Origin of the sequence: Aestuariivirga litoralis (assembly GCF_015714715.1) — a bacterium.
GTDB lineage: Bacteria > Pseudomonadota > Alphaproteobacteria > Rhizobiales > Aestuariivirgaceae > Aestuariivirga > Aestuariivirga litoralis_A.
In genome coordinates this window covers 727,760-951,667 of record NZ_WAHS01000002.1, presented here as the reverse complement: position 1 = coordinate 951,667, position 223,908 = coordinate 727,760, and the positions used below count along the sequence as shown (strand labels likewise).

The 223,908-nt window shown below is 58.3% G+C and carries 229 protein-coding genes, 2 tRNA genes and 1 pseudogene (2 of these 232 only partly in view); 115 read left to right on the top strand and 117 right to left on the bottom strand.

The features are described 5' to 3' along the window. A protein-coding gene (locus F8B91_RS16445) for an ROK family protein (protein ID WP_246715306.1) crosses the window boundary here: on the bottom strand, positions 1–564 show its 5' portion. 543 nt of this gene lie to the left of the window's left edge; 564 of the gene's 1,107 nt are visible here — the first part of the coding sequence; its start codon is at positions 562–564; the stop codon falls past the left edge of the window. Between the two features lie 376 nt (positions 565–940). Here F8B91_RS16445 and F8B91_RS16440 point away from each other — a divergent pair, with 376 nt between their 5' ends. The 4 genes from F8B91_RS16440 to F8B91_RS16425 all read left to right on the top strand — a co-directional run bounded on the left by F8B91_RS16440 (position 941) and on the right by F8B91_RS16425 (position 3,996). Beyond that, positions 941–3,181, top strand: coding sequence for a PAS domain S-box protein (locus F8B91_RS16440; RefSeq protein ID WP_196504920.1), 2,241 nt, complete (start codon positions 941–943; stop codon positions 3,179–3,181). Continuing rightward, positions 3,163–3,573, top strand: a complete 411-nt coding sequence (locus F8B91_RS16435; protein WP_196504919.1) for a response regulator — start codon at positions 3,163–3,165, stop codon at positions 3,571–3,573. Before F8B91_RS16440 ends, F8B91_RS16435 begins: the two co-directional genes overlap by 19 nt. Positions 3,574–3,646: 73 nt before the next feature. Continuing rightward, the gene (locus tag F8B91_RS16430; protein WP_196504918.1) at positions 3,647–3,832 is read left to right on the top strand and encodes a hypothetical protein; all 186 of its coding nucleotides are present in this window, start codon (positions 3,647–3,649) and stop codon (positions 3,830–3,832) included. Then, positions 3,820–3,996, top strand: coding sequence for a hypothetical protein (locus F8B91_RS16425; protein ID WP_196504917.1), 177 nt, complete (start codon positions 3,820–3,822; stop codon positions 3,994–3,996). The genes F8B91_RS16430 and F8B91_RS16425 overlap by 13 nt, the downstream gene beginning before the upstream one ends. Here the strand turns inward: F8B91_RS16425 and F8B91_RS16420 are convergent. Beyond that, positions 3,980–5,911, bottom strand: a complete 1,932-nt coding sequence (locus tag F8B91_RS16420) for a hypothetical protein (RefSeq protein WP_196504916.1) — start codon at positions 5,909–5,911, stop codon at positions 3,980–3,982. The two genes, F8B91_RS16425 and F8B91_RS16420, sit on opposite strands and share 17 nt — an antisense overlap. Positions 5,912–6,005: 94 nt before the next feature. Between F8B91_RS16420 and F8B91_RS16415 the strand changes: the two genes are divergently transcribed. The 7 genes from F8B91_RS16415 (at position 6,006) to F8B91_RS16385 (ending at position 16,843) form a co-directional block, all read left to right on the top strand. Further along, positions 6,006–7,349 (top strand): protein kinase domain-containing protein, encoded by a 1,344-nt coding sequence (locus F8B91_RS16415; protein WP_196504915.1) that lies wholly within the window; start codon positions 6,006–6,008, stop codon positions 7,347–7,349. Beyond that, on the top strand, positions 7,346–8,215 hold the full coding sequence (locus F8B91_RS16410; protein ID WP_196504914.1) for a PP2C family serine/threonine-protein phosphatase: 870 nt from the start codon (positions 7,346–7,348) through the stop codon (positions 8,213–8,215). The genes F8B91_RS16415 and F8B91_RS16410 overlap by 4 nt, the downstream gene beginning before the upstream one ends. A 163-nt stretch (positions 8,216–8,378) precedes the next feature. Next, positions 8,379–9,881, top strand: coding sequence for a PrsW family glutamic-type intramembrane protease (locus F8B91_RS16405; RefSeq protein WP_196504913.1), 1,503 nt, complete (start codon positions 8,379–8,381; stop codon positions 9,879–9,881). 1 nt (position 9,882) lies between these two features. After that, the gene (locus F8B91_RS16400; protein WP_196504912.1) at positions 9,883–10,587 is read left to right on the top strand and encodes a vWA domain-containing protein; all 705 of its coding nucleotides are present in this window, start codon (positions 9,883–9,885) and stop codon (positions 10,585–10,587) included. Next, entirely contained in the window at positions 10,581–11,795 is a 1,215-nt protein-coding gene (locus tag F8B91_RS16395; RefSeq protein ID WP_196504911.1) for a hypothetical protein, read from the top strand. Before F8B91_RS16400 ends, F8B91_RS16395 begins: the two co-directional genes overlap by 7 nt. A gap of 5 nt (positions 11,796–11,800) precedes the next feature. Beyond that, on the top strand, positions 11,801–15,001 hold the full coding sequence (locus F8B91_RS16390) for a toll/interleukin-1 receptor domain-containing protein (RefSeq protein WP_196504910.1): 3,201 nt from the start codon (positions 11,801–11,803) through the stop codon (positions 14,999–15,001). Positions 15,002–15,007: 6 nt separating this feature from the next. Further along, positions 15,008–16,843: a RyR domain-containing protein gene (locus tag F8B91_RS16385; protein WP_196504909.1), complete on the top strand. Its 1,836-nt coding sequence runs from the start codon at positions 15,008–15,010 to the stop codon at positions 16,841–16,843. Here F8B91_RS16385 and F8B91_RS16380 read toward each other — a convergent pair. After that, positions 16,752–17,969 (bottom strand): patatin-like phospholipase family protein, encoded by a 1,218-nt coding sequence (locus F8B91_RS16380; RefSeq protein WP_196504908.1) that lies wholly within the window; start codon positions 17,967–17,969, stop codon positions 16,752–16,754. The genes F8B91_RS16385 and F8B91_RS16380 overlap by 92 nt on opposite strands. A gap of 179 nt (positions 17,970–18,148) precedes the next feature. Here F8B91_RS16380 and F8B91_RS16375 point away from each other — a divergent pair, with 179 nt between their 5' ends. After that, positions 18,149–19,684, top strand: a complete 1,536-nt coding sequence (locus F8B91_RS16375; protein ID WP_196504907.1) for a UxaA family hydrolase — start codon at positions 18,149–18,151, stop codon at positions 19,682–19,684. A gap of 119 nt (positions 19,685–19,803) precedes the next feature. Here F8B91_RS16375 and F8B91_RS16370 read toward each other — a convergent pair whose 3' ends face one another. Next, positions 19,804–20,133, bottom strand: coding sequence for an L-rhamnose mutarotase (locus F8B91_RS16370; protein WP_196504906.1), 330 nt, complete (start codon positions 20,131–20,133; stop codon positions 19,804–19,806). A 1-nt stretch (position 20,134) separates the two neighbouring features. Then, positions 20,135–20,833, bottom strand: a complete 699-nt coding sequence (locus F8B91_RS16365) for a GntR family transcriptional regulator (protein WP_196504905.1) — start codon at positions 20,831–20,833, stop codon at positions 20,135–20,137. Positions 20,834–20,934: 101 nt separating this feature from the next. Here F8B91_RS16365 and F8B91_RS16360 point away from each other — a divergent pair, with 101 nt between their 5' ends. The 9 genes from F8B91_RS16360 to F8B91_RS16320 all read left to right on the top strand — a co-directional run bounded on the left by F8B91_RS16360 (position 20,935) and on the right by F8B91_RS16320 (position 29,554). Further along, entirely contained in the window at positions 20,935–21,984 is a 1,050-nt protein-coding gene (locus F8B91_RS16360) for a sugar phosphate isomerase/epimerase family protein (RefSeq protein ID WP_196504904.1), read from the top strand. Further along, positions 21,984–23,123: a Gfo/Idh/MocA family protein gene (locus F8B91_RS16355; RefSeq protein WP_196504903.1), complete on the top strand. Its 1,140-nt coding sequence runs from the start codon at positions 21,984–21,986 to the stop codon at positions 23,121–23,123. Before F8B91_RS16360 ends, F8B91_RS16355 begins: the two co-directional genes overlap by 1 nt. A gap of 141 nt (positions 23,124–23,264) precedes the next feature. Continuing rightward, the gene (locus F8B91_RS16350) at positions 23,265–24,536 is read left to right on the top strand and encodes an extracellular solute-binding protein (RefSeq protein ID WP_246715364.1); all 1,272 of its coding nucleotides are present in this window, start codon (positions 23,265–23,267) and stop codon (positions 24,534–24,536) included. 127 nt (positions 24,537–24,663) lie between these two features. Then, positions 24,664–25,512, top strand: coding sequence for a carbohydrate ABC transporter permease (locus F8B91_RS16345; protein WP_196504901.1), 849 nt, complete (start codon positions 24,664–24,666; stop codon positions 25,510–25,512). A gap of 1 nt (position 25,513) precedes the next feature. Then, positions 25,514–26,470, top strand: a complete 957-nt coding sequence (locus F8B91_RS16340) for a carbohydrate ABC transporter permease (RefSeq protein ID WP_196504900.1) — start codon at positions 25,514–25,516, stop codon at positions 26,468–26,470. Continuing rightward, complete coding sequence (locus F8B91_RS16335) at positions 26,467–26,676, top strand: hypothetical protein (protein ID WP_246715304.1); 210 nt, start codon at positions 26,467–26,469, stop codon at positions 26,674–26,676. The genes F8B91_RS16340 and F8B91_RS16335 overlap by 4 nt, the downstream gene beginning before the upstream one ends. A 5-nt stretch (positions 26,677–26,681) precedes the next feature. Beyond that, positions 26,682–27,803, top strand: coding sequence for an ABC transporter ATP-binding protein (locus F8B91_RS16330; RefSeq protein WP_196504899.1), 1,122 nt, complete (start codon positions 26,682–26,684; stop codon positions 27,801–27,803). After that, positions 27,790–28,857: an ABC transporter ATP-binding protein gene (locus F8B91_RS16325; RefSeq protein WP_196504898.1), complete on the top strand. Its 1,068-nt coding sequence runs from the start codon at positions 27,790–27,792 to the stop codon at positions 28,855–28,857. Before F8B91_RS16330 ends, F8B91_RS16325 begins: the two co-directional genes overlap by 14 nt. 4 nt (positions 28,858–28,861) lie before the next feature. Continuing rightward, positions 28,862–29,554, top strand: coding sequence for an SDR family oxidoreductase (locus F8B91_RS16320; RefSeq protein ID WP_196504897.1), 693 nt, complete (start codon positions 28,862–28,864; stop codon positions 29,552–29,554). A gap of 8 nt (positions 29,555–29,562) precedes the next feature. On the opposite strand, the gene F8B91_RS16315 is transcribed toward F8B91_RS16320, so the two are convergent. Genes F8B91_RS16315 through F8B91_RS16300 form a run of 4 tightly spaced genes read right to left on the bottom strand, consistent with a single transcriptional unit; the run spans position 29,563 to position 33,367 of the window. Beyond that, positions 29,563–30,486, bottom strand: coding sequence for an SRPBCC family protein (locus F8B91_RS16315; RefSeq protein WP_196504896.1), 924 nt, complete (start codon positions 30,484–30,486; stop codon positions 29,563–29,565). 10 nt (positions 30,487–30,496) lie between these two features. Beyond that, entirely contained in the window at positions 30,497–31,327 is an 831-nt protein-coding gene (locus F8B91_RS16310; protein ID WP_196504895.1) for a phosphoenolpyruvate hydrolase family protein, read from the bottom strand. A 4-nt stretch (positions 31,328–31,331) separates the two neighbouring features. After that, positions 31,332–32,522: a Tm-1-like ATP-binding domain-containing protein gene (locus tag F8B91_RS16305; protein WP_196504894.1), complete on the bottom strand. Its 1,191-nt coding sequence runs from the start codon at positions 32,520–32,522 to the stop codon at positions 31,332–31,334. Beyond that, positions 32,519–33,367, bottom strand: a complete 849-nt coding sequence (locus tag F8B91_RS16300) for a sugar phosphate isomerase/epimerase family protein (protein ID WP_196504893.1) — start codon at positions 33,365–33,367, stop codon at positions 32,519–32,521. Before F8B91_RS16300 ends, F8B91_RS16305 begins: the two co-directional genes overlap by 4 nt. A gap of 144 nt (positions 33,368–33,511) precedes the next feature. Here F8B91_RS16300 and mgrA point away from each other — a divergent pair, with 144 nt between their 5' ends. Next, a complete protein-coding gene (gene mgrA / locus F8B91_RS16295) occupies positions 33,512–34,537 on the top strand; it encodes an L-glyceraldehyde 3-phosphate reductase (RefSeq protein WP_196505016.1) in 1,026 nt (341 codons plus the stop codon). A 42-nt stretch (positions 34,538–34,579) separates the two neighbouring features. On the opposite strand, the gene F8B91_RS16980 is transcribed toward mgrA, so the two are convergent. The 4 genes from F8B91_RS16980 to F8B91_RS16275 are packed head-to-tail and all read right to left on the bottom strand — an operon-like array spanning position 34,580 to position 37,995. Beyond that, positions 34,580–35,131 carry a hypothetical protein gene (locus F8B91_RS16980; protein ID WP_246715302.1) on the bottom strand — a complete coding sequence of 184 codons (552 nt, stop codon included), beginning with the start codon at positions 35,129–35,131 and terminating at the stop codon, positions 34,580–34,582. 53 nt (positions 35,132–35,184) lie between these two features. Next, positions 35,185–35,979: a COG4705 family protein gene (locus F8B91_RS16285; RefSeq protein ID WP_196504892.1), complete on the bottom strand. Its 795-nt coding sequence runs from the start codon at positions 35,977–35,979 to the stop codon at positions 35,185–35,187. Positions 35,980–36,031: 52 nt separating this feature from the next. Then, positions 36,032–37,330, bottom strand: coding sequence for an ATP-binding protein (locus tag F8B91_RS17115; RefSeq protein ID WP_196504891.1), 1,299 nt, complete (start codon positions 37,328–37,330; stop codon positions 36,032–36,034). After that, the gene (locus F8B91_RS16275; protein ID WP_196504890.1) at positions 37,327–37,995 is read right to left on the bottom strand and encodes a response regulator; all 669 of its coding nucleotides are present in this window, start codon (positions 37,993–37,995) and stop codon (positions 37,327–37,329) included. Before F8B91_RS16275 ends, F8B91_RS17115 begins: the two co-directional genes overlap by 4 nt. A gap of 77 nt (positions 37,996–38,072) precedes the next feature. Here F8B91_RS16275 and F8B91_RS16270 point away from each other — a divergent pair, with 77 nt between their 5' ends. Further along, positions 38,073–38,501, top strand: a complete 429-nt coding sequence (locus tag F8B91_RS16270; protein WP_196504889.1) for an EamA family transporter — start codon at positions 38,073–38,075, stop codon at positions 38,499–38,501. 4 nt (positions 38,502–38,505) lie between these two features. Here the strand turns inward: F8B91_RS16270 and F8B91_RS16265 are convergent, their stop codons facing one another. The 5 genes from F8B91_RS16265 to F8B91_RS16245 form a co-directional block, all read right to left on the bottom strand. Then, the gene (locus F8B91_RS16265) at positions 38,506–39,564 is read right to left on the bottom strand and encodes an ABC transporter ATP-binding protein (protein WP_196504888.1); all 1,059 of its coding nucleotides are present in this window, start codon (positions 39,562–39,564) and stop codon (positions 38,506–38,508) included. Positions 39,565–39,571: 7 nt separating this feature from the next. Further along, positions 39,572–40,405: a carbohydrate ABC transporter permease gene (locus tag F8B91_RS16260; protein WP_196504887.1), complete on the bottom strand. Its 834-nt coding sequence runs from the start codon at positions 40,403–40,405 to the stop codon at positions 39,572–39,574. Next, on the bottom strand, positions 40,405–41,322 hold the full coding sequence (locus tag F8B91_RS16255; RefSeq protein ID WP_196505014.1) for a carbohydrate ABC transporter permease: 918 nt from the start codon (positions 41,320–41,322) through the stop codon (positions 40,405–40,407). Before F8B91_RS16255 ends, F8B91_RS16260 begins: the two co-directional genes overlap by 1 nt. Positions 41,323–41,421: 99 nt before the next feature. Beyond that, positions 41,422–42,678, bottom strand: coding sequence for an ABC transporter substrate-binding protein (locus F8B91_RS16250; protein ID WP_196504886.1), 1,257 nt, complete (start codon positions 42,676–42,678; stop codon positions 41,422–41,424). A 14-nt stretch (positions 42,679–42,692) separates the two neighbouring features. After that, on the bottom strand, positions 42,693–43,610 hold the full coding sequence (locus F8B91_RS16245) for an N-acetylmuramic acid 6-phosphate etherase (RefSeq protein ID WP_196504885.1): 918 nt from the start codon (positions 43,608–43,610) through the stop codon (positions 42,693–42,695). Between the two features lie 133 nt (positions 43,611–43,743). Here F8B91_RS16245 and F8B91_RS16240 point away from each other — a divergent pair, with 133 nt between their 5' ends. From F8B91_RS16240 to F8B91_RS16215, 6 genes are all read left to right on the top strand, one after another. Continuing rightward, entirely contained in the window at positions 43,744–44,610 is an 867-nt protein-coding gene (locus tag F8B91_RS16240; RefSeq protein WP_196504884.1) for a BadF/BadG/BcrA/BcrD ATPase family protein, read from the top strand. After that, entirely contained in the window at positions 44,607–45,380 is a 774-nt protein-coding gene (locus tag F8B91_RS16235) for a GntR family transcriptional regulator (RefSeq protein WP_196504883.1), read from the top strand. Before F8B91_RS16240 ends, F8B91_RS16235 begins: the two co-directional genes overlap by 4 nt. Beyond that, positions 45,377–46,381 (top strand): SIS domain-containing protein, encoded by a 1,005-nt coding sequence (locus F8B91_RS16230; protein WP_196504882.1) that lies wholly within the window; start codon positions 45,377–45,379, stop codon positions 46,379–46,381. The genes F8B91_RS16235 and F8B91_RS16230 overlap by 4 nt, the downstream gene beginning before the upstream one ends. Next, a complete protein-coding gene (nagA, locus tag F8B91_RS16225) occupies positions 46,381–47,508 on the top strand; it encodes an N-acetylglucosamine-6-phosphate deacetylase (RefSeq protein ID WP_196504881.1) in 1,128 nt (375 codons plus the stop codon). The genes F8B91_RS16230 and nagA overlap by 1 nt, the downstream gene beginning before the upstream one ends. Then, positions 47,505–48,569, top strand: a complete 1,065-nt coding sequence (locus F8B91_RS16220) for a Gfo/Idh/MocA family protein (protein WP_196504880.1) — start codon at positions 47,505–47,507, stop codon at positions 48,567–48,569. Before nagA ends, F8B91_RS16220 begins: the two co-directional genes overlap by 4 nt. A 178-nt stretch (positions 48,570–48,747) precedes the next feature. Then, a complete protein-coding gene (locus tag F8B91_RS16215; RefSeq protein WP_196504879.1) occupies positions 48,748–50,517 on the top strand; it encodes a long-chain-acyl-CoA synthetase in 1,770 nt (589 codons plus the stop codon). On the opposite strand, the gene F8B91_RS16210 is transcribed toward F8B91_RS16215, so the two are convergent. Beyond that, positions 50,514–51,512 (bottom strand): alpha/beta hydrolase, encoded by a 999-nt coding sequence (locus tag F8B91_RS16210; protein WP_246715300.1) that lies wholly within the window; start codon positions 51,510–51,512, stop codon positions 50,514–50,516. The genes F8B91_RS16215 and F8B91_RS16210 overlap by 4 nt on opposite strands. Here F8B91_RS16210 and F8B91_RS16205 point away from each other — a divergent pair. Further along, complete coding sequence (locus F8B91_RS16205; RefSeq protein ID WP_196504878.1) at positions 51,511–52,389, top strand: branched-chain amino acid aminotransferase; 879 nt, start codon at positions 51,511–51,513, stop codon at positions 52,387–52,389. The genes F8B91_RS16210 and F8B91_RS16205 overlap by 2 nt on opposite strands. A 1-nt stretch (position 52,390) precedes the next feature. Here the strand turns inward: F8B91_RS16205 and F8B91_RS16200 are convergent, their stop codons facing one another. Continuing rightward, the gene (locus F8B91_RS16200) at positions 52,391–53,272 is read right to left on the bottom strand and encodes an acyl-CoA acyltransferase (protein ID WP_196504877.1); all 882 of its coding nucleotides are present in this window, start codon (positions 53,270–53,272) and stop codon (positions 52,391–52,393) included. Between the two features lie 73 nt (positions 53,273–53,345). Here F8B91_RS16200 and F8B91_RS16195 point away from each other — a divergent pair, with 73 nt between their 5' ends. From F8B91_RS16195 to F8B91_RS16185, 3 genes are read left to right on the top strand one after another with little or no spacing between them, the layout of a single operon-like run. Further along, positions 53,346–53,594 carry an acyl carrier protein gene (locus F8B91_RS16195; protein WP_196504876.1) on the top strand — a complete coding sequence of 83 codons (249 nt, stop codon included), beginning with the start codon at positions 53,346–53,348 and terminating at the stop codon, positions 53,592–53,594. Continuing rightward, on the top strand, positions 53,578–54,957 hold the full coding sequence (locus F8B91_RS16190; RefSeq protein WP_196504875.1) for a class I adenylate-forming enzyme family protein: 1,380 nt from the start codon (positions 53,578–53,580) through the stop codon (positions 54,955–54,957). The genes F8B91_RS16195 and F8B91_RS16190 overlap by 17 nt, the downstream gene beginning before the upstream one ends. After that, on the top strand, positions 54,950–55,684 hold the full coding sequence (locus F8B91_RS16185) for an SDR family NAD(P)-dependent oxidoreductase (RefSeq protein ID WP_196504874.1): 735 nt from the start codon (positions 54,950–54,952) through the stop codon (positions 55,682–55,684). The genes F8B91_RS16190 and F8B91_RS16185 overlap by 8 nt, the downstream gene beginning before the upstream one ends. A gap of 74 nt (positions 55,685–55,758) precedes the next feature. On the opposite strand, the gene F8B91_RS16180 is transcribed toward F8B91_RS16185, so the two are convergent. Both F8B91_RS16180 and F8B91_RS16175 read right to left on the bottom strand, forming a co-directional pair. Next, a complete protein-coding gene (locus F8B91_RS16180) occupies positions 55,759–56,703 on the bottom strand; it encodes an amino acid--[acyl-carrier-protein] ligase (RefSeq protein ID WP_196504873.1) in 945 nt (314 codons plus the stop codon). 17 nt (positions 56,704–56,720) lie between these two features. After that, positions 56,721–57,956: an acyl-CoA dehydrogenase family protein gene (locus tag F8B91_RS16175; protein ID WP_196504872.1), complete on the bottom strand. Its 1,236-nt coding sequence runs from the start codon at positions 57,954–57,956 to the stop codon at positions 56,721–56,723. Between the two features lie 346 nt (positions 57,957–58,302). Between F8B91_RS16175 and F8B91_RS16170 the strand changes: the two genes are divergently transcribed. Beyond that, the gene (locus F8B91_RS16170) at positions 58,303–58,569 is read left to right on the top strand and encodes a phosphopantetheine-binding protein (protein WP_246715299.1); all 267 of its coding nucleotides are present in this window, start codon (positions 58,303–58,305) and stop codon (positions 58,567–58,569) included. Positions 58,570–58,597: 28 nt separating this feature from the next. Here the strand turns inward: F8B91_RS16170 and F8B91_RS16165 are convergent, their stop codons facing one another. Beyond that, positions 58,598–59,932, bottom strand: a complete 1,335-nt coding sequence (locus F8B91_RS16165) for a lipopolysaccharide biosynthesis protein (protein WP_196504870.1) — start codon at positions 59,930–59,932, stop codon at positions 58,598–58,600. Positions 59,933–60,089: 157 nt separating this feature from the next. Between F8B91_RS16165 and F8B91_RS16160 the strand changes: the two genes are divergently transcribed. Next, entirely contained in the window at positions 60,090–60,548 is a 459-nt protein-coding gene (locus tag F8B91_RS16160) for a cupin domain-containing protein (RefSeq protein WP_196504869.1), read from the top strand. Between the two features lie 111 nt (positions 60,549–60,659). Here F8B91_RS16160 and F8B91_RS16155 read toward each other — a convergent pair whose 3' ends face one another. From F8B91_RS16155 to F8B91_RS16125, 7 genes are all read right to left on the bottom strand, one after another. Next, positions 60,660–61,181, bottom strand: a complete 522-nt coding sequence (locus F8B91_RS16155) for a flavin reductase family protein (protein ID WP_196504868.1) — start codon at positions 61,179–61,181, stop codon at positions 60,660–60,662. Further along, positions 61,178–62,191 (bottom strand): homoserine O-succinyltransferase MetA, encoded by a 1,014-nt coding sequence (gene metA / locus F8B91_RS16150; protein WP_196504867.1) that lies wholly within the window; start codon positions 62,189–62,191, stop codon positions 61,178–61,180. The genes F8B91_RS16155 and metA overlap by 4 nt, the downstream gene beginning before the upstream one ends. Before the next feature lie 12 nt (positions 62,192–62,203). Next, positions 62,204–63,508: an O-acetylhomoserine aminocarboxypropyltransferase/cysteine synthase family protein gene (locus tag F8B91_RS16145; RefSeq protein WP_196504866.1), complete on the bottom strand. Its 1,305-nt coding sequence runs from the start codon at positions 63,506–63,508 to the stop codon at positions 62,204–62,206. A 186-nt stretch (positions 63,509–63,694) separates the two neighbouring features. Continuing rightward, a complete protein-coding gene (locus tag F8B91_RS16140) occupies positions 63,695–64,039 on the bottom strand; it encodes a DUF779 domain-containing protein (protein ID WP_196504865.1) in 345 nt (114 codons plus the stop codon). 64 nt (positions 64,040–64,103) lie between these two features. Next, positions 64,104–65,624: an aldehyde dehydrogenase gene (gene adh, locus F8B91_RS16135; protein WP_196504864.1), complete on the bottom strand. Its 1,521-nt coding sequence runs from the start codon at positions 65,622–65,624 to the stop codon at positions 64,104–64,106. Between the two features lie 128 nt (positions 65,625–65,752). Beyond that, the gene (locus F8B91_RS16130; protein ID WP_246715296.1) at positions 65,753–66,718 is read right to left on the bottom strand and encodes a GAF domain-containing protein; all 966 of its coding nucleotides are present in this window, start codon (positions 66,716–66,718) and stop codon (positions 65,753–65,755) included. A 66-nt stretch (positions 66,719–66,784) separates the two neighbouring features. Beyond that, entirely contained in the window at positions 66,785–67,693 is a 909-nt protein-coding gene (locus tag F8B91_RS16125) for a bestrophin family protein (protein WP_196504862.1), read from the bottom strand. 190 nt (positions 67,694–67,883) lie between these two features. On the opposite strand from F8B91_RS16125, the gene F8B91_RS16120 reads away from it, so the two are divergent. Genes F8B91_RS16120 through F8B91_RS16105 form a run of 4 tightly spaced genes read left to right on the top strand, consistent with a single transcriptional unit; the run spans position 67,884 to position 71,685 of the window. Beyond that, the gene (locus F8B91_RS16120) at positions 67,884–69,314 is read left to right on the top strand and encodes an aldehyde dehydrogenase family protein (protein ID WP_196504861.1); all 1,431 of its coding nucleotides are present in this window, start codon (positions 67,884–67,886) and stop codon (positions 69,312–69,314) included. Positions 69,315–69,341: 27 nt separating this feature from the next. Next, a complete protein-coding gene (locus tag F8B91_RS16115) occupies positions 69,342–70,781 on the top strand; it encodes an aldehyde dehydrogenase family protein (protein WP_196504860.1) in 1,440 nt (479 codons plus the stop codon). Positions 70,782–70,790: 9 nt separating this feature from the next. Beyond that, positions 70,791–70,997 carry a TOBE domain-containing protein gene (locus tag F8B91_RS16110; RefSeq protein WP_196504859.1) on the top strand — a complete coding sequence of 69 codons (207 nt, stop codon included), beginning with the start codon at positions 70,791–70,793 and terminating at the stop codon, positions 70,995–70,997. Between the two features lie 43 nt (positions 70,998–71,040). Next, the gene (locus tag F8B91_RS16105; protein WP_196504858.1) at positions 71,041–71,685 is read left to right on the top strand and encodes an HAD-IA family hydrolase; all 645 of its coding nucleotides are present in this window, start codon (positions 71,041–71,043) and stop codon (positions 71,683–71,685) included. Positions 71,686–71,795: 110 nt separating this feature from the next. Here F8B91_RS16105 and F8B91_RS16100 read toward each other — a convergent pair whose 3' ends face one another. Then, on the bottom strand, positions 71,796–72,785 hold the full coding sequence (locus F8B91_RS16100; protein WP_348641810.1) for a Gfo/Idh/MocA family protein: 990 nt from the start codon (positions 72,783–72,785) through the stop codon (positions 71,796–71,798). 115 nt (positions 72,786–72,900) lie between these two features. Between F8B91_RS16100 and F8B91_RS16095 the strand changes: the two genes are divergently transcribed. Then, entirely contained in the window at positions 72,901–74,175 is a 1,275-nt protein-coding gene (locus tag F8B91_RS16095) for an O-antigen ligase family protein (RefSeq protein WP_196504856.1), read from the top strand. A gap of 89 nt (positions 74,176–74,264) precedes the next feature. Next, the gene (locus F8B91_RS16090; protein WP_196504855.1) at positions 74,265–75,359 is read left to right on the top strand and encodes an acyltransferase family protein; all 1,095 of its coding nucleotides are present in this window, start codon (positions 74,265–74,267) and stop codon (positions 75,357–75,359) included. Here F8B91_RS16090 and F8B91_RS16085 read toward each other — a convergent pair. The 5 genes from F8B91_RS16085 to ubiE are packed head-to-tail and all read right to left on the bottom strand — an operon-like array spanning position 75,325 to position 80,068. Then, positions 75,325–76,146 (bottom strand): HesA/MoeB/ThiF family protein, encoded by an 822-nt coding sequence (locus F8B91_RS16085; RefSeq protein WP_196504854.1) that lies wholly within the window; start codon positions 76,144–76,146, stop codon positions 75,325–75,327. The genes F8B91_RS16090 and F8B91_RS16085 overlap by 35 nt on opposite strands. After that, entirely contained in the window at positions 76,146–76,586 is a 441-nt protein-coding gene (dut, locus tag F8B91_RS16080) for a dUTP diphosphatase (RefSeq protein WP_196504853.1), read from the bottom strand. Before dut ends, F8B91_RS16085 begins: the two co-directional genes overlap by 1 nt. Further along, positions 76,583–77,773 carry a bifunctional phosphopantothenoylcysteine decarboxylase/phosphopantothenate--cysteine ligase CoaBC gene (gene coaBC, locus F8B91_RS16075; RefSeq protein WP_196504852.1) on the bottom strand — a complete coding sequence of 397 codons (1,191 nt, stop codon included), beginning with the start codon at positions 77,771–77,773 and terminating at the stop codon, positions 76,583–76,585. The genes dut and coaBC overlap by 4 nt, the downstream gene beginning before the upstream one ends. Positions 77,774–77,777: 4 nt before the next feature. After that, a complete protein-coding gene (gene ubiB, locus F8B91_RS16070) occupies positions 77,778–79,310 on the bottom strand; it encodes a 2-polyprenylphenol 6-hydroxylase (RefSeq protein WP_196504851.1) in 1,533 nt (510 codons plus the stop codon). Beyond that, the gene (gene ubiE, locus F8B91_RS16065; RefSeq protein WP_196504850.1) at positions 79,310–80,068 is read right to left on the bottom strand and encodes a bifunctional demethylmenaquinone methyltransferase/2-methoxy-6-polyprenyl-1,4-benzoquinol methylase UbiE; all 759 of its coding nucleotides are present in this window, start codon (positions 80,066–80,068) and stop codon (positions 79,310–79,312) included. Before ubiE ends, ubiB begins: the two co-directional genes overlap by 1 nt. Positions 80,069–80,138: 70 nt before the next feature. Here ubiE and mutM point away from each other — a divergent pair, with 70 nt between their 5' ends. Continuing rightward, a complete protein-coding gene (gene mutM / locus F8B91_RS16060; RefSeq protein ID WP_196504849.1) occupies positions 80,139–81,002 on the top strand; it encodes a bifunctional DNA-formamidopyrimidine glycosylase/DNA-(apurinic or apyrimidinic site) lyase in 864 nt (287 codons plus the stop codon). A 44-nt stretch (positions 81,003–81,046) separates the two neighbouring features. Here the strand turns inward: mutM and F8B91_RS16055 are convergent, their stop codons facing one another. The 14 genes from F8B91_RS16055 to F8B91_RS15990 form a co-directional block, all read right to left on the bottom strand. After that, complete coding sequence (locus F8B91_RS16055; protein ID WP_196504848.1) at positions 81,047–81,610, bottom strand: NifU family protein; 564 nt, start codon at positions 81,608–81,610, stop codon at positions 81,047–81,049. 72 nt (positions 81,611–81,682) lie between these two features. After that, complete coding sequence (gene trpS, locus F8B91_RS16050; protein ID WP_196504847.1) at positions 81,683–82,699, bottom strand: tryptophan--tRNA ligase; 1,017 nt, start codon at positions 82,697–82,699, stop codon at positions 81,683–81,685. Positions 82,700–82,709: 10 nt separating this feature from the next. Then, a complete protein-coding gene (gene murJ, locus F8B91_RS16045) occupies positions 82,710–84,269 on the bottom strand; it encodes a murein biosynthesis integral membrane protein MurJ (protein WP_196504846.1) in 1,560 nt (519 codons plus the stop codon). 98 nt (positions 84,270–84,367) lie between these two features. Next, positions 84,368–87,100, bottom strand: a complete 2,733-nt coding sequence (locus F8B91_RS16040; protein WP_196504845.1) for a [protein-PII] uridylyltransferase — start codon at positions 87,098–87,100, stop codon at positions 84,368–84,370. Beyond that, complete coding sequence (gene mutS, locus F8B91_RS16035; RefSeq protein ID WP_196504844.1) at positions 87,097–89,802, bottom strand: DNA mismatch repair protein MutS; 2,706 nt, start codon at positions 89,800–89,802, stop codon at positions 87,097–87,099. Before mutS ends, F8B91_RS16040 begins: the two co-directional genes overlap by 4 nt. A gap of 38 nt (positions 89,803–89,840) precedes the next feature. Beyond that, positions 89,841–90,641 (bottom strand): GNAT family N-acetyltransferase, encoded by an 801-nt coding sequence (locus tag F8B91_RS16030; RefSeq protein ID WP_196504843.1) that lies wholly within the window; start codon positions 90,639–90,641, stop codon positions 89,841–89,843. Between the two features lie 57 nt (positions 90,642–90,698). Continuing rightward, the gene (locus F8B91_RS16025) at positions 90,699–92,465 is read right to left on the bottom strand and encodes an ATP-binding protein (RefSeq protein WP_196504842.1); all 1,767 of its coding nucleotides are present in this window, start codon (positions 92,463–92,465) and stop codon (positions 90,699–90,701) included. Positions 92,466–92,550: 85 nt separating this feature from the next. Then, positions 92,551–94,083, bottom strand: coding sequence for a YifB family Mg chelatase-like AAA ATPase (locus F8B91_RS16020; RefSeq protein ID WP_196504841.1), 1,533 nt, complete (start codon positions 94,081–94,083; stop codon positions 92,551–92,553). A gap of 64 nt (positions 94,084–94,147) precedes the next feature. Then, a complete protein-coding gene (locus tag F8B91_RS16015) occupies positions 94,148–94,615 on the bottom strand; it encodes an MmcB family DNA repair protein (RefSeq protein WP_196504840.1) in 468 nt (155 codons plus the stop codon). After that, positions 94,616–94,888: an HPr family phosphocarrier protein gene (locus F8B91_RS16010; RefSeq protein WP_196504839.1), complete on the bottom strand. Its 273-nt coding sequence runs from the start codon at positions 94,886–94,888 to the stop codon at positions 94,616–94,618. A gap of 1 nt (position 94,889) precedes the next feature. Beyond that, a complete protein-coding gene (locus tag F8B91_RS16005; protein ID WP_196504838.1) occupies positions 94,890–95,291 on the bottom strand; it encodes a PTS sugar transporter subunit IIA in 402 nt (133 codons plus the stop codon). Positions 95,292–95,374: 83 nt separating this feature from the next. Next, a complete protein-coding gene (locus F8B91_RS16000; protein WP_196504837.1) occupies positions 95,375–95,839 on the bottom strand; it encodes an HPr kinase/phosphorylase in 465 nt (154 codons plus the stop codon). Beyond that, positions 95,836–97,620 carry a stimulus-sensing domain-containing protein gene (locus F8B91_RS15995; protein ID WP_196504836.1) on the bottom strand — a complete coding sequence of 595 codons (1,785 nt, stop codon included), beginning with the start codon at positions 97,618–97,620 and terminating at the stop codon, positions 95,836–95,838. The genes F8B91_RS16000 and F8B91_RS15995 overlap by 4 nt, the downstream gene beginning before the upstream one ends. Positions 97,621–97,628: 8 nt before the next feature. Next, positions 97,629–98,327, bottom strand: a complete 699-nt coding sequence (locus F8B91_RS15990; protein WP_196504835.1) for a response regulator transcription factor — start codon at positions 98,325–98,327, stop codon at positions 97,629–97,631. Positions 98,328–98,428: 101 nt separating this feature from the next. On the opposite strand from F8B91_RS15990, the gene F8B91_RS15985 reads away from it, so the two are divergent. Next, complete coding sequence (locus F8B91_RS15985; protein ID WP_196504834.1) at positions 98,429–98,875, top strand: HugZ family protein; 447 nt, start codon at positions 98,429–98,431, stop codon at positions 98,873–98,875. On the opposite strand, the gene grpE is transcribed toward F8B91_RS15985, so the two are convergent. The 8 genes and pseudogenes from grpE to F8B91_RS16970 form a co-directional block, all read right to left on the bottom strand. Beyond that, positions 98,872–99,423, bottom strand: coding sequence for a nucleotide exchange factor GrpE (grpE, locus tag F8B91_RS15980; RefSeq protein WP_196504833.1), 552 nt, complete (start codon positions 99,421–99,423; stop codon positions 98,872–98,874). The genes F8B91_RS15985 and grpE overlap by 4 nt on opposite strands. 32 nt (positions 99,424–99,455) lie before the next feature. Further along, positions 99,456–100,541: a heat-inducible transcriptional repressor HrcA gene (hrcA, locus tag F8B91_RS15975; protein WP_196504832.1), complete on the bottom strand. Its 1,086-nt coding sequence runs from the start codon at positions 100,539–100,541 to the stop codon at positions 99,456–99,458. Beyond that, positions 100,541–101,497, bottom strand: coding sequence for a hemolysin family protein (locus tag F8B91_RS15970; RefSeq protein ID WP_196504831.1), 957 nt, complete (start codon positions 101,495–101,497; stop codon positions 100,541–100,543). Before F8B91_RS15970 ends, hrcA begins: the two co-directional genes overlap by 1 nt. Then, positions 101,490–101,963: an rRNA maturation RNase YbeY gene (ybeY, locus tag F8B91_RS15965; protein WP_196504830.1), complete on the bottom strand. Its 474-nt coding sequence runs from the start codon at positions 101,961–101,963 to the stop codon at positions 101,490–101,492. The genes F8B91_RS15970 and ybeY overlap by 8 nt, the downstream gene beginning before the upstream one ends. After that, a complete protein-coding gene (locus tag F8B91_RS15960; RefSeq protein ID WP_196505012.1) occupies positions 101,963–102,892 on the bottom strand; it encodes a PhoH family protein in 930 nt (309 codons plus the stop codon). The genes ybeY and F8B91_RS15960 overlap by 1 nt, the downstream gene beginning before the upstream one ends. Positions 102,893–103,000: 108 nt before the next feature. Then, the gene (gene miaB, locus F8B91_RS15955) at positions 103,001–104,341 is read right to left on the bottom strand and encodes a tRNA (N6-isopentenyl adenosine(37)-C2)-methylthiotransferase MiaB (RefSeq protein WP_348641809.1); all 1,341 of its coding nucleotides are present in this window, start codon (positions 104,339–104,341) and stop codon (positions 103,001–103,003) included. A gap of 123 nt (positions 104,342–104,464) precedes the next feature. Then, positions 104,465–107,326 carry a putative Ig domain-containing protein gene (locus F8B91_RS15950; protein ID WP_196504828.1) on the bottom strand — a complete coding sequence of 954 codons (2,862 nt, stop codon included), beginning with the start codon at positions 107,324–107,326 and terminating at the stop codon, positions 104,465–104,467. A gap of 362 nt (positions 107,327–107,688) precedes the next feature. Beyond that, positions 107,689–108,123, bottom strand: a pseudogene (locus F8B91_RS16970) (tRNA (N6-isopentenyl adenosine(37)-C2)-methylthiotransferase MiaB); the annotation flags it as partial. A 139-nt stretch (positions 108,124–108,262) separates the two neighbouring features. On the opposite strand from F8B91_RS16970, the gene F8B91_RS15940 reads away from it, so the two are divergent. Further along, positions 108,263–109,453 carry a pyridoxal phosphate-dependent aminotransferase gene (locus tag F8B91_RS15940; RefSeq protein WP_196504827.1) on the top strand — a complete coding sequence of 397 codons (1,191 nt, stop codon included), beginning with the start codon at positions 108,263–108,265 and terminating at the stop codon, positions 109,451–109,453. On the opposite strand, the gene F8B91_RS15935 is transcribed toward F8B91_RS15940, so the two are convergent. Next, entirely contained in the window at positions 109,410–110,240 is an 831-nt protein-coding gene (locus F8B91_RS15935; protein WP_196504826.1) for a helix-turn-helix transcriptional regulator, read from the bottom strand. The genes F8B91_RS15940 and F8B91_RS15935 overlap by 44 nt on opposite strands. A 104-nt stretch (positions 110,241–110,344) precedes the next feature. On the opposite strand from F8B91_RS15935, the gene F8B91_RS15930 reads away from it, so the two are divergent. Genes F8B91_RS15930 through F8B91_RS15920 form a run of 3 tightly spaced genes read left to right on the top strand, consistent with a single transcriptional unit; the run spans position 110,345 to position 112,497 of the window. Continuing rightward, entirely contained in the window at positions 110,345–110,728 is a 384-nt protein-coding gene (locus F8B91_RS15930) for a Rid family detoxifying hydrolase (protein WP_196504825.1), read from the top strand. Positions 110,729–110,742: 14 nt separating this feature from the next. Then, entirely contained in the window at positions 110,743–111,582 is an 840-nt protein-coding gene (locus F8B91_RS15925) for a fumarylacetoacetate hydrolase family protein (RefSeq protein ID WP_196504824.1), read from the top strand. 39 nt (positions 111,583–111,621) lie between these two features. After that, entirely contained in the window at positions 111,622–112,497 is an 876-nt protein-coding gene (locus F8B91_RS15920; RefSeq protein WP_196504823.1) for a PhzF family phenazine biosynthesis protein, read from the top strand. A gap of 22 nt (positions 112,498–112,519) precedes the next feature. Here F8B91_RS15920 and F8B91_RS15915 read toward each other — a convergent pair whose 3' ends face one another. The 4 genes from F8B91_RS15915 to F8B91_RS15900 are packed head-to-tail and all read right to left on the bottom strand — an operon-like array spanning position 112,520 to position 115,915. Beyond that, entirely contained in the window at positions 112,520–113,269 is a 750-nt protein-coding gene (locus F8B91_RS15915) for a lysophospholipid acyltransferase family protein (protein ID WP_196504822.1), read from the bottom strand. Then, complete coding sequence (gene tsaB, locus F8B91_RS15910) at positions 113,266–114,243, bottom strand: tRNA (adenosine(37)-N6)-threonylcarbamoyltransferase complex dimerization subunit type 1 TsaB (protein ID WP_196504821.1); 978 nt, start codon at positions 114,241–114,243, stop codon at positions 113,266–113,268. The genes F8B91_RS15915 and tsaB overlap by 4 nt, the downstream gene beginning before the upstream one ends. A gap of 32 nt (positions 114,244–114,275) precedes the next feature. After that, positions 114,276–114,704, bottom strand: a complete 429-nt coding sequence (locus tag F8B91_RS15905; protein ID WP_196504820.1) for an RbsD/FucU family protein — start codon at positions 114,702–114,704, stop codon at positions 114,276–114,278. Then, positions 114,704–115,915, bottom strand: coding sequence for an ROK family transcriptional regulator (locus F8B91_RS15900; RefSeq protein WP_196504819.1), 1,212 nt, complete (start codon positions 115,913–115,915; stop codon positions 114,704–114,706). Before F8B91_RS15900 ends, F8B91_RS15905 begins: the two co-directional genes overlap by 1 nt. Before the next feature lie 280 nt (positions 115,916–116,195). Here F8B91_RS15900 and F8B91_RS15895 point away from each other — a divergent pair, with 280 nt between their 5' ends. The 4 genes from F8B91_RS15895 (at position 116,196) to F8B91_RS15880 (ending at position 119,930) form a co-directional block, all read left to right on the top strand. Further along, positions 116,196–117,146, top strand: a complete 951-nt coding sequence (locus F8B91_RS15895) for a substrate-binding domain-containing protein (protein ID WP_196505011.1) — start codon at positions 116,196–116,198, stop codon at positions 117,144–117,146. A gap of 114 nt (positions 117,147–117,260) precedes the next feature. Continuing rightward, positions 117,261–118,403 carry an ABC transporter permease gene (locus F8B91_RS15890; protein ID WP_196504818.1) on the top strand — a complete coding sequence of 381 codons (1,143 nt, stop codon included), beginning with the start codon at positions 117,261–117,263 and terminating at the stop codon, positions 118,401–118,403. After that, entirely contained in the window at positions 118,400–119,314 is a 915-nt protein-coding gene (locus F8B91_RS15885; protein ID WP_246715294.1) for an ATP-binding cassette domain-containing protein, read from the top strand. Before F8B91_RS15890 ends, F8B91_RS15885 begins: the two co-directional genes overlap by 4 nt. Positions 119,315–119,318: 4 nt before the next feature. Next, positions 119,319–119,930, top strand: a complete 612-nt coding sequence (locus F8B91_RS15880) for a nucleoside triphosphate hydrolase (protein ID WP_196504817.1) — start codon at positions 119,319–119,321, stop codon at positions 119,928–119,930. On the opposite strand, the gene F8B91_RS15875 is transcribed toward F8B91_RS15880, so the two are convergent. Beyond that, positions 119,927–120,355: a GlcG/HbpS family heme-binding protein gene (locus F8B91_RS15875; protein ID WP_196504816.1), complete on the bottom strand. Its 429-nt coding sequence runs from the start codon at positions 120,353–120,355 to the stop codon at positions 119,927–119,929. The genes F8B91_RS15880 and F8B91_RS15875 overlap by 4 nt on opposite strands. A gap of 85 nt (positions 120,356–120,440) precedes the next feature. Here F8B91_RS15875 and F8B91_RS15870 point away from each other — a divergent pair, with 85 nt between their 5' ends. Continuing rightward, a complete protein-coding gene (locus F8B91_RS15870; protein WP_196504815.1) occupies positions 120,441–121,022 on the top strand; it encodes a DUF1993 family protein in 582 nt (193 codons plus the stop codon). Between the two features lie 33 nt (positions 121,023–121,055). Here F8B91_RS15870 and F8B91_RS15865 read toward each other — a convergent pair whose 3' ends face one another. Next, positions 121,056–121,661 carry an alpha-ketoglutarate-dependent dioxygenase AlkB family protein gene (locus F8B91_RS15865; protein ID WP_196504814.1) on the bottom strand — a complete coding sequence of 202 codons (606 nt, stop codon included), beginning with the start codon at positions 121,659–121,661 and terminating at the stop codon, positions 121,056–121,058. Between the two features lie 168 nt (positions 121,662–121,829). Between F8B91_RS15865 and dnaK the strand changes: the two genes are divergently transcribed. The 6 genes from dnaK (at position 121,830) to F8B91_RS15835 (ending at position 128,031) form a co-directional block, all read left to right on the top strand. Beyond that, on the top strand, positions 121,830–123,776 hold the full coding sequence (gene dnaK, locus F8B91_RS15860; RefSeq protein WP_196504813.1) for a molecular chaperone DnaK: 1,947 nt from the start codon (positions 121,830–121,832) through the stop codon (positions 123,774–123,776). A gap of 97 nt (positions 123,777–123,873) precedes the next feature. Further along, positions 123,874–125,037 (top strand): molecular chaperone DnaJ, encoded by a 1,164-nt coding sequence (gene dnaJ / locus F8B91_RS15855; protein WP_196504812.1) that lies wholly within the window; start codon positions 123,874–123,876, stop codon positions 125,035–125,037. Between the two features lie 19 nt (positions 125,038–125,056). Beyond that, positions 125,057–125,863, top strand: coding sequence for an aldo/keto reductase (locus tag F8B91_RS15850; RefSeq protein ID WP_196504811.1), 807 nt, complete (start codon positions 125,057–125,059; stop codon positions 125,861–125,863). Positions 125,864–125,902: 39 nt separating this feature from the next. After that, complete coding sequence (gene dapB, locus F8B91_RS15845; protein WP_196504810.1) at positions 125,903–126,703, top strand: 4-hydroxy-tetrahydrodipicolinate reductase; 801 nt, start codon at positions 125,903–125,905, stop codon at positions 126,701–126,703. A gap of 1 nt (position 126,704) precedes the next feature. Beyond that, positions 126,705–127,319, top strand: coding sequence for a 2,3-bisphosphoglycerate-dependent phosphoglycerate mutase (locus tag F8B91_RS15840; protein WP_196504809.1), 615 nt, complete (start codon positions 126,705–126,707; stop codon positions 127,317–127,319). A 10-nt stretch (positions 127,320–127,329) separates the two neighbouring features. Then, complete coding sequence (locus F8B91_RS15835) at positions 127,330–128,031, top strand: hypothetical protein (protein WP_196504808.1); 702 nt, start codon at positions 127,330–127,332, stop codon at positions 128,029–128,031. Positions 128,032–128,036: 5 nt separating this feature from the next. On the opposite strand, the gene F8B91_RS15830 is transcribed toward F8B91_RS15835, so the two are convergent. Both F8B91_RS15830 and F8B91_RS15825 read right to left on the bottom strand, forming a co-directional pair. Continuing rightward, positions 128,037–128,570 (bottom strand): ActR/PrrA/RegA family redox response regulator transcription factor, encoded by a 534-nt coding sequence (locus F8B91_RS15830; protein ID WP_246715292.1) that lies wholly within the window; start codon positions 128,568–128,570, stop codon positions 128,037–128,039. Positions 128,571–128,604: 34 nt separating this feature from the next. Then, on the bottom strand, positions 128,605–129,933 hold the full coding sequence (locus F8B91_RS15825) for an ActS/PrrB/RegB family redox-sensitive histidine kinase (protein ID WP_196504806.1): 1,329 nt from the start codon (positions 129,931–129,933) through the stop codon (positions 128,605–128,607). A gap of 166 nt (positions 129,934–130,099) precedes the next feature. Here F8B91_RS15825 and F8B91_RS15820 point away from each other — a divergent pair, with 166 nt between their 5' ends. Further along, positions 130,100–131,341 (top strand): polyhydroxyalkanoate depolymerase, encoded by a 1,242-nt coding sequence (locus F8B91_RS15820; protein WP_196505009.1) that lies wholly within the window; start codon positions 130,100–130,102, stop codon positions 131,339–131,341. Then, complete coding sequence (locus F8B91_RS15815; protein WP_196504805.1) at positions 131,338–132,081, top strand: M48 family metallopeptidase; 744 nt, start codon at positions 131,338–131,340, stop codon at positions 132,079–132,081. The genes F8B91_RS15820 and F8B91_RS15815 overlap by 4 nt, the downstream gene beginning before the upstream one ends. 37 nt (positions 132,082–132,118) lie before the next feature. Here F8B91_RS15815 and F8B91_RS15810 read toward each other — a convergent pair whose 3' ends face one another. Next, on the bottom strand, positions 132,119–134,215 hold the full coding sequence (locus F8B91_RS15810; RefSeq protein WP_196504804.1) for a transglycosylase domain-containing protein: 2,097 nt from the start codon (positions 134,213–134,215) through the stop codon (positions 132,119–132,121). Positions 134,216–134,388: 173 nt separating this feature from the next. Between F8B91_RS15810 and F8B91_RS15805 the strand changes: the two genes are divergently transcribed. From F8B91_RS15805 to pckA, 3 genes are all read left to right on the top strand, one after another. Next, positions 134,389–135,414, top strand: a complete 1,026-nt coding sequence (locus F8B91_RS15805; protein ID WP_196504803.1) for an aldo/keto reductase — start codon at positions 134,389–134,391, stop codon at positions 135,412–135,414. Next, positions 135,411–136,232: an amidohydrolase family protein gene (locus F8B91_RS15800; RefSeq protein ID WP_196504802.1), complete on the top strand. Its 822-nt coding sequence runs from the start codon at positions 135,411–135,413 to the stop codon at positions 136,230–136,232. The genes F8B91_RS15805 and F8B91_RS15800 overlap by 4 nt, the downstream gene beginning before the upstream one ends. 106 nt (positions 136,233–136,338) lie before the next feature. After that, entirely contained in the window at positions 136,339–137,916 is a 1,578-nt protein-coding gene (gene pckA, locus F8B91_RS15795) for a phosphoenolpyruvate carboxykinase (ATP) (RefSeq protein ID WP_432432045.1), read from the top strand. 56 nt (positions 137,917–137,972) lie between these two features. On the opposite strand, the gene ahcY is transcribed toward pckA, so the two are convergent. From ahcY to F8B91_RS15770, 5 genes are all read right to left on the bottom strand, one after another. After that, complete coding sequence (ahcY, locus tag F8B91_RS15790; protein WP_196504801.1) at positions 137,973–139,379, bottom strand: adenosylhomocysteinase; 1,407 nt, start codon at positions 139,377–139,379, stop codon at positions 137,973–137,975. Between the two features lie 73 nt (positions 139,380–139,452). Then, entirely contained in the window at positions 139,453–139,815 is a 363-nt protein-coding gene (locus tag F8B91_RS15785; RefSeq protein ID WP_196504800.1) for a helix-turn-helix domain-containing protein, read from the bottom strand. Next, positions 139,812–140,390: a Smr/MutS family protein gene (locus F8B91_RS15780; protein ID WP_196504799.1), complete on the bottom strand. Its 579-nt coding sequence runs from the start codon at positions 140,388–140,390 to the stop codon at positions 139,812–139,814. Before F8B91_RS15780 ends, F8B91_RS15785 begins: the two co-directional genes overlap by 4 nt. Further along, the gene (gene mltA / locus F8B91_RS15775) at positions 140,387–141,484 is read right to left on the bottom strand and encodes a murein transglycosylase A (protein ID WP_196504798.1); all 1,098 of its coding nucleotides are present in this window, start codon (positions 141,482–141,484) and stop codon (positions 140,387–140,389) included. The genes F8B91_RS15780 and mltA overlap by 4 nt, the downstream gene beginning before the upstream one ends. Further along, positions 141,471–142,139 carry a Tim44/TimA family putative adaptor protein gene (locus F8B91_RS15770; protein WP_196504797.1) on the bottom strand — a complete coding sequence of 223 codons (669 nt, stop codon included), beginning with the start codon at positions 142,137–142,139 and terminating at the stop codon, positions 141,471–141,473. Before F8B91_RS15770 ends, mltA begins: the two co-directional genes overlap by 14 nt. Before the next feature lie 112 nt (positions 142,140–142,251). Between F8B91_RS15770 and secB the strand changes: the two genes are divergently transcribed. Beyond that, on the top strand, positions 142,252–142,827 hold the full coding sequence (gene secB / locus F8B91_RS15765; protein WP_281432945.1) for a protein-export chaperone SecB: 576 nt from the start codon (positions 142,252–142,254) through the stop codon (positions 142,825–142,827). Positions 142,828–142,832: 5 nt separating this feature from the next. On the opposite strand, the gene dnaQ is transcribed toward secB, so the two are convergent. Genes dnaQ through F8B91_RS15745 form a run of 4 tightly spaced genes read right to left on the bottom strand, consistent with a single transcriptional unit; the run spans position 142,833 to position 145,537 of the window. Continuing rightward, positions 142,833–143,519 (bottom strand): DNA polymerase III subunit epsilon, encoded by a 687-nt coding sequence (gene dnaQ, locus F8B91_RS15760; protein WP_196504796.1) that lies wholly within the window; start codon positions 143,517–143,519, stop codon positions 142,833–142,835. After that, positions 143,512–144,108: a dephospho-CoA kinase gene (gene coaE / locus F8B91_RS15755; RefSeq protein WP_196504795.1), complete on the bottom strand. Its 597-nt coding sequence runs from the start codon at positions 144,106–144,108 to the stop codon at positions 143,512–143,514. Before coaE ends, dnaQ begins: the two co-directional genes overlap by 8 nt. Continuing rightward, on the bottom strand, positions 144,105–144,944 hold the full coding sequence (locus F8B91_RS15750; RefSeq protein ID WP_196504794.1) for a shikimate dehydrogenase: 840 nt from the start codon (positions 144,942–144,944) through the stop codon (positions 144,105–144,107). Before F8B91_RS15750 ends, coaE begins: the two co-directional genes overlap by 4 nt. Beyond that, positions 144,941–145,537 (bottom strand): Maf family protein, encoded by a 597-nt coding sequence (locus F8B91_RS15745; protein ID WP_196504793.1) that lies wholly within the window; start codon positions 145,535–145,537, stop codon positions 144,941–144,943. Before F8B91_RS15745 ends, F8B91_RS15750 begins: the two co-directional genes overlap by 4 nt. A 307-nt stretch (positions 145,538–145,844) precedes the next feature. On the opposite strand from F8B91_RS15745, the gene hemE reads away from it, so the two are divergent. From hemE to F8B91_RS15705, 8 genes are all read left to right on the top strand, one after another. Next, positions 145,845–146,867, top strand: a complete 1,023-nt coding sequence (gene hemE, locus F8B91_RS15740) for a uroporphyrinogen decarboxylase (RefSeq protein WP_196504792.1) — start codon at positions 145,845–145,847, stop codon at positions 146,865–146,867. Further along, on the top strand, positions 146,867–147,298 hold the full coding sequence (hemJ, locus tag F8B91_RS15735) for a protoporphyrinogen oxidase HemJ (protein ID WP_196504791.1): 432 nt from the start codon (positions 146,867–146,869) through the stop codon (positions 147,296–147,298). The genes hemE and hemJ overlap by 1 nt, the downstream gene beginning before the upstream one ends. Positions 147,299–147,435: 137 nt before the next feature. Further along, entirely contained in the window at positions 147,436–148,719 is a 1,284-nt protein-coding gene (gene rho / locus F8B91_RS15730; RefSeq protein ID WP_196504790.1) for a transcription termination factor Rho, read from the top strand. Positions 148,720–148,754: 35 nt separating this feature from the next. Next, positions 148,755–150,080 carry a tRNA uridine-5-carboxymethylaminomethyl(34) synthesis GTPase MnmE gene (gene mnmE / locus F8B91_RS15725; RefSeq protein WP_196504789.1) on the top strand — a complete coding sequence of 442 codons (1,326 nt, stop codon included), beginning with the start codon at positions 148,755–148,757 and terminating at the stop codon, positions 150,078–150,080. A 104-nt stretch (positions 150,081–150,184) separates the two neighbouring features. Beyond that, positions 150,185–152,047: a tRNA uridine-5-carboxymethylaminomethyl(34) synthesis enzyme MnmG gene (gene mnmG / locus F8B91_RS15720; protein ID WP_196504788.1), complete on the top strand. Its 1,863-nt coding sequence runs from the start codon at positions 150,185–150,187 to the stop codon at positions 152,045–152,047. A 99-nt stretch (positions 152,048–152,146) separates the two neighbouring features. Then, entirely contained in the window at positions 152,147–152,773 is a 627-nt protein-coding gene (gene rsmG, locus F8B91_RS15715; RefSeq protein ID WP_196504787.1) for a 16S rRNA (guanine(527)-N(7))-methyltransferase RsmG, read from the top strand. Continuing rightward, positions 152,763–153,578 (top strand): ParA family protein, encoded by an 816-nt coding sequence (locus F8B91_RS15710; RefSeq protein ID WP_196504786.1) that lies wholly within the window; start codon positions 152,763–152,765, stop codon positions 153,576–153,578. Before rsmG ends, F8B91_RS15710 begins: the two co-directional genes overlap by 11 nt. A 52-nt stretch (positions 153,579–153,630) precedes the next feature. After that, positions 153,631–154,506 carry a ParB/RepB/Spo0J family partition protein gene (locus F8B91_RS15705; protein ID WP_196504785.1) on the top strand — a complete coding sequence of 292 codons (876 nt, stop codon included), beginning with the start codon at positions 153,631–153,633 and terminating at the stop codon, positions 154,504–154,506. Positions 154,507–154,554: 48 nt separating this feature from the next. Here the strand turns inward: F8B91_RS15705 and holA are convergent, their stop codons facing one another. The 3 genes from holA to leuS are packed head-to-tail and all read right to left on the bottom strand — an operon-like array spanning position 154,555 to position 158,639. Further along, positions 154,555–155,559, bottom strand: coding sequence for a DNA polymerase III subunit delta (gene holA / locus F8B91_RS15700; RefSeq protein ID WP_196504784.1), 1,005 nt, complete (start codon positions 155,557–155,559; stop codon positions 154,555–154,557). A 3-nt stretch (positions 155,560–155,562) separates the two neighbouring features. Beyond that, positions 155,563–156,063 (bottom strand): hypothetical protein, encoded by a 501-nt coding sequence (locus F8B91_RS15695; protein WP_196504783.1) that lies wholly within the window; start codon positions 156,061–156,063, stop codon positions 155,563–155,565. Continuing rightward, positions 156,057–158,639 carry a leucine--tRNA ligase gene (gene leuS / locus F8B91_RS15690; protein WP_196504782.1) on the bottom strand — a complete coding sequence of 861 codons (2,583 nt, stop codon included), beginning with the start codon at positions 158,637–158,639 and terminating at the stop codon, positions 156,057–156,059. The genes F8B91_RS15695 and leuS overlap by 7 nt, the downstream gene beginning before the upstream one ends. Before the next feature lie 77 nt (positions 158,640–158,716). Between leuS and F8B91_RS15685 the strand changes: the two genes are divergently transcribed. Continuing rightward, complete coding sequence (locus tag F8B91_RS15685; protein ID WP_196504781.1) at positions 158,717–159,352, top strand: YggS family pyridoxal phosphate-dependent enzyme; 636 nt, start codon at positions 158,717–158,719, stop codon at positions 159,350–159,352. Here F8B91_RS15685 and F8B91_RS15680 read toward each other — a convergent pair. Both F8B91_RS15680 and F8B91_RS15675 read right to left on the bottom strand, forming a co-directional pair. Then, complete coding sequence (locus tag F8B91_RS15680; RefSeq protein WP_196504780.1) at positions 159,342–159,899, bottom strand: hypothetical protein; 558 nt, start codon at positions 159,897–159,899, stop codon at positions 159,342–159,344. The two genes, F8B91_RS15685 and F8B91_RS15680, sit on opposite strands and share 11 nt — an antisense overlap. After that, entirely contained in the window at positions 159,896–160,375 is a 480-nt protein-coding gene (locus F8B91_RS15675) for a L,D-transpeptidase family protein (RefSeq protein WP_348641807.1), read from the bottom strand. Before F8B91_RS15675 ends, F8B91_RS15680 begins: the two co-directional genes overlap by 4 nt. Positions 160,376–160,488: 113 nt before the next feature. On the opposite strand from F8B91_RS15675, the gene F8B91_RS15670 reads away from it, so the two are divergent. Continuing rightward, complete coding sequence (locus tag F8B91_RS15670) at positions 160,489–161,175, top strand: response regulator transcription factor (protein WP_196504779.1); 687 nt, start codon at positions 160,489–160,491, stop codon at positions 161,173–161,175. Positions 161,176–161,244: 69 nt separating this feature from the next. Further along, the gene (locus tag F8B91_RS15665; protein WP_196504778.1) at positions 161,245–161,712 is read left to right on the top strand and encodes a Crp/Fnr family transcriptional regulator; all 468 of its coding nucleotides are present in this window, start codon (positions 161,245–161,247) and stop codon (positions 161,710–161,712) included. On the opposite strand, the gene xth is transcribed toward F8B91_RS15665, so the two are convergent. The 6 genes from xth to F8B91_RS15635 form a co-directional block, all read right to left on the bottom strand. Further along, positions 161,709–162,512 carry an exodeoxyribonuclease III gene (gene xth / locus F8B91_RS15660; protein ID WP_196504777.1) on the bottom strand — a complete coding sequence of 268 codons (804 nt, stop codon included), beginning with the start codon at positions 162,510–162,512 and terminating at the stop codon, positions 161,709–161,711. The two genes, F8B91_RS15665 and xth, sit on opposite strands and share 4 nt — an antisense overlap. 44 nt (positions 162,513–162,556) lie before the next feature. Continuing rightward, entirely contained in the window at positions 162,557–163,189 is a 633-nt protein-coding gene (locus F8B91_RS15655; protein ID WP_196504776.1) for a LolA family protein, read from the bottom strand. A gap of 104 nt (positions 163,190–163,293) precedes the next feature. Continuing rightward, positions 163,294–165,798 carry a DNA translocase FtsK gene (locus F8B91_RS15650; RefSeq protein ID WP_196504775.1) on the bottom strand — a complete coding sequence of 835 codons (2,505 nt, stop codon included), beginning with the start codon at positions 165,796–165,798 and terminating at the stop codon, positions 163,294–163,296. Positions 165,799–165,905: 107 nt separating this feature from the next. Next, positions 165,906–166,058, bottom strand: a complete 153-nt coding sequence (locus F8B91_RS15645; RefSeq protein WP_196504774.1) for a hypothetical protein — start codon at positions 166,056–166,058, stop codon at positions 165,906–165,908. Between the two features lie 106 nt (positions 166,059–166,164). Beyond that, positions 166,165–167,691: an ammonium transporter gene (locus F8B91_RS15640; RefSeq protein ID WP_196504773.1), complete on the bottom strand. Its 1,527-nt coding sequence runs from the start codon at positions 167,689–167,691 to the stop codon at positions 166,165–166,167. Positions 167,692–167,742: 51 nt separating this feature from the next. After that, positions 167,743–168,081, bottom strand: a complete 339-nt coding sequence (locus F8B91_RS15635; protein ID WP_196504772.1) for a P-II family nitrogen regulator — start codon at positions 168,079–168,081, stop codon at positions 167,743–167,745. Between the two features lie 224 nt (positions 168,082–168,305). On the opposite strand from F8B91_RS15635, the gene F8B91_RS15630 reads away from it, so the two are divergent. Beyond that, positions 168,306–169,532 (top strand): FAD-dependent monooxygenase, encoded by a 1,227-nt coding sequence (locus F8B91_RS15630; protein WP_196504771.1) that lies wholly within the window; start codon positions 168,306–168,308, stop codon positions 169,530–169,532. A 6-nt stretch (positions 169,533–169,538) separates the two neighbouring features. On the opposite strand, the gene F8B91_RS15625 is transcribed toward F8B91_RS15630, so the two are convergent. The 5 genes from F8B91_RS15625 to F8B91_RS15605 are packed head-to-tail and all read right to left on the bottom strand — an operon-like array spanning position 169,539 to position 172,151. After that, a complete protein-coding gene (locus tag F8B91_RS15625; RefSeq protein ID WP_196504770.1) occupies positions 169,539–169,898 on the bottom strand; it encodes a gamma-butyrobetaine hydroxylase-like domain-containing protein in 360 nt (119 codons plus the stop codon). Next, a complete protein-coding gene (locus tag F8B91_RS15620; protein WP_196504769.1) occupies positions 169,891–170,079 on the bottom strand; it encodes a Trm112 family protein in 189 nt (62 codons plus the stop codon). Before F8B91_RS15620 ends, F8B91_RS15625 begins: the two co-directional genes overlap by 8 nt. Then, positions 170,079–170,738 (bottom strand): LON peptidase substrate-binding domain-containing protein, encoded by a 660-nt coding sequence (locus F8B91_RS15615; protein ID WP_196504768.1) that lies wholly within the window; start codon positions 170,736–170,738, stop codon positions 170,079–170,081. Before F8B91_RS15615 ends, F8B91_RS15620 begins: the two co-directional genes overlap by 1 nt. After that, positions 170,738–171,646, bottom strand: a complete 909-nt coding sequence (gene trxA / locus F8B91_RS15610) for a thioredoxin (RefSeq protein WP_196504767.1) — start codon at positions 171,644–171,646, stop codon at positions 170,738–170,740. The genes F8B91_RS15615 and trxA overlap by 1 nt, the downstream gene beginning before the upstream one ends. Before the next feature lie 4 nt (positions 171,647–171,650). Next, the gene (locus F8B91_RS15605) at positions 171,651–172,151 is read right to left on the bottom strand and encodes a prolyl-tRNA synthetase associated domain-containing protein (RefSeq protein WP_196504766.1); all 501 of its coding nucleotides are present in this window, start codon (positions 172,149–172,151) and stop codon (positions 171,651–171,653) included. Between the two features lie 114 nt (positions 172,152–172,265). Here F8B91_RS15605 and F8B91_RS15600 point away from each other — a divergent pair. From F8B91_RS15600 to phoB, 8 genes are all read left to right on the top strand, one after another. Then, positions 172,266–172,340, top strand: a tRNA-Gly gene (locus F8B91_RS15600). 37 nt (positions 172,341–172,377) lie between these two features. Beyond that, positions 172,378–173,388 (top strand): ATP-binding protein, encoded by a 1,011-nt coding sequence (locus F8B91_RS15595; RefSeq protein ID WP_196504765.1) that lies wholly within the window; start codon positions 172,378–172,380, stop codon positions 173,386–173,388. A 107-nt stretch (positions 173,389–173,495) separates the two neighbouring features. Further along, positions 173,496–174,533 carry a substrate-binding domain-containing protein gene (locus F8B91_RS15590; protein ID WP_196504764.1) on the top strand — a complete coding sequence of 346 codons (1,038 nt, stop codon included), beginning with the start codon at positions 173,496–173,498 and terminating at the stop codon, positions 174,531–174,533. 124 nt (positions 174,534–174,657) lie between these two features. After that, positions 174,658–175,821, top strand: coding sequence for a phosphate ABC transporter permease subunit PstC (gene pstC, locus F8B91_RS15585; RefSeq protein WP_196504763.1), 1,164 nt, complete (start codon positions 174,658–174,660; stop codon positions 175,819–175,821). Further along, positions 175,814–177,301, top strand: a complete 1,488-nt coding sequence (pstA, locus tag F8B91_RS15580; protein WP_196504762.1) for a phosphate ABC transporter permease PstA — start codon at positions 175,814–175,816, stop codon at positions 177,299–177,301. Before pstC ends, pstA begins: the two co-directional genes overlap by 8 nt. A 5-nt stretch (positions 177,302–177,306) precedes the next feature. Continuing rightward, entirely contained in the window at positions 177,307–178,125 is an 819-nt protein-coding gene (pstB, locus tag F8B91_RS15575) for a phosphate ABC transporter ATP-binding protein PstB (RefSeq protein ID WP_196504761.1), read from the top strand. Positions 178,126–178,136: 11 nt separating this feature from the next. Continuing rightward, positions 178,137–178,844: a phosphate signaling complex protein PhoU gene (phoU, locus tag F8B91_RS15570; RefSeq protein ID WP_196504760.1), complete on the top strand. Its 708-nt coding sequence runs from the start codon at positions 178,137–178,139 to the stop codon at positions 178,842–178,844. A 12-nt stretch (positions 178,845–178,856) separates the two neighbouring features. Beyond that, complete coding sequence (phoB, locus tag F8B91_RS15565) at positions 178,857–179,552, top strand: phosphate regulon transcriptional regulator PhoB (RefSeq protein WP_196504759.1); 696 nt, start codon at positions 178,857–178,859, stop codon at positions 179,550–179,552. 3 nt (positions 179,553–179,555) lie between these two features. On the opposite strand, the gene F8B91_RS15560 is transcribed toward phoB, so the two are convergent. Genes F8B91_RS15560 through purH form a run of 3 tightly spaced genes read right to left on the bottom strand, consistent with a single transcriptional unit; the run spans position 179,556 to position 182,500 of the window. Continuing rightward, positions 179,556–180,020, bottom strand: a complete 465-nt coding sequence (locus F8B91_RS15560; RefSeq protein ID WP_196504758.1) for a hypothetical protein — start codon at positions 180,018–180,020, stop codon at positions 179,556–179,558. Beyond that, the gene (locus tag F8B91_RS15555) at positions 180,017–180,949 is read right to left on the bottom strand and encodes a branched-chain amino acid ABC transporter permease (RefSeq protein ID WP_196504757.1); all 933 of its coding nucleotides are present in this window, start codon (positions 180,947–180,949) and stop codon (positions 180,017–180,019) included. Before F8B91_RS15555 ends, F8B91_RS15560 begins: the two co-directional genes overlap by 4 nt. Then, positions 180,950–182,500 carry a bifunctional phosphoribosylaminoimidazolecarboxamide formyltransferase/IMP cyclohydrolase gene (purH, locus tag F8B91_RS15550; RefSeq protein ID WP_196504756.1) on the bottom strand — a complete coding sequence of 517 codons (1,551 nt, stop codon included), beginning with the start codon at positions 182,498–182,500 and terminating at the stop codon, positions 180,950–180,952. Between the two features lie 71 nt (positions 182,501–182,571). On the opposite strand from purH, the gene F8B91_RS15545 reads away from it, so the two are divergent. Beyond that, positions 182,572–182,742, top strand: a complete 171-nt coding sequence (locus F8B91_RS15545) for a DUF1674 domain-containing protein (protein ID WP_196504755.1) — start codon at positions 182,572–182,574, stop codon at positions 182,740–182,742. Here F8B91_RS15545 and gluQRS read toward each other — a convergent pair. Beyond that, positions 182,739–183,497 carry a tRNA glutamyl-Q(34) synthetase GluQRS gene (gluQRS, locus tag F8B91_RS15540; protein WP_196504754.1) on the bottom strand — a complete coding sequence of 253 codons (759 nt, stop codon included), beginning with the start codon at positions 183,495–183,497 and terminating at the stop codon, positions 182,739–182,741. The genes F8B91_RS15545 and gluQRS overlap by 4 nt on opposite strands. Before the next feature lie 46 nt (positions 183,498–183,543). Between gluQRS and F8B91_RS15535 the strand changes: the two genes are divergently transcribed. After that, a complete protein-coding gene (locus F8B91_RS15535; RefSeq protein ID WP_196504753.1) occupies positions 183,544–184,179 on the top strand; it encodes a DNA-3-methyladenine glycosylase family protein in 636 nt (211 codons plus the stop codon). 84 nt (positions 184,180–184,263) lie between these two features. Next, entirely contained in the window at positions 184,264–184,824 is a 561-nt protein-coding gene (locus F8B91_RS15530; RefSeq protein ID WP_196504752.1) for an HNH endonuclease, read from the top strand. Positions 184,825–184,831: 7 nt separating this feature from the next. Here F8B91_RS15530 and F8B91_RS15525 read toward each other — a convergent pair whose 3' ends face one another. The 3 genes from F8B91_RS15525 to arfB are packed head-to-tail and all read right to left on the bottom strand — an operon-like array spanning position 184,832 to position 186,328. Continuing rightward, positions 184,832–185,293, bottom strand: a complete 462-nt coding sequence (locus F8B91_RS15525; RefSeq protein ID WP_246715290.1) for a disulfide bond formation protein B — start codon at positions 185,291–185,293, stop codon at positions 184,832–184,834. Continuing rightward, the gene (locus tag F8B91_RS15520; protein ID WP_196504751.1) at positions 185,287–185,895 is read right to left on the bottom strand and encodes a YqaA family protein; all 609 of its coding nucleotides are present in this window, start codon (positions 185,893–185,895) and stop codon (positions 185,287–185,289) included. Before F8B91_RS15520 ends, F8B91_RS15525 begins: the two co-directional genes overlap by 7 nt. A 13-nt stretch (positions 185,896–185,908) precedes the next feature. Beyond that, the gene (arfB, locus tag F8B91_RS15515; RefSeq protein WP_196504750.1) at positions 185,909–186,328 is read right to left on the bottom strand and encodes an alternative ribosome rescue aminoacyl-tRNA hydrolase ArfB; all 420 of its coding nucleotides are present in this window, start codon (positions 186,326–186,328) and stop codon (positions 185,909–185,911) included. A 64-nt stretch (positions 186,329–186,392) separates the two neighbouring features. Here arfB and F8B91_RS15510 point away from each other — a divergent pair. The 3 genes from F8B91_RS15510 (at position 186,393) to F8B91_RS15500 (ending at position 188,601) form a co-directional block, all read left to right on the top strand. Then, a tRNA-Leu gene (locus tag F8B91_RS15510) sits at positions 186,393–186,476 on the top strand. 99 nt (positions 186,477–186,575) lie between these two features. Beyond that, positions 186,576–188,273: a tyrosine-type recombinase/integrase gene (locus F8B91_RS15505; protein ID WP_196504749.1), complete on the top strand. Its 1,698-nt coding sequence runs from the start codon at positions 186,576–186,578 to the stop codon at positions 188,271–188,273. After that, entirely contained in the window at positions 188,260–188,601 is a 342-nt protein-coding gene (locus tag F8B91_RS15500; RefSeq protein ID WP_196504748.1) for a hypothetical protein, read from the top strand. Before F8B91_RS15505 ends, F8B91_RS15500 begins: the two co-directional genes overlap by 14 nt. A gap of 170 nt (positions 188,602–188,771) precedes the next feature. Here F8B91_RS15500 and F8B91_RS15495 read toward each other — a convergent pair whose 3' ends face one another. The 3 genes from F8B91_RS15495 to F8B91_RS15485 form a co-directional block, all read right to left on the bottom strand. After that, positions 188,772–189,839, bottom strand: a complete 1,068-nt coding sequence (locus tag F8B91_RS15495) for an AAA family ATPase (RefSeq protein ID WP_196504747.1) — start codon at positions 189,837–189,839, stop codon at positions 188,772–188,774. Between the two features lie 575 nt (positions 189,840–190,414). Beyond that, positions 190,415–191,095 (bottom strand): hypothetical protein, encoded by a 681-nt coding sequence (locus F8B91_RS15490; protein ID WP_196504746.1) that lies wholly within the window; start codon positions 191,093–191,095, stop codon positions 190,415–190,417. 566 nt (positions 191,096–191,661) lie between these two features. Then, positions 191,662–191,835 (bottom strand): hypothetical protein, encoded by a 174-nt coding sequence (locus F8B91_RS15485; protein WP_196504745.1) that lies wholly within the window; start codon positions 191,833–191,835, stop codon positions 191,662–191,664. A gap of 1,479 nt (positions 191,836–193,314) precedes the next feature. Between F8B91_RS15485 and F8B91_RS15480 the strand changes: the two genes are divergently transcribed. After that, complete coding sequence (locus F8B91_RS15480; protein WP_196504744.1) at positions 193,315–193,830, top strand: hypothetical protein; 516 nt, start codon at positions 193,315–193,317, stop codon at positions 193,828–193,830. A 489-nt stretch (positions 193,831–194,319) separates the two neighbouring features. Here the strand turns inward: F8B91_RS15480 and F8B91_RS15475 are convergent, their stop codons facing one another. Then, entirely contained in the window at positions 194,320–194,895 is a 576-nt protein-coding gene (locus tag F8B91_RS15475) for a recombinase family protein (RefSeq protein ID WP_196504743.1), read from the bottom strand. Positions 194,896–195,076: 181 nt separating this feature from the next. Here F8B91_RS15475 and F8B91_RS15470 point away from each other — a divergent pair, with 181 nt between their 5' ends. Then, a complete protein-coding gene (locus tag F8B91_RS15470) occupies positions 195,077–195,775 on the top strand; it encodes a hypothetical protein (RefSeq protein WP_196504742.1) in 699 nt (232 codons plus the stop codon). 183 nt (positions 195,776–195,958) lie between these two features. Here F8B91_RS15470 and F8B91_RS15465 read toward each other — a convergent pair whose 3' ends face one another. Continuing rightward, positions 195,959–196,225, bottom strand: a complete 267-nt coding sequence (locus F8B91_RS15465) for a hypothetical protein (RefSeq protein ID WP_196504741.1) — start codon at positions 196,223–196,225, stop codon at positions 195,959–195,961. A 276-nt stretch (positions 196,226–196,501) separates the two neighbouring features. On the opposite strand from F8B91_RS15465, the gene F8B91_RS15460 reads away from it, so the two are divergent. Together F8B91_RS15460 and F8B91_RS15455 are read left to right on the top strand one after the other, a co-directional pair. Continuing rightward, on the top strand, positions 196,502–197,398 hold the full coding sequence (locus tag F8B91_RS15460) for a hypothetical protein (protein ID WP_196504740.1): 897 nt from the start codon (positions 196,502–196,504) through the stop codon (positions 197,396–197,398). A 115-nt stretch (positions 197,399–197,513) separates the two neighbouring features. Further along, positions 197,514–197,690: a hypothetical protein gene (locus F8B91_RS15455; protein ID WP_196504739.1), complete on the top strand. Its 177-nt coding sequence runs from the start codon at positions 197,514–197,516 to the stop codon at positions 197,688–197,690. Between the two features lie 45 nt (positions 197,691–197,735). Here F8B91_RS15455 and F8B91_RS15450 read toward each other — a convergent pair whose 3' ends face one another. After that, positions 197,736–198,482, bottom strand: coding sequence for a gamma-glutamylcyclotransferase (locus tag F8B91_RS15450; RefSeq protein WP_246715288.1), 747 nt, complete (start codon positions 198,480–198,482; stop codon positions 197,736–197,738). 239 nt (positions 198,483–198,721) lie between these two features. On the opposite strand from F8B91_RS15450, the gene F8B91_RS15445 reads away from it, so the two are divergent. The 3 genes from F8B91_RS15445 to F8B91_RS15435 are packed head-to-tail and all read left to right on the top strand — an operon-like array spanning position 198,722 to position 201,439. After that, a complete protein-coding gene (locus tag F8B91_RS15445) occupies positions 198,722–199,999 on the top strand; it encodes a D-alanyl-D-alanine carboxypeptidase family protein (RefSeq protein WP_196504738.1) in 1,278 nt (425 codons plus the stop codon). A gap of 7 nt (positions 200,000–200,006) precedes the next feature. Further along, positions 200,007–201,086: a GTP-binding protein gene (locus tag F8B91_RS15440; RefSeq protein ID WP_196504737.1), complete on the top strand. Its 1,080-nt coding sequence runs from the start codon at positions 200,007–200,009 to the stop codon at positions 201,084–201,086. Continuing rightward, complete coding sequence (locus F8B91_RS15435) at positions 201,083–201,439, top strand: ArsC/Spx/MgsR family protein (protein WP_196504736.1); 357 nt, start codon at positions 201,083–201,085, stop codon at positions 201,437–201,439. The genes F8B91_RS15440 and F8B91_RS15435 overlap by 4 nt, the downstream gene beginning before the upstream one ends. On the opposite strand, the gene F8B91_RS15430 is transcribed toward F8B91_RS15435, so the two are convergent. Then, on the bottom strand, positions 201,423–201,662 hold the full coding sequence (locus F8B91_RS15430) for a sulfurtransferase TusA family protein (protein ID WP_196504735.1): 240 nt from the start codon (positions 201,660–201,662) through the stop codon (positions 201,423–201,425). The genes F8B91_RS15435 and F8B91_RS15430 overlap by 17 nt on opposite strands. 39 nt (positions 201,663–201,701) lie before the next feature. Between F8B91_RS15430 and F8B91_RS15425 the strand changes: the two genes are divergently transcribed. The 4 genes from F8B91_RS15425 (at position 201,702) to yddG (ending at position 204,723) form a co-directional block, all read left to right on the top strand. Then, positions 201,702–202,283: an MOSC domain-containing protein gene (locus tag F8B91_RS15425; protein WP_196504734.1), complete on the top strand. Its 582-nt coding sequence runs from the start codon at positions 201,702–201,704 to the stop codon at positions 202,281–202,283. Continuing rightward, the gene (gene mobA, locus F8B91_RS15420; protein ID WP_196504733.1) at positions 202,280–202,846 is read left to right on the top strand and encodes a molybdenum cofactor guanylyltransferase; all 567 of its coding nucleotides are present in this window, start codon (positions 202,280–202,282) and stop codon (positions 202,844–202,846) included. Before F8B91_RS15425 ends, mobA begins: the two co-directional genes overlap by 4 nt. A 111-nt stretch (positions 202,847–202,957) precedes the next feature. Next, the gene (locus tag F8B91_RS17110; protein WP_196504732.1) at positions 202,958–203,854 is read left to right on the top strand and encodes an EamA family transporter; all 897 of its coding nucleotides are present in this window, start codon (positions 202,958–202,960) and stop codon (positions 203,852–203,854) included. Continuing rightward, a complete protein-coding gene (yddG, locus tag F8B91_RS15410) occupies positions 203,851–204,723 on the top strand; it encodes an aromatic amino acid exporter YddG (protein ID WP_196504731.1) in 873 nt (290 codons plus the stop codon). Before F8B91_RS17110 ends, yddG begins: the two co-directional genes overlap by 4 nt. 4 nt (positions 204,724–204,727) lie before the next feature. Here yddG and gloB read toward each other — a convergent pair whose 3' ends face one another. Beyond that, entirely contained in the window at positions 204,728–205,504 is a 777-nt protein-coding gene (gloB, locus tag F8B91_RS15405) for a hydroxyacylglutathione hydrolase (protein ID WP_196504730.1), read from the bottom strand. Positions 205,505–205,654: 150 nt separating this feature from the next. On the opposite strand from gloB, the gene F8B91_RS15400 reads away from it, so the two are divergent. The 4 genes from F8B91_RS15400 to F8B91_RS15385 are packed head-to-tail and all read left to right on the top strand — an operon-like array spanning position 205,655 to position 208,950. Then, the gene (locus F8B91_RS15400) at positions 205,655–206,383 is read left to right on the top strand and encodes a class I SAM-dependent methyltransferase (protein ID WP_196504729.1); all 729 of its coding nucleotides are present in this window, start codon (positions 205,655–205,657) and stop codon (positions 206,381–206,383) included. 18 nt (positions 206,384–206,401) lie between these two features. Continuing rightward, complete coding sequence (gene hisC / locus F8B91_RS15395) at positions 206,402–207,496, top strand: histidinol-phosphate transaminase (protein WP_196504728.1); 1,095 nt, start codon at positions 206,402–206,404, stop codon at positions 207,494–207,496. Continuing rightward, positions 207,493–208,413: a prephenate/arogenate dehydrogenase family protein gene (locus F8B91_RS15390; protein ID WP_196504727.1), complete on the top strand. Its 921-nt coding sequence runs from the start codon at positions 207,493–207,495 to the stop codon at positions 208,411–208,413. The genes hisC and F8B91_RS15390 overlap by 4 nt, the downstream gene beginning before the upstream one ends. Before the next feature lie 9 nt (positions 208,414–208,422). Beyond that, entirely contained in the window at positions 208,423–208,950 is a 528-nt protein-coding gene (locus F8B91_RS15385) for a gamma-glutamylcyclotransferase (RefSeq protein ID WP_246715286.1), read from the top strand. Here the strand turns inward: F8B91_RS15385 and F8B91_RS15380 are convergent. From F8B91_RS15380 to ftsE, 4 genes are all read right to left on the bottom strand, one after another. After that, the gene (locus tag F8B91_RS15380; protein ID WP_196504726.1) at positions 208,947–209,330 is read right to left on the bottom strand and encodes a hypothetical protein; all 384 of its coding nucleotides are present in this window, start codon (positions 209,328–209,330) and stop codon (positions 208,947–208,949) included. The two genes, F8B91_RS15385 and F8B91_RS15380, sit on opposite strands and share 4 nt — an antisense overlap. Before the next feature lie 68 nt (positions 209,331–209,398). Further along, positions 209,399–210,121 (bottom strand): lysophospholipid acyltransferase family protein, encoded by a 723-nt coding sequence (locus F8B91_RS15375; protein WP_196504725.1) that lies wholly within the window; start codon positions 210,119–210,121, stop codon positions 209,399–209,401. After that, on the bottom strand, positions 210,118–211,026 hold the full coding sequence (locus F8B91_RS15370; protein WP_196504724.1) for a cell division protein FtsX: 909 nt from the start codon (positions 211,024–211,026) through the stop codon (positions 210,118–210,120). The genes F8B91_RS15375 and F8B91_RS15370 overlap by 4 nt, the downstream gene beginning before the upstream one ends. Next, positions 211,023–211,685, bottom strand: a complete 663-nt coding sequence (gene ftsE, locus F8B91_RS15365) for a cell division ATP-binding protein FtsE (protein WP_196504723.1) — start codon at positions 211,683–211,685, stop codon at positions 211,023–211,025. Before ftsE ends, F8B91_RS15370 begins: the two co-directional genes overlap by 4 nt. A 127-nt stretch (positions 211,686–211,812) precedes the next feature. Between ftsE and F8B91_RS15360 the strand changes: the two genes are divergently transcribed. Beyond that, on the top strand, positions 211,813–212,520 hold the full coding sequence (locus F8B91_RS15360; RefSeq protein WP_196504722.1) for a zinc-ribbon domain-containing protein: 708 nt from the start codon (positions 211,813–211,815) through the stop codon (positions 212,518–212,520). Then, a complete protein-coding gene (gene hpt / locus F8B91_RS15355) occupies positions 212,517–213,068 on the top strand; it encodes a hypoxanthine phosphoribosyltransferase (RefSeq protein ID WP_196504721.1) in 552 nt (183 codons plus the stop codon). Before F8B91_RS15360 ends, hpt begins: the two co-directional genes overlap by 4 nt. 13 nt (positions 213,069–213,081) lie before the next feature. Here the strand turns inward: hpt and F8B91_RS15350 are convergent, their stop codons facing one another. The 4 genes from F8B91_RS15350 to argH all read right to left on the bottom strand — a co-directional run bounded on the left by F8B91_RS15350 (position 213,082) and on the right by argH (position 218,358). Continuing rightward, positions 213,082–215,514, bottom strand: coding sequence for a DUF4175 domain-containing protein (locus F8B91_RS15350; protein ID WP_348641804.1), 2,433 nt, complete (start codon positions 215,512–215,514; stop codon positions 213,082–213,084). A 74-nt stretch (positions 215,515–215,588) separates the two neighbouring features. After that, entirely contained in the window at positions 215,589–216,857 is a 1,269-nt protein-coding gene (lysA, locus tag F8B91_RS15345; RefSeq protein ID WP_196504719.1) for a diaminopimelate decarboxylase, read from the bottom strand. Further along, positions 216,857–216,970, bottom strand: a complete 114-nt coding sequence (gene lptM / locus F8B91_RS16965) for an LPS translocon maturation chaperone LptM (RefSeq protein ID WP_246715284.1) — start codon at positions 216,968–216,970, stop codon at positions 216,857–216,859. Before lptM ends, lysA begins: the two co-directional genes overlap by 1 nt. Beyond that, a complete protein-coding gene (gene argH / locus F8B91_RS15340; RefSeq protein WP_196504718.1) occupies positions 216,967–218,358 on the bottom strand; it encodes an argininosuccinate lyase in 1,392 nt (463 codons plus the stop codon). Before argH ends, lptM begins: the two co-directional genes overlap by 4 nt. A 34-nt stretch (positions 218,359–218,392) precedes the next feature. On the opposite strand from argH, the gene F8B91_RS15335 reads away from it, so the two are divergent. From F8B91_RS15335 to F8B91_RS15320, 4 genes are all read left to right on the top strand, one after another. Next, complete coding sequence (locus F8B91_RS15335) at positions 218,393–218,971, top strand: TlpA family protein disulfide reductase (protein ID WP_196504717.1); 579 nt, start codon at positions 218,393–218,395, stop codon at positions 218,969–218,971. After that, the gene (locus F8B91_RS15330; RefSeq protein ID WP_196504716.1) at positions 218,961–219,290 is read left to right on the top strand and encodes an MmcQ/YjbR family DNA-binding protein; all 330 of its coding nucleotides are present in this window, start codon (positions 218,961–218,963) and stop codon (positions 219,288–219,290) included. Before F8B91_RS15335 ends, F8B91_RS15330 begins: the two co-directional genes overlap by 11 nt. A 77-nt stretch (positions 219,291–219,367) precedes the next feature. Then, positions 219,368–219,727, top strand: coding sequence for an ArsR/SmtB family transcription factor (locus tag F8B91_RS15325; RefSeq protein ID WP_196504715.1), 360 nt, complete (start codon positions 219,368–219,370; stop codon positions 219,725–219,727). Then, entirely contained in the window at positions 219,724–220,206 is a 483-nt protein-coding gene (locus F8B91_RS15320) for an SRPBCC domain-containing protein (protein ID WP_196504714.1), read from the top strand. The genes F8B91_RS15325 and F8B91_RS15320 overlap by 4 nt, the downstream gene beginning before the upstream one ends. Here F8B91_RS15320 and F8B91_RS15315 read toward each other — a convergent pair. Beyond that, positions 220,190–220,639, bottom strand: coding sequence for a GyrI-like domain-containing protein (locus F8B91_RS15315; protein WP_196504713.1), 450 nt, complete (start codon positions 220,637–220,639; stop codon positions 220,190–220,192). The two genes, F8B91_RS15320 and F8B91_RS15315, sit on opposite strands and share 17 nt — an antisense overlap. A gap of 59 nt (positions 220,640–220,698) precedes the next feature. Here F8B91_RS15315 and F8B91_RS15310 point away from each other — a divergent pair, with 59 nt between their 5' ends. The 4 genes from F8B91_RS15310 to rpsP all read left to right on the top strand — a co-directional run. Then, positions 220,699–221,073, top strand: coding sequence for a hypothetical protein (locus tag F8B91_RS15310; protein WP_196504712.1), 375 nt, complete (start codon positions 220,699–220,701; stop codon positions 221,071–221,073). Between the two features lie 492 nt (positions 221,074–221,565). Beyond that, a complete protein-coding gene (locus F8B91_RS15305; RefSeq protein WP_196504711.1) occupies positions 221,566–221,988 on the top strand; it encodes a hypothetical protein in 423 nt (140 codons plus the stop codon). Between the two features lie 266 nt (positions 221,989–222,254). Continuing rightward, entirely contained in the window at positions 222,255–223,817 is a 1,563-nt protein-coding gene (gene ffh, locus F8B91_RS15300; protein WP_196504710.1) for a signal recognition particle protein, read from the top strand. Between the two features lie 30 nt (positions 223,818–223,847). Continuing rightward, positions 223,848–223,908, top strand: the 5' portion of a protein-coding gene (rpsP, locus tag F8B91_RS15295) for a 30S ribosomal protein S16 (RefSeq protein WP_196504709.1). It continues 368 nt past the right edge of the window; only the first 61 of its 429 coding nucleotides appear in the window; its start codon is at positions 223,848–223,850; its stop codon lies beyond the right edge, outside the window.

Genomic DNA, 223,908 nt, shown 5'->3' with positions numbered 1-223,908 from the left:
GACGATGAGGCCGGCACCAATACCCGTGCCCAGCGAAATGAATGCAAGATGATCATTGCCCTGCCCCGCGCCAACCCAGTGTTCGCCGAGAACCGCTAGATTGACGTCATTCTCCAGCTTGCAAGGAACACCCAAGGCTTTCGAGACCTCAGCGGCAAAATCGATATCGCCGATTTCAGCAATGTTTGGCGCATAGCGCACCGCACCCGTTGACTGATCCGGTACACCGGGGCAGCCGATGACTGCGATCTTCACCAAGTCAAAACTTAGCCGTTTGCTCTCGGCTGCGGCTCGGGAGAGAGCGCCGATCTGCTTGGCCACGGCAGCGCCGCCCTTTGGATGGGTTGGCTCGACCTGCTCCGCCAATACATTGCCCGCAAGATCTACAATTGCTGCGCGGAGCTTGGTGCCACCCAGATCGACAGCGACCACGAGAGCGCTTTCAGGGACGAGTTCATAAGTCGTGGCGGTACGGCCGACATGGCCACTGGTCCGACCGGTTTCACGTACCCACCCGCCGTCACACAGCAGCTTTACCACCTCCGAAGCGGTCTGCTTTGACATTCCAGTCTGCTTGGCGATCGAGGCCCTTGAAATCGGTCCGCAATGGATGATCGCTTGCATCGCTTGAAACAAGGACATTTGCCGAGAGAGATTGCTTTGGTCGTTCTCAGTCATGCTAACCTATTTGTTCGTTCTGTTACCGAACTAATAGGTTAGCGACACCTTTGTCAAACAGAATCTTGGTTCTAAGGGGGCAAGTGTATCTGCCGCACTGACTCTACGCCAAATCCAACGAGAGTTCGTCACTTCGATCTCGACCAGAGCCACCATTCAACCCTCATCAATAATTTCTACAGCAGCGGAACAATTTTTGCGCGCGTACGTTTTGCTATCTTGTCTCAGGGAAACAAGCCTTTGAGCTGGGAGAGGGAAAATCGTGGGTGATGGCCTGATGGAAACCTTGCCCCGCCATGCCTTTCTGGCAGGTGGCGGCGAAATGGCCGACCGCATCGCCCGGTTTGACTGGTCCCGTTCTGCCCTGGGCCCCATTGAACAATGGGGGCTGCCGCTCAAGACCATCGTAGCCTTCATGCTGCGCTCACCCGTCGCCATGGTTCTGCTGTGGGGGCCGCAGGGCAGGATGATCTATAATGATGCCTATGCGGTGTTTGCCGGCTCGCGCCACCCGCAGCTTCTGGGCTCCAAGGTGCTGGAAGGCTGGCCCGAAGTGGCCGAATTCAATGCGCATGTTATGGATGTGGTGCTGCATCAGGGCGGCACCTTGTCATTCGAGGATCAGGCGCTGGACCTCAACCGTGATGGACGATCACGAAAGGCCTGGATGAATCTGGACTATTCTCCGGTGCTCGATGAATCCGGTAAGCCCGCTGGCGTGATGGCCATCGTGGTAGAAACCACCGGCAAGATGATGGCTGAGCGGTGGCACAGGAGCGAACGCGAACGCCAGATCCAGATGTTCGAGCAGTCGCCAGGATTCATGGCCATGCTGCACGGGCCCAGCCATATTTTCGAACTTGCCAATGCGGGCTACCGGCAATTGGTCGGGCAGCGGGATCTGATCGGTCAAACAGTGCGGGAGGCGTTTCCGGATCTGGAAGGCCAAGGCTTCTTTGAACTTCTGGATCAGGTTTACAAAACCGGCGAACCCTTTGTGGGCCTGGGTCTCAAAGTTGATCTGCAACGGCCACAGGCCGAGAAAGAAGAACGCGTCATCGATCTGATCTACCATCCGATCCGCAATCCGGATGGCGAGGTGATCGGCATTCTGGCGCAGGGCGTGGATGTGACCGAGCGGGTGGCGGCCGAGCAAGCTTCGAAGCAAAATGCTGACCGTTTCCGCACCCTGGCTGAAGCATTGCCCAATCACGTTTGGACAGCGGGTCCAGACGGGCTTCTCGATTGGTTCAATCCGCGCGTTTATGAATATTCAGGTTCGTTCCCCGGTGAACTCGACGGGGACAAATGGGCCAGCCTCGTTCATCCCGAAGACTTGGCCGAGGCGGCCGGGCGGTGGCGCGAGGCCAATGAAAACCGGACCCCTTACGAAACCGAGTTCAGGCTGCTGCGGCGTGACGGTGCCTATCGCTGGTATATTGCGCGGGCTGTGCCGATCCAGGATGCAGAGGGCAATGTGCTGCAATGGGTGGGCACCAATACCGATATCGACGATCAGAAAACCATTTCTCAGCAATTGTTAAAGAGTGAAACAAGGTTCAAGCAATCGCAGAATGCCGCGGGCATCGGCTCGCTGGAGCTGGATATTGAAACCGGCACGGTGATGGGGTCAGAGCAGCTCTGGAAAATCTGGGGCCTGCCGGTGCAGCCCAGCCATCACATCAGCGTGCTGGAGGCGCTTGTGGTGCCGGAAGATGCGCATATCCGCTCCAACCCAGAGACCCGACGAGCCGGCACCGCCGTGCCGCATGTTGAATACCGCATCAGGCGCCCGGGCGAGACGAAGATGCGCTGGGTGTCACGCAGTGTCGAATTCGTGTTCGATGATGGCAAGCCGGTGACGATGTTTGGCGTGATGCAGGACATTACCGAGCGCAAGGAAGCCGAGGGGCGGATGAGCACCCTGGCGCATGAGCTGGAACACCGAATCAAGAATATCCTGGCCATGGTGGGCTCCATCGCCACCCGCACCATGCGCGACACTGATCTGGATACGGCGCGCAAGGCTTTCAAATCGCGGCTTGAGGCGCTGGGGGCGGTGCACGACATTCTGAACCAGGCGCGCTGGAGCGATACATCGCTGCTGGACGTGGTACAAAAGGGCATTGAACCCTTTGAACGGGAACGCTTTTCGATTTCTGGCCCGCCGCTGCCGATTACCCCGAAAATGGCGATTGCCATGGGCCTTCTGGTCAATGAATTGGGGACCAATGCTGTCAAATACGGGGCCTTGTCATCCAGCCAAGGCAGGGTCAGTATTAACTGGGACCTGAAATATGATCGCGAAACCGGCCAACCCAGCCTAAGATGGGCGTGGCAGGAAGTGGATGGCCCGCAAGTGGTCGTGCCGGACAAGAGGGGTTTCGGAAGCGTGCTGATTGAAAAAGTGCTCGGTGCCGATTTCGGCGGAAACTTCGAATTGCGCTATGAACCAAAGGGCGTCTCGTGTGTTCTAGAAGCACCATGGGTTATGTCACAGTGAGTTTCTCTGCAGAAACAAAGCATTCAGGTTCCGATCAGGGGCCAGCCGTGCTGGTGGTGGAAGATGAAGCATTGATCCTGTGGGACATTGCGGAAGAGCTCCGCTCGGCCGGATTTGTGGTCTATGAGGCCTCGCATGCCGATGCAGCGATTGCGCTGCTCGAACGGCACGCCAACATCATGGCGGTGTTCACCGATGTGAACATGCCGGGATCGATGGATGGCATGAAGCTTTCGCATTTCGTCAAGGACAGATGGCCGCCGGTGAAGTTGGTGGTGACCTCCGGCATCAACCGGTTCAAGGATCTGGAACTGCCGCTGGGAAGCGTTTTTCTTCCAAAGCCTTACAGCCCGCACAAGGTGATCAGCACCTTGCGGGCCCTTCTCACCTAAAATTTCAGTCGGGTGGAACAGTTCGCCTTGGTGTGACTTGCATTTTCTGAATCCGAAAATGCAGGGAGGTCCCATGGCACAAGTCAACTTTGAGGTGACGGCACTCGACAAGAATGGCGAAAAGGCCACGTTTGAGGCAGACGTGCGCAAGCAGGCTGAAGAAGCGGCAGACCGCCTGGCTTTGGATGGCTATCGTGATGTGACGATCATCAACCATCGCCCGGTGACCCGGATGGGAAATGCAAAATGGCCGCATTGATCTTTGAAATCCGGGTAATCGAAAAAAGCGGAGCGACCCTGACGCTTGAGGCGGATACGCGCGAGGCGGCTGAAGACATCGCCCAGCGCTTACGCAATGAAGGCCATGTGGCTGTCGAAATCGTAGAGATGCCGGCTCAAGGCAGACTCACGCCGGAAGGCTGAGGCGCTTCGCTGAAAACTGCTGGTGCCAGGCGGTCACATCCTTGGCCATCACTTCGGTGGCGGCGAGCAGAATGGATTGCGCCTTTGAAAGGTCCAAGCGTTCCGGCTCCTGAAGCGCCTTGCTGATCCTGGTTTCAATCCCTGACAGCTGTTGATAGGTGGCGCTGCTGCGCGCGGCGAAGCCCTCAAAATCACCCTGCTCACGAATACCGGTGAGGCCTGCACCCATTGCGGGAAGGCCTGCTGCTGCAATCGAGACGATGGGCTTGATCACATATTCCAGCGCTTCGTGAATGAGGCCGCCTTCGGCATGAGCCTCGCCCGCGGCTTCATGGGTTTCTGCCATGGCAGCGGAAATGAAGGGTATGGAATCAATGCCCCAGATAGCGAGATAAAACAGCAAGAAGCCGATAGTGGCCATGAAACAGAGATCGCCGCCGCGATGTAGAAAATGGTGGATCTTGTGCAGATTTGCCGCATTGAATTTGTGATAGGCGCGCTGCTGGATGATTTCAGTTTCATTCACGCCGGACAGAACGATCTTCAGATAATCCGCACCGAGCACCGCATGCGGCAAGCCGGTTTCACGGAAGGTGGCGCGCACATACCAATTGGCCAAATCCTCATTTTCATGCGGCCCGGGCGGCAGAACAAAGCTGCGCGATGATCCGACATAAGCGAGATTGCGGCCGAGGCGCAGCAGCTCAGAGAGTTTTCGTGTCTGCAGCCAGGCGCCATGCCAGTTGGCACGCACGCCGCGGCGGACCACGATGATCACGGTGGAGATGATCAACAGTTCAATCACCACGAAGGCGGCCTTGATGCTGAGCACTTCCGGCGATGACAGGAAGAACAGATAGCACAGGCCGATGGGCACTGAGATGGAAGCCAGAATGAAAATGCTGACATAGGCGCTGCGGTACAGCTGGCCGTAATACCAGGCCAATGCATCGGCCCAGATGGAGCGTGGCAGAAGGCCAGAAGTCAAATCTTTCGACAACTGGTTATCTGCGGGTTTCACCGCATTAAAGAAGGGTGACCAGGAACCCAGCAGTTCGGCCAAGCTGCTGTATCGGACAGGCAGTGCGAATTTTCCGGCACCACTTAGCGCGCGCAGCAGCGTGTAGGCGAAGGGCAGATAGAGAGCGCTGGGCCAGGACTTGCTGAGAAAGCTGGTAGGGGAAGGTGTTGCGGGCGCGTGGTGTTCGTCGTGACCAGCGGGCGCGTGATGGCTGGGCGCAGCGAGAATGTGGTGCAGCACGTTACGCAATTCAGCCTGCCCGAGTGCTACGCCTTTATGCGCTCCATCGACGCGCGACAGAAGTTGCGGCGCTTCACCCGGTTTCGGGTTGATCCAGATCACAGCGACGCCGGCGTCGAGCGCCTTGCTGACAATTTCGCCAGTGCCACCCTTGCCATCGGCCTGCTTGCCGTCCCAGATCGCCACCAGAAGATCCACCTGACGGATCAGGAACTCACCCTGTGCGGCATAGGATTCGTTGCGTTCGCGCCCGCCTGAGGAAAGTTCGGTGACGGATACGGCCTTCTTCAAAAGTGCGGTGAATTCAGTGCGTGCTGCACCTTTGAAATCTTTCGCATAGTCCTCGCGCGGTAATGGCAGAACAGCTTCGAACTGCCAGCTCTCTGGCATATGGGCGAGGACCAAACGGTCAGAACCTTCGGCAAGACCAGTGACCATGCGGATCAATGGGGCCGCACCGTCATAGAAGCGGCCTTCGTCACCCTTTGTAATGGTACGCACTTCCGCATCAATCATGGCAGCGAGGTCCGAAAATTTCTGGGCGACCAGATTGTGTCCCGCCTTGTCCAGTTTGTTGGGCCGGTGGCCGGAAATGCCGATATTAATTGCCAGGCGCGGCAGGGGCATGTGGGCAGGGGTTGCGGCAGATGGCATGGAGTGCACTCTTGACGGGCTAGGCTGAATTTGTTGATTTTACATATAATCGTATGGGATGCTGGCGCAATCAGGTTGATCACAGGCTGCAAGAATGAACTCAAAAGCAGGCAGCTTTGCGCGCGGGCAGGCGTTTCGCCTTAAATCCGGTGGCAGCGGTTTTATTGGCCAGGTGGTGGGAAGCGGCGGTCAGGGCAGCGTTTATGAAGCTGACCTTGATGGCCGCAAGCTGGCGCTGAAATGGTATCATCCCCACGTGGCGGTCGCAGATGTGAATTTGCGCCAGCGCATCACCCGCATGGTGCAACAAGGCGCGCCTGATGGCAGCTTTGTGTGGCCGATGGATCTGGCTGAGGTCGATGGCTCCGGTAGTTTTGGCTATATCATGCCGCTGATCAGCCCGGACCGGCGACCCCTCAAGCTGATGTTCGAAAACGGCAAGGAGCGGATCAATCCCAGCCTCACGGCGCGGGTGGCGGCCTGCCTCAACATCGCCACCAGTTTCCAGAAGCTGCATGCCACTGGCTATTGCTACCAGGACATCAATCTCGGCGGGTTCTTTCTTGAGCCAGAGCGTGGCAGCATCCAGATTTGTGATGCCGATAATATTTCTGTCGATGGTGAGCTGGGCGGGGTTTATGGCACGCGCAAATTCATGGCGCCGGAAGTGCTGCGGCGCGAGGCGCTGCCCTCCACCAAGACCGATCTCTATTCGATGGCGGTTTTGTTCTTCTACATGATCTTGAACTGGCACCCCCTGGACGGAAAGGCCGAGGCCAGCATTGCGATGATGACACCTGCCGCCGAGATGGCGCTTTATGGCACGCAGCCGCGCTTTGTGTTTGATCCCAAGGATTCCTCCAACGGACCCGTTACTGGCACGCATGACTGGATCATGGCGCGCTGGAAGGCGATGCCTGAAGTGTTGAAACAATTGTTCATCCGCGTCTTCACCACCGGATTGATGCAGCCGCAATCACGCCCGCTGGAAAGCGAATGGCGCAGCGCGCTGGATCAATTGGGCGAAGCGGTGGTGGCCTGTCCCAAATGCGGCTTTGAACATGGCGCTGACTTGAAGCTGCTGGAAAGCGGTTCGCATTGCGTGGTGTGCCAGACGGTGATGGCTTTGCCGCCGCTTCTCACTGCGCGGCGCGACCCGCTGCTGCTGAAACTGCGCCGCAAGATTCTCGAATATCAAATGGCAGCGGGCTATGTGGACCCCGCGGCGCAAGTGATTGCCAGCGTGCAGAGCAATCCGAAAGACCCGACAATGATCGGCTTGCAGAACATGAATACTGCCAGTTGGGATGTGCGCGGACTAGACGGGAAGAATTTCTCTGTGGCACCCGGCAAGACGGTGCGCATTCTCGATGGGCTCAATATCGGCTTCGGGCAGGTGCATGGGGTGATTTCCAATGTGGCGGGCAAGGCCTCATGAGCAAGGCGCTCATCGCTGGCGCCAGCGTGCAGGGTGCGGCCCACAAGCTGCGGCAGCAACCCAATCAGGATTTCCATGGCGCTGCGCCAGTTGGCGCATGGCAGGTGCTTACCGTGTCGGATGGCCACGGGGCTACACCACATTTCCGCAGTGACCGCGGTTCACGCTTTGCCGTGGAGGCGGCGCGTCTGGCCTTTGCCGCTTTGACTGCGAAGGACCAGCTGGATGTTAAAGACCGGCAGAAGTTTGAAGCTACGTTCAAGACATTTCCGCAAGAGCTCGTTGCGCAGTGGCGCAAGCTGGTGCGGGCAGATGTGAAGAAAGAGCCACTGGCGAAAGGCGACATTTTCATTCCTTATGGTGCAACTTGCTTGAGCTTCTGCATCGGACCCGGCTTTGCCTTTTATGCTCAGGTCGGAGATGGCGATCTGGTTGCGGCAAGTGCTGACGGCAAGCTGGGCAAGCCCCTGCCGGATGATGAGGGCCTTGAAGGGCAGCAGACTTATTCGCTGTGCCAGGATGATGCGGAAAGTCATTTCAGGCTGGCACTGCATGTCTCACCCGATCCGCTGGCAAAGCCTGCCTTCGTGTTACTCGCCACCGATGGGCTTTCAAAATCCTTCACCGGCGGCACGCAATTCATGGATACGGTGCGCCATTTGCTTGAGCTGGCTTTGACGCAAGATATGAGCCAGCTCTCCAAGGATCTGGTGCCGTGGCTTGATGATGTATCAGCGCATGGCGTGGGCGATGACACGACAGTGTTGCTGTTCAAGGATCCCAATCAGGACGCCGCATTGCAGGTTGGCCTGGTCCGCCGCAAAAATTTGGCAGGTAATTTGAAGCGCTTTTTGCGCTTGCAATGAGTCCGGTCTGCTGCACAGCAACAGGTTTAGTTTCATGGCGATTGCAGCACGGATTTTGCGGGTTAACTGGGTTGGAAAATTTTTCCTGCGGGAATCTTGTGCAATTGCCCGGCTTCATGCAACTCTGACTTTTCGCTGACGCATTCAAAAGTGGGGTTTTGCAATGTCCATGCCTAATGATCCGAAGGGTGGAAACCAGGTGCCGCCGCAAATGCCGCCGACACCGCGCGACTTTGCAGCTCCGACCCTGTCGGAAATGGTGCCTTTCAAATCCAAGAAGATCAATGTCTGGAAGAGCGGCATCCTGATCCCCGCTGCCGCCACGGGCATCGCAAGCGTGCTGGGTTTCAAGCTCACTGATTACTATCAGTCGATGTATGTGATCATGAGCTATTTGCTCTTCATCATGCTCTATGCCTGCTACGCCTATTCCGGTGTCAAGAAGAGCCTTCTGATTTATGTTTTCCCGATCGTTGTAGTGTGGATCGAATTCCACACGCCGATCTGGAGTTACCTTGCGTTCATCTTCCGCAATGTCCTGCCTGGCGGAATAGTCGACGACGAGCCCTTCCTGCCCGCCTTCTTTCACTATTTCTTTGCGGCTGGCCTGCTGGAGGAACTCGTGAAGGCGATTCCGGCGTTGATCGGCCTGTTCCTTGCGGTGCGCGCCCTCAGCAAAACCAATGCAACTGGCGTTGCGGCCCCCAAGAGCTACCTTGACTATATCAAGGTGCAATCGCCCATGGAGGGCATGCTGTTCGGCCTCGCTGCAGGCGCCTATTTCATTTTCGATGAAACCATGGGCGAATACGTTCCCAAATTCGTGGAACTGGTAGGGAAGTCGGAGGGTGAGGGCTCAGGCTTTGCGTTCGGTTTCTGGTTGCTGTTCCCGCGGGTCACCAACGGGGTCATCGGCCATATGGGCTGGGCCGCGATCTTCGGTTATTTCATTGGCCTTGCCGCCCTGTATCCCCGTTCGATGATCAAGCTCTTGGCCATGGGCTGGGTGCTGGTGGCGCTCCTGCATGGCTTGTGGGACACGGCAGGCAAGCTGGGCCAATACGCAAACCTTGCCGCGGCGATTCCCACATTGCTGATTTTCGTCGCGTGTCTGCTCAAGGCCAAACAGTTGAATACGGCCACCAACGGTAATTTCGTGCCAAGTGACTCAATCATAGTTGGGGCGCAGCCGGTTCCGGCATCTGCAACTGCTGGATTCAAGATGGAAGAAGTGAAGGCCACGGCCTGGGGTGGCCTGGCCAGTCTGATGAATGTGGTGAATACGGGTGCAGCTGCGGCACAGGCTGCAGCTGCGGCGCAAATGGCACCCGCTCCGGCTGGCCTTGCGCAGGCGCCCAATGCGGTAGCCAAGCCGACATTCGCTTTGGCGGCAGGATCAGCGCGCTTCGGCATCATCGCGGGGCAGACGCTGGATCTGGCGCAGCTGTTTCCGGGCCAGGGCCTTCCGGCGCAATGCCTGGCGGAAGTGACCGTCAATCCGAAGGATGCTTCGCAACTGGGCCTGAAGAATCTTTCGAGTGCAAGCTGGGATGTCACGACCGATTCAGGCTCCAGCGCCAGCGCGCCAAAGGGCCGCAATGTGAAGCTGTCTCCCGGCACCAAGATCACCATCGGCCAATGCGTGATCCAGGTGCAGTCGGTTTAACATGGCGAAAGTAGCAGCCAAAAAAGCATCCGCCAAAGCACCGTCCGCGAAGAGCGGGCGTAGACAGATCAATTTCTTCTTCGTGGTGGATTGCTCCGGCTCGATGACCGGCGACAAGATGGCGTCGCTCAATTACGCCATCCGCTCGGCCATTCCTGCCATGCAGGCGGCGGCAGCGGATAATCCGGAGAATGATGTTCTGGTGCGGGTGATCAGCTTTGCCGACCAGGCGCGCTGGATGATCGAAGCGCCGGTGCCGGTGGCTGATTTCACCTGGGCCGACCTGAAGGCCAAGGGCGAAAGCGCCATGGGCCAATCGCTCGAAATGCTGGCCAAGATTCTGAATCCGAAAAAACTGACGGGCGCGCAAAATCCGCCGGTGATCGTTCTGGTCTCGGATGGTTTGCCGACTGATGATGTGGATGCAGGCCTCGTGGCCCTCGAAGCCTCCGATTATGGCAAGGCCGCGGTGCGCGTTGCGATTGCCATCGGTTCGGATGCAGACATGCCCACGCTGCAGAACTTCATGGGCAATTCTGGCGTCAAGCCCTTGCAGGCCAATAATGCCGAGACACTGGTGAACAGGATCAAATGGGCCGCATCGGTGCCGCTCAAAGCCGCTTCGATGACTGTTTCCGATGGCGCACAGGAAATGGCGAAGAGTGCTGCCGGTGAAGAAAAAGACGGTGGGGAATTGGTATGGTGAGCAAGGACGGCGACCAATTGCCGGCGGTTGGTGACATCGGCAAGGTGATTGCCAAGCTGATCAAGGCGCACGGCACCAAGCTGCTGGATGACCGGCGTAAACTTTTAGGGTTGCTGCGCGATTACGTGCCGGCGGAAGTGCGCGGCGTGAAATTGCTGATGGCCGCGCATGACCAGGGCACATCGCAAGCCTTTGCCGACAACGGTGCAGCACCTTCGCGGATGATGATCGACCAGCAGGTGAATGCGCTGGTATCCAACACTGGCTTGCAAGCCGACATGGCGAGATGGGCGGCGGAGGCCTGGAGTGCTGGCCTCTATGGCAGCGTGGCAAAGGCCAGCGCGTCTTCTCCCGCGCCCGCCGATGATCTGACATGGGGCAGCGAAGTGGTGGGGGCAGCACCCCTCGCCATGGCACCCAGTGCCAATACGCCCGCCGGCATTGCCATGGCTCCGGCTGCAGCACCCTATGCGGCGGCACCTGTTGCGCGCGCGCCGATGAATTCAACGCGCATTTTCATGCTGGCCTGTGCGGCGGTGATTGCGGTAGTGACGGTAATTGGCGTGATCGACAAAATGTCACGCCGCGAACAGGTGGTTGAAAATACCGGTGGCGGTGATGCGCCGAAGACCGAACCGACCCAGCCCGATCAACCGACACAGCCTGATCAGCCCGCCACGCCGCCACAACTGCCTGACGAACCGCAGCAAAAGCAGGCCGGTGAACCCGTGCAGCCTGATGGCAAGGCCTGGACGGTGACCAGTACATCTGAAGATCCGAGCCAATGGCCGGTTTTTCAAGGTGGCACACATCCCGACAATATGCCCGGAAGCTGGAAGTTCAATTTCAATTCGCGCCTCTCTGACGGGCGCATTGCGGTCTATGAAGTCAATGTGGCCCTCGGTTCAAACCTGAAGACCGGCAGCGGGTTCTTCCGCAGCGTCGATCTCGCCGATCCGGCCAAGAAAACGGCTTATAGTGGCTCCATTCCGGTAGTGCGCGAATACAAATCCACCGGCAAATATTTCAGCACGTCGATTTCCAACATTCAGTGGGAGCAGAATGATCCAGGTGTGCCACCCGTTTGCGTGGTCTTCACTTCGGGCAGCAGCGCCAAGAAATTCCAGCCCGAAGGCGGGTTGTTCTGCGTCAATGAAGTGGTAAATGGCGTCTGCACCACCAATATCGGCTGCGGGCGTCTTAACTGAATGTCATGAGTGAAGCTGGCTCAGCGCGCGACCGCAAACGCCGCCTCGCCGCGGGCCTGAGCGCTACGCTGCTTGACCACGCTGATGAAGGCCAGCGCTTTCTTGGCTTTCTCTCTTACCGGCGACAGGACGGGCTTGCTCTGGCGCGCTGGCTGCGCGGCAAGATCACCAGCTTCAAGATTCCCAAAGAGCTGAAGGATGCCATATCGAAGCGCGATGAAAGCGTGGGCGGCACGCAGAACCGGGTGTTCTTCGATATGTCCTACCAGAAGCCCAATGTGGATTTCTGGGATGAGCATATTGCCGCCTCGCTGTGCCGGTCACGCACGCTCATCCTGCTGCAGACGCCATCGGTGTTTCAGACATTGCCGGGCGGCGAGGCCAATTGGTGCGAACGCGAGATTGAGACCTTCCTCAAATATTATGGTGACCCGTCACGCATTCTGGTGGTGATGGGCCCTGATGCGCCGATTGAGAAATTTCCGGCACCACTGGAGAAAATCTCGGCGCGCTGGGACTGGATCGATCTGCGGTTCTTTTCGCAATCGGCGATCACCCGCTGGCGCCAGGCGGGCCTCTATGACGCGCAAGTGGTCAAGGTGCTGGCCAAGATCTACGACATTGCCGATGGTGACCTGCCGGTCCTCAATCAGGAATTTGCCAAGGCGCGTCAACGCGTGCGCCGTGCACTGGCCATTGCTGCACTGGCGACGATCGTGGCGCTTTCCGGCCTCACTGTTTGGGCGATGAAAGAACGGCAGACGGCGCTGGCCCAGCGCAATTCAGCACTGATTTCGCAGTCACGCTATCTGGCGTCGGGTGCAGACGGGCTGGTCAAGGACGGCACGATCCGCGGCGCGCTGGCCTTGGTGCAGGCTGCACTTCCCGGCGCCAATGACGGTGGTGACCGGCCCCTGGTGCAGGAAGCCATCGCCTCCGCCTATAACGCCATCTATTCCAATCATGAGCGGGGCAGTCTTGCTCTGCCGGAGGGCACGACCGCCGTTTCTTCCGATGCCATGCATGGCACTATCGTCATTACCACCAAAACGCAGCTGCTGTTGCGCAATGGATTTGACGGTGCGGTCACTCAGACCTGGCCGCTGGATTTCGGCGATACATCCCACATCAGCATTGCGCCCGGCGACAAGATCGTAGCACTGACCAATGCCGATGGCGCGGTGATGGTGCGCGACATTACTGATAATCGCGAGATTCTACGCCACGCTGGCGAAGGGAAGGGCACGAATACCCATTTCATCAAGGGCGGCAGCCTGCTCGTCGTGGCTGATGCGGAGAACTTGCACCTTCATCTATTTGACGTGGCCAAGGGCACCGAGATTGCCACGCGCAATTTCACGCCCGTCAACAAGAAGCCGGGCTTTGCCTATTTCGATGCCGACAGTGAATTGATGATGCTGGTGGTGGATGCCAAGCTGCTGCGGCTCTCTCCTGCTGATCTTTCTGATCAGGCCAGCCTGCCTGTCGATGATGTGGCGGAATATGCCATGGCGACCTCACAGGACAAGGCGACTGTGTATGTGGCGGCGGCACAAGAGCAGCTTGATGGGCGCATCCTCGAAATTGATGCGGCCAGTTGGACTCTGAAGCGCGGCTTTTCCCGCATCGCCTGGGGCGCCAAGAAACTCGATGTGTCATCGCGCTGGAATACGCTGGCGCTGATGGGCCTCAATGGCGTGGATTTCTTTGACCTCAAAGCGGGCGAGCGCACCAGCCATGTGGCCACTGACTTCTTTCCCTCTGGCGGGCAATTTCTGGGTGGCACCGGCAATGGCGAATATATGATCTATGGCGGCAGCGGATCAATCAAGTGGATTTCGCCGCTGCTGGGGATCTCACATACATCTTTCATGACCACCGATGGCGCGGCGATCACCGGGCTTGATCCGCTGCCGGATGATAGTGGTTTTCTTTCCATATCCGAGAAGCCCTCGGTGACGCGTTGGTCGTACAAGCTGGTGGCATCGGCGGCGGACTACAATGTGCCACTGATCATCAATGGCGTTGATTTCAAAATGGCCTCGCCTTTCCAGTCTTCGGATTTCCTGCCGGAAAAGAATCTTGCAGTGGCGTCCTATACCGGAAACGCGATCAATCGCTGGGATATCAAAACCGGCAAATCCACCTTGGTGAAGGACCCCATCAAGGGCGAGGATATTCCTTTTGTCGCCGCACTGAGCGACAATGCGACCGCGATGGTGACGGCCAGCCAGAAGCTTCGGGTCTATACTGATGCCACCGGCACGGCGGCACCGGCCGGCGAGATCGATGCGCCGCCGATGCGCGCGATGACCGCCGTTTCACCCACACAGGCTTTCATCGCCGCCAAATCGGGCGTGCCTGAAATGCTGGATGCCAGTGACCCCAGCAAGCTCAAGCTCACGCCGCTACCAGATATGGCACCCTGCCCCTTGTCTGGGGCCATGAACAATTTTGCCATATGCGCCACCAGTGAGGGCGCAGTGAAAGTGAAGCGTATCTCCGACGGCAAGATGATGTTGGACCGCAAGGCCATGCCTGCGGCCTTCACTTATATTTCCATTTCACGTGACGGAACGCGCCTTGCCATTGCCACCGATGATCACAAGCTGGAACTGCTGCAGATGCCGGAAGGAAATGTGCTGGCCAAATTGGACCTGCAGCTTGACCTTTCGGGCGGCCGCCTGATGGATGCTGTCAAGGCCGCCAAGCTTGACCCCAAGGAACTTGCCTCGGTGAGCACTGGCACCAAGCATGTGGTCAAATCCTTCGATACGACAGCCATGGCCTTTTCTCCTGATGGCAAACAGCTGGCCATCGCACTGCCCTTCGGCATGATCAAGCTTCTGGATGTGGCAACCAGCAAGATGACCGAACTTCCGGTGCCGCGCGATGCGCAGATCAGCGAGATGATCTATTCGGCGAATGGCGCGCTGCTGGCCGTGCATGAATTCAGAAAGACCGAAGTGCTGCAGGTTTACAGAATAGCCACCGGCGAGCAGCTGGCCGATATCAGCCTGAATGAAGCTTACAAGCCGAAGATCTACGCCCTGCCGGATGGCCATGGCTATCTGACCATCAGCGAGACGGGGCATGTGGTGGTCAATCCGGTTTTTGAAAAGGACGAAGATTTCATTGCCTATCTGGCGCGCGAATATCCGGATAGACTGACGCCGGCGCAGCGCCGCGCCTATTTCCTGGAGTAGGGATCAATGAAATTTCCGGAGATTTCCGGCTCGCTGGCTGAACTTGAGACGATCAAGGGAAAGTGGAGCATTGCACTGTGCGGCGCTGGGCCCTTGGTGCGCGCGGTGAAGGCACAAGGCGGCAGGGCTGATCCTGCTCTCGCCAAGATGGGGCAGGTGTTGGTTGTGGATGCGGGCGATGATGCTGCCACGCTGAGCAAGCTCGCAGGACTGCTTGAAGGTGTTGCTCCAAAGGCCAAGCTTCCGGTCACGCTGGTGGTGCGGGTGGAAGATCGCAACCTGATGCGCGCGGCGGACCAACGCTTGTTTGAAGATGGCATCACGCCGCGCCCGGTGATCGTGAGCAGTGCCGATCTGATCGCCGAACGCAGTTTGTTAGAGCACCGGCTGTTCGAATTGGCGAGATGGCGCAACCAGGACAGGCTGAATATCAAAGTGTTGGGCTTTGGTGCGCTGGGCCGGTCATTCCTTGATGAGATTATTCTCAATGGCGTGGCGAGCGGGTTGAAACTGCCTGCCATTGAAATCATCACGGCTGACGTGGCACGCGCCGAGGCGATCCTGCGCCGTGACATTCCGGAATATGCCTTGGCTGCCGAGATCAAGATCACCGCGCTTGATCTTGAAGCGCTGGGCGATCCACGGCGCGGACCTTTTGCTACAAGCGCTGCGCAGAATCCGCTGACCGCGATTTTCGTTCTGTTTGATGATGCGGATGAAACGCTGCGCGCGACTGCTGAAATCTGCGCATTGCAGAAATTGCACGGGCTGGCTCATGCGGCGCTCTTTGTGGGCGGTGCGGGGGCTGCAATGGCCGCACGATTGATGGTGCCGGTGCGCACCGGGCGCAACCTGGCGCTTGGTGTGCATGAACTGAGCAATCTCAATTCCATTCCTGATCTTCTCACGCATATCCTGATCAAGCGTGACCTCGTGGCACGGCGCATTCATGCGGCTTATGAATCGCTGTACAAGGGCAAGACGGAAGCGGGAACCTCGTGGGACGCGCTGCCGGAAACCTATCGCCGCGCCAATCGCAGGGCCGCTTCCCATTTGGTGCAGAAACTAAGCGCGCTCGGGCTCGAGACCGATGGCGGCAGCAAAGATTTCGCGTCGGTCAGCCCGCAAGCCTTTGCGCGGGTGATTACGCCCTTGGCCAAATCCAATGTGGAAGACGATGTGATGCGCGGGCTGGCGCGGCTTGAACATGAGCGTTGGTGCGCTGACCGCCGGCTTGACGGATGGAGCTATGGCGAGGTGCGCGATGATGGGCGGCGCTTGCATCCCAGCCTGGTTGCCTTCGATGATCCAAGGTTGACGACGGCGGAAATCGAGAAGGATGTTTCGCAACTGCGATTCCTGCTGGGTCATGTGGTCGAGTCCAAGGCCGATGGCGCGACGGCCTGCATTCAGGCCGGGATCGTTGATGGCGCTGGCCAAGCGGGCATTTCGCCCGAGGCGGTTCAGGAACGGTTTGCATTGGAGCCTGAGCGTTCCATCATTCTAATCTCACCTTTGCTGAGCGAAGAAGAACTGAACATTACATCGGCGTTGATGGGGCACTTGGCTGCGAGTGGCCGCAAAACGCGCCTCGTCATTCCTGAATGGTTTGCGGGAAATGCGACTTTGCGCGATGAGAAGATTGCACGCAGCGAAAAGCTGTTGGGCTTGATCGCGGACAAGCGTGTAGTCATTGCGCCGATCGGGCCGCAGCAGTTTTCCGCCAGTGAAGATTGGGCCGAAGTGGGGCTTATCGACGAGCAGCGCGCTTCTTTGGTGTCTTACGTGACGGCGCGGGCTGACGTTTTGATTTCTGTCCAAAACCCAGATCAGCCTGCTTGACCTGAAGGGCAGCGGCGGCTTCGGCCAGTTCCGTCAGCGTTTGCATATTGGCGGGATTATCCATCTGGCGGAGGGTGCCGATGACTTCCTTGGAAACGTCCTTACCCAGCTTGTCCTTGAGCCATGAACCTTCGAGCTTGATGTCGTAGCGCAGGAAACGGAACAGATCGCCAACCGGCGACAGGAAACGCCCGGCATCGCCGATTTCGCTGTTGATCGTCCAGGCGGTCGGGCTGTCGCCCAGAAATGTCATCAGCGTCAGCACCAGTTGCTGGCCTTCGGCGATCATCGCGCCGAGGGAACGCAGGGCAATGCCAATCGACGTCATGCTTTGTGCTGCGTTGGGCGGAAGGGTGGGCCGGTAAGTGCCGGTGCCGACGGAAACAATCAGAAGCTTGTCTGGCCCCAATTCCCAGTTCAGGCCGTAGGGCGGCAGGATGGCTGCCATCAGCATCATCAGGGCCGGGTTGTTATGCGGGGTCAATCCACCATCAATGAAAAGGCCGGGCGCGTCACCGGCGGCGATCTCGATCAATTGCGGATCAAAGAAGCTGGGGGCGGCCGTGCTGGCGCGGACGATTTCGGCCAGTGAGAGCTCGCGGTTGCCACGATAGGCATTGTCGGACGGGCTTTCCCAGAATTCAGAGCGCGAATTGTTCATCACCATCCAGGCGCTGCCGGTATCCATGCGTTTCATCACAATGCACAAACCTGTCTGCAGGTCTTCACTGTCCAGGCGGCGCTTGCCGATCACACGGGCCAGTTCGGAAACCAGATGGGCGGCATCAAATTTGGCGTTCCAGCCGAACAGCCGCCAGCGCGATTTCTTGAAAATCTTTGGCGCCAGATCATCGTAGAAGGTGCGGATATCGGCTACCCGGTAGCCCAGGGCCAGGGCAGCGGCGATGATGGCACCGGTGGAGGTGCCACCAATCAGGTCAAACCAGTCACACAGCCTGGTGGGCTTGCCTTCGATCTTGTCCACCATTTCTTCAATGCGCTGGAGAAAGGCCAGAGACACCACGCCGCGCACGCCGCCGCCGTCGAGCGACAGGATACGCTTCCTCCCGGGGACGAAAAGATGGGCATCCCGCCTGCTTAATTCAGGTTTTGCGCGCTTGGCCATCAGTCCCGTTTCCATCCCCATTCCCGCATGAGCTTTATGCGGAGATCATGCCTTGCTTTCAAGCCGTTCCATGGCCTAAGGGCCGGGCCCAGCCCTGCGGAATTGATTTTAAAGCTACTTGCACCTTGCATTTGCTGCTAAAGGGTCCAACATATACTAATATATCAGAGGACCAAGCCATGAGTTCTGCGGCTCAACCAGCGCCTTCGATGCTGCGCCTGCATGCCACCGACAATGTGACTGTTGCAACCCGCGTGGTGGAAAAGGGTGAAGCAGCCGGCGAAGGGGTCACCGCAGGTGCGCGCATCATGCGCGGCCACAAGATGGCGGCGCGTAAGATTGCCAAGGGCGAGCCGATCCGCAAATTTGGCCAGATCATCGGCTTTGCGAAGGCCGATGTGACGCCGGGCGAATGGGTGCATGAGCACAATGTGGAAATGGGCGAGCTGGCGCATGATTATGCCTTTGCAAAAGGCGCGCGCAATGAGCCTTTGCTGCCGGAAAATGAACGCGCCACATTTCAGGGCTACAAGCGCAAGCATGGCAAGGTGGGCACGCGCAATTATCTCGGCATTATGACTTCGGTGAATTGCTCGGCCACGGTGGCCAGTTTCATTGGCCAGGAAATCAACCGCTCCGGCGTGCTGAAAGATTTTCCCAATGTCGATGGTGTGGTTTCACTGACGCAGGACAATGGCTGCGTGATTGATTACCGCGGCGTGATCTTCGACACGTTCAAGCGCACGGCCTGGGGCTATGCCACCAATCCCAATATGGGTGGTGTGATGATGGTGGGGCTGGGCTGCGAAGGCTTCCAGATTCCGCGCTTCAAGGAAGCGTACAAAGTGGAAGAGAGCGATACATTCCGCTCGATGACAATTCAGGAAACCGGCGGCACGCGCAAGACGGTGGATGCCGGGGTGCGCGCCATCATGGAAATGCTGCCCTCGGTGAACAATGTGAAGCGCGAGACCTGCCTGGCGTCTGACATTGTGCTGGCTTTGCAATGCGGCGGCTCGGATGGCTATTCCGGCATCACCGCCAATCCGGCCTTGGGTGCGGCGGTGGATTTGCTCGTAGAGCATGGCGGCACGGCTATTTTGTCCGAGACACCGGAAATTTATGGGGCGGAACATCTGCTCACACGGCGCGCCCGCAATGAGACCGTGGGCAAGAAGCTCGTCGATATCATTCACTGGTGGGAAGAATATACCAAGCGCAACAATATGGAGATGAACAACAACCCGTCTCCGGGCAACAAGCTTGGGGGCTTGACCACCATTCTCGAGAAGTCACTCGGTGCGGCGGCCAAGGGCGGCACGACCACGCTGAACGCCGTATATCATTATGCCGAGCCCGTCACTGAGAAGGGTTTCGTGTTCATGGATACGCCCGGCTATGATCCGGTGGGGGCCACGGGGCAGGTTGCCGGCGGGGCCAATGTGATGTGCTTCACCACGGGCCGCGGTTCAGCCTATGGCAACAAGCCCTGCCCCTCGATCAAGCTTGCGACCAACACACCGATCTACAAGCAGATGGAAGAGGACATGGACATCAATTGCGGCGACGTGATTGAGGGCGTGTCGCTGCAGGAAAAGGGCAAGCAGATTTTCGATCTGGTGTTGGCCACGGCTTCGGGGAAAAAGACCAAGTCTGAGCTGCTGGGTTACGGCGATAATGAATATGTGCCTTGGTATATCGGCGCGGTGATGTGAGCTTACTGCCGCTTTATTTTTAACTCTCCATCGGCGGGCTTGACCCGCCGATCCAGTCTTTACCCAGCTGGAACGCTATACTGGGTGGGCGGGTCAAGCCCGCCCATGGAGAGAGTGAATTAGTCCATATGGAACACTTCTTCCATCTTCGCCCACCACTCGCCATCCTTGCGCACGGGTAGCGGGACCTGCATGGGATCGGTAATCACCCACCATTCTTTCATCTTGGCATTGGCGCCCATTTTGGCGACGTCGGCCTTCCAGTCGGAGCCCACATATTCCCAATAGGCGAAGAGCAGGTTTTCCGGCTCGCGCAGATAGATTGAATAATTGGTGATGTTGCAATCCGACAGCAGCGCCAGGATTTCGGGCCAGACGGCGGCATGGATTTTCTTATATTCGGGAATAATCTCCGGCTTCAGCCCGATCACCTGGCCCATGCGCTGCATTTCAATTCTCTCCGGCTTGCGGTTCCAGTTCCTTGTCGAGAATCTTGACCGCGTTGGAATAGGATTTGTCGAGATGGCTGGCCATGGCATTGCGTGCCTGTTCGGCATTGCCGCTGTTCAGCGCGCGGATGATGGCACGGTGATGATCTAATGTGGCCTCGGCCTCACCCGGATGCGGCAGAGCCAGATGGCGGCAGCGGTCCAGCGGGGCTTTCTGAATTTCGATCGCCCGCCACAGGCGCGGCAGGTTGCTGATCTCGGCAATGTAGCGATGAAATTCATCATCCGCCGCGATCGCCTTGGCGTAATCGCGCTGATCAATGAAGCGGGCATGGCGCTGCAGGATATCTGCCAGCGCATCTGCGTGAATCTGCGCCATGTGAGGCACAGCCTGGGCCGCACTTTCCATCTCCAGTGCACGGCGCACGATATAGGATTGGCGCAGCTCTTCCCTGTCCAATGGAGCAGCGCGCGTGCCGGATTGAGCAATCACTTCGACGAGATGCTCATCGCTGAGTTTCTTGACGGCCTCACGCACCGGGGTTCTTGAAATCTTCAATTGGGCGGCGATCTTTTTTTCATCAATCGTGGCACCCGGCTTGATCGAGCCACCAACGATTTCAGCACGCAAAAGGTCATAGATCTGCTCACGCATCGAACGGCGGCGATCAAGTGGCACCTTGGAAAAACTGGCTATCATCCGGCCCCTCATTGTCTGTCACACTAATATAACAGTTCTGGACATTCAATTCGTCTTATGTCTAATCTCAACAAAAAATAATAGATGTCTGGGAGGACAGTATGGGCGGAAAGAATAATTTCCCCAAATTGCATAATGCAATGTGGCCGGGGCTTGTCGGCAAGGGTTCCGACTCAGAGCCCGGTATCGAGCTTGATACGTTGCTCGACCTCACCGAAAAGGCGCAAGTCAATGGCGTTAAATTCGACGGCGTGGATATTTTCCATTGCCCGCCGCACATCAATATCGATTTCACCGATGACGAGGTGAAGCGCCTGGCGGCCAATGTGCAGCGCCGCGGCCTTGACATCGCCTCCATCGTCGCACCTGTATGGCCACCCGTGGGTGGTGGCTCGGCCATGGGCTCTCCTTCCGACCGCAAGAAATTCGTCGCCAATGTCGAGAAGTCCTGCAAGCTGGGCGCGCGCTTGAAGGAGCTGGGTGTTCGCCATTACGGCGTGATCCGCGTGGACTCGGCGGCCAGCCCCTCTGATTGGGCCAAGGACCCGGCCGGCAACACCAAGAAGATCGCCAAGACTTGGCGCGAAGCCTGCAGCGTGGCTGCCGATTACGGCGAGCGCCTGGCGGTGGAAGGCGAAATCTGCTGGGGCGGCATGCATTCGTGGAAAGACGTGATCAACACGATGGAGGAGACGGATCGTCCCCAGACCATCGGCTTCCAGGCCGACATGGCCCATACGCTGCTTTACACGATGGGTTACAACGCGCCGAAATCGCGCCTGCTGCCCAAGAACTTCGATTGGAAGAGCAAGAAGGTTCTCGATGAAGCGCTGACCAAGATGACTGACGCGCTGCGGCCCTGGACGATTGATTTCCACGTGGCGCAAAATGACGGCACGGTGAAGGGCGAAGGCTATCACGACAAGACCGGCAAGCACTGCCAGGTGACTGACCCCAAAGGCAAGCTCGACATTCCAAAGCATGCCGGCATGTGGCTGCGCGGCAAGGATGGCGAAGTGACCAAGGCCTTCCGCCATATATGCTGGGATGGCTGTATGTTCCCCAATACAGTGATGCTGCAGCAGAAGACCTGGAATGACATTCTCGCCACCATGATCAAGGTGCGCGACAAGCATGGCTGGGTGGCCTGATGAGCAAGAAGCCACTGAATATCGGCATGGTCGGCTATGGCTTTATGGGCCGGGCGCATTCCAACGCGTTCTCGCAAGCCGGGCATTTCTTCGACCTGCCCTTCAAGCCGGTGCTGAAGGCGGCCTGTGCGCGTGACGCTGACAAGCTGAAGCCCTTTGCTGATCAATGGGGCTATGAATCCACCGAGACCGATTGGCGCAAGCTGATCGACCGGAAAGACATTGACGTCATCGACATCGCCGCTCCCAACAATGTGCATATGGAAATTGCCATTGCGGCAGCGGAAGCCGGCAAGATGGTGATGTGCGAAAAGCCGCTGGGCCGCAATGCTGCCGAAAGTGCCAAGATGGTGGCTGCGGTTGAGAAGGCCAAGGTGGCCAATATGGTCTGGTACAATTACCGCCGTATTCCAGCTGTGACCCTGGCCAAGGAGCTGATCGACGAAGGCAAGCTGGGCAAGATTTTCCATTACCGCGCCAAGTTCCTGCAGGACTGGACGATCTCAGCTGATCTGCCGCAAGGCGGGCAAGGGCTGTGGCGGCTTGATCTGGGTGTTGCAGGTTCCGGCGTGACCGGCGACTTGCTGGCGCATTGCATCGATACTTCGCTGTGGCTCAACGGCTCGATCAACAGCGTGATCGGCATGACTGAAACGTTCATCAAGGAACGCCATCACAACATCACCGGAAAGACGGAAAAAGTGGGCATTGATGATGCGAGCCTTTTCCTGGCGCGTTATGCCAATGGCTCGCTCGGCAATTTTGAAGCCACGCGTTATGCGCGCGGCCACAAGGCGCTCTACACGCTGGAAATCAATGGCGAGAAGGGCTCGATCTTCTGGGACCTGCATGATCTGCACCGGCTGCAATATTTCGATTACCGCGATGAAGGCCGCACGCGCGGCTGGCATTCGATCCATGTGACCGATGGCGATCATCCTTACATGGGCAAGTGGTGGGTGCCGGGCCTGTCGATCGGCTATGAGCATTCCTTCATTCACCAGGCAGCAGATTTCATCCAGAGCCTGGGCAGCAAGACACCTGCCGCACCCACTTTCCGCGACGCCATGGCCACCGATCTGGTGACTGATGCCGTCCTGAAATCGGCTGCCAGCCAGCACTGGGAGAATGTTGGCTGACAGACGTAACTGACACCGCCCACGGAAAATCCGGTGGGTGTTGTAAGACCACGCTTAACTACAAAAAGTTCACAAAAGGGAGGAACACCAATGTTAAGGCGTAAAATCTTGACCACCATCGCAGGCGCAGCCTTTGCGCTGATGGGCGCATTTACCGCGCAAGCGCGTGCTGAAGATGAATTGACCATCTTCTGGGCGGAATGGGATCCAGCAAACTACCTGCAGGAACTGGTGAACGACTTCACCACCGAAACCGGCATCAAGGTGACCGTGGAAACCACGCCATGGTCAGACTTCCAGACCAAGACCTTCACCGAACTCAATGCCAAGGGCGATGCCTATGACATGGTGGTGGGTGACTCGCAGTGGCTGGGCGTTGGCTCGGAACAGGGCCATTGGGTCGACCTCACGGATTTCTTCAACAAGCATGACCTGAAGAACAAGCTGCTGCCCGCCACGATTTCCGGCTATGCCGAATATCCGGCCAAGAGCGGCAAGTTCTGGGCCATTCCGCTGGAAGGCGACGTGAACGGCTGGGCCTACCGCAAGGATTGGTTCGAAGATCCGAAGGAAAAGGAAGCCTTCAAAGCCAAGTATAAATATGACCTTGGTGTGCCGAAGACCCAGAAGGAACTTCGCGACATTGCCGAGTTCTTCAACCGCCCCGACCAGAAGCGTTATGGTGTCGCTCTCTATACCGACAACTCATATGACGCGATGGCGATGGGTGTTGAGCAGACGCTGTTCTCGAACGGCGGCAGCCTCGGCGACTATCCGACCTACAAGATCGACGGCATCGTAAACTCGAAAGAATCCGTTGCCGGCCTGCAGGCCTATCATGACCTGTTCAAGTTCACGCCTCCGGGCTGGAACAAGGCCTTCTTCGCTGAAGACAACCAGGCCATCACTGAAAACCTGGCTGCCATGTCGATGAACTTCTTCGCGTTCTTCCCGGCCTTGGCCAACCCCAAGACCAACCCGAACGCGGCGAATACCGGCTTCTTCGCGAATCCTCCCGGTGAAGGCGGCAAGGCTTACGCTGCTCTGGGCGGCCAGGGCGTGTCGATCGTGAGCTATTCCAAGAAGCAGGAGCTCTCAATGAAGTTCCTGGAGTGGTTCGTGAAGGACGAGACCCAGGCCAAGTGGGCCAAGCTCGGCGGTTACACCTGCTCGAAGGCGGTTCTTGAATCACCTGAGTTCCTGAAGGCCACCCCCTATAACCAGGCCTTCTATGACTCGATGAGCATCGTGCGCGATTTCTGGGCCACCCCGGAATATGCCGAACTTCTCGACCAGATGAACAAGCGTTTCTATCCCTACGTGATCAGCGACAAGGGCACCGCCCAGGAAGCACTCGATGGCGTGGTGAAGGATTGGACCGCCACCTTCAACAAGTACAAGCGCTACAACTAAGCGTGTGACGCATGGGCCAGGGCGAGAATATTGCCCTGGCCTTTTTTAAACGAAACGAACAGGAGTTATCACTGTGAGCGCCGCCCAAACGAGCCCATCCAGCGCCGCCAATAAGAGCGCGCGCGGCATGAGCGACCTGACACTGCGGAACATCTTCATCATTCCGACGGTCGTGTTCCTCATCCTGTTCAACATTTTCCCACTCGTCTATTCGCTGGGATTTTCCTTCACAGACTTTGCGGCCAACCAGACACGGCCATGGAGCTTTGTGGGCCTGCAGAATTACCGCGAACTTTTGACTGACGATCAGATCTGGACCAATTTCATCATCACTGCGAAATATGTGATCGTCTCGGTTGCGGGGCAAATGCTGGTGGGCTTTGGCCTGGCCATGCTGCTCAACCGCACCTTCGCATTCAAGGGCCTGGTCACCACACTGCTGATGCTGCCAATGATGATGTCTGCCGCTGTTGTCGGCCTGTTCTGGCAGCTGCTCTATTCGCCAAGCTGGGGCCCGATCAATTACGTGGTGGGCCTTGGTGATTTCGGGCTGCTGTCGAATGCCGATACCGCTCTTTATGCCGTGGCCATCACCGATATCTGGATGTGGTCGCCCTTCGTGATGCTGCTCTCTCTGGCTGGCCTTTCCGCCGTGCCCAAGCACCTCTATGAAGCCGCTGCGATTGACCGTGCGAGTGGCTGGTACACATTCACGCGCATCACCCTGCCGCTGGTTTCGCCACTGCTGCTGATCGCGCTGATCTTCCGTACCATGGAAGCCTTCAAGACGTTCGATCTGGCCTATGTGCTCAGCGTGCAACCGACGACCGAGCTGATCTCGATCAAGCTTTACCGCCTGGCCTTCCAGCAATGGGATACCGGGCGCTCCTGCGCGCTGGCTTACATCGTGCTGATCATGGTGCTGGCGATCACCAACATTTACGTCAAATACCTGAACAAAGTGAAGGAACGCTGATATGGCGATGGTCCGCCCCGCAAGCCACGCAGCGTTGAACCGGACGGCAATTGCCGCCGTGTTGATCCTGACTGTCGTTTTTCTCTCGCCGATCTATTGGATCATTTCGACATCCGTGAAGGCACGCTCGATTGCTACCAGCGTGCCACCGACGGTGATTTTCACACCCGAGATCACGCCCTATATCAAACTGTTCACCAAGCGCGTGCAATTGCAGACCGATGTGGACCCCGCCCTCTATGCCAAGGCTTCGTGGTGGGAAAAGCTGGTTTTCGATGGCGGCGAACGCATCCTGAAAGTGGGCGACAAGGCGCAGCTTTCGCCCTATCCGAACCGCTTCCAGAACAGCCTGATCATCGCCATCACCAGCACGGTTCTTGCAGTGGGCTTGGGCACGCTGACGGCCTACGGCTTCTCGCGATTCAAGATCGCGGGCGAGGCGGACCTTCTGTTCTTCATTCTATCAACCCGCATGCTGCCGCCCATTGTGGTGGCCATCCCAATGTTCCTGATGTACCGGGCAGTGGGGCTTACGGATACGCATATAGGCCTGATCATCATGTATGTGGCCTTCAACCTGTCCTTCTCGGTGTGGCTGATGAAGGGTTTCATGGATGAAATTCCGAAGGAATATGAAGAGGCAGCGCTGGTTGACGGTTACACGCGCATGCAGGCTTTCTTCAAGATCGTGCTGCCCGAAGCTGTCACCGGCATTGCCGCCACCGCGGTGTTCTGCTTCATCACGGCGTGGAATGAATATGCCTTCGCGCTGATGCTGACCAGCCGCAACGCGCAGACGGCACCACCCTTCATTCCGGCCCAAGTCGGTTCCGGTCTGGTGGACTGGACAACGATTGCCGCAGGTTCAACGCTGTTCCTGGTGCCGGTTGCCATCTTCACTTTCCTGCTGCGCAATCACTTGCTGCGTGGCGTTACCTTTGGAGCCATCCGCAAATGAGCGACAAATCAATGTCTCTTGGCGCGCTCAACGCCAAATACCGTCTGGAAACAGTTTCAATCTGGCTGATGGTGTTGGGCGTTGTTGCCCTGTGCCAGCCGCTCAGCAAGGTGGTTCACGAATATGGCGTGGGCATCATTCTGCTGGGCCTCATCGGCTTCAATATCTTTTCAAAGGTCAAGCCACCGGAAACGAGTGGCGAGTAGAGTTCATGGCTGAAATCATCCTTCGCGATATCGAGAAATATTTCGGCGACGTTTACGTCATCCGAAAACTGAACCTCACCATCAAGAACAAGGAATTCGTGGTGCTGCTGGGCCCATCGGGCTGCGGCAAGACCACGACGCTGCGCGCCATTGCCGGCCTTGAAGACATCAATACCGGCGAGATCCTGATTGACGGCAAACCGGTGCAGAGCCTGGAGCCAGGCAACCGCGACATAGCCTTCGTGTTCCAGCTGTTTGCGCTTTATCCGCATCTCACCGCGCATGACAATATTGCCTTCCCGCTGCGCGCCACCAATGAGGCGACCGAGGACGTGAACGCCAAGGTGAAGGCGGTGGCCAAATCATTGCAGATCGAGCATCTGATGAACAAGCGCCCGTCGCAGCTCTCGGGCGGCGACATGCAGCGCGTGGCCATCGGACGCGCGCTGGTGCGCCGGCCCAAGGCGATGCTGATGGATGAACCGATTGGTGCTCTCGATGCCAAGCTGCGCGAAGAAATGCGCGTGGAGCTGAAGCGCCTTCACGTCGAAAACCAGTCGACCACGGTTTACGTGACGCATGACCAGGTGGAAGCCATGGCGCTGGCAGACCGTGTGGCGATCATGAATGACGGCGTACTGCAGCAAGTCGGCACGCCGGATGAAGTCTATAATCATCCCGCCAATCTTTTCGTGGCGCAATTCGTGGGCAGCCCGGTAATGAATATTGCACCGGGTAAAATCTCCTCCGCCAAGGGCAAGAGCACAGTGGCTCTGGCTGGTGCGAAGGCCAGCTTCGATATTCCGGCGCAATTTGCGGCGCAGATCACCAAGGCCGGCGGTGCGCTGGACAAGGTGATGCTGGGCATCCGCCCGGAAGGTGTGCTGCTGTCAGACAAGCAGGAGAAGGCCGGGCTGCTGGCCACGGTCAAACTGATCGAGCCTCTGGGTTCGCATGACATTGTCGATCTCGGCTTCGGCGATCAAACCCTGCGTGCGCGCACGTCAAGTGGCCGGTTGCGCAAGGTGGGCGACAAGATCTGGGCCCGGCTTGATCCCGACCAAATCAGATTCTTCGATCAAGGCTCAAGCAAATCATTTCAGGTAAAGTTCAATGGCGCAGCTTAAGCTTGACCACGTCACCAAGAAGTTCGGCAAGCATGCCGCGCTGAAAGACGTTTCGCTGGATATTGCAGACGGTGAATTCTTCGTACTGCTTGGGCCAACCGGTGCTGGCAAATCCACGACGTTGCGCACCATTGCAGGTTTGGAGAAGCTTGATTCCGGTAGCATTCATATCGGCGGCAACGATGTTGTCGACGAGACAGCGGCTGAGCGCGATGTGGCTTTGGTGTTCCAGTATTATTCGCTCTATCCGCGCTACACGGTGCGTGAGAATCTGGCCTTCCCGCTGCGCTCACGCGTGCGCCGCTTGCCGGAAGACCAGATTGCCAAGCGCATCGCTGACGCGGCCAAGACTTTGCGCATCGAGCATCTGCTGGACCGCAAGACTGACCGGCTTTCCGGCGGCGAGATGCAGCGCGTCTCCATCGGCCGCGCCATTGTGCGTGAGCCGCGCGCCTTCCTGATGGATGAGCCGCTGTCCAACCTCGATGCCAAGCTGCGCGAAGCGTTGCGCGGTGAGCTCAAGAATTTGCAGGCGCGGCTGAAATCCACCTTCCTGTTCGTGACGCATGACCAGGTGGAAGCCATGTCGATGGGCGACCGGATTGGCGTGATGCAGGATGGCCAGATCGTGCAGGTGGGCACACCGCATGAAATCTACAACGCGCCCAACAGCCTGTTCGTGGCGGGCTTTGTGGGTGCGCCGTCGATGAGCTTCATTCCAGCCGTTGCCAATGGTGGCAAGATTTCCGCCCTGGGCTCAGATTTGAAATTGAAGCTGCACAAGGACACACGCAAGGGGGCCCTGACATTGGGTCTGCGGGCGGAAGATGTGGTAATCGGCCCCAAGGGTGTGCTTTCGGGCACCATCCATGAAGTTGAAAACTATGGTGTCGAAAAAATCGTCACCTTGAAGAATGACGGCCAGTTCCTGCGCGCCGCCACGGCGGCTTCACTTTCCACGCCGCTGGGCGCAAAAGTGAAATTCGGCTTCAAGCCGGGCAAGGTGCATTGCTTTGATCCCGAAAGCGGCCTGCGGCTGAAATTGGAAGGATAGTATCATGCGATTTTCTGGGCGCCGCGCCGTCGTCACTGGCGGCCTTTCCGGCATTGGCGAGGCCGTGGCCAAACGCATCGCAGCAGAAGGCGGCAAGGTCGCCATCTGGGATGTGAATGGCGGTATCAAATGCGACATTTCCGATCTCGCCTCCGTGGAAGCCGCAATGGCCGAGACGCTGAAGCAGTTGGGTGGCGTGGATATCCTGGTCAACAGTGCCGGCATCACCGGGCCTACAGTGCCCGTCGATGGGTTTCCGGTGGATGGCTGGATGAAGACCATCGCCATCAATCTCAACGGCACATTCCATACCAACCGCACGGTGCTGCCGCATATGATCGCCCAGAACTACGGGCGCATCGTCAACATCGCCTCGATCGCAGGCAAGGAAGGCAACCCCAATGCCTCGGCTTATTCGGCTTCGAAGGCTGGTGTAATTGCTTTCACCAAATCACTCTCCAAGGAAGTGGCGAAGCATGACATCACCGCCAATTCGGTGACACCTGCGGCGGTGCGCACGCCGATTTTCGACCAGATGCCGCAGAGCCATATTGATTTCATGCTGTCGCGGATTCCGAAGGGGCGGTTTGGGACTGTGCAGGAGAATGCTGCAGTGATCTGCTTCCTCGCGTCGGAGGAATGTTCGTTCTCGACGGGTGCGGTGTTTGATACGTCAGGTGGGCGGGCGACTTACTAGTAAGCGGCCTATTTCTTTTTCTTCAGCAGCGATTCAACACCAGCAAACGCCTTTTGATAGACATTCTGCTCGGTGCGCGGGATGAGGATCAGATCGTCCTGCGGGCTTGCGTCCCAATCACCAGTCCAGACACCAAAGGTGCTGTTGTTGGCGGTCACCGGCCACAGCCGGGGGCCTGAGACATAGTTGATCCACGGGATTTCGCTTTTGGTGATGCGATAGAGGAATGAATGTTCGATATCCGAGAGTGACAGCAGCTGCTCATTCAGATGGCCCGTGCCGAAATAGAAATCGCGCGTGCCTGACACTTTGTCGGAGCGGTGCTTTTTCAGCATTTGCATCTTGGTGATTTCATCATGCCAGCGGCCCATGCCGGCGAAATCGCGCATCACGCCCCAGACATCGGCGAGCGGCACCTTGATGTGGCGCGAGGTCCAGACTTTGTTGGGCAGGCCCGCCTTCCAGCGGCCTTCGGTGGCGGGTGCGGGTTTCTTCTGTTTGGCAATGATCTTGGCGAGGTTGGCAAAGTTGGCGGCGAAGACATCATTGGAAATGATCTTCTCGTATTTGCCTTCATCGCCCGGCGCTTCATCGAAGGTTGAACCCCATTCCGCGAAGGTCTGGTTGGTCTGGGTGACCGGATACATGCGCAAAGTGGCGATGTAGTTGCGCACCGGGAAGGCCGGCTTTTCGAAATTGTAAGTGAAGGTCCAGTTCGCATCATCCAGTGCCAACAGGCGTTCGCGGATGCGTGCCCCTTCCTTGTCATAGAAATCACGCACGCAGCCCACCACATCGGAATCGAGCCCGCCCTCGATGCGCGAGCGCGCGATGACTGGCGCCCAGGATGGCAGGCCGTTGAAGTCACGCACCAGGCTCCATGCGTTTTCAATCGGCGTGTTCAGCAGGATCGAGGCGTAAGCGCGGGCCATATTGTTCTCCCTAGAAGGTGATTTTCTTGAAGGCGCGGGTTTGTTCGGTGAGTGCGGTTTCGACCGGCAGGCGCTCCATCGAGCTTGCGCCATAGAAGCCGTGAACGCCGGGGGTGTTTTTCAGCACGAAAGATGCATCTTCTGGCGATGAGATCGGCCCGCCGTGGCAGAGCAGGATCACATCCTTGCGCACTTTGCGCGCCGCATCGGCCCATGCGGTGAGCTTTTCCGGGCAGTCCTTCAGCTTCACGGCCGTCTCTGCGCCAATGTTGCCGCCGGTGGTGAGGCCCATATGCATGACGATGATGTCGGCACCCGCTTTCGTCATGGCGGCGGCTTCATCGGCGTTGAACACGTAAGGCGTGGTCAGCATGTCCTTGGCGCGGGCCTTCTTGATGAGATCAATCTCCAGGCTGTAGCTCATGCCAGTTTCTTCGAGGTTCTGGCGCAGCACGCCATCAATCAGCCCCACAGTGGGGAAATTCTGGATGCCAGAAAAGCCCATGGCTTTCAGCTCTTCCAGAAAATGATCGGTGAGCAGAAACGGATCAGTGCCGTTCACGCCGGCCAGAACCGGCGTGTGCTGCACCACTGGCAGAACTTCATAGGCCATTTCCTTCACGATCTCATTGGCATTGCCATAAGCGAGAATGCCGGCGAGTGAACCTCGGCCGGCCATGCGGTAGCGGCCGGAATTGTAGATGACGATCAGGTCAATGCCGCCCAGCTCTTCACATTTGGCAGAGAGGCCGGTGCCGGCACCGCCGCCGATGATGGGTTCCTTGCGTGCAATCATGCCGGTGAATTTGTCGAGCAGGGCTTGGCGTTCAAAACGGGGCATGATTTTACCTTGTGATATCGTGGAAGGCGGAAAGTGATGCTGCAGCAAAAGTCGCATCATTGATATGCGCATCCACTTCGATGAGCTGGTGCTGAGGATCGCTCTTCCAACCCCTGCGGATGGCGTCGAAGAGCGCCCGATCAGCCGCGGGATCGAAGAAGGATTGGCCCTGCGCATCAAGGGCCGAAACACCCTTGAGCGGCAGGAGGAAGCGCACCAGGCCCTGCATCGCGTTCACGCGCTGCACGATGAACGCGCCGATGGCGGCATTTTCTTCCGGCGTGGTGCGCATCAAAGTGACTTGCGCATTGTGCACATGTAATTTACGCGACTGAAATTTTGCTGGCACAGTTTCGCGTGCGCCAAAGTTCACCATGTCGCAAGCGCCAACGGAGCCGATATAGGGAATGGCGTGGCGGGCGAAACAGCCAAATCGATCATCAGTACACGGAAGAACGCCACCGAAGAGATGATCGGCCACTTCCGTGGTAGTCATGTCCATCACAGCTAAGAAGAAACCGCCATCGGCCAGTTTCTCGAAACATTGGCCGCCCGTGCCGGTGGCGTGGAAGACGAAGCATTCGTGAGTGGCTTCCAGCTTTTCACGCAGCTGGGTGATGAGTGGCGTAGTGACGCCGAACATAGTGAAGCCGAGGCCGGGGCGCTTGTCCTTCGCTTCTGCGACCTTGTTCATCGCCATACCGGCTGCCGCATGGGCGGCATTGCCGATCACCTTGCGAGTGATGGCATTGAGCCCGGCAATATCCGCCACCGAATGCATCATGGTGATATCAGACGGGCCGACATAGGGTGCCATCTGGCCAGACGCCATGGTGGAGAGCATGAGCTTGGGCACGCCCACCGGAAGCCCGCGCATCGCCTGGGTGACGAGCGCAGTATTGCCGCCGCCGCCCAATCCCAGCACGGCGCCGATATCCTTGCGGCTGAGCAGATAGAGCGTGAGCGCCTCAGCCATGGCCGAGATCGCCTGGCCGCGATCTTTCAGACCGAGCACAGCACTAACACCCTGTGGATGGAATGCAGCGACTTCTTTGGCCGACACATCGGCCATGCCTTCACCTACGGTCGATACATCGACCAGAACCGGCACTGCACCTGCTTCGGCCACACAAGCGCAGGCATAGCGCAGCTCCTCGCCCTTGGTGTCACACGTCCCAATGACGTAGACCTTCACTTGGCGTTGGCCCAGCCTTGCTTCATGTTGATGATGCCCTTCTTCCACACTTCATCGCGGTTGGGGAAGAAGTCGCGCCAGACGCGGGTGGCAGCGGCCAGCGCCGGCAGCGCGCGGCCGAAGGCTTCAATCGTCATGTGGCCATCATATTTCACCGCACGCAAAGCCTTATAGGCTTTGTCGAGCGGGATGTGGCCCTTGCCCGGCGTGCCGCGGTCGTTCTCGGAAATATGAACATGGATCAAATGCCGCCTGATGGTTTTGACTGCAGCGGCCGGGTCCTTCTCCTCGATATTGGCGTGGAACGTATCATACATGGCCTTGATATGCGGATGATCAACCTCATCCAGATAATCGGCCAGCTGCGCCATGGTGTTAAGGAAGTAAGTCTCGAACCGGTTGAGCGCTTCGAGCGACAGTTTCACATTCTTCTTGCCCGCATGGTCACCCAGCGCGCGATGGAAGGAAATGCCGCGCTTGCGCTCTGCAGCGGTGGGGCCCGCGCCGGTGAATAGGCCAAGCTCCGAATGCATCGGGCCACCAAGTATGGGCGCACCCAAAGCGGAATTGCAATCCACCACCCATTTGGCCCATTCGAGAGCCGACTTGCGGGTGGCGGAATCCGCTGACAGCGGATGTTTGCCCTGAACCATCACGCTAACTGTGGAGCGTTCCAGACCTATTTTATCGAGCAATTCGCCCAGCCGCGCATAATGATCGGGCGAGCCTTCGAAGATCGGAATCTCGACGGCATCATAGCCGCCTCTCTTGAGCGCTTTCAGGATGGGCGCGTGCTCTTGCGTCACGTGCGCCGACCATAAAAGCATGTTGAAGCCGTACTTCATGATGCCTCCCAACTGTTATATCAGTTCTCGCATAATCTGTGTGGAAGTCAACGCCCATGAGAAAATTTCAGGGCTTGAATGGTGTGAATTGGGCTAGGGTCACCGCGCAAATTCCAATCAATAAAGGCGACCAAGATGCAAGCGATGCACACACCTGACCCCAAGCGTTATGAGGCGGCCACGTTCCGCACCTGCGGCAAATCCGGATTGAAGCTGCCGCCGATTTCGCTGGGCCTCTGGCAGAATTTTGGTGGTGCCGATGTGTTTGAAACCGGTCGCGCCGTCATCCGCCGCGCCTTTGACCGCGGGGTAACGCATTTCGATCTCGCCAATAATTATGGCCCGCCCTTTGGTTCGGCCGAAGAAAATTTCGGCAAGATCATGGAACAGGATTTCCGTGGCTTCCGCGATGAGATGATCATTTCCACCAAAGCGGGCTGGGACATGTGGCCGGGGCCTTATGGCATCGGCGGTTCGCGCAAGCATGTGCTGGCTTCGCTGGACCAGAGCCTGAAGCGCATGAAGCTTGATCATGTGGATATTTTCTATTCGCACCGCCCCACACCGGATGTGCCGCTGGAAGAAACGATGGGTGCCCTCACGCAGATCGTGCGCCAGGGCAAGGCCACCTATGTGGGCATCTCGTCTTACGGTCCGGAGCGCACGCGTGCGGCTTACGATCTGTTGAAGAAGGAAGGCGTTCCGTTGCTGATCCACCAGCCGTCTTATTCGATGGTCAATCGCTGGGTGGAGCAAGGGCTGCTCAACACGCTGTCTGATCTTGGTGTGGGCTGCATTGCGTTCTCGCCTTTGGCGCAGGGCATGCTGACGTCGAAATATCTGAATGGCGTGCCCGCCGATGCGCGCGCCGCCAAGGCTGGCTCTCTCAAGGAAGGGATGTTGAGTGCGCAAACCATCGAGAAGGTGAAATCGCTCAACGAGATTGCCACGGCGCGCGGGCAGACGCTGGCGCAAATGGCGATTGCCTGGGTGCTGCGCAACCCGGCGGTGACCACTGCCCTCATCGGCGCACGCAATGTGGCGCAGCTCGATGATTCACTGGATGCGGTGAAGAACCTGGCCTTCTCGGCGGATGAGCTGAAGAAGATCGATCAATTCGCCACCGAGAGCAGCATTGATCTATGGCGCAGCCAGTCGGACGTAATGTGACAGAATTGGTGCGCCAGTGGGCAACTGGCGCACCGCACTGACCTACTTGCTGAATGCAGCATCGAGGGCGGTCAATGCATCGGCGCTGGCCTTGGCGTCCGGTGCCCCCGCACGAACGCTGGTCAAAGCCGCGTCGATGGCCTGATCCAGATTATCCCAAGCAGCGGGATCCTTGGCGCGCAACGTATCCTGCGCCTGGTCCCATGCTGTTTCGAGATCCTTGATGCGGGTCTTGGCGCCAGCCATGTCGGCCTTTTTCACCAGTGCCAAAGTGTCATCGGTGATGGTCTTGAAAGCCGAAAGATCACCGAGGCCTGCGCCGGTGGAAGCAGCTGCATCCAGCTTGCCGCCTGCTGCGGTAAGTGCATCAGAAATGATCTGATGGCAGGTGGCATCGTCATCCTTGCGCAAGGCAGATGATGCTTTCGCACCCGCATTCTCAAAGGCCTTGAGTTGATCGGGCTTTACGCCGGGCGCTTTCATCGCGGCTTCCAGCTGGTTGAGATCGGCCTCGCAGTCGGCGAAGGCGGAGGAGGATGCGCCAGCCAAGAGTGCAGTAGCGATCATCGTGATTTTTACAAATTGCGGAACCATAGAATTACTCCATTGCTAGGTTTGTTGAGAAGTCGAACGTTCGGGGAAAGCTGTCAGGCCTTGTGCTGAATCTCTTCCCGGTCCACCCGCGTGGCGGTCAGATAGGCAACCAGTGCAGCGATGAGTCCGAGGAAAATCATGCTGGTGGTGACCGTGCCAAGGCCCAGCCCGCCAGCGATATTCGGCTTGGACAGGAAATCACCAATCGAGGCACCGAAGGGGCGCGTGAGAATATAGGCGATCCAGAAGCAGCCGACGGCATTGAGGCCGAAGGCAAAGTAGCCAAGCGCCGTGAGCACGATCATCAGGCCGAAAACATTGGCGGCGGTGAGGTAGCCAAGATCAAAGCCTTCGGCCACAAGATCACCGGCAGACGTGCCGAGTGCGAAAGTGAACAGGATGGCCAACCAGTAAAAGCTTTCACGGCGGAAGGTGGTGATGCTGTGGATGGACAGCGTGCCTTCCGAATTGTACCAGGCCAAAAATACAGCGGCGAGAATGATGCCGAAGACAATGGTGGTGGTGACAAGGCTGATGCCGAAGCCATCGACCAGATTGTCGGAAATCAATGTGCCGACCACGCTGATCAGCACCACTGTCATCCAGTACAGCAATGGCACATAGAATTTCGCGCGCATCTGCAGGATGAGGAAAATGATAAAAACGCCCGTCATGATGAGCGATGTTATTGTAAGGCCAAGCCCCAGCCGCATGGCCAGAAGATCGGCAGCGGTTTCACCCACCGTGGTGGCCATGATCTTGATCAGCCAGAAGGTGATGGTGACCAGCGGCACCTTGCTCCAGAATTGTTCTGTGGCCCGCATGTCGGCCGTTTCAAGCGCTCTCATTGTGATTCTCCTTTGCTGGCTGCAGTGATGGCAAGCCAGACTTAGGAGAGACTTAGGCCGAGACCTTTTTCACCTGGAGCACGGCGCGAATGCCTGCGCGGTCTTGCCGGTTGGCGATGTGCAGCAACCAGCCGCGCTGATCACAAACGGCCTTTGCGATGGAGAGGCCAAGGCCGGTTCCGGGCACAAGACCATTGGACGCACGATAGAACCTTTCGAAAATATGCGGCAATTTCTCAGGCGGAATGCCCGGCCCCTCGTCCTGAACGACAATGGATTCCGGGCTGGCGGACACTGTAACGCGGCTGCCGGGCTGGGAATAGGCGATGGCGTTTTCGATCAATGCTGTGAGAACGTGAATGGCATCATGCTGATTCAAAGCAAGGCCGGAGCTTGCATTTGCGAAAGAGAGTTCGATTTTGTTCTGAACTGCGATGGGATCAAAAGTGGACTGCAGCGTTGAAAAGATCGCGCCAAGTGATACCTCGTCTTGGACAGCGACCCGCCCCTTTTCGGCTCGCGCCAGCTGCAGCAATTGCTCGATCAATTGATTGGCACGCTTTGCACCTGCCTTGAGAGGTGCGATGCGTTCGCGCTGTGCAGCGGTGGTGAGTGAATTTTCCAGATTACCGATCTGGATACCGATGGCCGTGAGCGGCGTGCGCAATTCATGCGCTGCATCAGAGACGAAGCGTTTCTGCTGTTCCACATTGTCATTCAAACGGCCAACCAGTTCATTGATGCTGGCAACAAAGGGCTGCACTTCTTTTGGAAGATTCTCCTCCGGCACCGCGCTCGGATCATCCGGCTTGCGGCTACGGATCAACCAGGCAGCACGATCAAGCCGGCGCATGATCCGGTCAATCATTACGCTCAGCACGAGCCACGACAATGGAACGATCACCGCCATGGGAATGGCGATCTGCAGAGCGGCGGTTGAGGCTTGCTCATTGCGTTCATCCAGCGGGAGCGATACGCGGATCGTGCGCTGCGGATTGAACAGGGTGTAGGAGCGCCAGTGAGTGGCATCGATCTGGTCAATGCCATAGCCTTGCACCTTGGGTACTGGTGCATCCGCCGGACCGCTGGATGACCAAGTGAGCTTACCGGCACTATCCCAAATCTGCAGAAGGAAAAGATCTTCAGCGCCAACCGGCGGCAATGGTGCCTTGCCGCCGGGAGCGAGGGGAGACAACGCCTCCACATAGGTGGCGAACTGGCGAATTTCTGTATCGAATGTCAGCTGCGTTTCTTCTTGCACATAATAGTAGGTGGCGCCTGCCGACACGATGCCCACGGCAAGTAACAAACCGGCCATGCGGATCAGTATTGCGTTGCGGAGCGACGTCACTTTACGTTTTTCTCCCGCACTTTCCAGCCGGCGCCACGCACATTGAGAATGACGTCTTTGGAAAAACGTTTGCGGATGCTGTGGATCAGGACTTCGATCGCATTGCTTTCCACTTCCTCGTTCCAGCCATAAACAGATTCTTCAAGCTTGGCCCGTGACCAGATGTGACCGGGATTCTGCATCAAGGCCGCGAGAAGCGCGAAGGCCTTGGCCGGAAGAACAGCACTTTGGCCACCATGAGTAACCTCATGGGTGGCGAGGTTGAGGGTGATTTCACCATTGCTCAGATCAGACACCGCGTGCCCGGCCTTGCGCCGCACCAAAGCACGCATGCGCGAGATCAGTTCACGCGTGTCAAAGGGTTTGACCAGGTAATCATCTGCCCCCAGATCGAGGCCGCTCAACCGGTCATCAATCGTGTCGCGCGCGGAGATGATCAGCACCGGCTCATCACCGCTGCGCTGGCGCAAATCTTTCAGCACATCGAGACCGGATGTTTCCGGCAAATTGAGATCAAGCAGCACGATGCCGTATTCTGCGCTTTGAATGGCGGGCATGGCATCGGCACCAGAGCGCACCCAATCCACCGCCATGCCTTCATCCTGCAGCGCTACGCGCAAGCCCTGGCCTATCATCACATCGTCTTCGACCAGCAACACACGCATGACTTTCCCTTCACTTGACCGCGGTGCGGAACATGTGCCCTGATGGAAGCGGATGCAAGTGCTGGAGCTGAAACCCGATGGTGAATACTTGGCAATTCTGGGCGGCTTTATCGGCGGTGTTTGCCGCACTCACCGCAATCTTTGCGAAGATCGGCATTGAGAATATCAATTCCGATTTCGCAACTTTCATCCGCACTGTGGTGATTTTGATGGTGCTGGTGATTTTTCTCAGCGTCACTGGGCAATGGCAGCCTTGGTCTTCGGTCTCGGGAAAGACGCTGGTGTTTCTGGTGCTTTCCGCGTTGGCAACGGGCGCTTCCTGGCTGTGTTATTTCCGCGCTTTGAAAATGGGCAGTGCGGCGCAGGTGGCACCCATCGACAAGCTTTCGGTTGTGCTGGTTGCCATCTTTGCTGTTGTCATATTGGGCGAGCGGCCGTCCTTGCCCAACTGGCTGGGTATCGGGCTGGTGGCCGCTGGTGCTGTGTTGATCGCGGTGAAAGCATAAGCCGCTAGAGCCGCGTCCCATCTGGTCCAAACAGATGCACGTGCTTGGGATCGAAGTTGAGGCCCAGCATGTCGCCTGTCTTGCCCGGGGCTTCGCCGCGCAATTCGGCGATCAGATGCGCACCTTCATATTCGAAATGCGCGTAACCCAACTCACCGAGGCGTTCGACCACATCAAGCTTGGCTTGCAGCGCGCCCTGACCTGTCGTGACTGAAAGATGTTCAGGGCGCACACCCAGGGTGACGATGTCACCGGGTTTCAATGATGCAGGCAAAGGTACCCTAACATTCACGCCGGATTTGGTGCGCGCCGCATTGGCGCCCGTCACCGTCAGTTCGATTGTGTTCATTGCGGGCGAGCCGATGAAGCGGGCCACGAAAAGATTGGCGGGATTGTAATAAAGATCCAACGGCTTGCCGATCTGCTCGATGCGGCCCTGGTTCATCACCACGATCTTGTCGGCCAAGGTCATGGCTTCCATCTGGTCATGCGTCACATAGATGATGGTGGCTTTCAGCAGCTTGTGCAGCTTGGCGATTTCAACGCGGGTGTTGACGCGAAGCGCTGCATCCAGATTGGACAGCGGCTCATCAAACAGAAACACTTGCGGTTTGCGCACGATCGCACGGCCGATCGCCACGCGCTGACGCTGGCCGCCGGAAAGCTCGCGCGGCCGGCGCTTCAGCAGCGGGTCCAGCTGCAGGATGCGCGCGGCTTCGTTGACACGTGCTTTGATTTCATCTTTCGGGGTGCCGGCAAAACGCAGGCCGAAGCCCATGTTCTTTTCCACATTCATATGCGGGTAAAGCGCATAGGACTGGAACACCATGGCGATTTCACGCTGAGCGGGCGGCAGATCATTCACCACGCGGCCACCGATATTGATCGCACCACTGTTCACTGGTTCCAAGCCCGCCACGGCGCGCAGCAAGGTGGATTTGCCGCAGCCCGAAGGACCGACCAGAACAACGAAAGCGCCGTCTTCCACTTCGAGATTGATGTCTTTCAACACATCAACCGGGCCATAGGATTTCTTCAGGGACTTGATTGAGACTTGCGCCATGCTTTGCCTATTTCACCGCGCCTGATGTGAGGCCGCGGATCAGTTGCCGTGAGAACAGGATGTAGAAAATCAGAACCGGAATGATTGCTGTCGAAAGAGCTGCAAGAACGGAATTCCAGTCCGTCACATATTGGCCCAGGAATTGCTGCACGCCCAATGTGATGGTCTGCTTGCCGCCCGATGGTGCAAGGATCAGCGGGAACCACAAGTCATTCCAAACCGGGATCATGGTGAAGACAGCAACCGTCGCCATGGCCGGCCGCAACAGCGGCAGGATGATGTGAAAGAAGATCGAATATTCCGAAAGCCCGTCGCAACGCGCCGCCTCGCGGAGGTCCTTCGGGATCTGGTTCATGAATTCACCCAGGATGAACACGGCCAGTGGCAGGTTCTGGGCAACATAAACGCAGATCAATGCGGTGAGCGTGTTGATCAGGCCAAGACCTGAGATCATCGAAATGATCGCCACCGATCCTAAGCGGATGGGCACCATGATGCCGATGGCGAGATAGAGCCCGATCAGCTTGTTGAAGCGGAATTTGTATTCCGACAAAGCCCAGCCGGCCATGGCACCGAACAGCAGCGTGAAGAAGATCGTGCCCAAGGTGACGGTGATGGAGTTCAAATAATAATTGCCCACCGCGCCATCGGCAAAGACGCGGTGATAGCCGATGAGATCGAAGGTGCTCGGCGTTGGCGGCGTGAGCGGCGACAGGAAGATCGCCTTTCTCGCCTTGAACGAATTCATGATCACCAGGATGATCGGGAACAAGGCCAGACAGGTATAGGCCACCAGCACCAAGTGCACAGACAGCTTGGATATCGTGCGCTTCACATTCATCAGAAGGAATATCTCTGCATGCGGCGCTGGATCAGGAACAAATAGATCATCACGCCCACCAGGATGAACAGGAACATCATGGTGGCGATGGTGGAGCCCATGGTCTTGTCGCCCAGTTGCAGCTGGTTGCCAAAGAAGGTGCGGTAAAACAGCGTGCCCATGATGTCGGAAGAATAATTGGGGCCGGCGAGTGCGCCCTCCATCACGTAGACCAGATCAAAGGCGTTAAAGTTGTTGACGAAGGTCAGCACCGAAACCAGCCCGATTGTGGGCCAGATCAAAGGCAGCTTTACGTGGAAGAAGGTCTGCCACTGGTTCAGGCCGTCCACGGTTGCGGCGTCAACCAGTTCATCCGGAATGGCGAGGAGTGCCGTGTAAATCAGGATCATCGGAATCCCGACGAATTGCCAGACGGAGATCAACGAGATCGTGAGCAACGCGGTGTGTTCCTGCCCCAGATAGGGCCCGAACAGGAAGCCGAGATGCAGCGCGACGAGAAAACTTTTCCACACGCCCCAAAGCGGCGAGAGGATCAATTGCCACACAAAGCCGATGACCACGACCGACAGCATGGTCGGCATGAAGATCAGCGTGCGATAGGTGTTGCGCAGGCGCAGTTGTGGCAGGCTGAGTAACGCCGCAAGTGCGAGACCAATCGGGTTCTGCACGACCATGTGAATGAGGAAGAACAGGCAATTGTTGCCGAAGGCATTCCAGAACGGCTTGGACCAGGTGGTGTCACCCAACAAAGTGTAGAAATTGCCGAGGCCATTGAAGGTTTCAGGCGCACCCGGGTGGCGCAGATAAAACGAATCCACAATGGTGGCGAGCAGCGGATAGACCGAGAAAGCGGAGTAAACCAGAACCGCCGGTAACAGGAAGAAGGCCAGCACGCGCCAATAATGTGCGCGGCTCATGCCCACCAGTTCGATCTGTGTTTGCTCAGCCACCTGTTGCCCCGCTCTATAAAAAAGCCGCCCCCAATCTATGACTGGAGGCGGCGCATTGTCATGCGGTTACTTTTGCTGCGGCTTGTACCACTTGGCCAGGCCGTCCTGAATCTGCTTGGCAGCATCTTCCGGGGTCTGGGTGCCGTTGATCACATTGGCCGACACGGTCCACAGTTCGTTTTCCATGTTCGGCGTGCCACGCGACAGGATCTGGTAGCTGTCACGGATCGTCGACTTGCACTGGCCGCGCCAGGACACGAAGGACTGTGCCACTTCATCCTTCACTTCCACCTTGGCGTTGGAGAGCGGATAGAAGCCCGGCAGCGCGTTGGCGAAAATGTTGGCGAATTCTTCCGAGCCGATCCAGTCGAGGAAGACCTTGGCGTCAGCCGTGTTCTTGCCCTTGGCATTCATGCCGATGCCGATATCGGTGTGGTCGGAGATGTAGCAGTCCTTGGCACCAGCCGGCACCGGCGGCGGGAAAGCGCCCATATTCACATTCTGCGCATGGAAGGTGGAGATATCCCACGAGCCAGCTGCGTAGATGGCGCCCTTGCCAAGGCCGAACAGGTTCTGGCTGTCAGGATAGGCTTGGGCCTTGTAGCCGTCACCCATGTAAGGGCCCCACTTGGCCAAGGCCTTGAAGGTGTCGACATAGGGCGCATCGGTGAATTTCTGCGTGCCGTCGATCAGGCCTTTGCGGCCATCTTCACCGTGCCAATAGTTGGGGCCAATATTCTGGAAGCCCATGGTGGCAGCTTCCCACTGGTCCTTGGTGCCCATGACCAGCGGCGTGTATTTGCCGTCAGCCTTGATCTTGTCGAGCACGGCATAGAAATCCGCTTCGGTCTTCGGCTCGGCCAGGCTCAGTTCCTTGAAGATGTCCTTGTTGTAGATGAAGCCGTGGATCACGGCGCCCATCGGCACGCAGAAGGTGGTCTTGTTGTCGTCGGTGGTCCAGGCGGCCTTGGCCACGTCGGAGAAGTTCTTCATGTTGGGAAGATCATTCACCGAGGCGAGATAGCCCTTGTTGAAGAGTTCGAGCGAAGCATCAAAGGGGCGGCAGGTGATGATGTCACCGGCTGTGCCGCCTTCAAGCTTGGCATTCAAAGCGGCATTGTATTCCTTCGGCGCCGTGGGGCTGAAGGTAACATTGATGCCGGGATGGCCTTTCTGGAAAGCGGGGATGATCTGGTCTTTCCAGATCGCCGCATCGTCATTGCGCCAGCTTTCGATGACCAGGTCACCGGCTGATGCTGTTGCTGCCATGGCGCAAACGCCAAGGGCCGCGAGGGCTGCAATTTTGGTTACGGATTTCAACATGTATTTTCTCCCTATCAGTGTTGAAGTTTGGTTTTGGTCGTTTGGCTGAGCTGCGCCAGAGCGCGGCGCAGATTTCCGTCATTGCTGTTCAAGAGTTTTGTTGCTTCTGCCGCTGAGGATGCACCGGCGCAAAGCAGAACTGCTGGCTTGATCTGGTCAGTCTTGGCCAGGGCCTCGCGGGCGGCGTTGAGGCCGGAGCCGGTGATCTGATCGACGATGCGGGCGGCGCGGTCCTTCAGCTTTTCATTGCCGAGCATCATGGCCACCATCATGCCGTCATGCACGGCGCCAAGCTTGATGCCCACGAGTGAGGAAATGAAATTGAGGGCGGCTTTCTGCGCGGTGCCTGCCGCCATGCGGGTGGACCCTGCAATCACTTCTGCGCCCGAATTGAGCAGCACCTCGACATCAGCCTTTTGGCCAAGGGCTGAATCTGTAGCGTTGATGACGGCAATGGTAAAAGCGCCGTTGGCTTTGGCTTCTTCGAGTGCAGCCAGCGTGAAAGGCGTACGGCCCGACGCGGCGATGGCGATGAGGGCATCGCGTTGTGTGCAGATCGCGCCCGCCGCACGACCGTCTTCGATCGAATCTTCCTTGTCGGCCAAGGTATCGAACATGGCTTCTTTGCCGCCGGCGATGAGATAGCCGAGTTGGCCCTCGTCGATGCCGTAAGTGGCGGGCAGTTCCGTACCGTCCTGTACGCCGATACGGATCGAGGAACCGGCACCGGCGTAATAGAGTTTTCCGCCGTTGCGAATTCGCTGGGCGATGGCTTCGGCGGCTTCTGCAATGGCGGGTAGGGCCGCTTCGACACAAGCTACGGCCAACCTCTGGCCATCTAGCATTCTGGCTAGGATTTCGCTGTCTGACCAAGTGTCGATGCTCGCGGAAAGGTGCGAAATGATCTCGGTCTGGCGGACGGCCTTGTTCATGCCACAGCAATACCACAATGCTACCAGTTGTCTACAACATTTTCTTAACCATATTTATATCATTGATTTTACGTCGTTTATTTATGGTAAATAATCGGTTTACAGACTGGTATTCTTTTGGTATTACCACTTTATGCAACATTCCGGCCCTTATTTCCTTGGCGTTGATGGCGGCGGCAGTCGCTGCCGGGTGCGGATCAGGGACGTTTCGGGAGCGCTTTTGAGCGAAGCGCAGGGTGGCCCTTCCAACGTTTATCAGGATTTTGAAGGCGGCGTGGCGATGGTGATTTCCACCGCGCAAACGGCGGCAAATCGTATCGGCATACCTGTCGATCAATTGCATGCCGGTCTGGGATTGGCGGGCGTATCAAGCTCGGTCGATGGCGCGCGGCTGCTGCGTGAAAGCCTGCCTTTTGCGTCCGTGGTCGTTGAGAATGATGGTGTGGCCGCGTGCATGGGCGCCTTCCAGGGCGAAGATGGCGGCATCCTCATCATGGGTACCGGTTCGATCGGCATCGGCATGGTAGGTGGCCAGCGCCACATGGTGGGCGGTTGGGGTTTTACACTGGGTGATCTGGGTTCGGGTGGCTGGATCGGGCTGCAGGCCGCGCAGCGCGCCGCACTGGTGATCGACAAGATGATGCCATCGTCGCCTTTCATCGAGAAAGTGATGACGCAGGCGGGCGATAACCGGATTGACCTGACGCAATGGTCGGTCTCCGCCGTGCCGCGCGACTTTGCATCTCTGGCGCGCGAAGCCTTTGCGGCGGCGGATGCGGGAGACCCGCATGCCAAGGAGATCGTGGTTGCCGGTTCGGGTCATATTTCTGATCTCGGCAAGACCTTGCTTTCACGCGGGGCAAAACAGCTCAGCCTGATGGGCGGGCTCGCACCTTCCTATGAGCCTTATCTGTCGCAAGACATTCGCGCCGTGCTGGTGCCGCCGAAATCGGATGCGCTGGATGGGGCCATATTGATGGCGCGGAGGGCGCAAGCATGAGCACGCCCGGCCAGCGGGTTTTCTCCAAGGTAGATTTGACGGCAGCTGATGACGCGCCGCTTTACATGCGCATCAAGAAGATCGTGCAGGATGCAAAGTCAGCCGGAGATTTGCGCGAGGGCGATGCCATGCCATCGGAGCGTGACGTGGCGGAGCTGCTGCATGTGTCGCGTGTGACGGTGCGCAAGGCGTTCAGCGAATTGGTGCGCGAAGGTTCAATTACCCAGAAGCGTGGATCTGGTACTTATGTGGGTGGGCAAGAGATTAGGCTCGAACAGCCATTGTCGCGACTGACTTCCTTTACGCAAGACATGACCTTGCGCGGGCTTTCGACGCGCTCGGAAGTACTCTCGCAGCAATCTGCCATCGCCACGCCGGAAGAAGCGTTGAAGCTTTCACTCTCGCCCACCGAACGCGTGTCGCGGTGGAAGCGGTTGCGCTTTGCCAATGATGTGCCGATGGCGCTGGAGCATGCGGTGTTTCCAGAACGCTTCCTGCCCGATGCTTCGGCGGTGCATGGCTCGCTCTATGCTGCACTTGATGCGGGCGGATTCCGCCCGGTGCGCGCGCTGCAACGCTTGCATGCGGTGGCGCTGGATGAGGAAGAAGCGCTGCTGCTTGGCGTGGCCACGGCCAGCCCGGCTTTGCGGATGGAGCGCATTTCATACCTCGCTGATGGGCGCGTGGTGGAATTCACCACCTCATACTATCGCGGCGATCTCTATGATTTCGTGGCGGAGCTGACCTTGGTGCAGGATCAACCGCAATGAGCCTGATGAAAAAAGAAGCGCAGGAAGCCCCGCAAGTGGTGGCGCGTTTTCTGGCGCAGAACAGAGGGGCGCTGAGTGAATTGGGCGCGCGGTTGAGGACCCATCCGCCGTCTGTAATCCTCACCGCAGCGCGCGGCAGCTCGGATCATGCCGCCACCTATTTCAAATACCTGGTGGAGATTCTGCTGGGCGTGCCTTGTGCGTCGGTAGGCGCTTCTGTAGCTTCCGTCTGGCATTCCAAGCTGAAGCTCAACAATGCGGTGTGCGTGACGATTTCACAGTCCGGCCAGAGCCCCGATATTCTGGCGCTGCAGGAAGCCGCGCGCAAAGCGGGCGCGCTGACCATCGCGCTGGTGAACCAGCCGGATTCGCCCGCGCAAAAGGGCGCCGACTTTTTCCTGCCGCTCAGTGCGGGGCCGGAGAAGAGCGTGGCGGCGACGAAGAGCTTTATCGCCTCGCTGGTAGCGGGGGCTGCGATTGCCGGGCACTGGGCCGATGACAAGGCGCTGCTGGACGCACTGGAAAATTTGCCTGCCAGGCTGGAAGAAGCAGCGAAGATTCAGTGGCCTTCCTTCGTTACGGGTGCGGCCAAGGCGCAATCGCTTTACGTACTGGGGCGCGGGCCGGGGCTGGCGATTGCCAATGAATGCGCTTTGAAAATGAAAGAGACCTGTGGGCTGCATGCTGAAGCGCTTTCCTTTGCCGAAGTGATGCATGGGCCGCTGGAACTGGTACGGCCGGGCTTTCCGGTTCTGGCCTTTTCACCCAATGATGCCTCGCGGTCTGCCGCGCATGATGTGCTGGCGCGCATCCGTTCCATCGGGGCCGAGGTGCATGCGGTGGAAGATGGGGGCATGGAATTCGTGGGTGCTGGTCATGCAATGCTTGATCCGATCTCGATGGTGCAATCGGCCTATCTCAATGTCGAGGCGCTGGCACAGAAGCTGGGCCGCAACCCCGATCATCCGAAGCAACTTTCCAAAGTGACCGAGACCGTGTGATGGCAACCTTCCTGAAGGCCAAGCGGATTTTCACCGGCGCAAAGATGCTGGAAGGCCATGGCGTGCTGCTGGATGGCAAGCAGATCGTGGATGTGTTGCCGGTAAAATCCGCACCGCTGGATTCCATCACGCTGGATCTCGGCTCTTGCCTCCTCGCGCCCGGCTTCATCGACATTCAGGTGAATGGCGGTGGCGGGGTGAATCTCAATGACACACCGAATGCGGATGGCGTGCGGCAGATGGCGCGAGCGCATCGGCGCTTTGGCACCACCGGCATGCTGCCCACGGTGATCACCGACACGCCGGACATCCAGAAGCGCGCGGCACAGGGCGTGCGCGAGGCGATGGCCGACACGCCTGAGGTTCTGGGCATTCACATTGAAGGGCCGTTTCTCGATCCGGCGCGCAAGGGTGCCCATGACCCAGCCTTGATCCGCGCGATGACGCAGGCGGATGAAGACTGGCTGTGCGGGCTGGATTACAGGGAGGTGCTGCTGACCGTGGCGCCCAACAAGGTTTCGCCCGAACAGATCCGCAAGCTGCATCAGGCCGGGCTTCATGTGTCGCTGGGCCATGCCGAAGCACAGCAGCCCGACATTCGCGCCGCACTCGCGGCGGGTGCCAACTGCTTCACGCATCTGTTCAACGCGATGAGCCAGGTTTCACCGCGCGAGCCCGGCATGGCGGGCACCGCGCTGATGGATGCTTCATCCTATGTCGGCCTGATCACCGATGGCTTTCATGTGCATGAACAGGTGTTGAAGCTGGCTTATGCGCTGAAGCCGCATGACAAGATGATTTTGGTGACCGATGCCATGCTGCCGGCGGCGGGCGGGCCTGATCATTTCGATCTGCAGGGCCGCAAGGTTGAGGTGCGCAATGGCAGGCTGGAACTGGCCGATGGCACGCTGGCGGGATCGAACCTGACGATGGATGAGGCGGTGCGCTTCTGCGTGGAGCGCCTGCAATGGCCGCTGGAAGATGTGCTGCGGATGGCATCGCGCAACCCGGCTGCGTTTCTGGGCCTTGATCGCGAGATGGGGCAGATCGCTGCGGGCTTTGCCGCCAATCTGGTGGCGCTGGATGAAACACTGCACGTGAAGCAAACATGGGTGAATGGGCAATGAGCAAGATCCGGGTTCTCGTCGTCGGCGTGGGCGGCATGGGGGTGAGTCATGCGCGGGCCTATGCGGCCAATGCGGGATTCGAACTGGCCGGACTCTGTAGCCGCGGCATCGATAAGCGCGATGACCTGGCCAAGGAATTTCCGGATGTTGCCAAGTTCTCCGACTATGCCGAGGCGTTGAAGGCGGTGAAGCCTGATGCTGTGTCGATCAACACATGGCCCGACACCCACGCGCAATATGCCCGCATGGCTTTGGAGGCGGGGTGCCACATCTTTATTGAAAAGCCGCTGGCGGATTCCGTTGCAGAAGCGCGCGCCATTGCGGCTATGGCCAAGGCGAAGAAGCGCAAGCTGGTGATCGGCTATATTCTGCGGGTGCATCCGAGCTGGGTGAAATTCGTCGAAATCGGGCAGACACTGGGCAAGCCGCTGGTGATGCGAATGAACCTGAACCAACAATCTTCCGGTTCGCAATGGGAAGTGCACAAGCATCTCATGGCGTCGATCAGCCCGCTGGTGGATTGTGGCGTGCATTATGTCGATGTGATGTGCCAGGTGACGCGGGCGAAGCCGGTTCTGGTTCATGCGGTGGGCGTGAAACTAACGCCGGAGATCAAGGACGGCATGTATAATTACGGGCACCTGCACGTGCGCTTCGATGATGGCTCGGTGGGCTGGTATGAAGCGGGCTGGGGGCCGATGATGAGCGAGACGGCCTTCTTTGTGAAAGACATGATCGGGCCCAAGGGCTCGGTTTCCATCGCGATGGATGAAGGCAAGACCGATTCAGCGGATGTGGATGCGCATACCAAGACGAGTGCGCTGCGTTTGCATCACGGGGCGCTGACGGCAGAGGGCACGTTTGCCAATAAGGATGAGATCATCTCGATGGCCGATGAGCCGGGGCACCAGGAATTGTGCAACCGGGAACAGGCGCTGTTTCTTGATGCGATTGTGAATGACCGTGATCTGGATGCGCATGTGGAAGACGCCATCCGCTCACTGCAGATTGTGCTGGCGGCGGATGAGAGTGTGCGGACGGGGGAAGTGGTGAGGTTATAGGTTTACCCTTCACCGTTACCCCGGCGAAGGCCGGGGCCCCGCTTTCTTAGATCGAACGCGCGAGCAGGAGCGGGGTCCCCGCCTTCGCGGGGATGATGGATTAATGGAATTAAGGTCTCATTTACTTTTCCCGCTAAAACTTTCATCGAATTGAATCTGCCGGGTTAGAATCCCGGCCATGTCTGTTGCCGCTCTCGAAATCATTCCGCCCAAGCCGCTGCCGCCTTCGCGGCTGTGGCTGAAGGCGATGGAATTGACGGCGCGGATCGAGCCGCAGCCGAACCGGCTGTTTGCTGATGTGATTGCCGATTGGGCGGAGAAGCAACCGCAGGCACCGGCTTTGCTTTCGTCAGCCGCAACGCTCACTTATGGCGCGCTTTCGGCCAAAGTGAATCAATATGCCCGCTGGGCGCTGGCGCAGAATGTGAAGCCCGGCGATTGCGTGGCGCTGATTGTGCCCACCTGCCCGGATTACATTGCCGCATGGACCGGCATCACTGCCGTTGGCGGAATCGTGGCCTTGGTCAACACGCAACTTCACGGGCCATCGCTGGCGCATGCGCTGAACGTGGCGAAGGCTTCGCATGTGATTGTGGCTACCGCATTGGCGGATGCCGTGCGCGAAGTCGCGCCCGCTGCGAGGCTCTGGATTCTTGAAGACGAACTTGAAGCTGCGCTGCGGGCCTTTCCCGGCGAAAGGCTGAACGCGTCGCAGCGGCCTTCCGTCACCATCCGCGACCGCGCCTTGCTGATCTACACATCCGGCACCACCGGCCTGCCCAAGGCGGCCTATGTGAGCCATCACCGGGTGATGAGCTGGGGCCACTGGTTTGCCGGGCTAATGGCAGCTTCGCCCGCCGACCGCCTGTATAATTGCCTGCCCATCCATCACAGTGTGGGCGGCGTTGTCGCCATTGCCAGCATGATGGTTTCGGGCGGGTCGGTCTATCTGGCCGAGAAATTCTCGGCGCGGCGCTTCTGGGCCGATATCGTGAAATGGGACTGCACCATGTTCCAGTATATCGGCGAGCTTTGCCGGTATCTGCTAAAGGCGGCTGCCTCGGAAGAATCGCAGAACCACCGGCTGCGGCTGGCTTGCGGCAATGGGTTGCGCGGCGACGTGTGGGAAGCGTTCCAGAGCCGCTTCAACATTCCGCAAATCCTGGAATTTTATGCCGCTACCGAAGGCAATTTTTCGCTGTTCAATGTTGAAGGCAAGCCGGGTTCGATCGGGCGCATCCCGCCTTTCATCTCGCACCGCTTCCCGGCGGCGATTGTGAAATTCGATACTGAAACCGGCAAGCCTTTGCGCGGGCCCGATGGGCTGTGCATCGCTGCCGAGCGCGGCGAACCCGGCGAGGCCCTGGGCCGCATTTCCGGCCCCGGCGGCGGGCGCTTTGAAGGCTATACCGATGAAGGCGAAACCGAGCGCAAGGTTCTGCGTGACGTGCTGGAGCAGGGCGATGCCTGGTTCCGCACCGGCGACCTGATGCGGCTGGATGACAAGGGCTTCTATTATTTCGTCGACCGGATCGGCGATACATTTCGTTGGAAAGGCGAGAATGTCGCCACTGCGGAAGTCGCCGCTGCTATCGCAGCCATCAACGGCGTGGCGGATGTGAATGTATATGGCGTTGCCATTCCCGGTTCAGACGGAAAAGCCGGCATGGCGGCCATTGTGCGCGAGCCTGGTTTCGATCCGAATCTGGTTTACAAATCTCTAGCTGCGGCGCTGCCCGTCTATGCGCGTCCGCTGTTCCTGCGCCTGCGCTCGGGCATGGAATTGACTGAGACGTTCAAGCAGAAGAAGACCGATCTGGCGAAAGAAGGCTTTGCGCCATCAGAGGATAATGACCCGGTGCTGATTATCGACAACGCGGCCAAAAGCTATGTGCCGCTCACGCCGGATCGCTTCGATGCCATTATGGCCGGTTCCGCGCAGCTTTAGGCGCGCAAGGCTTTCCCGATTTCCTCACCCATCGCCTGCAGGGCTTCGCGACCCTGTGGAATGATGCCGCCCAGCGCGTGGAAATTATGCAGCATTCCTGCATGCTGATGGAGCGTCACCCTCACAGCAGCGTTTGATAGTTTCGATGCGAGACTATTACCCTCATCGCGCAATGGATCGTATTCCGCAGTGTGGATGATGGTGGGCGGCAACCTTTCCAGCCCGGTTAAATGAAGCGGCGACACGCGAGGGTCGGTGCGTTCAGCCCTGCCCTGCAGCACATCCGCCAGATCGCCCTCGATCACCACCCTATCAATCAGATATCCCTCGGCAAATTCTCTCCTGGAATCTGATTCGGATGCGAAATCGAGCACCGGACAGATCAGAAAAAGCAGCGCAAAGGTGAACTCTTTCAGCTCATGGGCGTTGAGCAAAGCCAGCGCACCGCCCCCGGATTCACCGACCAACGCTATTCGTTTCGGATCGATATTAATATTTCCGGCTTTGGTGCAAATTGCTCCGCCTGCGGCGATCGCATCGTCAAGGGCAGCGGGAAAAGGATGCTCGGGTGCCAAGCGATAGCCGACTGAGATCAACCGGCAGCTGCTAGAGGCACAAAGCGCGCGGGCGATGACGTCATGGGTATCAATAGAGCCCGCAACCAGTCCGCCGCCGTGGAAGAAGATGATGCCGGGCGTGATTTGATTCTCCGCACCTTCCGGCACGTAGAGACGCGCCGGGATGGAGTCATTCAAAGTCAAATCTGTGCCCGGCGGCGACATATGGTCGGCCTTGGCGAAGGCCATGAGCTTCTGCAGGCCCAGGCGGCGATCAGCAATGTCGCGGGTCTGCGATTTCACGCGGCCGACCGCCATCATCTCCAGAAAGCGGGCGGCGCGGGGATCAAGAGGCATGGCAGTCCAGCAGCATCGTGGGTTCTTTTCGGAATTGATTCGTGACAAAGCTAGCGCAGCATTCGCACAGGACAAAATCATGAGCCACGGACATCACGCCTCTGCCATCACCAAGACTTGGACCTATTTCGAGGGCCAGTGGCAGGAGGGCAATGTGAAAATCCTCGGCGTGCGCAGCCATGCGGCCTGGCTCGGCTCCACCATTTTCGACGGCGCGCGGGCGTTTGAAGGGGTCACACCCGATCTTGACCTGCATCTGGCGCGGGTGAACCGTTCGGCCGAGAACTTCCAGCTCAAGGCCAAGGTGCCGCATCAGCAGTGGATGGATCTGGCGGCAGATGGCATTGCGAAATTTGGCACGAAGCCTGAGCTCTATATCCGCCCGATGTATTGGGCCGAGGCCGGCATGGCGGGTGGTGGCGTGCGCTATGATCCGGAAAGCACCAATTGGGCGTTGTGCATCCATGAAGCCCCGATGACCAAGCCGACCGGCGCATCCGTCACGCTGTCGCCCTTCCGGCGGCCCACCGCGGAGAACGCACCGGTCGATGCCAAGGCGGGGTGCCTCTACCCCAATAACGCACGCGCCATTATCGAAGCGGAGCAACGCGGCTTCAGCAATTGCCTGCTGCGCGACATGTTGGGGAATGTGGCGGAGACGGCGAATTCCAATGTGTTCATGGTGAAGGATGGCGTGGTTTATACACCTGCGGCCAATGGCACATTTCTCGCTGGCATTACGTGTTCACGGATGATCGGGCTGCTGCGCGATGCGGGTTATGAAGTGAAGGAAGACATGCTGCGCTACAAGGCGTTTCAGGATGCCGACGAGCTGTTCACCTGCGGCAACTTCGCCAAGGTTTCACCGATCACGCGGATCGATGAGCGCGAGCTGCAGCCCGGGCCCGTTTATACCAAGGCGCGGGAGCTTTACTGGAAGTTCGCGCACAAGGGCTGATTTAGGGCCCGAACAGCGTGAACTCGGTATCCAGCAAATCGCCATGCTGCGGGTGGCCGGGGCCTTTGTAGAATTTCTTGCCGCGTTTTTCGGTGAAGGCACCCATCAGGCCGGGAATTTTTCCATCGGCATCGACCAACACGCCAATTTTGCCGTGCTTGAGCAAGGCACGGCCCAAGGGGCCGGCGCAGGCCACGAATTCATCAACGTTGCGGCAATAGACCAGCTGCATCAGCGGCAGAGGCACGCGGCCTGAGCGCATGCGGAACGGCAGGAAGACGAAAGGCATTGCCGCGCCGCCTTTGCGGGCGATGAGGCTGACGCAGCCATAAGCGAGTTGCTCTTTCAGCATCTGCACTTCGTGATCGGGCAGGCCCGCTACGGCTTTAGTATTTGGCGTGACGCGCTCAATGCTGACGCCAGCAGAACCCGACAACGCCGGGAAGGCCAGCATCAAGCCCTTGCAATAGCATTTGTAACCCTGCGCTTCGAGGATCGGCCAGGTGTTGGCGGCGGGAGTGACGTTGAGATAGGTCACCTGCTTCTGCTTCAGCGCCATGGAAGACAGCATGGCGGCGTGCATGCGGTGCGCGGGCTCCACATACCAAGAGGCAATGTTGCAGCGGGGCTCATCAAGGCCCGGCCGCTGATAGAAGGCCAGAAGCACGGCACCCACGGCGCGACCCTCGGCTTCCAGCATATAGCCAAAGCGCGGCAGGCCTTCAGGCACCGCGCGCGCGGCGAGGCGCAACAGGCCGTTCAGGAAATAGCTGCGCGGGCGCTTCTCGAAGCCGCGGGCCAGCAGGTCGGCCACCGCTTCCAGATCACCTTCGGCTATTAACCGACACCGCACTTTTCTCTCGGGTGCCGCCGCAACGCTCATCAAAACTTACCTCGTGTTTAGGATTAAACGATAGGTTCCCGAGGTGACCAATCCACCAACAGGGTTCCAACAAATGTCAACAAAGTTAACAGTTTATCAGCTGATCGCCGACATCGCCAAGGACCAGCACAAGACGCTGGCGCCGCTTTCGGACGATCTGGTGCTGCTCGATTCCGGCCTCGATTCTTTGTGCTTTGCCATTCTCGTGGCACGGCTGGAAGACAAGCTGGGCATTGATCCGTTCACCGCTTCTGATGATGCCTATTTCCCGGTGACGCTTGGCGATTTCGTCAAGTCTTACGAGCATGCCGTTGCGGCCTGATCGCAAGCCGCTCGCCCAGAGACTGGGCGATGGACTTGAAACACGCTGGCTGGCTGATGGCCACCGCAGAGTAACACTGGCCGAAGCCGCGCAAGGGGCGCTTGCGGGCTGCGAACTCACGCGCTTTGCTGGCCGCAATGTGATGATCGCGGTGACGCACCAATTGGATGCGGCACTCGCGTTGATCGCGCTGGATGGCACAGCGGCGCGCATTCTGCTCGCACCGCCTGATCTGCTGGCGGAACATCGTGCGCCCATTCTGGCCGATGCCGAAATTGATGCCGTCATTGCCGATGATCTTTTGCCGTGGAGCGAGCTTGGGGTTGGCGTTGTGGCGCAGCCGTTCTGGCCGCTGCCTGCGGGCACCCACCAGAATCCGCCGATGGCTTCGCAAGATACAAAATGGCTGATGCTGACATCAGGCACCACCGGGCGCCCGAAGATCGTGGCGCATACGCTGGATGGACTGACGGGTGCGATTGCTGGCAGCACGGCTGCCAATCCCGTCTGGGCCACATTCTATGACATTCGGCGCTATGGCGGTTTGCAGATTTTGCTGCGCGCTCTGGTGGGCGGCGGCAGCTTGGTTTTGTCTGAACCGCATGAGACTCTGGTGGATCATCTGGCGCGCCTGAGCGCCGCCGGTGTTACCCATATTTCCGGCACACCTTCGCATTGGCGCAAGGCGCTGATGAGCGACGCACTGGCTGCGTTCAAACCCAATTATGTGCGCTTGTCTGGCGAGATTGCTGATCAGGCTGTGCTCGACAGTTTGCGCAAAACGATTCCCAACGCTGCCATCGGGCATGCCTATGCCTCTACAGAGGCAGGCGTGGGCTTTGCGGTAGATGACGGGCTGGAAGGTTTTCCGGCTTCGTTAGTCGGCAAGCCCGGCCATGTGGAAATGAAAGTGGTGGATGGCACGCTGTTCATCCGCTCGCAGCGTGCAGCGCTGACCTATGTGGGCGAAGCGGCCCCTGTGCTTCTCGACGCGGAAGGTTTTGTCGATACCGGCGACATGGTGGAGCTGCGTGGCCAACGCTATTATTTCGTGGGCCGCAAGGGCGGCATCATCAATGTGGGCGGATTGAAGGTTCACCCCGAAGAAGTTGAAGCCGCGCTCAACATGCATCCGGCCGTGCGCATGTCGCGCGTCAAGTCACGCAAGAGCCCGTTCACCGGTGCGATTGTTGTGGCCGACGTGGTGCTTAGCGATGGCTATGAGAACATCCCCGATATCAAGAATGACATCATGGCATCGGCGCGGGCCAAGCTGCCGGCGCACAAGGTGCCGGCGCTGATTTCGCTGGTGCCGGTGATTGAAGTTTCAGCAAACGGAAAATTGGTGCGCCATCTTGCGTAATGTTCTCGTCACCGGCGGAAGCCGCGGCATTGGCCTGGCCATCGTGAAGCGGCTTTCGAACGCCGGCTATCAGGTGATTGCGGTGGCGCGCTCGGAAAGCGAAGTGCTGACGGCGGCGATCAAGGAAGCGGAAGCGAACAAGGCCGGCCCCATTCATTTCAGGGCGCTGGATGTGAAGGCGATTGAGACCTTTCCGAATTTCCTGCGCGATTTGCGCAAGGAGCTGGGCCCGGTTTATGGGCTCGTCAACAATGCGGGCATTGGCACCGAAGGCGTTCTGGCGACGATGTATGAAAGCCAGATTTCGGAATTGCTGCGGGTGAATGTCGAAGCGCCGATCGTGCTGACCAAATATCTGGTGCGGCACATGCTGTCTGACGGTGCAGGCCGCATCATCAATATGGGCTCGATCATCGGATCGACGGGTTACAATGCTTTGTCAGTGTACGGAGCAACCAAGGCCGCACTGGAGGGCTTCACCCGCTCGCTGGCACGCGAAGTGGGAAAGATGGGCATCACGGTGAATGTCGTGGCGCCGGGATTCATCGCGACGGAGCTGACCAAGGGCATGGACGAAGCCGCCATGACCAAGATTGCTGGGCGCTCGGCGTTGCGGCGGTTGGCGGAGACTGACGATATTGCTCGCATGGTGGAATTCCTGATGGGCGATGGCGGGCGGAATATTACCGGCACGGTGATGACGGTGGACGCCGGGAATACGGCTTAAGAGTCCTCATCTGCGAGATCAAAATAAAAAGGCCCGGATTGCTCCGGGCCTGTTGCATTTAATCTCTAGCGAAATTACATCGCCAGGAATTCGCGGACTTTCTTCGGCCATTTGGCAGTATCGGTGCCGTGGGTGTGGAACATGGCAACTGCCAGACGGTCCATGCCGAAGGCGACGCAGCCGGTGTGAGCCGGTTCGCCGTTCACGTCCTTGATGTCCCAGGTCGTGCCGAAATGGTCACGGTGATAGTTGAAGCTCATGCAGGCGGTCGGACTTTCGTCCGAACGCAGCGGCACCAGAAGTTCGAACTTCAACGCCTGCTGCACCTGGCTCACCGCCTTGATGGCGCCAACGCGGCCGAAGAACGGATCAGACGCCGTATCCACGCGGAACTTCAGGCCCATCGTGGTCGCAATGCCTTGGGCCTTTTCCATCCAGCGGTCGCGGAAAGCGGCCACGTCATCGGCAGTGCCGACGCAGACATATTCACGCATGCGGAACGACTGGAACCGGTCGAGATGCTTCGACGGCTCGGCGCGGAAGCAATCGGCCAGAACGTCAAAGGTCACGCCGCCCTTGGGCAGGGGTCCGCGCTTGGCGGCAATCGGATAGACCGGATAGCAGGCGGCAGGAGCCAGTACGAGGTCAGACGCTGTGGTCTTGTCGGACCAGGAGCCATTGCCCTTGTCCCACTGGTTCACAGCATCGAGCACTTCAGCTTCCGAGCCATGCAGGCCGCAGACGCAGCCGAGCAAATTGGGAAAACTTTTCAGATAGCCGGATTTTTCAATCATCGCGCGGCTGGATACGGGCGGAAAGCGCATGATCTCGCAACCGGCTTCGCGGTGCCTCGTGATCATCGCGGCCATCTGTTCGACCAGGCCTTCATAAAGACCCGTGCGGACATAGACGCCATCAACGCCGGTTTCATGGAACAGCACGTCACGCAGCGGATCCAGCGGATCGGCCGACTTGACGGTTTCCTTGGGCTTGAACTCTTTCATCGAAATCATGTTCATCTGACGGGTCTCTTTCTTTAAGCGCGGAGCGAGGTTGGAACGGCGGCCATCAAGTTCGCGGTGGCCATGTTGGCGGCGATACGGTCATTGTGGATCATCAGCGGCGAAGACAGCACGTCGCGCAGTTCGCGGCTGACGCTGAACTCACCGTCATTGCGGTAACCCGACAGGCCATTGGCGCGCAGGGTTGCGAGCACGGTTTCCACCGCGAGATCGGATACTTCGATCTTGAGCGAAGAAATGGCCGCTTGGAATTCAAGCGAAGCAAGGGCTGATTTGTCGTCCTTGATGCGGTGGAAATAATCACCCATCGAGGTGAGCAATGCGCGGGCGCGATTCAACGTGGCCTTGGCCTTGCCGAAATGAACAGCACCCGGAGGCATCACGCCATTGGCGGAACGGGCGACCTTGCGCAGGAAAGCTTGCGCCTTGTCCACAGCGGAAGCGGAAATGCCGGTCCAGGCCGAGCCCCACACGAGATGGGCGTAAGGCACCATCGATTCCTTGTGGATCTTGTCGTAGCTTTCGACCAGCACCTGTTCGGCAAGGCCTTCGGCCTTGAGCTTGAAGCCGGTGGAGCGCGTGCCGCGCATGCCCATCACTTCCCAGCCCTGAGTGATTTCGAGATCATAGTCAGCCTTGCGCAGCACAACGAGCACCTGGTCGGAACTGGCGGCATCAATGGCGCGGCGCGCGGTGGTCACGATGCCATCGCATTCGGCACCATAGGAAATGACCGAGGCATCGCGCAGCAGCGAGAACTTGCCATCTGCCACTTCGGCAGCAGCGGCGGATGAACGGACATTGCCGCCATTATTACCTTCCGTGGTGGAGGAGCCCATGAGCAGCTGATCATCAGCGATCGCGCGCATCATGTTTTCCATCCAGGCCGTTCCGCGGCCATGGCGAGTGATGCAGGCCACTTTGACATGATGCATGGCGATGATCATCGCAGTGGCAGAGCAAGCACGGCCCAAAGCGAAGCACATATCCATGACATCATGGATCTCAGCGCCATCGCCGCCAAATTCGGTGGGAACGAGCACGCCCAGCAAGCGGTTCTTCTTGGCGGCGGTGATGGCTTCAATGGGGAAGCGCGCGTCGCGGTCGACAGCACCAGCATGCGCGGCGGCAATGGCTGCCACTTCAGCGACGCGGGCGGTGAGATCGCTCAATTTCAGGGAAGCGGGAATTCCCGTTTCAAGCGGCACATGTTTGCGCTTGCTGGCCTCATTCACATTGATGACGTTCATCTGCTGCACTCCGTTTTGAAACATCTGGCCATGGTCCTCTGGCCGTTGTTTTCTGTTCTTTGCACTCCGTGTGCCAAGATCGTGCTCCGCGCTTACGAAAAGGCTAATGCACCAAGCCTTTCAAAGGCTGAGAGAATCTGAAGTTAATCAATCGTTAAGATCGGAGAGCGGCACGCAACTTTGATAATTTCATATCTATTCAAACAATTATAGGTTGCTGCCGCTAAGACTTTGTTTCCCAAACCCGGCTAAGACTTGGCGCATGGTTCAATTTCAAAAATTCCGGCACGGGTCTTGCGAGACGTCATCCGAACTGTCCCAGTCTGACAAAACAGGAAAGATGCGAATGAACGTGCGTGCTGAAATCGAAACTCTGGTGAAGTCCATTCTGGCGTCTTCGGGCTGCAAGGTAGAAGTGACACCGGAACGCGGCCTGGCTGAGCTTGGCCTCACCTCGATGGACATGATGAATTTGATGCTGGGCGTTGAAGCCAAGTTCAACATGATGATCCCGGCTGAATTCCTGACGCCAGAACATTTCCACTCGGTGGCCAGCGTGGAAAAAATGATCTCGGCTCTCAGCAGCAAGCAGAAGCTGGCAGCCGTCGCCTAAACTTCCCTCGTAGAATGACGATGCCGGATTATTCCGCCGGCATCGGATGCGATGATTTGCGGAATTTGTGGGTGAGCACCAGCGCAATCAAATCGGTGCGCATTTCACCCAGCCTGGTAATCGCCACCGCAGTGGCCGCAATCCAACCCGTATAGCTGATAAAGACAGCCCAGGCCGCACCTTCAGGCCCGAGGCGCGGACCTAGTACGGCATTGGCAGCGGCCAGCACAATGAGCGCGCCCACACAGAGCATGGCATTGATTTTTTGCGCGCCTGACAGCGTGAGCACATGGGCGCTGGGGCCTGCGAGTGCGCGCACCACCTGGCTTGCCACCATGATGACCAGCACGGACGTGGCGCCGGCAAATTCAGCGCCGAAGAAGCTCAGGATCTCGCGTCCCAGAATGGCACAGATGATGGCCGCACTGCTGGTGGCCAGCACCGGCAGGACAACAGACCGTTTGGCGGCGCGGCGCATGGCGGGAATATCGCGGCGTTCACGCGCATCGGCGATATCAGGAATGACCATCTGCTGCGCCGTCTGTACGAAATAGCCGATCAGCAGCGAAAGCTTCAGGCACACGCCGAAGACAGCGAGGTTGGATGCGCTGAGAAAAGGCCAGGCGAAGAGGATGCTCACATCGGCAAAGGTGTTGGTGTAAAGCGACAGCATCACCAGAGGCAAAGCTTCAGCGCGCCAGCGGCGGGCCAGCCTGCGGCCGGAATGCTGCGGCCATTCAAACTTCGGCAAATACGGGCGCAAAGCCATCACCACGGCAATAGCCGTGACAATCACAATCGCCGAGAAAATGAACATGACCGTGACGGCGCTGATCGCACCGAGGGCGAGACGCAGGCCCACCACGAAAACCAGCAATGCCAGCGGCCTTGCCAGACCATCCGGCACATAGCACCAGCCGAACTTGCGCATCGCGCCTGACAGATTGGTGTAAAGCACCAGAACCGCAGCCGGAATGATGGTGGCGCCGGCCATGGCGTAGATCAGGCGGGTCATCTGGTCGAGGCCGGGATAGAGGAAGCTGATGGCAACGACGATGGCTGCGGCAACCGTCGAACAGATCAACCCATCATAAGTGGCACGCGAGACAAAGGCGCGGAACAGATGCTCGTGATGATCGTCGCGGTAGCGGGCCGAAAAGCGATAGGCAATCTGGGAATAGCCTTGCGAGGTGACGAAGCCCGCCACAGCTGCGAGCGATGTGGCTGAATAAAACAGGCCAAGCTCTTCGCTGCCCAGCATGTGGGCCAAAAGGATCTGGGTGATAAACCCCAATCCTGCGCCTCCGAGGCGCATGACGAACAGGCCGGCTGAACCGGTAAGCAAGGACCAGAGCCTGGACATGGCAACTCCCGAAATTGAATTCAGGCGCAACATGGGCTTACGCGATTAAAAATCCCTTTACCAATCCGGCAAGTTGCACTGGACAAGCTTACCGTTTTTTAAGCAAAATCCTGATTAATGGCTGACAGATAGCCAAAATTTTCAACGGAAAGTGACCATGACCCATCCGCTCATCATCACCGCCAAGACTGACGTGGCGCTTTCTCCCTCTCCGATTGAGCCGGCTTGGATCCATGAGGGCGACCCGATGGCCAGCAATGCCGTTCTGGCCACCAGCGCCGACGGCACCGCCACCACCATCGTCTGGCAGTGCACACCGGGCAAGTTTGAATGGCACTATGACAGTGACGAGACGATCTATTTCCTCGAAGGCTCGGTGGTGATTTCAGCTGACGGCATGGCGCCGAAGCGCCTTGGTCCGGGCGATGTTCTGTATTTCAAGAAAGGTGCCGTGGCGAACTGGCACATTGAACAGCAGATCCGCAAACTCGCATTTTTCCGCCGCACAGTTCCTGGCCCGATCGGCTTTGCCATCCGCGTGATGAACAAGCTGAAGCGCAAGGCTGGTGGTACTGCAACGCGCCCCGCTGGTGCGATGGCTATGAGCGCGAACTGACGTTGCTCGTCATTCCCGCGCAGGCGGGAATCTCTGTTTACCCGGCCACTAAAACACAGATCCCCGCCTTCGCGGGGATGACGATAGAGGGCGGAGATATGAGTTGTGGGATCAGATCCCCGCGTAATTCCCGCGCCAATAGACCAGCGGGCTATTCCCACCCGGCGTTTTGATGGCCACCACGCGGCCGATGACGATGGCGTGGCTGTTCCATTCGGAAATGTTTTCAACGCGGCAATCGAGATTGGCGAGCGCGCCTTCAAGCACCGGCGTTCCGGTCGCAAGGCTGTCCCAATCAGCACCGGCGTAGCGCGCGGCACCGAAGACGCCGGAGCGGCCGGCGAAGCGATCCGCAATATCCTGCTGGCCCGCCGACAGAATGTTCACCGCGAAGGTCTTGGTTTCGCGCAGGGTGAGCAGAGCTGATGATGATTTGTTGATGCAGACCAACAGTGACGGCGGCTCAGCGGACAGTGATGTTACCGAGGTGGCCGTAAGACCTGTGCGCAGGCGGCCACGGCCGGTGGTCACCACACTCACGCCACCAGCGAGCTGGCGCATGGCTTCACGGAATTCCGCACCCGTAGCTTCACTGACGGGCGGTGGAGAATCAATGCGGGCGCGGGCGGTCATGCTTTTGCGGTCATCCCGGTTTCGCCTGAAACGCTTTCGAACAGGCCGTTGATCCAATTGCGGTAGAGCTGATCAGCCGTCGAGCCGATGTCCTGGGCCAGACCGGCCCGCGGGGCGAGCTCGGGGAAATTTTCCAGCGTGGCATTCACGTCACGACTTTCCGCCTTACTGCGGAAATCGCGAAGGCCCGCTTCCAAAGCAGCATCGAAATAGCCATGCGGCAGGCCCGGATAGTTTTCACGTTCTTGGTTCAGGAAACGCGTCACGTCACGGCGGTATTCCTTGAGCAGCGAGGCTTCATCATATTCCGGATGGCCGTGATAGAAAATGAACTGGCTGCCGACATTCTTGGTGAAGGTATCAACGCCCGCAAAGATCGATTGGCTGAGCACGCGGTATCCAGCGCGCGACAGCTCACCGGCATCCAGCGTGTTCCAGCGCGAATGGCAAATCTGCAAAGGCGCACTGAAGCCCTGCAACAACGGGTCCTTGGCGAGAACTTCGCCTTCATAAACGCCTGAACATTTTTCCTTCAGCGGGCGGCGCTGGATGGCGTCCATGTGGAGGACTGCACCATGGGCGGCAAGGCAGGACCAGACGGTGGACTTGGTGTTTTCAGCGGCCCAATCAACCAGCGTCTTGAACTCGTTCCAATAGGGTTCATCGCGCAGCTTCGGCGCCTTGGGCTCAGTTCCAGTGACGATCAGGGCATCAAGCGTGGAATTTTCCAGCTCGGCGAGGCCACGATATTGGCCGCGCATCCTGTCTTGGGTGAGTGTTGAGCGCGGTACAGAGGGGAGCGAGAAATATTTAATGCGCACGGAACGGCCCGCAGCTGCATTCTGCACCAGATTGACGAACTGGCGTTCGGTGGCCAGCAGCGCAGAATCCGGCATGTTGTTGACGAGGCCGATTTCGAGCACCGGGCCACCATGCCCTTGCGGCCAGGGCCTCGATTCCAGGCGCGGGGCCTGGAAAGATTTGCTGCCACTGTAAATCATCCGGGACATGGGCACGCCCTCTTACTCCGCTGCCTTGGCAAAAGTGGATTTGCCGGTCGCGGCACCCAGCGCCTGATCGAGATCGGCGATGATGTCGTCGATATGTTCAATGCCGATTGAAAGACGGATCGTTTCGGGTTTCACGCCGGCCTTGAGCTGATCTTCCGGACTCATCTGGCGGTGGGTGGTAGAAGCCGGGTGGCAGGCGAGCGACTTGGCGTCGCCAATATTGACGAGACGCGTAACGAGATTAAGCGCGTCATAGAAGCGCTTGCCGGCATCCATGCCGCCCTTGATGCCGAAGGTGAACAGCGACGAAGCGCGGCCGGCCAGATACTTATCGACCAGCGGCTTGTAGGCGCTGTCGGCAAAGCCGGCATAATTCACCCAATCGACGCGGCTGTCGGCGCGCAGGAATTCAGCTACTTTGCGGCCATTCTCGGTGTGGCGCTCCATACGCAGAGCCACGGTTTCGATGCCCTGCAGCAGCAGGAAGGCGTTGAAGGGCGAAAGCACTGCACCCATGGTGCGCTGATAGACGCTGCGGGCGCGTTCAATGTAAGCGGATTTACCGAAACGCTCGGCATAAATCATGCCGTGATAGCTTTTGTCGGGCGTGACGAACGCAGGGAAGCGTTTGCCATTGGCCTTCCAATCGAAAGTGCCGCCGTCAACGACCGCGCCGCCCAAAGTGGTGCCGTGGCCGCCAAGGAATTTGGTAAGCGAGTGAACGACGATGTCTGCGCCATATTCGAAAGGGCGCAACAACAACGGCGTAGCCACGGTGTTGTCGACGACGAAGGGCACGCCATGGGCATGCGCCACTTTGGCCAGGCCTTCGATATCACAGACATTGCCAGCAGGGTTGCCGATTGATTCACAGAACACCGCGCGGGTGTTCTCATCGATCATCTTGGCCACGTCGGCTGGCTTGTCGGACGCGGCAAAGCGCGCTTCCACACCCTGGCGTTCCAGGATGTGGGAAATCAAAGTGTGGGTGGTGCCGTAAAGCTGCGGCACGGTGACGATATTGCCGCCCTGATCAGCGAGATTGATAAGAGCCATATGAAGTGCGGCTTGGCCACTGGCGGTGGCCATGGCGCCTACACCACCTTCAAGATCATTCACGCGGCGTTCGAGAACGGCAACGGTGGGATTGGAAATGCGGCTGTAGCGATAGCCTTCAGCTTCCAGATTGAACAAAGCGGCAGCATGATCGGCACTGTCAAACGCATAGGCCGCCGTCTGATAGATCGGCACGGCAACGGACTTCACGGCCTCGTCCGGCTCGTAGCCTGCGTGAATTGCAATTGTCTCTTTTCGCATCGTTTGCATCTTCCTGTCAGGACTTATGCAAGCCCTTTGCCACAGATGCAGAGTCTCACAGGAGGTGCGCGCGAGAAAGTTGATTCAAATTCCTGTCTTAATAATTGGCTGTTTTGTTGGATAAATTTTTAGCTAATACGCGCCACTGCGCGAATTTGAATCATCCGTGCAAGGATCAATTAACCACTAGGGCAGGATGCAGATTTCGGAGCGCGTCAGAAAGCGCTTCTCGCGGCCGTTGTCGAGGGAGAACATGCCGCCGCGGCCGGGGATCACGTCAATCAGCAAATCCGTATGCTTCCAGGCATCGAATTGCGTGGCGCTGATATAGAAGGGCATGCCACCGATTTCTCCCAGCTTCACATCGTAGTCGCCGATGATGAACTCGCCCACCGGGTAACACATGGGTGAAGACCCATCGCAACAGCCGCCGGATTGATGGAAGAGGACCGGGCCGTGATCCTTGACGATCTCCGCCAGCAGATCCAGCGCCGCGGGGGTGGCCGTCACCTTGTTCAATATTTCCGCCATGATCTTCTCCCGAAGAAATAATCAGGCCGCGCCGGGGGGTGGCGCGGCCTGTACCGCCCCAGTCTTAGAAGAAACCGAGTTTCTTTGGGCTGTAGCTGACCAGCATGTTCTTGGTCTGCTGGTAGTGATCCAGCATCATCTTGTGGTTTTCACGGCCAATGCCCGACTGCTTGTAGCCACCGAAGGCCGCATGGGCGGGATAGGCATGGTAGCAATTGGTCCACACGCGGCCAGCCTGAATGGCGCGGCCGAAGCGGTAGCAGGTGTTGGCATGGCGGCTCCATACGCCGGCACCCAAACCATAGAGCGTGTCATTGGCGATGGAGAGGGCTTCATCCTCGTCCTTGAAGGTAGTCACTGAAACCACCGGACCGAAGATTTCTTCCTGGAATACACGCATCTTGTTGTTGCCCTGGAAGACAGTGGGCTTCATGTAATAACCTTCCGACAGTTCACCCGGGAGAATGTTGCGTTCACCACCGGCCAGAATCTTGGCACCTTCCTTCTTGCCGATATCGATATAGGACAAGATTTTCTCAAGCTGTTCGCTCGAGGCCTGCGCGCCTAGCATGGTAGCACTATCAAGCGGGCTGCCCTGCTTGATGGCGGCGACGCGTTTCAAGGCGCGGTCCATAAACTTGTCGTAGATCTTTTCATGAATGAGCGCGCGGCTCGGGCAAGTGCAGACTTCGCCCTGGTTCAAGGCAAACATCACGAAGCCTTCGATGGCCTTGTCGAAGAAGTCATCATCTTCCTCGCAGACATCCTTGAAGAAAATGTTCGGTGATTTGCCACCCAGTTCCAGCGTCACAGGGATCAGGTTCTGCGAAGCGTACTGGCTGATCAGGCGGCCCGTGGTGGTTTCGCCCGTGAAGGCGATCTTGGCGATGCGGTTTGATGAGGCCAGCGGCTTGCCGGCTTCAAGGCCAAAGCCGTTGACGATGTTCAACACGCCCTTGGGCAGGAGATCACCGATCAGCTCGATCCACACCATGATGGAAGCAGGTGTCTGTTCGGCCGGCTTGAGGACGATGCAATTACCTGCAGCCAAAGCCGGTGCCAGCTTCCAGCAGGCCATCAGCAGCGGGAAATTCCACGGAATGATCTGTCCCACAACGCCCAGTGGCTCATGGAAGTGATAGGCGACAGTATCATTATCGATTTCAGCGATGGAGCCTTCCTGGCCACGCACAGCGCCCGCAAAGTAGCGGAAATGGTCAATGGCTAACGGCAAATCGGCGGCGGTGGTTTCGCGGATCGGCTTGCCATTGTCCCAGGTTTCGGCGAGCGCCAGCTTGGCGAGGTTTTCTTCCATCCGGTCGGCGATCCGGTTCAGGATCAGCGCGCGGGCGGCAACGCTGGTCTTGCCCCAGGCGTCCTTGGCGGCGTGGGCGGCGTCCAGTGCGGCTTCAATGTCTGCCGCATCGGAACGGGCGACCTGGCAGACGGCCTTACCAGTCACAGGCGAGATATTGTCGAAATACTTTCCCGACGCGGGCTTGCGCCAGGCGCCGTTGATGTAGTTGTCGTAGGATTTGGCAAAAGGATGCGCGGAAAAATCCGAAGCTTTCGGCTGGGTATTCATGATGTCCTCCAATGCGCCCGTCATGGATCGCGGGCGTTGAGGATCAGACTTTCAGAGATCGGCGGCAGCGGATAGCCGTCGGGCGGCCATGTGAAGGGCCAAGTGTCTCAGAATTGAAACAGGTCAAATCAGATTTCGGCGTCGTTCAGCAGGCCGTGCTGCGTCAGCTTGCGGTACAGCGTGGCGCGCGACAGGCCAATTGCCTTAGCGGTTTGCGTCATGTTGCGGCCATTGCGCTCAAGGGCGCGCAGCAGCACGCCGCGTTCCGCGCCATCGAATGTATCGCTCTCTTCCGGATTTTGGCCGAACAGTTCGGGTGCGGGCACATTCAGCTTCCTGGCCGGTGGCAGGCCCAGCACCTTGCGCGCGGCGTAGGTGGCGCCGATGACGATGTCATGCTTGTCGATGGCGAGCAGTGTGGGTGCGCGCTTTGCGGCCTCGGGCAGCATCACGATGCGGTTGCCGGCAAAGGCCAGATTGAAATTCTGCGTTTCGATCCGGTGCGCGGCATCAACCGCGAGTGAACAGATCACACGGGCGAATTCTTCCGAGAGTTCTGGCCGGCAGGACGACACATCGACTACTGCCGCAAGCGAGCCGTATTCGTCATAGATCGGCGCGGTCATGCAGCTGAGCACCGTGTTGCGGCTGAGGAAGTGCTGGTCCTTGTAGATGACAACGGGGCGGCCCTCGACGATTGAGGTGCCGATGGCATTGGTGCCCTGGCTGCGCTCGCTCCACACTGTGCCGGTCCACAGGCCCCAGCGCTCGAATGTATCGTCATCCGCCATTTTGCCGCGGCGCTCCAGCACCACGCCGTCGTTGTTAGCCATCACCACTGAACAACCAGCGTGGCCGACGAGTTCGAAAATCTGGTCAAGCGATGGACGGGCGGCTTCAAGCAACCGGCCAAGTGCATCACGATCACGTTTCAGCTCTGCATCTTCGACGCGCTGGGGCAGAAGATCACGTTCAGGCGAGAGGCTGTGCAGATGTGATGAACGGCTCCACGAGGCAGCAACCGGCGACAAAGCCGCAGCGCCGGCTTGCAGCGCCCGCTGTACGTCGTCGACATGTTTGGCCGCATTTGTCATGCCCATCAAAATGCGCACACGGCCTAAAATAGCAATATGCAGTGCAGCAATTCAAAATTGCCGCGTCTAATTCATGACATAGCCCACGACATCCGGCATGGGCGGCAGGTGTTTCTCGCCCATACCCTCCAGAATCCCCACTTCTATCACTCGCGTGATGGTGTTGAGCGGCAGGCTGTTGGGCGTGGTGCCAAAGGGTGCCGCCAGCTGGTCGCCCAAAGCATCCAGCCCAAAGAATGTGTAAGCCACAATGCCGGCAAGAATCGGCGTCCAAGCGCCGGCGCTTTCCACGAGGCCGAAGGGCAGCAGGAAGCAGAACATGTAGGCCGTGCGTTGCAGCAGGAGCGAATAGGCGAAGGGCAATGGCGTGAGCTTGATGCGCTCGGCGGCGGCCAGCACGCCTGAGATACTGACCAGGCGTTCTTCCATCACTTGTATGATCTGGGGCGAGATGTCTTTGTGCTTAGACAGGTTCGCCAGTTCCACGCCCATAGCGGTCACAACATAATCCGCACGGTTGTGCAGCTTGCCCTGCAGGGAAAGCCCGGCCTTGGCGGCATAGGCCAGACAATCTTCGCTCAGGCCTTCCTTGCGGAGATGCGATTTGAAGGCGGTGGCGAAAACCAGCATCAGATAGGCAAGTCGCTGACCGCGCTTGAGGCCGACAAAGGCCACGACCTCGCGGGTGAGGCAACGCATTTCGACAATATGCTGGCCGAGGATCTTCCGGGCCTCCCACCAGCGCTCATAGCTGGCGGAATTGCGGAAGCCGGAGAAGATCGATAGCGCGATGCCGATCAGTGAGAAGCCCAGCGGCGAGATCGCCTGCAGGCGCAGCCAGCCGGCCAGATCGGTAAAAGTGATCACTCCAGCAATGATCACCACGGCGGCAACCTGCCGCCAGATCACCGGCACAATGGAGCCCTGCATGATGAAGAACAATTCCCAGGGCCTGGGGCTTTCGCGCACAATCATGTGTCACAGCTTTGCATTGCAGGTGGACCAATATCAAAGACGAAAGCGACTAGATTTCGCCAGATCGTTATGTTTAAATAGATATAACGTTTGAGGAATGAGAATTTCACCTGCCGGCATGCCTTTCTGGCCCTTGCCTGGCTCCGCAAAAGACACCAATTCAGCCGCAGCAATCAAAGGAAACGACACCATGAAAAATGCATTGAAATTCTACATTGACGGCAAGTGGGTTGATCCGGTCACCCCCAAGAAACTGGGCGTGGTCAATCCTTCCAACGAGGAAGTATTTGCGGAAATCTCGGTGGGCTCGAGTGCTGACGTCGACAAGGCCGTGGCCGCTGCGCAGAAGGCTTTCCTCTCATTCTCCGAAACCACCCGCGAATACCGCGTGGGCTTGCTGGACAAGATCATTGTGGAATTCAAAAAGCGCGAGGCTGATCTCGCCAAAGCCATTTCCGAGGAAATGGGCGCGCCGATTGATTTCTCGCTGAATGAACAAGTGTGGATTGGCGCCGCGCATCTTCAACGCATCCGCGACGTGCTGGCCAATTACGAATTCACCCACAAGAAGGGCAAGTCGCTCATCGTGCGCGAGCCGATTGGCGTGGTTGGTTTGATCACCCCTTGGAATTGGCCGCTCAACCAGATCACCTGCAAGGTGGGCCCAGCGATTGCTGCTGGCTGCACGATGGTGCTGAAGCCTTCGGAAGTGGCACCTCTCAACGCCATCATCTTTGCCGAAATCCTGGAAGCCGCAGGCGTTCCCGCTGGCGTCTTCAACCTGGTCAATGGCGATGGGCCTAGCGTGGGTGAAGCCATGTCGCGCCACCCCGGCATCGACATGATGTCGTTCACCGGTTCGACCCGTGCGGGCATTCTGGTGGCCAAGGCCGCCGCCGACACTGTGAAGCGCGTGAGCCAGGAACTGGGCGGCAAATCCGCCAACATCCTGTTCCCCGACGTCGACCTGGCCGACGCGGTGACCAAGGGCATTAACAAGTGCTTTGGCAATAGCGGCCAATCCTGCAATGCGCCGACGCGCATGCTGGTGCCGGAAGGCATGATGAAAGATGCCGCTTCCTACGCCAAGAAGGCTGCCGAGAAGTTCAAGGTGGCTGCTGCCGACCAGAAGGGCAACCATATCGGCCCGGTGGTGAGCGAGATTCAGTACAAGAAGATCCAGGACCTCATTCAGTCCGGCATTGACGAAGGTGCCACCTTGGTCACCGGTGGCGTGGGCCGCCCGGACGGCCTGAACCGTGGCTATTTCGTGCAGCCGACGGTGTTCGCTGACGTGAAGCCCGACATGCGCATCGCCAAGGAAGAAATCTTTGGACCGGTGATTTCGCTGATCGGTTACGACACGCTGGATAATGCCGTAACCGAAGCCAACAACACTGTTTATGGCCTTGCTTCCTATCTGCAGACCAAGGACTTGGCCAAGGGCCGCGAGATCGCCAAGAAAATGCGCTCGGGCAATGTCTATATCAACTACCCGGCCTGGGAATCCGATCTGCCTTTCGGCGGTTACAAGCAATCCGGCAACGGACGCGAATATGCCGAATATGGCCTTGAGGAATTCACCGAGATCAAGGGCATCGGCGGCTACGAAGCCGCTTAATCAGAACGAGCGCAATCAGGAGCGACCATGGATTTCAAAGGCAAGGAACTCAAATTTTTCATCGATGGTGCATGGGTTGACCCCGTTACGCCCAAGTCATTGGATGTGATCGACCCAGCCACCGAAGAAACTTGCGCCAAGATTTCCATGGGCTCTGCCGCTGATGTGGACAAGGCCGTGGCCGCAGCCCGCAAGGCGTTCCCGAAGTGGACCGTGTCCACCCGCGAAGAACGCCTGAAGCTGCTGCGCAAGATTCTGGAAGTTTACAATTCCCGCGTCGATGACATTGTCGAAGCTGTTTCGCATGAAATGGGTGCCCCGCTGTCTTGGGCACGTTCGGCGCAGTTCTGGGCGGGCCAAGTTCATCTCGAAGCCACGATCAAGGCGCTGGAGTCTTATGAATTCTCCGAGCAACGCGGCACCACCAAGGTGGTGAAGGAAGGGATCGGCGTGGCCGGTCTCATCACGCCGTGGAACTGGCCGCTCAATCAGATCGTCTGCAAGGTGGCGCCTGCCATCGCTGCCGGCTGCACGATGGTGCTGAAGCCTTCGGAAATTGCGCCGCTGTCTGGTCTGGTATTTGCCGAGATCATGGAAGCGGCTGGCACGCCCAAGGGTGTGTTCAATCTGGTGAATGGCGATGGCCCAACGGTGGGCAATGCCATGTCCACCCATCCAGGCATCGACATGATGTCGTTCACGGGTTCCACCCGCGCTGGCATTCAGGTGGCGAAAGCCTCTGCCGATACGGTGAAGCGCGTGGCGCAGGAACTGGGCGGCAAGTCGCCCAATCTCATTCTGCGCAGTGCTGATTTCGAAGCTGCCGTGACCGGTGGCGTGAATGCCTGCTTTGCCAATTCCGGGCAGAGCTGCGATGCGCCGACGCGCATGTATGTGCCGAAGGAACGCCATGACGAAGCGCTGGCCATCGCAAAGAAGGCGGCGGAAGCGCATGTGACCGGCGATCCGCGCGATGACAAGACGCAGCTGGGCCCAGTGGTCAGCGACATTCAGTACAACAAAATCCAGAAGCTGATCGAAGCGGGCATCAAGGAAGGCGCCACGCTGGTCACTGGCGGCACGGGGCGGCCCGAAGGGCTGAACCGCGGGTATTACATCCGCCCGACGATATTTGGTCATGTCGGCCAGAACATGAGCGTCTCACGCGAGGAAATCTTTGGACCCGTGCTCTCCATCCAGTCTTACGACACGGATGAAGACATGGTGGAGATGGCCAATGACACGCTCTATGGTCTGGCTGCCTATATCTCGGCCAAGGACATGGATCATGCCCGCAAGATCGCGGCCCAGCTGCGCGCCGGCACGGTGAACATCAACTATCCCGACTGGGACACCAGCGCCTCCTTCGGCGGCTACAAACAATCCGGCAATGGCCGTGAATATGCTGATTTCGGCATTCATGACTTCCTGGAGATCAAGAGCATTGTTGGCCACGGCGCGGCATAGGAGGGAGCAATGAAAATCAGCGCACGCAACCGCCTCAAGGGCAAGATCACCGCCATCACCAAAGGCGCCACCACATCGCATGTCCGCATTGACGTGGGTGGCAGCACGGTGACAGCGTCAATCACCAATGAAGCGGTGGATGAACTCGCCCTCAAGGTGGGCCAGGACGCCTATGCCATTGTGAAGGCGTCGGATGTGATGGTCGGGATTGACTGAGTTCCGCAAAGCAGACTAGCAGGAGCTTTTTGAGGGCTCCGCCGTGGAATTTAAATGTGAAGGGCTGCTGTTCGACATGGATGGCACGCTGATTGATTCTTCGGCCGCCATGGCGCGCATCTGGGGCGGCTGGCTCACCCGGCACGGACTGGATGCGGCCAGCATCATTCCCAAAATCCATGGCATGCGCGCCGCCGATACGATCCGGCAGTTTAATCTGAAGGGCGTTGACCCCGAGGCGCAATCGAAAGTGATTGAGATCGAGGAGACCGAGGATACCGCAGGTGTGTTCGCCCTGCCCGGTGCTGCGGACTTTCTCGCGGCCATCCCCAAGGGCAAATGGGCTTTGGTGACATCAGCGCCGATCAAACTGGCCCATGCGCGCCTAAAGGCTGCGGGCCTGCCGATCCCTGAAATTGCCGTCTATGGCGAGGATGTGAAAATAGGCAAACCCAACCCGCGGCCCTTCACGCTGGGTGCCGAGCTGTTGGGGATCAGCAATCCGGCTTGCGTGGCCTTTGAGGATTCAGGTGCAGGAGTTGCTTCGGCAGCGGCAGCGGGTTCACAAGTGGTGGTGATCACGGCCACGCATCATGCGCAAATGCAGACGCCACATTGGGCGATGCGGGATTATGCGGGGGCCAAGATTGCGGCCAATGGCGCTGGGCTGAAGCTGAGCTTCGTTTAACTCATATCTATTTCGTCACCCCGGCGAAGGCAGGGGCCCAGCTTAGGCTCGCTCGCACGTGAAGGAAGCGGGGTCCCGGCCTTCGCCGGGATGACGATAATAATATAGATTTAGGCCGCGTAGAATTTCGGCTTGGGCACGGCGCTGATCGCTACTGTCTGCTTCGAACTCAATGCTTGAATTCCCGCTTCTGCGGTTAGCGTGGCCCAGTAGCCGTCCCACGCATTGGCTCCTGCGGGTTTACCGCTGCTTATAGATTGCACCCAGGCGATGTTCTGGCGGCGGTAGGCTTCTTCGAAGCGCGGGCGCCAATCGGCGGCGTAAGATGTGAGATTCTGCAAAGCGGCATTGGTTTCTGCGTTGATGGGAGAACGCAGAGACGCGGTGCCCTTTTCGCCCACCACTTCGCCGCGCACGTCATAGCCGTAAGCTGCGTTGTTATTGACCTCGATATTGACCAGCTGGCCCGCTGCCGTTTCCAGCACCATGAAGAGAGCCGCACCCGGTACGGCTTTCACCCCACCGGGGCGATACACGGTGACGGAGGTGAAATCCGCGTCCAGCATCCAGCGGGCAATATCAAATTCATGCGGGGCGGAACTGCTGATTGCCATATGGCCTTCAAAATTCGACGGCGCAGAAACATTGCGGTGAATGCAATGGAACATCATGGCGCGGCCTAAAGTGCCGGCATTCAAGATGCTCTTCACTTCCACATAAGACGGATCAAAGCGGCGCATAAAGCCGACTTGCACCAGGCGCTTTCCAGCCTTCTCCTCCGCCGCCAAAATGGCGAGGCATTCTTTCTTCTCCGGCGAAAGCGGCTTCTCACACAGAACCGGCTTTCCCGCCGCGATGGCAGCCAGTGTGAGTTCGGCATGGAAACGATCCGGCGCTGCGATAAGCACGGCATCGATGGCCTTGTCGGCAATGACCGACAGCGGATCGGTAGAAACATGATTCGCGCCATGGAGATCAGCCACCGCGCGGGCGCGTGTTTCATCAGCATCACAGATCACTTCCAGCTTTACGCCGGGCACTTCGCTGGCCAGCAGGCGCGCATGGTCTGCCCCCATGATGCCTGCACCAATGACTGCCACTCTCAACGCCATTTCCAATCCTCAACTTCAATCTGCTTGAGACCTCAAGGTAGCATGCTGGAAACGCCTGGTTAACCTTTTCTGTTTACGTCTTGGCAATAATCAGCGGCCTTCCATGACACTTGCCACCGAGCCACGTTTTGCGCCTGCCTCCCCTTCCCGGGTGACCCTGGAGGGTGTTGGGCATTTGCTGGTGGCGCTGATCTTTTTCTCGTCCTTCTTCGTGAAGATCGAGCCTGCCCTTTGTGACCTGCTGTTCTTCGCGGCGATCCCCTTCTTTCTCTATGACGGCCTGAAGATCACCCCGGCTATCGGCCTGCTATTCTTCGGGCTGGTGGTTTACAATCTGGCCGGCTTCCTCAGCTATATGCATATCGAAGACACCGACTTGCCTGCCGGGCAATGGGTGTTCACGTCATTCTACATGAGCCTCTCGGCAGTTTTTTTTGCCGCCTATATTGCGTATGATCCGGAGCGGCGCTTCCGCTTCATCATGCGCTATTGGACGTGGGGCGCCGTGATCGGCTCAGGCCTGGGCCTGATGGGCTATTTCCACCTCACGGGATTGTCGAAATATCTGCTGCTGTATGAACGAGTAGTCAGCACTTTCAAGGATCCGAATGTGTTTTCGACCTATCTGGTGTTGCCATCGGTAGCCCTGTTTCTGGCGCTGGTCTCGGGCCGGGCCCGGGTCACGCTGATCAATCTGTTCTCCCTGGGGATCATGCTGGCCGCATTGTTCTTGGCCTTTTCGCGCGGCGCTTGGACGGATTTTATCATGGCGGCGGGGCTCGGCATTATTCTTACCTTCCTGATGTCGCCCAGCCGCGGACAGCGCGACGGCATCGTGCTGAAAGTGGTGGTGGCAGTGGTGGGCATGGCCTTGATGCTCACTTTGCTGCTGAGCATCGAGCCCATCCGCAACCTGTTCCTCGACCGCTTCACCTTGCTGAAGGATTATGACGCGGCGGAAATGGGCCGCTTCGGCAACCAGCGCAATGCCATTCCCATCCTGCTGCAATTACCCTTCGGCTTTGGGCCGTTGCAATTCACCAACTTCTTCCGCGAGCAGCCGCACAATACCTATCTCAATGCCTTCGTTGCCTTCGGCTGGCTGGGGGGCATGATATTCCCGTGCCTGGTGGTGTTGTATATCGGAGCGGGCATCAAGGCCTCACTGTCGAAAACTTCTTTCCAAGCGTCTGCCATTGCATCGGGGGCCTGCATGACGGCTGTTCTGGTGCAAGGGTTCCAGATCGATACTGAACACTGGCGGCATCTCTACTGGCTGATCGGCATCACCTGGGGTTTCTTTGCGGCTTCGCTGGAACCGGAATTCCGCCACGAGCCCGAGCAAGATTATCTCGATGGCTGGCGCGGACGGATTTAACCGAAAATAAACCCTATCCGTCAGGCTTAGCGAAGCGCTTACCAAAAGCGTTTATCTGAAATCCTTGGACATTTGCTCCGGGGGTTCTGATGACGCCATCACATCAACGCATTGAAAGTCTGGACGGGTTGCGCGGGCTCGCCATCCTGTTTGTGATCGGCTTTCACGCCTTTGCCCGCTGGCCGGACCTGGTGCCTTACCACGATGCCTATGCGGGCCTGCCGGTGTTTGCCTATGGCTGGCTGGGGGTCAATCTGTTCTTCCTGATTTCCGGCTATGTCATCCTGATGACCCTGCGCAAATGCGATGGGCTGGGCACTTTTATCAAGCGGCGCTGGCTGCGCCTATTCCCGGCCATGCTGATCTGCTCGCTGATCATTTTCGCTACTGCCTCGCTGCTGCCGGACCGGCCGATGGGCGCGCCGCAAGCCTTGAGCCTGTTGCCGGGCCTGACCTTCATTGCGCCGGCACTCTGGCAGGCGGTGCTGCACATGCCAGTGCCACCGCTGGAAGGCGCGTTCTGGAGCCTGTATCTCGAAGTGATTTTCTATTTCACCTTTGGCACGGCCTATTTTGTGCTCGGGGAACGCGTGGCCTTGCTGGGCCTCGCCGCCGTATCCGTGATTGCTGCCGCATTCACCTGGGCGCCGCCAGTCCTGCCGTTCCATCTGGGTTCGGTTGGAGCGCTACTTCTCCGGCTCCATCTCGATAATTTCGCCTGGTTTGTCGCCGGCTGCATCGCCTTCCGATTTGATCAGGACCGCAGCCGCAACAATCTGCTAATGTTGATTGCTTCCTCGCTGCTGTGTTTCACCACGTTCGGCCAGCAAGTATTCGACTGGCGGCTTTACAATTTTGCTCTGGTGCTGATCGTGTTGTTCTTCGCCTCGCGCGAAGTGGATCTCGTTGCGCGGTTCTGTCAGTCGCGCGTGCTCGTGTTCATTGGCTTCATCAGCTATCCGCTTTATCTACTGCATGAGAACATGATGATCGGTGGGCTGGTTCAACTGGCCCACCGCCTGCCGCAGGTTCCGCCTGAGCTGCTGCTGCCAGTGGCGCTTGCGTCTGTGGTTTTCCTTGCATGGATCGTAACGCGCTGGGGCGAGCCTGAACTGCGCAAGAGCCTGAAAGCGCGACTGGAGCGGAAAGCTACGCTGACGACGGCGAATAGTTCTCCGGCCTGATGCCGTGAATAGTGGCGTTGCGACCGGTCAAAGGATTGTCCGGATTCCACTCCAACGTGGTTTCCAGAAAACGCGCTGACAAAGCGTCATAGAGCAGGATGCGGCCGGCCAGACTGGTGCCGATCTGCAGCACTTCCTTGATCGCTTCCATTGCCTGCATGGCGCCCAGAATGCCGGGCAAGGCACCCAAGATTCCTTCCACCTCGCAAGCCGGGAAGAGACCTGGCGGCGGCAGATCGCCCATGAAGCAGCGATAGGTGGGAAAAGGCGTGCCGCTCTCATCCTTGAGGTAAGGCTTGAAGGTGGAAATCTGGCCATCGAACTGGCCCACGGCGGCGGAGACGACGGGCTTGCCCGCGAAGTAACACGCATCTGACACCAGAAAGCGCGTGGCGAAATTATCCGAGGCATCGGCCACCACGTCATAGGCCGAGACCAGCGCCATTGCATTGTCTGGCGTGATGCGCGTTTGGTGCTTTTCGACTTTCACATGCGGATTGAGCGCGGCGATGAAATGTGCGGCACTATCGACCTTCGGCTTGCCGATGAAGTCCGTGCTGTGAATGGTCTGGCGCTGCAAATTGGAGAGCGAGACCACGTCATCATCGACAATGCCGATGGTGCCCACGCCCGCTGCGGCGAGATATTGCAGCACGGGTGCGCCCAAGCCGCCTGCGCCGATGACCAGAACCTTTGATGCCTTCAGCTTGTTCTGGCCGGGACCACCCACATCAGCCAGCACGATGTGGCGGGCATAGCGTTCGATCTCGTCATCCGAGAGCGCCATCAGCTTGCGCCGGAAGATCCGAAGCCGCCAGTGCCGCGCGTGGTTTCATCAAGCGCTGCCACTTGCGTGAGCGTCACCTGCACCACGGGTGCGATAACCAATTGCGCGATGCGATCACCACGCGCGATCACGAAATTCTGGTGACTGTGATTGATCAGCGGCACCTTGATCTCGCCGCGGTAGTCACTGTCTATGGTGCCCGGCGCATTCAGCACCGTGACGCCATGCTTCACCGCGAGGCCGGAGCGCGGGCGCACCTGGCCTTCGAAGCCAGCAGGCAAAGCAATAGCGACGCCAGTGGGAATTAAGAGATGCGCGCCCGGCTGCAGCACTGCACCTTCGGCAGCGCGCAGATCGAGACCGGCGGAACCCGGCGTGGCATAGGCAGGCAGTTCGAGCCCCTTGGCATAGGGCAGCAACATGATTTTCACGTCGGTCATTTCAGCCTCCCAGCGCAGAGTTCCAGAATGCGGCGCGCTACGTCAACTTTCGAGGCTTGCGGCCAGTTTTCCACGCCGTCTTTGGAGATGACATGAACCGCATTCTTGTCGGCGCCAAACACGCCTTCCGACACATTGTTGGCGATGATGAGATCGCAGCCCTTGCGCTTCAGCTTTTCCTGCGCATTGGCGATGACGTTTACGGTTTCGGCAGCAAAGCCCACAACGAGTTTGGCGCGGCCGGATTTCAGATTGCTCAAGGTTTTGAGAATGTCAGGATTGGCGGCGAAGGACAAAGCAGGCGCTTCGGCCTTGTCATTTTTCTTTAGCTTCTGGGTGGCGGGGTTGGCGACTTTCCAATCGGCCACGGCTGCGGCGCAGATCACGAGATCGGGCGCGTGCACCGCTTCGCAAGCGGCCAGCATCTGGTCGGCGGTTTCGACATCGACCTTGGTCACACCGGGCGGGGTGGGCAGCGAAACGGGGCCGGACACGAGTGTAACTTTCGCACCCATGCGTTCGGCCTGTTCGGCCAACGCGTAGCCCTGCTTGCCTGAGGAATGATTGGAGATGAAGCGCACCGGATCAATCGGTTCGCGCGTGGGGCCAGCGGTGATCAGCACATGCTTGCCCGAGAGCGGGCGGGCATCAGAATAGAGCAGCTTCTCGATGGCAGCGGCGATTTCTGCAGGCTCCGCCATGCGCCCCAGACCGAATTCACCGCAGGCCATTTCACCCGGATTTGGGCCGACGAAGTGAATGCCGTCTTTGGTGAGCGTCTCGATATTGCGCTGGGTGGCGGCGTGGTGCCACATGCGCACATTCATTGCGGGAGCGAGCAGCACCGGCTTGTCGGTGGCCAACAAAGCTGTCGAAGCGAGATCATTGGCTAGCCCCTGCGCCATCTTGGCCATCAAGTCTGCCGTGGCGGGTGCAACCACCACCAGATCGGTGGAGCGCGACAATTCGATATGTCCCATCTCAGTCTCATCGGTGAGGCTGAACAGATCGGTGAATACTTTTTCGCCGGAGAGCGAAGCGACCGAAAGCGGGGTGACGAAATGCTCCGAAGCCTTGGTCATGATGACGCGGGTACCAATGCCGACTTTCTTCAGTGTACGGATCAATTCGAGGCTTTTGTATGCCGCGATGCCGCCGCCGATGATGAGGAGGACTGACTTACTCATGTCCTCACCTCAGCACCAATTTGAGGGCGATGGCAACCAGCGCCAGGGCACACACGCCCAGCAGCCGTGTGGGCCAGGGATTGGCGGGGCGATTCTGCGCCTCCACGAACGTATTCAGCTTGGCATGGAATTCATGCGCTTCCTGCATCAGCTTGGGCACGCGCAGTGCGAGTCCAGTCAGGCTGCGCGTGGTACCGATGGCCTGTTCCACTTTGCCCAGCGGCCCCAGCTTGCGCTCGATCCAGTGCTTCACCACCGGCTCACCGGATTTCCAGATGTTGAGATCAGGGTTCAGTGTGCGTGCCACGCCTTCGGTGACCACCATGGTTTTCTGCAGCAGCAGAAGCTGCGGCTGGGTTTGCATGTTGAACTGCTCGGTCACTTCGAACAGCTGCGTCAAAAGCCGCGACATGGAAATCTGATCGGCGGGCAGGCCCATGATCGGCTCGCCAATGGCGCGCAGGGCTTGCGCAAAGGTTTCCACATCCTCGGTTGACGGCACATAGCCCGCATCAAAATGCACCTGCGCGATACGGCGGTAATTGCGAGTGATGAAACCATAGAGAATTTCAGCGAGGAATAGCCGGTCACCTTCCGACAGGCGCCCCGTGATGCCGAAATCCAGTGCTACCAGATTGCCCTTCGCATCCACAAACAAATTGCCCTGATGCATATCGGCATGGAAGAAACCATCGCGGATGGCATGGCGCAGGAAGCTTTGGATCACTGTGTCGGCCAGCGCATGAAGATCAAGCCCGCGTTGGCGCAGGGCTTCGACATCAGCCATCGGCGTGCCATCGATCCATTCGGTGACTAGCACGCGCTTGGCGCTAAGGTCCCACATCACGGCGGGCACGCGGAAACCTGGGTCTTCCTTGGAATTCTGCGCCATCTCGGAAAGAGCGGCGGCTTCCATGCGCAGATCAAGCTCATGCACCATGGATTCTTCCAGCATGGCCACGGCAGCGACCGGGCGCAGGCGGCGGCCTTCGCGGCTCAGGCGTTCGGCATTGCGGGCGGCGAAGGCGAAGCTTTCAATATCATTGGCGAAGCGGCGCTCCACACCGGGGCGCAGAATTTTCACAGCGACTTCACGGCCATCAAGTGTTGTGGCTTTGTGGACTTGCGCGATGGACGCCGCAGCCACTGGCGGGCCGAAGAATTTGAACAGCGCCTTTACCGGCTTGCCCAATTCTTCTTCTACCACGGCCTCAGCTACATCTTGCGGGAAAGGCGGCAGCTTGTCCTGCAAGGCTTTCAATTCGAACGCCCGCTTGGCACCGATCACATCAGGCCGCGTGGCGAGGAACTGGCCAAGCTTGATATAGCTGGGGCCGAGTTTTGAAAGGGCTTGTGTGAGGTGATTGTGCTGGCCGCCTTGCGGATTTTTCTGTGCGCCGATCTGCGCGAGTTTCAGCCCCAAGCGTGCCAGCCACGGTGCGCGCGCCAGCTGATCGGGCGGCAACAGCGCATCATAGCGCGCCAGCACGAAACCGGCATGCGCGAGACGGAAGGCGTTGGTAACCGGGTTTGGCATCAAATCTTCCAGCCAGAATGGATGGCGACCACGCCGCCATTCAGCAGGCGGTGTGACACGCGTTCGAAGCCTGCAGTGCGGATCATGTCTTCAAAGGCGTCTGCCTTGGGGAACATGCGGATGGATTCCACGAGATAGCGATAGGGCTGGCCATCACCCGTCACTACCTTGCCGACAGCGGGAACGACGGTGAAGGAATAGGCATCATAAATCTTCTGCGCGAGGTCAAAACTCATATGCGAGAATTCGAGGCAGAGGAAACGCCCGCCCGGCTTCAGCACGCGGTGGGCTTCCTTCAGCGCCTTGTCAATATGGGTGACATTGCGGATGCCGAACGCGATCGTATAGGCATCGAATGTATTATCTTCGAAGGCCAGTTCCTCGGCATTACCTACTGTGAAGGTGCAGCGGTCCAGCCGACCTTCCTTCTCGCCGCGCTTCTTGCCCTCGCCCACCATGTGAGGCGAAATATCCGCGATGGTCACACGGGTCTGCGGGCCGCCAGCATCGAGAATACGAAATGCAATGTCTCCCGTGCCGCCTGCCACGTCGAGCGTGTTGAACGGCGCATTCTTTGGTGGGTTGAGCATGGTGATCATGTCGTCCTTCCACAGCCGGTGCAGGCCGGAGGACATCAGATCATTCATCTTGTCATAATCAGCCGCCGCCTTGGAGAAGACATCATTCACCAAGCCCTGGCGGTCGTCTTCCGCCACTGTCTTGAAGCCGAAGGAAACGTTATGTGGCGCATCGCTCATGGGCCTAAGATAGTGCATCACACGCCCGGTTGCCATGCCGGGAAAGCCGCACGTCATTACAGGGTTAACCATGCCGGAGTTGCCAGAAGTCGAAACGGTGAAGCGCGGGCTGGAGCCCGTTCTGACCGGCCGCAAAATCCTCAAAGTGGAGACGCGGCGCGCCAATCTCCGCTGGGCGTTTCCGGATGGGTTCGCGGCGGCGCTGGAAGGGGCCAAGGTGGTGAGTCTTTCGCGCCGGGCCAAGTACATCTTGGTGGCGCTGGATCATGGCACCAGTCTGCTCATCCATCTCGGCATGACCGGGCGCTTCACCGTGCTGGCGCCGGAGGGGGCCAATAATCTGGGTCAATTCTATTTCGAGACGGGTGCGGGCGAAAAGGCAGATGGGCCGCATGACCATGTGGTGCTGCATCTCGAAGATGGATTGCGGCTGGTTTATTCCGACCCGCGCCGGTTTGGGATGATGGATTTGGTGCCTGCGGATGGAAAGCACAAGCTGCTGGATGAGCTGGGCGTTGAGCCGCTGGGCAATGGGCTTTCAGCCGATTATCTGACTACGCGCTTCAAGGGCAAGGCCGCGCCGATGAAAGCGGCCTTGCTGGATCAGGGCATCATTGCCGGGCTGGGCAATATCTATGTTTGCGAGGCGTTGTGGCGGGCGCAGATTTCACCGACGCGCAAGGCGGGAACTGTGAAGCGTGACAAGCTGGAAGAGTTGGTGCGGCATATCCGCGATATTCTGAATGAAGCCATTCTGGCGGGCGGATCAACGCTGCAGGATTTCCAGGGAACAAATGGCGAGAAGGGCGAGTATCAGCAGCGCTTCAAGGTTTATGACCGGGAGGGCGAGGATTGCTTGCGCGGGGATGGGGTGATCAAACGGATCGTGCAGTCGGGGCGCTCGACGTTTTACTGCCCGAAATGCCAGAAATAAAAACGGCGGGCCAAGCCCGCCGCGCATTCCATATTTGACCCAGTTTAAACCGGGCGGACTTCGCTGACTTCAGGGACGAAGTGGCGCAGCAGGTTTTCGATGCCGTGCTTCAAAGTGGCCGTCGATGACGGGCAGCCGGAGCAGGAACCCTTCATGTTCAGGTAGACGATGCCTTCCTTGAAACCCTTGAAGGTGATGTCGCCACCATCCTGAGCCACGGCGGGGCGCACGCGGCTGTCGAGCAACTCCTTGATCGTCTTGACCAAATCAGAATGCTCGTCAGCAAAAAATTCTTCGCCGCCGGCCTGTTCGACCAGGGCTGCTTCGCCGGCCAGCATGGGGGCATCCGACAAATAATGGTCCATGATAGTGCCGAGGATGGCCGGCTTCAGGTGCTGCCAGTCGCCTGCGCCCTTGGTCACCGTGACAAAGTCATGGCCCAGGAACACACCAGATACACCATTGATGCCAAACAGCTTTTCAGCCAGCGGGCTTTCCAGGGCATCGGCGGCCTTGCGATATTCGCGCGTCGAGCCCGGAAGAACGGGCTTGCCGGGAATGAATTTCAGGGTCGCCGGGTTCGGCGTGGCTTCGGTTTGAATGAACATGGACCCGATATAGAGCGTTTTGCTCGGGAATTAAAGGCCCGATCCATGCGCTGCCGCCGGGGCAGCCAGCGCCTAGACGAAACCCATGATCTTCTTGGTTTCGGCCATGATCGGTTCGGCGATCACAGCAGCCCGGGCGGCACCATCGACCAGCACGCCTTCGACATAGCCGGGGTCGGCCAGCAGGCGCACCATCTTGTCATTGATGGGGGCGAGCTTGGCCACGGCCAGATCAGCCAGCGCGTTCTTCAAGGCGGAGAATTGCCCGCCGCCGAATTGCTTCAGCACATCGGCCACGGTCACATCCGAAAGGGCCGCATAGATACCCACCAGGTTTTCAGCTTCGGCGCGGCCCTTGAGGCCTTCGGCTTCGGCCGGCAAACCATCGGCATCAGTCTTGGCCTTGCGGATTTTCTTGGCGATGTCGTCGGCGCTGTCGGTCAAGTTGATGCGCGACAGATCAGACGGGTCTGACTTCGACATTTTCTTGGTGCCGTCACGCAGGCTCATCACGCGCGTAGCCGTACCCATGATGACAGGCTCGGTGATCGGGAAGAATTCCACACTGAAATCATTGTTGAACTTGATCGCAATGTCGCGGCACAGTTCCAGATGCTGCTTCTGGTCGTCGCCCACCGGCACATGGGTGGCGTGATAGATCAGAATGTCGGCGGCCATCAGCACCGGATAATCATACAAGCCAACTGAAGCGTTCTCGCGGTCCTTGCCGGCCTTTTCCTTGAACTGGGTCATGCGGTTCAGCCAGCCGAGGCGGGCCACGCAATTGAAGATCCAGGCCAGCTCAGCGTGCTGATGCACGCGTGACTGGTTGAACAGAATGGAACGATTGGGATCAATTCCGGCAGCGATGTAGGCGGCGGCCACTTCGAGGGTGGATTTGCGCAAGGTGGCCGGGCCGCCCCAGACAGACGTGGCTTGCGTAATGGCGTGCAGATCCACCACGCAATACAGCGTCTCATGGGTTTCCTGCATCTTCACCCAGTTCACCATGGCGCCCAGATAATTGCCGAGGTGGAGATTGCCGGTGGGCTGCATGCCGGACAGCACGCGTTGCTTGAAAGCGGTCATGATCTATTCTCTAACTTCTTCTCAGCGCGCCCCTTAGCTCAGATAGGCGCCAAGCTCCAGTCAGTTGTGAGGCGCCGAAATAGCTGATGATTCCGGCGGCCACCAGCAGGGCAAGGCCGATGATGGCGCGCAGGATGTGGGCACCCGGATCAAAGGCGCCATCCATTAACAGGCCGACGTCAAACAAAGCCGCGGCCATGATGCAGGTGGAGAGGATCATGCGCGACAGGCGGAAACGGGCGGAACGGTCGAAAGTGAAATGGCCCAATTTGCGCAGGCGGAAATAGAGCTGCCCGGCATTGATCCAGGCGGCGATGGTGGCGGCGAGCGCAATGCCGACATGGCCCATGAAGCGCGACAGGGCGAGGCTGAGCACGATATTGACCACGACCGAGACAATCGCGAAGTTCATTGGCGTGCGGGTGTCTTCGCGCGCGTAGAAGCCGGGCTGGAAAACTTTAGTGAGTGAATAGGCCGGGAGGCCTGCGGCATAGGCGGCCACGGCGGGTGCTACGGCCAGTGTATCGCCCGCATGAAAGGCGCCATGTTCAAATACCGTGTGCAGGATGGGCGCACCGATTACCATCAAGGCGGCAGCGGCGGGCAGCGTGAGGAACAGCGAAAATTCTATGGCGCGATTGGAGGCATCGAGTGCGCCCCATTCATCACCGGCGCGCAGCTTGCGCGACAGTGTGGGCAGCAGCACCACACCGATCGCCACGCCGATGACGCCCAGCGGCAATTGATACAGGCGGTCAGCGTAATAAAGATAGGCCACAGCAGATGGAATGCTGGTGGCGATCATGGTGCCGATCACCAGATTGATCTGCATGATGCCGCCGGAAATAATGCCGGGCACCGAGCGCTTGATCACCAGTTTCACATCCGGCGTGAGGCGCGGCAGACGCGGCGTGAGCGGCATGCCAGCGCGGCTGCAGGCCACCGCGAGAAGCGCATATTGCGCAACGCCGGAAAGGGTGACGCCCACGGCGAAGATGTAACCGGTGAGCGGCGAATTGCCCGAACCCAAGGTATAAGCCAGCATGTTCGACAAGATCATCACGATGTTGAGCAGGATAGGTGCTGCCGCAGCGGCGGTGAATCTGTGCAGGCTGTTCAGCACGCCGCCTTGCAAAGCAGTGAGCGACATGAACAGCAGATAGGGAAAGCAGATCTGAGTGAGCAGTGTGGCCAGCGCTATTTTGGCAGGATCGCCCTTAAAGCCGGGTGCGATCGCATAGATCAGCCATGGCATGGCGGCGATGGCGATGACGGTGAACAGCAGCACCCAGGCGAGCAGCGCCGAGAACACATCGCGCGCAAACCGGTGCGCGGCGCGTTCACCCTCGCCTTCAACCTTGCGGGCAAAAAGCGGCACAAAGGCGGAGTTGAATGCGCCTTCGGCAAACAGTGTGCGGAACAGGTTCGGGAAGCGCTGTGCCACAAAAAAGGCTTCGGCAACCCCACCAGTGCCCAGCGTGAAGGCCACGAGCTGGTCGCGGATGAAGCCGAGTACGCGGCTGATGGAGGTGAACCCGCCAACTTTCGCGGCGGAGCGAATAACCGACATTTCTCAAGAACCTAAGCCGCGGTCACATGCACGGCAATAAAGGCATTAATGCGAAATGTTTAATAGGTCTTAACTCTGCTTTGGAGCGTCACTTGCAATCACGCAGCGCGGTCGCGGCCTGTGGGGGTCAAAACGCCGAGCAGCGCCTTTTCGATCTGCGCGATGCGGGTGGGGTTCTCGATCTTGGCGCCGGTCAAGTCGGTTACGTAGAAAACGTCCACCGCCTTTTCGCCAAAGGTGGTGATGTGGGCTGAGCCGATGTTCAGGTTGAGATGAAACAGCGCCTCGGTCAAGGCATGCAGCAGGCCAACGCGGTCCAAGCCACTGATTTCAATGATGGTATTCTTGTTGGACGACCCGTTGTCGAGTACCACGCGCGGCGGCACGGTGAAGGCGCGAGCGCGGTCTCTGTCCGGCAGGTGTTGTACGCGGGCCAGTTCTTCGCGCAGGCGCACCTGGCCGTAGAGCACGCGCCTGATCACTTCGCTAATGCGCCTGGCGCGGCGGTTTTCGTCCTCGTCGCCTTGGAATTCGCGGGTGAGCAGGATCGTATCCACCGCCATACCGTCGGTGGTGGTGAAAATATGCGCACCGATAATGTTGCCGCCGGCCGAGGCAACCGCACCTGTAATCATCGCCAGCAAGCGCGGGTGATCGGGCGCCAGTACGGTAATTTCGGTGATGCCGGAGAAGGCATCGGTGGTGATGTCGGTGACCACGTCACCTTTCACAGCTTGCGCGATCAAGGCGTGGTGGCGCAGCTGCCGCTCGGTCGGCACGTTGAGCCAATAGGCATCATAATGCCGGCTGGCGAGGCGCAGTTTTTCACTTTCATCGGTGATGCCAAGTTGGGCGAAGAAATTGCCCTGGGCTTCGCCCACGCGTTCCTTGCGCGTGATCGATGTGTGGCCGCCGGTGAGCACCGGCTCTGCTTCCACGTAAAGCGCGCGCAGCAGCTGGCCTTTCCAGCCATTCCATACGCCGGGGCCAACCGCGCGGATATCCGCGACAGTGAGGATCAGCAGCAGTTTCAGGCGCTCAGGCGTCTGGACGATTTTGGTGAAATCCAGAATGGTCTTGAAGTCATTCAGGTCACGCATCTGCGAGGTTTCACTCATCAGCAGATGCCAGCGGATGAGCCAGGCGACGAGATCGGTTTCATCCGCTGACAGACCCAGCCGCGGGCACAGCGCGCGGGCGATGCGTTCACCTGCCACCGAATGATCTTCGGTGCGGCCCTTGGCAATGTCATGCAGCAAGGTGGCCACATAGAGCGAGCGCCTTCCGGTCAGCGTCGGGAAAAGTTCAGCGGCGCGCGGGTGATCCTTGGCCAGTGTGCCATTTTCAATGCCGGTCAAGACGCCGACCGCGCGGATCAGATGCTCATCCACGGTATAATGGTGATACATGTTGAACTGCATCATCGCTACGACAAGGCCGAAATCCGGAATGAAGCGGCCCAGCACGCCAGCCTCATTCATCAGGCGCAGCAACGCTTCCGGTGTTTCGCTATCGCAGAGGATCGAGAGGAAAATCGCATTGGCCTGTTTGTCATTGCGCAAGCGGTCATCAATCAGGCGGAACGACTTGCGGATCAACTTCAAGGCATCGGGGTGGATTTCGAGAAAGTTATCGCCCGCCAGTTTGAAGATGCGCAACATGGCGACGGGATCGCGCGCGAAGACCTGATCATCGACCACCGAGATGCGGCCATTTTCCAGCTTGAAGCCATTGGGCAGGTTGAAGGCGTTGGTCTTCGCACCCGGCAGAAAGCGGCCGAAGAAACGACGCGACAGGCCGGGCACATCCTTCAAATGTTTCTGTTCGAGGCTGGCGCAGAAGATGCGCGTCAGGTCTCCCACATCCTTGGCGATGAGGAAATAGTGGCGCATGAAACGCTCCACCGCCTGCAGGCCGCCATGGGATTTGTAATGCAGGCGCTCAGCCAGTTCGGACTGGCGGTCAAAGCTCAGGCGGTCTTCGCCTCGCGTCGAGATGAAATGCAAATGACAGCGCACCGCCCAGAGGAAATCCTCGCATTTGAGAAATTTGTGCAACTCGGAAATCGAAAATGCACTCTTGTCCGCCAGTTCCTGTGGTGAGTTTGCATTGAACAAAAACTTGGCAATCCAGAACAGCGTGTGCAGGTCGCGCAGGCCGCCCTTGCCGTCTTTCAGGTCCGGCTCAACCGCATAACGGCTCTCACCACTCTTGGAATGGCGGGCATCGCGTTCGGCCAGTTTTTCGGTCACGAATTTCTTGGCCATCGTGGCCACGATTTCGGATTTGAAACGGCTGACCAACTCGCCAAACAACTTCTGCTCACCGCAGATATAACGCGCTTCGAGGATCGAAGTGAGAATGGTGTTGTCGGTCTTGGCGAGACGTAAGCAGTCATCGACCTGGCGTGTCGCGTGGCCGACTTTCTGGCGCGCGTCCCACAGCGCATAGAGCAGGAATTCGACGACTTCATTGACCTCCTTCGACGGACGCCCAGGCAGCAGGAAAAGCAGATCAATGTCAGAGCCCGGCGCCAGCGTGCCGCGTCCATAGCCGCCCACCGCGATCACCGCGAGATTGAGCCATGCGCCCGCTGCGATATGATCCAGCGCAAAGGCCCACATGCATTTGATGATCTCATCCTCGGCCCGCGAAATCGCTTCGGCGCAGGCGGTACCCCGGCCGTCTTTCAGCAACTGCGCTTCTGCCTCAGCGTGCGATTCAGCAAGGCAGATGCGGATCAACGCGGAAGCTTCATTGCGCAGCGTCAACCTGTCAGTGCTGGTGAGCGCCAATAGTTCCTGGCGGAATTTATCTATCGCTGGGGTCACGCGCCGTCCCTGGTGGATTTTTGGGCCAATTGCTTCAGCTCATAGAGCAAGCTCAGTGCTTCGCGGGGAGAAAGTTCATCGGGCGCAATCTTGCCGAGTTCGAGGCGCAGGCCATCGGGTTTGGCTTGAGAAGCAGGTTTCACTGAAGCTGCAAAGAGCGGCAATTCCTCGGCCAAGGCTTGCGCCTTGTTCTGGCCCTTGCCCTGTTCGAGACGCTTAAGCACTTCGCTGGCGCGCTGGATCACGGCGGGCGGCAGGCCGGCAAGTTGCGCCACTTGAATGCCGTAAGAGCGCCCGGCGGTGCCCGGCACCACTTCATGCAGGAAGATGATGTCGCCATTCCATTCACGCACTTTCATGGTGGCGCAATGGAGTTGTTTTAATGTGGCGGCAAGTGAGGTGAGTTCATGATAATGCGTGGCAAACAACGCACGCGACTGGTTCACATCATGCAAATGTTCCAGCGTGGCCCAGGCGATAGACAGGCCGTCATAGGTCGCCGTGCCGCGCCCGATTTCATCGAGGATGACCAGTGAGCGCGACGTGGCCTGATTGAGGATGGTGGCGGTTTCGATCATCTCTACCATGAATGTGCTACGTCCGCGCGCCAGATCATCGGCGGCGCCGACGCGGCTATAGAGCCTGTCGAGCACGCCGATATGGACCGAAGCGGCGGGCACGAAACTGCCCATCTGCGCCATGATGGCGATCAGCGCGTTCTGGCGCAGGTAAGTGGATTTGCCGGCCATGTTGGGGCCGGTCAAAAGCCAGAGGCGCTTGTGATCTTCCGAGAGATCGCTGTCATTGGGCGAGAAGGCGCGTTCACCGGACAGGCGCAGCGCATTTTCCACCACCGGGTGGCGGCCTGACGCAATGTCGAAACTGAGCGAGGCATCGACAATGGGTTTCACATAGCGGCTCTCGCGCGCCAGATGGGCCAGCGCGGAAAACACATCGAGGGCTGCGAGCGCGGCGGCGGCTTGTGAGAGCAGGCCGCGTTCGTTCACGACTTGCGCGGCGAGGCGGTTGAAGAAATCCAATTCCAGCGCCAGCACGCGGGCACCGGCCAGCGCGATCTTCTGTTCGAGATCACCGAGAGCCACGGTGGTGAAGCGCACGGCAGACGCGATCGTTTGGCGGTGGATGAAGTCTGATGCGGTGGCGCAGCTGCGCAAAATCTCAGCCTGCTGCGCGGTGACTTCGATGAAATAACCGAGCACATTGTTGTGCTTGATCTTGAGTGCTTTGACGTCGGAGGCTTCGGCATAATTGGCCTGCAGATTGGCGATCACTTGCCTCGTATCATCGCGCAGCTTACGGTTTTCATCGAGCTGGGCGTCGTAGCCTTCAGCGATGAAGCCGCCATCGCGCGCCAACAGCGGCAATTCATCGGCCAAAGCGCGGCGGATTTCTGCCGCCATCTCCAAGGGTGCGGCGTGGAGATCATCCATCACATGCGCCAGCAACTGCGGCAGCGGTGTGAGTGCATCTGGCTTGCGCAACACGGCCTTCAAACCATCTATGGCGACAATAGCGCTGGCAATAGCGGCGAGATCGCGCGGGCCACCGCGACCGCTGGTCATGCGTGACAATGCGCGTTCCAGATCGGGGATGCGTTTCAGGATCACGCGCAATTCGGCGTTCAGTGTTTCATCGCCAAAGAAGTGATCGACAGCGTCCAGTCTGGCATTGATGGCCGCGGCCTCTGCCAAAGGCGCGCTGACATATTCTGCCAGCAGGCGCGCGCCGGCAGCGGTAACGGTTTCATCGAGGCAGGCCAGCAGGCTGCCCCGGCGCTCGCCGCCCAGAGTGCGTGACAGTTCCAGATTGGCGCGCGAGGCGGGATCGATCAGCAATCCGCTACCTACTTTTTCCAAACGCGGCGGGCGCAGATGTGGCATGTGGCCCACTTGGGTAATGCGGATGTAATCCAGCAGCGCGCCCAACGCCGCAAGATCAATCTTCCTGAAATCGCCGAAGACATCGAGGCTTTCCACCGCGAAATGGGCCTTCAGAATATGAGTGGCACCGGTGCTGTCAAAGCGGCTGGCGGGCAGGCGTGTAACCGATGTGCCGGTGCCATCGACAATGCTGGAAATCGTGTCACTTTCCAGCACCGCGTCATTGACCAAGATTTCGGACGGCGCGAGGCGCGCCAGATCAGCAGCCAATCGCGCGCTGTCCGTGGGCAGCACCGCGAGCTTGCCAGTGGAAATATCGGCATAGGCCAGTGCCAGTTCGCCGGTGGATTTCACTCCTGTCAGGCAGGCGAGGTGATTGCTAGCCGATGAATCGAGCAGCGCATCCTCGGTCAAGGTGCCAGGGGTGATCAGGCGCACTACGTCGCGCGCCACCACCGATTTGTAACCGCGCTTTTTGGCCTCGGCCGGGTCTTCCATCTGCTCGGCAATGGCCGCGCGGTGGCCAAAGCGGATCAGCTTCTGCAGATATTGATCGAGCGCATGAACCGGCACGCCGCACATCGGAATATCCACCCCGCGATGCTTGCCACGCTTGGTCAGCGCGATACCCAGAGTGGCCGATGCCTTTTCGGCATCGTCAAAAAACATCTCGTAGAAATCACCCATGCGATAGAGCAGCAGCGCATCGGGATAGCCGCGCTTGATCTCCAGATATTGCGCCATCATCGGCGTGGACTGAAGATCAGCCTCGCTGCCTGATGTCTGGGGGATGGAATCCATGCCCTCCCTTAACAAAGGGCGGGCCTGCCGCCAAGCGGCTAGGCCGGCGCGCCGAAGCGGGCAAAATAGCGTGGATTGATCGCCGATACAGGCAGCACGATCAGCACGTCTACGCTGTTAAAATCATGATCGATGACGCAGCCTTCGCCGAAATGGCAACCGAGACGCAGATAGCCTTTGATCAGCGGCGGCAGAGACACCAGCACGCGCTTGGCATCGTAGGATTCGCGCGGCACCAAATCCATTTTCTGATAGCGGCTGGCGATGGCCTTCACCTGCCAATCCGGCGGCGTAACGATTTGCTGGGCGAGAAAGCTCAAAGGGCCTTTATGCGCGGCGGGATCAATGCCTTCGAAACTTGCGCAGCCCAGCATCACATCAATTTTGTGCTGACGCACATAATCCCAGATGCCCTGCCACAGCAGCTCGATCACCGCGGTGCCACGGCAGCGCTGCAGGATGCAGGAGCGGCCGAGTTCAAGGAAATGCAGATCGGGCTTGCGCGTCAGTAAGGGAGCGAGATCATATTCGCCGGAACTGTAGAAGGCGCTTGAATCAGTGCCCGGCTGGTGGCGGATCAGGCGGTAGGTGCCGACTAGATTGCCATCGCTTACCGGAAATTCCGATGCGGTTTCGCCGGCGGGCTCAATGACCAGAAGATGATCGGCGACGGGATCGAAACGGTCTTCATCCATGCCGCTGCGGCCTTGCAGGCTTGCACCCATTTCATCATGGAACACATGGTAGCGCAGCCTCTGGGCCATGGCGATTTCGCCGGGCGTTTCTGCAAACCGGATTTTCATCTCGTGGCGCTTAACGCCGGCGCGGTCATGCTGCAAGTCAATCTCCCATGGCTGGGCACGGTTGAGCTTACATTTGTGACAGATTCTTAAAGGCTAGGCCGCCTTCTGGCCGGACGCCTTGAACAGGGCGTTGATCTTTTCCTCAAGATCCAGCCGGTCAAAAGGCTTGGCCAGATGATCATCCATGCCAGCATTGCGGCAGGCCCTCACATCTTCATCGCGTGCGTTGGCGGTGAGCGCCAAAATGGGGAGGCTGCGGCGGTGCTGCAACCCTGGTTCGTTGCGCAAGGCGCGGGCCACGTCATGGCCGGTGAAATGCGGCATTTCCACATCGAGAAGAGCAATGTCAAAATGCAATTGTGAGTGGAGCACGTCCAGCGCGATCTTGCCATCGGCCACATGGGTGACGCGGTGGCCCAGGCGTTCGAGCTGGGTGCGGCTAAGCAGGGCGTTCACCGCATTATCTTCCGCCAGCAGCACTGAAAGCGCGAGGCTCGGTTGTGTGGGTGGTGCCGGCTTGGCCTTGCGCAATGTGGCGCTGGTTTGTTTGAGCGCCTTGCCATTATGGGCGGCGAGGCGGCCGAGCAAAGTGGAGCGCCGCAATGGATTCAGGAGATAGCCGGCGAAGGGCGCCTTCAGCAGATCGGGATGGGCGTGGCGCTCTTCTGCCTTCAGCATGACCCAGACATGTGCAGGTCCGCGCCGTTTGGAACGGGCCCAGGCGTGCAATTGCGCAAAATGCGGGCTGGCGCAGATCACGTGCTGCAAGGGATTGGTGGACTTCAGCGCCTTGGCCAGTTCGGCGCGGGTGGCGATGAAGCTGACTTTGGCGCCCAGCTCCGCCAGCGTTTCGGCGAGATGGGCGCGGGAAAAACCTTCTTGCATGGCCAACAGGTAATGGCGGCTTTCCAGCGAGTTGCGTGGCGCATCCTGGCCAGCGATGGATTTGACCGGCAGGAGCAAAGTGAACAGTGTGCCTTCACCCAGTTTTGAGGCGACATTGATACTGCCACCCAAAAACTCCACCAGCTTGCGGCTAATGGCGAGGCCCAGCCCAGTGCCGCCGAATTTACGCTGCGTCTGTGCATTGGCTTGCACGAAGGGTTCAAAGATGCGGGCCTGTTCTTCTTCGCTCATGCCGATGCCGGTGTCTTTGACCTCGATCTGCAGCCGGTCATGCGGCGCCATGGACAGGGTGATGGACACGCCGCCTTTTTCGGTGAACTTGATGGCATTGCCCGCCAGGTTGAACAGCAGCTGGCGCAGCTTCAACTCATCTGCAATGATTTCGGCGGGAACCGATGCGGCCACGCGGGCGGAAATCTCGATGCCCTTGGCATGGGCACGCGGCGCCAGAAGCTCGGTCACGCTTTCAACCAGCGCCACCGGATCAAGCAAGGCGCGTTCCTTGGCATGGGTTTCGGCCTTGGCGGTGTTGAGGATTTCATCAATGGTGGACAGAAGTGCACGCGCCGATGACTGTGCGGTTTCTGCGAAATTGCTTTGATGCGCCGTAAGGCCGGTTTCCGACAGCAGGGAGAGCATGCCGATGATGCCGTTCAGCGGGGTTCTCAGCTCATGGCTCATGGTGGCCAAGCGGTGGGATTTTTCATGCAGCGCCAATTCGGCGGCGGCGTTGCGCATGGCATGGCCGGAACGCAGCAGGAAAACCAGTGCCATCACCATGCCGAGTGAGAGGCAGGCGGCGATGCGCACCAGAGCCAGGCTTTCGTCATGCATCAGCAAAATGCCGGCCATGACCGCCAGGATTGCTGCGGCCACCGAGAGAGCGGTGATCGGGAGCCACAAGCCAAGAGGCAGCGGGGCTTCAGTGCTGGTCAGAACAGGTTCGGCATGCATGTCTGTCATCCTGCCACTTTGCAGGCAAGAGTGACTCGGAAGGCTTGCAGCCGCGCGACAAGGTTCAATCAGGGTAAAGGCGGAGTTAAGCGGCGGCGCGCAGGGAGGCCGCGCGCTGGCGGTAACTCAGCGCTTCTGCCAGATGGATGCGGCCGATATTTTCCGAAGCGGCCAGATCGGCGATACTGCGGGCCACGCGCAGCACGCGGTGATAGCCGCGCGCCGAAAGGTTCATCGCGTTAGCCGCGTCCGTCATCAGGGCTTGGCTGCCGGCATCGAGACTGGCGATCTGTTCCAGCACGCTGCCATCGGCCTGGGCATTGGTGCGGATGCGCTCGAGACCCATGGCGGTGAAACGTTCCTGCTGAATCATGCGGGCTGCAGCGACGCGGGCGGCTACATCCGCGCTTTTTTCCTTGGGCGGCGGCAGAGCCAGATCAATGGCGCGCACCGCGGCCAGTTCGAGCTGCATGTCCATACGGTCGAGCAGCGGGCCAGAAATTCGCGCCTGATAATCCGTCGCACAGCGCGGCCCGGTGCGGCATTGGTGGCCCGGCTCTCCGGCCATGCCGCATTTGCACGGATTCATCGCCGCGATCAGCTGGAAGCGCGCCGGATAAGTGACATGATAATTGGCGCGCGCCACGAGGGCTTCGTCATTCTCCATCGGCTGGCGCAAGGCTTCCAGCACGCGCGGCTGGAATTCCGGCAACTCATCCAGAAACAATACGCCGTGATGCGCAAGCGCCATTTCACCGGGCTTCGGTCTGATGCCGCCACCCACTAGTGCAGGCATGGAGGCCGAATGATGGGGTGAGCGGAACGGACGGCGCCTGGTGAGCTGGCCGTCTTTCAACTCGCCGCCTAGCGAGGAGATCATCGAGACCTCCAGCATTTCACGTGGATCAAGCGGCGGCAGGATCGAAGGGAGGCGAGCGGCCAGCATGGATTTGCCAGCGCCCGGCGGGCCGACGAGAAGCAGATGATGACCTCCAGCAGCGGCCACTTCCAGTGCGCGCTTGGCGGCTTCCTGGCCTTTGAGGTCGGCGAGGTCAGGCAGGGTTTCGTCCTGAATGGAAAGATGCGGCGCAGGGCGCGAGAGCAGCTGCGCGCCTTTCACGTGGTTGATCAGCTGCACCAGATTGGCAGGGGCCAGAATATCCAGTTTCTCCCCGGCCCAGGCTGCTTCGCGGCCTGAAAGTTTGGGGCAGATGATGCCGAGATCACGCGCCACCGCGGACATGGCGGCAGGCAATGCGCCGGAGACGGGAAGCAGCGCACCATCAAGACCCAATTCACCCAGCACCACGAAGCGCGAGAGAAAATCCGGCGGCACCACGCCGAGTGCTGAAAGAATAGCCAGCGCGATGGGCAGATCATAATGGCTGCCTTCCTTGGGCAGATCAGCGGGCGACAGATTGACCACCAGCCGCTTGCCCGGCAGGCCAAGGCCGATGGCATGCAACGCCGCGCGCACCCGTTCGCGGCTTTCGGAAATGGCCTTGTCGCCCAGGCCCACAATATTGAAATGCACCTGGCCGGACATGAACTGCGCCTGCACATCGACAGGCACAGCCTCAATCCCCTGAAACGCCACCGTTGCAACCCGCGCCGTCATTCGCGTTCTTCCTCAACTAGAGCTGAAACCCTAGACTTAGCCGCGAATCAGAGTCAAGGAACATTTAAAGAACAAACCTACCCTCCCACACCGCCTGCAGGCGCAAGGCAGCGGTGCGGGCGAAGTTGTGGGTGACCGCCTTGCGGCGCGAGGCATGCATCGGATGTTCAGAAGCGGCGCGCAGGATTTCAGCACCCCATTGATCAGTCACAATGAGCCCGGCCTCTTCTGGGATAATCACATAATCCATGGTGGGTGGCACGGCGAAGGAGAAGCGGTCGCAATATTCGCGGTATTCATGCCATTTGCCATCGGCGCGATAATCTTCCGGCGAGGATTTGATTTCTATGATCCAGATCTGGCCTTCGGGCGAAAGGCCGATCACATCGGCGCGACGGCCTGAGGCTAAAGTGAATTCGGTGAGCATCGCATAATTGTGATCGCGCAACATACGGGCCACGCCGCGCTGGATCGACAGCGCCGTTTCAGACTGGCGGCCATCCGGCTTCAGAAGCGGGACAGACCCTGCCATTCAATCCTCGTCGAACTTGGCATCAACCAATGCGGCCAGCGCTGTCATCGCCGCTTCGGCCTGCGGGCCAGAGGCTTCCACCGAGATCGACGTGCCCATGCTGGCGGCCAGCATCATCAGGCCCATGATCGAGGTGCCGGGCACGGCCTGGCCATCCTTGGAGACCATGATGTTGGCGTCAAAGCCTTCGGCGCATTTCACGAATTTGGCGGAGGCCCTGGCGTGCAGACCGCGCTGGTTGATGATCTGCAATTCGCGGGTCAGGCTGGCCATTTTATTCGCCCTGCAAAACTTGTGAGGCGATGTTGATATATTTGCGGCCCGCATCTTGGGCGGCGGCAGCGGCCTTGTGCAAATTGAAATCCTTGCGCACGCGCGCCAGCTTCACCAGCATCGGCAGATTGAGGCCGGCCACCACTTCCACCTTGCCTTCTTCGAGAAGTGAAATCGCCAGATTGCTGGGCGTGCCGCCAAACATGTCGGTGAGCACAATCACGCCCTCGCCCCGGTTCACCCGGCTGATGGCGGCGGCGATGTCGCCTCGCCTTGAATCCATCCGGTCATCCGGGCCGATGCACACGCCTTCGATGCAATCCTGCTTGCCGACCACATGTTCGAGCGCGTGAATGAATTCCAGCGCCAGCCGCCCATGGGTGACGAGCACCAAACCGATCATTGTACTTTTGCCTTGAAATTCATGGACGCGCTCAAAAGAAGGAAGGACTTGTCTAGAGCAAATCCTCAGGGATTTGAAGCTTTTTAGGACTTCTTGCGCGGGCGCAACTGCGACACGGCGGCGCGCAGGGCAGACGCTGCGGAAGGCGATGCGGCGTCGAGGAAAATGCGGCGCAGCCTGATGCCTTCCAGCTCGATCTTGCCTTCGGCATCTTCCGGCAGGCGGGGGATGGAAACTGCCGGGCCAAGATCAACCACAAGCTTTACCCGTGTCTTGCGCTTGTGCTTGGCGGGCAGAATGCCGATGCCGCGAATTTCAATCAGGCCATTGATTTTCTCGGGCGCGGAAGCCACCAGCTTCTTGCCCTTTCCGCGCAACACCACTTGATCATCCGCCACCAGCCTGGTGCGCAGGATTTTTTCGTGAAGGCCGAAACCCTCGCCATCGATCATCCGCAAAGCCAAGCTGGATTTGCCTGAACCCGAAGCACCACGGATCAGCACGCCGGTTTTACCGACCACGATACAAGTGGCGTGAATGCTGCTCATCCCTCGGCCCTCCAGCCTTGCGGCATGGCCGGCAGGCGGATCACAAAGCGCGCGCCCAGCACCGGCTTTTCACCCGAAGCATCAGCTTTGCCGGTGCGGTTCTCGGCCCAGATGCGGCCCTTGTGTGCCTCAACCACCTGGCGCGAGATGGCGAGACCGAGACCAGAATTGCCACCGAAGCCCTGATGCGGCCTGTCGGTATAAAAGCGCTCAAAGATGCGTTCAATATTTTCAGCTGGGATGCCTGGGCCATGATCATCGACGCGCGTTTCCACTTCATCACCCACGCGGCGCACGCGGATATTGAGCGCGGTGCCCGGTGCTGTGAAGGAGCGAGCATTGTCGATCAGGTTGCGCAGCACCTGGCCCAAGCGTGAATCATGGCCCAGCACCATGAAAGCCCCCAATGGCGCCTTGGCATCCTGCATGGCAAATTCCACCTTGGCAGCGCCTTCCTTCGCCGTGTCATTGGCGTGGGTCACGATGTTTTCGACCAGCCTGGCAAAATCGATGGGCTGCACTTCAGAGCGGGCCAACTCCGCATCGAGGCGCGAGGCATCGGAAATGTCACTGATCAGGCGGTCCATGCGCTGTACGTCGTGCACCACGATTTCGATCAGTTTGCCGCGCTGGTCGTCGGTCTTGGCGTAATGCAGAGTTTCCACCGCGCTGCGCATCGAAGTCAGCGGGTTTTTCAGCTCATGCGCCACATCGGCGGCGAAGGCTTCGATGGCGGCGATACGGTTATACAAAGCTGCCGTCATGTGGCGCAGTGAGCCTGACAGCTGGCCGATTTCATCGCGGCGCGAAGAGAAATCTGGAATCTCCACCCGGCTGTGATTGATGCCCCGGCGCACCCGGTCTGCTGCCGCTGAAAGCCTGCGGATCGGCCGGGCGATGGTGCGGGCCAGAAGATAAGAGAGGAACAGCGTGACCAAGGCGGTGAGGCCGAAGGTCATATAGACCGTGCGGCGCTCCTCACGCAGCACCGAGTCAATTTCGCCGCCTTGCGTGGACAGCACCAGCACGCCCTGCACCGCGCGGAAACGCTGGATGGGGGCGGCCACCATGACGGTGATTTCCTTTTTGGAATTCAGGCGCACCACACTCAAGGTGGCGCCACTGATGGCGGCGGAGATTTCGGGCCGCGTCTGGTTGTTGTCCCAACCGTAATCCTGCTGGATCGGGTAATTCGAGCCGAAGAACAGATAATCGATGGAATTGCTCAGCTCAGCCAGTTTGGTGCGCCAGGTGACGGGCACCGGCGGGGCAATATTGGTTTGCACGATGTCATTGCCGCCATAGAGAAAGATCGAATCCACCACCAGATTGCCATCGGAATCGATGATCTGGCCACGGATATTGGTGTTGTTCAACAGCCGGCGCAGCACTGGGCCAGCGCGATCAGGCTTGATGGCGAAATCAAAGTCAGACTGGCCCAGATCGGTCGCCGTGTCATCTTCGGTTTCGGAGCCGAGCTTGCCGGGATCAATCACGATGGAGGATGTATCGGCGGTGGCCGAGCCCGCCACGGCGGCTGCGATGATCTGGCCCTGCACCAACAGCGAGTCGACACGGGCCTTGATCAGGCTTTGGCGGAACTGGTTGAAATAGAGAATGCCGCCCGACAGGATGAGCAGGCCGATAATGTTGATGATGGCAATGCGCGAGGCAAGGCTTCCCGTGGGCAGCCAGGTCCACAGGCTGCGCCGCTTCTGGAGTTTGCTGCCGCCTGGTTCGGCGGCCTCAACCTCTTCGGCTTCGGGAGCGGCTTGCAACACTTAAGGCCTTACTGTTCCTTGAAACGATAGCCCACGCCATACAGCGTTTCGATGCCGTCAAAGGTCTCGTCAACCTGGGTGAACTTCTTGCGCAAGCGCTTGATGTGGCTGTCGATGGTGCGGTCATCGACATAGACCTGGTCATCATAGGCGGCGTCCATCAGCGCATCGCGGCTTTTGACAATGCCGGGGCGCAGAGCGAGCGCCTGCAGAATGAGAAATTCGGTGACGGTCAAAGTGACCTGCTGGCCCGACCAGGTGCAGGCGTGGCGATCCGAATCCATCACCAGCTTGCCGCGTTCAATGATCTTCGAAGCATCCGGCGGGGTTGCATTACCTTCGCGAGCCGCGGCGCGGCGCAGCACGGCTTTGACGCGCTCAACCAAAAGGCGCTGCGAGAAAGGCTTCTTGACGAAATCATCAGCGCCCATCTTGAGGCCAAAGAGTTCGTCGATCTCGTCATCTTTCGAGGTGAGGAAGATTACTGGCAGATCGGTTTTCTGGCGGATGCGGCGTAAGAGCTCCATCCCGTCCATGCGCGGCATCTTGATATCGAAGATGGCCATGTCGGGCGGATTGTCCTGAAGGCCCTGCAAAGCAGCGGCGCCATCATTGTATTTCTGGACCGTATAGCCTTCGCCTTCCAGGGCCATGCCCACGGAGGTCAGGATATTGCGGTCATCATCAACCAAAGCCACTGTAGGCATTCATTATTTCCTTCTTCAGGTTCGGCTGCGTCTGGTAGGGATGAAACTGGAACAAATTGTGGCAGGGCTTTTAGCCCCAGAATGAAGGCAAGACCAGCGCGATGAATGAAACAGCTTCCATGGCCAAGTCGGCGCTCTTACGCAACAAGGTGGGCAGTCTGGGCGTGGTGGATTTTGAAAATGGCGGGCCTTATGTCTCGCTGGCCAATTATGCCTGCGACCGGCTGGGCCGGCCGATCTTCCTGTTCTCGCAATTGGCAAGGCATACCAAGGGCATCGCGCTGGATTCGCGCGTGAGCCTACTGGTGGCGGAGCCTGCGGCGGAAGGTGACGCGTTAACTGGCCTGCGCGCGAGCTTCATGGGGGTGGTCGAGCAGGTTTCAGCCGATGAAGTGGGGAAGGCCTATATTGCCGCTCACCCTTACGCGGCGGGCTATGCCGGGTTCAAGGATTTCAGCTTTTTTCGGCTGTATCCCGAAACCGTGCATGTGGTTGGTGGGTTTGGAAGAATCGAGACATTCAAGGCGGAAGACGTGTTGGGGGCTTAACCTTCCGCTTTTGATACACCTACCATGGCAGGCCGCAAGCAGCGGTCGCCCACGGCGTAACCGGCCTGCATTTCCTGCATCACGATACCGGGCGGCTTTTCGGATGTAGGCACTTCGAAAATGGCCTGATGGAAATTCGGGTCAAACTTTTGGCCAACGGTTTCCAGCTTGCGGATGCCGTGGCGCTGGAAGGTGCTGAGCAGCTCGCGCTCGGTCATTTCCACGCCGGTGATCAGATTCTTCTCGACTTCGCCGGCATGGTCACGCTCTTGCTCAGGCAAAGCCTGCAGCGCCCGGCCCAGATTGTCAGCCACGCTCAACAGATCGCGGGCGAAATTGGTGGCGGCGTAAAGCGTGGCTTCGGCCTTTTCGCGTTCGGCGCGCTTGCGCAGATTGTCCATATCGGCAGCCAGACGCAGGAGGCGGTCTTTGCTCTCAGCGACCTGTTCTTTCAGCGTCTCGATCTCCAAATCCTTTTCATCGGATTCGGTTTCCGGCTGGTCAAAATGGCCGGCCAGTTCTTCGGGGAAGTCATCATCTCTGCTCATGGCCCCGCATATCGGAAATTACGGGGTAAAAATCAAGAGAGCAGATGACCGACCAGCTTAGCGGTATAATCCACCATCGGAATGATCCGCGCGTAATTCAGCCGGGTGGGCCCGATCACACCCAGCACGCCCACGATCTGTTCTTCGCGGTTCTTGAAGGGCGCCACGATCAGCGACGAGCCAGACATCGAAAATAACCGGTTTTCCGATCCGATGAAGATGCGTACGCCATCGGCCTTTTCAGCGAGGCCCAGAATGTCCACCAGATCCTTCTTGTTTTCGATATCGTCGAACAGGCGGCGGATACGGTCCAGATCAGCGGCATCATTGCGCTCGAGCAGATTAGCCTGGCCCTTGACGATCAGGTTCTTGGCGGCGGGATCATCATGAGCCGACCAGACGGCGAGGCCGCTTTCAACGAGACGCGCCGAAATTTCGTCCAGCTCGCGCCGGGCCGATTGCACTTCCTGGCCCACATGCTTGCGCACTTCATCAATGCTGCGGCCCTGAGCCAGGCTGGAAAGATAATTGGTGGCGCGAATGAAGGCTGATGCTGGAAGTCCGGGTGGCACTTCGACCAGACGGTTTTCCACGCTGCCATCCTCGCTGACCAGAATGACCAGCGCACGGCCTGGTGAGAGATTGACGAATTCGATATGCTTGAGCTTGGCGTTGAATTTCGGGCTCATCACCAAAGAGGCGCAATGCGACAGGCCGGACAGCATGGCGGAGGCTTCGCCCAACACATCCTCGGCGCGGCGCTGGCGGTTAGAGGCCGCCACTTCAGCATCGATGCGGGCGCGCTCATGATCATCAATGGCATTCACTTCGAGCAGTGCATCGACGAAGAAGCGCAGGCCCACTTCGGTGGGCATGCGGCCTGAAGATGTGTGCGGGGCATAGATCAGGCCGGTCTCTTCCAGATCCATCATCACATTGCGGATGGACGCAGGCGACAGCGACGCTGTCAGCGCTTTTGAAATGGTGCGTGAGCCCACCGGTTCACCGGTGGCGATATAAGTTTCCACGATGTTGCGGAAGATTTCGCGCGAGCGGGCATCGAGCCCGGCGAGGCCCGGCTTGTCGGCGAAAGGTTGCGGGGGCTTCAGGATACCCATCAGCCGCCTGCACTTTCTTCTGCGGCAGATTCAGGTGTGGGCAGCGGCGCGTGGATGCGCACGCGTTTGATGCGCCTTGCGTCAGATTCCACGATCTCGAATTCGAGTCCTGCCGGATGCTTGATGATTTCGCCACGGATGGGCACACGGCCGGCCATTTCAAACACCAGGCCAGCCAGCGTGTCGGCTTCATCCTTGCGCTCAGGGGCGAGCAGTTCGCGGTGCAGTTCCTGCTCCAGCTTCGAAATCTCGACCTGGCCATTGGCCATGTAGGTGACGTCATCGATCTTGTCGAAAAGATCGGCTTCCTCGTCGGTGTCATGTTCATCGGAAATGTCACCGATGATGACTTCCACCAGATCTTCCAGCGAGACCAGACCATCGGTGCCGCCATATTCATCGACCACGATGGCCAAGTGAATATGCGAAGCCTTCATCTTAATGAGCAGATCAGGTGCCGGCATCGAGGGTGGCACGAAGAGCACATCGCGCAGCAGGCTGTTATGTTGCTTCAACGAGGATGACAATTCCTTGGCGGGCAGTTCGAGGCCAGCGTCCGGCGAGGTCTTGGTCTTCTTGCGCTTGCCGCGCACCGTCATCCAGCGCAGGAAGTCCTTCACATGGACCATGCCGGCAATGTCATCCAGGCTTTCGCGGAAGATCGGCAGGCGCGAATGGCCGGCTTCGATGAATTCGGCCAGCAGTTCGCGCATGGTCTTTTCCTGGTCCACCGCGATAATATTGGCGCGCGGCACCATCAGGTCATTGACGCGCATATCGGCAAAGCCAATGACATTGCGCATCATCGAGCGGGCATCGCCATCCAAAGTGGGCGCACCCTCTTCGCCGGCATGTTCTTCAATCACCGTATCGAGGGTTTCTTCTAGACCCACAGCTTTCGGGCCCAGCCTGCGCTTCAGCTTGCTCAGCAGGGTTGGTTTTTTCGGTTCACTCATGGCCGTCATTTAGCACATATGGATCGGCAATGCCCAATTTGGCAAGGATGCGGGTTTCCTTGCGCTCCATGGCTTCGGCTTCCACTTCGATTTCATGATCATGGCCGGTGAGGTGCAGCAGCCCATGCACGACTAGATGCACGGCATGGTCACGAAGGGTTTTCCCGGCTTCCTTCGCCTCTTTGGCGCAGGTGTCGTAGCTCAGGGCAATGTCGCCCAGTGGAGCCACTTCGCCCTTGGGAAGTTTTGCCGCCGCCGCCGGGAAAGAGAGCACATTGGTAGGCTTGTCCTTGCCCCGCCAATCGCGGTTCAAGGTTTTGAGTTCGGCATCATCGCTGAGCAGGATGGTGACTGGGCGGGCAGCATCGGATTTCTTCAGGGCGGCGAGATGGGCTTTCTTGACCCAGGCCTTCAGCGCCGGGATCTTGGCCCAGCGCTGGTCAGCCACAACTAAATCAGGCTGCATTATCTGTTCCGGGGCGGCGCTTTCGCCTGGCGCTTGTCATAGGCCTGCACGATGCGGCCCACCAATGGATGGCGCACAATGTCGGAATTGATGAATTGGGTAATGCCGATGCCCTTCACGCCATCAAGGATTGAAGTGGCTTCGACAAGGCCAGAGCCGATGCCGGAGGGCAAGTCGATCTGGGTCGGGTCACCCGTCACCACCATGCGGCTACCTTCACCCAAGCGGGTCAAAAACATCTTCATCTGCTGCGGCGTGGTGTTCTGGGCTTCATCGAGGATGATGAAGGCCGACGACAGTGTGCGGCCACGCATGAAGGCCAGCGGTGCGATTTCAATCTGGTTTTCAGCCAGCGCTTTTTGCACGAGGCTTTGCGGCATCATGTCGTAGAGCGCATCGTAAAGCGGGCGCAGATAGGGATCGACCTTTTCCTTCATGTCGCCGGGCAGGAAGCCCAGGCGTTCACCGGCTTCCACAGCGGGGCGCGAAAGGATCACACGGTCCACTTCGCCATTCATCAAGGCTTCGGCGGCGCAGGCCACGGCGAGATAGGTCTTGCCGGTGCCCGCGGGGCCCACGCCGAAGACCAGCTCGTTCTTGCGGATCTGTTCGATGTAATTCTGCTGATTAGGCGTGCGGGCATTGATGGTCTTGCGCCTTGTACGCACGCCGCCGTCTTGGCCATGGCCGCCGTGTTCGGCCGACTCGGCCAGCTTCACCATGCGGATGGCGCCGTCGATTTCGCCACGGTTGATGTCTCCGCCGCGCGCTGCCTTGGTATAGAGATGGAGAAGAACAGCACGGGTGAATTCCGCCTGATGCTTGTCACCCTTGATGGTGATGCGGTTGCCGCGCGGGGTAATCGAAACGCCCAGGCGATGTTCGATCACCGCCAGATGCGCGTCATGCTCACCCAGAAGAAGAGCCATTACGCGGTTGTCATCAAAGGCGAGGGAGAGTGCGCCCTCGTCGGATTCAGCGGCTTTCAAAGCGATGGCAGGACGGTTCAAAAGTGCGAGGCTCCTTTGCGAAAAGACTCAAGTGATGGGGCTATACTGCCCCGAAAGTGAGTTGGGGCCAACAGCCTTGATGGATATGGGAGCAATATCACCAATTTTAAGACCGTCAGACGGCAGATGGACCGACTGTAAATAGGGCGATCTGCCAATCAATTGATCTTGCTGGCGGCCGGGCTTCTCCAGAAGCACCGGAAATGTCTTGCCGACGCAGGACGCGTTGAAAGTCGCTGTCTGCTGCAAAATCAGGCTTTGCAGGCGGGCCAAGCGTTCATTCTTGGCCTTTTCCGGCACTTGATTGGTTTTTTCGGCGGCGGGCGTTCCGGGCCGGGGCGAATATTTAAAGCTATAGGCCGAGGCGTAGCCCACATCGGCGACCACTTTCAGCGTGTCGTCGAATTCTTCTTCGGTCTCGCCGGGGAAGCCCACGATAAAATCGCCGGACAAAGCAATATCGGGGCGGGCTTTGCGGATACGGTCAATGATGTTCATGTAATGCGACACGGAATGGCCGCGGTTCATCGCCTTCAACACGCGGTCATTGCCGGACTGGATGGGCAGATGCAGATAGGGCATCAGTTTTTCGTTGCTGGCATGGGCCGCAATCAAATCATCACTCATATCGCGCGGGTGGCTGGTGACATATCTGATGCGTTCAATGCCGGAAATCTGTGACAGGCGGGTGACGAGGCCAGCCAGACTCTCCGGGCCATTGCCACCTTCGCCGCGATAGGCATTCACATTCTGGCCCAGCAGAGTGACTTCGCGCACGCCCTTGGCGGCGAGTTTGCGGGCCTCTTCAAGAATCTGGGCAACAGGCCGCGAGAATTCCGCACCGCGCGTATAGGGCACCACACAGAAGGTGCAGAATTTATCGCAACCTTCCTGGATGGTGAGGAAGGAGGCAACCGAGCCGATGGCTTGCGGTGCCGAGGCCAAGCCTTCGAATTTGCGTTCCACCTGGAATTCGGTTTCGACCACGGCGCGGCCTTGTTCGGCACGCTGCTTCATCAGCTCCGGCAGGCGATGATAGGTCTGTGGTCCGAACACTAGATCAACGCCCTTATTGCGCTTGATGATCTCGCCACCTTCGGCCTGGCCCACGCAGCCGGCCACCGCAATCAGCATCTCCCTGCCGTCTGTGGCACGGGCTTCCTTCATGTCGCGCAATTTGCCGAGTTCGGAATAGACTTTGTCGGCTGCCTTTTCACGGATGTGGCAGGTGTTGAGGATGACGAAATCAGCTTCGTCCACGCTGGTGGTTTCATCATAGCCCAAGGGCGCCAGCACATCGCGCATGCGTGACGAATCATAGACATTCATCTGGCAGCCATAGGTCTTGATCAGGACTTTCTTGGTCATGCAGAGGGACCTAGCCGATTTCATGGGGGAAATGAAGGCTGGGATATGGCGGGCCGTCTGAGGCTGAATTGTCAGGGAAACAATTCGCGCCCCACATTATTGGGCATCGCTGGGCTCATTCCCTCAGAAGGGAATCGTCAGCGTCGCTTCATAGGTTTGGGTCAGCAGGTCACGGCCGATGCCGGTGTAGTCGGCCTGCAATCCCAGCGTTGTGCCACCTGCCGTCCGGTAGTTGATGCCACCCATAAAACGCCCGCCTATGCCGTGCTGGCCAGCAAAACCCACCAGGTTGGTGTTTCCAAACGTCAGATTGGCGGCCGCGGAAATATAGGGCGTGAATGTATCGCCGTTGTCGAGACGTATCGTGTGGGAAAACTGCACACCCGGCGACAATGTGCCCTCAGCAAAATACTGGCCAGCGTGAAATGTCGTGAGGCTATCGGTATAAGCGCCCTGCCATTCCATCAACATTGAACTTTTGATGAAGGGTGAAATTGAATTGGGCCCGCTTTTGAAAACATAGCTGGCAGAGACTTCTGCACCCAGGCGGTGAGCCTGTAGGTTGCCCGTGGCCAGGCCTGATGTCACATTGTAGTTGGCCAAAGTTGTGAGAAGCCGTCCGTCCAGCTTGAGATGGTCATCAAATGTGCCTGCGACCAAGGCACCCACGGTAATTCCGTTTCCCTGGAATGTGCTGCCGGTGGCGGATGAGTAGTTGAATGTTTCATAGCCCGCAAACAGGCCTGCCAGTTGATTAGGGCTGAGGAGATAGGTGACTCCAAACAAGCCATTGAGCTGGTTACCACTCAGGTTGCCCGAACCGATGCGCGTATAACGGCCATTCAGCCAAATGCGCCAGGGACTGCCGCTCGTCACGCCCGCTGAAGTCGTGTCGGATGTCGGCGTGATCCGGCCTTCTGGGGTTTGCATTCCGGGTGCAACCATCAGGGCCACCTGCGCTTCATTGGCAGAGAACGGTGAAAAGTTGCCACCCATGGCGCTGCCAATCATGTCATCAAGCATTGAATGGACAACGGTGGCTGATGTTTCAGCCGAAATCTGGCTGCCCGTCTGTTGCAGGCCGGAAACTTCATTGCTCTTGGCAGATGCAGAAACCGACAAATGGAAGCTTGCCTGGTGCGTTTCGGGTGTCACCGGGTTGCTGTCTGTCACGGACACTATGAAAACCACATCGGGAGACACTGTGCTTGGCATGCCGCTGATCTGACCCGTCGAAATGTTCATGCTAAGTCCGGGCGGCAGATCCGGGGCAATCTGATAATGATAGGGTGCCGTGCCGCCCGTTGCTTCGATGGGTGTGAAGGGCGTGGCTTCTATCGCAGCCTGCAGGACGATGCTGCTCACGTTTTCCGTCAACGACACGGCATAGCTAACGGACAGCGCGAATTGACCTAAGGCGCTGAAACCGTGAGCGTCCTGGATATGCATCGTATAGCTGTGGGCAGGTGCAGAAGCGGTGGGTGTTCCGCTGATTTCGCCCGTGCTGCTGTTCAGTGTGAGCCCCGTCGGCAGGTTCGGCGTGACTGAAAAGACATAGGGAGCTGTTCCCAATGCTGCGGTAACGGGCGTGAAATGAGCTTCGGCACCAATCTGCAAATGGGTTGTGCTGGTTGCAACTGTTGCCGTAAGCGCGGTGACCACTTCCAGATCAAAATCTGCTTGAGACGTGAAGTTGTGTGCATCACTCACGGTGACGGCATAAGTCGTCGCAGGGGCGGCGGAAAGTGGCGCGCCACTGACCTGTCCGGTTGCTCCATCCAGAGTCAGGCCTGACGGCAATGCTGGGTTGATCTGGTAGCTGAAGGGGCCGGTTCCACCCGAGACCGTGATCGGCGCGAAGGGCGTCGCAGCAGCACCAGCCTGCAGGACAATACTGCCCCCATTCGTCGCCGATGAAAGCGGAGAACTGACCGACAGCGAAAATTGGCCGGACACGCTGAAGCCATGGGCATCCTGAACATGCACCACATAGTCATGCGCTGAAGCTGCAGCCAATGGCGTTCCCGCAATATCGCCTGTTGCACTGTCGAATGTCAGGCCATTTGGCAAAGCGGGTGTTACAGAAAACATGTAGGGCGCTGTACCATCCGAAACCGCAAGTGGTGTGAAATTTGCGCTGCTTCCGATTTGCATATGAGCTGTCGCGTTCACGACCGTTGCAGAAAGTGCTGTCACCACTTCCAGATCAAAATCCCCAGTGGCTGCAATGCCATTCGCGTCAGTCACCGTCATGGTATGGGTCGTGGTCGGCGTAGCAGAAAGCGGTGCACCATTTATTGTGCCGGTTGAAGTGTCCAGAGACAATCCCGCCGGCAATGCAGGTGAGACGGCAAACTGATAGGGCGCGGTGCCGTCAGTCACGCTCAGCGGCGTGAAGCTGTTGGCCTCGCCGGTTTGAAAGGTCGTGCTGGGAATATCTGTGCTTACCGTAATGGGCGGCGCCACCGAGAGCATGAAGTCTCCAGAGTCGCTGTTGCCGCCATCATCGGTTACGTTTACGGCATAGGTCGCTACACCTGATGTTTCAGTGGGCGTACCGCTGATCATGCCGGTCGCCTCGTCAATCACAAGACCTGCAGGAAGTGCTGGCGATACGGCGTAATGCAGCACCGTGTTGCTGGCGCCCGTGGCAGACACAGGTTGGAACGGAGTTGCCAGCAATTTGCTTTTCAGCTGTGCCGATGCATTCGCAACGACTGCGTGCGGGGTCACAGTGACATCTATCGTGGTTGATGCCGAGGCGTGGTTGCTGCCGGTCACCGTCAAAGTGACGGAGCAATTGGCCACCGCGTCCAGAAGCAAGACATCGTTGTTGGTCGAATGCGCGACAAAGGGATTATTGGACAAGCAACCGGTTGTGCCGATGCTGTAGTAAGCGCCAAAAGTTCCAGATACAGTGAGGCTTGTGGCTGGGAACCCGGTCATGCCGCTGACCAGTGTGATGCTTTGGTGGTCAGCGGTCAAAGCCAGGCTGCTCGCCAACGCGCGTTGAGCAGGCAGACACGAAATCAAACCGGAAACCAAACCAGCAAACGCAAAATATTTTGCCCGTTTTAACAAATACATCATCGCAAACCCTCTTATCGAGAGCGGCAGATAAATTCTCGATGGATAAGAGGATGATTACAATTTTACGCAATTACGGCTTAGTTCATCAGTAGGGTTAAAATTGCGATATCACCCGCTACCTGGACTTGTAATTTTGGAATTGTGTCAACGTTTCACAACCGAAAATCTCGGATCTCCCCACTGCCTCCCATAACTCGCCTTGCCGCCGCTGCCAGCGCCTTGCGATCCTTGAAGTCCGAAGGCCGCAACGGTACATGGATGGTGAGGAAGGATGCGACCGAGCCGATGGCTTGCGGTGCCGAGGCCAAGCCTTCAAATTTGCGTTCAACCGCGAATTCGGTTTCGACCACGGCGCGGCCCTGCTCGGCGCGCTGCTTCATCAGCTCCGGCAAGCGGTGATAGGTTTGCGGGCCAAAGACAAGATCAACGCCCTTGTTGCGCTTGATGATCTCGCCGCCCTCGGCCTGGCCCACGCAGGCTGCGACCGCGATCAGCATCTCCTTGCCGCCGGCCGCGCGCTCTTCCTTCATGTCGCGCAATTTGCCGAGTTCGGAATAGACTTTGTCGGCGGCCTTCTCGCGGATGTGGCAGGTGTTGAGGATGACGAAATCAGCTTCGTCCACGCTGGTGGTTTCATCATAGCCCAAGGGCGCCAGCACATCGCGCATGCGTGACGAATCATAGACATTCATCTGGCAGCCTTAGGTCTTGATCAGGACTTTATTGGTCATCGGGACGGGGGTAGCGCAAGTGGGGGTCATGGCAACTTTCGACAAGACGCCGGACTGCCCGGAGGTCTAACGCCCACTTCATTGAAAACATGAGGGTGGCATGACTGGCAGTTCAAATTGGAAGGGGCGCTTTCCCTATAACGAGATCATCTCGCTGCTGGATATCAACCGGCGCTACAACCTGGCTGAAAGCACCGCGCAGGACCTGACTTTCGGCGAGATCCTCGAAATGGCCGGGGGCGCCGCGGCGCTGGACTGCCTCAAATTGGGATATGGTTCATCTGTCGGCCTGCCCCGCCTTCGATCGTGTGTTGCAGCGCTGACAGGGGTTGCGCCGGAGGAAGTGGTCACCACGCAAGGCACGGCACTCGGCCTGTTTCTGCTGGCGCTCGAACTTTGCCGCCCCGGGGATGAAGTGGTCATTGCCACGCCCTGCTTCCCGGTCGCGCGCGACTCGCTTCTGGGCGCTGGGGCCATTGTGCGCGAATGCAGATTAGCCTTTGACCGGGGTTACAAGCTGACAGCGGATTTGATTGCGCCGCTTCTCAACGAACGCACCAAACTCGTCAGCATCGCCAGCCCGCAAAACCCCAGCGGCGTTTTCACCGGGCTGCAGGAGATCAAGGCCATCCTCGATGTGATGCGCACCAAGGCGCCAACCGCACGCCTCTTCATCGACGAGATCTACCGCGATGCCACCTATGGCGACAGCGTCCCACCGCCCAGCGCTGCCCATCTCGATGAGAAGGTCATCACGGGTGGATCTGTGTCCAAGGCCCATGGTGCTCCGGGCCTCAGGGTCGGCTGGCTCACCATCAGGGATCGCGACCTTCGTGATCGGATCACCATTGCAAAAATGAACATCGTGCTGTCCGGCTCGACCCTTGACGAAACCCTGGCGGCAGTCGTTTTGGAAAATCGCGAGAACATCCTCGCCGCGCGGCGCAGCCTGCTTGCGGAAGGGCTTTCCCAAGTTGCCGGTTGGATCGAAAGCAACAAAAGCTTTGTGGAGTGGGTCAAGCCGGATGGCGGTGCGCTCTGTTGCCTGAGGCTGAAGGCCAGCGCCTTCGACGCAGATGGCGTTGCCAGATTCTGGTCGGCTCTCCCAAAGGCCGAACTTCAAATCGGCAATGGCGCCTGGTTTGGTGAATCTTCGTCTGTCCTGCGACTTGGCTTTGGCTATTTGCCGATCAGCATCCTGCCCTCAGCCTTGGAGACATTGTCCTCGGTGCTCAAAGCTACAGCTTCTACTGGACCGATTTCGCGTAATGCGCGGGACTCGTCCCCGTGAGCTGTTTGAAGCGCTTGGTGAAATGCGCCTGATCGGCAAAACCCACATCCAATGCGATCTGGGCAATCGGGGCACCCAGCTTGAGAAGCTGCTGTGATCTGGAGATGCGAATCTGGGTCAGATAGGCATGTGGCGTCATGCCAAGGTGTTTGCGAAAGAGGCGGATGAGATGAAACAGGCCGATGCCTGCTGTTTTCGACACTTCTTCCAAGCTGATAGGATCGCCCGCGCGGGCCTGCATGAATTGAATGGCAGATTTTATCGCAGCTGGGCAGCCCGCTTCGGATTGAGGAACGGTGTTTGTCCCATAGCGGTGAAACAGCAATGCAATGGCCCAGGTCAATGCTTCCCCGGCAGCGCCATCGTCGCCGCCAGCCATCATCGCATGATGCGTGCATGCCAGGCCTTGCCAGATTTCCGGGTCCTCAATGACCGGTTGCCGGATTGCTGAACCGGAGAGCGGCTGGTCCGGAAACATTGCCGCCAGAGATGCATGCGGTAGATAGAGCGCACCGTAAACCAGCTCGGTGCCCTGCTCGCGCTCACCGGTATGCATCTCACCGGGATTGACGACGGAAAGATTTCCCGGCGCGGCAAATTGTGTTGCCCTTCCGCGCCGGAATGCCTTCACGCCAGCATGGATGACACCGATCATCAGTTCATCATGCGTATGGGGCGCGAAAGAGTGGTGCACAAAGCGCGCCGACATCACGTCAAAGCCACCGAACATGCCGGTCTTGCGGAATGTGGCCCGGTCAAGCGGGCTTTCAAATTGTGGCGTGGCCATAGGTCAATATCCGACAAGAAGCCCGGTTCAATCCATGCAAAGTATAGACAAGTCGCGGGGTTCCGTCACGCTGGTTCCCCTTGTGCCGTTGGAAAGGCTGCCAAATGAAACGATCAACCGTCACCGCGTCCGACCTCGCACCGTCTGCCGGGCCCTTCGCACATGCCGTCTGGGCCGGTGAGCTTCTCTATGCATCTGGTCAGGTGGGCCAGGACCCCAAGACCGGAGCAATGGTCGCGGGCGGCCTGGAAGCCGAAACGAACCAGGCTTTTGAAAATGTCAAAAGCGTGCTGCGTGCGGCCGGCCTTAGCTTTGACAACGTGATCAAGGCCAATGTCTTTCTGGCCGACATGAATGACTTTTCGGCGATGAACGCCATCTACGCCAAAATGTTCAGTGCGCCTTTTCCGGCCCGCACCACGGTGCAGGTGGCCAAGCTGCCATTGGGCGCACGCGTCGAAATTGACGTGATCGCAAGACAGTCCTGATTGGTGGGCCTGCGATGAAACTCGTCCGCTTTGGTGAAGCTGGCGCGGAGCGCCCTGGCCTTGTAGACCAACAGGGCCGGATCCGCGACGTGTCTGGTGTCGTTGCAGATTGGGCGGGCGAGACGCTTGGCAAGGCATCGCTTGCAGCACTGGCATCACGCGATCCTGCAACATTCCCTGTTGTTGCAGCGGGGGTCCGTCTTGGCCCGCCGGTGGCCACACCCGGCAAGATCATCTGCATCGGCCTGAACTATGCAGACCATGCCGCCGAAACCGGATTTGAAATACCCAAGGAACCCCTGGTCTTCTTCAAGTCACCAACCGCACTTTGCGGCCCCCATGATGCGATCAGGATTCCCAAGACCGCCAGCGCCGTCGACTGGGAAGTGGAGCTGGCCTTTGTCATCGGCCGGGAGGTTGCCAATGTGGATGAAGGCGAGGCTCTCGCCGCCGTCGCGGGTTACACTGTTGCCAACGACCTCACCGAGCGGGAATGGCAGTTCAACCGTGGGGGCCAATGGAGCAAGGCCAAAAGCGCCGACACATTTTGCCCGTTCGGACCCTGGCTGGTGACGGCGGATGAGATGCGTGATCTGGCAACCCGCCGAATCTGGCTCAAAAAGAATGATGTCGTCCGGCAAGATACACATCTCCGCCGTCTGGTTTTTTCGGTGCCGCAGATCGTTGCGCATTTAAGCGAATTCATGCGCCTGATGCCCGGCGATGCCGTGCTGACCGGCACACCATTTGGCGTGGCCTTCAACAAGCCAAAGCCGGACTATCTTGCTGCCGGGGACGTGATCCACTGCGGCATTGATGGTCTAGGCGAGCAACTCTGCACAGTCACTGACTGAGATCAAATGGGTTGTTGATATTCCACAAGGGAGCAGGTGATGAAACGAGTCTACAAAGTTGTCGATGTTTTCACTTCACGGCCCCTTCTGGGAAATCCGGTAGCCGTTGTATTGGACAGCGAAGGTCTCGCCACTGAAGACATGCAGGCCATCGCAAGGTGGACAAACCTTTCCGAGACGACTTTTGTCTTGCCGCCATCTTCCGCGGCAGCCGACTTTCTGCTGCGGATATTTACGCCAAGGGGCGAATTGCCGTTTGCCGGCCACCCGACGCTGGGCAGCGCCCACGCCTTGCTTGAAGCCGGCCGCGTCACGCCCAGGCAAGATGGGCGGCTTGTACAGGAATGCAAGGTTGGCCTCATTGACGTCAGCGTGAAAGACCGCTCCGGAAAACATGGACTGGCATTCAATCTGCCAAAGGCCAGCTTCACCGCGATACAGAAGGAGGATCTTGACGAGCTTGAGCGCATCCTTGGCCGCAGGATTGACCGCGAGGTCGCTCCTGCGATTGTCGATGTTGGTGCTGTCTGGATTGTTGCATGTCTGGAAAGCTCCGCAGCGGTGCTCCAATTGAAACCTGACTTGGCCCGCCTCTCAGCGCTCTCGACCAAGCTCAAAGTGATCGGCATCACCTTGTTCGGCGCGCATGAACAGGGCGCTGCCGGAATTGAAGTGCGCACATTTGCACCAGCGCATGGCGTGGACGAAGACCCCGTATGTGGAAGCGGAAATGGTTGCGTTGCCGCCTTTCATTGGGAGCGTGGCCTGCTCGGTGCCGGTGGCGGAAAATACACTGCCTCGCAGGGGCGCTGCATCGGCAGGAATGGCCTGATCGACGTTGCAGTGGACGCGCAAGGCGTGGTGCAAATTGGTGGTGATTGCGTCACCTGCGTCGATGGCATCATTGCCATTTGAAACGGTGGATCGGTGTGCAAATTCACGCCGTGAAATGAAGGCTCGCACCGATCACGCTTTGCGCCGCGAGCGATAGCGTCTTGCGATCCTTGAAGTCCGACGGTCGCAAAGCCGGGTGAATCGTAAGCTTTACCGAGACAGGCCCGCCCTTCAGGAAATCCCAGAGATGCGGCAGCAAATCCACATCGCCGATCCATGCGATGGCATGACGCTGACGCAAGGTGAGCGGCAACCCGTTCAGGCGGTGATAGCTGACGGTGACGGGGATCAGCGGAATATCCGTGCCTTCCACCGCGCCGAAGAAGGAAGATTTGAAGGGCTTCAGCCAGCCGCCATGATGTGAGGTGCCTTCGGGAAACAGCACCAGCGTGTCACCTGAGGTGAGGCGATCCAGCATTTCGCTGGCACTTTCACCCGTCGAACTGCGGCGCTCACGATTGACAAAGACCGTGCGCTGCAGGCGCGCCAGAGATCCGAAGAAGGGCCAGGTGTTCACTTCCTTCTTGGCAATGAAGGACACCGGATGCAGTGCCGACAGCACGGGAATATCCGCCCATGACGTGTGGTTGGCGACCAGCAAGCCTTCGCTTTTCATCGCGCCCTCGATCTCCAGCGTGAGACCGATGATTTTGCAGACGAGGCGGTGATAAAGATGCGGGAGGCGTTTGGCGAAGGGGCCTTCGATTTTCAGCAAAAGCCATTGCACCGGCATCAGCGGTAGCGTGAGCAGGACGAAGGCCAAGGCCTTGATCACTGCAAACACGATATTCATGTGAGAGCCCGCGTCATCAGCACCGCATCGGCGCCATCGCTGTAATAGGCTTTGCGGAGGCCGGTTTCGACAAAGCCATGCGCCTTGTAGAGCGCGCGCGCCGCTTCATTGGTGTGGGCGACTTCGAGGAAAATCTTGTCGAAAGGCAAGACCGCCACGGCCTGCATCAGCTTTCGTCCGATGCCCTTGTGACGAAAGGCAGGGGCGACGCAGATGGTGAGAATCTCTGCTTCACCGGCAATGGCCCGGACAATCACCATGCCGATGACTTTATCTGCCAGCTCCACCACGAAGGCTTGCGTGCCGGGAATGACCAACATGGATTCCATATCCGCAACGTTCCAGCCATGCGGAAAACTTGCAGAATGGAGCGCGGCAAGCTGTGGCAGATCCTCCAGCGCTGCTGCTCGTGTCATGCCAGGTGCGGCCTGCGGCTTGGCATCGGCCTCGCGCAGATAGACCGGACTTGGCATGTGTGCCGGCAGGGGCTGCGCTGCAGCGAAACGCGCCAGTGCGGCAAGGTTTGGCAGGTCACCGCTGGCCGCTGCGGTTCCGCGAAGCTCCGTTTGATCCATGTCCTCATGCTTCAACAGTTCGATATCTGCTGAAGCATCTGCGCGCAGCACGTAGACGAATCCACTCTTGCCGGCGTGATGCGCCACCGTCACGCCGCGATGAGTCAAAGCCACGGCATGGAGCGTATCAAGCCCGATCACCGGAATGGATTTCGCCAGACCCAAAGCGCGGGCAAAGCTTAGACCGATGCGCAAGCCGGTAAAGGTGCCGGGCCCGGTGGTGACGGCGATGCGGTCAAGCCTTTGGTTTTTGATCACCCGCTGCACCAGAGGTGCAAGCGCTTCGGCATGGCCGCGCTCCATTATCTGCGCTTCCTCGGCCAGCATGATCCCCGCAGCACTGTCATAGAGACAGGCCGCGCAGCGGTTGAAGCAGGTATCGATGGCCAGCACGATCATAAGCGGGTGTTAAACACCAACGCGCGGCACACTCAAGGGTGGATCACGCCCTTCTTGAGGACGATATTGCCATAAAGCCGGCGCTCGCCGGAGGCCACGATGGCGTAGCAGGCTTTGACGCGGTCATAGAACTCCTTGCCGATAAGCGGCTTGACGTCGCGCGCCGGTTCCCACTTCTTCACGATCTTTTCGAAGTCGGTGAAAATCGGTTCGATGCGCTTGGGATCGCCGCCTGCGGCCGGGCGGAAGGCGCAATCGGGCACCATTTCATCGAGTGGAATGACCGAGAGGCAGGCCTCGAGAATATCGGTGGCTGAATGGCCATCGAGACGCACCAGGCGCTTTGCATCGGTATCCGCCGGGTAATTGCCATCAACAATGGCAATCTCGTCGCCATGGCCCATGGCACACAGTACCTTGAGCAGGTCTGGGCTCAGCAGCGGGTTAATTCCTCTCAACATCAAATGGGTTCCTTGAACAAAACATCACGGTCAATCATGAAATGGGCAAACAGGGGAAGTGCGGCAGCACCGCGGGCGCGGGCATCACGGCCCATCGAGCCTTCCTCGATGGCGAAATCTGGCAGGCCGCGCAGATCGAGCGTGCCGAGCTGCTTTCTGGTTTCAGCCAGTAGTTCCTGGCGCACATCGTCAGGCAAGGCGCCATCAATGATGATGGCATCAAATTCCACCACCGACATGGTGGCCACAACAGCTTGCGCCAGGGATGATGCGGTGGATGCAATCCAGTGGCTCAAGGCAGGTTCAGCGCCGGACCAGTCGGAGGGTGAATCGGCAAGCAACATCGGGTCTTGGCCTTGCCCCACCAGGTCTTTTTCCAAAGCGTAAACGCTGGCATGGCGGATCAATTGTTCCAGCTTTCCATTGCTGCCCATGATCGGCAGCGGGCCATAGGCACCGGAATAACCGCTGCGGCCGGGAAAGACGCTGCCACCGATCACTGTGCCGCCGCCGATGAAATAACCCACGAACAGATAGCTGAAATTCTTGTAGATGCGGCCCTTGCCGAACAGCAGCTCGGCCGCACAGGCAGCGGTAGCGTCATTGCAATCAAAGACCGGAATCTTGGTCATGGCGGCGACTCGCGCGACGAGGTCAATCTCCTTCCAGCCATCAAGCGCACCTGGCGGGGCGCGCTGTTCTTCCTGCCAGTTCCAAAGCTCGAAGGGTGCTGCAATCCCCAGGCCTGCCACGCTCTTGCGCTGCGATGGCTTCAGTCGTTTGGTGAGCAGGGCAATAGCTTCCTTGGCAAAACCGAGAACCAGTGCCGGCTCTGGAATACGGTAAGTCTGGCGGGCGCGATCACGCACTTCTCCCGCCATGTCGAGGAGCACCAGTTCGGATGAACGCCGCCCGACTTTAAGGCCCATCGAATAGGCACCATCGGGATTGAGCGTAAAAGGCACCAGTGGCTGGCCCACCTTGCCGCGCTGCGGCTCGCCCTTGATCAGAAGGGCGTCTTGTTCCAGCTGGCGCACAATGACGGAAACAGTTTGGGCTGAAAGGCCAGTCAGCCGCGCCAATTCTGCCTTGGGCAACGCGCCATGGCGGCGGATCAGCGACAGGATCAGCCGCTCATTATACAGGCGCACGCCAGCCTGCGTCGTGCCGCGCGCATCCTTGCGGGCCTCATTCGAGATGACCTGATCCATATTCGACGCGTTTCCCGTGGCCGTGTTCCCGGCCTTGTCGTTATTTCAGGCAAGCTTCCGCCCCGCATGAAATTCTGTCAACGAATAAATCAGGCCGATGTACTTATTGACAGGACGCCGGAATTGATTCCATGATGAGTTTGATTGGCGGTGGCCTGGCCACCGGCTTTCAACAACAAGAGGTTCCAACAATGGAACCGACAATGGGAGAAACACCGTGAAGACAATTCTTAAAACAGCTCTGGCTGGCGCTGCCCTTGTGGCCTTCGCCTCGACTGCAATGGCCGGCACCAGCGCCTGCCTGATCACCAAGAACAACACCAACCCCTTCTTCGTGAAGATGAAGGAAGGCGCAGAAAAAGGCGCCAAAGATGCTGGCGTTGACCTCAAGTCCTTCGCTGGCGTGAAAGACGGCGACGCTGCTCCTCAGATCACCGCCATTGAAAACTGTGTCGCCGCTGGCGCCAAGGGCATCCTGATCACCCCGTCGAACGACTCGGTTGGTCCGGCCCTCAAGGCCGCCCGCGCCAAGGGCATCCTGGTGATTTCGCTCGACACCCCGCTGGGTGACGCGGAAGGCCAGGACATCACCTTCGCAACCGACAACTTTGAAGCCGGCACGCTGATTGGCTCCTGGGCCAAGGCACAGCTGGGCGACAAGGCCAAGGATGCCAAGATTGCCATGCTCGACATCAACAAGGACAACATCTCGGTTGACGTTCTGCGTGACACGGGCTTCCTGACTGGCTTCGGCATCGATGTTCCGGACAAGAAGGTGCTGGGTTCTGAAAAGGATCCGCGCGTCATCGGTCACGGCGAATCGCAAGCCAATCCGGAAGGCGGCCAGAAGGCCATGGAAACCCTGCTCGCCAAGGATCCTGGCATTAACGTCGTTTACACCATCAACGAACCGGCTGCTGAAGGCGCCTTCCAGGCTTTGAAGAAGGCCGGCAAGGAAAAGGGCGTGCTCATCGTTTCCGTTGACGGTGGCTGCCCCGGCGTGAAGAACGTGGCTGCTGGCGTCATTGGTGCCACCTCGCAGCAATATCCGCTGCTTATGGCCTCCAAGGGCATCGAAGCCATTGCGGCTTTCGCCAAGGACGGCACCAAGCCGAAGGCCACTGAAGGCCTGAGCTTCATGAACACCGGTGTGAACCTGATCACCGACAAGCCTGCCGAAGGTGTCAAGTCCATCGACACCAAGGAAGGCCTGGCCAAGTGCTGGGGCTAATCGCCAGATACTGACTTGATCTCTGCAAGGGGCGGCGTTAGCGTCGCCCCTTGTCTACCAAGCGCTCAACAAGAAGCGCCATGAAAGTGACAGGGAACGCGACAAGAGGGCTGAATGAGCGACAATTCAACGCCGACGAAAACCATTTCTGATTTCGAAGCCAAGCTCGAACAGGCCGACAAGAATGTCGCCTCGTTTGATACGTCCAGCCTGGGCTTCATGTTCAAGCTGCGCGGTTTCCTGCGCGAATATCCAACATCCATCCCCGCGATGATTCTGTTGGGCAGCCTTTTGATCTTCGGGATCAATGCGACCCTGATCAGTCCCAATAACTTTCTTTCCGCAAACGCCCTTTCAACCATTCTTGCGCAGGTGACGGTGACGGGCATCGTTGCCATCGCGCAAACTATCATCATCCTGACTGCCGGCATCGATCTTTCGGTCGGTGCCATCCTGGTGGTCAGCTCGATGATCATGGGCAAGTTTGCGGTTGAAGCCGGTGTTCCGGTGCTCGTAGCGGTGCCCTTCGGCATGCTGTTCGCGGCTGCCATGGGCTGGGTCAATGGCATTCTGGTTACCTATGCCAAAATTCCACCCTTCATCGTCACACTCGGCACGCTGAACGTCTTCAACGCGCTGAAGCTGTGGTACACCGGTTCGCAATCGATCCGCGCGATGGACTTGGAAGAGAAAACCCCATCGCTGCTGTTCTTCGGTAAGAACATCAATGTCGGGTTCGGCGATGGTTTTCATGTAACCTTCAACACGCCGCCGGCTGACGGCGACGCCACCATCATTCTGGGCACGATTGCCCTGCTGCTGCTCGCAGTCCTGGTCTGGTACATGCTTTACCGCACGGCCTGGGGCCGCCATGTGCATGCCATCGGTGACGATCCGGATGCTGCCATGCTGACCGGTATCCAAACCCGCCGCGTGCTGATTTCAGTCTATGCGCTGGCCGGAATGATCTGCGGCTTCGGCGCCTGGGTTGCGATTGGCCGCATCGGCTCGGTTTCGCCGATCGCGTTTGAAACCGTCAATCTTGATTCCATCACGGCCACGGTGATCGGCGGCACGTCGCTCTTTGGTGGGCGCGGCTCGATCGCCGGCTCGGTGATCGGTGCTGTCATCGTGGGCGTGTTCACCACCGGCCTCGCGATTGCGGGTGTCGATGACTATTGGCAATATTTTGCTGCAGGCTCACTGGTGATCTTCGCCGTGGCGCTTGATCAATGGCTGCGGAGGGCTTCACAATGAGTGCGAAGAAAGTGGCAAGCAAGACGAAGGCTGCGCCTAAAAAGGCTGCTCCAAAAAAGGCGGCCAAGAGCGCCGCCCCTGTCGCCCATTTCGAGGCGGTCAGCAAGGCGCCTAACAATCCGGGCCTGGAAAAGCAGCAGCCCATCCTAAGTGCGCGCGGTTTGTTGAAGCGCTACGGGCAGGTCGTGGCCATGAACGGCGCCGATTTCGACCTCTATCCGGGGGAAATCCTCGGCGTGATCGGCGACAACGGTGCTGGCAAGTCGACCTTGATCAAAGCTCTCTGCGGTGCCGTGGCACCCGACCACGGCGAGATCACGCTGGATGGCCAGCCGGTCAATTTCCGCTCGCCGCAGGATGCCAGCAATGCCGGTATTGAAACGGTGTATCAGAACTTGGCACTCTCTCCGGCGCTTTCGATCGCCGACAACATGTTCCTGGGTCGCGAATGGAGGAAGCCGGGCATTTTGGGTACGCTATTCCGCCTGTCTGACCGGTCGCGCATGCAGAAATTCGCTCGCGACAAGCTCTCTGAACTGGGCCTGATGACCATCCAGAACATCAACCAGGCGGTGGAAACACTGTCCGGCGGCCAGCGCCAAGGTGTTGCCGTGGCACGCGCCGCCGCCTTCGGGTCCAAAGTGGTGATCATGGATGAACCGACCGCTGCATTGGGCGTAAAAGAATCCCGCCGCGTTTTGGAACTGATCAAGGACGTGCGAAAGCGCGGCATGCCGATTGTACTGATTTCGCATAACATGCCGCATGTGTTTGAGGTGTGTGACCGCATCCATATTCACCGGCTTGGCCGCAGACTTTGCGTGATCAACCCCAAGGATTATTCGATGTCGGATGCTGTTGCCCTGATGACGGGTGCCAAGGCACCGCCGCCGGACCTCATGGCAAACTAGGCCCATGGATATTTCGGAACTTGCTTCCAGTCTGCAACAACGGGCTGGTGGTGCCGCGCGTTACATGGTGGGCATCGCTGGTGCTCCGGGGTCTGGCAAATCCACTCTGGCCGAACATTTGCGCGATGCGCTGAAAGCCAAGGGCGAAAGCGCCGTCGTGGTGCCGATGGATGGCTTTCACTTTGATGATGCGGTGCTCAATGCACGCGGCCACCGCGCCAGAAAGGGTGCGCCCTATACATTCGATGTGGCGGGATTTGAAGTTCTGCTGAAACGCATCAAGGCGCGCGAGCCTGATATTGCCATTCCGGTGTTTGACCGGAAGGTGGAGCTTTCGCGCGCGGCAGCTGACATCATCAATGGCGATGACAAGTTCATCGTGGTGGAAGGCAACTACCTGCTGCTGGACCAGCCGGGTTGGGCGGGGCTGAAACCGCTCTTCGACTACACCGTCTTTCTGAACGTGCCAGAGGCGGAACTTGAACGCCGCCTGATGGCGCGTTGGCACGGCTTCGGTTTTTCAGATGAAAAGGCCACGGCGTGGATCGCGTCCAATGACATGCCCAATATCCGCACCGTGCTCAATGAGAGCGCGGCTGCGGATCTAACGGTCTAGCCGGCGTCACCCACAAAGCCTGCTGCGACGATGCCGGCCAGGGCGGCAATCTCATCATTGTCAGACGTATCGCCGGATACGCCAATTGAACCAATAATTAGGCCAGCTTTGTCCTTGATGATCACGCCGCCTGGAATCGGCAGCAAGCCGCCGGAAATGGCACTCATCGCGCCTTGCATGAAATGCGGACGGTCCTTGGCGTATTTTTCCACGCCGCGCGTGCCGATGTTGAACATCACGCAAGTGCGGGCCTTGGCACTGGCAATGTCGAAGCGCGCCAGCGACGAGCCGTCTTCCAGTGCCGCAGCCTTCACCACACCGCGCATATCCATGATTACAGCGCCCAGCGGCTTCATGTTGGCGCTTTTGCGGTGTTCGAAGGTTTTGGCGATGATCGCTTGTGCGGCTTCAAGGGTGAGGGACATGGCAGGGGCTCCGGAATGAAGCCTTGCGATGCGCTTCTCGCCGAACCCTGTCAACAATGCATCTCTATGTGAGACTTGGCATTGTATGGAAATTGGCGCAACGATGAGCTGGCGTTTGCTTGAGGAGGATCCCATGACGGCACCATCGGACGGCAGCTCAGTTCATCTGTTGACCATCGGCGCCCTGCAAAGTGGTCTGCAGAACATGGCGGTCCTTCTCGACAAGGCGCAAGCGCAGCCCGGCACTTCGGCGCCCGCTTTGCTTGAGGCCAGGCTTCATCCCGACATGTTCAATCTGCTGCAGCAATTGCAGTACATGGCTTTTCTTTCGGTCGATCTGGCACGTCATTTGACAAAAGTGCCGCCGCCACGTGTCGGTTATGACGAAACAACCTGGCAGGAGGCCCGGCAAAGCCTTGCAGCCGCGGCCGCCTATCTGGGGTCAATCCCTGTGCAGGATGTTGCCAAACGAGCCGATCAGGTGGTGCCGACCTTCATGGATGACAGCAAGGGCATGAGCCTTCTGGACTACGCCGCGAAGGTGATCGTGCCGGACTTCTATTTCCATATGGTCATCGCTTATGGGATCCTGCGTCACAGGGACATCAGCATCGGCAAGTCCGATTATCTTGGTGCATTGCAGACAGTGAATTTGACCAAGCCTTGATCCACTTCTTACCGCAACAGCTTGAAGGCATGATCAAGGTTTCGTCACGCGCCGCAAAGTGAGATTGATGCGGCCGCCCTCTTTCAGCAACGTCGAGGTGCCGGTCAGCACGCGGTCTATGCCGTGGAAACACAGGCGTGAGGGGCCGCCCATCACCAGCACGTCGCCGGAGGAGAGTTTCAACGTTTGCGTCTTGCCAACGCGCTGCGTGCCGCCTAAGCGGAAGACGGCTGTGTCGCCGAGCGAGACGGATAGAACGGGAGCGTTGAAATCTTCCTCATCTCTATCCTGATGCAGGCCCATCTTGGCACCTTGCTGGTAGAAATTGACCAGGCAGGCTTCCGGCGGATGTGGATAGCCCGCATATTTCTGCCACAGCTCCAGCAGCACATGCGGAATCGGTGCCCAGGGCTGGCCGGTTTGGGGATGCATGGCCTGATAACGATAGCCGTCACGGTCCGCTACCCAGCCCAGGGTTCCCATATTGGTCATGCGCACTGAAAAGGGCCTCCCCGTTCGGGGCATGACGGGTGTGTAAAGCGGGCTCTGCAGCACGGCAGCGCGCAGGCTTTCGACCAGGCTTTCTTGTGCGGGCCGCTCCAGAACGCTCGGATGATGGGAAATACCTTGGATCAGCATTCAAAAATTCTTCAAATCACTGCCTTGATGGGCTATGGGGCCCTCCCTATATAGCCCCATGAACGCCAATTGGAGTCCCACCCGGATTTTCAAGGCTGAATTCAATAGGGGGCTTATTCCCGGCGCCGGTTTGGGCCGGGGCCCAAGCCTGCCAGAGGAGACAAAGTTATGGGTAAAGTCATTGGTATTGACCTTGGCACCACCAATTCATGTGTGGCCGTCATGGAGGGGAAGAACCCCAAAGTTATCGAAAACGCTGAAGGTGCGCGCACTACGCCTTCAATCGTGGCCTTCAACGCTGAAGGCGAAACGCTGGTCGGCCAGCCCGCCAAGCGGCAGGGTGTGACCAATCCTGAAAACACATTCTTCGCGATCAAGCGCCTGATCGGCCGCCGCATGGATGACCCGATGGTGGCCAAGGACAAGAAGCTTGTGCCTTACAACATCGTGAAAGCCGACAATGGCGACGCTTGGGTCGATAGCCGCGGCACGAAATATGCGCCGTCGCAGATTTCTGCCTTCACGCTGACCAAGATGAAGGAAACCGCCGAGCGTTATCTGGGCGAGCCTGTCACGCAAGCCGTGATCACGGTTCCAGCTTACTTTAACGACTCGCAGCGCCAGGCCACCAAGGATGCCGGCAAGATTGCTGGCCTCGAAGTGCTGCGCATCATCAACGAGCCGACGGCTGCTGCCTTGGCCTACGGCCTCGACAAGAAGTCGGCCGGCACGATTGCTGTTTATGATCTCGGCGGCGGCACGTTCGACGTGTCGGTACTGGAAATCGGTGACGGCGTATTCGAAGTGAAATCCACCAATGGCGATACGTTCCTTGGCGGTGAAGATTTTGACATGCGCATCGTCGATTATCTTGCAGACGAGTTCAAGAAGGAACAGTCGATTGACTTGCGCAAGGACAAGCTGGCTCTCCAGCGTCTGCGTGAAGCGGCTGAAAAGGCCAAGATCGAACTTTCATCTTCGATGCAGACCGAAATCAACCTGCCCTTCATCACCGCTGACGCGTCGGGTCCGAAGCATCTGACCTTGAAGCTGACGCGCGCCAAGCTGGAAGCCTTGGTGGATGACCTCATCCAGAAGACGGTTGAGCCCTGCCGCCAGGCCTTGAAGGACGCTGGCGTCACTGCCGGCCAGATCGACGAAGTGGTTCTGGTGGGCGGCATGACACGCATGCCCAAGGTGATCGAAGTGGTGAAGAGCTTCTTCGGCAAGGAACCGCATAAGGGTGTGAACCCGGACGAAGTTGTCGCCATCGGCGCTGCCATTCAGGGCGGCGTGCTGAAGGGCGAAGTCAAGGACGTGCTGCTCCTCGACGTGACGCCGCTGTCGCTCGGCATTGAAACGCTGGGCGGCGTGTTCACCCGCCTGATCGAACGCAACACCACGATCCCGACCAAGAAGAGCCAGGTGTTCTCGACCGCTGATGACAATCAGACGGCCGTGACCATCCGCGTCTTCCAGGGCGAGCGTGAAATGGCGGCCGACAACAAGATGCTCGGCCAGTTTGACCTGATGGGGATTCCTTCCGCACCGCGCGGTGTGCCGCAGATCGAAGTGACCTTCGATATCGACGCCAACGGCATCGTCAATGTGTCCGCCAAGGACAAGGCGACGAACAAGGAACAGCAGATCCGCATCCAGGCTTCTGGTGGTCTTTCTGACGCCGAAGTGGACAAGATGGTCAAGGATGCTGAAGCCAATGCGGCCGAAGACAAGAAGCGCAAGGATGCAGTGGAAGCCAAGAACCAGGCTGAAAGCCTGATCCATTCGACACAGAAGACGCTGAAGGATGCGGCCGACCGTGTGCCGGAATCCGACAAGTCTGCCATCGAAGCCGCAATCGCTGACCTCAAGTCGTCGATTGAAGCCAATGATGCCGAAGCGATCACAGAGAAGACCACATCTCTCATGCAGCTTTCGATGAAGCTGGGTGAGGCGCTCTATAAGGGCGGTGGTGCCGGCAATGAGCCGCATTCGGGCGCACCGGACGGTGACCACGAGGACGAAGAGGAAGATCCGAACCGCCCGCGTGACGAGTTCGACGATGTTCTCGACGCCGAGTTCACCGAAGTCGAAGAAAAGAACAAGAAGCAGTAATTGAGACTGGGCCTGCCTTCAAAGGTGGGCCCTTTCCTCAATCTCTAAGCCGTCATCCCAGCTTTCGCTGTAATGACGAAGCGTATAGATAGATTTGATGTCCAAGCGCGATTTTTATGAAATTCTGGGTGTTGCCAAGGGTGCCGATGAAAAGGCGCTGAAGACCGCCTATCGCAACCTGGCCAAGAAATATCATCCCGACGCCAATCACGGCTCCTCCGAGACCGATGCCAAGTTCAAGGAATTGAACGAGGCCTATGATGTATTGAAAGACCCGCAGAAGCGCGCCGCCTATGACCGGTTCGGACATCAGGCCTTCGAGAATGGGCGCGGCCCCGGTGCGGCGGGTGCTGGTGCCGGCTTCGGCCCCGATTTCAATTCCTCGATGTCGGACATCTTTGAAGATTTGTTCGGCGACTTCATGGGCGGCCAGCGTGGCCGCCAGGCGCGTGGACGCGCTGGTGCCCAGGGCGCACAGCGCGGCAGTGACCTTCGCTACAATCTCGAAATCAATCTCACCGAAGCGTTCACTGGCAAGACCGCGCAGGTGCGTGTGCCCTCCTCGGTGGCGTGCGATAATTGCAAAGGCTCCGGCGCCAAGCCCGGCACATCGCCCACCACGTGCAAAACCTGCGGCGGTGCAGGTGCCGTGCGTTCGCAATCGGGTTTCTTCACGGTGGAACGCGCCTGCCCAACATGTGGCGGTCGCGGGCAAATCATCGCTGATCCGTGCCAAGTCTGTCATGGCCAGGGCCGCACCAACAAGGAACGCAATCTCTCGGTCAATATTCCGGCTGGCGTGGAAGACGGCACCCGCATCCGTCTGGCCAGTGAAGGCGAAGCCGGCCTGCGCGGCGGGCCCACGGGTGATCTTTATATTTTTCTCAGCCTGCGCCCGCATGAATTCTTCCAGCGCGAAGGTGCTGACCTGTTTTGCAAGGTTCCGATCTCGATGGCCACGGCTTCGCTGGGCGGCGAGATCGAAGTGCCGACCATCGATGGCAAGCGGGCGCGGGTTTCGATCCCCGAAGGCGCGCAGAACGGCAAGCAGTTCCGCCTGAAGCAGAAGGGCATGCCTGTCCTCCGCTCCAGCCAGCATGGCGACATGTATATTCAGGTGACGGTTGAAACCCCGGTGAACCTGACGCGCAAACAGCGCGAGCTGCTGAAGGAATTCGACACAGATTCACACCACAACAGCCCCGAGTCCGAAGGCTTCTTCGCCAAGGCCAAGGCGTTCTGGGATAGTTTCAGCTCATAGGCATCCACCGGAGTTTCCCATGACCCCTATCCCCGCATTCGGCTATGGCACCTACAGGCGGGACGGTGAGGTGGCTTATGCTTGCGTGCTGGCTGCGCTTGAAATGGGGTATCGCCATATCGACACCGCCGAGATGTACGGCAATGAGCGCGAGGTGGGGCGGGCGATCAAGGATTCCGGCCTGAAGCGGTCGGATATTTTCGTCACCACCAAATGCGGGCCTGAACATTTCGGCAAGGGACAGGTACTCAAAGCGGCGCAAGGTTCGCTTGCCAAGCTGGGCCTCGATCAGGTTGATCTCTATCTGCTGCACTGGCCTTCGCCCGGTGATGAATATGATGCGCATGATTATGTGGCGCAGCTGGGTGAAGTGCATGCCAAGGGACTGGCGGCGCAGATTGGGGTTTCCAACTTCACCAAGAAATATATCGACATTGCGCTCAAACTTCTGGGGCCAAAAGCCATCGCGACCAATCAGGTGGAGATGCATGTGCTGATGCAGAACCGGCCCATCTCCGATTATTGCAAGGCGAAGAACATCCCGATCACTGCCTATTGCCCGCTGGCACGCGGGGCGCTGTCCAACCATGCGGGCATGAAAGCGCTGGCGCTGAAACATGATGCCACGCCGGAGCAAGTGGGCCTCGCCTTTCTGCTGGCCGAAGGGCACATCGTCATTCCGTCATCCTCCAAGCGCGAGCGCATTGAAAGCAATTGGGACGCGCAGCGGCTCACACTTTCAGCCGAAGAAATGCAGCTCATCCGGGAGATGGATGAGGGGCGTCGTCTGATCAATGGCGGCTGGTGCCCCAAGTGGGACACATAGGCCTTTTCCTGCTGCGTCAGGGTTGCTAAAGCCGGAAGCATGACTTTGAAACTCGCCATTGCAGGTGCAGCGGGACGCATGGGCCGCGAATTGGCCAAGCTTGTCCATGAGACCGAAGGCTGCGCATTGGCGGGCGGACTTGAAGCGCCGAATTCACCGCATCTCGGTGCTGACTATGGCGAGCTGATCGGCGTGAAGAATCTGGGCGTTGCGATCAGCGCTGATCCTGCGGCAGTGGTTGCGGCTTGCGACGGTATCATTGATTTCACCGTCCCCAAAGCCACCCTGTCCCTCATCAAGCACACAAAAGGCAAGATCCATGTGATCGGCACCACCGGCATTGATGCCGCGGGCGATGCTGAGATTGCCGAAGCCGCCAAATCCGCCACCATCGTAAAGACCGGGAATTTTTCACTCGGCGTGAACATGCTGGCAGCGCTGGTCAAGCGCGCTGCCGCAGCGCTGGGTCAGGACTTTGATATTGAAGTTCTGGAAATGCATCACCGCATGAAGATCGATGCGCCATCGGGCACTGCGCTCATGCTGGGCAAGGCTGCTGCCGAGGGCCGCGAGATCAACCTCGCCGAAAAATCTGTGCGCAGCCGCGACGGCCATACAGGTGCGCGCAATGCGGGTGACATCGGCTTTGCGACTTTGCGCGGCGGAACGGTGGTGGGCGATCATACGATCATTTTCGCCGGCAATGGCGAGCGGCTTGAGCTGCGCCACGTGGCAGAAGACCGCAAGCTGTTTGCCAATGGCGCGGTGAAGGCTGCCATCTGGGCCGGGGACAAGAAGCCTGGGCTTTATTCAATGTTTGATGTTTTGGGATTGAATTGAAATGAGTGGAACACTGGTGCTGGTCCGTCACGGGCAGAGCGATTGGAATTTGAAGAACCTGTTCACCGGCTGGAAGGACCCGGACCTGACCGACAAGGGCGTGGCCGAGGCCAAATCCGCCGGGCAGAAACTGAAGGCCAAGGGTCTGAAATTTGATATTTGCTTTACCTCAGCATTGACGCGGGCGCAGCACACGCTGGATTTGATGCTGCACGAATTGGGCCAGACGGCGCCGATCACGCGTGACCAGGCGCTGAATGAGCGCGACTATGGCGAACTCACTGGCCTCAACAAGGATGATGCACGCGCCAAATGGGGAGAGGAGCAAGTGCTGATCTGGCGGCGTTCATTTGACGTGCCGCCGCCCGGTGGTGAAAGCCTGAAGGACACGCTAGCCCGCTCGCTGCCTTACTACGTCCACAAGATTCAGCCGCATGTGCTGGAGGGCAAGAATGTTTTGGTTGCCGCACATGGCAATTCGCTGCGCTCACTGATCATGGCAATTGAGGGCCTGTCGAAGGAAGCGATCCTGAAACGCGAACTCGATACCGGGGTGCCGACGGTTTACAAGCTGAAAGCCAATTCTGTTCCGGCCAGCGTCGAAATCCTGGCCTAGGGAGAACATCATGCATCAAGCCCTGAAATGGATTTTCACTGCGGGCTTGATGGCGGCGCTGCCATCTGCGGCGCAAGCGGGGCTGCATGATTACAGCGGCACGCTGGGCAAGCAGAGTATCGGACTCAGCGTGGCGTCATCTGATTCAGGCGCGTTCACGCAAAGCGGGATTTCCAGCCTGCATTACTTCTATGTCTCAAAATTGAAAGACATTCCGCTGAAGCTCGTCAGCTTCACGGGCCGTGACATTGTGCTGGAAGAAGATGATGCGGCGGGAAAGCCTGTGGCCACATTCAAACTCAGTTTTGCCAAGCAAGACCCGCAGAAGCATTTCAGCTCCAAAGATGACCTGGTGAATGAAGTGCTGGTGGGCAGCTGGGTGCCGGCCTCCGGCACGCCGCAGGATGTTTATCTGAGTGAGCAAGGCACCGTTTCGGGCGATGGCCAGGGTGGGCGCTGCGATCTGGATGCGGCGGGCTATGCCAAGCTGCAGGGCCGCGTGGCGCATTTCTACACACTGGCGATGGCGGGCAATGCCGCTGCGGTTCAGAAAGAATTCAAAGCCAAGCTGCCGAAGAATGCCAGCTGGAAAAAGGAACTTTCCAAATCCGTACCGCATGATCTGTTCTGCAACGGCCAAGGCTTCATGCTGGGCCGCGGCATCGTCTGGTTCAATCCGGACGGCAGCGTGATTTCGATCAACAAGTTTTAAGACGATTACTTCGGCGCTCTCTTGGCCAGGATGCGCTGCAGGGTGCGGCGGTGCATGTTGAGGCGGCGCGCGGTCTCCGAGACATTGCGGTTGCAGAGTTCGAAGACGCGCTGAATGTGCTCCCAGCGCACGCGGTCGGCTGACATGGGATTATCAGGTAGCGCATTGCGGTTATCGGTATCGCCCATCAGCGCGCCATAGACGGCATCAGCATCGGCGGGTTTGGCGAGATAATCGATCGCTCCCAATTTCACAGCGGTGACGGCGGTGGCGATATTGCCATACCCCGTCAACACCACCACGCGGGCATCCGCCTTGGCGGCATGCAGGGCTTCGATCACATCGAGGCCATTGCCATCGGACAGGCGCAAATCCACCACCGCATACATGGGCGGTTCTTTCTTCACTTCGGAAATACCCTGCGCCACGGTGTCGGCGATGCGCACTTCAAATCCACGGGATTCCATGGCTTTGCCGAGGCGGGTGAGGAAGGGCTTGTCGTCGTCCACCAGCAGGAGGGACTTCAGGGCTTGCGTCATTTCGGCCTCTCTCCACTCCTTTTGCCATGTCCAGTCAAGCGGATTTGCCAACATCAACGACAACGCGCGGCCAGACAATCTGGATCATCGCACCGCTATCTGGCGCCTTGCGATTAGACAGGGTAACGGCGGCACCAGTGCGCTCCAGCAGCGTCTTTGCGATGAAGAGACCGAGACCCATACCTTCATGTTCCTCGCTTTCGCCCTTGAAGGCATCGCCATAGCCGGGCCTGGTGGTAACGAAGGGATCGCCCAGCCGGTCAAAGATCGCCTGGTCAAAACCTGGCCCATCGTCAGTGACCGACAGGCTGACTTGGGTGGCCGACCAGCGGGCCTTCACATCGACGCGCCCCTTGGCAAAATCGATGGCGTTTTCGAGAATGTTGCCGAGGCCGTAGCTGATCGCCGGGTTGCGCCGGAACACCGGCGTGGTGGAACGCTCGTCGATGGGTTTGGCATCGACTTCGATCCCCACATCAGAACCACGCAAAGGTGCCACCATGTCTTCCAGCATCGCCTCGAAACCCACTTGCTGATATGTTTCATCCGACAGTTGTTCAGGCACCGCTAAGCGGGTCAGAATTTCGCGGCAGCGCGCGGCCTGTGACACGAGAAGATCAATATCCTCGGCATGTTCGAATTTGGCCGGCAGAGCACGTTTCAATTCCTTGGCGACGAGAGCAATGGTGGCGAGTGGCGTGCCCAACTCATGAGCGGCAGCGGCAGCAAGACCATCCAGCGCAGAAAGCCTCTGTTCACGCGCCAGCACCAGTTCGGTGGCCTGCAAAGCGGAATACATCAGCCGCGCTTCTTCCGCGATGCGGCGCGCATAGATCGCCGAGAAGATGGTGGCGCATACAATCGCGGCCCACACGCCCAGAAGATAAAGCGGCGGCAGCGCGAAAATATTGGCATCTGCCCAGGGCAGCGGGCGGTGGAAAAAGGCCAGCACCGAAGAACATAGAAGGCCGAGCGCGCCCAAGGCTGCGGTCCATGCCAGCGGCAGCGAAGTGGCCGACACGGTCACGGGCACGAGGAAGAGCAAGGCGAATGGATTTTGCAATCCGCCAGTGAGATACAGAAGCCCCGCCAGCTGCATCACATCGTAGCCGAGCAGGATGCCAGCCGCTTGGGTTGAAAGCCGCAAGCTACCACGCCATCTCAAAGTGAGGAACACATTGAGCCACGCCGAAACCGCTATCAGCGCGAGACAGGCCGAGAGCGGCAAGCGGTAGCCCAGCGCAAATTCCACGATCAGCACCGCTGCGGATTGGCCAATGATGGCCAGCCAGCGCAAACGGACCAGCGTGCGCAGACGCAGAAGGCCAAATTCCGGGGCGGCGGGTTGCGAGGTTTCAGACATGATGTGAGGCGAAGTCTAACGGAGCAGGCGGCGCAAAGCAAAAACGGCGGCGGGGCTGCATGGGGAACAATCTTAAATATTTGCCGTTATCCTTCGCCATGTTGCACTGCAAAAAACACTTGGCACCTGCCCTGGAAAGGGTGTTAAAGTCATACAAATGAGAACAATGTCTGTGCCGTCATCTCCGCTCTATTCCATGTTTGAATTGAACCATGCCGCCCTTCAGCCCTTCCGGGCCATGGCCAATATGGGGCTTTCCTTTTGGGCCAGTGCCGCCAATCCGTTGCGCGACACCAGCATGGGCCGCCAAGCCACAGCCGCACTCACCATGTTCGAGCGCGCCACGCGCCGTTTCGCCAAGCCCTCTTTCGACATTCCGGAAACCCAGATCGACGGCAAAGCCTATCTGATCGATGAGCAAGTGGCATGGGAAACGCCGTTCTGCAAACTCATTCATTTCGGCAAGGTTGATCTTCGGGCGAAGCAGGCCAAGCTTCTGATGGTGGCGCCGATGTCGGGCCATTATGCCACGCTGTTGCGCGACACGGTGAAATCGCTGCTGCCTCATTTTGATATCTACGTGACTGACTGGCAGGACGCGCGCGACATTCCTCTGTCGGCCGGCCAGTTCGATCTCGATGACTACACTGACTCAGTGATCACCATGCTGCACCATCTGGGTGAGCGCGCGCATGTGATGGCGGTGTGCCAGCCAGCTGTTCCGGTTTTGGCGGCGGTCTCAATCATGGCTGCCAAGAATGATCCGCTGGCTCCCTTGGCCATGGTGCTGATGGGTGGACCGATCGACACCACCAAAAGCCCCACGGCAGTGAACAAATTTGCCGATGGCAAGGACCTCGACTGGTTCCGCCAATCCGCCATCATGAAAGTGGAAGGGCCTCACGCTGGCCATGGCCGCGAGGTCTATCCGGGCTTCATGCAGCTGGGCGGTTTCATCTCGATGAATCTCGACCGGCATTTGAAGGCGCACCGCGAGCTTTATTGTGACCTCGTCGATGGCGATGAACAAGACGCTGCGCGCCATGAGCGTTTCTACGATGAATATATGGCGGTGATGGATCTCACTGCTGAATTCTACCTTCAGACCATCGAGCGGGTGTTCATTCATCAGGACCTGCCGCATGGCACTTACGCGCATCGCGGCGTGATGATTGATCCGGCGGCGATTACGCAGACGGCGCTTCTCACTGTCGAAGGTGAGCGTGATGATATTTCAGGCCTGGGCCAAACCGAAGCCGCGCATGAGCTTTGCAAGAACATCCCGGCTGACAAGCACAAGCATCACTTACAAATGGGTGTTGGTCATTACGGGGTCTTTTCCGGCTCGAAGTTCCGTGCTGAAGTGGCGCCCATGATCGCTGATTTCCTCAACGCGCAGAAGCCTTGATCGGATTCTTACGCGCCGCTCCGCGCCTCAGCGGAACGCTTCCCACGCCTGAATCCCAGGTTCTGAATATTGATGGCCGCGATGTGCCGTTGCGCTTCCGGCGCAATGCGAAGGCGCGGCGTTTGGTATTGCGGCTGGATGGCAAAACTGGCGGGTTGGTGATGACGCTGCCGAAGCGCAGCTCTCTCGCTGAAGCGTTGCGTTTCGTGGAAGCCTCCAAGCCCTGGATTACCCGCACGCTGGCCAAGCAGGCGGCACCCGCCACAATAGGCAATGGCGCGGAATTTCTGTATCGCGGCAAACAGCATGTGCTTTATTTCGCCGGCGGGCGGCGTGGATTGGTGGGCGTGGCCGAGGGCATCATCCATGTGCCCGGCGACGCCGCGCATGCCCCGCGCCGGCTGCTGGATTTTCTCAAGAAGCAGGCGCTGGCCGAACTCACCTCCGCCTCGCGCAAATATGCTCAAGCGATGGAAACGCGTTTCACCAAGATCAGCATCCGCGATCAGCGCAGCCGCTGGGGCTCATGCTCGGCCAATGGCACGCTGTCTTATTCCTGGCGGCTGATCCTGGCGCCGGATTTCGTGCTGGATTATGTGGCCGCCCATGAAGTGGCCCATTTGCGCGAAATGAATCACGGGCCGCGCTTCTGGCGGCTGGTTCTGACGCATTGCCCACAAGCCCGCGCCGCCAAGCAATGGCTGAAGACCAACGGGCGTGAAGTGCACCGGTATCTTTGATCTCGTCTTCTCCCGCTTGCGGGAGAGGACGATGAGGTCAGTACAGCCCGCTATCCTGATTCTGCTGCTGCTTCTTCTTGCCGAAGAGAAGATCGAAAATCGTCTTGGGTTTTTCGTCTTGCTGATTATTCGGAACCGTATTGATGATCTCCGGCTGGGTGCCTTCGCCATTCTGATCCATGGCGATAATATCTGGCGTTGGCTGGTTCTGATCCTGACGTCCCGGCAGCGGCAACCAAGCCAGACCCTTATGCGCCGGTTCCATGATATCTTTCCAGATCACGGCTGGCAGCGAACCGCCGGTCAATTGCTTGGTGGATGAATTGTCGTCATTGCCCATCCAGATTCCGGCGGTGAGATAGGGCGTAAAGCCGATGAACCAGGCATCGCGGTAATCCTGGGTGGTGCCGGTCTTGCCGCCAATATCCCAATTGCCGAATTGTGCTTTGACACCGGTGCCCTCGCGCACTACGGCGCGGAACAAAGTGTTCATTTCGCCCAGCATGGCAGGTGCCACGACCTGGCCGAGGCCATCGCCCTTGCGCTCATAAAGAACCTGGCCCTCGCGCGTGGTGATGCGTTTGACCACATAGGGTGTGACGCCATCGCCGCCATTGGCGAAGGGCACGAAGGCTGCGGTCATTTCCAGCGGTGTAACTTCCGATGTACCGAGCGCAATCGAAGCATCATGGCCCAGCGGTGAGGTGATGCCGAGGCGCTGCGCGGTGGCCACCACCTGATCGGGTCCGACAGTTGCGGCAAGCTTTGCGGCCACCGTGTTGATCGATTGAGCGAAGGCTTGCTCAAGCGAAACTTCGCCCAGATATTTGTGCTTGTAGTTTTCCGGTGACCAATTGCCGATCTTCACCGGCTCATCCACCTGGGTCGATTCCGGCGTGAAGCCATGTTCCATCGCAGCGAGATAAACGAAAGCCTTGAAGGCAGAGCCCGGCTGGCGCTGGGCCTTGATGGCACGGTTGAATTGGCTCTTGCCGTAGGACTTGCCGCCGACCATCGAGAGCACAGCGCCAGTATTGTCCATCACCACGATCGCACCTTGCGACACATTCAGCTTCTTGCCGTTCTGCTGCAAACGCAGGTTCAGGGATTTTTCGGCGTTGGATTGAATGGCCGGATCAATGGTGGTTTCGATGACGATGGATTCTTTGTAGTCCTTCACCAGCTGCGGCAGCTGGGCATCAATCCAGTCCACCGCATATTGCCGCGCCGGCTTGGCGCCGCTGCTGACCGTATTGGTCGGTTGACTGACGGCATCGGCCTCATCCTGTTGCGAAATGAAACCTTCATCCTGCATGGCCGCCAGAACCAGTTTGGCGCGGGCGGTGGATTCTTCCATGTGATCGACAGGGTTATAATTGGATGGTGCCTTCAGGCACGCGGCCAAACGCGCGGCTTCCATCACCGTCAGCTCGGAAGCCGACTTGTTGAAGAAATTATGGGCGGCCTGTTCGATGCCAGTGGCACCGTTGCCGAAATAAACACGGTTCAAATAGAGCTGAAGAATCTCGTCCTTGGTGAATTTGTGTTCCAACCAGATGGCCAGTACAGCTTCCTGAGCTTTGCGGGTCGCGGTGCGTTCCGGCGTGAGGAACAGGTTCTTGGCGAGCTGCTGGGTGAGCGTTGAACCGCCCTGCACCATATGGCCCGAAAGGACGTTGCGGCTCATGGCGCGCAGGATGCCGACAGGGTCAATGCCGTAATGCGAACGGAAGCGCCGGTCTTCAATGGCGATCACGGCGTTGGGCACATAATCCGGCAATTCATTTATTTTGGCGGCGTCTCCAAAGAAGGCGCCTTCTTCGGCCAGCACCGAGCCATTATTGGCCAGGATCATCGCGCCGGGTTCGCGCTGCGGAATTTGCAGCAGGCCGCGCTGGTCGAGCGAGAACCAGATATAGGTGAAGGCCAGGGCACCGGCCACGGCACCCCAAAAGCCGGCGACGAGGAAAAATCCGATCAGCCGCCAGAACCAGGAACGGCGCTTCTTATCTGGAGATTTGGTTTTGCGGCGGGTGGGCGCTTGCAGCTCGTCGCCCTCATCTTCTTCGTCTTCTTCAAAAAGCCGGGGTTCGGACTTGCGGCCACGGCCGCGTCCCTTGGATTTCTTTTTCAAAAATAACCCCATGGGGCGGTCTATACCTATGTAAATCTTGCCAGTTGGTGAACCGTTCTAGCGGGGAAATAAGGGTGGAATCGTGGCGGGCGCTTGCGGCCCTTGCCGGGCCATCGCCGCCGTGGTTCAATCCGCGTGGATTTTATCCATAAGAACACGATCAGGGGACGCGAATGAAGCGCAAGAATTTCAAGGCACCGTCAGGGGCATCCATTCCTTTTACGCAATTGGGTTTCGGCTCGGCGCCCTTGGGCAATCTCTATTCCGCCATGAGCGAAAGCCAAGCCACTGACGTGATGGATGCCATGTGGAAGGCGGGCCTGCGCTATATCGATACCGCGCCGCTTTACGGGCTTGGGCTTTCGGAAACCCGGCTCAATCATTTCCTGCGCGGCAAGAAACGTTCGGATTATGTGATCTCGACCAAGATTGGCAGGTTGCTGGAGCCCTGCGCGCCGAAGGACCGGACGGGCATTGGCAAGTTTTTCGACTGCCCGTCACGGCGTGAACGGTTTGATTACACCTATGAAGGCGTGATGCGCTCCTTTGAGGCTTCGCTGGAGCGGCTGGGGCTGGATTCCATCGATATTCTTTTTGCGCATGACGTCGATGTGTTCACACATGGCAGCGAAGCGGCGCGCGACATCCACGTGAAGACGTTGATGGGCGGCGGCTACAAGGCCCTCATCAAGCTGCGCGACGAAAAAGTGATCAAGGCCATTGGTGCTGGCATCAATGAATGGCAGGTGGCCGAGACCTTGGCCAAGGCTGGCGACTTCGATCTGTTCCTGCTGGCCGGACGCTACACTTTGCTGGAGCAGGAATCGCTCAATTCATTCCTTCCCCTGTGTGAAGAACGCGGCATCGGCATTGTGCTCGGTGGCGTTTACAATTCCGGCATTCTCGCCACCGGTGCCAAGAAGGGCGCGATGTATGATTACGACCCCGCGCCGAAGCACATCATCGAGAGAGTGGCGAAGATTGAAGCCGTCTGCAAAAAGCACAAGGTGAAATTGCCGGAAGCTGCCCTGCAATTCCCACTTTCGCATCCAGCTGTGGTGTCAATCATTCCCGGTGCGACAACGCCCGCGCATGTGGCTCTCAACATCAAGACCGTATCGAAGAAAGTTCCGAAGGCTTTGTGGAAGGACTTGAAGGACGCAGGGCTGATGGATCCGCGCCATAAGGTTTCCGCATGAGGATCGACGCGCATCAGCATTTCTGGAACCCGGCGCGCGGCGATTATTTCTGGATGGTGGGTGAGGCGACAGCGCCGATTGCCAAGCCTATTCTGCCGAAGGATATGGCGGGGCATCTGGCCCAGCATGACATCGAAAAAACAGTGTTGGTGCAGGCCGCGCCGACGGTTGTTGAAACCGAATATATGCTGGGCATCGCTGATGCCACCGATCACGTCGCCAAGGTGGTGGGCTGGGTAGATTTTGAAAACCGCGATGACCTGAAACATCTGTCACGCCTGGCCAAGCATCCGAAATTTTCTGGCGTGCGGCCGATGATCCAGGATCTGCCGGATGCGGAATGGATGCACCGCAAAGACGTGCAATGGGCCTTTGATGCGCTCATTGATCTTGATCTCACCTTTGATGCGCTGGGCTTTCCTTTGCATCTCGATCCGTTCAGCAAGCTGTTTGCGAAATATCCGAAACTGCGCACCGTGATCGACCATTGCATGAAGCCAGTCATCCGCGATGGGCAGTTTGATGATTGGGCGGCGAAGATGGCCGCGATCGCCAAGGAGACGAATGTTTTCTGCAAACTGTCAGGCATCGCCACCGAGGCCAAGCCGGGCTGGACGTTGGAAACCTTGCGCCCCTACGGCGCGCATGTGTTGGAAGGTTTCGGCGCGGACCGGGTGATGTGGGGCTCGGACTGGCCGGTGCTCAATCTCAATGGCAGCTATGATTCCTGGTTTTCAGCGGCGCAAAGCATTGTGCCGCAGGCGGATCATGCCAAGGTTTTCGGAGGAACTGCCGCGAAATTCTATCGTATTAAATGATGTGTTTCACTCAAATATAGATTGACGTAAACATATTATTCTGATGTAAATCCATCTTTACATCATTCAATTTGCGGCTATGGTCGTCTCATTACAGGAGATTGCCATGACGATGCTTGCCCGCCCCGAAATCCTCATTGCCGATGACGGCCGCGACTCGCTGATCCGCGCGGAACTCGGTGCTTTCGGCCTGCGCTGGCTGGGCAAGGTGTCGTGGAATGAGGGCAATTGGCGTTTGGTGCAGCGCGCCGTGGCGCGGGGCGAGGCGCAGCTCTCATGCACCGGAGCTCTCGTTGTCGAAACCGGGGCACACACTGGTCGCAGCCCCAAGGACAAGTTCATCGTGCTGGAAGAAGCCACCGCACAGGATGTGTGGTGGGACAACAATCAGGCGATGAGCCGCCGGCATTTCGATCAGCTGCGCGCCGACATGATGACCCATGCGCGCATGAGGGATGTTTTCGTGCAGGATCTGGAAGCCTGCCCCGGTGCCGAGAAACAATTCCCGGTGCGTGTGGTCACCGAGACGGCTTGGGCTTCCGCTTTCATGCGGCATTTGCTGGCGCCGGTGGAGGGCCAGGAAGGCCGCTTCATGCCGGGGCTGAATATCATTTGCCTGCCCAGTTTCAAAGCTGATCCGGCGCGCCATGGGACGCAGTCCGAAACGGTGATTGCCATCGACTTCAACGGCATGACGGTGCTGATTGGCGGCACGGCTTACGCAGGCGAAATGAAGAAGGCGGTGTTCACTGTGCTGAATTATCTCGCGCCACAAGAAGGCGTGTTGCCAATGCATTGCTCGGCAAACACAGATGAGAACGGCAAGACGGCGTTGTTCTTCGGGCTGTCGGGCACCGGCAAGACCACTTTGTCGGCTGATCCTGCGCGTGCGCTGATCGGCGATGATGAACATGGCTGGGGCGAGAACGGCATCTTCAATATCGAGAATGGCTGTTACGCCAAGGTGATCAAACTGGATGAAGCGCAAGAGCCCGCCATCTACAAGGCCGCGCTGAATTTCGGCACGGTGCTGGAAAACGTTGTTCTGAACGAAGCCTGCGGCTCAGTCGATTTTGATGATGGCAGCCGCACGGAAAATACCCGCGCTGCTTATTCACTGTCACAGATCGCAGGCGCAACACCGGGTGTGATGGGCCAGCACCCGGAAGTTCTGGTCATGCTGACGGCCGATGCGTTCGGCGTGCTGCCGCCGGTGGCGCGGCTGACGCCGGAACAGGCGGTAGAGCAGTTCCTGCTGGGCTATACGGCGAAAGTGGCCGGCACCGAGCGCGGCGTGAAGGAGCCTGAAGCCACCTTCTCGGCCTGCTTTGGCGCGCCGTTCCTGCCGCGCCCTCCGAAAGTCTATGCGCATCTGCTGCGCCAGAAGATCAAAGCGCATGGCACGCGTTGCTACCTGATCAATACCGGTTGGACCGGTGGTGGCTATGGTGTGGGAAACCGCATTGCTCTGCCGCAAACCCGCGCTATCTTGAAGGCCGTGCTAAGTGGTGAAGTGGATCAGGCGAAGATGCGGATCGATACCAATTTCGGATTCGAAGTTCCGGTTGCACTGAATGGGGTGGATTCGAAACTGCTCAATCCGTGCGAAGCGTGGGCTGACATCGTTGATTACCACGAAGCAGCGGACGACCTGGTGCAGAAGTTCAAGCGGGCGAAGAAATAGCCTAAACAAAAACCCCGGCCTTTCAGCCGGGGTTTCGTTTTAGTGATTTCGCTCTCTTAGTAGCGATAATAATCCGGCTTGAACGGGCCCGTCTTGGGCACGCCGATATATTTGGCTTGCTCGTCCTTCAGCGTGGTGAGCTTGGCACCAAGCTTGGCGAGATGCAACATGGCGACCTTTTCATCGAGATGCTTCGGCAGCACATAGACTTCGTTCTTGTATTTGCCGGTCTTGGCGTTGGTGAAGAGTTCGATCTGCGCCAGCGTCTGGTTGGTGAAGGAGGCAGACATCACGAAGCTCGGATGGCCGGTGGCGTTGCCGAGATTGACCAGGCGGCCCTGCGACAGGAGGATGATGCGGTTGCCCTTGGGGAACTCAACGAGATCCACCTGCGGCTTCACATTTGTCCACTTGAAATTACGCAGGCCGGCAACGTCGATCTCGTTATCAAAGTGGCCAATGTTGCAGACGATGGCCATGTTCTTCATCTCGCGCATGTCTTCTGCGGTGATGACGTCCTTGTTGCCAGTGGCGGTGACGAAGATGTCAGCGGTTTTCACCACATCCTTCAGCGTCTGCACGTCATAGCCATCCATGGCGGCCTGAAGCGCGCAGATTGGATCCACTTCGGTGACAACCACGCGGGCGCCTGAGCCGCTGAGCGAAGCGGCGGAGCCTTTGCCCACGTCGCCATAGCCGAGGACGACGGCGACCTTGCCGGCCATCATCACGTCGGTGCCGCGGCGGACAGCGTCCACCAGCGATTCACGGCAGCCATATTTGTTGTCGAATTTCGACTTGGTGACCGAGTCATTCACATTGATTGCGGGGAAAGGCAGTTCGCCCTTCTTCTGCAACTCATAAAGACGATGGACGCCGGTGGTGGTTTCTTCCGACACGCCGATGATCGCAGCGCGCTGCTTGGCAAACCAGCCCGGCTGGTTCTTGATGCGCTTGGCGATCTCAGCGAAGAAGCATTCTTCTTCTTCATTGGTGGGCTTCGAAATGACGCTCGGGTCCTTTTCAGCCTTTTCGCCAACGAGAATATACATGGTGGCATCGCCGCCATCATCGAGGATCATGTTAGACGGCTGGCCATCGGCCCAATCGAAAATCTTGGCGGTGTATTCCCAATATTCCTTCAACGTCTCGCCCTTGTGGGCAAAGACCGGAATGCCGGCGGCAGCGATGGCGGCGGCGGCATGATCCTGGGTCGAGAAAATGTTGCAAGACGCCCAGCGCACATCGGCGCCCAAGGCCTTCAACGTTTCGATCAGCACGCCGGTCTGGATGGTCATGTGCAGTGAGCCCGAGATACGGGCACCCTTCAGCGGCTGGGCCTTGCCGAATTCCTCGCGGGTGGCCATCAGACCCGGCATTTCGATTTCGGCCATGCCAAGTTCGAGGCGGCCCCAATCGGCCAGCTTGATATCGGCGACGTGATAATCTTGGTTCTTGGACATGGGAATCTCCTGGATTGTTGGGTGGCGACTAGCACGACCCCCAAGCCCCGGCAAGAACCATATAAAGAAATCTTTATATAGGCTGTTTCGGTTTCAATTGGTGCAGAAGGCGAACCAGGCTTTCCTCGTCCAGCTTGCTGATCTTCATCGCCAGCTCATTGGCCAATTCGGTGGCCGCAGGTGAAAGCCCGCTGGTATCAATCGTCACTTTGGGATGGGAGACGCGGGCCAGGCGCACCAGTTCTTCGGCCTCGTCCCAAATCACACCTAAATGCGCAATCAGCGATTGGATCAGGTGCCAGCTGGGGCGCCCGCGCTTGCCATGCTCCAGCGCTGAAAGATAGGCAGGAGACACGCCGATATCCTCGGCCATCTGCGCTTGGGTCAAGCCCCGTTCCTCGCGCAGTTTGCGCAATTTGGCACCAAAGGGCGTCATTCGAATTCGCCATTGTGTTTGCGCAGGCGCACGTAAAAGGCGCCGCCACCACCGTGGCGCGGATGGGCCGGCTGGAAGCCCACCACATGGATGCGGAACTGTGCCTCTTCCAGCCAGCGCGGCAATTCGCGGCGCAATTTGCCTTCACGTTCGGGCGTATTGAAATGGGTGAGGCCATGCAACGTGTGGCGCGCGAAGGGCGATGCGCCCTTGCCGGTGATCACCAGCACCATGCGCAGGCCCTGCATGCGCCGCGAGGCGAGAAAATGCAGCAAGCCGAAGCGGGCATTTTCCAGATTCTCGCCATGAAGATCGATGCGCGCCTCAGGCTCCATCTGGCCACGGCCCAGTTTCTGCGCGGTGCGCCGGTCAAAACTGGAAAGGGCCGGCGCTTCATTGCGGGCGCGGGGCTTGTGCGAGGGTACTTCCAACGCGCGCGTGGCCAGTGGTTTGGGTGCAGGTGGCTTTTCTTCCTTTGCCACCTTTCCGCGCCGTGTGCGTTTGATCGGGGTGATGGAAGATTTCACCTCGTCCCACAGATTCTGATCGGGCAGTTCGAATTTCTTGCGGGTCATGGCGCCCATCTCCGCGCCAGAGCCTTGGGCAGAAGTGCGACCATGCCACCGGGTGATTTCATATGGCCGGCATTGCGTTCAGCATTGGCGCCCCAGCCCCAATAGACATCGCCCCTTATAGTGCCGCGAATGGCGGTGCCGGTATCCTGCGCGATCATCAGATGGCGGAAGGGGGCGGCACCCTGTTCAGCTTCCGGCGGTTCATGCGTGTCCACAAACAGTGGCGTGCCGAAAGCCCAGATGGTGCGATCCACCGCCAGGCTGCGCAATGGCGTGAGGTTTACTTTCGCGGCTCCAATCGCACCCAGCGCCGGATCGCTGACCTGCGTTTCGCGGAAGAAAACGAAGCTGTCATTGGACCAGAGAAGCTCCAGCGCTTGTTCGGGATGCTGCAGCATCCAAGCGCGCAGGAATTGCATCGACATGGTTTCCGGCGTGCCGATGCCGCGCTTCAAGAGAAGACTGCCAATGCCAGTATAGCCACGGCCGTTCTTGGCGGCATAGGACAACCTGACCACTTTGCCATCAGGCAGGATCACCCGGCCACTGCCCTGCACATGCAGGAAAAAGGCATCAACCCAGCTGGAGACATAGAGAAGCTCCAGGCCCCTTCCGGCCAAGGCCCCATTCTCGATGTCATGACGCGAGAAAAACGGCACTGCCTTGCCATTCACATGGCGTCCATAGGACAGATGCGTGGCGCGCGCCTCTGCATCAGTGAAGGCCACCAGTTCCGGTGGCCGCTCATAGACGGGAACGGGATAGTCCTTGCTCAGCGTCATGCTGCCGCGCAGTTCTGGCTCGTAATAACCAGTGAACAGGCCAGCGGGGCGCGCCGTGTCGTGAACCTTCAACGGCAGGAACCAGGTTTCAAAAAAGTTCCTGGCATTTCCGGCGTGAAGAGCTGCAGCGCAGATTGGCAACCAATCTTGTCTCTCGCCGCCAAAGCTGGAAGCGCGGCGGAATCCGGAACCCGCTTCCTGAATTTCTTGCGCCGAAAGCTGGAATGCTCGCAAAGCCGCCGCATGATCGTCAGCGGCCCAGCCCGTCATCTGGTCAAAGGAAATGGGCTTGAGAGCCTCAGTCCTCGTCATGGGTTTCTGCCAGCCTCCAGCCGGCCTCGCTGCCCTTGAGGTCACGCTCAAAGGTCCAGAACTCTTTGACCTCGGCGATGCGCTTGTCATCACCGCTGATGATCCGGCCCTTCACGTCCTTGACGGCGGAAATCAGCTCAGTGACGAAATGCACGCGCAGTTGGGCCATGTTGCCATTGAGCGCGGCTTCCACCAATTTCGATTCCTTGATGCCGACAAATTTGAAGGCCGCCACTTCGCCTTGCGAGGCGCGGCGCGAAATTTCCTTCTCGAAAGCAGCGAAGGTTTTCTGCGTGAGCAGAAGGCTCAGGGTCTTCACATCACCCTTGGCGAAGGATTCCATGATCCGTTCATGGGCGGATCTTGCACCCCTGATGAAGTCGCTGGTGTCGAAACTATGATCAGCCTCGCCCATGGCGATCAGGGTTTTGGCCAGGGTTGAATCCTGTGGCGCGAAACCTTCCCAGATTTTGCGGGGAGCTGGTTCGTTGGCCTTGAGTTCCAGATCGCCTGGCAGCGGCGCGGTCTTGATGGTGCTGGGAGGTTGCGGCTTTTCCGGCGTGGAGCGGTGCCCCAGCACCTGATACAGCCGGAAACCGGCAAAGGCGAAAATTGCGAAAAAGATGATGGTGATCGGATCAGAGAGGAAAGCCATGCACCTCATTTGGCACCAAGCCTGCCGAATTTCAATTCATGCCTCAAAAAGCACCCTGCCTTGCGGTGCGCGCTGCTTTCTGATAGCCGGAACTCAAATTCACGAGGAATAAATGGCAAGAGTCTCCAAGATCGCCCCGCGCAAGGCTGTGTCCAAATCTGAAGCCAAATCCAGCAATGGCGGCAAACCTGCGCAAATTCCGGCTGCCGCAGCGCCGGCACCTCTGACAGCGCCTGAACCCGCACCCGGTGCCCAGCCTGCGATGCGCATCCTTGCGCAATATGTCAAAGACCTGAGCTTTGAGAACCCGAATGCGCCGGCCACCTTGCAGCCGCAATCCAAGCAGCCAGACATCAACATTTCCGTCAATGTGAATGCCCGCAACCTGGCGCCCACCGATTTCGAGGTGGAGCTGCATATCGACGCCAAGGCCACTGTCGATGGCAAAGTGTTTTTTGCCGCTGAAGTTCTGTATTGCGGCGTGTTCCGCATGGAAAATTTTCCCGCCAACATCCTGCATCCGGCCGTGCTGATCGAATGCCCCCGCATGCTGTTCCCGTTTGCACGCCAGGTGATTTCCGATGCTACGCGCAATGGCGGCTTCCCACCGCTAATGATCGATCCGATCGATTTCGCCAGCATGTATCAGAAGCGCATCCAGGCGCAGGGCACCGTCGGGCAGGCTTAAGGCCTTTATTGATTCCAGAGCGCGTCGGGGCCTAGTGCTTCGACCGCTTCGGCATGAGCCCCGCGTTCATCATCAGTCAGGCGAGCGCTGAGCGGTCGAAGCCGCTGGCTGGGGGCGCCGACTGATCCCACCACGTAAAGCTTGGTGGATTTGGGTGCTGCAGCGAGACCAAGGCTGGTCTGTTTGCCGCCGGTCATTTCCAGATAGACGTCGGCCAGCAGCTCGGCGTCGAGCAAAGCGCCATGCTTGGTGCGGCGGGAATTATCAACACCGTAACGCTTGCAAAGTGCGTCGAGACTGTTCGGCCCCATCGGGTGGCTGCGGCGGGCCAGAAGCAGCGTGTCTATGACCCGGTCAGGCGGGATCGAGAGACGGTCGGTATAGCCCAGTTCGGCATTGATGAAGGTCATGTCGAAAGTGGCATTGTGGGCGATCAGCACTGCATCGCCGATGAATTCCATCAGCGCTTCGGCCTGCGAAGCGAAGAGCGGCTTGTCCTTCAGGAAGGCGGATGAAAGCCCGTGTACGGCCTCGGCTTCTTTCGGCATGTCACGCTCCGGGTTGAGATAGACATGGTAGTGCTTGCCGGTGGGCATGCGGTTGACTAGTTCCACCATGCCGATTTCGACAATCCGGTGGCCCTCGTCAGGCTTGAAGCCGGTGGTTTCAGTATCGAAAACAATTTCACGCATGCGCCGAGAATCTCATTTTCATCAGCAAAGCCGCAAGTGATTTGTGCAGGTGTTCAACAGTGCTGTCATTCTCGATTACATAGGTGGCGCGCTTGCGTTTTTCAGCATCCGGCATCTGTCGCGCGAGGATCATGGCCAGGCGCTCCTTGGTCATACCGGGTCTGGCCAGCGCGCGCTGCTCCTGCACATGCGCAGGTGATGAAATCACGATCGATGCATCCACGTCTTTCTCGCCTCCGGTTTCGAACAGCAGCGGAATATCGAGTATGACCGCCTTGTTTCCCTCAGCTTCGGCCTTGGCGACGAAGGCGCTGCGGCGCTGGCGGATTTCGGCATGGACGATCTGCTCGAGTTTCTTGAGGAGATCCTTGTCCTTCATGATCATTTCGGTGACGATCTTGCGGTCCACCCGGTTTTCCGCGGTGGCTTCAGGCAGGTAGGGCCGCAGCAGGGTGGCACCTTCAGCACTATCATAGAGCCTGTGCACTTCAGCATCGGCATCGAAGACGGGAATGCCACGGCTGGCAAAGTAGCGGGCCGCTTCTGACTTGCCCATGGCGATGGAACCCGTGAGGCCAATGCGCATCATCGGTGATATTCCGGATCAACATCATTGGCCACGAGATCATAAAGCTCCGGCGTGACCTGGGGCCGGATGCCGAACCATTTCTCGAAGCCGACCACGGCCTGATGCAGCAACATGCCCAGCCCGCCAACAGTTTGCAGGCCACGGGCTTGGGCCTGTTTCAGGAGATCGGTTTTCAGGGGTACATAGACAATGTCGGCCACGATGCAGCTGGCGGGCAGCGCAGAGAGATCGAGCTGCAAGGCGGGCTGGCCTTTCATGCCTTGCGATGTGGTGTTGACCAGCAAGCGGGCGGATGCCGATTCGATTCCGAAACGGTCTGGCGCAAGCCATTGAACGCGCGTGCCAAAAATGTTGCAAAGTTCCTGTGCGCGGGCCTCGGTGCGGTTGAGAATCTTGACTCTGGCAAGATCGGTGCGCAGCAAACGCTCGATAATGGCGCGAGCGGACCCGCCGGCGCCGAGAATAACGGCGGTCTGGCCCTTGAGATCTAGGCCCGGAACTGTGGCAACCAAATTCTGATAGAAGCCCTCGCCATCTGATGACGTGGCCGAAATGATTCCACTGTCAAGATAAATGGTGTTGAGCGAGCCGGTGCGGCGCACGATATCATCCATTTTGCCCACCAGCGGGATCGCCGCTTCCTTATGCGGGATGGTGACGTTGCAGCCGGCATAGCCATGGGCGTCGAGATGGGTCAGAAAGTCGGCCAGGTCTTCCGGCTTCACCTCGCGCTTTTCATAGAGGCCTTCGATGCCGTGCTGCTTCAGCCAATAATTATGGATCAGCGGTGAGCGCGAATGGGCGATCGGATATCCTATGACGCAGGCCTTCTTCATGAGGGCACTATATCGCTTTGCCGCAGGAAGGCGAGGAGCGGCAGCAGTGGCAGGCCAAGGATGGCGTAGTAGTCACCCTCCACTTTCTCAAACAGCTGCGCACCCAGGCCTTCATAGTGATAGCAGCCGGCGGAATTCATCGCGGCGTCTTGCGCCTTGATCAGATAGTCCTCCAGAAACGCATCACTGAAATTTCGCATGGTGAGGCTGACGCTCTGGCAATCCGAAAAAACTATCTTGCCGCCCTGCGCGCAGGCCACCGCGGAATAAAGCGCGTGCGTATGACCGCGTAGGGCTTTCAATTTGTCCCGCGCTTCAGCGATGGTCTTGGCCTTGTGCAAAGGCTTGCCGTGGAAATTCAGGACCTGATCGGATCCAATGATCATCGCGTCAGGATGAGTAGTGCTCAACGAAAGCGACTTGGCTCTGGCCAGCTCGATGGGCAGATCATCCGGATGCAAATGGGCATGGATGGCATGCAGGCCTTTTTCATTCACTTTCGCAGGCTGCGCCTCAAAAACCAGGCCGGCGCCGCGCAGGATTTTCACTCGCGTGGCACTTGTCGAAGCGAGAATGAGTTTGAAATCTGGCATCTGTATAGACTGTGGATAGAGCGGGAGAAAAACGGCTTATCGCAGGGATGGCCTGAAAAGGCGAACAGGTTTATCCACAGAGGTCAGTTTGGCGCTAGGAATCTATGAATCCTGTGGAAGACAATCACATCTGACTCCCAATTGGGAATCCGCATTGAATCCGGCTTTTGATATGCTGCGGCATTCAGCCTGTTTTGTTTTTCCACAAGATATGAGACTGATTTCCAAGTTATCCCTGATATTGTGCCTGTTCAGGTGCCAATAGAAGAATCAATAGAATCTATCTCTCTTATATTAGGGGAAGTGCTTGAAACCCATTCTGGACGTTCTCAACGCGGTGAAGCCGTCTCGCCGACCGATGTGGATCATGCGTCAGGCCGGGCGCTACCTGCCGGAATACCGTGAGGTGAGAGCGCAGGCCGGTTCTTTTCTCAAGCTGTGCTATGATCCGAAGCTCGCTTGTGAAGTCACACTTCAACCCTTACGCCGTTTTGATTTTGATGCGGCCATACTCTTTTCTGATATCCTTGTTGTTCCTCATGCGATGGGACTGGGTCTCGATTTCAAGGAAGGCGAAGGCCCGCAGCTGGAAACGGTTGAGAGCCTGAGTGACGTTGAATTGCTCAGTGACGGTCTTGATAGCGATCACTTTGAACGTGTCTGGGAGACGGTTGGGCTGGTGAAGGCCAGCTTGACCCCACAAGTGGCCCTGATCGGCTTCTGCGGGGCGCCCTGGACCGTGGCGAGCTATATGATCGAGGGTGGCAGCTCGAAGCGCGAGAAGGCGCTGAGCGTGGCCCGGCAGAACCCAGAATGGTTCCAGGTTTTGATCCAGCGGCTGGTCGAAACGTCGATCACCTATCTGCTGGGGCAGATCAAGGCCGGCGCCGAGACCATCCAGATTTTCGACAGCTGGGCTGGCGATGTTCCGGAAGGCAGCTTGCAACGGGTGGTGATCGATCCCATCTCTGCCATCATCAAGGGCGTTCGCGCGGTGTATCCTGGATTTCCTGTGATCGTTTTCGCGCGCGGCGTGGGTGCTGCTCACGGGTTGATTGCGCAAGCCACGGGTGCCAATGCGGTCGGCCTTGAAGAAAATGTTTCGGCTGCTGGTGTTTTGAAAACGCTGCCCGCACATGTTGCCGTGCAGGGCAATCTCTCCAATCAATTGCTGCTCGGCGATGAGGCCGCGATGGTTGATGCCACGCGGCGCATTCTGGAGAGCGTTCCGGCCGAGCAGCACATTTTCAATCTGGGCCATGGCATCATGCAGCAGACACCGGTTTCCGCGGTCGAACGCCTGGTCAAGGCCGTCAGGGATTTCGGCTGATGCTGTATCTTTGGCTGAAAGTCATTCACATCGTGGCCGTCATCGCCTGGATGGCTGCGCTGTTTTATATGCCGCGCCTGTTTGTCTATCACACGGACGCCAAGTCGGGCTCCGAGATGGATGAAACCTTCAAGGTGATGGAGCGGCGCTTGATGAAGGCGATCATGCGGCCTGCCGCTTTGGTGGCCTTGATCGCGGGTGCCGCCACAGTTCACTTGGCAGGTTTTGCCTGGTCGTCGCCCTGGCTGTCTTTCAAGCTGCTCGGCGTGTTTGGCGTCTTTGCCTATCATGGCGTGCTGGAACGCTATGTGGCGTCCTTCGCGCGCGGTGAGCGCCTGAAGCCGCAGCGCTTCTTTCGAATCCTGAACGAAGTGCCGACAGTTCTGCTGATCTGGATCGTCATCTTCGTGGTGGTTAAGCCCTTTTCATAAATTCATTTGGCGGGGGCCTGATCTGTGCTAAGGGTGGCCTCGCAGCCCGTCCGGGCTTCCTGGCTGAGCCCCTGCTCGCCGCCTGCTTTTTTCCAAGTTATCTCCCAAGTATTTTACCTTTTTCAAAGTAGTCCCAAATGAACGATATTCCTGAACTCAAGGAGATGAAACTCTCCGAACTCAAAAGCAAAACGCCCGCCGAACTGTTGGTCATCGCCGAACAGCTCGAAGTCGAGGCGGCCAGCACGCTGCGCAAGCAGGAGCTGATGTTTGCCATTCTCAAAGCCTATGCCAACCGCAATGTCGAAATCATTGGCGAAGGTGTCATCGAAGTGCTGCTCGATGGCTTCGGCTTCCTGCGCTCGGCTGATGCCAATTACCTCGCGGGCCCTGACGATATCTATGTGGCACCCCAGCAGATCCGCAAATATTCGCTGCGCACCGGCGACACGGTGGAAGGCCCGATCCGCGGCCCCAAGGATGGCGAGCGCTATTTCGCCCTGACGAAAGCCAACACCGTCAATTTCGAAGACCCCGACAAGGCGCGCCACAAGGTCAATTTCGACAATCTGACGCCGCTCTATCCGGACCAGCGGCTGGAAATGGAAATCGCCGACCCGACGCGCAAGGATGCTTCGGCGCGGGTGATCGACATTGTGGCACCGATCGGCAAGGGCCAGCGTGGCCTGATCGTGGCCCCGCCGCGCACCGGCAAGACCGTGCTGCTGCAGAACATTGCGCATTCGATCACCACCAACCATCCGGAATGCTATCTGATCGTGCTGCTCATCGACGAGCGCCCGGAAGAAGTGACCGACATGCAGCGCTCGGTGAAGGGCGAAGTGATTTCTTCGACCTTCGATGAACCGGCAACCCGCCACGTCGCCGTGGCTGAAATGGTGATCGAAAAGGCCAAGCGCCTGGTCGAACATGGCCGTGATGTGGTGATCCTGCTGGATTCGATCACGCGTTTGGGCCGCGCCTACAACACTGTGGTGCCGTCTTCCGGCAAGGTGCTGACCGGCGGTGTGGATGCCAATGCGCTGCAGCGCCCCAAGCGTTTCTTCGGTGCTGCGCGTAACATTGAAAATGGCGGCTCGCTGACCATCATCGCGACCGCGCTGATCGATACCGGCAGCCGCATGGACGAAGTGATCTTCGAAGAATTCAAAGGCACAGGCAATTCTGAAATCATCCTCGACCGCAAGGTGGCGGACAAGCGGGTGTTCCCGGCGCTTGATATCCTGCGCTCTGGCACCCGCAAGGAAGAATTGCTGGTCAAGGCCGATACGCTCAAGAAGACTTACGTTCTGCGCCGCATTCTCAACCCGATGGGCACTGTCGATGCCGTCGAGTTCCTGCTCGACAAGATGCGCCAGACCAAGACCAACAGCGACTTCTTCGACAGCATGAATGCCTGATCAGGGGTCAAATCCAGTGTCGATTCGAATCCGAAATGAGCACTGGGATCAGCTCTGATACAATCTTTGCCCTGAGCTCCGGCCAGGGCAAGGCGGGCATTGCGGTCATCCGTATATCCGGCCCGCGGGCAGGTGCGGTGCTGGAAGAGATGGCGGTTCGCCTTCCCCAGCCTCGCGTCGCCAGCGTGCGTAAACTCAAAGCCCGTGACGGCCAGGTGATCGATGAAGCCATGGTGCTGTGGTTTTCAGGGCCGGCTTCGGCCACTGGCGAGGACATGGCGGAGCTGCATGTTCACGGCGCGCCTGCCATCATCGAATTCATATTTTCTGAACTGTCGAATGTTTACGGCTTGCGGTTGGCTGACCGGGGCGAATTCTCGCGCCGCGCCTTTCACAACGACAAGCTGGACCTGGTGGAGATCGAAGGTCTGGCAGATCTTCTCGCTGCCACAGGTGAGGCCCAACGGCGGCTGGCGATGCGCCAGTTCCTCGGTGAGGCGAGCGGTGCCTATGAGGGCTGGCGGCGGCAGGTGATCGAAGCTTTGGCCCTGCATGAAGCGGCTATCGATTTCGTCGAAGAGGACGATGTGGCTGACCGGGCACGAGACTTGGCCCAGCCGGTCATCAAGCGGCTGGTGGCAGAGCTTGAAGCTGCCTTGAGTACATTTTCACAGAACGCGGCTTTGCGCAGCGGGTTGAAGGTGGTGATCGCCGGGGCTCCCAATGTGGGCAAGTCATCCTTTCTCAATGCTCTGGCGCGGCGCGAGGCGGCTATCGTCTCCGACATTGCCGGTACGACCCGGGATATTGTGGAAGCGCAAGTGATGTTCGAAGGGTTACCCTTGACTCTCACCGACACGGCAGGCTTTCGCAGCGCTACCGATGACATGATCGAGAAAATGGGGATTGAACGCGCGGCAGCTGCCGTAAGCGATGCCGACATTCTGATCTGGGTTTCTGCGACCGATATTACCGATAGTAGCGATTCACCTCGGACGCCTGATATCCGGATTCTCAACAAGGCCGACTTACCATCGATTCACACCCGGAATGATGCGGCCCTACCCGTATCTACCCGAACAGGCGCTGGTTTAGATGAGCTGCGCTTGGCTTTGTCATCCGAAATCAAAAAGCGTATGGCCAATGTGGAGCATGCAGTTGTGGTGCGTCAGCGCCATGCGGGCGCAGTTTCGGATTCGATTCGGCTCCTCAACAAAGTGCTGGACGAGCCTTCACGGCCACATGAATTGATTGCTGAGGATTTGCGCAAGGCAGCGCGTGCTTTGGGTTCAATCACCGGGCATGTTGATGTTGAAGATCTGCTCGGGAAGATCTTCTCCGAGTTCTGCATTGGTAAATGAGACGTTAACGCTGTTTCACGTGAAACGGGTTCGCGCGTCCTGATTCACGTGAAGCGCAGACGCGCTGTTTGACCTTGATCAGTGGACGGACTAAATGCGCCGCGATGAAGACCAAGTTTGATGTGATCGTTGTAGGTGGTGGCCATGCCGGCTGTGAAGCGGCAGCGGCTTCCGCACGCATGGGTGCATCCACCGCGCTGGTCACCCACAAGGCATCGAGCATTGGTGAAATGTCCTGCAACCCGGCCATTGGTGGTTTGGGCAAGGGCCATCTGGTGCGTGAGATCGATGCGCTCGACGGGTTGATGGGCCGCGTGGCTGACAAGGCGGGTATTCAGTTCCGCCTGCTCAATCGTTCCAAGGGCCCGGCAGTGCGTGGCCCCCGTGCGCAGGCCGACCGCAAGCTTTACCGCGAGGCGATGCAGGCTGCGCTCGCCGAGCAAGCCAATCTTGAAATCGTCGAAGGCGGCGCTGTCGCGCTGCTGATGGATGGCAACCGCGTCACTGGCGTCAAGACCGGCGATGGCCGCGAGCTTCAGGCCAGCGCCGTGGTGCTGACCACCGGCACATTCCTGAACGGCCTGATCCACATTGGCGAGCAGAAGATCCCGGCGGGCCGGGTGGGTGAAGCACCCGCTCTGGGCCTCTCGGAGCAGATGACCAAGGCCGGCCTGCTGCTGGGCCGCCTGAAGACTGGTACGCCAGCGCGGCTGGATGGCAAGACGATCAATTGGGCGGTGCTTGAAGAGCAGAAGGGTGATGACCCGCCAGTCCCCTTCTCATTCCTAAATGCCTCCATAAGCACCCCGCAGATCTCCTGTTTCATCACCGAAACCACGCCCCGCACCCACCAGATCATCGCCGATAATATCGGCCGGTCACCGCTTTATTCTGGGCAGATTTCGGGGACGGGGCCGCGCTATTGCCCCTCGATTGAAGACAAGATCCACCGCTTCAAGGACAAAACCTCGCATCAGGTGTTCTTGGAGCCGGAAGGGCTGGATGACGACACGGTCTATCCCAACGGCATTTCCACCTCGCTGCCGGAAGATGTGCAGGCCGATTTCATCCACTCGATGCCGGGGCTGGAAAATGTGCGCATCATCCGGCCGGGTTATGCGATCGAATATGACTATGCCGATCCACGTGAACTCAGCCACGATCTGCAAGTGAAGAAGCTGCCGGGCCTGTTCCTGGCCGGGCAGATCAATGGCACGACGGGCTATGAAGAAGCGGCCGCGCAGGGGTTGGTTGCCGGCTTGAATGCCGCACTGGCCGCTTCGGGCAGTGCCACGACCAGCTTTGACCGCGCCGAGGGTTATCTCGGTGTGATGGTGGATGATCTGGTGTTGCGCGGTGTTTCTGAACCGTACCGCATGTTCACTTCGCGGGCCGAATACCGTCTCTCACTGCGGGCTGACAACGCCGACCAGCGCTTGACGCCACGGGGCATCACTTTGGGCCTGGTGGGAACAGCGCGGGCGGAAGCCTTTGCCACCAAGCTGGCGGTGCTGGATCAGGCGCGGAATGTTGCACGTGAATCATCGATGACCTCGGCGGCACTGGCCAAGGCTGGCCTGAGGGTCAATCAGGATGGCCGCAACCGCAATGCGCTGGAACTGATTGCCATGCCGGATGTGGGCTATGACAAGGCTGCCGAGCTTTGGCCTGTGCTCAACATGCTGCCTGCCTTCGCCCGGGAGGCGCTGGAGGCCGATGCGCTCTATGCTGGCTATATGGGCCGGCAGGAGGCCGAGATCGCTTCCCTGCGCAAGGATGAGGGTGTTACGATCCCATCTGATCTGGACTACTTCGCCATACCCAGCCTTTCAATGGAGCTGCGGCAGAAATTGAGCCGGGCGAAGCCAGTCACACTGGGTCAGGCCGCGCGGGTGGAAGGTATGACCCCGGCAGGGCTGGCCTGTCTGTTGGGACATATCAAGAAACCCGCTGCCAAGGTGGCCTGATTAACCATTGCCTTGATGGCGTGGGGATAGCGGTTTGGCGGAGCTGGTTTCGACCTGCCTGCGATGCTAGGCAGCGACGGACAGAGGACAATGTTTCACATGAATCCAATCCCGCAAGAGACCTGGGACCGCCTGAACGTTTCACGTGAATCCATCGCGCGGCTGGAAGTCTTGGCCAGTTTGTTGGGGCAGTGGCAGAAGCATATCAACCTGATTGGCCCCGCCAGCCTGCCGGATATCTGGACGCGGCATATCGTGGATTCGGCTCAGCTGCTGCCCCTTGTTCCGGGCGGCATGCAAGCGATTGCCGATCTGGGCTCAGGTGGCGGTTTTCCGTCTTTGGTCCTCGCCGCCACCCAGGCGGCGCACGTTCATTTCTATGAGTCCAACGCCAAGAAAGTCTCTTTCCTGCAGGAGGCCCTGCGGCAGATGGGGGTCAAGGGAAGTGTGCATCGTGAGCGGTTAGAACTTGATGCGGCGCCCAAGTCGATGCCGGAAGTGCAGCTGGTTACGGCCCGGGCTTTTGCGCCGCTGGATAATCTTCTCGCCTATGCCTCACCCTTTATGGCAAAAGGGGCCATCGCACTTTTCCACAAAGGACAAGATGTTGATGCAGAATTGGCCCAAGCTGCTAAATCTTGGAAAATTACGGCAGTGAAACATTCGAGCATAACTGACGCGGACGCGGTTATCCTGGAAGTGAAAGAGGCAAAACATGGCAAATGACATCTCTGGCGCAAAACCGCGCATCCTGGCAGTGGCCAATCAGAAGGGCGGCGTGGGCAAAACGACGACCGCTATCAATCTCGGCACTGCACTTGCGGCAGTGGGCGAAGACGTGCTGGTCGTTGATCTGGACCCGCAAGGCAATGCCTCGACCGGGCTTGGCATCACGCGCCGGCCACACCAGAAATCATCCTATCATGTGCTCATTGGGGAAGCTGATCTCGATGACGTGATCATCGAATCCGCGATCCCGCGTTTGCATTGCGCGCCGGCGACGATTGACCTTTTGGGCGCAGAGCTTGAGCTTGCCGATTTCGAACGCAAGACGCATCGGCTTTATGATGCAATCAATCTTCTGAACGCGAAGAACAAGCGTCATTACTCATATATCTTGATCGACTGCCCGCCCTCGCTGAACCTGCTGACGATCAATTCGCTCAGTGCGGCGGATGCGATTCTGGTGCCGCTGCAATGCGAATTCTTTGCGCTCGAAGGCCTGAGCCAATTGCTCAAAACGGTGGAGCGCGTGCGTTCAACTTTGAACCCGAAACTGGTGATCCAGGGCGTGGTGCTCACCATGTTCGACAAGCGCAATTCGCTCTCCGACCAGGTGGCGCAAGACGTGCGCGAAGTGTTGGGCGACAAGGTTTATGACACGGTCATCCCGCGCAATGTGCGCGTCTCGGAAGCGCCGTCTTATGGCAAGCCGGTCATCCTCTATGACCATCAGTGCGTGGGGTCACAGGCCTACATTCGCCTGGCTTCGGAAGTGATCCGGCGCGAGCGCGACCTCAAAGCCGCGTGATTGATTCGTATCCAGAACGTTTAAGTAATCTCTTTACTAAAGGACTTTATTCATGACACAGGCACAAAAGCGCAGACTGGGCCGGGGGCTGGCCGCGCTTATCGGCGACGACACCACAGAAGAATCGGTGGTGCAGGATGTGCGCTCGCTCCGCCATGTGCCGATCGAGCTGCTGCATGCCAATCCGCATAATCCGCGTAAGCATTTCGCTGAGGAAGAATTGAACTCCCTGGCGCAGTCGCTGAAGGACAAGGGCCTGCTGCAGCCGCTGGTGGTTCGCCCGCGCGCCGATGGTTCGTTTGAAATCGTGGCCGGTGAACGCCGCTGGCGCGCCAGCCAGCGCGCCGGCCTGCATGATCTGCCGGTACTGATTCGCGAGCTGGACGACAAAGAGACGCTGGAAATCGCGCTCATTGAAAACATCCAGCGCAGCGATCTCAATCCGCTGGAAGAGGCGCGTGCCTACCGCCAGCTGATGGAACAATATGACTACACCCAGCAGGCGCTGGCTGATTCGATTCACAAGAGCCGCAGCCACATCGCCAATACGATGCGCCTGCTCAATCTGCCGGATGCAACGCAAAAGCAGATCGAAGAAGGAAGTCTCACTGCTGGCCATGCGCGCGCGCTGATCGCGACTGATTCGCCGGAAGAACTGGCTGAGAAGATCATCAAGCTGAACCTCTCGGTGCGTCAGGCGGAAGACCTGGCGCGTGAGCAGGCACCGGCTGGGCGGCGCAAGGGTGCTGCATCTGCAGCGCCGGAAAAGGATGCCGATACACGGGCGATTGAGAAGCAGCTCAGCGAGATCATGGGGCTGAGCGTTGCGATCAAGCACAAGGACAAGCTGGGCGGACAGGTGGTGATCAGCTACAAGACACTCGATCAGCTGGACGAAGTGATCAAGAAACTGGGCGGGTCGCTGTAGCTCGCCCGCTTGCGGAAGAAGGTGGCGTGCAAGCGCCGGGTGAGGGATTTAGGACGCCTTGCTCCGGCACATCCTCGCCAGTGACAACAGCGTGCGGCTGTTGATGGCCTCGGACAGAGCAGCGAATTTTCTGGATTGAAGGCTGGCATCCAGGATGGTGGTTTGGATTTGCACCAAATCATCCAGTGACAAAATCCGAAGCTGGTTCATGATGGCGGGTTTGCGCTTGAAGAAAATCGGCGGCTTGGCGGCGCGGACTGCGGCATCAGCATTCATGCCGCGCTCCATCTCGACGCGCAAAGCTTGCAGCTTGTTAAGATGAAGCTGGAACAGCGCAAAGAATGAACGCAACTCTCCCGACAGAGACTGATCGATCCGGTCCACCGTTTCGAGATCACCCGCCAGCACACCGTCAATCAATTCATCCGCATTGAACTCTGCGGTGTTGCCGCAGATCGCCTGTACATCCGCAACCGGAATTTCGTTTTGGCCATGGGCATAGAGCGCGAGTTTTTCGGCCTCCTGCGTGACGATGGCGCGGTCGGCACCGGCGGTAGAGAAAAATTCTTCCTCGGCATCTTCTCCCCAGCTCAAGCCTTGTGCACTAAGCAGCTTGGCGATGCGCGCGCGCAGGCGTCCTTCGTCTTCTTCATAGATGACCAGCGACTGGAAAAGCGGAGCGGCCTCACAGGCGGCGCGCAGTTTGGAGGATTTGCTGAGATTGCCACCCAGTGCCACCACAAAATTCGCTGTGGTGGGATGATTGATCGCGGCATCGAGAAATTTCAATCCATTGTCGTCGGCGGGTTCGACCAGCAGGACCTGCCGGTCACCCAGCAAAGACAAAGACAGAAACTGATCAGCGAAAGAGCCGGGGCTGTCCTTGGCGGCGCTGATATCAACGCGCTGGCTTTCGCCACCCAAGGCCACGATCACCTGTCGGCCCAGAAGTGAAACCGCCGCTTCATCGGCACCATGGATGAGGATGCCATTGGCGCCGCTGACGCGGCGTTTGAGAAAGCCTTCAAACTCTTCCTCGCGCAGAACGCCCAAGGATCAGCCTTGATGTGCGGAAAGATAAGCGGCCAGGCGCAGGCGGATATCCTGGCCCAGTTCCTTGGCCGCGCGGGTGCGGGCATTGTCGGCGGCTTGTAAATCCGCCACCGGAATTTTCAGCGTGTTGAATTCCACATTCGAGAAGGTGTCACCGCTGGTGATGACCTTGCTGCTTTGCGTATCGACCAGCTCGTAATGGCCCTGCAGATTGTAGCGCTGACGGGCCAGATTGCCGGAGGAGAACGTGGTGACGCCGATCACGCCTTCGCGCACGGCGAGCTTGAGATCATAACGTTGACGGCCGGTATTAGCGCCGTCGAGCAATTCATTGCGCACCAGCTGGCCGGCGCGGTCATGCTGTTCCTGCACTGACATGGCAGCAAGGGTCGTGGCCACATTGCCACCGCCTGATGCTGTTCCATAAAGCGGCCGATAGGTGCCGCAGCCGGCAAGGGCGACCGCCAGCAAAACCAGCAGGGGAATGCTCAAAGCCTTCAGCATACGATGTTCACAATCCTGTCGGGCACGACGATGATCTTCCTTGCAGGCTTGCCTTCCATGGCGCGCTTGACGTTCTCGAGAGCCAGAACTTGCCCTTCCAGAGCCTTTTGATCAAGGCCCTTGGCAACCTTGATCTCGTCGCGGCGCTTGCCATTGACCTGAATGGCGATGGTCACTTCATCTTCGACCAGAAGCTCAGGCAGCGCCTTGGGCCAGGGCGTATCAACCACGGCCGTGGCATGGCCCAGCGCCTTCCAGCTTTCCTCAGCCAAATGCGGCATCATTGGGGCCATCAGCAAGGTGAGGTATTCCGCCGCTTCGCGGCAGGCGGCATCCAGACTGGGAGAACGCCTTTCGGCGGCAAGCCCGGCATTCAGCGCATTGGCCAACTTGTAGAGATTAGCGATTGCCACGTTGAAATACAGGTTATCGAGATTGCCTGTAATAGCGGATGCGATCTGATGGGTGGTGCGGCGCAGTGCAATGCCGTCAGCACCCGTGTCAGGTGCGGATTTCGGCAAGGCGGCAGCTTCATTGACCTGACGCCAGATTTTCTGGGTGAAACGCCAAGAGGCTTCGGCACCTGATTCCGTCCATTCGAGATCACGCTCGGGCGGCGTATCCGACAGCATGAACCAGCGGGCCGTGTCAGCGCCGTAAGCAGCGATGATGGTATCGGGATCAACCACATTCTTCTTGGACTTGGACATCTTTTCGATGCCGCCCAGAATGATGCTTTCGCCATTCTTGGCGTGAACCCAGGCACCGTCCTTCTCCACCACTTCCACGGGCAAAACCCATTCGCCCTTTTCGGTGCGGTAGGTTTCATGCACCACCATGCCCTGGGTGAACAGATTGGCAAAGGGCTCGGCCACATTGGGCTGGCCGATCTTCATCATGGCGCGCGCGTAAAAGCGCGAATAGAGCAGATGCAGAATGGCGTGTTCCACGCCACCGATATATTGATCGACGGGCAGCCAATATTTGCCGGCGGCGGGATCGACTGGTTGATCGGCCTGCGGTGAGGCGAAGCGGGCATAGTACCAGCTGGAATCGATGAAGGTGTCGAAGGTGTCGGTCTCGCGTTCGGCCTTGCCGCCACATTTGGGGCAATCGACGTGACGCCAGGTGGGGTGATGCAGCAGCGGGTTGCCAGGTTTGTCGAACTTGGCATCTTCCGGCAGCGTGACCGGCAGCTGGTCCTTCGGCACCGGAACGATGCCGCAGGATTTGCAGTGAATGACCGGAATGGGACAGCCCCAATAGCGCTGGCGCGACACGCCCCAATCACGCAGGCGGAAATTCACGACGCGCTTGGCATGAGCCGTGGCTTCCATGCGCTTGGCCATTTCGGCCTTGGCGGCTTCAACAGTCAGGCCATTCAAGAAATCGGAATTGATGAGCTTGGCTTCTTCGCCGTCTTTTTCCAGATAGGGCCCGTTCGATACATCGACCGCTGCCCCATCCTGGGGGCCGACGACGGGCAGGATTGGCAAATTGTATTTGGTGGCGAAATCCCAGTCGCGCTGATCATGCGCGGGGCAGCCGAAAATGGCGCCCTCGCCATAGCCCATCAGCACGAAATTGGCGGCATATACCGGCAGCTTCTTCGATTTGTCGAAGGGATGCAGCGCGTAAAGGCCGAGCGGATAGCCCTTCTTCTCGGCGCGCTCGATGTTTTCTTCCGAGGTGCCAAGTGCTGCCACGTCCTGGCGGAACTTTGCGAGGCCTGCATCGGTCTCGCTGATTTTCTTGGCGAGCGGATGGTCGGCGGATACGGCACAGAAACTCGCGCCGAACAGCGTGTCGTGGCGCGTGGTGTAAACTGTGAGGCCGCCTTCGACTGGCTTGTCGTTGGCATCGACCAGATCAAAGGTGAAGCGCAGGCCTTCCGAACGGCCGATCCAGTTCTTCTGCATAAGGCGCACTTTTTCCGGCCAGTCCTGCAGCGTATCAAGTGCCGAGAGCAGTTCTTGCGCGTAATCGGTGATCTTCAGGAACCACTGGGCAAGCTCACGCTTTTCGACGGGTGCGCCCGAGCGCCAACCCTTGCCGTCAATCACCTGTTCATTGGCCAGCACGGTGTGATCGACCGGGTCCCAGTTTACCTGTGAGACGCGGCGCTCGACCAGATTGGCGCCGAGGAAATCCACGAACATCGCCTGCTCATGCTTGTAATAGCTTGGGTCGCAGGTGGCGAATTCGCGGCTCCAATCGAGCGAGAGGCCCATGCTTTTCAGCTGGCTCTTCATCGACGCGATGTTCTCATAGGTCCAGCCCTTGGGGTGGACGCCACGCTCGATGGCGGCATTTTCAGCCGGCATGCCGAACGCGTCCCAGCCCATCGGATGCAGCACATTGTAGCCGCAGGCACGCCTGAAGCGCGCGATCACATCGCCCATCGTATAATTGCGCACGTGACCCATATGGATGCGGCCTGAGGGATAGGGGAACATCTCAAGGACGTAATATTTCGGCCTGCCCGCGTCTTCTGTCGCCTCAAAGCTTTTGGCCGAGGCCCAATGGGCCTGCCATTTGGGTTCAGCTTCGCGGTGATTGTAACGTTCGACGGCCAAAATATCATTCCTGCTCAGGTTTGGGAGGTTCCGTACCAGTCCTTGAAAAGCGGCGCAACCACGGTCATAGACGGGCCATGAGCGATGCGGTGACCAGGCTTAAGGCGGTGAATGCGAAGATTGGCGGCAGGGCCAGGCTGGTCGCTGTGTCCAAGACCTTTGAGGCCGATGAAATCGTGCCGGTGCTGGAGGCAGGGCAGCGCATTTTCGGTGAAAACCGGGTGCAGGAAGCGCAAGGCAAATGGCCGGGCTTGCGGGCCAGGTTTGAGGGCATCGAACTCCATCTAATTGGCCCCCTGCAGAGCAACAAGGCGGCTGAGGCCGTGGCGCTGTTTGACGTGATCCAGACGATTGATCGGCCCAAGATTGCCGAAGCTATCGCCAAGGAAATGGCCAAGCAAGGCAAGCCGCTCAAATGCTTTGTGCAGGTGAATACGGGGCGTGAGCCGCAGAAGGCCGGAGTGATGCCGGAGGATGTGGATGGCTTCCTGAAATCCTGCCCCCTCGCCGTGGCCGGGTTGATGTGCATTCCGCCCGCCGAGGACGATCCGCAACCGCATTTCAAAATGCTGAAGGACATGGCCACGCGGCATGGCCTGACGGAGCTTTCGATGGGGATGAGCGGCGATTTTGAAACCGCACTTGAAGAAGGTGCTACTTACGTGCGCGTCGGTTCCGCAATCTTTGGGTCGCGACCCAAGATCACCGGCTAGCCCGCGCCAGAATGCGGCGGCGGATGAAGCCGCTGCCCAGGCGGATCGCGATCCAATAGGGCCTGAACCGGTTCAAGCTTTTCTGGTCAGGACAATAAACGCGGGTTTCGGTGACAAGATCGATCAAGCCATCGGCGCGCGCGATGGCACTGTAGGCCATGACTAGTCGAGATACGCCGGGCATGTTGAAGTGCTTGAAGGCGTCCGGAGAGTCCAAATGTTCCAAGCCGTAATCAAGCTGCCAGAAGCGTCCGGCCATTCCATAGACCAGCGCATGCGGTGACTCTCCGAGAAGTGTGAAATTATCCAAGCCAAACCGTGCACAGCCCGCAATGGCGGAATGGCCGCCCAACTTGGCCCAAATCCGCGACGGCGCCTCGCGCAGATCCATCATGAAGCGCATCACTTTGTCCTGGCTAACATCGAATGATTTGAGCGTGGCGAGAATGGTTTCAGCCGAGCCTGTAACAACGGCGCCGTGCCGCTCCTTGAACTGCGCCTGAGGCAGCCAGCGGGCCGTGATTTCACCAGCGTCTCCACTGCTCATCGAATCACCAAGCAGGTGTGTTTCGAACAAGCCGCGAGGACCAGCTTCATGTCACGCGCGCTAAGCGCGACGCAGCCTTCGGTGAAAGTCGCACCATCGCGGATCAGGTGGAAGAAAATGGCGCTGCCGCCACCCTGCACGCGCGGGCGCCGGTTGTGATCGGTGGTGAAAAGCAGGTCATAGGCCGTATCGTCTCGCCACAGATTTTCGTGCGAGGCCACAAATGGAAGTCTGATCTTGCGATTGTAATCCTTGTGGCCTTTAGCGTCGCACCAGCCATCATTCGGCTTGAGCGGCTTCATCTTCAGCGGGGTCTTGAATCGGTTTTGCCGATCTTGACGGAAATAGGGCTGTTCCAGCTTCCAGCGGCCTTTGGGGCTTTTGCCGTCGCCTTCGCGCTTGAAGAAAGTCTGGCCGTTTTTGCCCAGGATGCAGCGGAAAGAGCGGTGGCCAAGTTGCAGGACACCGCGATGCACGTTAGAATTGATCGCGCGGACAAAAATATATGTTATGGCTGTGGTCACAAGTTCTTGTCTTTGCTCTTTTTCCGGAGTGAGGCAATAGTGCGCCCAAGCCCAGATGGACTCACATGACCAATACCAAAAAACTTCTGATCATTGATGATGATGATGCCCTTCGCGAAACGCTGAAGGACCAATTTTCACTCCACGATGAATTCTCGGTGGAGGAAGCCGCCACCGCTGGGGCGGGTGTAAAGGCATTGAAGGCTGAGCATGCCGATCTTGTCATTCTCGACGTCAATCTGCCTGACATGGATGGCCGCGAGGCCTGCAAGCTGATGCGCAAGAACGGCTACAAGGGCCCCGTTGTGATGCTCACGGCCGAGGGGTCTGATGCCGACACGATTCTGGGCCTCGATTCAGGTGCCAATGATTATGTGCTGAAGCCATTCCGCTTTGCGGTTTTGCTGGCGCGCATCCGCTCGCATTTGCGGCAGCATGAACAAAGCGAAGATGCGGTGTTCCAGGTAGGCCCCTATCAGTTCAAGCCGGCTTCCAAGGTTCTGATTCGCGACGATGCCAAGAAAATTCGGCTGACGGAAAAAGAAACCTCGATCATCAAGTTCCTGTACCGGGCCGGCGAAACGCCGATCACCCGCGAAACGCTGTTGGCGGACGTCTGGGGTTACAATGCCGGTGTTTCCACCCATACGCTGGAAACCCATATTTACCGCCTGCGCCAGAAGATCGAGCGCGACCCGGCGCATGCCGAAATCCTGATCACCGAAGGCGGCGGCTATAAACTGGTGCCTTGATCTTTGCGGGCTTTGGGATTCTAACAACTTTATGGCGACTCAGGGGGCTTCTACCCAAACGGAATCAGCATGAGCGTGCGTGCCGATACGCAAACGCTGCTGCAGCTGCCTGTGTTCAAGGGCTGCGATCCCGTGGCTTTGCAAATCCTGGCCTTCGCTGCCGAGCGGCAGGATTTCGGCCCGGGCGATGACATCATCACCAAGGGCAAGAAGAGCAAGGCGGCCTATCTCATTCTGGACGGCAAAGTCAGCCTGCATGATGGTGAAGATGCCTACGGCTTTGCCGAAGCCGGCGCCCTTCTGGGCGAAATGAGCATGCTGCGGCAAGGCCCCTATACAATAACCGGTACTGCCGAAGGCCCGGTGGCCACGGTAGCCATTGCGCCCGCGCTATTTGCCCGCGTGACGCAGGAATTTCCGGATTTCGGCAAAATGGTTCTGCGCAATCTTTCGGAACGGCTGGAGCTGCATATGCGCGAGCTGGAATCAGTGCGCGCGGCACTGACGCGGGCGCGAAGCTTTTCGGATCTCGGTTAGCCGAAATCCATCATCACCGGCACATGGTCTGATGGCTGGGTCCAGCCGCGCGCTTCTTTCAGCACGACGAGATTTTTCGCCTTGGCGGCAAGCTTGGGTGTGACCAGGATGTGATCGAGCCTGCGGCCTTTGTTGGCCAGTTGCCAATTGGCGCTGCGGTAGCTCCACCACGTGTAGAGTTTTTCGGATGGGGGCACTTGATTTCGCATTACGTCGACCCAACCACCGGCCTTGAGCATCTTGTCGAAGCGTTCGGTTTCCGGCGGGGTGTGCGAGACCACTTTCAAGAGCTGCTTGTGGCTCCACACGTCATGTTCCAGCGGCGCCACATTGAGATCGCCTACCATGATGGCCTCGCCATCCTTCGGGTAAGCATGGTTCTTCGACCATTCTTCCATCTCTTCGAGGAAGCCAAGCTTGTGGGCGAATTTGATGTTGATCTCGGTATCAGGTTCATCGCCACCGGCGGGCACATAGAGATTGTGCAAAGTGAAAGGATTCTTGCCGTCAAATCTCACGCTGACATGACGGCAATCACCCTTCAGGCAGAAGTCGCGCGAATGCTGGGTGTGGAAGGGAAGGCGCGAGACAATCGCCACGCCATGATAACCCTTCTGACCGAATTCGGCGATGTGAGTGTAGCCCAGCTCAGTCAATGATTTTGAGGGAAATTGCCCCTGCGGGCATTTGGTTTCCTGCAGGCAGAGAATATCGGGCTGGTGCTCCTTCAGGAGCTTTTCAACAAGACCGATGCGCAGTCTGACGGAGTTGATATTCCAAGTTGCTAAACGAAATCCCATGCCAATCAAATGGCATGGGACAATGGTTTGTGCAACCCGCTGGCTTAGTCCTTGGTTTTGTTGATATCGCCAGCGACGAAAAGCTTCGGATCAAACTTGCCGCCATATTGCAGATCGGTGAGCTGCACGGTGGTGCGGCGGCTCTTGCTGTCAACGACCGTCCACTGGGTCAATTGCTTGCGCTGTTCGTCAAACATCAGAGTGATGTAGCCACCCAGCTTATCTTTGCGGTCCTGCAGGGAAACGGTGGTGATGCTGTCCTTGGTGTCAAAGGCAATCACATCGGTTTCCGCCAGAAGGTCGATCTGCGGCGAAACCACCAGACGCAGAGGTGTAGCCGAAAGCGGGAACTGGTCGCCGCGTTCACGCTCGCGGTCCTTGATGGTCAGCCAACGGCCGTCAGAGACAACCAGCAAAGGATTTGGTGCAGCGTAGTCGAAGCGTAATTTGCCGGGCTTGGAAATATAGAGAATGCCGGTAGTGAGGCGGCCATTGGCGCCCACCTGGTTGAAGGTGCATTTCAGCGACTGGAAGCTGTTGATGTAATCATTGATGCGGCGCACCGCGGCCTGCTGGTCGCCATTGAGCGGCAAAGCCGGCACCTTGGCTTCTGCCAGTGAAGCAAAGGCCAGAACCAGAACCAGGCCTGCACATAAACGCTGGAAAAACTTGATCATGATACCCTTTCCGAATCTCGATTTAGCGGGGCTCTTAACACGTAATCTTGCTGACAAGCAGGCCAAATTGGGGCGGCCAGATGAGCGAAAGTTCATGAAATAGCTCATGGCCTTGCACTGTCTCCCGGCACCAGGATCTCGCGCTTGCCCTGGCCATTGGGGGCGGAAATCAGCCCCTCCTTCTCCATGCGCTCGATCAAACTGGCGGCCTTGTTGTAGCCCACACTCAGGCGGCGCTGGACGTAAGAGGTGGAAACCTTCTTGTCGCGCAGCACGACTTGCACGGCTTGATCATAAAGTTCATCGCCGGAGCCGCCACCTTCGCCATAAGCCGCAGCACTCTCTTCTCCGCCGCCCTCATCTTCCTCTTCGGTGACGGCCTCGACATATTCAGGCACGCCCTGGGCGCGCAGATGGTTGGTGATTTTTTCGACTTCACCGTCTGACACGAATGGACCATGGGCGCGGGTGATGCGGCCACCGCCGGCCATATAGAGCATGTCGCCCTGGCCCAGCAGCTGTTCTGCCCCCATTTCGCCCAGAATTGTCCGGCTGTCGATTTTCGAGGTGACCTGGAAGGAAATGCGGGTCGGGAAGTTGGCCTTGATGGTGCCGGTGATCACGTCCACCGACGGGCGCTGGGTGGCCATGACTACATGGATACCGGCGGCGCGGGCCTTTTGTGCGAGGCTTTGTACCGAGCCTTCAATGTCCTTGCCGGCCTGCAGCATCAGGTCCGCCATTTCATCGATGATCACGACGATGAAGGGCATATGGGAGAGATCCATCTGCTGTTCTTCAAAAATGGGCTCGCCGGTTTCGGCATTGAAGCCGGTCTGGATGGTGCGGCTCATGGCACCGCCGCCCTTGGCCTTCATCTCCGCCACTTTGGCATTGTAGCCATCGATGTTGCGGACATTGCATTTCGACATCTTGGCGTAGCGCTCATTCATTTCGCGCACCGCCCACTTGAGAGCGACCACGGCTTTGCGCGGATCGGTGACGACGGGTGCCAAGAGATGTGGGATGCCTTCATAGATCGACAATTCCAGCATCTTCGGATCGATCATGATGAGTTTGCACTTGTCCGGAGACAGGCGGTAGAGCAGCGACAGGATGAGTGTGTTGATGCCGACGGATTTGCCCGAGCCGGTGGTACCGGCGATCAGCACGTGCGGCATGCGGGCCAAATCGGCATAGACCGGCTCGCCGCCGATATTCTTGCCGAGCACGACGGTGAGGCCGGTCTGGTTCTTGATGAAGGCTTCGTTCTGGAACATCTCGCGGATGTAAACCATCTCGCGCTTCGAATTGGGCAGTTCAATGCCGATGGCATTGCGGCCGGGCACGACCGCAACACGAGCCGCGATGGCACTCATCGACCGGGCAATGTCATCGGCCAGCGAAATCACGCGCGAGGATTTGATGCCGGGGGCGGGCTCGAGTTCATACAGCGTAACGACAGGGCCGGGGCGCACGGCGATGATCTGGCCGCGCACGCCGAAATCTTCCAGCACGCCCTCAAGGCGGCGGGCATTCTCTTCCAGCTGTTCCTTCGAGAGTTCGGGCAGCTTGCCGATTTTCTTTGGCTCGCTGAGGAGATCAAGCGAAGGCAGTTCGAATTTGTTTCTGACAGGCTTGGTGGACGCGCGTGGGGCGGCCTTGGCGCGGGAAGGCTGGGGCGCTTCTTCGTCCTCGTCCTCGAATTCCTCATCCGCCTCTGGCTGGTCATCCATGTCGAAGGGCGGCTCGTCTTCGGCGTCGAATTCTTCATCCTGTTCGGCAACAGGGCGCTTCAGGCTCAGAGGCGAGAAGCGGCCGAGGGCATCGCCCTGTTCCTCATCATCCATATCTGAGGAGATGGCGGGCTCCTTGCGGCGCTTCGGCTTGGCAGGGCGGTCCACCAGTTTGTTCAACCACAGAAGGAAGCGCGAAGGCTCTTTCGGCATGACTGCAGCGGCGGCGGCCTTTTTGCCTTTCTTGGCTGGCGGTTTTTTCGCGGGCTTCAAAAAAGCGAAGAAGGCGACGATCTGCGCGGTTTCGAGTCCGAAGCTTTTCAGCACAGTCCACCAGGTGGCGGCGGCAAAGACCAGAAACACTATGGCTTCGGCGATGCTGCCCTTGATGCCAATCGATAGCAGCGAGAGAATGGCGGCGGTGATCACTTCGCCGATATTGCCACCCAGGCCTGAGGCCAGCGGCCAGGTCGCAGGGGCTGGCATGGTGGCCAACAGGCAGGCAAAGCTCAAAGTGCTGGCCAGCCAATAGGCTAAAGCGGATTTTGGGTTTTCAATTGACTCATGCTTGAACAAGGCCGAGGCCCAGCGCAGCGGAATGAAGATGAAGGCCAGAACGCCCAGACCCAAAAACTGCATCAGCTGATCGGCGATGACCGCGCCGAACGTGCCAAACCAATTTTCAGCCTTGGTGCCAGTGGCATGATTGAAGGATGGATCGCTGACTGACCAGGAACTCAGGGACAACGCGACGATGACGATAAGGCCGGTGAGGGCCATGGCGCCGCCTTCCAGGAAGCGGTTGCGCATGAAACGACGCAAAGCGGCCGGAATGGTTGATTCGTCGGTCTCAAATGAATCATGGACGGCCATGCGGAACTCCCACGCGAAGCGAAACCGCTTCGCGGCATAACAATTGGTTAATGCGAGTTTGCCCGTTCAGGGTTAAGAGGCGGTAAATCCGGGCCTGATTTCGGCGCTCAAGATGTCCAGCTAAACAGGGTGATCAGCCAGGCAAACATCTGGGTGTATTTTGAACGCCTGAAACGCGTGAGGGTGAATTTGCTGCGCTGATCCAGGCTGACCCTCTCGCCGGCCCCCTCTTCCGCGTCACCTTGCCATTCTTCTCTCATGTTCCGTCCCTCGCCCGGACCCTAATGTAGGAGCGCCCGCACAAAAGAAAACCCCCGCCGAAGCGGGGGCTCGTAGTTTGACCTCGGGAGGAACGAGGGCTGTGATTTAGTTAAAGGCGCGTTCGCCATGGCTCGAAATGTCGAGACCTTCGCGTTCGCTTTGCTCATCCACACGCAGACCCACAGTATATTTGCAGATCAGGCAGGCGATGAAGCTGACGACGGCCGAGAGGATGATGGCCGTGAGGACATCCACCACCTGGGCGTACATCTGCGCCGAGAAGATATAATCGAAAGCCTTGGTTGAGGTATCCACCGCCAGATAGTTGGTGGTGCCGGTGCCATTCAAAGCCGGGTTCACGAAGATACCGGTCAGAAGGGCGCCGAGGATGCCGCCGATGCCATGCACGCCGAAGACGTCCAGCGCATCGTCGTAACCAAACAGCGGCTTCAGCCAGATCACGGCGAAGAGGCAGACGAAACCAGCTGCCAGGCCGATGAAGATAGCGCCCATCGGACCCACCCAGCCGCAGGCCGGGGTGATGGCGACGAGGCCAGCCACTGCACCAGAGGCAGCGCCGAGCAGCGAAGCATGTTTCTTGGTCACAAATTCACCGAACGACCAGGCCAGAGCCGCACCAGCGGTGCCAAGCATGGTGTTCAGGAATGCGAGACCAGCAACGCCGTTGGCTTCGAGGTTGGAACCGGCATTGAAGCCGAACCAGCCGAAGAACAGCAAGCCAGTGCCGAGCAGCGTGGTGACCAGGTTGTGCGGAGCCATTGATTCCTTGCCGAGGCCAACGCGCTTGCCGAGCATAAGGCAGCAGACGAGGCCAGCAATACCGGCATTGATATGCACGACTGAACCACCGGCGAAGTCGATCGCACCCTTGTTGAACAGCCAGCCGTTGGAGGCGTTGACTGCATCATTATAGGCGTTGAGGACTTCATCGATCTTGGCCTGATCCGTGCCGGCAGAAGCCAGCTTGGCCAAGAAGTCGGTCGCTGAAGCATCACCCACGCAGGACTTTACAACGTCAGCGGCAGCAGCCGAGAGCGTGTAGCAATCCGGACCAGCCCACCACCAGACCATATGGGCCATTGGCAGGTAGGAGAAGGTGAACCAGATGATCATGAACAGGATCACGGCCGAGAACTTCATGCGTTCAGCAAAAGCGCCGACGATCAGAGCCGGCGTGATGCAGGCGAAGGTCATCTGGAAGATGATGTAGACATATTCAGGAAGGTAGACCTCCTTCGAGAAGGTGGCTGCCATGGTGGACGGATTGACGCCAGCCAGGAAGGCCTTGGAAAAGCCGCCCACGAATGGAGCAAGTGCGCCCGTGCCGTTGGTGAAAGCCCAGGAATAGCCGTAAGCCACCCACAAAATGGCGATGAGGCAGAATATGGTGGTCACTTGCATCAGCACCGAAAGCACGTTCTTGGTGCGGACCAGGCCGCCGTAGAACAATGCCAGGCCCGGATAGGTCATCAGTACGACGAGTGCGGTGGCCACCAGCATCCAGGCGGTATCGCCCTTGTTGATCGAGGCTGCGGCGAAGGCGCTGGACGATGTCGCTACGCTAAGCGCCCCTGCGCCCAGGATAGCGGGGAGCAAACGTCCCAGCTTCATATCCCCTATGGTTTTCATTGAAGTACCTTTCACTTTTTCAAATTCCTTGAATTAAAGGGCGGAACCGCCGCTTTCGCCGGTGCGCACGCGGTAGGCTTCATCCAGCGGCAGGACAAAAACCTTGCCGTCGCCGATTTGGCCGGTTTTGGCGGAAGACTTGATGGCATCGACGACCTTGGCGACGACGTCGGATTCAACCGCAACCTCGATCTTCACCTTGGGCACGAAGCTCACGGCATATTCGGCACCACGATAGAATTCCGTGTGGCCGCGCTGGCGGCCGTGGCCCCTCACTTCGGTGACCGTAATGCCCTGAACGCCGATGGCGCCGAGAGCCTCACGAACCTCTTCAAGTTTGAAGGGCTTGATGATGGCTATGATATATTTCATGGACAGGCCTTTCTCCTTATTCATTAACCTCGCGTTTACTTTCAAGCGGCGTGCCAGATTCGATCTGCTCATATATCATTGATTTTGTGTGATTATTTGTGGGGCAGCCACAAATCGGCCGGAATCTATGCCTGTTATTCGTTCAGTTTTTCAGATTTGCACATTATTTGTGCATCGTAGCGAGGCGATTCCATTTCTGCTATTTTGGAGCTAGGTTTCAGGTCATGGACAAGTTTGATGTGATCGTTGCAGGGGCAGGTTTGAACGGGTTGGCCGCAGCCTTGGCGCTAGGTGGCCGTCGCTGCCGCACACCTTTGAAGGTCGCAGTGATCGACCGGGCTGATCCCGCAAAGTTTGCGGTAGCGGCGCACGACTCGCGCTGTTCGGCTTTGACAGCAGCTTCGGTGAACATGCTGCAGGCCTTGGGTGCGTGGAAGGCTATGGCAGCGCAGGCTCAAGCCATGAATAGCATTATCGTGACCAATGCGAAAACGGTGGAGGCGCGCGAAGCGCTGCTGGGCTTTCCGGATCTTTCAGAAAAATCGCCTGCACTGTTTCTGGAGAACCAGTTGATCTTCAAGGGACTGCTGGATGAAATCGGCCAGAGCCCGCAGATCAGTTTCATCACCGGCCACGCGATCAAGGATTTTCAGTTTGGTCCGGGGCTGGCGCAGGTGACGCTTGATGATGGGCGCACGCTGAAAGCCAATCTGGTGATCGGTTGTGATGGGCGCGGATCAGCGTCCCGTGCGGCGGCTGGGATCAAGACGCAAGGCTGGGCCTATGACCAATCCGCAATCACGCTGACGGTGGGGCATGAATTCCCGCATGGTGGCGAGGCGCAGGAACATTTCCATGATCACGGCGTGTTTGCGATTTTGCCGTTGTCCGGAAATCGCTCATCGATCGTGTGGACGGCGCAGCATGATGTGGCGCAGGCGATCTGCGCCTTGCCGGATGATGCGTTTCTGGTGGAACTGGAAAAGCATTTCGGCACGCATCTCGGAAAGCTTGAGCTTCTTTCAGCACGGCATGTCTATCCGCTGGAGCTGAAACTCAGCGACAGTTTCTTCGGCGCACGGCTGGCGTTGATGGGAGATGCGGCGCATGTGGTGCATCCGCTGGCGGGGCTGGGGCTCAATCTCGGCTTCAAGGATGTAGCGGCGCTGGCGGATTGCGTTTTTGAAGCGGCAGCTTTGGGTTCCGATATTGGTTCCGTTGCCGTGCTGGAGACTTATGCTCGTTGGCGGCGGTTTGATACATTCGCCAATGCGGCCTTGATGGACGGCATGAACCGGCTTTTCGCGCAGGACAATGAACCGCTGCGGCTGTTGCGGCATGCGGGGTTGCGTCTGGCGGATAGAATGGGGCCACTGAAAAAAGTTCTGGTGAATGAAGCGGCGGGACTCACCGGCCAAGTGCCGCGCTTGATGCGTGGGCTGGCGGCATAAACTTCGTCACGGCTCGCGGGTGCGGCCTTCTTCTTTCAGCTTCTCAAGATACGTGGCCCAAATCTCATCCTGTTCGCGCCCCAGTTTTTCCAGATAGGTCCAGGTGAAAAGGCCTGTCGAATGGCCGTCGGAGAATTTGAGGCGAGCGGCGTAATTGCCGATGGGTTCTACGCCGGTGATGCTCACCAGCTGCTTGCCGAAGACTAACGTCTCCTGGCCGGGGCCGTGGCCCTTCACTTCAGCACTGGGGCTTTCGACGCGCAGCAGTTCGGCTGCGATCTCATAGGACGTGCCGCCTTCGAAGGTGATGCGTAATGTGCGGCCCTGGTCCTTGACCTTGAGCTCGCTGGGCCAAAGCTCAGTCATCGCTCAATTCGCGCGCTTCGCCGGCCAGCATGATCGGGATGCCGTCGCGGATCGGATAGGCAAGGCCGGCGACCTTGGAGACCAGTTCCTGTTTTTCCGCATCGTAAGTGAGCCTGGTCTTAGTGACCGGGCAGACCAGGATTTCCAGCAGCTTCGGATCGGTCTTGCGGGGCTCTTGCATTACTGCATCCGCGTCGTGTTGCCGGCGAGCGAGCGTTTCAGCGCCAACTCGGTGAGTGCCACCAAAACTTCGGCGCGCGATTTGAGGTCGGGCGCTTCCAGCAGAGCCTGTTTCTCACGCGGCGGATAGGGCGCCATCAACGACAGCGTGTTGACCAGGATCTCCGTGCCCACTTCATTCACCTCTTTCCAGTCGGTGGTCATGTTGTTGGCTTCGAGATATTGGCGGAAGGCTTCCAGCAATTGCGCGCGGTTCACGCTGGGTGCACCAGTGCCAATCACCAGATCGGCAGCGAAGGGTTTGTAATCCACTTGCGCCTGGCGGAATGGCGTTTCAACTTTCACTTCGCGCTTGAGCTTGAAGCGGCAGATACCGGTCATCACGATCTGCAGGCGGCCGTCATCGGTTTCCATGTAGGAGGTGATGCGGCCAGCGCAGCCCACTTTTTCAAGCTTGGGTTTGTCTGACTCATCATCTTCTTCTGGCTGTATCAGCCCGATGATGCGGTCTCCCGCCATCGCCTGTTCCACCATGGCCAGATAGCGTTGTTCAAAAATACTCAAGGGCAAATCGGTGCGGGGCAGCAGGAGGGCGCCCGACAAGGGAAAGAGCGGGATCTGCGCCGGCAAATCGCTAGTGAGTTTGTAGCGTCCTGGCATCAGGAGAACAGCACCGAGGATAATTTGCGGCGGCCTGCCAGAGTGGCTTCATCCTTCGGGCCCCAGGCTTCGAAATAGGAGACAAGCTGTTTTCGCGCGCCATCATCCTTGAAAGTCCGGTCCTTCTTGATGACGTAAATCAGCTGATCAGTGGCACCGGCGCGATCGCCCGAGCCATTGAGCAGATTGGATAACTCCAGACGCGATTCATAATCATTGGGATTGGCTGCGATGGCAGCCTCGAGTTTTGCGAGGCCCGATGTATCGACCGGATTCAACAGCAGATCGAGTGCGGCCTTGGCGCTGACGATGTTGGAATCAGTTTGCTTGTCGGCGGGTGAGGCGGCGAGCGTGGCCTTGGCTTCTTCGAGAAGATTCAACTCCATCTCGGCACGCGCCTTCAGGGCATAGGCTTCGACGGTGGTCGGTTCGACTTCCAGAACTTGCGAGGCGATATCGGCCGCGCCTTCGAAATCCTTGGCGGTGAAGGCATCACGGGCCATTTGCAGCGCACCTTCGATTTGTTCGGCGCGGTTGCCCATGCTGCTGAGGCGCTGGACGAATTGGCGGATCTGGCTTTCGGGCTGGGCGCCCATGAAACCATCCACCGGGCGGCCATCAACGAAAGCGAAAACTGCGGGGATCGATTGCACGCGCAATTGCTTGGCAAATTCGGGGTTCTGGTCGATGTCTACCTTGACCAGCTTCACCTTGCCCTTGGCTTCACGCACCACCTTTTCAATGGCCGGTCCAAGCGTCTTACAGGGGCCGCACCAGGGCGCCCAGAAATCCACGATCACGGGTTGGGATTTCGAAGCCTCGATAACATCCGCCATGAAGTTTTGGTCAGAAGAATCCTTGATCAGGTCCTGGGCGGGGGCGTTTACGGAAAGTGTGTCCATGGTCATCGATTTAAGCCGGTTCGCTCACGGCAACAATCCTTGGATTGTGGCCAGTGGCACGGATGAATTTTTGCAGATCGTCAGCAGAGATGGTCGTGGTCGCGTCATTCTTCAAGGGATGATAGTTCAGCTTGGCGTGGCGCATCATCGCCTCGTCGAGAATGACATTGGTCAGCGCGGCCTTGTCATTGATCAGGCCGAAGGGGGTGACGGAGCCCGGCTCAACGCCCAGAATCTCCATCAGCAATTCGGGTTTGCCGAAAGTGAGACGCTTGGAGCCGATCTTGTCCTTGGCGGCCTTCAGATCAATCTTGGCATCTTCCAGCGCCACGATGAGCCAGAGCGCGCCCTTCTCATCCTTGCAGAACAGGTTCTTGCAATGACCGCCTTCCATGCCGTCATGGACCTTGCGGGCCTCCTCGACAGTGAAAACCGGGATGTGTTCGGTGGTGGTGGTTTTGATGCCCTGCTGGTCAAACAGAGCAAAGAGATCCTGGCGTGTAGCGGGCATGAAAGAGGCTATCTCAGAAGGTTAACTTCAAAAAGAAACTCGCTATTGCATTTATGGGGGAGTTGGGCAATAAGCCAGCCGTCCGGCGGATATTTCCCGCTGCCGGAACGCTAAGCGGGCGTAGCTCAGGGGTAGAGCATAACCTTGCCAAGGTTAGGGTCGGGCGTTCGATTCGCCTCGCCCGCTCCAATTTTCCAGACATCCCGTCTGTGAGGCCACTTTCCATATGACACCGGCCAATCTGATCAATGCATTGCCGGATGGCGCCTTGATCATCGGGCCCGATGGCAATGTGCTGGCCGCCAATGAGGCAGCCAAGGAAGCCCTGGGGCTTGATCTCAAGGGCCTGCCAGTCAAATCCGTGTTGCGGCATGCTGCTTTTCACAGTGGCGTGGCCGAAGTGCGTGAGACCGGATCACCTGTTCATATCGATCTCGACATGCAGAGCCGGCCACCGCGCCAGTTCAATGCACATATTGCGCCGGTAGATGATGTGGGCACGGTGCTTGTCGTGCTGCGCGACCTGACGCGCGAACAGCGCATTGAGCGGATGCGTTCGGACTTTGTGGCCAATGCCAGCCATGAAATGCGAACACCACTGGCGGCGATCATTGGCACGATTGAGACGCTGCAGGGCCCGGCCAAGAATGATGCCAAAGCGCGTGAAAAATTCTTCGACACGATGCTGACCCAGGCGCGGCGCATGAAGCGGCTGATCGATGATCTGCTGACCTTGAGCCGCATCGAGCTCAATGAGCATTTGCGGCCCAATGCGAAAGTCGATCTGGTGGATGTGGCGCGTCAGGCCAAGAGCAATCTGGTTTCGCTGATTGCTGAAACCAATGTGGAAGTGAATCTCACCGGCACGAAATCCACCATCGTCGCTGGTGACGCCGATGAGCTTTTGCAGGTGACGCAGAACCTGCTTGAGAACGCCATCAAATATGGTGCCGCCGGCGGCAAGGTCGATGTGACTTGTATTGCCGAAGCCGGCTTCGGCAGCCTTGCGGTCAAGGATTATGGGCGCGGCATTGCGGAAAACCATATTCCGCGCCTGACCGAGCGGTTTTACCGCGTCTCCACCCAGGAAAGCCGGGCCCGTGGTGGCACTGGGCTGGGGCTGGCCATCGTCAAGCACATTATATCTCGCCACCGGGGCAAGCTTGATATTGCGTCCAAGCTGGGCGAGGGCTCCACTTTCCGTATTTCAATTCCGCTTTACTCCAGAACGACTTAGACTGTCATATTGGCGTCATTTGATTGTCGCACAACCCTCATGCAGGGCGTCTAATCGCCATTTCGTCAAACACGAAATCAAGCGTCATAAATGACATGGAGAATTGCATGACACGTTTCCTTCTCGCCGTATCGGCCCTGGCCCTTGCTGCCACGCCGGTCCTGGCCGGTGACCAAATCCGCGTGACCGGTTCGGGCACGGTTTATCCTTTCACCGCCTCGGTCGCCGAAGCCTTCGGCAAGGCCACCGGCAAGAAGACCCCGGTTGTGGAAGCCACGGGTTCAGGCCCCGGCATCAAGCTGTTCTGCTCGGGCGCTGGCGATGACACCCCGGATTTCGTTGACAGCTCGCGCGCGATCAAGAAGGACGAACTCGCCACCTGCATCAAGAATGGCGTGAAGGACGTTGCCCAGCTCACCATCGGTTATGACGGCATTGCGCTCGCCGGTGCCAAGGCTGGCACTGACCTCAGCGTAACCAAGCAGCAGCTTTTCATGGCGATGGCCAAGCAGGTTCCTGACAAGGACGGCAAGCTGATCGACAACCCCTACAAGATGTGGTCGGACATTGACCCGTCGCTGCCGAAGACCAAGATCACCATTCTCAGCCATCCCGCCACTTCGGGCACCCGTTCTTCGATCGAAGACCTGGTTCTGAAGCCTGGCGCCCAGTCGATCGCCAGCCTCAAGGAACTTGAAGGCAAGGATGCCAAGGCATTCGAAGGCGTGTTCAAGACGCTGCGTACCGATGGCGGCTTTGTTGAAGCCGGCGAAAACGACAATGCGATCATCCAGAAGCTGGAAGCTGACCCGACCGTGCTGGCCCTCTTCGGCTATTCCAACGTCGCGCTGAACGGCTCCAAGATCAAGGCCGCCAAGGTTGAAGGCGAAGCGCCGTCGGTGGAAGCCGTGCAGAATGGCAAGTACAAGCTGTCGCGTCCGCTCTTCGTTTATGTGAAGAAGGACCACATGGCCGCGACCCCTGACATGGCTGCCTTCATTGCTGAATACATGTCGGCCAAGGCCATCGGTGACGAAGGCTATCTGGCTGACAAGGGCCTCATTCCGCTGCCGGCCGATGTGCTGAAGAAGGAAATGGACAACGCCAAGACCCTGACCGCCTTGAAGGTTGAAGACCTCAAGTAAGTCATCCCCGATTGGAGCGCGTTCTGAACAACGCGCTCCGAAACAGGGGTGGTTGCCCGCGGATGTACCGGGCCCTCCCCTGTAGCTCTTTCTCTCCCGTTTTCCGTTTTGGAATATCGCAGACATGATTTTCCTCGTCGCATTGATCCTGTTTTCCTCGCTGTCCTATGTGATGGCGAAACGGCGCGCCGTTGCCATTGCATCGGGTGCCAATGTACGGCTTCTCTCGCGAGCGAGTTTTCATGGTTTGATGGCGGGCTTCGTGACGCTGCTGGCCGGCCTCATTGCCTATTTCGGTTCCATGCTGCTGCTGCCGCATGTCACGATTTATGTGGGTGCAGGTGTTGCCATTGTTGCCGCCGCTCTCTGCTTTCTGGCGGTCTCGCAGAAACTGCCGGCACGGCAGATTTCCGAAGGCATTGTTCTTGCCCTTTTGATCCTGGCTTCGGCCATCGCCATTTTCACCACCGTGGGCATCGTGGCCTCGGTGCTGGCGGAAAGCTTCCGCTTCTTCAGCCAGGTGTCGATCTGGTCGTTCCTGTTCGGCACCGAATGGGCGCCTACTGCCCCGGTGCCTTCCTTTGGTTTCATCCCGCTGCTGGTCGGCACGCTGCTGATCACGCTGATCGCTATTATCGTCGCTGCACCCATCGGTCTCCTGTCTGCCATTTACATGGCTGAATATTCCAACGCCCGCACCCGCCAGATCGCCAAGCCGCTGCTTGAGCTGCTGGCCGGTGTGCCCACTGTTGTGCTCGGTTTCTTTGCGGCGCTGACGGTAGCACCCTATGTCAAGGGTCTGGGCGAGAGCCTTGGGCTGTCGGTTTCCTCCGAGTCCGCTCTCGCTGCTGGCCTGGTGATGGGCATGATGATCGTGCCGCTGATTTCATCCCTGTCTGATGACGTGATCAACGCCGTACCACAGGCCATGCGTGATGGGTCCTATGCCATGGGCGCCACAAAATCGGAGACCATCCGCAAGGTGGTGCTGCCAGCGGCCTTGCCCGGCATTGTATCAGCCTTCATTCTCGCCATTTCGCGCGCCATTGGTGAAACCATGATCGTGGTGATGGCTGCCGGCTTGGCGCCCAACCTCACGTTCAATCCCTTCGCGGCGGTGACCACGGTGACTGTGCAGATTTCCGCCATGCTGGTCGGCGACCAGGAATTTGACTCGGCCAAGACGCTTTCTGCCTTCGCGCTGGGTCTGACGCTTTTCGTCATCACGCTGGCCTTGAACATCATCGCCCTTCGTGTGGTGCGCAAATACAAGGAACAATATGCCTGAGCTTGTAAGCAAAAGCGCCGTCGCCCTTACCCGGAAGCGCTATCGCACCGAACGGATTTTCCGTGGCCTTTGCCTCGGGGCCATTGTGTTCACCGCCGTGTTCCTGGTTTTTCTGATCACCAATATGGCGATCAAGGCCATTCCGGCGCTGACCATGAATGTCGTGCAGCTTGAGCTGAAGGTTGATCCTGAGAAAGTGGATGCGGCCAATGTTTCAGCGGGCGACTTCCCGGGCATCGTGCGCGCCGCGATGTTGGAGCAGTTTCCGCAAGTCACCGAGAAGCCTGCCCGCAAGAAGCTGGCACAGCTGATTTCGGGTGCGGTAGCTGATCACCTGCAGCGCCAGGTGACCAATGATCCTTCGCTGATTGGCAAGACGGTCACGGTTGAAGCGCCGCTTTCGGCAGATGCCGACATGTTCCTCAAGGGCCAGCAGACTGATATTACGCGGCCCGCCGCAACCATGCCCCTCGATGTGAAGCAGGATGGCGATGCCTATGTGCTTTCTGCCCCTGGCTTCAATTTCACCAAGGACCAGATCATCCTGGCCCTGCCTGCCTCCTTTCATGTGACGGAAGCTGGTTCTGGCACGGCCAAGGCTCAAGCACTTGATGCGCCGGCTGGCCCTGCCACCATCGAAACGGGCAAGTGGAGCGCATACAGCGTGACCGATGGCGAAGATTCACGCCGCACGTCGAACAAGGAAGCCGCCTGGCTGGAAACCCTGCGTGAGCAGGGCAAGCTGAAATCGGCTTTCAACTGGCCCTTCTTCACCAATGGCGACAGCCGCGCACCTGAACAGGCCGGCCTGCGTGGAGCCTTCATGGGTTCGCTGTTCACGATATTCATCACGCTCTTGACGTCGCTGCCCCTGGGTGTGGCTGCGGCACTCTATCTGGAAGAATTCGCCAAGAAGAATCGCTTCACCGACCTGATCGAAGTAAACATCAATAATCTGGCGGCGGTGCCTTCGATCATATTCGGCCTGCTGGGCCTTTCAATCTTCCTCAATATGTTTGGGCTGCCGCGGTCTTCGCCGCTGGTGGGCGGCCTAGTGCTGGCGCTTCTGGTTCTGCCCACGATCATCATTGCATCGCGTGCCGCACTGCGTTCCGTGCCGCCTTCCATCAAGGAAGCAGCTTTGGGTGTGGGCGCCTCGCACCAGCAGGCGGTGTTCCATCACATGTTGCCGCTGGCCATTCCCGGCATCCTGACAGGCACCATTCTGGGCATTGCGCGTGCGCTGGGTGAAACCGCTCCTCTCTTGATGATCGGCATGATCGCCTTCATCGCCGACGTTCCGGGCCGTATCACGGAAGCGGCCACGGTTCTTCCGGTCCAGATCTATCTCTGGTCAGCTTTGCCGGAAGCGGCCTTCCGCTCACGCACGGCGCTCGCCATCATCTGCCTGATGGTGGTGCTCCTCTGCTTCAATGCCCTGGCCATCTGGCTGCGCAACAAATTCGAAAGACGGTGGTAAGTCACATGAACGAACACGCATTCAAAACAGTTTTCACACCTTCGCCGCCCAAGATCGTGGCGGAAAATCCGGCCAAGATCGTGGCCAAGGATGTGAATGTCTATTATGGCGAGAAACACGCCATCAAGCATCTGTCGATCACGCTGCCCGACAAGGCCGTGTCGGCTTTCATCGGACCTTCGGGTTGTGGCAAGTCCACCTTCCTGCGTTCGCTGAACCGGATGAATGATACCATTCCGTCGTGCCGCGTGACCGGCGACATCGAGATCGATGGCAACGATATCTATGACCGTTCGCTTGATGTAGTTGATCTGCGCGCGCGTGTCGGCATGGTGTTCCAGAAGCCCAATCCGTTTCCGAAGTCGATCTTCGAAAACGTGGCTTATGGCCCCCGCATCCACGGCCTGGCCAAGGACAAGACCGAGCTTGAACGCATCGTCACTGAAAGCCTGCAGCGCGCTTCGCTGTGGGAAGAAGTGAAGGACCGTTTGCATGCACCGGGCACCGGCCTCTCAGGTGGCCAGCAGCAGCGCCTGTGCATCGCACGAGCGATTGCCGTGAACCCCGAAGTGGTGTTGATGGACGAGCCCTGCTCAGCGCTGGACCCGATCGCCACAGCCCGCATCGAAGAGCTGATCACCGAACTGAAGAAAAACTTTTGCATCGTGATCGTGACCCATTCGATGCAGCAGGCCGCCCGCGTGTCTGACCTTACGGCCTTCTTCCATCTCGGCATCCTTGTCGAAGTGGGCGACACCGACGAACTTTTCACCTCGCCGCAAGAAAAGCGGACGCATGACTACATTACTGGCCGCTTCGGCTAAGGAGATCATCTATGTCTGACCATATTCTCAAAGCCTATGATGATGATCTTGCCGCGCTGAAATCGATGCTGTCCGAGATGGGCGGCCTCTGCGAAGAGCAGCTGCAGCACGCCATGACGGCCCTCGTCAAGCGTGACACCAAGCTGGCTGACAGCGTGATCGGTGGCGATGACAAGATTGATGCGATGGAAGTGGCCATTGAAGAACGCGCGGTGGTGACCATTGCCAAACGCCAGCCGATGGCACGCGACCTGCGCAACATCATGGTGGCGATCCGCATCGCATCTGACCTTGAACGTATTGGTGACCTTGCCAAGAACGTGGCCAAGCGCGCCCATGCCGTGAATGAGCGCATGCCGCGCAGCCTGTCTTCGGGTGTGGAACGCATGGGCCAGCTTTCGCAGGCTCAGCTCAAGCTGGTGCTGGATGCCTTTGCTGCCAATGACGCCGAGAAGGCTCTCGAAGTCTGGCGCCATGACGAGGACATCGACGCGCTGTACAATTCGATCTTCCGCGAACTTCTCACTTATATGATGGAAGACCCACGGATGATTGGCGCCTGCACGCATCTGCTGTTTGCGACCAAGAATATCGAACGCATCGGCGATCACGCCACCAATATTGCCGAGAACATCTATTACCTGGTGCATGGAAAGCCGCTGCGGGACGAGCGCCCGAAGAAGGACAAGACCAGCATCACGCCGTTCGACGGCAAGTAGACTGGAACTTCGATGAGCGCATATATCCTGATTGTTGAAGACGAAGCGGCGATTCACCAGCTTCTCGCCTACAATCTTGAATCCGAAGGTTTCCGCACCAAGGTGGTGGAGACCGGCGAGGACGTGCATCCGGCATTGACCGAAGAGATGCCTGATCTCGTGCTGCTCGACTGGATGCTGCCTGGTTTGTCCGGCATTGAAGTCTGCCGGATGATCCGCTCCAAACCGGAAACCCAGAAGTTGCCGGTGATCATGCTCACCGCGCGCGGCGAAGAAACCGAGCGGGTGCGTGGCCTTGCCACCGGGGCTGATGATTATGTGATCAAGCCTTTCTCAGTGCCGGAAGTGATGGCGCGCATCAGGTCCATCTTGCGCCGAGTGAAGCCGGAAGCTGTATCGGAGACGTTGCTCTCCGGCGATATCACGCTGGACCGGATCAAAAAGCGCGTCTCACGCGGGCAGCGCGATATCGCACTGTCGCCCACCGAATTCCGGCTGCTGGAATATCTCATGCAGTCACCGGGCCGGGTTTATTCACGTGCGCAATTGCTCGATCGAGTCTGGGGCAATGATAATTTCGTCGATGAGCGCACGGTGGATGTGCATGTCGGCCGCTTGCGCAAGAATCTCTCGCGTGGACGCGAGCTTGACCCGATCCGCACGGTGCGGGGGTCGGGCTATGCCTTTGATGAGCGGTTTGGCCGCTAGGCTCTACTTGATATTCTGAAAATTCGGCGTGAAGGCCAAGTCATCAACCAGCGGCTTGTCCGGCAATGTCGATTGGTCCACATCGGAATGGAAGGCCGTTTCCTCGCGGTCGATCTCGGCACCGCTCTTGTCGCGCAGGAGCAGGCTGACTTTGTATTCGCCGCCTTTCTTGATGTTGAACAGCTTTTGCGATTGCAGGCGGTAAGTGAGTTTGCCTTCCATCGATGGCAGTGTCACGCTTTCGCGCGTCTGGGTGCCGGGAATGTCAAACTGGGCTTCCACAATGCTGCCGGCAGGCAGCGGCGAAACCTGCTGAGCGATCACCACCATCGACATTTCGGAAACACGATAGTTGAACTGGAGGCCGCCGCCGGCGATCTTGAGATAGGATTTCGGCCCGCTGTCAAAACAGCCGGTGAGCAGCGCCATTGACGAAATCAGTAGTGATGAAATCACAATCTTTTTCATGCTTCACTCTCCCGCCTTGTGGCGTCTCCACCTAAGCCCTCCGGCTTCAGCAGCAGGATCACAATGATGGTGCTGAACACGCCCACATCGCGGTAAGCCGAACCGAAGGACCCCGACCATAGCACTTCCAGGACGGCAAGAGAAATGGCTCCCATGGCTGCCCCCCGCACATTGCCGAAGCCCCCGACCACAGCGGCAAACATGGCTTTGAAACCCAGCATGATGCCCACCGAGAAATTGGTGCCGCCATAGGTGATGGCCGTCATCCAGCCAGAAACTGAAGATAAAGCCGCACCCAGCACAAAGGTGCCGGCGATGATGGCTTGTGAATTGACGCCGCAGAGCATGGCCAGTGTTGCATCCTGCGAACATGCCGCCCAGGAGCGGCCAAACTGGGTATATTTGATGATGAGTGCGGTGCCTGCCACCGAGACCAGTGAGATCGCAATGGCAAAAGTGCTGTTGGCATTGAGGTTGACGGGATAGGCACCGGTGACCAGCTTCGTGGTCATTCCGGCGAAGAGCGGCGGGATCCAGATGTCGCCGCTGCCGGTGCTGATGCGCATCAGCTCTTCCAGCGCGATGGAAAACCCAATCGCGGCGATCATGAAGGCCAGTGCCGAGCCCTTTATCATTGGTGCGAAGACGCCACGCGCGGCGGTGAAGCCAAGTGCGCCCGCACAGGCCATGGCGACGACCAGCGAGATCAATGCCGCCGTCAAATCACTGTCGCCCTGCAGCATGCGGCCGAAGCAAGTATAGACGGCGGCGAATGAGCCGAACATGGCCAGATCACCGAACGACAAAAAGACGCGCCGCGTGATTGACTGGATCAGCGCAAAGGCCACGGCGAGGGGCAAGTAAAAGGCAGACAGCTGCAGGGCGTTCAAAGCCTGCTGCAGAATGTAAGCTGCCTGAGAGCCCAGCATTTAGTGCCTGAAATGCCGGATCGAGGTGAAGACCATGGCGAGGCCGCGTTCATCGGCGGCCTTGATCACTTCATCATCGCGCATGCCGCCGCCGGGCTGGATGATCGCGGTGGCGCCTGCATCGGCAGCAGCGAGCAATCCATCGGGGAAGGGGAAAAAGGCATCTGATGCGAGGGCCGAGCCCTTCAGCGAGAGCTTTGCATCTTCGGCTTTGCGGGCGGCGATGCGGGTTGAATCGATGCGCGACATCTGGCCGGCGCCGATGCCGATGGTGGCGCCGTCCTTCACGAAAACGATGGCGTTGGATTTCACATGCTTGGCCACGCGGAAGGCGAAGGTGAGGTCTTCCAGCTCCTGTGCGCTGGGCGCGCGCTTGGTGACGGTCTTGAGTTCCATCTGGGCAATGCTGGCCTGATCAGGCGTTTGCACCAGAAGGCCGCCGGCGATGGATTTGACCATGGGGAGTTCTGCCGCTGCGGCGTGGAGTGTGGGCAGAAGCAGCAGACGCAGGTTTTTCTTGGCCGCGATGATTTGCAGTGCTGCTTCATCAGCTTCAGGTGCGATGATCACTTCAGTGAAGAGTTTGGAAATTTCTTCGGCGGTTGGGCCATCGAGCTTGCGATTCAACGCAATGATGCCACCGAAGGCAGAAGTGGAATCGCAGGCCAGCGCCTTTTTGTAGGCCGCCGCCAGATCAGCACCGGTGGCAACTCCACAAGGGTTGGCGTGTTTGACGATCACGCAGGCGGGCTTCCCCGCCGGGAATTCGCGCAGCGCCTCAAGTGCGGCATCGGCATCATTGATGTTGTTGTAGGACAGTTCCTTGCCCTGGATTTGCCTGGCATCGAGAATGCCGGTGCGCCGGTCGCCGGATTTGTAGGCAGCGGCCTTTTGATGCGGGTTTTCGCCGTAGCGCAGGCTTTGCGCCAGTCTGCCGCCAATGGCGAAGAAATCCGGCGCTTCGATTTTGTTGGCGTGGTTGAACCAGTTGGCGATAGCGGCATCGTAGCTCGCTGTGCGGGCATAGGCCTTGGCGGCGAGGCGCTTTCGGGTGGCGAGTTGGGTGTTGCCGTCCGCCGCGATTTCCTGCAGCACTGCGGCGTAGTCCTTCGGGTCCACGATCACGGTGACGGAGGCGTGATTCTTGGCGGCGGCGCGGATCATAGCGGGGCCACCAATGTCGATATTCTCGATCATTTCATCTTCGGCGGCACCGCGCGCCAGGGTTTCCTCGAAGGGGTAAAGATTGACGACGAGGAGATCGATATTTTCGATGTCGTTATCCTTGCGGGCCTGTTCATGGGTGGCGAGGCCGCGCACCGAAAGAAGGCCGCCATGGATTTTCGGATGGAGCGTCTTCACACGCCCATCCATGATTTCGGGAAAGCCGGTCACGGCGGAGACATCGTTCACCTTGAGGCCCGCATCTTTCAGCGCCTTCGAAGTGCCGCCGGTGGAGATCAGGTCAACACCCTTGGCGCTCAGTGCTTTGGCGAAATCGATCAGCCCGGTTTTATCTGAGACGGACAGCAAAGCGCGGGTGATGGGCATTCAGTTCTCCTTGGGAAGTCGCTTACGGCAATCGCTCTGGCAAGAAAACCCGAATTTGCTAATGTGGGCGCATGGCTGAAAAACCCATTCCCGATGCCGCCAAGCGGGCGCTGGCCGAGGCTGAAGCCCGGCGCAAGGCGGCTGCAGCGAAAACCCTGCCGCCTGAAGAAGGCGGGCCGAAGGGCCCTGAGCCCACACGCTTTGGCGATTGGGAGAAGAAAGGCATTGCTTCGGACTTCTAGAAGCCCAGCAGCTTTCTGACATCCTGTGGCGTGGCCCCCTCCGCCCGCATATCGGCCAGCGATCTGTCCTCGGCGGATTTTGAAAGCTTGCGCCCCGTCTGGTGACGGATGAGGTCGTGGTGCTGATAAATGGGGTGGGGCAGGCCGAGTAGAGTTTGCAGTAGAAGGTGAATGGAGGTGGCCTGTTCCATGTCGGCACCGCGCACAACATGGGTCGCGCCCTGTAGCGCGTCGTCCACGACAACGCTCAAGTGATAGCTGGTGCCGATGTCCTTGCGGGCGAGGATCACATCGCCCCAAATGGAAGCGGCGCTGGCTCCGGTTTTGGCCACATCCAGGCGCAAGGCGGCTGGTCCTGTACCCTGTCCATGCATCCTGCAGTGGCCATCATAGAGCGGCTGGCCATCGGGATCGCGAGGCGCGTCTTTGAGACGTGCGAGATCGCTGCGCGTGCAGGTGCAGGGATAGAGCAGGCCCATCGCATCCAGCTTCGCCAAGGCGGCGCGGTAATCATCCATGTGCTGTGATTGACGACGGGGATTTGGCTCAAAGGCAATGCCCAGCCACGCCAGATCATCGATGCAATGCTGCACCAAGGTTTCGGTGCAGCGGGTGGTGTCGATATCTTCGATGCGCAGCAGCAACGTCCCGCCAGCCTCGCGCGCCAGTTTCTCATTCAGCAAAGCCGAATAGGCATGGCCCAGATGCAGGCGGCCATTGGGGCTGGGGGCGAAGCGGAAAACCGGCGGGTTCATGAATTCATTTGCGCAAATTGGAGGCCAGTGGTCAATCTCAGGCGCAATGTCGCGCTATACAAATATCGCTGAACTGGAAGAGGCCATTGCGGTGTTGATCGCGCTGGAGCCGCGCTTTGCACCAGTGCATCAGACGCATGGCACACCATCCTTGCGGCAGGTTCCGGCCAGCCTTGAAACCCTGTTGATCATCGTGACCGAGCAATTCCTGTCGCTGAAAGCTGCAGCCGCGATCTGGGCGCGGCTGAAGGACAGGATCGGTGATGTGACGCCAGAGAATGTTTTGGCCGTTCCGGTTCCGCAATTGGTGGCGTTGGGGCTTTCCAACAACAAGGCCAAATGTTTCCATGCCTGCGCAGCGGCTCGCTTTGATTATGACGAGCTGATGCAGCGTGACCTGATGGAGATCCGCCAGGCGCTGCTGTCCATCTGGGGCATTGGCCCTTGGACGGCTGATATTTTCCTGCTTTCGGCGGCCAATCATGCCGATGCCTGGCCGGCGGGCGATGTGGCTTTGCAGGCGGCGGCGCAGCATCTGTTTCGCTTCCGCAAGCGGCCTGATGTGAAGCGGATGGAGAAGATTGCCCAGAAATGGCGGCCGCACCGGGCGGCGGCGGCCAGGCTTTTATGGGCGCATTATAGAGGCATAAAAGCCATGCCACAGGCCCCTTCACAGAACTGATACAGCGGATTAGTATCTCCCTCGTGAGCGTGACTGCTTCGGCCTGGCAAACCTGATGTTTCACGTTAAGGAGACGAGGTTTGAGTGCATTACGCATCTTTCCAACCTGAGGCCTGCCCGGCCCTAGTCCTCAACGCCGATTTCCGGCCCTTGAGTTACTATCCCTTGTCGCTCTGGTCCTGGCAGGACACGATCAAGGCCGTGTTCCTCGACCGGGTGAACATCGTTTCGGAATATGAAACGGTGATCCACAGCCCGAATGCCGAGTTCCGCCTGCCTTCGGTGGTGTCGCTGAAAACCTATGTGAAGCCATCGCGCAATCCGGCCTTCACCCGGTTCAATGTGTTCCTGCGCGACCGGTTTGAATGCCAATATTGCGGCTCACCGGATGATCTGACCTTTGACCATGTGATCCCGCGCTCCAAGGGCGGGCAGACCACGTGGGAAAATGTGGTGACGGCGTGTTCACCCTGCAATTTGACCAAGGGCGGCTATATGCCCAAGGAAGCGCGGATGTTCCCGGCCCAGTGGCCCAAAGCCCCGACGGTGAACCAGCTGCACAGCAATGGGCGGTTATTTCCGCCGAATTATTTGCATCAGAGCTGGATGGATTATCTGTACTGGGATGCGGAACTGGATCCGTAAGAGGCGCTTATCGTGCCCTGCTGAAAGCAATGTAACTGGTGATCGCTGACACAACAGCATTCCAGCCAGCCAGTGACAGGCCCAGAATGCGGATGGCGGGTTGATCACACATCACTGCTTTTTTGGTGAGATCGGGCAGGCCGGTCAATTCGCCACCACCGGTGCAGGCTGTCGGGCCTTGCCAGAATTTCCATTCCACACCGGCATGGAAGATGCCGAAAATGCAGCTGCCCAGCATGATGAGGCCCAGCAGGATGAGCCCAATGCGCATCATTCGTGGATTGTCTCTGCCAATGAGCAGGAACAACAGGCTCAAAGGCACGGCAGCATAATAGGCATAGCGCTGTGCGAGACAGAGTTCACACGGCGGATAGCCGGCAAACTGAAAACCCCATGCCCCCAGAATGGTCGCCAGTGTGATGGCAAAAACCAGGCCCATGGCCTGGTTGGGGGTTAGTGATTTCAGCATGCGAGACTTCCGGAATGTGAGAGGAATTTGAGGGCGAAATAACCGACAATTAAAATAGCCGCGATCACGCCAACAATAAGGCCAAGCCGCTTCTCGATAAAATGGCGGATGGTTTCACCGTAACGGCGCAGCGCCCAAGCGAGCGCGAAGAAGCGGGCACCGCGGGCGATGACGCAGGACACCAGGAAGAACACAAAACTGATCTGTGCCACGCCGGCCAGAATGGTGACGATCTTGATCGGCGGAATATGAGCGAGGCCCGAAGTGGTGAGCAGCAGCAGCAAGGTCTGGTCGCTGGTGCAGGCTTTCAGGTGTTCGAAACTGTCTAACTTGCCGTAAAATTCCAGCACCGGCTTGGCGACGGTTTCAAAGGCGAAATAGCCCAGCGCGTAGCCGAGGATGCCGCCGATCACCGAACCCACGGTCGCCACCAAAGCATAGCGATAGGCCCGTTCCGGCCGCGCCAGCGCCATGGGCAGATAGAGCACATCGGCGGGCACCAAGAAGAACGAGCTTTCGACAATGGCAATCACACCAAGCCAGACTTCGGCGGATTTGCGGGCGGCAAGACTGAGCACCCAGTCATAAAGTTTTTTCAGCATTTCAGGTTCGGTCTCAATCCATGTTGATTTTCTTGTTGCGCAGTTTTTTGGTGCGGCCGTCTTTCTGCTTTCCGTCCAGGCGCTTCAGCTTGGAGGAATAAGTCGGCTTTGTCGCACGGCGCTTCTTGGGGCGGATCAGGGATTTGCGCAAGAGCTCGACAAGACGCTCCTGCGCGAGCGCCCGGTTGCGTTCCTGGGAACGAGTCTCCTGCACCTGCAGTACCAGCACCTTGTCCAGGGTCATCAAGCGGCCTGCCAGCGTCTGAAGGCGGGCAAAGGCATCTTCGGGCAGGCCGGCCTTGGTAGCGTCATAGCGCAGCTCGACTGCGGTGGAGACCTTGTTGACATTCTGCCCGCCGGGCCCTGAGGCGCGGATGAATGTTTCCTCAATGTCCTTTTCGTCGATGAAGAAGGAATCAGTGATGCGGATCATAAGATTTGTTAAAAAGCTTTCGGGTTGACGGCGCAAGGCCTTCCGCATTAGACACCGCAACCTGGCCCTTGTGGTGGAATGGTAGACGCGGCGGACTCAAAATCCGCTATCGCAAGATGTGGGGGTTCGAGTCCCTCCAAGGGCACCAACACGCAACCAACTAGTTGCACACCAACGATATTCAGTTTGATCAGCCATTTAGCGACCGCCGCTGGTACGAAACACTGGTACAAAAGGCGGTCGAGCAATGGGCGTTGTAGTGCGGCATCTGGGTGCGGTTGACGGGCGGTGGAAGTATCGGAGAACGGTGAAGGCTGAGCTTCGTCCATTCATCGCCGGAGGCATCAAAGAGTTCGTCCGATCATTCGGTCCCGTGCTCACCAAGAACCCTCCACCCGAAGTATTGAGCAGGGCGGTTGCCGCCGCAGAGGTGTTCGAAAAACTCCTAGCCGATGCAGAAGCCCGCAAGACACTAGCCGACAAGCAGGCGGCAGGCGTCTATGACTCTATCACACCTGCATTCGCTGCCCACGTTATCGCTGATCTACGCGCGAGACTCTATGCCACGGATGAGCAGGAGCGGTTTGATCCTCAGCACTTGGCGCTGTTCGGGCGGCTTGCTCAATCCTTTGAACCGCGTCCGCCCAGTATTGGCATAACACCATCTGAGTCTTCTCCCTCACAGGGCGCGGCCACGCGTAAAGAGATATTGGAACACGTCCTAGCCGCACTCCGGGAAGCCTACGGCATTGGTGTTGTTCCGTCAGGCATCCGAGACACGGTCAAGGAGCTTTGCGCAACGCGAGGGCTCAATGTGGACACTTCGAGCCCCGCCTTCCACGCGTTGACCGTCGAATACCTTAAGCTGTTGATCGAAGGCTACGAGGCAGGCGCTGCGCGGTACGCGGGTAAAGTGATCAGCAATCCTCCAGCACCGCCGCCGTTTGCTCCTTCGGCATTGAAATCTCCGTCCGTGGTTTCCCTGACGGCGCTTGTTGAGGAATGGTGGAAGCGGGCGAAAGCGGGCGGCAAGTCCTTTAGCACTTATGAAGCGCGAAAGCGGACAGTGCGGCAGCTTGTAGAGTTCCTTGGGCATGACGATGCGGGCAGGGTCACGAAGCGGGACATCGTGAGGTTTAGGGACTACCGCATTTTGGAAAAGGGCATCAACCCTCTCACCGTAAAGGATGGAGATTTACCCTCGATCAGTGGTCTGTATAGCTGGGCCGTCGACGAGGAATTGTTGCCGTTCAACCCTACAAAAGGGGTCAAAGTCCCCGCTAAGGAGAGGGCAGACAATCGTGCCCGTGATCCAGGCTTTTCCGATGAAGAAGCAATTGCCCTTCTTCGCCACGCTTCAACTCACGAACCGGCACAGCGCGAAAGCGCTCACCGAGCGGCTTCAAAGAAATGGGTTCACTGGCTGTGTGCCTACACGGGCGCGAGGGTGGGTGAGATGGTCCAGCTTCGAGGACAAGACGTGGTTCAAAAGGACGGGCATTGGATTGTTGTCATCACACCGGATGCGGGCACGGTGAAGCGTGGCAAATATCGTGAGGTGCCGCTTCATCCGCACCTGATCGAGATGGGCTTTCCTGAGTTCGCAAAGGCAAGCGGCGCGGGCTACCTGTTCACGGCCCCCAAAAGCCTCAGTGAGACAGACTTACGCAGCAGTCGGCGCACGGCGAAGAACCGCTTGTCTGACTTTGCGCGAAAGGCCATCAAGGACAGTCGTGTTGCTCCTAACCACGGCTGGCGTCATCGGTTTGAAACCCTATCGCGCGGGGTTGTTGGCCTCCATCCCGCAGTATCAGACAAGATAACGGGGAGGAAACCCGCAGGCGAAAGTGCTAACTACGGCTTCATTTCCATACCAGACATGGCCGCTGCTATCGCTAAGTTCCCCCGCATTGACATTGATGGAGTTCCCCGTGCCGAAAAATAATGAGAGTTCGGCGCAGCAAAGCCGCCGCTTGCTTGGTCCCTACTGGCCTTGGCCGGGAAGCGACCGCGATCCTGCGCTCATCGGAACCCGGATGGCATGGATGTTTGGCGGCATGTTGGTGTTGTCGCTGTTGATCGACAGTTCCCCCTCAGATGTAATGAGCCCGACAAAGCGATTGGTTGAGTCGCTTGGGATTGTGATGCTGATTGGCTGGTTTCTGTTCAAACGCCACACCGAGAAAAAACAGGAAGCCGCGTGGCGTAAGTTCGCAGAGGCAGACCCTGAAGGTTATAAGAAGGCTATGGATGAGGCGTTTGGAAGGGCGTGAACGCTCCTGAAATTCCATGCGGCCAAAGGGGATTGTTGAAACCCTTTAACCGCATGAAATCTCGGTATATTCTGCTCTAATTTCAGATTTCAGTGCCTATTAAGTAATGAAACGTGAAATCTCTCAGCCTTCGGAGCGAAGCTCCTCAAGCCTTCGCGTATTGGCGTGGGTTAGAAGTCGGCGTGTCCGCTGCGGGGAACGTACCCGGTACCGCTCTCTTTGGCAGCGTCGAGATATGCCCGCCATTCCTCCGCCCCAATGCGCCTGTCCGCGATGGCCTTCGTCTTAAGACGGGTGAGTGTGGGTTCACTCATCCCGAGTGCCGCCGCAAGCTCTTTCTGAGTGCTGCAGCGTCCCTCCTTCAGCATGGCGATGACGCGGTGTGCCTCTTCGCTTTCTGACAACTCATATTCCCACTTGAGCCGGGGCTCCCCGCCTTCGCTTTCTGCGGGCACCTCAACCAACTGCGCCTTCTTTCCTCTCGTTGCATCGTTTCGAATGCTGCGGAACTTGGTCCACTCCATATCGAATGACGCGCGGTGGGCTTGGCTAAGCGTCTCCGGTTGCTTCAATCCGAGGATAACCTCGAAGGTGGTGGCAATCTTGGAGGAGCCGCGATACTTGTCCCCGCCCTTCGCGCTGTGGTGGACTAGGATGCAGCCAATCCCTGCTTGCTTCATGGTCATCAGGAACCGCAACACGGGGTCCATTGACGAAGAGCTGTTCTCGTCTTCCAAGGTTGCAAGCGTGGAGAAGTTGTCGAGGATCACGAGGTCGGCCTTCCACGCCATCGCTCGGTCAAGCACTGTCTTCTGCCCTTCCTCTTCCCCGAGGTCAGGGAACTTGGTTTCGAGACGCTGTGCCTGTCGCGCAATGATGCAGATATTCTGCCGCGCCTTAGCCGGGTCACAGCCCTCAATGGTGGGGATCAGCATGCGGAGTCTGTCGGCCAAGTCGGCCTCGTTCATCTCGCCGTCGATGATCAACACGCGCCTGCCGCCTGTCCCGCTCAGTCCCAACACTTTGCCGCCGCCTGCAACAGCAACAGCAAATGAGAGGGCTAGCATGGTCTTACCCACGCCGGGCGCTGCCCAGAGCATCATGCTCTCTCCTTGCTTCAGTACAGGTTCTATGAGGTAGTCGCGCTTGGGAAACTGTTTATTGAGAAGCTCATCGAGCGACAGGGCTTGCAGGGGGTAAGCGGCCTGCGGGGATTTCGGGTTAATATGAATGTTCATGTGACTCCTTTGGATTGAATGTGATGGCAGGCGCACAGCGGAACCGTGCGCTGCCTTGGCGTAATGGTGGTTTGACACGCGGGGCTAACGGCTGAGGGCAAACTCAGGTATCGGGGTGCGCTTGGCCCTTGGCCTTGGTCCGTTCTTGAACAACTCGGTCCACGCTGCGCGAAGTGCTGCGCTCATCGGGTACTCTTCCGCCTTCCGATAGTTCGGTGCCCTGATCTCGGTGGCCCCTGTGCGCTGGGTTAACAACAGCCGCACAAGTCTCCAGAGCTTGGACTCCTCTTCGGAACACTCCCTGCCTATGAGCGCAAGGGAGGCCCAACGCTGCATTAGGGTAAGTGCGCCGTAGAAGTTGTGGTCGACAACCAAGGTGAGCGGAATGTTTGGAGGCACGGTTCTGAGCGTGTGGATAAATCCAAGAGCAAGAAGGGCCTCTCGCGTAGTCTCCCTTGCCCCTGCCTCCAACTGCACCTCTTTGTCGCTGTGCCGTAGGACCACCCCATATCCCGCCTGCGTGGGAATACCGGGATGGAGCGAGGCCGCTTCAATGTAGGCCAGTACCGGGGCGCTCATATCGTTGTGTCCCCCGTGATTGCGCGGAATACATTGTTCTTCCGCACCTCTGCTCCTCGTAACCGTTCCTGCTCCTGCTCCTGAAGCAAAGCGCCCGCTGGCCCGAAACTCGCCATCAGTAGACGGCCAAGGTAGAGGGAATGCTTCATCTTCATGTCCTTCATGGCATGGTGTCGCTGGCCCGATGAGGGGGAAATATGCCCAGTGAACTGCGTCCTGGCCATTGCTCGGAAGCGGCGGGCAACGGCACAGAACAAAGCATTGTCACAGCGGAAGCGCGAGGCGTTGTCTGCGCTGAGGTAGCCTAGACTCACGACTAGCATCATGGCTTGATCCGCCGCTTCATCCGACTGGCCAAGTACATCGACTAGGATTTGAGCGGCAATGGCCGGACCTTCCGTCATCACGGTGCCCGCCCTGCGGCCTTGCAGGGTTTCGATAGCATCGCGCTTCAGGGCAAGGCGGATCGCCCTGAGGCTCCCGTAGATGGCCTCAGCGTTATTCCTGCGGTCGATGAGCTTGCGGCAGTGGAGGATGAGACGGGCAGCCTCTCCCCTCGACAGGGGCTGCTGAAGTTCATGGCCCCAGCGGCTCTTGTTCTTCTTATGGCGCGGGCAGAGGTTGCCGAACGCGGTGGGTTGATTGTTGCAGCCGGGTACGCTGCAGGTTCGTGTCATGGTGTTCCTTTCGGTTGATGTGGATGGCTCACAGCCGGGGCTAATGCGGGGGTGGGGCTGTGTATTAGAAGGGCCGTGGTGCAGGACCCGTACGCTGTCTTGTTTGGTGTCCCTGTAGTCAGGACTACCCGGACAGGCAAAAACACAGGAATGTATTCGTCTTCGACGGTCAGGTATCCGGTGTTTTCTTGGCTACCGCGCAAATGGCCTAAAGCAGCACGATTACAATACTTTAGTTTGCAATTGTGGGCTTGGTTCAGGTGTGGCATCTGTGGTTACCAACAATTGGGCGTTCCTGAACGGTGCTCTGTGCTAAGAAAGGGAGGTATCAACGATGGCCTCTGGCTGGCTTTAGAAGGGCTCTTGCAGCAGTTCTTGCTCCCCATAGCCTATCTGGCGTCCATCACGAGATCGCCTCCTAGGTGCGTCTAAGGCCCGTGGCGGCGGTGGCCGCATTTCAGAGCATAGTGGTACGAGAGAAGAGGATTATAGTGCTATTATCGGAGTATTATCGGTGGGTGATGGGGGACAGGTTTGCACTGCCCCCTGCACCCCCAGCCGCCTCGCTAGGCCGGGACCGCCGCCAGCAGACCCTTGAGTGCTAGTTGGTTGATCTTGGCCCAGTACCGCACATCCGCACGGTCCCCTGCCGCAATAGCAACGGTGTTGACCGCCAGTGCTGCCACGGCGTCCGCCACCGCATCGCGCTCCCGCTTTGATAGTCTTGTCTGCTTCGTCATTCGTGCTGTCTCCCTCTGGTTGGAACAGGCGCAGAGATAGCTGCTTGCATTCTTCCTAGTCAAGGACTATATTGCTACCGATGGGTAGCGATGTGGGATGGCTTCGCGCATCGCGTTGACGGCGTCTGGGACCGTCTATGCTGCGGGAATGACAGCGCATCACTCACGCCATCGGCCATACGTTGACAGCAAACGAACCGACCTACCCTGTCCTACGGTTCCCGCACGGAGGTCTGTGAGTGACAGCGGGATGAAACAGAGATGAAATGGACGCTCGTCCGTATGGCGGCAAGATAGGGGGGCTGACATTGTCAGGGCAGGATGGAGAAAGGCAGGCAGTTAAGATGAGGTCAAACAATGTTCAGATTTTTCGTTCACCGATGGCGGAAGGTGACGCGCGTCCCCCTTTTCCGAGGGCCATTGGCGGGCCATACGTTGACGCTGAATTAGGCAGTGTAAATTGCTCATGATCCTTGCGGACATTCCGAGTCCAATGCGGGCCGCTTTGCCCGACGCGGAAAAGGACGCGCGTACACGGTGTTTTGCCCTTCTGCTCCGGGCACATTAGCGAATGAAGAAAGGCCAGGTGCGTGGTGAGGTATAATAAGGTTCAAAAAGGTACTCGCGAATTGGACGTTTTGTTGTCTGCCCTACCTTCTGGACAGTTAGCCAATTCCACAAAGGCCACCATGCTCAAATCCAGTGACAAATTGAAAGCCAACTTCAAACTCTTCTCATTCAATGTGGAGGGACAAGGCGAAGGATTGCGCCATGTTCGCACTCTCTACTGCATCGGAGTGTCGGTGCGGGTGCTGCTGGTTATCGCTGTTCCCCTCTTGGAGATAGTCGCCCGAGCATACTGGCTTCGTTGGTGACCTATGGCTTGTTTTCAGGATGCGGAGGCGTGTCTCTTGACCTCTGCCTTGCAGCATAAGAAGTTGGGTGGACGGGGTATTCAAGGGAAGCACTCATGCGGGCAACGATCATTGCCACCATTCTATACCTAGGCTTCTTGGGCACCGCGTCAGCGGAGGAAGCAGAGGACTATCTCAATATAACGTGCGGAGAGCAGGAAGAATGCGCGACCACGCAGAAGGAGTTCAGCAGGTGGCTTCCTCTGGCATTCAAGCGTGACTACCAAGCACAACGCAACGTCGCCTTTTGCCTTAGTGATGGTTGCGGGGGATCGGTGAGAGTAGCCCCGGCTCTGGGCTGTGCTTGGCGGCTTGTCATCCTTACTTCGGGCTCTCGAAACATTGATGCGTCGGACAAGACGAACTTCGAGTTCTTCTGTGGGCGACTTGATCTCGCAGACCGGGGCACAGCGCGGATGCAGGCTGAGGAGTTAAGCAAGGAGATTTACAAACGACCACTTGCGCCCGAGCTAGGATCGGCCATTGGTGGCCTGCCTCAGAAATAGCTATGGAGGCAAGTGTTGGGACCGCCACGACATTCCTTTATGCGAAGGGTTGAATATCAATGTTCAGCGTCACAAAAGCCAAAGACTTTTACGCAATGGTAGTCGGAGACTTCGATGACTTAATGGAGGAGCCCGACTCCCCACGACGCGCGATGCACTGCGCCATCATGGCATATCACCTACATGACTGGGTGTGGGCGGAGATCGAGTCAGATGAGGCATTGCTTACAAGATTGGGGCTTGTAGAGGGGAGCGATAGGGTGGCTTTTGTGCATTGGATCAAGGCAAGGTGCCCTTACTTTTTTGGGGTGCAGGCATTGGCGCACGAGACCAAACACTCCAAACCGAGGGAAAGAATGCAGACCGAAAGAGTGTCGGGATGGGGCAGCGGACCATATGGGGTGGGGCCATATGGACGACCATACCTGTTGATTGATTGGGGCGAGGAAGCAGGCGAGTTGCGATGGCAGCCTGCGTTAACACTACTGGAAATCGTGGTGCGCTTTTGGCGCGACTTCTTCCGCGAGTACCTTCCCGCAGATGATCTTCCGGCAAGCCGACATCACGTCGCTTGAGGCTTCGTTATCCAAAAAGACCCAGTAGTCGGCCTTGTTTCTTATTTCTGGAGTACCCACTTCCACCAAACAATTTTCCATTGGGGTGAGACATGCATAGGACCAAAGCGGAAGAAAAGGCCCAGGTCGAGGGCATGCTTGAGGATTTGCTAGCGGGGCTTCGGGTACAAAGCTCACCGCTGACGGAGTGGCAGGGCGAATGTTTCCGGGGCTCTCTCCGGTATGCTCTGCATGGACTCTATATGGCTGCACTTGCGGATGCCCGCATGGTGAACTCTACAGATGTTGCAGAGATGCCATTTCCGAAATCCGACCGTCGAGCAACTGATCCAAGCGGGCTGGAAATTGTTGACCTAGCCCACTGGCTGCAGGTTCTTCAAAGCTCCCCGGTGATTGAGCGTCCCATATTTTAGCGCCCGCATCACGATACAATGAGATGGAACAACGCCAACGCCACGCTCGTCGTCATCAGGTAGACGAGCAACGCGATCATATCTCCGCCTCCTTCGTCGGTTTGGCCAGTTCCTTCTGTACGGTGGCTTTGCTGAACCCCACACGCGCGGCGATTTTCCGGATACTTATTCCTTCACCGTTCAACCGCGCTATCTCTGCCCGCGTCTCTGCTGTAACCATTGCGGGCCGTCCCCCGGTTCTCCCCTCCGCCTTGGCTTTAGCAATACCCTCAAGTTGGCGCTCTTTCCTCAGAGCCGTCTCGAACTCAGCAATGCTAGCGAGAATGCCGAACACCAGCTTCCCCGTGCGCGTGGTGGTGTCCAGCGCGGCGTCGTCTAGTACCTTGAAGCCCACGCCCTTGGCGGTAAGCTCCTCTACAATCTGATGGAGATGCGAGGCCGAACGCGCGAGACGGTCGAGCTTCGTTACTATTAGGGTGTCCGCGTCATCCCGGAGGTACTGTAGGCATTCGGCCAGCACGGGCCGCGCCTTGTCTAATCCGGACTTCTTCTCCTCGAAAATCTTGGTTGCCCCTGCTGCCTTCAGCTTGTCGATCTGCGTGGCGTGGTCCTGTCCAGTGGAACTGACCCGCGCGTACCCTACGATTGCCATGACTGTACCCTTTCATCTTAGACAATTACTGACAACTAATTAGTGTACGCTAAGAGTACAGTCAATAGGCTCTGTCCAGAAAGTATGCTTTGTGTACACATTGGGGTGCTTAGCCAGCGCAACGCTTGCAACCTGCCATTAGGTGCCATAGCCCTCAGGCAGTGACTGGAGAGCACACCAAATGGCTAAGACTATTAAGCCGCCCACGCGCAAGCCGTCTCGGCCCCGTAAGGTATCTGCGCCACGCCAATTCAAGACTGGAACATTGTTGGTGGCTGCATCGGGTTGGCTCGTGTCGGTGTTTCTCGGCTTGCTAGACTTGCCTGCGAAAATTAATTCGTTCTGGGAAGAGGCCCCCAAAGCCACAGAGCGTGTGTCGGACTTGATGCTGTTGGATCACAACTACTCTGGGATTTGGACTAGCAGCGTAGAGGGCTGGGTTGATGCCACCGATGACGAACTCAAAGCATCAACTACTCTTGGCGGTCCCATCTTCCTTCGCTTGAAGGTCTACAACGGCAGGGTGGATGGCGAAATCAAAAGTGAAGGTTTGGCGAAAACGTATATCTACTCGGTGCTCCAGATCGAAGGCGAAAAAACTAATGGAGGGATTGATCTCGTCGCTTACGATTACATTCTGGGAAAGAAGACGGGCCTTGCGAAACTCCGCCTCACATGGGGCGATCAAAAAGGACCATTGCCTTTGCATCTCGAAACCATCGGCCAAGGTGGAACCTTTTTCCCTGACAAGGCCGACTTGTATCGCACCAACACGGACGTTAGTGGAACACTAGATGGCGAACTGAACGTGGACCTAATTCAGAAGGCCGTTGAAGCTGGCCAACAACAACGGGAAACGGCGAGAAATGAGAGGCGATAGGCGGGGGGTGAAGCGTCCGCGACAGTCATTGATGGGCGCTTGAAATATTTGCGTCTATTTTATTCCTCCACCTTCACAAGTGGTCCAAATCGGTGGTACAGACTCGGCAGTGGCGTCTCACTAAACGCCTGATTTTACGAGTATCATTGGGTAGTGCCTGACATTCCCTCCAAGGGCACCAATCTATTTTGACCGGCGGCGCGTCTTCGAGAGCCGTGCCGTGTTGGCCTTCATGATCGTGCGGTAGCGCCGCAGCACTTTGGCGGATGAACCGCCGGTGGCCAAGGTTGTGGCGGCTTCCATGGCAGCGGACATCTTTTCAGAGATCATGCGCTGGCTTTCCTTTTCGGCAGCAGCCCCGCCTTGGTTGATTTTCATCAACCTCAGGGCAATCACCCGCTGGGCCTCGAAGCTTGCCGCGAACAGATCCTGATTTAATTTCCACCACATGCTGTGCCCTCTGATGATAGATTCCTGTCGTTAAGTTTTGGCGGTGTGCAAAGTTCCCCGTCCTCCCGCGCAGCAGAGTGGAACTTTGACGGAAATACGGCATTGAGTTGTGCCTTGAACAGTAGCTTCTCGCATTTTCACTCATCGTTGAATGAGAACAACTCACGACAGGAGGACACTCAAATGAACGGAATAATTTATCTCGTGGGACTGGTGGTGGTCGTCATGGCCGTCCTGTCCGTGCTTGGCCTGCGTTAAAAAAGCGAGGAATTGAAAATGACAATCAGCTCAAATTTTCCTGACACCAATGGTGTGCCCAAGATCGAAGCCCGCGCCTATCTGGATTGGCCGGCGGTTTTTGCCGGTATTGGTTTGGCCTCGGCGATTTCTGTCGTGCTGCTCGCCTTTGGTTCAGCGCTTGGCCTTTCCTTCGGTGACGTGACATCGAAATCAGCGGCCATCGGGACAAGCATTGCGGTCGCGATCTGGTTCTCGTGGGTCGAAGTTTCAAGCTTCATGGCGGGCGCTTATTTGACCGGCCGCTTGCGCAGGCCTGCCGCCGCAACCTCAACCCACGAAGCCGAAGTGCGCGATGGTTCACATGGCCTTGTTGTATGGGCAGGTTGCGTTCTGCTGGGATCGGCGCTGGCAATCAGCGGTGCTGCCTCAACGATCAAATCCGCAGGCAATGTGGTGAAGACTGCCGTCGAAACCACCGCCACTGCTGCAGCAGGCGCTGCACCTTCGGCCATGCAATACTATTCCGACACGCTGCTGCGGCCTGCGCCCGGCGCCGCTCCGGTGGCGCAGGGTGATCGCATGGCCCTTGGCAGCGAAGTGAGTGCCATTCTCGCAAGGTCAGCGTTGGCAGCACCTACCGATGATGACAAGACCTATCTGGCGCAGGCGGTGGCCCGCCAAACCGGTGTCAGCGAGGCTGATGCCACGGCGCGGGTGAACAAGGCCTATGCTGATATTGAAACGGCGAAAGCCAATGCTGCGGAGGTGGCTGAAACCGCGCGGCAAGTCAGTGTGATTGCGGCCTTCCTTCTTGCAGCAACCTTGCTGGTCAGCGCAGCTGCGGCCTATTGGGCCGCGCATGTGGGCGGCAAGCACCGCGATGAAGGTGCCATCTATGACGGCTTCTTCCAGCTGATGAATCCACGCCGCTAATTACTCATTTTGCTGAAACGCCCGGATGAAAGTCTGGGCGTTTTTCATGGGAACCAAGCGTTGCGCTGCGGGTTAAACAGAGGTGGTTCGCACCACGAAAACAGGAGTAATCAACATGAGCGTTAAAGGCGAAATCAAGGAAGCCGCTGGCTATATCAAGGAAGAAGCCTTCGAACATGGCAAGTCAGCCGCAGCGCAGAAGAAGGCCCAGGAAGGCCGCGATCTTCGCAATGAAGGCCGCGTTGAAGATGGCAAGGCGCCGAAGACCACCAAGCCCGGCACCCATCACTGATATTACAACTCATTTAAAATGCGCCGGCCCATGTGGCCGGCGTTTTTATTTTGTGTGGCGCGCTATGATGTGTTCGGCCACCATTCGCTGCAATGCCCACAGATTGCGGTCCCTGATGCCGTGGTCATGCAGCTTTTCCACGGTGCGTTGAAGATAGATCGCATTTGATCCCAGATGACCCGCCGCGCGTGAAATGACATCGGCCACTTGTTCCAGCGAACGCTTGGCATAGGCAGGCCCGGTTTTGTCGGCAACGAAGGTGAGCGCCTTTACCTTGCCATTTGGCGTGGAGACAGAAATCCATTTCGCAATATTTGTCGGATGCTTGGCATCGAGCTCCCGGTCGAGAAGGTTGATCAATTGCTGCTTGACGTCTCCGGCGGTTAATTCAAAAACCAGCCCATTGCATGAGCCGCCTTTGTCGAGGGCCATCATCAGGCCGGGCAGTTCGCGGGTGCCGCGCCAGCGGGTGAGCGTGAAACAAAAGGCCCGGTGCCAGCCGTTGGCTGTTCCTGCTGTCGTGGTTGAAATGTCGAAGACAGGGTTCCAGATCAGCGAACCATAGGCGAAGACATGCAATGTGGCGGGCGCGTATTCGGACAGCAGTTTTTCTGCGGCCAGCCTGTAGTCGTCGTCGCTCAATTCCTCAGTGCCGGGTTCAGGGCCCGGATCGGGCTCGGTTCGTTCGGCCAGCGCCACCAGTTCTGCCGTGAGCGAAATGCGATTTCCTGAAGACTTCGACATGGGCAGCCTTGTCCATACAAGGCCCGCATCCTGCGAAGAGATTGTCATGATTGCAAGGGCTTCAAGCCATGCGTGTTGGCAATGTTGCGAAGACGGTGGCATTAGTGATAGTTGGCTTTATGGAATTTGAAGGTGCCCATCCAAGGGCACTGGCCGAGCCCGTTCAAAACCTCAGAATGGCCGCATTTTCGCGGGAGGTGTGGCGGGATTGGATTTTGGCGTGGGTTGAGGCTTTGAAGTTTCGCAAGCACATTGCATGTTTGATGTTGGCGCTGTTGGCAGGCCCCATGGGTGTCTCAATGGCGGCCGAAGCCGAAGATGTGTCTGGCCCGATTCTGGTGTTTGATCCGGCCACTGGCGATGTGATCTCGCAAGACCGCGCGGGCGAGCCCTGGTACCCCGCTTCGCTGACCAAATTGATGACGGCCTTTGTCATATTCAAGAAATTGCGCAATGGCAGCATGACGCTTGAGCAGAAACTGACCATTTCAGAACTGGCGCATTCCCAGCCGGCCAGCCACACAGGCATCGCCGCCGGCAAGGAAGTTACAGTGGATTGGGCCTTGCAGGCCCTGCTGGTCTATTCCGCCAATGACATGGCGACGGTGCTGGCCGAAGGGGCTGATGGCTCGGTTGAAAATTTCGCGCGCGAGATGAATGCCACGGCGCAGGCCATGGGTCTGGATGCCACGCATTTTTCCAATCCGAACGGGCTCTATGATCCGCGCCATATTTCCAGCGCGCGTGACATCGGCATGATCGCCGCGAGCCTGATCAACCAGTTTCCGGAATATGCGCATTACTATTCCCAGCCCACAGTGGCGCTGGGCAAGCGCCAGCTCAACAACCACAACGCCCTGATCCGCACCATGCCGGATGCCGTTGGCATGAAGACCGGCTTTATCTGCCCCTCAGGCTATAATCTGGTGGGATCGGTGGTGCGCAACGGCAAGCAGGTGGTTTCAGTTGTGCTGGGCGCGCATTCAGGTGCGCGGCGCGATAAGGCGTCGAAGGCACTGCTGGATGATGCTTTTAACGAGCTGGGCAAGCCCGGGCATGTGCCGCTGGCCAGCATTCCTGATCTGGCTTACGGCTCTATCGTGCCGGCTGACATGACCACCACGGTGTGCAAGCAGAAGCAGCCGGTGACCCCGGTGAACGCCCATCATCTGGAAGGCTGGGGCGTGAGCTTCGGCACTTATGACACCGCCACCAAGGCCGATATGGCGCTGCGTGGCCGGCTGATCAGCCCATCAGGCATTGATGCGGGTGGAACACCAGGCATCATTGCCCTTCCATCCAATGGTGGCTTTACGGCCATGCTGTGGGCGCTGGACCAGCCGCGCGCCCAGGACCTGTGCGGCAAATACAAAGCCGAACAGGCGCCCTGCGATGTGATGACAGACGTCATGCTGCTGCAGATGGCCGCTGCTGCCCAGCCGGAAATCGTTCCAGCCGCTGATCAAGTGGGCGAGGGTGAAGGCGCTGACAGTGCAGACATGAAGCCGCCCGCGCCCGATAAAGCGGCGGGAAAAACCAAGCGCGTCCGCAAGAAATTGAATTGATGGTGGCGTGAGCGTTTCTTCTGCCATCCCCACCGCCATCCTGACCGGGTTTCTCGGTGCGGGCAAAACGTCCCTTCTCAATAGTCTGCTGAAAGACCCCATGCTGGCTAATGCCTGCGTGGTGATCAATGAATTCGGCGAAGTGGGCATTGACCATCTGCTGGTGGAAAAATCCGACGAGAATATCATCGAGCTGGCCAATGGCTGCCTGTGCTGCACCATTCGCGGTGATCTGATCAATACGTTGACGGATTTGCTGGCGCGGCGCGATGCTGGCAGCATCAAGGCGTTTGACCGCGTAGTGATTGAGACCACCGGTCTTGCTGATCCGGCGCCAGTTCTGCATGCGCTGGTGCGTGATGAATTCCTGCTCAATCGGTTGCGTCTTGAAGGGGTGATCACGGTTGTCGATGCGGTGAATGGCTGGGCTACGCTGGATGCGCATCCCGAAGCCATCAAACAAGTGGCGGTGGCAGATCGTATCGTACTCACCAAGCTTGATCTGCTGCATGGCGTTGAAGGCGAAGACAAGATGTTCGCTATCATTGGCCGACTGCGCAAACTGAACCCGACGGCGCGCCTGCTGGCCACGCATCGCGGCGAGGCCACGGCAGAGCGCCTGTTCAATATGGGGCTGTTTGATGCTGCGAAGAAAACCCCGCAAGTGCAGGCCTGGCTGAATGACGAGGCGCTGTCGAAAGTGCATCGCCATCACCATGACGTGTCGCGTCATGATGCGCATATCAGGTCTTTCTCATTGCGTGATGAGCGGGCGATTTCGCCGGAGGGGCTTGAGGTTTTCTTTGCCATGCTGGCCGCGCATCATGGTGAGAACCTGCTGCGCATGAAAGGCGTCATCAAGCTCGCCGATGAGCCGGACAAGCCGCTGGCTGTGCACGCTGTGCAGCACGTGTTTCACCCGCCGCTGCGCCTGGCATCCTGGCCCGATGGCAAGGCCGAGACGCGTCTGGTTTTCATCGTGCGCGATATCCCGAAGCAGGTGATCGAAGAATTGTTTTCTGCCTTCACTGATCAACTGCAAGGTGATGCCATGACGGACAAGACGCTTTCATTGTCGAGGACATGATGCCGAAAAAGATCAAGGCCTGGGGCCTTAAGAAATGCGACACCACCATGAAGGCGCTGGACTATGTGCGCTCGCAAAAGGTGGTAGTGGAATTTACTGATTACTCGGTGGACAAGCCCTCCGCCGCGCAGATTGAAAAATGGGCCAAGGCGCTGGGCGGCTGGGAGAAGATGATCAACCGCTCCGGCTATACCTGGCGCGGGCTGCCGCCATCCGAGACTGAAGGGCTGGACGACAAGAAGGCGGCCAAGCTGGCAGCGGCGCATACATCTCTGATCCGGCGGCCGCTGATTGAATATGAAGACGGCACGGTGACGGCGGGCTTTCCACCAAAGGTCAAGGCGCTCTTCTGATCCAGAAATTAAGCCGCGTTTGCGATTTCTCCTGACGCAGCAGCTGGTGCCCTTGCTCGGTGCAGAAATGCGGCATGTCGATGGCGGCCATCGGATCGGTGGCGATCACATGCAGAACTTGGCCGGCAGGCATGGACAGAAGCTTCTTGCGCGCTTTGAGCACCGGCAGCGGGCAAAGCAGGCCTGACAGATCGAGCGTGAAATCGGCTTGGCTTTCATCCATCCGCAGCCATATAGAATAGGCTTTAGCAGGAGGCCAGCGATGGTATTGGTTCACAAGGTTGGGTTTGAAGGCAAGGTGGAAAAGCTGTTTTCCAAAACCTCGCGCGAAAATGGTTTTGAAAAGCCTGAACGTGACAGCCTCAATCTTTTACTGTCCGGACCGGAAGGCGATTGCCATGCGGGAGACACGCGCGAGGCCGACAGCCGCACGCTGCTGCTCTACAAGCGCGGCACCAAAATCCGCAATGTGCGGCAGATCACGATTGTGGCGCCCGACGAGCTGGCGGAAGTGGCAGAGCGTTTGGGCATTCCCGAGGTTGATCCCATTTGGTTGGGCGCCAATATGCTGATTTCCGGCATTCCGGATTTGACCCTGCTGCCGCCATCGACGCGCATTCAATTTCCATCGGGTGCCACGCTGGTGGTGGATATGGAAAATGCGCCATGTTCCCAGGTGACGAAAGTGATCGTGCAACATCATGGCGAAGCGGGCTGGGGTTTCGTGAAGGCCGCCACCAACAAACGCGGCGTAACCGCCTGGGTGGAGCGTGAGGGCGACGTGAAAGTTGGGGATGCTGCAAGGCTGTTCCTGCCGCCCACGCGGCTCTACGCGCACGGATGAAAATCCTCGGTGCCATTATTGCCGGGGGCAAGTCCAGCCGCATGGGACAGGAAAAGGCCTTGATGGAATTTCGTGGCCGGCCGCTGATTGCGGAAGTGGCGGCGCGGCTGGGGGCGCAGGTTGATGCGCTGGTGATCAATGCCAATGGCGATGCGACACGATTCCAAACTCTCGGACTTGATGTGGTTCCGGATCGCTACGAAACCCATTCGCCGCTGGCCGGGCTGCATGCGGCATTGAGTTGTGGCGCTGAACAGGGCTTCGACGCGGTGTTGACGGTGCCGTGTGACGGGCCGTTTCTGCCGCTTGATCTGGCGGCACGGTTGAAGCCGGTGCTTCCGGCCATCGCAGCATCGCAGGGGCAGGCGCATTATCTGACCGGCCTGTGGCCCAGCGATCTTGCGGCACTACTGGACCTTGAACTGAAATCAGGTCTGGTCCGGGTGATGGATTGGGCGGCGCTGGCCAAGGCGCGGGAAGTGGAATGGACGGCGGCTTCAGGCGACCCCTTTGCCAATTTGAACACGCCGGAAGATTTTCGCGCAGCTTCCGCACCGAAGTGAGATGACTCAAAGTATCTGCTGCGACAGAATTATTTGAAGACATGCAAGGCATCTAACGCTTCTTCACTTCATGTGCCTTTGCTACGGTCCTGCCAGATTCGGGAGTGAGACGTGACAGGGCAGGGGAACAAGGCGGCCGGGCTTACCTTCGTGGTGCTGGCAACGGTGGGCTGGAGTCTCTCGGGCCTGTTTGTGCGGCTGATGCCGGAGCTGAATGGCTGGCAGATCAATGCCTGGCGCGGGCTCTGGCTGGCCTGCAGCCTTTTGGTGTGGCTGTTGGCAATTCACGGCCGCAAGCTGCTGAATGAATTTGACCGGTTGCCCTTTCCGGCCATTCTGATCTCATCCTTTTCCTTTGCGCTTGGCACCACGGTTTACGTGACGTCGCTCACACTGGTGAACACCGCAGCCGTTTCAGTGATCGGCGCCACTTCACCCTTGATCACCGCAATGCTGAGCCCGTGGCTGACCGGTGAGCGGCCACATATCCTGTCGTGGATCTCGGCCCTGATCGCGTTGGGCGGCATGGGGGTGATTGCACAACATGGTTTTGCCAGCGGCAATGTACTGGGGCTGATCCTGGCCTTTGGCGTGCCCTTTACCTTTGCCATCCAGACGCTGTTTTTGCGGCGCTACCGCGAGCATGACATGATGACAACCATCTGCGCCGGCGGTTTTCTCAGTTTCATCATCGCTTCGCTGGCCAGCACTTTTATCGGCCCGGCCGGGGTATTCGCCGTGGGCCGGGACCATATGCTGCTGCTGTTTGCCATGGGCGTGGTGCAGCTGGCCGTGCCGCTGATTTTCTATGGTTGGGGTGCGCGCTCAGTGCCCGCCGTTACGTTATCTTTGATCGTGATGCTGGACGCGGTGTTCAATCCGTTCTGGTCCTGGGCAGTGGTGGGTGAGATGCCGGAATTCACCTCCTTGGTGGGCGGTGCCATCATTCTGGGTGCTGTTACCTTGAGCATCATTGCGGCGCAGTTCTTCCCGGCCAAGACCGCATGAGCAAAACCCAAGCCACGCTGATCGGGTTTCTCGCCATCCTGATGTGGGCGATGCTTGCGGCGTTGTCGGCAGCAAGTGGCGCGATGCCCGCTTTCCAGATGACGTCGATCACCTTCCTGATTGGCGGCGCGTTGTGTGCGGTGACCTGGCCGTTTCGCCCGCATGGCTTTGCGGCACTGAAGCAGGATTGGCGCATCTGGGCTTTGGGGATCGGCGGGTTGTTCAGCTATCACGCGCTGTATTTCGCGGCGGTGAAGAACGCGCCAGCTGTGGATGTCAGCCTGATCGCCTATTTATGGCCGACGCTGATTGTGGTTTTGGCCGGTTTTCTGCCGGGCGAACGGTTGAAACTGCATCACCTTATCGGCACGGCGTTGGGGCTGGCCGGGGCCGCACTGGTAATCACCCGTGGCAAGGTGTTTGGCTTTTCAGGCGGGTTGCAGCTTGGCCACTATCTGGCGTTTCCGCTACCGCTGATCTGGGCGGGCTATTCCCTGCTGGCGCGGCGCACCGGCCATGTGCCGACGGATGTGGTGGCGGGGTTTTGCCTCGCTACCGCAGTGCTGTCATGGACCGCGCATCTGCTGTTTGAGCAGACGATCTGGCCTGATCACGCTTCGCAATGGGCGGCGATTGTGGCTTTGGGTCTGCTTCCTGTCGGGGCGGCCTTTTATGTGTGGGATTACGGCCTCAAACATGGCGATATTTTCGTGCTGGGCGCGCTGTCCTATTGCTCGCCGCTGTTTTCAACCATCGTGCTGGTGGCCACCGGCATTGCGGCTTTCCACTGGTCGGTGGCTTTGGCTTGCGTGTTCATCACACTCGGCGCGGTGATCGCCTCGAAGGAGATGATCTTCAAGGCGCGCTGAGTTATCAGCCCTTGAAGTTGTTCTTCCGCGTGCGGATTTCGGTGAAGACCTCCTGATCCGTCGCGTTCTCCATCCCCAAATGCTGGCGGATCGCCCTGTCCTTTAGACGCAGATAGGGGTTGGTTTTGAATTCCTCGCCCAACGTAATCGGCAGGCTGGCGCCGCCGGCTTTCACCGCCGCGTCGGCCTGTTTCAGCCGGGCCTGCAGGGCGGCATTGCCGGCGTCCACCGTGAGCGCGAACACGCAATTGGCCACCGTATATTCATGGCCGCAATAGAGCTGGGTTTCGGGCGGCAGTTTGAGGAACTGAGTCACCGAGTAGAACATCTGCTCCATCGTGCCTTCGATCACACGACCGCAGCCCACCGAGAACAGTGTGTCTGCGGCGAACAGCACTTTATCATCAGGGAAATGGAACGAGATGTGGCCCAGCGTATGGCCGGGGCAATCCAGCACATCAATCTTGTGGCCGGCCCAGGTAATGCTTTCGCCACCGCGCAGAGTCTTGTCGATTCCGGGGATGGTGGCCTTTTCTTTCTCTGGCCCGATGATTTCACAATTGTAGGATTCTTTAAGTTTCAGATTGCCTTCAACGTGATCGGCATGGTGGTGGGTGATGAACAGGGTGTTCAATTTCCAGCCCGCCTTTTTCAGCGCGGCGTCCACAGCTTCGAATTCCGGCGCGTCAATGGCCGCCACCTGGCGGGTGGCTTGATCACGGATGATCACGCCGAAATTGTCACTGCGGCAGGGGAACTGAATGATGTCGAGAGAAGCCATGTTTAAACCCTGTTATTAAGCGTGCCCCGCAAAAGTTGAAGACTTTTGCGACAAGGGCACACGTCAATTAAATTGAGGCGATTTTCATTGGCCATGCCAATGAAAACGCTTTGGTGACCGGGTAGCACTTTCGGGCTAGTCTTTGCACGCATGAATATCGTCGATATTGCTGAATTCTATTCTCATCCTTTGGGCCGGGTCACGCAAGGCGTGCTGGCAGCGAAGTTGAAGCCGGCCGTCGTGGTGCCGGCGGACCAGCTGGTGCTGGGGCTGGGCTATGCTTCGCCCTATATTCAAGGCCATGAACGCGCCCTGTCTTTCATGATGGCCCGCGCCGGGGTGATCCACTGGCCGGAACAGGGCAAGGTGCGCTCGGCCTTGGTGGATGAGCTTGATCTGCCTTTGGGCGACAATGTCGTGGATGTGGCCTTGCTGGTGCATGCGCTGGAATTTGCCGAAAGTGCCGAGGAGCTGATGGAAGAGGTCTGGCGCGTGCTGTCGCCTCAAGGGCGGCTGATCGTCGTCGTGCCGAACCGGCGCGGCTTCTGGTCGGTGTCGGATGCTTCGCCTTTTGGCCAGGGCCAGCCCTTTTCAACCAATCAATTGATGACGCTGCTGAAGGCGGCGCAGTTTTCGCTGAAGCGGGTGGATTACAGCCTGATCGCCCCGCCCTGGCTGGGACTGCCTTTGATGAAGGGGCTGGAGCCATTGGGCCGCACCGGGATCGGGCGCATGGGGGGCGTCATCGTGATTGAGGCGGTGAAGCAGATCCATGCCTATTCCACCGGCAAGCTGGTGCGCCGCGCCTTGCCGCGTTTGCGCCCGGTGCTGCTGCCCAATCCGCAGCCTGCGGGCAGAGGCTTGGCTTCACGCGGATAGCTCTTTATAGCCGGGGACATGACCACGCAAAATATCAACGGCCCGAAGCCCAAATCCGGCATCCTGGACATCCATGCCTATGTGCCGGGGAAATCCGGGGCCAAGACGGGCAAGGTTTTCAAATTGTCGTCGAATGAATCGGCCTTGGGTGCCAGCCCGAAGGCGACCGAAGCTTTTTCGGCGGCGGCGAAGGACATGGCGCTTTATCCCGATGGGTCTGCCACTGAATTGCGCGCTGCGATTGCCAAGCGGCATGGGCTGAAGGCTGAGAACATTGTCTGTGGTGCGGGCTCTGATGAGCTGCTGCAGCTTCTGGCCCATGCCTATCTGGGGCCGGGGGATGAGGCGGTTTATTCGCAGTTTGGTTTTCTGGTTTACCCGATTGCCATTGCCAGCAATGGGGCGAAATCGGTGGTGGCGCCGGAGCATGCACACCGGGCTGATGTGGGCGAGATTCTCTCGCGGGTGACGGCGAAAACCAAGATTGTGTTTCTGGCCAATCCGAACAATCCGACCGGCACTTATCTGAGTGCTGCCGAGGTTAAGCGCCTGCATCAGGGCTTGCCTGCGCATGTGTTGCTGGTGCTGGATGCGGCCTATGCCGAGTTTGTGCTGAGCAATAATTACGACGCGGGTGTTTCACTGGTGGAAGCGCATGACAATGTGGTGATGACGCGCACCTTCTCGAAAATCCACGGGCTTGCCGCGCTGCGGCTGGGCTGGGCCTATTGCCCGGCCCCGATTGCCGATGTGCTGAACCGCATTCGGGGCCCGTTCAACGTAAGCCTGCCGGCGCTGAAGGCGGGTGTTGCGGCGATTGAGGACACGCGCTTTGTGGATGAAGCGGTGGCGTTCAACAACAAGTGGCTTTCATGGCTGACGGATGAGATTTCGAAGCTGGGCCTGAAGGTCACGCCTTCGGTGGGCAATTTTATTCTGGTGCATTTCGGGTCGCCGGAGGCGGCACAAAAGGCGGATGCCTTTTTGAGCGAGCGCGGATTGATTTTGCGGCGGGTTGATTCCTATGGGCTGCCTGCCGCGCTTCGACTTTCCATCGGGCCGGAAGAGGCCAATCATGCGGTGGTTGCCGCGCTGAAAGAATTTCTGAAATGAGCATCATGTTTGAAAAAGTGGCCTTGCTGGGCTTGGGGCTGATTGGGTCTTCGATCTGCCATGGCATCCGCGCCAAAGGCTTGGCCCGGCATATTTCTGGCCATGCCAGAAGTGCGGAAACGCGAGCAGTGGCTCTGGAAATCAAACTGGTCGATGACGTGCATGTTCACGCAGCTGATGCAGTGAAGGATGCTGACCTGGTGATCCTGTGCGCGCCGGTGGGGGCCTGTGCTGCCTTGGCGAAAGAGATTGGCCCGCATTTGAAGGCGGGTGCGATTGTCACGGATGTGGGCTCAGTCAAAGGCGCCATTGCGCGTGATTGCGGGCCGTTTATTCCGCAAAATGTGCATTTCATTCCTGGCCATCCGGTGGCAGGCACCGAGCAGTCAGGGCCGCGCGCGGGCTTCGCCGAATTGTTTCATGGCCGCTGGTGCATCCTGACGCCACTGCCTGGCGCTGATTCTGCGGCGGTGGCCAAGCTCACCCAGTTCTGGGAAGGGCTGGGTTCGATGGTGGATACGATGGAAGTCGGGCATCATGATCTGGTGCTGGCGATCACCAGCCATTTGCCGCATCTCATTGCTTACAACACCGTGGCGACGGCGGCTGATCTGGAGACGGTGACGGATTCGGAAGTGATCAAATATTCGGCTTCGGGTTTTCGTGATTTCACCCGTATCGCGGCATCTGATCCGACGATGTGGCGCGATGTGTTTTTGAACAACAAGGAAGCGGTGCTGGAAATGCTGGGCCGCTTTTCGGAAGAACTTGCGGTGCTACAGCGCGCCGTGCGCTGGGGTGATGGTGATACGCTGTTCAATTTGTTCACGAGGGCGCGCGAAGTGCGGCGTGGCATTATTGCTGCCGGACAGGATACGGCGGCGCCGGACTTTGGCCGTGGGCACAAGCCGAAGTGATTTTCTGAATTGAGCACCGAGCCGCATCGCATTTTTGCCTATGGATCGCTGATGTGGCGGCCGGATTTCAATTTCACCTCGGCGCGCAAGGCACGCCTGCATGGCTTTCACCGGCGTCTGAGCGTGTTCTCGCATCACTACCGGGGCACGCCGGAAAAACCGGGGCTGGTTCTGGGGCTGGACCGTGGCGGGTCATGCCTGGGCCTGGTCTATGACGTGGCGGCCGAAAACTGGGCCGAGGTGATTGCCAAGGTACGAGCGCGCGAAATGCTGGGCGATGCCTATCATGAGCGGCAGAAGCGTTTTGTGGTTCTGGACTCAGGCGAGAGCGTTGAAGCTCTGACCTACATCGTGCAGCGCACCAGCAAGCAATATGTGCCGCAGATGAAAATGGAAGAGCTTCTGCATTTCATCGGCCAGGGCCATGGCACGATGGGCTCATGCCGGGACTATGTGGCCAATACGATCCAGCATTTGCGTGAACTGGGCATTCATGATCCGGGGATGGAAGCCTTCGCCCCGCACGTTATGAACTAGGCGGCGACCCGAAAAGCCGATTTGGTTTCAAGTTCACCGTCTTCGCCCAGGGCCACGGCGAGATCGTTGCGCACAGATTCTGCCGCACCCGGTGCGCGGGCCAAAAGATGCACGTGGATTTCATCAAAATGGCGGAACACCGAAGGCAGGCCGCCTTCCAGATGCGGATCAAAACGGCCGACCACCATGGCGGTGCGCATGGCCCCATGCCGCTTCACGCCGACATAGACGGCACCCGGCAGCGGCGGGCAGGTTTCCGGCGTATAGACCGAGTGAATATAGTTCTGGCCGGAGGCACCGCGCCAGAACCAGAAGCGTTCACGCAGTTCCGGAATGTCCTTGCTGGCGGTCTCTGAGAAGGCAGTGCCATGAATGTTCATGATGGTGTTCCTCGTTGGAACATTCATAGAACGACATTGGTAAACAAATCAAGAACGAATTTTGAAAATCAGCTTTTTGAGGCTTCGGCCACCAGCCGGTTGGAAATGGTTTCGATCGTATCCTGCAGCTGCGCCTCAAAAACCTTACGCGTTAGTCCGGGCGGAATGGTCTTGCCGAATTCAATGACAATGGTGCCAGGTGGGCGCAGGAAACCGTGGCGCGGCCAGAACACTCCGGCATTCAGGCCGAAGGTGACGCAGGGCACATTGAGATTGGTATAGAGCGCTGCCGTGCCTGACTTGTAATCGGGCGGCGCACCGACCGGGCGGCGGGTGCCTTCGGGCAGGATGATGATCTGGCGGCCAGCGGCCAATTCCTCTTTGCCGCGGCGGATCAGGTCCTTCAGCGCTTTGCTTCCGGCACCGCGATCCACCGGGAGCATGCGGAACTTGTAGCCATAGGGCCAGCCCATGAGAGGGATGTAGAAAATCTGCTTCTTCAACACCACGCAGGGATCGTTGAACAGGACCGGCAGCGCGAAAGTCTCCCAGGTGGATTGATGCTTGCCGGCCACCAGAAGCGGGCCCGGCGGAATGTTCCCGGCACCTCGCACTTCAACCTTGATGTTGCAGATCACGCGCAGCAGCCAGTTCATGGTGCGGCCCCAGGCCTGCAAGGCTCGGATGGCGGTGATGCGGCTTGCCAGCGTGAGCGGCAGGCCGAAAATCAGAAACAGCATCAACACCACATAGAAGGCGATGTTGAAGATGAGGGAGCGCAGAACGATCATAGATCCTTGCCTAGAATTCGCATCAGAGTGATGCGCGAAACCAGCAGCGCAATCAAGGTGGCAGCGACCGGCACGGAGAGAAGGCCCGCCACCAGCTGCCAACGCGCTTGCGGGGCAAAGAAGAGAGAACGGCCAGCGGCGGCCATCGCCTCGTCGGCGGCACCGCCGAAAACACCGAGCGCCGAGAATGTGAGCAGGCCCAAGATCAATCCAGCGAAGCCTGAGGTAAGGCCCGAGGACAGGAACTGCCGGTCATTCTGTCGCGCGATGAAATGCGGCTCGGCACCGATCAATTCCAGCACATCGACAATGCTGCGATTGGCCTCGATTACGCCGCGCGCCGCAGCGGTGACCAGCAGAATAGTGGCCAGCGAGATCAGGCCCAGCACCAGTGCCGTGAGCAAGGTCAGGCTGTTGCCGAGGCGGATGAATTCGTTCTGCCAGCGCTGGTGGGTATCGAGGCTCGCACCTTTCACTTGCGTGGTGAGTGAAGTGGCAAGCGCTTCATAATCAGGCGGGTTCGCCTCATCGATGCTAACGCGGATCAGGCGTGGCAGAGGGAGGTCATCCACTTCAACTTTGCCGAGCCAAGGCTCCAGCAGGCGCGCGCTGTCTTCCAGTGGCAAGGCTTCGGTGCTCAGCACACCCTTGGTGGCCTCGAGCAAGCTCAGCGCTTTCTTGACTTCATCATCCAGCTTGGCATCCGAAAGCGGCCGCACTTCCACAGTGATTTCTCGGGCGAGGCCTTGCGTCCAGCTCTGGGTAGCGCGGTTGATGAGGACGAGTGCGCCGATGGCCAGGCAGGCGAGATAGCACATCACCGCCATGGTGATGATCAGAGCGCGCAGGGGTGCTACCCGGCGCGGGAAAACGGGTGATGGCTTTGCGCTGGGCTGATCGCTCATGCTGCGCCCAAAGTCCCGGCTTCGAGATGCAGGGCTTGGCCGCCGGCCCGCCGGATCAGCTCGGTATCATGGGTTGCCAGCAGCACAGTAGTGCCTTGCCGGTTCAGTTCCAGAAACAGGCGCAGAAGCCTACGCGCCATGGCGGGATCGACATTGCCGGTGGGCTCATCAGCCAGGATCACTTGCGGCTTGGTCACCACCGCGCGGGCAATGGCCACGCGCTGCTTTTCGCCGCCTGACAAAGTGTCAGGCAAATCGTGGGCGCGGGATTTGAGGCCGATCCAGTCCAGCAAGTCATTCACATCGGACGCATAGGTCTCTGGCCGTGCGCCCGCAGCACGCAGGGGCAGCGCCACATTCTCAAACACCGACATGTGTTTCAGCAGACGGAAATCCTGAAACACCACGCCCAGCTTGCGGCGGAGAAGTGCGCGCTCGTGCGGTGTGAGTCGGCTCACATCAGAGCCGAAGACGCGGGCGATGCCGCTATCGGGCTTCAAGGCCAGAAACAACAGGCGCAGCAGGGTGGATTTTCCGGCACCCGAAGGCCCGGTCAAAAAACGCAAATCGCCCTGCGCCAGATCAAGATTGACGTCATGCAATACAGGCGGCCCGCCGGCATAGCGGAGCGAAACATCCTGAAGCTCAATGACCCCCATCTTCAACTTCGTCCCCGCGTTAACCACGCATTAACCCTAAACGGCGTTACGCTAGTCCCCAAACCAGCCGCCACCAAACCCAACCGAATCATCATCAGCGATTCTATCGCGATTAGCCGGGGCCACCATGATCGTTTCTTGCCCATCTTGCACCACCAGGTACAATATCGGCGCCCATGCGGGGCATGAGCCATTCAAAGTGACCTGCAATGCCTGCGGGCACCATTGGCAGGAGCTGCCAGTGATCGAAATCAAGGACATTACCGACGCGGTGCTGCCTGCGACGTTTGAAGAGATTGATGAGCACCAGTTTGATGTCGGCCAATTGGTGGAAGCGGCGCGCAATGTGCGGCAGGATTACAAGGCACGGCAGATGGCCCGCACCAAGACCATCGGTGGCTGGGCATCGTTTGCGCTCGTCGCGGCGTCACCCTTTCTGTTTGCGGCCATTGCGCCGGAGGCCACGGTGCTGGCCGCCCCAGTCACCGCTGGGGCCTATGCGAAATTCGGCCATGAGATCAATCTTTACGGGCTCAACATTGCCCATGTGGAACAGGTGAACAAATCCACCGGCGGCCAACATGTGCTGACGGTGAAGGGTGAGATCAGCAACCCGACCGAGGATATCCGCAAGATTCCGTCGTTGCGCTTTGCGCTGACCGATGAAAAGGGCGTGGAAGTCTATACCTGGACGCTGGATACGGCAGCGCGGCCGCTGCGGCCGGGTGAAACCACCGCCTTCACCACGCGCGTATCTTCTCCGCCCGAACTTGCGCAAAAACTGCAAATTCGCTTTGCACATGCGGATGAAATCGGCTCAAACCCTACCTTATGAGCTCGATCAAAATTGATGGACATCGCATCGATGTCCTGTTTTCCGAAGACCAGATTTCCGAACGGCTGAAAAGCCTGGCTGTTGAAATTGCCGCCACCAAGCCCAATCGCCTGCTGGTGGTGCCGGTGCTGAAGGGCAGTTTCGTTTTTGCGGCTGATCTCTTACGCGCCATGCATCACGCCGGGCTGACGCCGGAAGTGGATTTCATGATCCTGTCATCATATCGCGCCGCGATGAAATCATCCGGCAAGGTTGATGTGTTGCGTGACATTGATTCAGAAATCCAGGGCCGTGACATCCTGCTGGTGGATGACATTCTGGAATCTGGCCGCACGCTGGCTTTTGCCAAGGATCTGCTGGCGGCGCGGGGCGCCAAGTCGGTGCGCTCGGCGGTGCTGCTGTTCAAGCCCGGCCATCTGGCCGCGTCGATCAAGGCGGATCATTGCGCGTTTGAATGCCCGGATCTGTTCGTCGTCGGCTACGGCATGGACATGGCGCATCAATTCCGCGAGCTGCCTTTTGTGGGGCATGTGGTGAAAGAGGATTGAGAACTTTCGTTCTCTAAAACTCGTCCTTCAGAAGCCGATCAATATAAGCCTTCGTCTCGTCATCCAGGCCTTCCTCATTGGCGCGGGCGCGGAGTTGTTCGAGGATTTCATGGGCGCGGCGCGAGGCGAGTTCTGACGGCACCAGATTTTGATTGGGGCCATTGAGGGAACGGCCCAGCGGATCAGTGTCCTTGCCGTCGCGGCCTTCGCGGCTGTTGCTATAGGCATCGCCCTGGCCATTCTTGCCGAGCTGCTGGGTGAGCTTGCTCATGCCCTGCAGCATGTTGCGCAGCGCCTGGTTCTGTTCCTTGAGAGCGCCTTCCTTGTTGCCGTCACGAAGAGATTGCTCGGCGCCATCCATGTTCTTGCCGGCATCGCCCAGCTTGTCGCCACCTTCATCACCGCTCATGCCCTGGCCCAATTTGCCGAGCTTATCGCGCAATTGCTTTTGCTGGTCGGCGAGGCCCTCATTGCCGCCTTCATCCTTGCCGGCGCCGCCTGGCATGCGCTGGGTCTGGTCCATGAGCTTGCGCTGCTGGCGCATCATTTCGGAAAGCGCGTTCAGATCTTCGTTCTGGCCGCCGGAACCGTTCTGGGCATTCTTGCCGTCGCCGGGTTCCAGGTTCTGCAGCAATTGGTCCAACTGCGAGAGCATGTCCTGCGCAGCATTCTTGTCACCGTCCTTACCCAGTTTACCGATCTGGTCGAGCATCTGCTGCAATTGCTCTTTGGTCATGCCCTGGCCCTGCTGACCCTGCGGCTTCAAGCCTTGGGCGGCGCGGTCCTTGCCCTCTTTCTGCAGTTGGGCGATCAAACGGTCCATTGCTTCGCGCATGCGGCGGGTGAGTTCGTCGATCTTTTCCTTCGGTGCGCCATCACGCAGCGCCTGCTGCAGCTCTTGCGCCAGGGCCTTCAATTCGGCACGGGCATCATCGAGCCGGCCATTCTCAACGGCGAGGATCAGCGGCCACATGTCTTTGACCACGGCGACCACATCATCAGTAGCCGAAGCGGTGGAGAGGCGGTTGTTCAGCGCAGAAAGATTGATGATGAGGCCGCTGTTGGAGGCAATGTCAGACGGGTAAAGCAGCATCGCGCCCACCAGCGTGGACGCATCGGGCGCGGCATTGGGATCAAGAATGATGTGCTTGCGCTGTTCCACCAAAGCGCGCGCCAGTGGCTTGATGAATTCACGGTCCGGCAGCTTGAAGCGGGTGGGCGCCGTGGATGTCTTGTGGCCCGCCGCATCGGTGGCGGTGAGAATGATCTCGGCATAGAGGCCGGCCCAGGCATGGGCAGTCAAATCCGTGGTCGAGGTTTCGGTGTCGTCCTTGGCGCCGGGCTTCTTGAGCGTCATCTTGAATTCCGGCGGGTCGTAGAGAAACACGCCATTGCTCTCAAAACCGGTGATGCCGTTTTCCTGTTCGTCCGCCAGCGAGATTTCCGCTTTGATGGCGCGCAGGCCGTAATCATCCGAGGCATGCCACTTCACCGAGAGCTTGCCGCGCTCGGCGGCTTCTGGCGTGCCGATGATTTCAATCTTGGGTGTTTCATCGGCGATCAGGCTGAAATGATAGGTGGCGAGTTCCGCATCCCCGTTGGAGACGCGCACGCTGACTGGACGGTCCAGCTTGATGTCGCCCGTCAGGGCATCAGGCGTCTTTTCAATCTTGGCGCCGTCGATTTTCACCTCGGTATCGGTGCTGCCCGGTGAGAAAAAATCCACGCCGGGCTTGGTGCTGCCGGTGACGCGCAGATTGAGGATGGAGCCCTCTGGCACCGTCAGCTCGTTCTGGGTTTTCAACTTCTCCATCATCGCGGCTGAGGTGAGCAGCAGCGGCGGCTTGCCAGTGTAAGCTGGCGGCTTCAGCCAAGCGTCGAACAGAACGGGCTTGGGCGGCACTGGAGCGGAGAGTGATGCGGCATTGGTGAGGTTTGACCAGAGATCTCCAGTGCCGAGGAAGAAAGCTGCAACGACGGCCATGATCACCGGCAAGCGCAAGGCCAGTGGATCGAATTTGCGCCAGGTCGAGGCCGGGCCTTGCACGCGCAGCTGGCGCAGGGCAGCCAGTTTGCGGCGCAGATGTTCGGTCCAGATTTCGCTGGCACCTTCTTCCTCCGGCACAAGCCGGTCGCCAAGGCTGGAGGCCTCGCGGTTTTTCAGCGCATTCACGTCATCGAGCTTGCGCAGCACCAGATGGTCGGGCAGCGGGCGCAGCCGGAACAGGGGGCGCAAAGTGTAAAGGAAGGCGAGGCCGAGAATAGCCAGAATGATCGCGGGCAGGGGGCGGCCTACATATTGCAGCAGGCCGGACCAGAGCAGAGCAAGGGTAGCGAGCATCACCACGAGCGGGCCTTGCAAGGCGACCCACAGGCCCTCCCAACGCAGGCTGAGGCGCTGGAGCAACAGGCTTCGGCTCAGATGTTTGGGAAGCGGCTCACTCATATGACCCGGGTATAGCATGATTCCGGCAAGAACGTGGACAAAGCCCAGTTCAAAATTTCGTCATAGGGGGACGATTACGAGTCCTGCCAGGTGGCCAGACGATCGGCGCCGATCAGGTCTTCATAGGTCTGGCGTTCGCGCACCACGGCCCATTTGTCTTCCTTGACCAGAACTTCAGCGATGAGCGGGCGGGAATTGTAGGAGCTTGCTTGCACGGCGCCGTAAGCGCCCGCCGTCATTACGGCGAGAAGATCGCCTTGTTCCACTTTCGCCAATCTGCGGCCCTTGGCGAGGTAGTCGCCAGTTTCGCAGACGGGGCCGACCACGTCAGCCTCAAATGACTGCTCGCTGCGCGTTTCGTTGACCGGGATAATTTCGTGATAGGCGTCATAAAGCGTGGGGCGGATCAGGTCATTCATCGCGCCATCCTGGATGACGAATTGGCGGCCTTCATTTTCCTTCACATAGATCACGCGGGTGACCATAATGCCGGCATTGCCGACGATCATGCGGCCCGGTTCCATCATATATTTCAAGCCGAGATGGCCGAGCGTGCGCTTCACCATGGCGGCATATTCGTCGGGGTGCGGCGGCACGTCATTGCTGCCGCGGTAAGGCACGCCCAAGCCGCCGCCCAGATCAAGATGGCGGATATTGTGGCCTTCGGCTTTCAGCTTCTCGACCAGCGTGGCCATCAGTTTGAAGGCCTGCTCAAAGGGCGCCAGTTCGGTGATCTGGCTGCCGATATGCATGTCCACGCCCGTCACATCGATATTGGGCAAAGCGGCGGCGCGGGCATAGACTTCCGAGGCGCGCAGATAGGAGATGCCGAATTTGTTGTCGGCCTTGCCCGTGGTGATCTTGGCATGCGTCTTGGCATCGACATCCGGGTTCACCCGGATCGATACATTGGCGCGCTGGCCCACGCGGCTTGCCACTTCTGAGAGAAGTTCTAACTCAGGTTCGGACTCAACATTGAAACAGGCAATGCCTTCGCGCAGGCCCAAAGCCATTTCCCGCGCGGTCTTGCCCACACCGGAAAACACGATCTTGCGGGCCGGAACCCCAGCGGCCAGTGCACGGCGCAGTTCACCTTCCGAGACCACATCCATGCCAGCGCCCAAGGCCGCCATGGTTTTCAGCACGGCCTGGTTGGAATTGGCCTTCATGGCATAGCAGAGCAGATGGTCGGTATCCTTGAAGGCGTCATTCATCACCTTGAAGTGACGCTCAAGCGTAGCCGTCGAATAGCAATAAAATGGCGTGCCCACTTCGTCAGCGAGCGTGTTCAGATCTACATCCTCGGCATGGAGGACGCCGTTCTTGTAAGAAAAGTGATGCATTAATTTACAACAGTATTGGCCTTTGAAGGCGGCACCGGATCACCGCGCACACCGCAGGCGGAAAGGGCAACGAGGCAGAGCCCGAGCAGCATGATTTTCTTGAACAGGCTCATTTGCGTTTTCCCTTTAGCTGTTTCACCCAGGCCTTGGCCTCACCTAACACATTGGCCGGGGCGGTGCCACCCTGGCTCTTGCGCGAGGCGACCGAGGCCTGCACTGAAAGCACGCGGAACACGCCTTCATCAATCTTGGCATGGACGCTGCGCATATCGGCCAGCGGCAAATCTGAGAGCAGCACGTTTTTCTGTTCGGCCAAAGCCACGATGCGGCCGGTGACATGATGGGCGTCGCGGAAGGGCATCTTTAAAGTCTGCACCAGCCAGTCGGCGAGATCAGTCGCTGTCGAGAAACCGCTATTGGCGGCGGCCAGCATGGCGTCCTTGTTTGGCTCCAGATCGCGCACCATTCCGGTCATGGCGGCCAGAGCGAGTTCTATGTTTTCCAACGCGTCGAAAGTCTGTTCCTTATCTTCCTGCATGTCCTTGGCGTAGGACATCGGCAGGCCCTTCATCATCACGGCAAGTGCGGTGAACGCACCGAGGATGCGGCCCGGCTTGGCGCGGATCAGCTCCGCCGCATCCGGGTTGCGCTTCTGCGGCATGATCGACGAGCCGGTGGTGAACTTGTCAGACAGTTTCACAAAGCGGAATTGCGAGGTGGACCAGATCACAATCTCTTCGGCCAGCCGCGACAAATGAATGGAGCAGATGGCACAGGCCGACAGAACTTCGAGCGCAAAGTCACGCGCCGATACACCATCCATCGAATTCCTTGTAGGCCGGTCAAAGCCCAAAGCATCGGCGGTGGCCTTGCGGTCAATCGGATAGGACGTGCCGGCAAGGGCCGCCGAGCCCAACGGGCTTTCATTCAGGCGTTTGCGCGCATCCTGAAAGCGGCCCAAATCGCGTGACAGCATTTCGACATAGGCCAGCAGATGATGGCCGAAGGTGACCGGTTGGGCCGATTGCAGATGGGTGAAGCCCGGCATCAAGGTGGAAGCGTTGGCTTCGGCCTTCTCCGCCAGCGCCAGCATCAAATCCTGCACCGCGCTGATGAAGTGATCGACGGCTTCGCGCACATAGAGCCGGAAATCGGTGGCCACCTGATCGTTGCGGGACCGCGCCGTGTGCAGGCGGCCAGCGGGTTCGCCGATCAGTTCTTTCAGGCGGCTTTCGATGTTGAGGTGGATATCTTCCAGCTCAGCTGAAAAATTGAACTTGCCGGATTCAATCTCGGCCTTGATCGCATCAAGGCCCTTGGTGATGGCGGCGGCGTCGGCGCGCGAAATGATTTTCTGCCGTGCCAACATGACGGCGTGGGCCTTGGAGCCGGCGATATCCTGGGCGTACAATTTTTTATCAAAATCAATTGATGCGTTGATCTTCGCCATAATGGCGTCAGGGCCTTGCGCAAACCGCCCGCCCCACATTTTATTGGCCATACCAAAACCCCAATCGCCAAGCTAGAAAGCACTCATGAACAGCAACAAGACAACCATCGCCGCCCTTCTCGCTCTTCTCGTCGTGGCGGGCATTTACTGGTTCATGGGGGGCCAAGGCAAGGTGAAGATGGCGCCCGTGGCCGAGGAGAAGCTTTCCATGGCCGCTTACATCAAACAGCCGCAGCCGAAAGACCTCGCCCCCTTCGCCATGGTGGATGCCAGCGGTGCACCTAAAGACATCTCTGCACTCAAGGGCAAAGTCACCCTGCTGAACCTGTGGGCCACCTGGTGTGCGCCGTGCCGCAAGGAAATGCCGGAACTGGCCAAGCTGCAAAAGGAGATGGGCGGGCCGGATTTCCAAGTGGTAGAATTGAGTGAGGATTTGAAGGGGTACCAGGCTTCGGCAGATTTTCTCAAGCAGGTGGGGGCGGATAATCTCACGCTCTATGCCGACCAGAAGGCCACGGCCTTGGATGCCGTAAAGGCGCCAGGGCTTCCGGTCACGCTGCTTCTAAACCGCGAGGGGCAGGAAGTGGGCCGCTTGCTGGGGCCAGCACCCTGGGCTTCGGATGAGGCCAAGGCGATCATCAAGGCCGCCATTGATGTCCATTGAGCTTTTCCGGAGGCTTGCTTTGGCACTGCCGGGGGTGGAGGAGAAATCGCATTTCGGCAAGGCCGACTTCCGGGTGAAGAACAAGATTTTCGGAGGCCTGAGCGCCAAGGGCATGGCCTATGTGAAGCTGAAGCCTGAGGAGCAGGAGATGTTGTGCGGCTCCGAGCCCGGCATCGTGGTGGCGCATGACGGCCATTGGGGCCGGCAAGGCTGGACCTTTGTGGACCAGGACAAGGCGGATGAGGCGCTGCTCAAGAGCGCGCTGCAGATGGCCTGGACCACTGTGACGGCGAAAAAGCCCAAGAAAACAGCAAAGTAATCTGCCGCTTAAGTTAGAATCGGCTCGATACTAAAGTATTTGCTTGACTTATTAACGTCTCCTTAATACCTAAGGGAATGCTTAAGCATCAAGATGAACTTTCCGGCCTGATGGCTGCCCTGGCTGATCCGACGCGGCGCGCGATGATCGAGCGGCTGTCGCAGCGGCCTTCCTCGGTGAGCGAGCTGGCGGCACCTTTTTCCATGTCACTTGCAGCTGTCGTCCAGCACATTCAGGTGCTGGAAAGCTGCGGGGCAGTGATTACCGAGAAGCGCGGGCGGGTGCGGCAGTGCAAGGTGAACATGAAGGCGCTGGCGCAGATCGGCTCGTGGATCAATGAACGCCAGCGCTTCTGGCAGGAGCAGTTCGACAATCTCGACACGCTGCTCGACAGCCTGCCCGACATTCCAGCCAAAACCCGGAGACAAAAACCATGAGCGTGCTTTCACCCACCTGTGCGGGATTTTCCTTCACCCGCGCCTTCAGCAAATCGCCCAGGGAAGTGTTTGAGTGTTTCACAAATCTTGAACTGAGGAAGCAATGGTTTAAGGGTCCGCCGGATGGAATCGAGCTGTCACGGCAACTCAATGCGCGCGTGGGCGGGCATGAGGAGCTGAAGGTGAAATGGGCCAATGGCATGCTCACACATTTCGTTTGCACCTTTCATGCGGTGCAGCCGGGCGAGCGGCTGGTTTACAATTATGACCTGTTCATCGACGAGAAGCTTTATTCCACTTCGCTGGGAGATGTGGTGCTGAAGGCTGTGGGCCTGGGCACGGCGATGATCTTCACCGAGATGACGACCTATTATGGCGATGCCGATGTGCCCGAGCAGGATGCCTCACGCATCCGTGGCACCGAGCATCATTTCGATGGGCTGGTGAAGCTGGTGGAGACCCTCACTTCACCGGAATGAAAATTTCGATCTCTTCGCGGCCGGCATTGAAGGCCTCGCCATAGACTTCGAATTGTGGGCCGGGGGCGACTTCGAGTTTGGCTGCGGGCAGATGTTCAGTGAAGATTGCATTCCAAGTCTCGTGGATTTTCTCGATCGGGCCCTTGTGGGTGAACACGGCGGTCTTTCGCGCCGGAATCTGCAGCACATGCATGTAGCCCGGCACTTGACCACCATCTTTCACCTCGACGGCGCACAGGTAATCCATATGCCCCTTGCCGTCGAAATTGTGACAGACGCCATAGGCATTGAAGCCCACCTGGCCCGCGATCTTGCCGAAATCCGTCATGAAGACTTGCCACAAATCCTTGATGCCCTGGCCGGGGCCGATGGGGAAGGTCTTGTTGCGGCCGGCGAGGGTGAGGGGCGGGGTGGTGGTGAGGCGGTGGTTCATGCCAGGTTCATCGCACGGGCGCTATAAAAACGCAGCAAGATAGTTGGAGCGAGACCGCGATGAGCGACCCCGGTAGAGGTTTGAAAAGCGAGCCGGATCCGAATATGGGGCTGAGGCAAACCGCGCGGGCGGCCTTTGCCGCCGTGGTGGCGGGCACTGCGGTGTACAGTCTCTGGGGCGATGATTTCTGGTTTCCGATTTATACTGGCCGTGGATACAAGCTTGCCAACATTCATTTTCACGGGCTTTCGAACTGGGTCATGTCGGCGGCGTGGCTGGCCTTGGCGCTGGCCATCGTCATCTGGATGGTCAAACAGGCGCAAACCTCGCCGGGCGGAAAAGTCGATATGAGGCTGGTCAACGTCATGGCCATTGCGGCCGGTGTGGTCATGTTCGTGATGGGCGCGCTGGGCGTATTTGGGTTCGCGTCGTGATGGCGGTGATCATTTGGGGCGGGCTGGACGTGGTATAGTTACCGACGTCACTACCCGTCATTCCCGCGAAGGCGGGAATCCAGCTTCGGAGTCACTGGCTCGTTCGCCAAAGCTGGACCCTGCCTTCGCAGGGGTGACGGCCTAATAACGCACAGATGTTTGTGCTATCGTTTGAGTGGGAGCACAGGCAAATGGCTATACCGCATCCACCTCCGCCGCATTGGGGAACTGATAAGTTAACCGCTTTCTTGGATGATTATCGCTCGAACCAGTATGCAACCTTCGTTGGCAAACCGGAGTGCAAAAGATTAATCGCGATAGATGCTTGCTTTTTCAAGGTGCTTGATCAGTCGGTAAACCCGCGGCCTTGGTTCCCTTTTCAATTTATCCATAGTTCTCACAGCGCCTTTCGCTCCGGGTGTGGTTTGGCAATGGCTGGGCAAACGCAAGAGTTGAGTGCCATGCTTCGTCTAAGCTTGGAAACCGCCGCCTATGGATATTTTGTTCACACGGATAAAAAGCTGGCCGAACTTTGGATTAAATAGAGAAGATGGGCCGAAAGAGCGTAAGGAATTCAGGGATACGTTCACTCACGGCGCTTTAAGGAAGGCCATTCGTAAGGCAGCACCTAAGTTAGCGGACATCTTTGAGCAGCTTTATGAACGAGCGATTGATTACGGAGCGCACCCTAACATCGGAGGATTCACTCTCAATACTCGAATGGACCGCAGCGCTGATCGAGTGGATTTTCTGAAGATTTATCTACACGGCGATAGGCATGAATTGGATTTCGCTATCCGGTCATGTGCTCAAATAGGCATCTGGAATCTCGGCATATTTCAAATAATCTATCCCGAGAAATTTCTGATTTTGGGCATCAAAGACGAACTGGAAAAGCTTCGCGACGGTCTATAAGCGAGCAAATTTGACTCCCCGCCCCTTTTCCCCTATGCGCAGCCACATTCTGTCAGACGCTTGAACGATCTGATGCTGTTTCATACATGCGGGCCTTGAGCCTTTGCGGGAGATGAAAGGGCTCCATCCGGCAACGAGTTTCGTTCCCGGGTGTTTTTTCGTTTGGGTCTTTGGCACGCTTGAAAGGCTGACGAGGGCCGTCCCCTCATCCGCCCTTTGGCACCTTCTCCCCTCGAGGGGAGAAGGGCGAACAAGAAAGAGATTTGATGTTTGAAAGCTTAAGCGAGCGCCTTAGTGGCATATTCGACACCCTCACAGGCCGTGGCAGCCTGTCGGAGGCTGATGTCGATACGGCCATGCGCGAAGTGCGCCGGGCGCTGCTGGAAGCCGACGTGGCGCTTGAGGTGGTCAAGACCTTTACCGACAAGGTGCGTGAGCGCGCCATTGGTGCTGACGTCGTCAAGTCGATCAAGCCGGGCCAGATGGTCATCAAGATCGTGCATGACACGCTGGTCGAGACTTTGGGTTCGGACCAATCGGCGCTGAACCTGCGCGCCTCGCCGCCCGTCGCCATTCTGATGGTGGGCCTGCAAGGCTCAGGCAAAACCACCACCACCGCCAAGATCGCCAAGCGTTTGTCTGAGCGCGAGAAGCGCAAGGTGCTGATGGCCTCGCTGGATACGCGCCGCCCTGCGGCGCAGGAACAGCTGGCCATCCTCGGCAAGCAGGTGAAGGTGGATACTTTGCCGATCGTGGCAGGGCAGGACCCGATTGCCATTGCCAAGCGCGCCATGTCGGAAGCCCGCAAGGGTGCCTATGACGTGGTGATGCTGGATACGGCCGGCCGCCTGCACATCGATGCGGAGCTTTTGGCTGAAGCCGCTTCGGTGCGTGACATTGCCAAGCCGAAGGAAACGCTGCTGGTCGCTGACTCTTTGACGGGTCAGGACGCAGTGAATCTGGCGCGCTCGTTTGACGAAAAGATCGGCATTACCGGCATCGTGCTGACGCGCATTGACGGCGATGGTCGTGGCGGTGCGGCCCTTTCGATGCGCGCTGTCACCGGCAAGCCGATCAAGCTTTTGGGTACCGGCGAAAAGCTGGACGGGCTGGAAGATTTCCACCCTGATCGTATTGCCGGCCGCATCCTCGGCATGGGCGACGTGGTTTCGCTGGTCGAAGCTGCCGCGCAGAATATCGACCATGAGAAGGCCAAGAAGATCGCCGAGCGGATGCGCAAGGGCGCGTTTGACTTGAACGACATGGCCGACCAGCTGAAGCAGATCCAGAAAATGGGCGGCATGGGCGGTGTGATGAAGATGCTGCCGGGCATGGGCAAGATCAGCAAGCAGCTGGAAGGGGTGGACCTCGACAAGACGGTGTTCAACCGCCAGCTGGCGATCATCGGCTCGATGACCAAGGCCGAGCGGCGCAATCCTAAAATTCTCGACGGCAAGCGCAGGAAGCGCATTGCGGCCGGCTCCGGCACCAGGCCGGAAGATGTGAACAAGCTCATCAAGATGCATCAGGGCATGGCCGACATGATGAAGCAGATGGGCCAGGGCAAAGGCCTTCTGGGCAAGATGATGGGTGGCAAGGCCATGCCATCGGAAGCCGAAATGGAAGCGATGCAGAAAGAGCTGGCCGGGATGGACCCGAATGCTCTGCCGCCAGAGCTCAAAGACATGATGGATGGCGGCAAGATGCCCGCCATGCCGTCGCTGCCGGGCCTTGGCTCTGGCTTACCGAAATTACCGGGACTGGGCGGCTTGCCTGGTCTTGGTGGCAATCCTCTCAAAGGTTTCCCCGGTCTGGGGAAGAAGAAATAATCTAGATCAAATCAAACAGGAGTACTGAATATGTCCGTTAAGATCCGTCTGGCCCGTGCCGGCACCAAGAAGCGCCCTTATTATCACATCG

Excerpts from the sequence above, each read along its gene's own strand:
- F8B91_RS16435 (WP_196504919.1), top strand. The coding sequence starts at position 3,163 with ATGGGTTATGTCACAGTGAGTTTCTCTGCAGAAACAAAGCATTCAGGT.
- F8B91_RS16430 (WP_196504918.1), top strand. The coding sequence starts at position 3,647 with ATGGCACAAGTCAACTTTGAGGTGACGGCACTCGACAAGAATGGCGAA.
- F8B91_RS16425 (WP_196504917.1), top strand. The coding sequence starts at position 3,820 with ATGGCCGCATTGATCTTTGAAATCCGGGTAATCGAAAAAAGCGGAGCG.
- F8B91_RS16420 (WP_196504916.1), bottom strand. The coding sequence starts at position 5,911 with ATGCCATCTGCCGCAACCCCTGCCCACATGCCCCTGCCGCGCCTGGCA.
- F8B91_RS16415 (WP_196504915.1), top strand. The coding sequence starts at position 6,006 with ATGAACTCAAAAGCAGGCAGCTTTGCGCGCGGGCAGGCGTTTCGCCTT.
- F8B91_RS16410 (WP_196504914.1), top strand. The coding sequence starts at position 7,346 with ATGAGCAAGGCGCTCATCGCTGGCGCCAGCGTGCAGGGTGCGGCCCAC.
- F8B91_RS16405 (WP_196504913.1), top strand. The coding sequence starts at position 8,379 with ATGTCCATGCCTAATGATCCGAAGGGTGGAAACCAGGTGCCGCCGCAA.
- F8B91_RS16400 (WP_196504912.1), top strand. The coding sequence starts at position 9,883 with ATGGCGAAAGTAGCAGCCAAAAAAGCATCCGCCAAAGCACCGTCCGCG.
- F8B91_RS16395 (WP_196504911.1), top strand. The coding sequence starts at position 10,581 with ATGGTGAGCAAGGACGGCGACCAATTGCCGGCGGTTGGTGACATCGGC.
- F8B91_RS16390 (WP_196504910.1), top strand. The coding sequence starts at position 11,801 with ATGAGTGAAGCTGGCTCAGCGCGCGACCGCAAACGCCGCCTCGCCGCG.
- F8B91_RS16385 (WP_196504909.1), top strand. The coding sequence starts at position 15,008 with ATGAAATTTCCGGAGATTTCCGGCTCGCTGGCTGAACTTGAGACGATC.
- F8B91_RS16380 (WP_196504908.1), bottom strand. The coding sequence starts at position 17,969 with ATGGCCAAGCGCGCAAAACCTGAATTAAGCAGGCGGGATGCCCATCTT.
- F8B91_RS16375 (WP_196504907.1), top strand. The coding sequence starts at position 18,149 with ATGAGTTCTGCGGCTCAACCAGCGCCTTCGATGCTGCGCCTGCATGCC.
- F8B91_RS16370 (WP_196504906.1), bottom strand. The coding sequence starts at position 20,133 with ATGCAGCGCATGGGCCAGGTGATCGGGCTGAAGCCGGAGATTATTCCC.
- F8B91_RS16365 (WP_196504905.1), bottom strand. The coding sequence starts at position 20,833 with ATGATAGCCAGTTTTTCCAAGGTGCCACTTGATCGCCGCCGTTCGATG.
- F8B91_RS16360 (WP_196504904.1), top strand. The coding sequence starts at position 20,935 with ATGGGCGGAAAGAATAATTTCCCCAAATTGCATAATGCAATGTGGCCG.
- F8B91_RS16355 (WP_196504903.1), top strand. The coding sequence starts at position 21,984 with ATGAGCAAGAAGCCACTGAATATCGGCATGGTCGGCTATGGCTTTATG.
- F8B91_RS16350 (WP_246715364.1), top strand. The coding sequence starts at position 23,265 with ATGGGCGCATTTACCGCGCAAGCGCGTGCTGAAGATGAATTGACCATC.
- F8B91_RS16345 (WP_196504901.1), top strand. The coding sequence starts at position 24,664 with ATGAGCGACCTGACACTGCGGAACATCTTCATCATTCCGACGGTCGTG.
- F8B91_RS16340 (WP_196504900.1), top strand. The coding sequence starts at position 25,514 with ATGGCGATGGTCCGCCCCGCAAGCCACGCAGCGTTGAACCGGACGGCA.
- F8B91_RS16335 (WP_246715304.1), top strand. The coding sequence starts at position 26,467 with ATGAGCGACAAATCAATGTCTCTTGGCGCGCTCAACGCCAAATACCGT.
- F8B91_RS16330 (WP_196504899.1), top strand. The coding sequence starts at position 26,682 with ATGGCTGAAATCATCCTTCGCGATATCGAGAAATATTTCGGCGACGTT.
- F8B91_RS16325 (WP_196504898.1), top strand. The coding sequence starts at position 27,790 with ATGGCGCAGCTTAAGCTTGACCACGTCACCAAGAAGTTCGGCAAGCAT.
- F8B91_RS16320 (WP_196504897.1), top strand. The coding sequence starts at position 28,862 with ATGCGATTTTCTGGGCGCCGCGCCGTCGTCACTGGCGGCCTTTCCGGC.
- F8B91_RS16315 (WP_196504896.1), bottom strand. The coding sequence starts at position 30,486 with ATGGCCCGCGCTTACGCCTCGATCCTGCTGAACACGCCGATTGAAAAC.
- F8B91_RS16310 (WP_196504895.1), bottom strand. The coding sequence starts at position 31,327 with ATGCCCCGTTTTGAACGCCAAGCCCTGCTCGACAAATTCACCGGCATG.
- F8B91_RS16300 (WP_196504893.1), bottom strand. The coding sequence starts at position 33,367 with ATGAAGTACGGCTTCAACATGCTTTTATGGTCGGCGCACGTGACGCAA.
- mgrA (WP_196505016.1), top strand. The coding sequence starts at position 33,512 with ATGCACACACCTGACCCCAAGCGTTATGAGGCGGCCACGTTCCGCACC.
- F8B91_RS16980 (WP_246715302.1), bottom strand. The coding sequence starts at position 35,131 with ATGGTTCCGCAATTTGTAAAAATCACGATGATCGCTACTGCACTCTTG.
- F8B91_RS16285 (WP_196504892.1), bottom strand. The coding sequence starts at position 35,979 with ATGAGAGCGCTTGAAACGGCCGACATGCGGGCCACAGAACAATTCTGG.
- F8B91_RS16275 (WP_196504890.1), bottom strand. The coding sequence starts at position 37,995 with ATGCGTGTGTTGCTGGTCGAAGACGATGTGATGATAGGCCAGGGCTTG.
- F8B91_RS16270 (WP_196504889.1), top strand. The coding sequence starts at position 38,073 with ATGGTGAATACTTGGCAATTCTGGGCGGCTTTATCGGCGGTGTTTGCC.
- F8B91_RS16265 (WP_196504888.1), bottom strand. The coding sequence starts at position 39,564 with ATGGCGCAAGTCTCAATCAAGTCCCTGAAGAAATCCTATGGCCCGGTT.
- F8B91_RS16260 (WP_196504887.1), bottom strand. The coding sequence starts at position 40,405 with ATGAATGTGAAGCGCACGATATCCAAGCTGTCTGTGCACTTGGTGCTG.
- F8B91_RS16255 (WP_196505014.1), bottom strand. The coding sequence starts at position 41,322 with ATGAGCCGCGCACATTATTGGCGCGTGCTGGCCTTCTTCCTGTTACCG.
- F8B91_RS16250 (WP_196504886.1), bottom strand. The coding sequence starts at position 42,678 with ATGTTGAAATCCGTAACCAAAATTGCAGCCCTCGCGGCCCTTGGCGTT.
- F8B91_RS16245 (WP_196504885.1), bottom strand. The coding sequence starts at position 43,610 with ATGAACAAGGCCGTCCGCCAGACCGAGATCATTTCGCACCTTTCCGCG.
- F8B91_RS16240 (WP_196504884.1), top strand. The coding sequence starts at position 43,744 with ATGCAACATTCCGGCCCTTATTTCCTTGGCGTTGATGGCGGCGGCAGT.
- F8B91_RS16235 (WP_196504883.1), top strand. The coding sequence starts at position 44,607 with ATGAGCACGCCCGGCCAGCGGGTTTTCTCCAAGGTAGATTTGACGGCA.
- F8B91_RS16230 (WP_196504882.1), top strand. The coding sequence starts at position 45,377 with ATGAGCCTGATGAAAAAAGAAGCGCAGGAAGCCCCGCAAGTGGTGGCG.
- nagA (WP_196504881.1), top strand. The coding sequence starts at position 46,381 with ATGGCAACCTTCCTGAAGGCCAAGCGGATTTTCACCGGCGCAAAGATG.
- F8B91_RS16220 (WP_196504880.1), top strand. The coding sequence starts at position 47,505 with ATGAGCAAGATCCGGGTTCTCGTCGTCGGCGTGGGCGGCATGGGGGTG.
- F8B91_RS16215 (WP_196504879.1), top strand. The coding sequence starts at position 48,748 with ATGTCTGTTGCCGCTCTCGAAATCATTCCGCCCAAGCCGCTGCCGCCT.
- F8B91_RS16205 (WP_196504878.1), top strand. The coding sequence starts at position 51,511 with ATGAGCCACGGACATCACGCCTCTGCCATCACCAAGACTTGGACCTAT.
- F8B91_RS16210 (WP_246715300.1), bottom strand. The coding sequence starts at position 51,512 with ATGATTTTGTCCTGTGCGAATGCTGCGCTAGCTTTGTCACGAATCAAT.
- F8B91_RS16200 (WP_196504877.1), bottom strand. The coding sequence starts at position 53,272 with ATGAGCGTTGCGGCGGCACCCGAGAGAAAAGTGCGGTGTCGGTTAATA.
- F8B91_RS16195 (WP_196504876.1), top strand. The coding sequence starts at position 53,346 with ATGTCAACAAAGTTAACAGTTTATCAGCTGATCGCCGACATCGCCAAG.
- F8B91_RS16190 (WP_196504875.1), top strand. The coding sequence starts at position 53,578 with ATGCCGTTGCGGCCTGATCGCAAGCCGCTCGCCCAGAGACTGGGCGAT.
- F8B91_RS16180 (WP_196504873.1), bottom strand. The coding sequence starts at position 56,703 with ATGAACATGATTTCGATGAAAGAGTTCAAGCCCAAGGAAACCGTCAAG.
- F8B91_RS16175 (WP_196504872.1), bottom strand. The coding sequence starts at position 57,956 with ATGAACGTCATCAATGTGAATGAGGCCAGCAAGCGCAAACATGTGCCG.
- F8B91_RS16170 (WP_246715299.1), top strand. The coding sequence starts at position 58,303 with ATGAACGTGCGTGCTGAAATCGAAACTCTGGTGAAGTCCATTCTGGCG.
- F8B91_RS16165 (WP_196504870.1), bottom strand. The coding sequence starts at position 59,932 with ATGTCCAGGCTCTGGTCCTTGCTTACCGGTTCAGCCGGCCTGTTCGTC.
- F8B91_RS16160 (WP_196504869.1), top strand. The coding sequence starts at position 60,090 with ATGACCCATCCGCTCATCATCACCGCCAAGACTGACGTGGCGCTTTCT.
- F8B91_RS16155 (WP_196504868.1), bottom strand. The coding sequence starts at position 61,181 with ATGACCGCCCGCGCCCGCATTGATTCTCCACCGCCCGTCAGTGAAGCT.
- metA (WP_196504867.1), bottom strand. The coding sequence starts at position 62,191 with ATGTCCCGGATGATTTACAGTGGCAGCAAATCTTTCCAGGCCCCGCGC.
- F8B91_RS16145 (WP_196504866.1), bottom strand. The coding sequence starts at position 63,508 with ATGCGAAAAGAGACAATTGCAATTCACGCAGGCTACGAGCCGGACGAG.
- F8B91_RS16140 (WP_196504865.1), bottom strand. The coding sequence starts at position 64,039 with ATGGCGGAAATATTGAACAAGGTGACGGCCACCCCCGCGGCGCTGGAT.
- adh (WP_196504864.1), bottom strand. The coding sequence starts at position 65,624 with ATGAATACCCAGCCGAAAGCTTCGGATTTTTCCGCGCATCCTTTTGCC.
- F8B91_RS16130 (WP_246715296.1), bottom strand. The coding sequence starts at position 66,718 with ATGACAAATGCGGCCAAACATGTCGACGACGTACAGCGGGCGCTGCAA.
- F8B91_RS16125 (WP_196504862.1), bottom strand. The coding sequence starts at position 67,693 with ATGATTGTGCGCGAAAGCCCCAGGCCCTGGGAATTGTTCTTCATCATG.
- F8B91_RS16120 (WP_196504861.1), top strand. The coding sequence starts at position 67,884 with ATGAAAAATGCATTGAAATTCTACATTGACGGCAAGTGGGTTGATCCG.
- F8B91_RS16115 (WP_196504860.1), top strand. The coding sequence starts at position 69,342 with ATGGATTTCAAAGGCAAGGAACTCAAATTTTTCATCGATGGTGCATGG.
- F8B91_RS16110 (WP_196504859.1), top strand. The coding sequence starts at position 70,791 with ATGAAAATCAGCGCACGCAACCGCCTCAAGGGCAAGATCACCGCCATC.
- F8B91_RS16095 (WP_196504856.1), top strand. The coding sequence starts at position 72,901 with ATGACACTTGCCACCGAGCCACGTTTTGCGCCTGCCTCCCCTTCCCGG.
- F8B91_RS16090 (WP_196504855.1), top strand. The coding sequence starts at position 74,265 with ATGACGCCATCACATCAACGCATTGAAAGTCTGGACGGGTTGCGCGGG.
- F8B91_RS16085 (WP_196504854.1), bottom strand. The coding sequence starts at position 76,146 with ATGGCGCTCTCGGATGACGAGATCGAACGCTATGCCCGCCACATCGTG.
- dut (WP_196504853.1), bottom strand. The coding sequence starts at position 76,586 with ATGACCGACGTGAAAATCATGTTGCTGCCCTATGCCAAGGGGCTCGAA.
- coaBC (WP_196504852.1), bottom strand. The coding sequence starts at position 77,773 with ATGAGTAAGTCAGTCCTCCTCATCATCGGCGGCGGCATCGCGGCATAC.
- ubiB (WP_196504851.1), bottom strand. The coding sequence starts at position 79,310 with ATGCCAAACCCGGTTACCAACGCCTTCCGTCTCGCGCATGCCGGTTTC.
- ubiE (WP_196504850.1), bottom strand. The coding sequence starts at position 80,068 with ATGAGCGATGCGCCACATAACGTTTCCTTCGGCTTCAAGACAGTGGCG.
- mutM (WP_196504849.1), top strand. The coding sequence starts at position 80,139 with ATGCCGGAGTTGCCAGAAGTCGAAACGGTGAAGCGCGGGCTGGAGCCC.
- F8B91_RS16055 (WP_196504848.1), bottom strand. The coding sequence starts at position 81,610 with ATGTTCATTCAAACCGAAGCCACGCCGAACCCGGCGACCCTGAAATTC.
- trpS (WP_196504847.1), bottom strand. The coding sequence starts at position 82,699 with ATGACCGCTTTCAAGCAACGCGTGCTGTCCGGCATGCAGCCCACCGGC.
- murJ (WP_196504846.1), bottom strand. The coding sequence starts at position 84,269 with ATGTCGGTTATTCGCTCCGCCGCGAAAGTTGGCGGGTTCACCTCCATC.
- mutS (WP_196504844.1), bottom strand. The coding sequence starts at position 89,802 with ATGGATTCCATCCCCCAGACATCAGGCAGCGAGGCTGATCTTCAGTCC.
- F8B91_RS16025 (WP_196504842.1), bottom strand. The coding sequence starts at position 92,465 with ATGCATGCCGAACCTGTTCTGACCAGCACTGAAGCCCCGCTGCCTCTT.
- F8B91_RS16020 (WP_196504841.1), bottom strand. The coding sequence starts at position 94,083 with ATGACGGCGCGGGTTGCAACGGTGGCGTTTCAGGGGATTGAGGCTGTG.
- F8B91_RS16015 (WP_196504840.1), bottom strand. The coding sequence starts at position 94,615 with ATGGCAGGGTCTGTCCCGCTTCTGAAGCCGGATGGCCGCCAGTCTGAA.
- F8B91_RS16010 (WP_196504839.1), bottom strand. The coding sequence starts at position 94,888 with ATGGCCAGCCTGACCCGCGAATTGCAGATCATCAACCAGCGCGGTCTG.
- F8B91_RS16005 (WP_196504838.1), bottom strand. The coding sequence starts at position 95,291 with ATGATCGGTTTGGTGCTCGTCACCCATGGGCGGCTGGCGCTGGAATTC.
- F8B91_RS16000 (WP_196504837.1), bottom strand. The coding sequence starts at position 95,839 with ATGAGCAGCATTCACGCCACTTGTATCGTGGTCGGTAAAACCGGCGTG.
- F8B91_RS15990 (WP_196504835.1), bottom strand. The coding sequence starts at position 98,327 with ATGCCTACAGTGGCTTTGGTTGATGATGACCGCAATATCCTGACCTCC.
- F8B91_RS15985 (WP_196504834.1), top strand. The coding sequence starts at position 98,429 with ATGAATGAAACAGCTTCCATGGCCAAGTCGGCGCTCTTACGCAACAAG.
- grpE (WP_196504833.1), bottom strand. The coding sequence starts at position 99,423 with ATGAGCAGAGATGATGACTTCCCCGAAGAACTGGCCGGCCATTTTGAC.
- hrcA (WP_196504832.1), bottom strand. The coding sequence starts at position 100,541 with ATGGGTATCCTGAAGCCCCCGCAACCTTTCGCCGACAAGCCGGGCCTC.
- F8B91_RS15970 (WP_196504831.1), bottom strand. The coding sequence starts at position 101,497 with ATGAGTGAACCGAAAAAACCAACCCTGCTGAGCAAGCTGAAGCGCAGG.
- ybeY (WP_196504830.1), bottom strand. The coding sequence starts at position 101,963 with ATGCAGCCTGATTTAGTTGTGGCTGACCAGCGCTGGGCCAAGATCCCG.
- F8B91_RS15960 (WP_196505012.1), bottom strand. The coding sequence starts at position 102,892 with ATGGCTCTTCTTCTGGGTGAGCATGACGCGCATCTGGCGGTGATCGAA.
- miaB (WP_348641809.1), bottom strand. The coding sequence starts at position 104,341 with ATGACCAAGAAAGTCCTGATCAAGACCTATGGCTGCCAGATGAATGTC.
- F8B91_RS15940 (WP_196504827.1), top strand. The coding sequence starts at position 108,263 with ATGACTGGCAGTTCAAATTGGAAGGGGCGCTTTCCCTATAACGAGATC.
- F8B91_RS15935 (WP_196504826.1), bottom strand. The coding sequence starts at position 110,240 with ATGGCCACGCCACAATTTGAAAGCCCGCTTGACCGGGCCACATTCCGC.
- F8B91_RS15930 (WP_196504825.1), top strand. The coding sequence starts at position 110,345 with ATGAAACGATCAACCGTCACCGCGTCCGACCTCGCACCGTCTGCCGGG.
- F8B91_RS15925 (WP_196504824.1), top strand. The coding sequence starts at position 110,743 with ATGAAACTCGTCCGCTTTGGTGAAGCTGGCGCGGAGCGCCCTGGCCTT.
- F8B91_RS15920 (WP_196504823.1), top strand. The coding sequence starts at position 111,622 with ATGAAACGAGTCTACAAAGTTGTCGATGTTTTCACTTCACGGCCCCTT.
- F8B91_RS15915 (WP_196504822.1), bottom strand. The coding sequence starts at position 113,269 with ATGAATATCGTGTTTGCAGTGATCAAGGCCTTGGCCTTCGTCCTGCTC.
- tsaB (WP_196504821.1), bottom strand. The coding sequence starts at position 114,243 with ATGATCGTGCTGGCCATCGATACCTGCTTCAACCGCTGCGCGGCCTGT.
- F8B91_RS15905 (WP_196504820.1), bottom strand. The coding sequence starts at position 114,704 with ATGTTGAGAGGAATTAACCCGCTGCTGAGCCCAGACCTGCTCAAGGTA.
- F8B91_RS15900 (WP_196504819.1), bottom strand. The coding sequence starts at position 115,915 with ATGGATCAGGTCATCTCGAATGAGGCCCGCAAGGATGCGCGCGGCACG.
- F8B91_RS15895 (WP_196505011.1), top strand. The coding sequence starts at position 116,196 with ATGGCCGGCACCAGCGCCTGCCTGATCACCAAGAACAACACCAACCCC.
- F8B91_RS15890 (WP_196504818.1), top strand. The coding sequence starts at position 117,261 with ATGAGCGACAATTCAACGCCGACGAAAACCATTTCTGATTTCGAAGCC.
- F8B91_RS15885 (WP_246715294.1), top strand. The coding sequence starts at position 118,400 with ATGAGTGCGAAGAAAGTGGCAAGCAAGACGAAGGCTGCGCCTAAAAAG.
- F8B91_RS15880 (WP_196504817.1), top strand. The coding sequence starts at position 119,319 with ATGGATATTTCGGAACTTGCTTCCAGTCTGCAACAACGGGCTGGTGGT.
- F8B91_RS15875 (WP_196504816.1), bottom strand. The coding sequence starts at position 120,355 with ATGTCCCTCACCCTTGAAGCCGCACAAGCGATCATCGCCAAAACCTTC.
- F8B91_RS15870 (WP_196504815.1), top strand. The coding sequence starts at position 120,441 with ATGGAAATTGGCGCAACGATGAGCTGGCGTTTGCTTGAGGAGGATCCC.
- F8B91_RS15865 (WP_196504814.1), bottom strand. The coding sequence starts at position 121,661 with ATGCTGATCCAAGGTATTTCCCATCATCCGAGCGTTCTGGAGCGGCCC.
- dnaK (WP_196504813.1), top strand. The coding sequence starts at position 121,830 with ATGGGTAAAGTCATTGGTATTGACCTTGGCACCACCAATTCATGTGTG.
- dnaJ (WP_196504812.1), top strand. The coding sequence starts at position 123,874 with ATGTCCAAGCGCGATTTTTATGAAATTCTGGGTGTTGCCAAGGGTGCC.
- F8B91_RS15850 (WP_196504811.1), top strand. The coding sequence starts at position 125,057 with ATGACCCCTATCCCCGCATTCGGCTATGGCACCTACAGGCGGGACGGT.
- dapB (WP_196504810.1), top strand. The coding sequence starts at position 125,903 with ATGACTTTGAAACTCGCCATTGCAGGTGCAGCGGGACGCATGGGCCGC.
- F8B91_RS15840 (WP_196504809.1), top strand. The coding sequence starts at position 126,705 with ATGAGTGGAACACTGGTGCTGGTCCGTCACGGGCAGAGCGATTGGAAT.
- F8B91_RS15835 (WP_196504808.1), top strand. The coding sequence starts at position 127,330 with ATGCATCAAGCCCTGAAATGGATTTTCACTGCGGGCTTGATGGCGGCG.
- F8B91_RS15830 (WP_246715292.1), bottom strand. The coding sequence starts at position 128,570 with ATGACGCAAGCCCTGAAGTCCCTCCTGCTGGTGGACGACGACAAGCCC.
- F8B91_RS15825 (WP_196504806.1), bottom strand. The coding sequence starts at position 129,933 with ATGTCTGAAACCTCGCAACCCGCCGCCCCGGAATTTGGCCTTCTGCGT.
- F8B91_RS15820 (WP_196505009.1), top strand. The coding sequence starts at position 130,100 with ATGTCTGTGCCGTCATCTCCGCTCTATTCCATGTTTGAATTGAACCAT.
- F8B91_RS15805 (WP_196504803.1), top strand. The coding sequence starts at position 134,389 with ATGAAGCGCAAGAATTTCAAGGCACCGTCAGGGGCATCCATTCCTTTT.
- F8B91_RS15800 (WP_196504802.1), top strand. The coding sequence starts at position 135,411 with ATGAGGATCGACGCGCATCAGCATTTCTGGAACCCGGCGCGCGGCGAT.
- pckA (WP_432432045.1), top strand. The coding sequence starts at position 136,339 with ATGACGATGCTTGCCCGCCCCGAAATCCTCATTGCCGATGACGGCCGC.
- ahcY (WP_196504801.1), bottom strand. The coding sequence starts at position 139,379 with ATGTCCAAGAACCAAGATTATCACGTCGCCGATATCAAGCTGGCCGAT.
- F8B91_RS15785 (WP_196504800.1), bottom strand. The coding sequence starts at position 139,815 with ATGACGCCCTTTGGTGCCAAATTGCGCAAACTGCGCGAGGAACGGGGC.
- F8B91_RS15780 (WP_196504799.1), bottom strand. The coding sequence starts at position 140,390 with ATGACCCGCAAGAAATTCGAACTGCCCGATCAGAATCTGTGGGACGAG.
- mltA (WP_196504798.1), bottom strand. The coding sequence starts at position 141,484 with ATGACGAGGACTGAGGCTCTCAAGCCCATTTCCTTTGACCAGATGACG.
- F8B91_RS15770 (WP_196504797.1), bottom strand. The coding sequence starts at position 142,139 with ATGGCTTTCCTCTCTGATCCGATCACCATCATCTTTTTCGCAATTTTC.
- secB (WP_281432945.1), top strand. The coding sequence starts at position 142,252 with ATGGCAAGAGTCTCCAAGATCGCCCCGCGCAAGGCTGTGTCCAAATCT.
- dnaQ (WP_196504796.1), bottom strand. The coding sequence starts at position 143,519 with ATGCGTGAAATTGTTTTCGATACTGAAACCACCGGCTTCAAGCCTGAC.
- coaE (WP_196504795.1), bottom strand. The coding sequence starts at position 144,108 with ATGATGCGCATTGGCCTCACGGGTTCCATCGCCATGGGCAAGTCAGAA.
- F8B91_RS15750 (WP_196504794.1), bottom strand. The coding sequence starts at position 144,944 with ATGAAGAAGGCCTGCGTCATAGGATATCCGATCGCCCATTCGCGCTCA.
- F8B91_RS15745 (WP_196504793.1), bottom strand. The coding sequence starts at position 145,537 with ATGCCAGATTTCAAACTCATTCTCGCTTCGACAAGTGCCACGCGAGTG.
- hemJ (WP_196504791.1), top strand. The coding sequence starts at position 146,867 with ATGCTGTATCTTTGGCTGAAAGTCATTCACATCGTGGCCGTCATCGCC.
- rho (WP_196504790.1), top strand. The coding sequence starts at position 147,436 with ATGAACGATATTCCTGAACTCAAGGAGATGAAACTCTCCGAACTCAAA.
- mnmE (WP_196504789.1), top strand. The coding sequence starts at position 148,755 with ATGAGCACTGGGATCAGCTCTGATACAATCTTTGCCCTGAGCTCCGGC.
- mnmG (WP_196504788.1), top strand. The coding sequence starts at position 150,185 with ATGAAGACCAAGTTTGATGTGATCGTTGTAGGTGGTGGCCATGCCGGC.
- rsmG (WP_196504787.1), top strand. The coding sequence starts at position 152,147 with ATGAATCCAATCCCGCAAGAGACCTGGGACCGCCTGAACGTTTCACGT.
- F8B91_RS15710 (WP_196504786.1), top strand. The coding sequence starts at position 152,763 with ATGGCAAATGACATCTCTGGCGCAAAACCGCGCATCCTGGCAGTGGCC.
- F8B91_RS15705 (WP_196504785.1), top strand. The coding sequence starts at position 153,631 with ATGACACAGGCACAAAAGCGCAGACTGGGCCGGGGGCTGGCCGCGCTT.
- F8B91_RS15695 (WP_196504783.1), bottom strand. The coding sequence starts at position 156,063 with ATGCTGAAGGCTTTGAGCATTCCCCTGCTGGTTTTGCTGGCGGTCGCC.
- F8B91_RS15685 (WP_196504781.1), top strand. The coding sequence starts at position 158,717 with ATGAGCGATGCGGTGACCAGGCTTAAGGCGGTGAATGCGAAGATTGGC.
- F8B91_RS15680 (WP_196504780.1), bottom strand. The coding sequence starts at position 159,899 with ATGAGCAGTGGAGACGCTGGTGAAATCACGGCCCGCTGGCTGCCTCAG.
- F8B91_RS15670 (WP_196504779.1), top strand. The coding sequence starts at position 160,489 with ATGACCAATACCAAAAAACTTCTGATCATTGATGATGATGATGCCCTT.
- F8B91_RS15665 (WP_196504778.1), top strand. The coding sequence starts at position 161,245 with ATGAGCGTGCGTGCCGATACGCAAACGCTGCTGCAGCTGCCTGTGTTC.
- xth (WP_196504777.1), bottom strand. The coding sequence starts at position 162,512 with ATGGGATTTCGTTTAGCAACTTGGAATATCAACTCCGTCAGACTGCGC.
- F8B91_RS15655 (WP_196504776.1), bottom strand. The coding sequence starts at position 163,189 with ATGATCAAGTTTTTCCAGCGTTTATGTGCAGGCCTGGTTCTGGTTCTG.
- F8B91_RS15650 (WP_196504775.1), bottom strand. The coding sequence starts at position 165,798 with ATGGCCGTCCATGATTCATTTGAGACCGACGAATCAACCATTCCGGCC.
- F8B91_RS15645 (WP_196504774.1), bottom strand. The coding sequence starts at position 166,058 with ATGAGAGAAGAATGGCAAGGTGACGCGGAAGAGGGGGCCGGCGAGAGG.
- F8B91_RS15640 (WP_196504773.1), bottom strand. The coding sequence starts at position 167,691 with ATGAAGCTGGGACGTTTGCTCCCCGCTATCCTGGGCGCAGGGGCGCTT.
- F8B91_RS15635 (WP_196504772.1), bottom strand. The coding sequence starts at position 168,081 with ATGAAATATATCATAGCCATCATCAAGCCCTTCAAACTTGAAGAGGTT.
- F8B91_RS15630 (WP_196504771.1), top strand. The coding sequence starts at position 168,306 with ATGGACAAGTTTGATGTGATCGTTGCAGGGGCAGGTTTGAACGGGTTG.
- F8B91_RS15625 (WP_196504770.1), bottom strand. The coding sequence starts at position 169,898 with ATGACTGAGCTTTGGCCCAGCGAGCTCAAGGTCAAGGACCAGGGCCGC.
- F8B91_RS15620 (WP_196504769.1), bottom strand. The coding sequence starts at position 170,079 with ATGCAAGAGCCCCGCAAGACCGATCCGAAGCTGCTGGAAATCCTGGTC.
- F8B91_RS15615 (WP_196504768.1), bottom strand. The coding sequence starts at position 170,738 with ATGCCAGGACGCTACAAACTCACTAGCGATTTGCCGGCGCAGATCCCG.
- trxA (WP_196504767.1), bottom strand. The coding sequence starts at position 171,646 with ATGACCATGGACACACTTTCCGTAAACGCCCCCGCCCAGGACCTGATC.
- F8B91_RS15605 (WP_196504766.1), bottom strand. The coding sequence starts at position 172,151 with ATGCCCGCTACACGCCAGGATCTCTTTGCTCTGTTTGACCAGCAGGGC.
- F8B91_RS15595 (WP_196504765.1), top strand. The coding sequence starts at position 172,378 with ATGACACCGGCCAATCTGATCAATGCATTGCCGGATGGCGCCTTGATC.
- F8B91_RS15590 (WP_196504764.1), top strand. The coding sequence starts at position 173,496 with ATGACACGTTTCCTTCTCGCCGTATCGGCCCTGGCCCTTGCTGCCACG.
- pstC (WP_196504763.1), top strand. The coding sequence starts at position 174,658 with ATGATTTTCCTCGTCGCATTGATCCTGTTTTCCTCGCTGTCCTATGTG.
- pstA (WP_196504762.1), top strand. The coding sequence starts at position 175,814 with ATGCCTGAGCTTGTAAGCAAAAGCGCCGTCGCCCTTACCCGGAAGCGC.
- pstB (WP_196504761.1), top strand. The coding sequence starts at position 177,307 with ATGAACGAACACGCATTCAAAACAGTTTTCACACCTTCGCCGCCCAAG.
- phoU (WP_196504760.1), top strand. The coding sequence starts at position 178,137 with ATGTCTGACCATATTCTCAAAGCCTATGATGATGATCTTGCCGCGCTG.
- phoB (WP_196504759.1), top strand. The coding sequence starts at position 178,857 with ATGAGCGCATATATCCTGATTGTTGAAGACGAAGCGGCGATTCACCAG.
- F8B91_RS15560 (WP_196504758.1), bottom strand. The coding sequence starts at position 180,020 with ATGAAAAAGATTGTGATTTCATCACTACTGATTTCGTCAATGGCGCTG.
- F8B91_RS15555 (WP_196504757.1), bottom strand. The coding sequence starts at position 180,949 with ATGCTGGGCTCTCAGGCAGCTTACATTCTGCAGCAGGCTTTGAACGCC.
- purH (WP_196504756.1), bottom strand. The coding sequence starts at position 182,500 with ATGCCCATCACCCGCGCTTTGCTGTCCGTCTCAGATAAAACCGGGCTG.
- F8B91_RS15545 (WP_196504755.1), top strand. The coding sequence starts at position 182,572 with ATGGCTGAAAAACCCATTCCCGATGCCGCCAAGCGGGCGCTGGCCGAG.
- gluQRS (WP_196504754.1), bottom strand. The coding sequence starts at position 183,497 with ATGAACCCGCCGGTTTTCCGCTTCGCCCCCAGCCCCAATGGCCGCCTG.
- F8B91_RS15535 (WP_196504753.1), top strand. The coding sequence starts at position 183,544 with ATGTCGCGCTATACAAATATCGCTGAACTGGAAGAGGCCATTGCGGTG.
- F8B91_RS15525 (WP_246715290.1), bottom strand. The coding sequence starts at position 185,293 with ATGCTGAAATCACTAACCCCCAACCAGGCCATGGGCCTGGTTTTTGCC.
- F8B91_RS15520 (WP_196504751.1), bottom strand. The coding sequence starts at position 185,895 with ATGCTGAAAAAACTTTATGACTGGGTGCTCAGTCTTGCCGCCCGCAAA.
- arfB (WP_196504750.1), bottom strand. The coding sequence starts at position 186,328 with ATGATCCGCATCACTGATTCCTTCTTCATCGACGAAAAGGACATTGAG.
- F8B91_RS15505 (WP_196504749.1), top strand. The coding sequence starts at position 186,576 with ATGGGCGTTGTAGTGCGGCATCTGGGTGCGGTTGACGGGCGGTGGAAG.
- F8B91_RS15495 (WP_196504747.1), bottom strand. The coding sequence starts at position 189,839 with ATGAACATTCATATTAACCCGAAATCCCCGCAGGCCGCTTACCCCCTG.
- F8B91_RS15490 (WP_196504746.1), bottom strand. The coding sequence starts at position 191,095 with ATGACACGAACCTGCAGCGTACCCGGCTGCAACAATCAACCCACCGCG.
- F8B91_RS15485 (WP_196504745.1), bottom strand. The coding sequence starts at position 191,835 with ATGACGAAGCAGACAAGACTATCAAAGCGGGAGCGCGATGCGGTGGCG.
- F8B91_RS15480 (WP_196504744.1), top strand. The coding sequence starts at position 193,315 with ATGTTCAGCGTCACAAAAGCCAAAGACTTTTACGCAATGGTAGTCGGA.
- F8B91_RS15475 (WP_196504743.1), bottom strand. The coding sequence starts at position 194,895 with ATGGCAATCGTAGGGTACGCGCGGGTCAGTTCCACTGGACAGGACCAC.
- F8B91_RS15470 (WP_196504742.1), top strand. The coding sequence starts at position 195,077 with ATGGCTAAGACTATTAAGCCGCCCACGCGCAAGCCGTCTCGGCCCCGT.
- F8B91_RS15465 (WP_196504741.1), bottom strand. The coding sequence starts at position 196,225 with ATGTGGTGGAAATTAAATCAGGATCTGTTCGCGGCAAGCTTCGAGGCC.
- F8B91_RS15460 (WP_196504740.1), top strand. The coding sequence starts at position 196,502 with ATGACAATCAGCTCAAATTTTCCTGACACCAATGGTGTGCCCAAGATC.
- F8B91_RS15455 (WP_196504739.1), top strand. The coding sequence starts at position 197,514 with ATGAGCGTTAAAGGCGAAATCAAGGAAGCCGCTGGCTATATCAAGGAA.
- F8B91_RS15450 (WP_246715288.1), bottom strand. The coding sequence starts at position 198,482 with ATGACAATCTCTTCGCAGGATGCGGGCCTTGTATGGACAAGGCTGCCC.
- F8B91_RS15445 (WP_196504738.1), top strand. The coding sequence starts at position 198,722 with ATGGGTGTCTCAATGGCGGCCGAAGCCGAAGATGTGTCTGGCCCGATT.
- F8B91_RS15435 (WP_196504736.1), top strand. The coding sequence starts at position 201,083 with ATGATGCCGAAAAAGATCAAGGCCTGGGGCCTTAAGAAATGCGACACC.
- F8B91_RS15430 (WP_196504735.1), bottom strand. The coding sequence starts at position 201,662 with ATGGATGAAAGCCAAGCCGATTTCACGCTCGATCTGTCAGGCCTGCTT.
- F8B91_RS15425 (WP_196504734.1), top strand. The coding sequence starts at position 201,702 with ATGGTATTGGTTCACAAGGTTGGGTTTGAAGGCAAGGTGGAAAAGCTG.
- mobA (WP_196504733.1), top strand. The coding sequence starts at position 202,280 with ATGAAAATCCTCGGTGCCATTATTGCCGGGGGCAAGTCCAGCCGCATG.
- yddG (WP_196504731.1), top strand. The coding sequence starts at position 203,851 with ATGAGCAAAACCCAAGCCACGCTGATCGGGTTTCTCGCCATCCTGATG.
- gloB (WP_196504730.1), bottom strand. The coding sequence starts at position 205,504 with ATGGCTTCTCTCGACATCATTCAGTTCCCCTGCCGCAGTGACAATTTC.
- F8B91_RS15400 (WP_196504729.1), top strand. The coding sequence starts at position 205,655 with ATGAATATCGTCGATATTGCTGAATTCTATTCTCATCCTTTGGGCCGG.
- hisC (WP_196504728.1), top strand. The coding sequence starts at position 206,402 with ATGACCACGCAAAATATCAACGGCCCGAAGCCCAAATCCGGCATCCTG.
- F8B91_RS15390 (WP_196504727.1), top strand. The coding sequence starts at position 207,493 with ATGAGCATCATGTTTGAAAAAGTGGCCTTGCTGGGCTTGGGGCTGATT.
- F8B91_RS15380 (WP_196504726.1), bottom strand. The coding sequence starts at position 209,330 with ATGAACATTCATGGCACTGCCTTCTCAGAGACCGCCAGCAAGGACATT.
- F8B91_RS15375 (WP_196504725.1), bottom strand. The coding sequence starts at position 210,121 with ATGATCGTTCTGCGCTCCCTCATCTTCAACATCGCCTTCTATGTGGTG.
- F8B91_RS15370 (WP_196504724.1), bottom strand. The coding sequence starts at position 211,026 with ATGAGCGATCAGCCCAGCGCAAAGCCATCACCCGTTTTCCCGCGCCGG.
- ftsE (WP_196504723.1), bottom strand. The coding sequence starts at position 211,685 with ATGGGGGTCATTGAGCTTCAGGATGTTTCGCTCCGCTATGCCGGCGGG.
- F8B91_RS15360 (WP_196504722.1), top strand. The coding sequence starts at position 211,813 with ATGATCGTTTCTTGCCCATCTTGCACCACCAGGTACAATATCGGCGCC.
- hpt (WP_196504721.1), top strand. The coding sequence starts at position 212,517 with ATGAGCTCGATCAAAATTGATGGACATCGCATCGATGTCCTGTTTTCC.
- F8B91_RS15350 (WP_348641804.1), bottom strand. The coding sequence starts at position 215,514 with ATGAGTGAGCCGCTTCCCAAACATCTGAGCCGAAGCCTGTTGCTCCAG.
- lysA (WP_196504719.1), bottom strand. The coding sequence starts at position 216,857 with ATGCATCACTTTTCTTACAAGAACGGCGTCCTCCATGCCGAGGATGTA.
- lptM (WP_246715284.1), bottom strand. The coding sequence starts at position 216,970 with ATGAGCCTGTTCAAGAAAATCATGCTGCTCGGGCTCTGCCTCGTTGCC.
- argH (WP_196504718.1), bottom strand. The coding sequence starts at position 218,358 with ATGGCCAATAAAATGTGGGGCGGGCGGTTTGCGCAAGGCCCTGACGCC.
- F8B91_RS15335 (WP_196504717.1), top strand. The coding sequence starts at position 218,393 with ATGAACAGCAACAAGACAACCATCGCCGCCCTTCTCGCTCTTCTCGTC.
- F8B91_RS15330 (WP_196504716.1), top strand. The coding sequence starts at position 218,961 with ATGTCCATTGAGCTTTTCCGGAGGCTTGCTTTGGCACTGCCGGGGGTG.
- F8B91_RS15325 (WP_196504715.1), top strand. The coding sequence starts at position 219,368 with ATGCTTAAGCATCAAGATGAACTTTCCGGCCTGATGGCTGCCCTGGCT.
- F8B91_RS15320 (WP_196504714.1), top strand. The coding sequence starts at position 219,724 with ATGAGCGTGCTTTCACCCACCTGTGCGGGATTTTCCTTCACCCGCGCC.
- F8B91_RS15315 (WP_196504713.1), bottom strand. The coding sequence starts at position 220,639 with ATGAACCACCGCCTCACCACCACCCCGCCCCTCACCCTCGCCGGCCGC.
- F8B91_RS15310 (WP_196504712.1), top strand. The coding sequence starts at position 220,699 with ATGAGCGACCCCGGTAGAGGTTTGAAAAGCGAGCCGGATCCGAATATG.
- F8B91_RS15305 (WP_196504711.1), top strand. The coding sequence starts at position 221,566 with ATGGATATTTTGTTCACACGGATAAAAAGCTGGCCGAACTTTGGATTA.
- ffh (WP_196504710.1), top strand. The coding sequence starts at position 222,255 with ATGTTTGAAAGCTTAAGCGAGCGCCTTAGTGGCATATTCGACACCCTC.